The organism is Superficieibacter electus (assembly GCF_002915575.1).
GTDB lineage: Bacteria > Pseudomonadota > Gammaproteobacteria > Enterobacterales > Enterobacteriaceae > Superficieibacter > Superficieibacter electus.
Genome location: NZ_PQGD01000012.1, coordinates 1 through 206625, shown reverse-complemented (window position 1 = coordinate 206625; position 206625 = coordinate 1). Strand labels below are relative to the sequence as shown.

The following is a 206625-nucleotide window of genomic DNA, read 5'->3' as shown; positions in this document are numbered from 1 at the left end:
CCCGTTCGCCGGGGGGGCGTTACCTCAATTTATAAAAAAATTGCGCCCCCAAAAAACCCCCCAACCACCCCCCTTAGCCCCGGCGTTATCCTTCCCGGTATCCCCCGTTCCCGGCCCCCCCGTTGCCGGGGGGCCCGTGCCCTGCTTTTCTTTTTTGAACTTACTGTTTGATAACCAGTTTCAGATCAACCGGGTATTTCGCCTGTACTTTCTCGCCTTTCAGCACCTTATCCGCAGTCTCAACGCCTTTCGCGCCAATCTGCTCCGGCAACTGAGCAATCGTCGCCGCCAGTTTGCCATCATTTACCGCTTTTTCGCCATCAGGCGTACCGTCAAATCCGACCACCATCACATCAGATTTACCGGCGGTTTGCAGTGCACGCAGGGCACCCAGTGCCATTTCGTCGTTTTGCGCAAATACGGCTTTGACGTCAGGATGTGCCGTCAGCAGGTTCTGCATCACGTTCAGCCCTTTGGTACGGTCAAAATCAGCTGGCTGACTGGCCAGAACGTTAAATTTATGCGCCGCTACCGCCTGCTGGAAGCCTTCACCACGCTCACGCGCAGCAGAGGTACCGGCAATCCCCTGAAGCTCAATCACTTTTGCGCCTTCACCAGCTTTTTTCGCAATATAGTCGCCTGCAATTTTACCGCCCAGCACGTTATCAGACGCGATATGGCTGACCACGTCACCTTTAGATGCCTGACGGTCCAGGGTAATGACCGGGATATTGGCCTGGTTTGCCATCTTCACGGCGTTACCTACCGCATCAGAATCGGTTGGGTTGATCAACAAGATTTTAGTGCCGCGTACCGTTAAATCCTGAACGTTCGCCAGCTCTTTCGCCGGGTTATTCTGCGAGTCCAGAACCACCAGGTTATAGCCCAGTTTGTCCGCTTCTTTTTGTGCACCGTCTTTCAGGGAAACGAAAAACGGGTTATTGAGCGTGGAAACCACCAGCGCAATGGTGTCTTTCGCCATTGCGTTCGCGCTGACCGTAGCACTCAGTGCCACAGCAGAAACCAGAGTAGCCAGTTTTTTCATGTTCATATTTAAGATGTCCTGTAGTGTCGTTATTACTGCTTTTTGTTGTCTACCAGCACCGCCAGCAAAATCACCACCGCTTTGACGATCATCTGGTAATAGGAGGAAACACCTAACAAATTCAATCCATTATTCAGGAAGCCGAGAATTAATGCGCCGATCAGCGTCCCAACTATGCGACCTTTACCGCCCGCCAGGCTAGTACCGCCCAGCACTACCGCGGCGATGGCATCCAGTTCATAACCCGTACCCGCCGTCGGCTGCGCCGAGGAGAGACGCGCCACTTCGATAATCCCCGCCAGCGAAGCCAGCAAACCGCTCAGCGAATAAACGATAATTTTGATTTTATTGACGCTAATGCCGGACAAGCGCGTGGCCGCCTCGTTACCGCCCAGCGCATAGATATAGCGGCCCAGACGCGTGTGATGCAGCATGTACCACGCGGCGAGGAAAACAATGCCCATGATCCACACCGGGGTCGGCACGCCCAGCGGACGACCAATACCGAACCAGCCAAACAGATCGGCGTTATCGGTAAAGCCGGTATTCACCGGACTGCCGTTGGTGTACACCATCGTCACGCCGCGCAGAAGCAGCATCATCACCAGGGTGGCAATAAAGGCCTGAACGCGGCCTTTTGCGACGATAACGCCGGTAATGCCACCGATAGCCGCACCCAGTGCCAGCGAGGCGGCTACAGCCACCAGCGCGTTAACTTCTATCCCAACGATGGATGCCGCTACCGCACCCGTCAACGCCATCAGGGAGCCGACGGACAAATCGATACCCGACGTCAGGATCACCAGCGTCATCCCCACCGCCATAATGGCGTTGACCGAGGTCTGCTGAAGAATGTTGAACAGGTTATTTACGGTAAAAAAGTTTGGACTCATGGTAGAAACAATCGCGATCAGCACCAGCAGCGCGATCAGCGATTTTTGTTCCATCAGCCACGCTTTAGTGAAATAACGGCGTCCAGAAATAGCCTGGGTAGTCATTGGTATTACTCCTGATTCACGCGATTAAGCTTGCCGACGGCGGCAGCCATTAATACTTCCTGAGTGGCCTGCTCGCGAGTGAATTCCCCGCCGTTGTGGCCCTCGTGCATAACAATAATGCGATCGCTCATCCCTAAGACTTCCGGCATTTCAGAAGAGACCAGAATGATGCTCAGACCTTCAGCCTTGAACTGGTTGATAAGCTGATAAATCTCTTTTTTAGCCCCGACGTCCACGCCGCGCGTTGGCTCGTCAAGGATCAGCACTTTTGGCCGCGTCATCAGCCCTCGGGCGATCGCCACTTTTTGCTGATTCCCGCCGGAAAGCAGACCGATAGCCTGCTCCATCGACGGCGTCTTGACGTTGAACAGGCGGATAAAATCGCCGACCGCCTGCTGCTCATCTTTATGTTTAAGACTACCGCCAGCGCGGCTGAAGTAGCGCAGTGCGGTCAGCGACATGTTTTCTTTTACCGACATGCCAAGCACAAGGCCGTCACGCTTACGATCTTCAGAGATGTATACGATGCCGTTCGCCAGCCCGTCCTGCGGCGTGCGCGTGACGACTTCACGGCCATCCAGCGTAACGCTGCCACGGGTTCTCGGGAGTGCGCCGTACAGCACTTTCATTAATTCGGTACGCCCCGCGCCCATCAACCCGGCGATGCCGAGGATTTCCCCCTGGCGCAGCGTAAATGACACATCGTTGACGCCCGGCCCGCACAGGTTATTGACCTTCAGACGGATATCACCCGGCGCTTTATCAAGGCGCGGGTACTGATCTTCCAGCTTGCGCCCGACCATCATTTCAATCAGCGTATCTTCCGTCAGACTGTCGACCTCGCGCTCGGCTATAAACTGCCCGTCACGAAACACGGTAACGTCATCGCAAATATCGAAGATCTCTTTCATACGGTGGGAGATATAGACAATGCCGCGCCCCTGCGCTTTTAATTCGCGGATCACCCGGAACAGTGATTCAGTTTCGGTATCGGTGAGCGCATCGGTCGGTTCATCCATAATGATGACCTTTGATTCAAAGCTCAGTACCTTGGCGATTTCGACCATCTGCTGATCGCCAATCGACAGTTCGCCTACCAGCCGATCGCTCTTAAAGCGCAGATTGAGTTTTGCCAGCAGGGTGTTGGCTTCGGCGTACATCTTTTTCCAGTCAATTTTGCCAACGCGGTTAACGAATTCGCGGCCAAGAAAGATATTTTCCGCAATGGTCAACTGCGGGATCAGGTTCAGTTCCTGGTGAATAATACCGATGCCCGCTTCCTGAGAGGATTTCGGACCGTTAAAGGTGGTTTCCTGCCCCAGCCATAATAGCGAACCGGCATCGCGCGAATAGATCCCGGTCAACACTTTCATCATGGTGGATTTGCCTGCGCCGTTTTCCCCGACCAGCGCCATCACGCGGCCAGGATAAACATTGAGCGCCGCGCCGGAGAGGGCTTTTACGCCAGGGAACGCTTTATCGATCCCTTTAAGTTGCAGTAATGCGTCCATGATGGCCTCAGAAGGTCACGCCAGCACAGAGAATAATATTCGCATACGGGGAACACTCCCCGCTGCGAATCACCGCCTGACTGTCTGCGGTTTGTTTTTTGAAGTCCTCATGCGAAATGTAGCGGACTTCGATGGTGTTTCCCTGGTGTTGTTGCAGTTGTTCAATATGGTTGAGCAACGTTTCATGGAGCATTGGATTAAATTGTTTAATTTCCGTCGCGAGGATCGCCGCTTCTACCTGCATTTCACTGGTCACCACCTCCAGTACCTGCATAAAGCCGGGTACGCCCTGGGTTAACGCCATATCAATACGCGACGTGCTGGCCGGAATGGGTAAACCCGCATCACCAACCACCAGCGTATCGGTATGCCCCAGACGGGAAATCACCGATGAAATTGCCGAATTCAGCACCGTACCTTTTTTCATTTTTATGCTCCACTAGCGAAACGTTTCGCTGACAAAGAGTGTAACGTGGCATATGCGCAGAAAACCATCATGTAATTGCAGAAATGTGATCGGCGTCGAAACGTTTCGCTAAGGCAAATAAAGGGCAACCGGAGGTGTGGCAGAAATAGCCAAATATGGCACAGAGGGATAAGCCTGACGGGGATTCGCTCAGAGTATCAGGGATGATGCCTGCCGGGTAACATCGCGCTACCCGGCAGATGAACCAATTAAATCTCGACCTGCGTCCCCAGCTCAATAACCCGGTTAGGCGGGATTTCAAACTGATCCGGCGCACGTAGTGCGTTGCGCTGGAGTAGCAGGAACAACTTACCGCGCAGACGCAAATAGAGAGGCCGCTTGCCAATAATCAGCGACTCGTGAGACATAAAGAATGACGTCTCCATCATTCGGCAGCTTAAGCCTTCCAGGCCGCAGCGGTGGAAAACCTCTTCCACGTTCGGCGTTTCGCGCCAGCCGTAGCTGGCCACCACCCGCCAGAAGGTCGGTGAAAGCTGCTCGATTTGCACGCGCTTCACATTATGTACGTAGGGGGCGTCTTCCGTGCGCAAGGTCAACAGGATCACGCGCTCATGCAATACCTTGTTATGCTTAAGATTATGCATTAACGCAAAAGGGATCACGTTCAGTGCACGCGACATATAGACGGCGGTGCCCGGCACCCGCACCGGCGGCGATTTTTCCAGTGAGGCAATCATCGCTTCCAGTGAATTGCCGTGCTCATGCATCCGGCGCAGCAGACGGAAGCGCTCGCTTTTCCAGGTGGTCATGACCGTAAACATGATCAGCCCCAGGCTTAACGGCAACCAGCCGCCGGAGACAATCTTATCGAGGTTCGCCGAGAATAGCGGAATATCGATACACAAGAATGCCACGAGGATGAACGCCACGAGAAACTTATTCCAGTGCCAGTTCTTACGCGCCACGGTAGTGGAAAGGAATGACGTCAGGACCATTGTTCCGGTCACCGCGATACCGTAAGCCGCCGCCAGATTGCTGGAGTGTTCAAAACTCACAATGACAATCACCACAGAGGCATACAGCAGCCAGTTTACGAACGGGATGTAGATCTGCCCGGATTCCATTTCAGACGTATGGATGATGCGCATCGGCGACAAATACCCCAGGCGCACCGCCTGGCGGGTCAAGGAGAAGACACCAGAAATGACCGCCTGCGAGGCGATAACCGTCGCCAGCGCGGCGACAATCAGCAGCGGGATCAGCGCCCAGTCGGGTGCCAGCAAGAAAAAGGGGTTTTTAATCGCCTCAGGATGGCGCAGTAACAGCGCACCCTGACCGAAATAGTTCAGCACCAGCGATGGCAGCACCACGGAAAACCACGCCAGGCGAATCGGCAGTTTACCAAAGTGTCCCATATCAGCATACAGCGCTTCCACGCCGGTAATAGACAGCACCACGGCACCAAGAGCAACAAAAGAGATAGTTTTATATTCAAGGAAGAAATGCACCGCCCACATGGGGTTCAGGGCATGCAACACGTCCGGATTAGCAATAATACTCCGCAGACCCAGCACCGCCAGGATCAGAAACCAGATCAGCATGATGGGCGCAAACAGCTTCCCCACAATGCCGGTACCGTGTTTCTGGATCATAAACAGCAGCGTCAGGACAATAATAGAGAGCGGAACGACCCACGTATCCAGCTGTGGCGCGACGATCTCCAGCCCTTCAATGGCTGACATCACCGAGATGGCCGGCGTGATTACCACTTCACCATAAAAGAAACTGCCGCCGATCAGCCCCATAATCACCAGCACTGAGGTCATTCTGGCGGAGGTATTACGTCCTGCCAGCGACATCAGCGTCAGAATCCCACCTTCACCGGCATTGTCTGCCCGCATGACGAAGGTCAGGTACTTAATCGATACCACAAAAATCAAAAGCCAAAAAATTAGCGACAAGAAACCAAATACCGCGTCGCGCTCCACGCCAAAACCAAACTGGCCGGAAAGACATTCACGCAGTGTATAAAGTGGGCTGGTGCCAATATCACCGTAGACAACCCCGATGGCTGCGAGGGTTACCGCAGACAATGATTGCTTATTATCAGTGCTCATAGACGAATCTTACGTTGGAATAAGGAGTGTGCGCTTAATCCCTTGGCCCACAAAAAACGCACAGTATGCATGATAAATGGCAAAATCGTACCCCTAAGTGAAGTCGGGTTAACCTGGCGCAAAGAAAATGTGCCAGAGGTTCAGCCTATTACCGGCCTGACATGAAAACGCTATACTCGCATTTTACCGCCACAAAAAGGCAGAAGGACGCAACTTGATTATGGCTCAATCACACCTGTTAGCAGAAAGAATTTCCCGCCTGAGCAGTGCCCTGGAAAAAGGACTTTATGAGCGCAGCCATGCGATTCGCCTGTGCCTGCTGGCGGCGTTAAGCGGTGAAAGCGTTTTTCTGTTAGGCCCTCCGGGCATTGCCAAAAGTCTGATTGCACGCCGCTTAAAATATGCCTTTCAGCATGCCAGAGCGTTTGAATATCTGATGACCCGTTTTTCGACGCCGGAAGAGGTTTTCGGCCCGCTCTCTATTCAGGCGCTAAAAGATGAAGGCCGCTATGAGCGTCTTACGGCGGGCTACCTGCCGGAAGCGGAAATCGTTTTTCTCGATGAGATCTGGAAAGCAGGCCCGGCCATTCTTAACACCCTGTTGACCGCCATCAACGAACGCCACTTTCGCAACGGCGCGCATGAAGAAAAAATTCCAATGCGCCTGCTGGTCGCAGCCTCAAATGAACTGCCGGAAGCGGACAGCAGTCTGGAAGCGCTTTACGATCGTATGCTCATCCGCCTGTGGCTGGATAAAGTGCAGGAGAAGGGAAACTTCCGCGCCATGCTGACCGGCCAGCAGGACGAAAATAATAACCCGGTTGCCGCCAGTTTGCAGGTCACTGACGAAGAGTTTGCCCAGTGGCAAATCGATATCGGCAACGTCAAATTACCCGACAGCGTTTTTGAACTGATCTTTTTGCTCCGCCAGCAGCTTGATAACCTGCCTGCCGCACCGTATGTTTCCGACCGCCGCTGGAAAAAAGCCATCCGCCTGCTTCAGGCCAGCGCCTTTTTCAGTGGCCGTGACGCCATTGCGCCCATTGACGTGATCCTGCTGAAAGATTGTCTGTGGCACGATGCGGAAAGTAAAAATCTGATGCAACATCAGCTTGAAATTGTGATGACCGGACATGCCTGGCAGCAGCAGTCCATGCTGACGCGCCTGGGCGCGATAACCCAGCGCCGCCTCCAGTTGCAGCAGCAACAGAGCGACAAAACCGCGCTGAAAGTTGTGCGTCAGGGCGGCATGTTCAGCCGTAAACCCCATTACGAACTGCCGGCAGAAGCAGAAGGCTCAGTCATCACCTTACTGCTTCAGCAGCCGCTTAAGCTGCACGATATAGACGTTGTTCATCTCACCTTCGAACGTGCCGCACTGGCAAACTGGCTGGAAAAGGGCGGTGAGATCCGCGCGAAGCTTAACGGTATTGGCTTTGCACAGGTGGTCAACCTTGACGTCGACCCCGGCCAGTATCTGCTGGTACGCGACGTGAGCCTTCAGGGAACACGCCTTGCGCTTCCCGGTCTCTCGCAGGAAAACATGCCAGAAGAGATAAAACAGCAGCTTGATGCGCTGGACGATGAGTGGCACCAGCAGCACACGCGCTTTAGCGAGCAGCAAAAATGCCTGTTCATTGCGCCAGACTGGCTCGGGCGTATTGAAGCCAGCCTGCAGGATGTCGGAGAGCAGATCAAACAGGCAAAACAATGCTAAACCTGGATACGCTCAATGTCCTGTTAGCGATTGGTGAAGACGGATTGATCGAAGAGACCATCCTTGTCTTAATGGCCTCACCGGTACTGGCACTGTTTTTTGAAAAATTCCCGCGCCTGAAAAACGCAGTAACTGACGATATCCCGCGCTGGCGCGAAATGCTGAAAAACCGGCTGAAAGAAACCCACGTCTCGCCAGAACTTACCGAAGAAGTGCTCTGTTATCAGCAAAGCCAGTTGCTCTCTACGTCGCAGTTTATTGTCCAGTTACCGCAGATCCTGACGCTGTTGAATAAGATCCGCTCGCCTTATGCCGGGCAGGCCAGACAGCTGGTGGAGGCGAATCCCACCTTCACCCCCGCCCTGCAGACGCTTTTTTTACAGCGCTGGCGGCTAAGCCTGGTGGTCCAGGTCACAACGCTCAACCAGCAATTGCTGGAAGAAGAACATGACAAGCTGCTCAATGAAGTGCAGGAACGGATGACCTTAAGCGGGCAGCTTGAGCCGGTGCTGGTGGAAAACGATAACGCTGCCGGTCGGCTATGGGATATGAGCGCCGGTAAACTTCAGCGCGGTGACTACCAGCTCATCGTCAAATACGGTGACTTTCTGGCGCAACAGCCGGAGCTAATGCAGCTGGCGGAGCAACTTGGTCGCTCGCGTGAAGCTAAATCTGTCCCGAAAAAAGAGGCACCGATGGAAACCTTCCGCACGCTGGTTCGCGAGCCGTCCAGCGTGCCGGAACAGGTAGATGGCATCGTGCAGAGCGATGACATTTTGCGCCTGCTACCACCGGAACTGGCGACGCTTGGCATCACCGAGCTGGAATATGAATTTTACCGACGGCTGGTGGAGAAGCAGCTTTTGACTTACCGCCTGCATGGCGAAGCGTGGCGGGAAAAGATTTCTGAACGCCCGGTTGTCCATCAGGATGTTGACGAGCAGCCGCGCGGTCCATTTATTGTCTGCGTTGATACCTCCGGCTCGATGGGGGGCTTCAACGAACAATGCGCAAAAGCATTTTGCCTGGCGCTAATGCGCGTCGCGCTCGCCGATAACCGCCGTTGCTTTATCATGCTCTTTTCAAGCGAAGTGGTGCGCTATGAACTTAGCGGCCCACAGGGCATCGAACAGGCGATCCGCTTCCTTAGCCAGCGCTTTCGCGGCGGCACCGATCTGGCAAGCTGCTTTCGCGCCATCGTCGAACGTTTACAGGATCAGGAATGGGCAGATGCCGATGCGGTGGTGATCTCAGATTTTATCGCCCAGCGGCTGCCGGATGAGGTGGTGAATAAGGTGGGAGAACTGCAGCGGCGACATCAGCACCGCTTTCATGCGGTGGCAATGTCGACCCACGGTAAACCCGGCATCATGCGTATTTTCGATCATATCTGGCGCTTTGATACCGGGATGCGCAGCCGCCTGCTCAGACGCTGGCGGCGCTGAATTACAGCAGCGCACAAACGCTTTCACGCACCTGCGCTGGCCAGACGCCGCACTGTACCTGGCCGATATGCGGCAACTGGAGCAGTAACATCGTTAAACGCGATTGCCCGATACCGCCGCCGATGGTCTGTGGCATCTCACCGCGCAGCAACGCCTGGTGCCATTCCAGCTTCAGGCGATCTTCATCGCCGGTCAGTGCCAGCTGGCGTTTCAGGGTGTCGGCATCCACACGAATGCCCATCGATGAAAGCTCAAACGCATCTTCCAGAATCGGGTTCCAGACCAGAATATCGCCGTTCAGACCGGCGGCACCAGAGGCGGAAGCAGAACTCCAGTCATCGTAATCCGGCGCACGCACGTCGTGACGCTGGCCATCAGAAAGCGTTCCACCGATGCCGATCAGAAATACCGCACCCAACTCTTTGGCGATCGCTCTCTCCCGACCTTTGGCATCAAGATCGGGAAAACGCGTCAGCAGATCCTGGCTATGAACAAAGTGGATCTGATCTGGCAGGAACGGTGTCAGACCAAATTCTTTGCTCACTGCGGCTTCGGTCGCTTTAATACCTGCCCAAATCGCCTCAACCGTAGAATGCAAGGTTGCAATATGGCGCTCGCCATCACCCATCACGCGTTCCCAGTCCCACTGATCAACGTAAACGGAATGGATAGCGGTCAGCCGGTCTTCATCGGGGCGAAGGGCTTTCATATGCGTGTACAGCCCTTCGCCCGCGCTGAAGTCGTGTTGTCCCAGGGTTTGACGTTTCCATTTCGCCAGTGAGTGAACCACTTCGAACTGGGCGTCTGGCAGTGTTTTCACTTTCACCTGCACCGCTTTTTCGCAGCCAGATAAGTTATCCTGCGTCCCGTCACCCACCCGGCTTAAGATTGGAGCCTGCACTTCAATCAGGCCCAGCTTCTCTTCCAGCTGGCGGGAAAAATGGGATTTTACGAAACTGATCTGGCGTTGTTTTGCGATATAAGCGGTTTTCATTTTTATACTCCTGCGTCCTGTTACCTATGATTAAGCAACAAAAAGCGGGCACAATTCAATAATCCAACAACAAAAAGGCTGACTCACTTTTAATTCATCAAAATAACAAGCTAAAATAAATTGAATCACTATTCTTCATAAGAAAAAGCTATGGAAAATTATCAGATCGACAATCTGGACCGCGGCATCCTTGAAGCCTTGATGGCCAACGCACGCACCGCTTACGCCGAACTGGCCAAACAATTTGGTGTCAGCCCAGGCACTATTCACGTCCGTGTAGAGAAAATGAAACAGGCAGGCATCATTACGGGTGCCCGGATAGATATCAGCCCAAAGCAACTTGGCTATGACGTATGCTGTTTTATCGGCATCATTTTAAAGAGCGCGAAGGACTACCCTTCCGCGCTGGCAAAACTGGAAAGCCTGGATGAAGTGACTGAAGCCTATTACACCACCGGGCACTACAGCATCTTTATTAAGGTCATGTGCCGATCGATTGATGCTCTCCAACAGGTACTTATCAACAAGATCCAAACAATTGATGAAATACAATCCACCGAAACCCTGATCTCGCTGCAAAACCCGATCATGCGTACGATCCGTCCCTGAACGTTCTTTTTAATACCCCTGTTGTCCACAGGTAGATCCCAGCTCCTGCACAGCGTACAATAGCCCCTCTTTAACAGGATGGGCTCTTATGGCAGACATTACTCTTATCAGCGGCAGCACCCTTGGCGGTGCCGAATATGTAGCGGAACACCTGGCTGAAAAGCTGGAGGACGCTGGTTTTTCTACCGAAACCCTGCATGGTCCGCTGCTGGAGGAATTGCCCACGGCTGGCATCTGGCTGGTAATCTCCTCCACGCATGGTGCGGGCGATCTGCCGGACAACATTCAGCCTTTATTTGACGAGCTAAAAGCACAGCAACCGGATCTGTCGCAGATCCGTTTTGGTGCGATCGGTCTGGGAAGCCGTGAATACGACACGTTCTGCGGCGCGATCGAAAAACTGGATGCTGAAATGACGATCTGCGGGGCGAAACAGATCGGCGAAACATTGAAGATCAATGTGCTTGAGCATGACATTCCAGAAGATCCCGCAGGAGAATGGCTCGGATTCTGGATTAATTTACTCAAAAACGCTTAAAGATCGCGCGATCGAATGTGGATAACTCTGGTTAAAAGCTTGGATCAACCGGTAGTTATCCAAAGTATAACCGTTGGTCAGTTTTTGAGTTGTGTATAACCCGCCCTTTTGATCCCAGCTTATACTGAACGGGATCACCGATCATTCACAGTTAATGATCCTTACTAACGGTTTGATCTTTAACGCCGGATCTGACTTATCCACAGGGGATGGCGATCCTAATAAGAGATCATAATAAAACAGATCTCTATATAAAGATCTTCTTTATTTAATAGCCAGGATACTGGTGCTTTCTCGATCGACTAAAGTTGAGTAGAATCCACGGCCCGGGCTTCAATCCTTTTCAACACCGCTTTACGCGAGGCAAATCACCATGTTTTATCAGGCTCCTTTTGACGTCATCATCATTGGCGGGGGTCATGCAGGCACTGAGGCCGCAATGGCCGCAGCGCGTATGGGTCAGCAGACCCTTCTCTTGACGCATAATATCGACACGCTGGGGCAAATGAGCTGCAACCCGGCAATTGGCGGCATTGGGAAAGGACACCTGGTAAAAGAAGTCGATGCGCTTGGCGGACTGATGGCGAAGGCGATCGATCAGGCGGGCATTCAGTTTAGGATACTAAACGCAAGCAAAGGCCCGGCTGTTCGTGCTACCCGCGCCCAGGCGGATCGCGTGCTTTACCGCCAGGCAGTGCGTACCGCGCTGGAGAACCAGCCCAACCTGATGATCTTCCAGCAGGCGGTCGAGGATCTGATCGTCGAAAACGATCGCGTTGTCGGGGCCGTCACTCAGATGGGGCTTAAATTCCGTGCCAAAGCGGTCGTGCTCACCGTCGGGACCTTTCTGGATGGTAAGATCCACATCGGACTGGATAACTACAGCGGCGGCCGCGCAGGCGATCCGCCGTCGATCTCCCTTTCCCGCCGCCTGCGGGAACTGCCATTGCGCGTAAACCGCCTGAAAACCGGCACGCCGCCGCGAATTGATGCGCGGACTATCGACTTCAGCGTGCTGGCACAGCAGCACGGCGATAACCCGCTACCAGTATTCTCGTTTATGGGATCTGCGGATCAACATCCGCGTCAGGTGCCGTGCTACGTCACGTACACTAACGAAAAAACCCATGACGTGATCCGTAATAACCTCGATCGTAGCCCGATGTACGCTGGCGTGATTGAAGGCATTGGTCCGCGCTACTGCCCGTCGATCGAAGACAAAGTGATGCGCTTTGCCGACAGAAACCAGCATCAGATCTTCCTTGAGCCGGAAGGACTGACCTCTAATGAAATTTACCCGAATGGTATCTCCACCAGCCTGCCGTTCGATGTACAGATGCAAATTGTCCGTTCCATGCAGGGGATGGAAAACGCGAGGATTGTGCGCCCCGGCTACGCCATTGAGTACGATTTCTTCGATCCGCGGGACCTGAAACCGACGCTGGAAAGCAAATTTATCCAGGGACTATTCTTTGCCGGACAAATCAACGGTACAACGGGCTACGAAGAAGCCGCCGCGCAGGGGCTGCTGGCGGGACTGAACGCCGCGCGCTGCTCCGCTGAAAAAGAAGGCTGGGCACCTGGTCGTTCCCAGGCCTACCTCGGCGTGCTGGTAGACGATCTGTGTACGCTGGGCACCAAAGAGCCGTACCGCATGTTTACCTCACGCGCGGAATACCGCCTGATGTTGCGCGAAGACAATGCCGATTTGCGCCTGACCGAAGCGGGTCGCGAGCTGGGCCTGGTAGACGATGCGCGCTGGGCGCGTTTCAACGAGAAACTGGAAAATATTGAGCGTGAACGTCAGCGTCTGAAAGCAACCTGGGTTTCGCCATCGGTAGAGGCAGCCCCGGAAGTGAATGCTCACCTGGCTGCCCCGCTTTCGCGTGAAGCAAACGGCGAAGATCTCCTGCGCCGCCCGGAAATGACGTATCAGCAACTGACCTCACTGACACCGTTCGCGCCCGCGCTGGACGACGTACAGGCCGCTGAGCAGGTTGAGATCCAGATCAAATACGAAGGTTACATCGCTCGTCAGCAGGATGAGATTGAAAAACAGCAGCGTAACGAAAATACGCTGCTGCCTGAGATGCTCGATTACCGCCAGGTATCCGGCTTGTCGAACGAGGTGATAGCCAAATTAAACGATCATAAACCAGTCTCGATCGGTCAGGCTTCACGTATCTCCGGGATCACGCCTGCAGCTATCTCGATTTTGCTGGTCTGGCTGAAAAAACAAGGCATGCTGCGTCGCAGCGCCTGATACTTTGAAAACTGCCCGGTGGCGTTAAGCGTACCGGGCCTGCAACGTCAGCCAGATGGGGCAAAATCGTCATCTGGCAAATTATCGCAAACAGGTATGCACCGTGCTCAACAAACTCTCTCATCTGCTCGACAAAGCAGGTATTTCGCTCTCCGATCACCAGAAAAACCAGTTAGTTGCCTATGTCGATATGCTCGACAAATGGAACAAAGCCTACAATCTGACGTCGGTACGCGACCCGAACGAGATGCTGGTCCGTCATATTCTTGATAGCCTGGTTGTGGCACCTTACCTCGAAGGGACGCGTTTTATCGATGTCGGGACTGGCCCTGGCTTGCCCGGCATTCCCTTAGCCATTGTTTGTCCGCACGCGCAGTTCACCCTGCTCGACAGTCTGGGTAAGCGGGTTCGTTTTCTGCGCCAGGTCCAGCATGAGCTTAAGCTGACTAACGTGCATCCGGTACAAAGCAGGGTAGAGGCGTTTACGGCTGAACCACCGTTTGACGGCGTCATCAGCCGGGCGTTTGCGTCGTTAACGGATATGGTGCAGTGGTGCCATCATCTCCCTGGTACGCAAGGGCGCTTTTACGCACTCAAAGGCCAGTTACCTGATGAAGAAATCGCGCAACTTCCTGTTGAATTCAATGTGGAATCGGTGGTGAAACTCAGGGTGCCGCAACTGGAGGGGGAGCGTCATCTGGTGCTCTTGCGACACAACAAAATTTAATTTTTATCAAAAAAAGTAGAAAAAAAACGCACCTGACAATGTTAAATATTTGAGTAAGTAATGACGATAAGTTCTATTGATTTTAACTTGTGCTTAACTGTTTATTTGCGTTGATTTAACTTCGCTCTTTTTGTTAACCCTAAAAATAGTCAACATGGAAAATATCAGTCTGCTACAGATGTTCAAAGTGAATAACAGCGTGTTGTTAAATATTTATTATAAATGTCAATGAGGTGTTTATAGGAAGTATGCCGCTGTTTTGCAAACAATCGATTTTTTTACGTTGATATATCAAACAGTTGTACGTGAGACAGATAGTGCTCCTGTTTCATGGTTAAAAGCAGAAATGTTTATTATGTGATCTGGTGCACGCTTTATCATCAGGCTTTTCGCGTTATTGGGACTTTTGCCCGATCGTTCACCGTTTGATGAAAAGTTGAAAAATAGCACTCCAGAAAATTATTTAAACATTTATTCACCTTTTCGCTACTTATTGTTTGAAATCACGGGGCCGCACCGTATAATTTGACCGCTTTTTGATGCTTGACTCCGGGGCCCAAAGGACGTTTTATACGACACGCGGCATACCTCTTAGGGAGCAGGAGTAAAAACGTGATGTCTGTGTCGCTCTTGAGTAGAAACGTTGCTCGTAAGCTTCTGTTCATTCAGTTTCTGGCAATAATGGCAAGTGGATTGCTGTTTAGCCTCAAAGACCCCTTCTGGGGCGCTTCTGCGTTAAGCGGGGGCATGGCGGTGTGGCTGCCTAACATTATGTTTATGATTTTTGCCTGGCGTCACCAGGTAAGTACCCCAGCAAAAGGCCGGGTGGCCTGGAGCTTTGCGCTCGGCGAAGGCGTTAAGGTATTAGCGACTTTTGCCCTGTTGGTGGTGGCGCTGGCGGTTTTAAAAGCGGTTTTTTTACCGTTGATAGTCACGTGGATTTTGGCGCTGGTTGTTCAGATCGTTGCGCCAGCTGTAATTAACAACAAAGGGTAAGAGGCATCATGTCTGCAGGAGAAATCTCAACACCGCAGGAGTACATAGGCCACCACCTGAATAACCTTCAGTTGGACCTGCGTACCTTCACGCTGGTGGATCCGCATAACCCCCCGGCCACCTTCTGGACGCTCAATATCGACTCCATGTTCTTTTCGGTGTTATTGGGCCTGTTGTTCCTGGTGATGTTCCGTAGCGTCGCTAAGAAGGCGACCAGCGGCGTCCCCGGCAAATTCCAGACCGCTATCGAGCTGGTGATTGGCTTTGTTCACGGCAGCGTGAAAGACATGTATCACGGCAAGAGCAAGCTGATTGCTCCGCTGGCCCTGACGATCTTCGTCTGGGTATTCCTGATGAACTTCATGGACTTGCTGCCGATTGACCTGCTGCCATACATCGCTGAGCATGTCCTGGGCCTGCCAGCGCTGCGCGTGGTGCCGTCTGCGGACGTCAACATCACCCTGTCGATGGCGCTGGGCGTGTTCATCCTTATTCTGTTCTACAGCATCAAAATGAAAGGCATCGGCGGCTTCACGAAAGAGTTGACGCTACAGCCGTTCAATCACTGGGCATTTATTCCTGTCAACTTAATCCTTGAAGGGGTAAGCCTGCTGTCCAAACCGGTTTCTCTTGGTCTGCGACTGTTCGGCAACATGTATGCCGGTGAGCTGATTTTCATTCTGATTGCTGGTCTGTTGCCGTGGTGGTCACAGTGGATTCTGAATGTGCCATGGGCCATTTTCCATATCCTGATTATTACGCTGCAAGCCTTTATCTTCATGGTTCTGACGATCGTCTATCTGTCGATGGCGTCTGAAGAGCATTAATTTTACCACCACTAAATGTTTTAAACTGAAACAAACTGGAGATTGTCATGGAAAACCTGAATGTTGATCTGCTGTACATGGCTGCCGCTGTGATGATGGGTCTGGCGGCAATCGGTGCTGCGATCGGTATCGGCATCCTCGGGGGCAAATTCCTGGAAGGCGCAGCGCGTCAGCCGGATCTGATTCCTTTGCTGCGTACTCAGTTCTTTATCGTTATGGGTCTGGTGGATGCTATCCCGATGATCGCTGTTGGTCTGGGTTTGTACGTGATGTTTGCTGTCGCGTAGTAAGCGTTGCTTGTATAAGAAGCAATTATCAGAACGTTAACTCAATAAGAGGCATTGTGCTGTGAATCTTAACGCAACAATCCTCGGCCAGGCCATCGCGTTTGTCCTGTTCGTTCTGTTCTGCATGAAGTATGTATGGCCGCCGTTAATGGCTGCCATCGAAAAGCGTCAAAAAGAAATTGCTGACGGACTTGCTTCTGCTGAACGAGCTCATAAGGACCTGGACCTTGCTAAGGCCAGCGCGACCGACCAGCTGAAAAAAGCCAAGGCGGAAGCTCAGGTAATCATTGAACAGGCGAACAAACGCCGTTCTCAGATCCTGGATGAAGCGAAAACCGAAGCAGAGCAGGAACGAGCTAAAATCGTGGCGCAGGCTCAGGCAGAAATCGATGCTGAGCGTAAACGCGCTCGCGAAGAACTGCGTAAGCAAGTTGCTATCCTGGCTGTTGCCGGGGCCGAGAAGATCATCGAACGTTCCGTGGATGAAGCTGCTAACAGCGACATCGTGGATAAACTTGTCGCTGAACTGTAAGGAGGGAGGGGCCGATGTCTGAATTTGTAACGGTAGCTCGCCCCTACGCCAAAGCAGCTTTTGACTTTGCCGTTGAACACCAACGCGTTGACCGCTGGCAGGACATGCTGGCGTTTGCCGCTGAGGTTACTAAGAACGAACAAATGGCAGAGCTTCTTTCGGGTGCACTTGCGCCGGAAACGCTCGCTGAGTCGTTTATCGCCGTCTGCGGTGAGCAGTTAGACGAAAGCGGTCAGAACCTGATTCGGGTGATGGCTGAAAACAATCGTCTTAACGCGCTCCCGGATGTTCTTGAGCAGTTTATTCACCTGCGCGCAGCCAGTGAGGCTATCGCAGAGGTAGAAGTCACTTCTGCTACCGCATTGAGTGACGAACAGCTTACGAAAATCAGCGCCGCGATGGAAAAACGTCTGTCACGCAAAGTTAAGCTGAATTGCAAAATCGATAAGTCTGTAATGGCAGGAGTTATCATCCGAGCGGGTGATATGGTCATTGATGGTAGCGTACGCGGCCGTCTTGATCGCCTTGCAGACGTCTTGCAGTCTTAAGGGGACTGGAGCATGCAACTGAATTCCACCGAAATCAGCGAACTGATCAAGCAGCGCATTGCTCAGTTCAATGTGGTGAGCGAAGCTCACAACGAAGGTACTATTGTTTCTGTAAGTGACGGTGTTATCCGCATTCACGGCCTGGCCGATTGTATGCAGGGTGAAATGATCTCCCTGCCGGGTAACCGTTACGCTATCGCCCTGAACCTCGAGCGCGACTCTGTCGGTGCAGTGGTGATGGGTCCGTACGCTGACCTCGCCGAAGGCATGAAGGTGAAGTGTACTGGTCGTATCCTGGAAGTACCGGTTGGCCGTGGCCTGCTGGGCCGTGTGTTGAACACCCTGGGTGCGCCAATTGATGGTAAAGGTCCGGTTGATAACGACGGCTTCTCTGCCGTTGAAGCTATCGCACCGGGCGTTATCGACCGTCAGTCCGTAGACCAGCCGGTTCAGACCGGTTACAAATCCGTTGACGCCATGATCCCAATCGGTCGTGGTCAGCGTGAACTGGTTATCGGCGACCGTCAGACCGGTAAAACCGCACTGGCTATTGATGCCATCATCAACCAGCGCGACTCCGGCATCAAATGTATTTATGTTGCTATCGGCCAGAAAGCGTCCACTATCTCTAACGTGGTACGTAAACTGGAAGAACACGGCGCACTGGCGAATACCATCGTTGTGGTCGCCACCGCGTCTGAATCCGCTGCACTGCAATATCTGGCACCGTATGCCGGTTGCGCAATGGGCGAATACTTCCGTGACCGTGGTGAAGATGCACTGATTATTTATGATGACCTGTCTAAACAGGCTGTCGCTTATCGTCAGATCTCCCTGCTGCTCCGTCGTCCGCCAGGACGTGAAGCATTCCCGGGCGACGTATTCTACCTCCACTCCCGTCTGCTGGAGCGTGCTGCGCGTGTTAACGCTGAATACGTCGAAGCCTTCACCAAAGGTGAAGTGACAGGCAAAACCGGTTCTCTGACCGCCCTGCCGATTATCGAAACGCAAGCTGGTGACGTTTCCGCGTTCGTTCCGACCAACGTAATTTCCATTACCGATGGTCAGATCTTCCTGGAATCCAACCTGTTTAACGCCGGTATTCGTCCTGCGGTTAACCCGGGTATCTCGGTATCCCGTGTAGGTGGCGCAGCGCAGACCAAGATCATGAAAAAACTGTCCGGTGGTATTCGTACCGCGCTGGCACAGTATCGTGAACTGGCGGCGTTCTCCCAGTTTGCATCCGACCTTGATGATGCGACCCGTAAACAGCTCGATCACGGTCAGAAAGTGACTGAACTGCTGAAACAGAAACAGTATGCGCCGATGTCCGTTGCGCAGCAGTCTCTGGTGCTGTTTGCGGCAGAGCGTGGCTATCTGGCGGATGTTGAACTGGCGAAAATCGGTAGCTTTGAAGCCGCTCTGCTGGCCTACGTTGACCGTGATCACGCTCCGCTAATGCAAGAGATCAACCAGAGTGGCGGCTATAACGACGAAATCGAAGGCAAGCTGAAAGGCATCCTCGATTCCTTCAAAGCAACCCAGTCCTGGTAACGTCTGGCGGCTTGTCTTAGGGCAGGCCGCAAGGCATTGAGGAGAAGCTCATGGCCGGCGCAAAAGAGATACGTAGTAAGATCGCAAGCGTCCAGAACACGCAGAAGATCACCAAAGCGATGGAGATGGTCGCCGCTTCCAAAATGCGTAAATCGCAGGAGCGCATGGCGGCCAGCCGTCCTTATGCAGAGACCATGCGCAAAGTGATAGGTCACCTTGCGAATGGTAATCTGGAATATAAGCACCCTTACCTGGAAGAGCGCGACGTTAAGCGCGTAGGCTACCTGGTGGTGTCTACAGACCGTGGTCTGTGCGGTGGTTTGAACATTAACCTGTTCAAAAAACTGCTGGCGGATATGAAAGCGTGGTCCGATAAAGGCGTTCAGTGCGAACTCGCAATGATCGGCTCTAAAGGTGTCTCGTTCTTCAACTCTGTAGGTGGCAACATTGTTGCACAGGTCACCGGCATGGGAGATAACCCTTCCCTGTCCGAACTGATCGGTGCGGTAAAAGTGATGCTACAGGCCTACGATGAAGGCCGTCTGGACAAGCTTTATATTGTTAATAACAAGTTTATCAACACCATGTCTCAGGTTCCAACCATCACTCAACTGCTGCCGCTGCCCGCGTCAGAAGATGATGAGCTGAAGCGTAAATCCTGGGATTACCTGTATGAACCCGATCCGAAAGCGCTGCTGGATACCCTTCTGCGCCGCTACGTAGAATCTCAGGTTTATCAGGGTGTGGTAGAAAACCTGGCCAGCGAGCAGGCCGCGCGTATGGTGGCGATGAAAGCCGCTACCGATAATGGCGGCAGCCTGATTAAAGAGCTGCAGTTGGTATACAACAAAGCTCGTCAGGCCAGCATTACTCAGGAACTCACCGAAATCGTCGGTGGCGCGTCTGCGGTATAACCAGGTTAATACGTAGAGGATTCAAGATGGCAACTGGAAAAATTGTCCAGGTAATCGGCGCTGTTGTTGACGTCGAGTTCCCTCAGGATGCGGTACCAAAAGTGTACGACGCTCTTGAGGTACAAAATGGTAATGAGCGCCTGGTGCTGGAAGTTCAGCAGCAGCTCGGTGGCGGTATTGTTCGTACTATCGCAATGGGTTCTTCTGACGGCCTGCGTCGTAGCCTGGAAGTAACTAACCTCGAGCACCCGATTGAAGTCCCGGTAGGTAAAGCTACCCTGGGCCGCATCATGAACGTACTGGGTCAACCAGTAGACATGAAAGGCGACATCGGTGAAGAGGAGCGTTGGGCGATCCACCGCGCAGCACCTTCCTATGAAGAGTTGTCAAACTCTCAGGAACTGCTGGAAACCGGTATCAAAGTAATCGACCTGATGTGTCCGTTCGCTAAGGGCGGTAAAGTCGGTCTGTTCGGTGGTGCGGGTGTAGGTAAAACCGTAAACATGATGGAGCTGATTCGTAACATCGCGATCGAGCACTCCGGTTATTCCGTGTTTGCGGGCGTGGGTGAACGTACTCGTGAGGGTAACGACTTCTACCACGAAATGACCGACTCCAACGTTATCGACAAAGTATCCCTCGTGTATGGCCAGATGAACGAGCCGCCGGGAAACCGTCTGCGCGTGGCATTGACCGGTCTGACCATGGCGGAGAAATTCCGTGACGAAGGTCGTGACGTTCTGCTGTTCGTCGATAACATCTATCGTTATACCCTGGCCGGTACGGAAGTATCCGCACTGCTGGGTCGTATGCCTTCCGCGGTAGGTTATCAGCCGACGCTAGCAGAAGAGATGGGTGTTCTGCAGGAACGTATCACCTCCACCAAAACCGGTTCTATCACCTCCGTACAGGCGGTATACGTACCGGCGGATGACCTGACTGACCCGTCACCAGCCACCACCTTTGCGCACTTAGATGCAACTGTGGTACTGAGCCGTCAGATCGCATCTCTGGGTATCTACCCGGCCGTTGACCCGCTGGACTCCACCAGCCGTCAGCTCGATCCGCTGGTAGTTGGTCAGGAACACTACGACACCGCGCGTGGCGTACAGTCCCTGCTGCAGCGTTATCAGGAACTGAAAGACATCATCGCCATCCTCGGTATGGATGAACTGTCTGAAGAAGACAAACTGGTGGTAGCTCGCGCACGTAAGATCCAGCGCTTCCTGTCCCAGCCGTTCTTCGTGGCAGAAGTATTTACCGGTTCTCCGGGCAAATACGTCTCCCTGAAAGACACCATCCGTGGCTTTAAAGGCATCATGGAAGGCGAATACGATCACCTGCCGGAGCAGGCGTTCTACATGGTCGGTTCCATCGACGAAGCCGTGGAAAAAGCCAAAAAACTTTAACGCCTTAATCGGAGGGTGATATGGCAATGACTTACCACCTGGACGTCGTCAGCGCAGAGCAACAAATGTTCTCTGGTCTGGTCGAGAAAATCCAGGTAACGGGTAGTGAAGGTGAACTGGGTATTTACCCGGGGCACGCGCCGCTACTCACCGCCATTAAGCCTGGTATGATCCGCATCGTGAAGCAGCACGGTCATGAAGAGTTTATCTACCTGTCAGGCGGCATTCTTGAAGTGCAGCCTGGTAGTGTGACCGTACTGGCTGATACCGCGATTCGCGGCCAGGATCTCGACGAAGCGCGAGCACTGGAAGCGAAACGTAAGGCTGAAGAGCACATTAAAAGCTCTCATGGTGACGTGGATTACGCTCAGGCATCTGCGGAACTGGCCAAAGCGATCGCCAAACTGCGCGTTATCGAGTTGACCAAAAAAGCGATGTAACACCGGCTTGAAAAATCTAAGCCAGCCTGATTTCAGGCTGGCTTTTTTTATGGCGCTCACCTCTCCTGGTCATTCCAGCTACAGACAGGGGTTATATTTGTCACCCTATCCACAGAATGTTATTTTACCTGTCGTGACTATTTCTTGGGTTATTATGTGAGGGATCATCAATATGTCATTCAAGCCATTTTTTGCAGGCCCACAACCTGGGCTGCGTAGCGATCGTGCTACCTTCATTCGTCAGGCCTACTTACATCTGGCCGGTGCGGTTACAGGGTTTATCGTTCTGAGCGGCATGTTTATGTCTACCGGCCTTGGTGCCAAAATGCTGGAAGTGCTGATGGCAGGCGGTAAGTACGGCTGGCTGGTGGTGCTGGGTGCCTTTATGCTGGTCAGTATGCTGGCAACCCGGCTGGCCGATAATGCCAGCTCAAACCAGACACAGCTTATTGGCCTTGGAATTTATGTGCTTGCTGAAGCGCTAATTTTCGCCCCACTGTTAACACTTGCGGCCTTGATAAATCCATCCATCATTGCGGGCGCGGGAATTACTACGCTACTGCTGGTTGGGGGATTAACTTTTACCGCCTTTACCACTAAAAAAGATTTTTCGTTCATGGGTTCTTTTTTATCCATGGCCGCCTTTATCGCGCTGGGAGGCATCGTAGCCAGTGTGATTTTCGGTTTCTCAATGGGCGTGTGGTTTAGTGCAGCAATGGTATTACTGTGCGCAGGTTTTATCCTGTATGACACCTCTAATATCATTCACCATTATCCGGTTGATCGCCCGGCTGGCGCGGCGCTGCATCTGTTTGCTTCTATCGCGACGATGTTCTGGTACGTGCTGCGTATTTTTATGTCGCGTAACTAATCTCACCTGCCATTGGAAATGCAATAAAACCAGCGCCTGGGCCGCTGGTTTTATTCTTTCTTTGTGAATAAAAAAAATATCTAAAACAATCACTTTTAAAGAAAATAATGCCTGAATAGTAAAATTCATGCGATAAATACCTCTCTTGTCATTGATAATCACCCTGTTATTTCGCCACGTTGCGTATTTTCAAGGCGCTTCATTTTCTTGTGAAAAATATGTAGAGTTTTCAACGGGAAAGTTATCTACTTCTTACTTACATTACAGTCAGGACGCGTATGGCAAACAATGCGATGAGCGTAGTGATCCTTGCCGCAGGCAAAGGCACGCGCATGTATTCCGATCTCCCTAAGGTGCTGCATACCCTGGGTGGCAAGCCCATGGTGCAACATGTCATTGATGCAGCTAACCATATAGGGGCGACGAAGGTTCATCTGGTCTATGGGCACGGTGGCGATTTGCTTAAGCAAACCCTGCGTGATGACAATTTGAATTGGGTGCTCCAGGCAGAACAACTCGGCACCGGTCACGCGATGCAGCAAGCCGCGCCGTTCTTTGCTGATGATGAAGACATCCTGATGCTTTACGGTGACGTTCCGCTAATCTCCATTGAGACACTGCAACGCCTGCGTGACGCTAAACCGCAGGACGGCATTGGTCTGCTGACCGTTAAACTTGATGACCCGACAGGCTATGGTCGCATTACCCGTGAAAACGGCAAGGTGACGGGTATCGTCGAGCATAAAGATGCGACGGATGAACAGCGTCAGATTCAGGAGATTAACACCGGCATTCTGATCGCCAACGGCGCGGATATGAAACGCTGGCTGGCGAAGCTGAACAACAATAACGCGCAGGGCGAGTATTACATTACCGATATTATTGCCCTGGCCTGGCAGGAAGGAAACGGAATCGCCGCCGTTCATCCCGATCGCCTGAGCGAAGTGGAAGGCGTTAACAATCGCCTGCAACTTTCACGGCTGGAGCGTGTTTATCAGTCTGAGCAGGCAGAAAAACTGCTGCTGGCGGGCGTGATGCTGCGCGATCCGGCGCGTTTTGATCTGCGCGGTACGCTACAACACGGGCGCGATGTCGAAATTGATACTAACGTTATTCTTGAAGGCAACGTGACGCTGGGTAATCGCGTGAAAATCGGCGCGGGCTGCGTTATCAAAAACAGCGTGATTGGCGATGATTGCGAAATCAGCCCTTACAGCGTAGTGGAAGACGCACGGCTTGACGCCGCCTGTACCATCGGGCCATTCGCGCGCTTGCGGCCTGGCGCAGAGCTGCTGGAGGGCGCTCACGTTGGCAACTTTGTTGAGATGAAAAAAGCGCGTCTGGGAAAAGGCTCGAAAGCAGGTCATCTGACCTACCTGGGCGATGCGGAAATTGGCGACAACGTGAATATCGGCGCAGGTACGATCACCTGCAATTACGATGGTGCGAATAAATTCAAAACCATTATTGGCGACGATGTCTTTGTTGGCTCTGACACTCAACTGGTGGCTCCAGTCAGTGTGGGCAACGGCGCGACCATTGCCGCAGGCACCACCGTGACGCGCAACGTCGCTGATAATGAACTGGTATTAAGCCGCGTGCCGCAGACCCATAAAACCGGCTGGCAGCGCCCGGTGAAGAAAAAGTAATGATGTCGTCGGATGGGGCTTCGTTTGCCGCGTTCGATGATATTTTGTAGGCCGGATAAGCGTCAGCGCCATCCGGCATGCAGGCCAGGGTAGAGGAGAGAAATATAACTCTCCCGCCCAAAAGCAGTACCTATAAAAATAACCCCACTCTCTACAAGGCTCGGGGTGCCCGGAAAACGGGTATTACCCAAAGTATTTCGCGCTGTAGCAAGGCGGCAAGCTTGGGAATCTACGGGAGCTTACTAAAGTAAGTGACCGTAGTGAGCAAGCGTAGCCAACGCAGCTACAGAGTGAAAGACGAAGGGGAAACAGGTTGACCGACAACGCATGGCGTAAAGCCAAAATCGGAATCAAAAAACTATGTGTGGAATTGTAGGCGCTATCGCGCAGCGTGATGTAGCGGAAATCCTTCTCGAAGGTTTACGTCGTCTTGAATATCGTGGCTATGACTCTGCCGGTCTGGCAGTGGTTGACAATGAAGGGAACATGACCCGTCTGCGTCGTCTCGGTAAAGTACAAATGCTATCTCAGGCGGCGGAAGAACACCCGCTGCATGGGGGAACCGGTATTGCTCACACTCGCTGGGCAACGCATGGTGAACCGTCAGAAAGCAACGCGCACCCGCATGTCTCTGAACACATTGTCGTGGTACATAACGGCATCATCGAAAACCATGAACCACTGCGTGAAATGCTGAAAGCGCGCGGTTACACCTTTGTCTCCGAAACTGATACCGAAGTGATTGCTCACTTAGTGCATTGGGAGCTGGAGCAGGGCGGTACTCTGCGTGACGCGGTTTTACGTACCATCCCGCAACTGCGCGGCGCATACGGTACGGTGATCATGGATACCCGTAAACCGGATACCCTGCTGGCCGCCCGTTCAGGTAGCCCGCTGGTTATTGGACTCGGCATGGGAGAAAACTTTATTGCCTCCGACCAGCTGGCACTGCTGCCGGTGACGCGTCGCTTTATCTTCCTTGAAGAGGGCGATATTGCAGAAGTAACCCGTCGTACTGTCTCTATTTTCGATAAAACCGGCGCGCAAGTGAAACGTCAGGATATTGAATCCAACCTGCAATATGATGCGGGTGATAAAGGTATTTATCGCCACTATATGCAAAAAGAGATCTACGAACAGCCGAATGCCATTAAAAACACCCTGACCGGACGCATCAGCCATGGTGAGGTGGACTTAAGCGAGCTGGGTCCAAATGCGAACGATCTGCTGGCGCAGGTTGAGCATATTCAGATCATCGCCTGCGGCACGTCCTATAACTCTGGTATGGTCTCGCGCTACTGGTTTGAATCGCTGGCCGGTATTCCGTGCGATGTCGAAATTGCTTCCGAGTTTCGCTATCGCAAGTCTGCGGTGCGTCGTAATAGCCTGATGATCACCCTGTCTCAGTCTGGTGAAACGGCGGATACGCTGGCCGGTCTGCGTCTTTCCAAAGAACTGGGCTATCTGGGTTCGCTGGCGATTTGTAACGTACCGGGTTCCTCTCTGGTACGGGAATCCGATCTGGCGATGATGACCAATGCCGGTACCGAAATCGGCGTGGCCTCCACCAAAGCCTTCACCACCCAGTTGACCGTGCTGTTGATGCTGGTAGCGAAACTGGCGCGTCTGAAAGGTCTGGATGCCTCCGTTGAGCACGACATTGTTCACGGTTTACAGGCGTTGCCGAGCCGTATTGAGCAGATGCTGTCGCAGGATAAGCGTATTGAAGCGCTGGCTGAAGATTTCTCTGACAAGCATCACGCACTATTCCTTGGCCGGGGCGACCAGTATCCGATTGCGCTGGAAGGCGCGCTAAAGCTGAAAGAGATCTCGTATATTCATGCTGAAGCGTATGCGGCAGGCGAATTAAAACATGGTCCGCTGGCATTAATTGATGCGGATATGCCGGTCATTGTTGTTGCGCCGAATAACGATCTGCTGGAAAAACTGAAGTCCAATATTGAAGAAGTGCGCGCCCGTGGCGGTCAGCTCTATGTCTTTGCCGATCGGGATGCTGGCTTCTCCAGCAGCGATAATATGCACATCATTGAAATGCCGCATGTTGAAGAGGTGATTGCGCCAATCTTCTACACCGTGCCATTACAGTTGCTGGCGTATCACGTTGCGTTAATCAAAGGGACGGATGTGGACCAACCGCGTAATCTCGCGAAGTCTGTAACTGTTGAATAACATTCCTTTCATTAATAATGCTGCATAATCTTATGCAGCATTCCCTTTTTTGCCGTATTTTTTTAAATTTTTAGTACCTGAAAAAGACATTTAAGGTAAAAGAGATACGTGTTGTAACTTTTTAGATCATAAACTGATCGCTTTAACAAGTTTGCGGCTATAAATTATTGCTTACTTATTCATTACGAATAATATATCATCATGATGAATGTAGTTTTATTGTGGATTTTTTTGTTGGTTTAAAATTATCGTTTTTTTGCGCATTAGCTCATTCTTGTTCGAAATATAGCATAAACATAAATTTATTCTGAAAAATAGATAATGTAAATTGTATAATACAATGCGGTAATATAAGATATGTAATATGTTTGATTATATGATTTTTTAATCGAACTTGCCCCTTTTTCATCCGCCTTATTTATAACCCTCCTTTAAATAATTTTTTATATGGTGCTTTTTTTATATAAGTCTATAATCCCGCCCCGCAATTCCTTGACGGATTTTTATAGTGAATAATTAAGCTGATGGACAATATAAAATATTATGGAGTAAGTTTAATAAAACGTAATTTAATTTCTGGTGTTCTGGCCTCTTATGGCGTTAAAGTGGACGCCTTACCTTCATTACAAAAGGTGGATAATACGGCATGTGTCGATCCTACACCTTTAGTTCCGGGCGCAACATGGTCACTGGATGCGAACAGGCTTGCGTTAATCGTCTCAATACCTCAATTGTACATTGATAATTTTGCCCGTGATTACATCAGCCCCACCCGTTGGGATGAGGGTATTAACGCAATGATGATGAACTATGATTTTTCAGGTTCTCATACTTTGCGGTCAGAATATGACGAGGATGATGACTATTATCTGAATTTACGTAATGGGATTAACATCGGTGCATGGCGCTTGCGTAACTACAGTACGTTGAATGCCACTAATAGTGATGCTGAATATAATTCTATCAGCACCTACATGCAGCGTAATATTGCGGCATTACGTAGTCAGATCATGGTGGGTGATACCTGGACGGCCAGCGATGTTTTTGACAGTACCCAGGTTCGCGGTGTGCGGTTGTATACTGATAACGATATGTTGCCCGCCAGTTTGAACGGTTTTGCGCCGGTGGTCCGTGGTATCGCAAAAAGCAATGCGACCGTCATTATCCGGCAGAATAATTATGTGATTTATCAATCCGCTGTGCCTCAGGGCGCATTTGCGATTACCGATTTGAACACTACCAACAGTGGTGGCGATCTGGATGTCACCATTAAAGAAGAAGACGGCAGCGAACAACACTTTACTCAGCCCTATGCCTCGCTCGCTATCCTCAAGCGTGAAGGACAGACCGACATTGATATCAGCGTCGGGGAAATGCGTGATGACGAAGATTACAAGCCCGATGTCCTTCAGGCGCAGATACTGCACGGTTTGCCATGGGGCTTAACTGTCTATGGCGGGGCGCAGGCTGCGGAAAATTATTACTCTGCGGCATTCGGCGTGGGGAAGGATCTGGGTGATATCGGCGCTATTTCAGTCGATGTGACGCATGCACATTCGCAGTTTGATGGTGGTGAAGATGAAAGCGGACAATCGTATCGTTTCCTGTATTCCAAACGATTTGATGATACGGATACCTCGTTCCGGTTAGTCGGCTACCGTTATTCAACGGAAGGTTATTACACGCTCAATGAATGGGCATCACGGCAGGACGATGATAATGATTTCTGGTTAACAGGAAATCGGCGTAGTCGTATAGAAGGCACATGGACTCAATTTTTTGGTCCGGGTTTTGGGAATATGTATCTCACCCTCAGTCGTCAACAATACTGGCAAACTAACGAAGTCGAACGCTTATTACAGTTCGGGTACTCCAATAACTGGCGGCAAGTATTATGGAATATCTCCTGGAACTACACCGATTCGCTTACGCGTTATGCATCGGATGACGGTTATTCTTCTCGTAATGATGATGATGGTAAAGAACAAATTTTCATGCTGTCGATTTCTGTCCCGCTGTCTGGCTGGATGAGTAACAGTTATATCGATTATTCTTTAACCCAGAATAATCATAATGAAAGCACCATGCAGGTTGGGTTAGGAGGGACGGCCCTCGAAGGCAATAACCTGTCTTATAATTTGCAGGAGTCCTGGACGAGTTCACCGGAAGATGTTTACAGCAGTAACGCCAATATGAACTACGATGGTACTTACGGTTCTGTAAATGGCAGTTATGCATACAGCAAGGATTCGCAGACGCTTAACTATGGCGCGCGTGGCGGCATTTTGGTTCATGGTGATGGTGTTACATTTTCACAGGAATTAGGCGAAATGGTAGCCCTGGTTGAGGCACCAGGGGCGAGTGGATTAGCCATAGAAAATGCGACCGGGGTAGCTACCGACTGGCGCGGCTATACCGTGAAAACACAAATGCATCCGTATGATGAAAACCGGGTAGCCATTGATGGCAACTATTTCTCCCGGGCAAATGTTGAACTGGAAAATACGGTGATTAACCTGGTGCCAACGCGTGGTGCCGTGGTTAAAGCCGAGTTTGTGACCCACGTGGGTTATCGAGTTTTATTTAATGTAATGCAGGCCACGGGCAAACCGGTTCCTTTTGGGGCGATGGCGACAGCAGAATTAACATCTGGAACTGTGACAGGGATCGTGGGGGATAATGGTGAGTTATATTTATCCGGTATGCCAGAACAAGGATCGTTTTCTCTTAATTGGGGAAGAGAAAATGCTACGCGCTGCGCTATTAATTATCATATTGCGCCGCCTCAAGGCTCTGAATTAGTCCAGACCACTGTGATTTGTCAATAAGGATATTATAATGTATTTGCGGATGGTGTTACCTTTGTTTATTTTGCTGGTTTCAATACCTGGACTGTGTCTGGCTGAAAACCAGAATGGCACATGTCAGCCTATGGTTGACGGGCAATATCATGTCTATAATCATTCCCCTGAATGACGTAACGGTTAATGGTGAGTATAATAAAGCCGGGACAGAGATTACAAATATTACAACATTAACCTCAGGGGGGAATTATGAAATAATTTGTAAGTGTTTGGATCGGTATTCAGCAACTTTTAGCAATGTTTATTACACGGCCAGAGTGCCTTCACTTCCTGTGGACACTACCAAAGGTGACAGAACGTATTATACGCTGAACGAAAATTTAAGTATTGCTACAGAAATTTATATACACAATCGTGGATTTTCACCCGTTCCTTTTGAGGGGGTGAGAAATGATGCAGAAAGGAGTGGATTTTGTTATACCGATCTTACCCCCCATTCTGGTAATCCGGCGCTGTTAGAGACAGGCTCTCAGATTAAAGTAAATTTTCTGATTAATAAACCCTTTATTGGTAAAGTAATCATCCCTTCTGTTATTGTCGCCGATTTGTACGGTGGTATTGATGATGCTTCCTCAAAAATTAGTTCGGATATTCTTGCTGAAGTCAAAATTAGTGGCAGCATTGTTGTGCCGCAAACTTGTGAAATTGCCGCGGGGCAGAATCTGGTTGTAAATCTAGGCAAGATACCCACCACGAAATTTTCAGCGACAAAAGGTGAGATCGTGCCTGACAATAAAATAACCAAAACTATTCAGGTGCGGTGCACTGGCATGGAGGATGAAGATATTGTCTACTCCACCTTTAGAGCCGAGCCTGTTGATGCTGACGGTACCATGATGAAAGTTCAGGGTAATGAAGATGTCGGGATTGCTATTTTCGATAAATGGAATAAGCGGGTAAATGTGAATGGCGGAGCTATGGATATGGATATAGGGCAGAATGTCAGGGGAGCAGAAAATAACTCACTGACCTTCTCTGCCGCGCCAGCCAGTGCAACCGGGGCGACACCACAGCCGGGTACCTTTACGGCTGACGCCACTATCACGCTCGAAATTAAAAACTAATCAGAATGTTTGCAGTGTTAACAGTTAGGCGGCTCCAGGATTGGCCGCCTTTTTTTATTAACAATACCCAACTTGTGAAGCATTACCCCCGGCTTTCAGCTAATCTGCACGGTGTGTAGGTTACAACGGGATGACGGACTGACCCTGAAAAACTCGCCTGTCATTAAACTGTCATATACCTTACATATAACTGTCACCTGATTGTCCTATTTTGCTCCTCGTAGCCACTTAACAATGATTTACGAATCCCAGCAGGAGACATTATGAACGTTATGCGTACCACTGTCGCAACGGTTGTCACCGCGACCTTATCGATGAGCGCTTTCGCTGTTAACGCGGCGGCAAGCCTGACAGGCGCAGGTGCAACTTTCCCTGCGCCGGTGTATGCCAAATGGGCCGACACCTACCAGAAAGAAACCGGTAGCAAAGTAAACTACCAGGGTATCGGCTCCTCCGGCGGCGTAAAACAGATCATCGCCAACACCGTTGATTTTGGTGCTTCCGATGCTCCTCTGTCCGATGAAAAACTTCAGCAGGAAGGCCTGTTCCAGTTCCCGACCGTGATTGGCGGTGTGGTGCTGGCGGTTAACATCCCGGGCCTGAAATCCGGTGAGCTGGTACTGGATGGTAAAACGCTGGGTGACATCTACCTCGGTAAAATCAAAAAGTGGGATGATGCGGCTATCACCAAACTGAACCCAGGCCTGAAACTGCCTTCACAGAATATCGCTGTGGTTCGCCGTGCGGATGGCTCCGGTACCTCCTTCGTCTTCACCAGTTACCTGTCGAAAGTTAACGACGAATGGAAATCGAAAGTTGGCGCTGGCTCTACCGTAAACTGGCCGACCGGTCTGGGTGGTAAAGGTAACGACGGCATCGCCGCCTTCGTTCAGCGCCTGCCTGGCTCTATTGGCTACGTAGAATATGCTTATGCTAAGCAGAACAATCTGGCGTATACCAAACTGGTTTCTGCTGACGGTAAACCGGTCAGCCCGACCGAAGACAGCTTCGCTAACGCTGCAAAAGGCGTGGACTGGAGCAAATCCTTCGCCCAGGATCTGACTAACCAGAAAGGCGATGATGCGTGGCCAATTACTTCCACCACTTTCATTCTGGTGCACAAAGAGCAGAAAAAACCTGAGCAGGGCGCTGAAGTGCTGAAGTTCTTTGATTGGGCTTATAACGATGGCGCTAAACAGGCCAACGACCTGGATTATGCTACCCTGCCGGATAACGTGGTTGAGCAGGTTCGTGCTGCATGGAAAACCAACGTGAAAGACAGCAGCGGTAAAGCGCTGTACTAATCAGATATACCGACGAAAATGGCGGCTGGCGCAGTGCCTCCCGCCTGGAGGCCCGGTAAGCGTCAGCGCCACCGGGCAACTTCGTAAGGCGTCGTTAACTAAAGAGTGATTTATGGCTGCAACCAGGGGTGTAATTAACCCACCGGGTAAAAAGGGTGACATGATATTCAGCGCGCTGGTAAGACTGGCTGCGTTGATAGTGCTATTTATGCTGGGCGGCATTATCGTCTCTCTCATCATCTCGTCCTGGCCCAGTATTGAGAAGTTTGGATTCTCGTTCCTGTGGACCAAAGAGTGGGATGCCCCGAACGATATCTACGGTGCGCTGGTGCCCATTTACGGTACCCTGGCGACGTCTATTATCGCCCTGCTGATTGCGGTTCCTGTCAGCTTTGGTATCGCACTTTTCCTGACCGAGCTGGCACCCGCCTGGTTGAAACGTCCGCTTGGCATTGCTATTGAACTTCTGGCTGCCATCCCCAGCATTGTTTACGGCATGTGGGGCCTGTTTATTTTCGCGCCGTTATTTGCGACGTACTTTCAGGAGCCGGTCGGTAATATCCTGTCCAACATTCCATTTGTTGGTGCTCTCTTCTCCGGCCCGGCCTTTGGCATTGGCATCCTGGCGGCAGGCGTCATCCTCGCCATCATGATCATTCCCTATATTGCCGCCGTTATGCGTGATGTCTTCGAACAAACGCCGGTAATGATGAAAGAGTCCGCCTACGGTATCGGCTGCACCACCTGGGAAGTTATCTGGCGCATTGTTCTGCCGTTCACCAAAAATGGCGTGATCGGCGGCATAATGCTCGGCCTGGGACGTGCGCTGGGTGAAACCATGGCGGTAACGTTCATCATTGGCAATACCTACCAGCTCGACAGCATTTCACTGTACATGCCGGGTAATAGTATTACGTCTGCTCTGGCGAATGAATTTGCCGAAGCGGAATCTGGCCTGCACGTGGCAGCGCTGATGGAACTGGGTCTGATCCTGTTTGTGATTACCTTTATCGTGCTGGCAATCTCGAAATTCATGGTGATGCGTCTGGCGAAAAACGAGGGAGCACGCTGATGGCCACTCTCGACATGCAACATACCGCAGAACTGGCGGAATCCCGCCGCAAGATGCAGGCTAAACGGCGCATGAAAAACCGTATTGCCCTCACGCTCTCAATGGCGACGATGGCATTCGGGCTGTTCTGGCTTATCTGGATATTGATGTCCACTATCGTGCGCGGCTTTGACGGAATGTCGCTGGCGTTGTTTACCGAAATGACGCCACCGCCAAACACCGCAGGTGGTGGTCTGGCGAACGCCCTGGCGGGTAGTGGGCTGTTGATTCTGTGGGCGACCGTTTTAGGTACACCGCTTGGCATTATGGCGGGGATTTATCTGGCGGAGTATGGCCGTAAATCCTGGCTGGCTGAGGTGATCCGCTTTATTAACGACATCCTGCTCTCCGCCCCTTCCATTGTGGTAGGGCTGTTCGTTTATACCGTGGTCGTGGCGCAGATGCAGCACTTCTCCGGCTGGGCGGGCGTGATTGCCCTGGCGCTATTGCAGGTGCCGATCGTTATTCGTACCACGGAAAATATGCTCAAACTGGTACCGGACAGCCTGCGTGAAGCGGCGTACGCGCTGGGCACGCCAAAGTGGAAGATGATTTCGGCGATTACCCTGAAAGCCTCGGTCTCCGGCATTATGACCGGTATCCTGCTGGCGATTGCGCGTATTGCGGGTGAAACCGCACCGTTGCTGTTTACCGCACTCTCCAACCAGTTCTGGAGCACCGACATGATGCAGCCCATCGCTAACCTGCCGGTCACTATCTTTAAGTTTGCGATGAGCCCGTTTGCGGAGTGGCAGCAGTTGGCCTGGGCCGGGGTGCTGATCATCACACTATGTGTCTTGTTGCTGAACATCCTGGCGCGCGTCATTTTCGCGAAGCAGAAACACGGTTAAAAACGACAGGCCCTGTCCGGCCTGTAATTTGTACAGCTTTGTAGGCCTGATAAGCGCAGCGTCATCAGGCATTATTGCACGGCGTGGCGGATGCGGCGCTGGATGAGGAAAAGAGTGAAATGAGTATGGTTAATACAACTCCGGGTAAGATTCAGGTTCGTGATTTGAACTTCTACTACGGCAAATTCCATGCCCTGAAAAACATTAACCTGGAGATTGCAAAAAACCAGGTAACGGCGTTCATCGGGCCGTCAGGCTGCGGCAAATCCACGCTGCTGCGCACCTTCAACAAAATGTATTCGTTATACCCGGAGCAGCGTGCGGAAGGCGAAATCCTGCTGGATGGCGACAATATTCTCACCAATACCCAGGATATCGCCCTGCTACGCGCCAAAGTCGGAATGGTCTTCCAGAAGCCAACGCCATTCCCGATGTCGATTTACGACAATATAGCCTTTGGCGTGCGTCTGTTCGAAAAGCTTTCCCGTGCCGATATGGACGAGCGCGTACAGTGGGCTTTAACCAAAGCCGCTCTGTGGAATGAAACTAAAGATAAGCTTCACCAGAGCGGGTACTCTCTCTCCGGTGGTCAGCAGCAGCGTCTGTGCATCGCACGCGGAATTGCGATTCGCCCGGATGTCCTGCTGCTGGATGAGCCGTGTTCAGCGCTGGACCCGATCTCTACCGGGCGCATTGAAGAGCTGATCACTGAATTAAAACAGGACTATACCGTGGTGATTGTCACCCACAACATGCAGCAGGCCGCACGTTGTTCCGATCACACGGCGTTTATGTATCTTGGCGAGCTGATCGAGTTCAGCAACACGGACGATCTGTTTACCAAGCCCGCCAAAAAACAGACTGAAGATTATATCACCGGCCGCTACGGTTGATTCAGGAGTGCGTCATGGAAAACCTTAATCTCAACAAACACATTTCTGGCCAGTTCAACGCTGAGCTGGAACATATTCGCACCGAAGTGATGACGATGGGCGGCCTGGTAGAGCAACAGTTATCGGATGCGATCACTGCCATGCATAATCAGGACAGTGAGCTGGCGAAACGCGTCATTGATGGTGACAAGCAGGTCAATATGATGGAAGTCGCCATCGATGAAGCCTGTGTACGCATCATCGCCAAGCGTCAGCCGACAGCGAGCGACCTGCGTCTGGTGATGGCGATTATCAAAACCATTGCCGAGCTGGAACGCATTGGCGATGTGGCAGACAAAATTTGCCGCACCGCGCTGGAAAAATTCTCTCAGCAGCACCAACCGTTGCTGGTGAGCCTGGAATCGCTGGGACGTCACACTGTACAGATGCTCCACGACGTGCTGGATGCTTTCGCGCGAATGGATCTCGACGAAGCGGTACGCATTTACCGTGAAGATAAAAAAGTGGATCAAGAATATGAAGGCATTGTGCGCCAGCTAATGACTTATATGATGGAAGATCCACGCACCATTCCCAGCGTGTTGACCGCGCTGTTTTGCGCTCGCTCTATCGAACGCATCGGCGACCGTTGTCAGAATATTTGCGAGTACATCTTCTACTTCGTGAAGGGGCAGGATTTCCGTCACGTTGGCGGCGATGAGCTTGATAAGTTGCTGGCAGGCCGCGATCCGAAAGAGTAACTTTTTCATGCCGGGTAGCAAAAACCACCCGGCAAGAATTATTATGGCTGCGGCTTTTCAAGCAACTGCCGCGCCAGCGCATCAATATCCTCGTACTGCCACAGCTGATCCCGCCACGCCCGCGGAATGCCTTCAACGCCATAAAATGCGCCAGCCAGTTGACCCGCTATCGCGGCAGTCGTGTCGGCGTCATCACCCAGGTTGGCGGCCATCAGGATCGTTTCTTCAAAATCTGCGCCGTGATAAAAACACCATAGCGCGGCTTCCAGGCTTTGTACGCAGTAGCCGGTGCCGTGAATGGCTGAACGCGGTTTCTGACGATAGCTACCCGCCGCAATCTGGCGCAGATTCTCCTGGACTGGCAGTTCTTCTGTGTCGGCGAGAATAGCGTCTTTGTCTTTTCCGCTCAGCGCATTCATTAAGTACTGCGCGAAGAGGCGACAACTGGCGATGGCTTCCGGCGCGGCGTGAGTGGTGCGCGAAGAGGCTTCAGAAAAATCCAGCGCCTGAGCGCGATCGGGATAGTAATACAGCACCGCCGGCGCAAGGCGCATCAGGGAGCCATTACCGGCGGTGTCCGGCGCTTCGGAACCGGCATACGGATTGCCGTCGAGCGCGAATTTGCCCAGCGCACGGGCAACGGTGCCACCGATGTCGAAGCATTCGCCGGTGGAGCTAAAATAGCCCCAGCGCCACCAGTTGAGGTAGCGATTCATCTGATCGGTCGCATCAAAACCCCGGCAGGTAATCAGGCTTTGCGTGAGACACAGCGCCATTGACGTATCATCCGTCCACTGTCCGACCTTCAGATTAAACGGGCCGCCTCCCTGCATGGTAGTCAGCGGCGTAAAGGAATCTTTAGCCCGAAACTCAACGGTCGTCCCTACCGCGTCGCCGCAGGCCAGGCCAAGTAAACAGCCCTGATAGCGGGCCAGTAAATCGGGCATAAACGTTACTCCTTAATTTGACTACCGATCATGAAAAATCGGCCCATAAGCGTAATTTGCCACATGTCAGGCAGCGAAACAGATAGCCCTGACAATCGCCGTCGTTATAAAGATATTTCGGCAAATCCTCGTAAGCCATGCCGAATTCCGCACAGTCGTCCTCAAGGCTGGCAAACTCAGCAAGACGATCTTTAATCTCTTCCCAGCCCACGTAGCCGAGAAACGCGCAGAAGTCGCCGCAGTGCGCCAGCCAGTGCTCTTGTTGCCAGCCGCGATAGCCAGGCGTGCGCTCAGTCAGTTCTTTGAGCATCTCGTCAGAATAAGGGATCTGGACGCCGTTAAACTCCCCGTCTTGATCATACTGCGCTTCTACCCCTTCAATGCTGGCATCATCCTGAAAACTGCCTTCATATTTTTCAGCGGCTTTCCCGTCGGCGATACACCACGGGCAAAGATGGTCAATATCCTCAACGCTGTAAAAGGGGTTAGTGTAATAAACAGGCGTCGGCTGCTCGCAGCAGTCGCAGGTGACGGTCTTATCCTGCTCAAACGCGCCAGTTTGTAGCGGCTGTGGATGATATTTAAATACCGGTAGCGGCTTGTGAATGGTGGTCATAAAACATCCTGTCAGTGCCATTAATGGTCGCAACTACGTTAAAACAACCCGTTCTGAATTAACAGCCTGGTTTTTGTTACTCATCACAAAACGATATAGTCACTATTGTTATTGTTTTGTGGTTAATTATTTTGCAAGGACTCGCGTATGAAAAAGATCCCTCTTATCCTCGCTATCTCTCTCGCATCAGGCGCATGTATGTATCAGGCTCAGGCTACCTCAGCGCTTGCCGGACCGGGCGAAAACGCCGCCGTCGATCAGTTCATCACCCAGGTTAATGCGGATAAAACCGTAACGTTCAGACTCTGGGCACCGGATGCTAAGAAGGTCAATGTTGTGACCGGCGCAACCGATGAAAGCCACGTCACGCATCCTATGCAGAAAGACAAAAATGGCGTCTGGACGTGGACCAGCCCAGCGATGGCAGGCAATTTGTACGAATATTTTTATGAAGTAGATGGCCTGCGTTCGATTGATTCCGGGAGTGCGGGCACCAAGCCGCAGCGGCAGGTCAATACCAGTCTGGTGCTGGTGCCGGGGAGCCTGCTTGACGTGCGAAACGTCCCCCACGGCGAGCTGCATTTGCTGACCTATCATTCACGCGAGCTGAATGCTGAACGACAAATCTACGTCTGGACACCGCCGGAGTATAACGCCAGTAAAGCGCCACTGCCGGTGCTCTATTACTATCATGGCTTCGGTGATACGACACTTTCAGCTATCAATCAGGGGCGTATTCCGCAGATGATGGATAACCTGCTGGCAGAGGGAAAAATTAAACCAATGCTGGTGGTTATTCCGGAAACAGAGACCGATACGCCGACCACCACGCCGGAAAGCTATCGCTACAGTGATATTCGCTCACAGTTTTATTTACCTAACGCAACGCTTGGTGACCGGGAACTCCTTCACGACATTATACCGTTAATCAACAAGCGTTATAACGTGCGTAAAGATGCCGACGGCAGAGCTGTTGCCGGGCTTTCTCAGGGCGGCTATCAGGCTGAACTGTCAGCATTAAAACATCCGGAAAGCTTCGGCTGGCTGGGGCTGTTTAGCGGAGTGACGACGGTCACCGTACCGGATGAAACTGTCGCTCAGCGTCTGGCGAATCCCCGGTCCGTCAACCAGCAACTGCATAACTTTACGCTGGTGATTGGCGAAAAAGACGAGGTGACGGGCAACGATATCAAGGGCCTGAAAGCGCAACTGGATAAACAGGGTATTCATAACGACTACCATGTTTATCCCGGACTTGGACACGAGATGGACGTCTGGCGTCCGGCGTATGCCGAATTTGTACAGAAGCTGTTTAAATAAACCCGGCAGTCGTTATGGCACAGTGCCCGGCGGCGCTTCGCTTGCGCAGGCCTACAGACAATGCGTAATTTGTTGATATGTAGGCCAGGCAAGGCGTAGCCGCCGCCTGGCATCGGGTGTATGGCGTTAATGCCGTTGGCCGTCACCGGCCAGCCTGCGTCGCTTCGTCAGGAAAAGAGTTTCAGCGCCGCAATACGTTTCAGCGCCTCCGCCAGATTATCGTCATCCGCGGTAAGGCTCAGGCGAATATACCCTTCGCCACCCGGGCCAAAACCGTGTCCGGGTGCCACCAGCACCTGCGCCTGATAGAGCAGATGCTCCGTTAGCTGCTGAGCGCTGAAACCCGCAGGCACCGGTAGCCAGAGAAAAAACGTGCCCTGATGAGGCTCCACCGGCCAGTGCATTGCGTCCAGTGCATCCAGCACCCGACGGCGGCGCTGATGATAAACGGCAACCAGTTGCGCCATTTCTTGCGCCGGAAGCTGTAGCGCAGCAATAGCCGCATCCTGTACCGCGCCAAACACCGTGCTATAGCTGTGAGTATGCAGTTTTTTAAACGCCGCGATCATCGACGCATTCCCTGCAGCGAAACCGAAACGCCAGCCCGCCATTAAAAACGTTTTTGATAACGTATAGATTTCCACGCCCCACTCGCTGGCCTCCGGTCTGGATAATAAGCTGAGCGGCTGTTCCCCGGCATGACTGCCGATGGCGGCGTAGGCAAAATCATGTACCAGCGGAATATGCCAGTGTTTCACAAACGCCAGTGCGTCATCAAACAGCGCGGAGGTGGCAAGCGCCCCCGTCGGATTATGAGGATAATTCAGCATCAGCAGTCCGGCGTTGCGGGCCACTTCTTCCGGCACGCAGGAAAAATCGGGCTGAAACTGGCGTGCCGCGTCGAGAGGAATGCCGTAAAAACGTGCCTGAGCCTGGAGGGCCGCAGAGCGATAAACAGGATAGCAGGGATCGGTAGAGATCAGGTACTGGCCGGGATGAAGCAACGCTCTTGGCAACCCGCCAACGGCAATATGCGCCCCGTGGAACACGGCAATTTCACGCTCCGGGTCCAGCCTGACGCCATACTGGCGCTGATAAAAATGGGCAATGGCCTCGCGCAGCGCCGGTTTTCCCCAAAAAGAGGGGTAATCATGGTTTCCGGGCTGTACCGCCGCCACCTGTAATGCCGCGACCACGGCGGGCGGCGTCGGCTGATGCGGACTGCCAGAAGAGAGATCGATGAGCGTACGTTCTGACGACGCTATCTGAGCCGCCAGTTTCTCCAGCGCACTAAACAGATTCTCTTCCAGTTGTTCAACAAGGGGAGACGCAGAAAAATCAGGCATAAGATTATAATGACGTAAGAAATAAATAATCACTATCGCATAATCTATCATTGCACAAAATAAATTAACGCCCGATTTAATACAATAAAATGGCAAAGGATAGTTAATAACTGCAATAACAAAATATAGATATTGTTAGTATAAAAAAGACATAGTCATTTGCCCTTGCATTCTTCTCACACCTTACTCTCCTGTGATTTAATCGTTTTTATTCAATGAGCCAGTTAAAGAGAACCATTCATGCGTACTACCCTGATATATGGCATTATTTTAACCGCGCTATCAACCTCCACGCTTCTGTCAGCAGCCCATGCTGAGGATAAACTGATTCGGGTAGGGTTTAACCCCGGTCCATATAAAGAACAATTCCAGCAGGGCGTCGCGCCTTATCTGGAAAAGAAAGGTTATAAAGTAGAATATAAAGACTTCAGCGATGGCATCCAGGTGAATGATGCTGTCAGTCGCGGTCATATTGAAGCGAATATTATGCAGCACCCGGTTTACCTCAAATCGGTAAATGAACGCCTGGGCATCGATAACGTGGGTATCGTTCAGGTCCCGACACCGCCCATGGGGCTTTATGGCGGCAAACTTAACACTCTCGACACGCCGAAACCCGGTACCGTTATCTCCGTACCTAACCAGGCTCCCAATGAATATCGTGCTGTGCTGGTGTTGCAAAGCCTTGGCTGGGTGAAAATTAAGCCTGATAGCGACCCCGCGACCTTTTCACAAAAATTCATTAGTGAAAACCCCTATAACATCGTGCTCAAAGAGATGGATAACGCCCAGCAGGTCCGCGCATTGCCGGATGTGGATTATGGGTTAATCCAGGGTAATTTCGCCGTCTCCAGCGGTATGAAATTAAAGTCTGCTCTCAAACTCGAAGCTCCTACCAGCCAGTTTATCAATGTGGTAACCGTAGCCGGTAAGAATAAAGAGGCCGCGTTTGCCAAAGATATTATTGCAGGCTATCACTCCGCGGAGTTTAAAAACTATATTCAAACCCATCAGCAATACGAAGGCTACCTGCTGCCTGATTATCTCAAATGAGCGAGAGCATTATAGATTTCCATCAGGTCAGTAAGACGTTTTCACGCCAGGGTGAGCGCTTTCTGGCGCTGGATGATATTACGCTGAAGATCCAGAAGGGTGAAATATTCGGGGTGATTGGTGCCAGCGGAGCCGGTAAAAGTACCCTGCTGCGTTTAATTAATCATCTTGAAACGCCGAGCGCAGGCGAGGTCTTCATCAACGGTGTTTCGCTTCAGGGCGTTAATAAAAAACAGCTTAATAGCGTGAAGAAAGATATCGGTATGATCTTTCAGCACTTCAATTTGCTGAATTCGCGCACCGTCTTTCACAACGTCGCCATCCCGCTGATTTTACAGGGACGAGATAAGGCTTTTATTCGTGAGCGGGTCAATGAGCTGCTGGCTTTTGTGGATCTGAGTGATAAAGCGCAGCGTTATCCCGATGAGCTTTCGGGCGGGCAAAAACAGCGCGTCGGCATCGCCCGCGCGCTGGCGACGAATCCGTCGATTTTACTCTGCGATGAGGCAACTTCCGCCCTGGACCCGCATACCACGCTGCAAATTCTGCTGCTATTGCAGGAGATTAACCAGCGCTACGGCATCACGATTGTGCTGATCACTCACGAAATGTCTGTGGTGCAGAAAATTTGCCACCACGTCGCGGTGATGGCGCAGGGAAAAATTGTTGAGCAGGGTGATGTGCTCAGCCTGTTCGGACAACCGCAGCATGCGGTTACCACCCGTTTCGTCCAGTCGGTGATCCACGACCGCCTGCCGGAACAGACGCTGGCAAAAATCAAACAGCACTCAGCGAGTCGTGTACTTCGGCTGGAGTTTGTGGGGAATACGGCACAGCAGCCGATTATCCACCGGCTGATCCGCGAACATACCGTCGAGGTCAATATTCTGTTTGCCAGCATGGCAGAAATCCAGAGCACGATCCTCGGTTTCATGATTGTGCAACTGAGCGGCGAGGCTGAGCAAATTGCGCTGGCGGAGCACTATCTTCATCAGGCAGGAGTGAAAATCAGCGATGTTTGAATTTTTCGATACCGCGATCACCAGCGACCAGTTTTTACTGGCGCTGTACGATACCTTGCTCATGGTCAGCATCTCGCTGGGCTTTGGCTCGCTGCTTGGTATTCCGCTGGGGATTATACTGGTAACCTGCCGTCCCGGTGGCATTTTGCCAAACCCGGTGGTGCATCAGGTTATCAACCCCATCGTTAACATCCTGCGTTCGCTGCCGTTCATTATCCTTCTCATCACTATTCTGCCCCTGACCCGCTGGCTGGTCGGCACCACCATCGGCACGCCGGGCGCGATAGTGCCGCTGGTGGTCTTTATCGCGCCGTATATTGCGCGGCTGGTAGAAAGCTCGCTGCTGGAGGTGGACGACGGGATTCTGGAATCGGCGAATGCGATGGGGGCCAGCGTACTGCAAACCATCTGGCACTTTATGCTGCCGGAAGCGGCTTCATCGCTCATTCTCGCGCTGACTACTGCCACCATCGGGCTGTTGGGCGCTACCGCCATGGCCGGCACCGTTGGCGGGGGTGGCATTGGCGATCTGGCCATCACCTATGGATACCAGCGTTTTGACGCCTTCGCCACGCTCTCTACCGCCATCGTGCTGATTATCATCGTGCAACTCTTACAGACACTCGGCACACGCTTTGCGCGCCGTATTCGTCGTGAATAACCTTCATCAGGAGTCATTGTTATGCCAGTCGTTGAAAGTTTTACCCTTGATCATACCAAAGTGATCGCCCCGTACGTTCGCGTGGCGGGTCTTGAGCGCCATCCGCAGGGCGGCGTGGTGCAAAAATACGACCTGCGTTTTCTGCAACCTAACGTGGATGCCATTCCGACCGCAGCCTTACATACCCTGGAGCATCTGCTGGCGTTTGGCCTGCGTGAAGAGTTAGACGGCGTTATCGACATTTCGCCAATGGGCTGCCGTACCGGTTTTTATTTGATTTTATGGGATGAGCGTGAACCGAAAACCATCGCCACCGCCTTAACGCGGGTGTTGCAGCGGGTGGTCGATGCCACCACCGTGCCAGCCGTCAGTGCGCTGGAGTGCGGAAACTATCGCGATCACTCGTTGTTCTCAGCCAAAGAGTACGCGCGGCAGGTGCTTGATCAGGGGATCAGCACGGACGCCTTTGTCCGGCAGCTTTAGTCATGATTTTACTCGATTTGCAGGGGCAAACGGCTGTAGTGACCGGCGCTCATCAGGGGATCGGGCGCGCTATTGCCGAACTGCTCTACCGTGCCGGGGCCAGCGTGGTCATCGGTGATATCGCGATAATCGAACCCGAGCAGCGCGAGCGCTGGCTGGCCCTGCCCTGTGATATGGCGCAGCGCCTGCAGGTTAATACGCTTATCGCCCGTGCGCAGCAGCAGTTTGGCCGCGTGGATATTCTGGTCAATAGCTGTGGCGTTTCGGTGATGAGCCCGGTTGATAAACTGGATGATGAGGGATGGCAGCGCCTCCTTGATATCAATCTTAAAGCGGTGGGTTACGCCTGTGAAGCCGCGATCCCATTAATGCGGGCACAGCGCTATGGCCGCATTATTACTATCGCCTCGCAGGCCGGGAAAAACGGCTATCGCCTGATGGGACAGTATGTTGCCTCAAAACATGCGGTATTAGGGCTAAGTAAAGTCATGGCCATTGAACTGGCGCGTGACAATATTCTGGTCAACGCCGTGTGCCCCGGCATTGTCGAAACCGCCATGAAATGGCGCGAGCGTGAGCAGGGCGGCGCGCTACGCGGCATGACGGCAGAAGAGATTTACGCCGAAGATTGCTCGCAGGTACTGCTCGGTCGCACCGCGCAGCCGGAAGATGTGGCAAATGTAGTGCTGTTTCTCGCCAGTCCGCTGGCGTCCTACATGACCGGCCAGGCGATTAACGTTACTGGCGGCATGACCATGCACTAAGGCGGAGTCGGGAATGAATAATAACGATGCACACCATCGCCTGACGGCAACCCACTGGGGCACTTACCGTGTGACTACCGACAACGGCGTGCTGACCGCCCTGGAGCCGGTTGAGTGGGATCGTCAGCCGTCCAAAATCGGTCAATCGCTGCCTGGCAGCGTGCAGAGCGATGTGCGGATAAAACGCCCGGCAGTTCGGCTTGGCTATCTTCAGGGAAAAGGCGCTTCACGCGAGGGTCGCGGCAAGGAACCGTTTGTCGAGGTGAGCTGGGAGCAGGCGTTATCGCTGGTTGCCGAGGAATTACAACGCGTTAAAGACAACCACGGCAATCAGGCCATTTACGGCGGCTCCTACGGCTGGTCGAGCGCGGGCCGTTTTCATCATGCGCAGAGCCAGTTGCATCGCTTTCTCAATCATTTTGGCGGCTATACCGCCAGCACCAATACCTACAGCATCGCGGCGGGTGAGCGGGTGTTGCCGCATATCCTCGGCGACCTGGATACCCTGCAACGTCAGCATACCCACTGGGCCGTGCTGGCTGAACATTGTGAGCTGGTGGTGGCGATGGGCGGTTTGCCCTTGCGTAATGCGCAGGTTAACGGTGGCGGGGCAAGCGATCACGCCCTCAATCACTGGCTGCAAACGCTGCACAACAATGGCACCGCGTTTATTAATATCAGCCCGGTACGTAACGATCTCGCCGCGCTACCGCAGGCGGAGTGGCTCGCCATTCAGCCTGGCAGCGACACGGCATTGTTACTGGCGGTGTGTCAGGTGTTAATTGAAGAGTCACTTTACCACCGCGATTTCGTTGCCCGCTGCACCGTAGGATTTGCGCGCTTTGCGGCTTATCTTCAGGGGCACGATGACGGTGACGTCAAATCGCCGGAATGGGCCGCGCCGTTAACCGGCCTTTCGGCACAGACTATCCGCCAGCTGGCGCGGCGAATGGCCGGTAAAAAGACGCTGATTAATATGGCGTGGTCGGTTCAGCGCGCGCGACAGGGCGAGCAGGCTTACTGGGCGCTGGTGGCGACGACTGCGCTGCTCGGGCACATCGGGACGCCGGGCGGCGGTATTGGTTTCGGCTATGCGTCCACCAACCTGTGCGGTGCTGACCGCCGGGTGTTTTCCGGCCCGCGTCTTGGTACCGGGCATAATGCCGTCTCGACCGTAATCCCGGTTGCCCGCGTGGCCGACATGCTGCTGCATCCCGGTGAACACTATGCGTTTGACGGACAGACGTTAACGTATCCCGACATCCGGCTGGTGTACTGGGCAGGCGGCAATGCGTTTCATCATCATCAGGATCTTAACCGGCTGATCCGCGCCTGGCGACGGCCCGATACCGTCATTGTCCACGAACAGTACTGGACCGCACAGGCGAAGCATGCCGATATTGTTTTACCTGCAACCACCTCGCTTGAGCGCGAGGATATTGGCAGCGCCAGCAATGACGGCTTTATGATTGCCATGCGCCAGCATCTGCCGCCGTTTGAACAGGCGCGTGATGATTATGCGATCTTCAGTGCACTGGCGGAGCGGCTGGGCTTTGCAGGCTCCTTTACCGAAGGACGCACGGCAGGAGAATGGCTCAGAACGCTGTATGACGCGTCGCACCCGCGTGCGGCAGCGGACGGCATAACGTTACCGTCCTTCGATGCATTCTGGCAGGCGGGAAAGCTGGAGTATCCGCGTCCCGATCAGCCGCAGATTTTACTGCGCGCGTTTCGTGAGGACCCTGACAACGCGCCGCTCACCACGCCATCGGGCAAAATTGAGCTGTTCTCGCAAACCGTCGCCGACTTTGGCTACGCGGAAGCGCCTGGTCATGCGTACTGGCATGCTGCTGAATATGAGGCGCAGCGCGAGGTGAAAAAGACATGGCCGCTGCATCTGCTGTCCAGCCAGCCGCGCACGCGCCTGCACAGCCAGTACGATCATGGCATAGTCAGCCGCCAGACCAAAATTCACGGCCGCGAACCCTTGTGGATGCATCCTGATGACGCTATCACCCGCGGAATTGCGCAGGGAGACATTGTTAAGGTCTTCAACCCACGCGGCGCTTTGCTTGCCGGTGTGCACCTGACGCGAGACATCTTGCCCGGTGTGGTGCAAATGTCCACGGGTGCCTGGTACGATCCGCTGAATGCTCAGGAACAAAACTCGCTGGATAAGCACGGTAATCCTAATATTCTGACCTGCGATACTGGCAGCTCGCGGCTGGGGCAGGGATGTACAGCCCAGACCTGTTTTGTTGAAATTGCGCGCTTTGATCGTCCGCTACCTGAGATTACCGCCTGGTCGCCGCCGTTATTTATCGAGTTATAAATTCGCGTCATCGCTTTATTAATGCATAAATAACCATTTGCGGCTTTTAGATATTATTAGAAATATAACTTCGTAGTGTTCGTCCCGGTGAAATGGCAAGGTGAAACTATTGCAAATTAACAGGACGAAAACGGTGAGTTCAGCCCACGCATTATCACTTCCGGTGATTGATTTTTCACAATTAAACGGTAGCCCTCAACAGCGTCAGGCGTTTCTTGAAACCCTGGGCAAAGCGGCACGCGAGGTGGGCTTTTTTTATCTTACCGGTCACGGCATTTCTCCGCAGTTGCTGGCGGACGTCCAGCGCGTTTCATGGCAGTTTTTTGCCCTGCCGGAAGACGACAAACTCAGCGTAAAGATGGCGCACTCACCGCATTTTCGTGGCTACAACCGCGCCGGGTCCGAAATTACGCGCGGTCAGCCCGATTATCGCGAGCAATTTGATATTGGTGCCGAGCGTGATGCGGTGTCGGACAGCGCGGCTCCTGTATGGCAGCGGATGCAGGGGCCGAACCAATGGCCGCAGGCGTTGCCCGCGTTGCGCACCATCCTGACTCGCTGGCAGCAGGAGATGACGCAGGTAGCGCTGGAGCTGCTGCGGGCCTTTGCCGAAGCGCTTTCGCTGCCGCGCCACGCTTTCGATAATCTCTACGGTGACTATCCGAACGAACATATTAAGTTGATTCGCTATCCGGGACGTCAGGAGAGTGAATCCCGTCAGGGGGTGGGCGCGCATAAAGACTCCGGTTTTCTGACGCTATTGCTTCAGGATGAACAGGGCGGCTTGCAGGTTGAGGTTTCACCCGATAACTGGGTGGATGCCGCGCCGCTGCCCGATTCGTTTGTTGTGAATATTGGTGAACTGCTGGAACTTGCGACCAACGGCTATCTGCGCGCCACCGTCCACCGGGTGGTTTCCCCGCAGGGTGAACGTGAGCGGCTGTCGGTGGCCTTTTTCCTCGGTGCGCAGCTGGATGCCGTTGTGCCGGTATATCAACTTCCGGAAAAACTGGCGCAACTGGCACAGGGGCCGACCAGCGATCCGCTTAATCCATTATTACGCGAGGTGGGATGGAATTATTTAAAAGGACGTCTGCGCTCGCATCCTGACGTCGCGAATCGCTTTTATGCTGAATATCTTAATAACGAAAAACGACCTTGAGCAATAAGGATAATAACATGATCAAATCTGTTGCATTTACCCTGGCTGGACTTTCTTTATTGATTGCGCAGACATTACATGCCGCACCATTACGTATTGCCGCCGATCCCATTCCGCATGCTGAAATACTGGAGTACGTGCAAAAAATCGATCCTCAATTAGATTTAAAAATTGTTGAGATGAGCAGCGGCGGGATCAATCCAAATGAACTACTGGCTTCCGGCGACGTGGACGCCAACTATTTTCAGCATCTGCCTTATTTAAAAGATCAGGAAAAAGCGCTGGGGAAAACCTTCAGCGTGGCGGCAGAAGTGCATATCGAGCCGCTGGGTATTTACTCGCATAAAATCAAGTCGCTCGCTGATTTGCCCGAGGGAGCCAGTATTGCCGTGCCGAATAACGCCCCGAACCTGAGCCGTTCGCTGCATCTATTGCAGGATAAGGGGGTCATTAAACTCAAAGATACCGGTAATGCGGTCACCACGCTGGTGACGCCGGAAGACATCGTCGATAACCCGAAGAAAATCAAGATAGTGCAGATTGAGTCCCCGCAAATCCCGCGTGCGCTGGATGACGTTGATGCGGCGATCATTAACGGTAACTATGCGCTGGAGGCAGGACTGGTACCAGCGAAAGATGCGCTGGGCCTGGAGTCTGCCGACCATAACCCGTATGCCAACCTGCTGGTTACCCGACCGGAACTGGTCAAGGACCCACGGATCATTCAACTGGCAAAAGATCTGACGTCACCGCAGGTGGCGAAATTTATTCAGGAAAAGTACAACGGCTCTGTGATCCCGGTTGCGAACTCTCAGCATGATTAAACTCGAAAATATCAGTAAATATTACGCCGGTACTGCCGCACCGGCTTTATCCGATGTCTCCCTGACCATTGAGGCCGGCACTATCTTCGGCATTTTAGGGCGAAGCGGCGCGGGAAAAAGTACGCTCCTGCGCTGTCTTAACCGTCTGGAGCGTCCCTCGTCAGGGCGAATAGAAATTGACGGCCGCGACATTGCCACACTGAATACCGCGCAATTGCGCCAGCAGCGCCAGCAAATGGGGATGATTTTCCAGCACTTTAATTTGCTCCATTCGCGCACCGTTCGGAACAATATTGATGTGCCACTGGAAATTGCCGGAGTACCGCCGAAAGTGCGCGCGCAACGGATTGAAGAATTACTGGCGCTGGTGGGCCTGGAGCCGTTTGGCGATAGCTGGCCATCACAGCTTTCAGGCGGACAAAAGCAGCGCGTGGGTATCGCCCGTGCACTGGCAGCAGAGCCGCGCTATCTCCTGTGCGATGAAGCCACCAGCGCGCTCGACCCTGAAACCACCCGTTCTATTCTCGATCTGCTGGCGAACATCCAGCGTCAGCTCAACATCACGATTGTGCTCATCACCCATGAAATGTCGGTAGTGAAGCGCATTTGTCACGGCGCTGCATTGCTGGAGCACGGGCAGTTGATCGAAAGCGGCACGCTTGCGCAAATCATGGCGCGCCAGGACGGACGCCTGCGGCAGATGTTATTGCAGGACGGCGAAACCGATCGCGCGTTCCTGGCCAAATATCAGGCGGAGGTACTGACCCGATGCGTAGCCTGAACTGGAATCGTTTTTTTGAATTGATGCTTAATGCCACGCTGGAGACGTTGTACATGGTCGCGCTGGCAGCGGTATTTACCGTGCTGATTGGTCTGCCGGCTGGTGTGCTGCTGTTCTTAACCCGTAAAGGCGGCATATTGCCTGCCCCCGGCGTGGCGGCGGTGCTAAATGCCGTCGTTAACATTGGGCGCGCGTTGCCGTTTGTCATTCTCCTGATTGCGCTTATCCCGTTTACCCGTCTGATTGTCGGTACCACGCTGGGCAGTACCGCGGCTATCGTCCCTATTACGCTGGGCGCGTTTCCCTTCTTCGCCCGCATTGTTGAAAGCGCGCTGGATGAGGTGGATCGCGGACGCATTGAGGCAGTGGAAGCCATGGGCGGTAGCCACTGGTACATCGTCAGCCGGGTGCTGTTGCCGGAGGCGCTGCCTGCGCTGGTAGCGGGGATCACCCTGACGATTGTGATGCTCATCGGCTTTTCAGCGATGGCGGGCGTCGTTGGCGGCGGCGGACTGGGCGATCTGGCGATCCGCTACGGCTACCAGCGCTTCGATAATACGCTCATCGCAGGCACCGTCATCGTTTTACTGCTGCTGGTACAGTTAATTCAGAAAACAGGCGATCGACTGGTGCGCTCACTGGCATATCGTCGCTAAGGAGCATGACAACCATGTTTAGCGTAAAATCTCCGGCGGCGTATGTACAGCAGGCCGGGCTGCGTCATCAGATTGGTGAGCGGGTCGCGCCGCTTACTCGTCATGTCCGTATTCTTACCACGCCTCGCGCCTGGCAGTCGGCAGAGCCGGCGCTCAGTGACAGTCTTGATCGTGCCGGGATTCGCTGGCAGCTTGATTATCTGGCGGGAGAATGTACCGACGACGCCATTGCGCAGTTCAGGCAAAATCTGCTGACGCAGGGCGCGCAAGGCATTCTTGCCGTGGGGGGTGGACGCGTGCTGGATACCGCCAAAGCAGTTAATGATGCGCTGGGCGACCGTATATTGATTGCGGTGCCGACGCTGGCGGCGACCTGCGCCGCCTGGTCGCCGCTGGCGATTGTCTATAACGCGCAGGGCGGCCATGTGCGTAGCCAGGCATTAAACGCCATGCCCGCGCTGATCCTGGTGGATAGTGAAATTATTGCCCACAGTGATGTGCGTTATTTGCGTGCCGGCATTGTGGACGCGCTGGCGAAATGGTACGAATTTGAGCCATTTCAGCGTCAAAATCCTGGCTTGCTGGCGCTGGATGTCAAAGTGTCGGCGGCACGTCTGGCCGTTGACACCCTTTTGCGCTGGGGAAGAGAGGCAGTACAGGCAAATCAGCAGCAGCATGTCACGCAGGCGCTGGAAAAGGTGATTGAGGCCAACATTGTGCTGGCCGGGCTTGCCAACAGCATCCGTGGGGCGATTGCTACGCCAGGCCCGGCGCATGTGATCCACGATACATTGACTCATCAGCCGGAACTGCATGGCTGGCTTCACGGTGAAAAAGTGGGGTTCAGCCTGTTGATTCAGTCATTGATAGCTAACAACAATGACAATCCCGATCGTGACCTGCTGGCACTATTGCGTGAGTATGGTAGTCCGTTACGGCTTCCTGACCTGGCGGGCGACCGCGCATCGCGTCTGGCGCGCATCGCCGCCGATATTCATTTTCCCGTTGCCAGCCTTGCACACCTGCCGTTTGCCTTCACTCGCCAGGCGCTGGAACAGGCATTGATGGCAACCGAAAATAGAGATTTCAGCGATAGCCCCGCAGGTTAAACGCCTCCCCGGTGGCGCTGCGCTTACCGGGGCTACAAATGCTAACTCCCACGCAGGCCAGAGGCGCAATCAACCATGTAGGCCGCGCAAGGCGCAGCCGCCGCCCGGCATTCAGCCCACGCACGCCAGAGGCGTAACCATCATGTAGGCCGCGCAAGGCACAGCCGCCGCCCGGCATTCAACCCACGCAGGCCAGAGGCGTAACCATCGTGTAGGCCGCGCAAGGCGCAGCCGCCGCCCGGCATTCAGCCCACGCAGGCCAGAGGCGCAACCATCGTGTAGGCCGCGCAAGGCGCAGCCGCCGCCCGGCATTCAGCCCACGCACGCCAGAGGCGTAACCATCATGTAGGCCGCGCAAGGCGCAGCTGCCGCCCGGCATTCAGCCCACGCACGCCAGAGGCGTAACCATCGTGTAGGCCGCGCAAGGCGCAGCCGCCGCCCGGCATTCAGCCCACGCACGCCAGAGCCGTAACCACCATGTAGGCCGTGCAAGGCGCAGCCGCCGCCCGGCATCCAACCCACGCACGCCAGAGCCGTAACCATCATGTAGGCCGCGCAAGGCACAGCCGCCGCCCGGCATTCAACCCACGCAGGCCAGAGCCGTAACCATCATGTAGGCCGCGCAATGCGCAGCCGCCGCCCGGCATTCAACCCACGCACGCCAGAACCGTAACCATCGTGTAGGCCGCGCAAGGCGCAGCCGCCGCCCGGCATTCAGCGCGTAATATCCCAGCCACGAGCGCGCCATAATTCCGGCAACTGCGCCAGATCGGTAAACGTCGTTACTTTCGGATGCTCAATCGGTTTGTTATGCGGATCGGCACAAAAGTAGAATACTTCCATTCCGGCAGCGATCCCGGACTGCGCCCCCGCGACAGAGTCATCCACCAGCACCGACTTTTCCGCATCAACGTTCATCGCTTTCGCTGCATGGAACATCAGCGCCGGATCGGGCTTCCAGCGCTGAATATCATAACCGCTGAACAATTTTTCCGGGAAATGATGCAGCATGCCGGTGCGCCCCAGTGAGTGCTGCATTTTGCTGACCGGCCCGTTAGATACCACGCACATCGGTACCGTCACGCTGTCCAGCAGCGCATTCGCGCCCGCGATACCCACCAGTTCAGAATCAAACAGACGAGCCACCTCGGCGCGATACACGGCCTCTAAATCGGCCTTCTCCAGGTTAACCCCGTACTCGGCGTTAATAGTGTCGATAATTTCGTAAAGCTTAACGCCTTTAAAACGCTTAAAAATCGTTTCCAGATCGAGCGTAATACCGTACTGCTGAAACATGTGTACATACGCGCGAGAACAAATCACTTCACTGTCGACCAGCGTACCGTCGCAATCGAAAAATACTGCCTCAATATGGGACATGCCTGTTTCCCTTTTAATAAGTTTAACGTTTACCTGATGAAATTTATGCGACGCAATCGTTGCCGTATAAGCAAAATCAATGAAAAAAGTCGCATCTGAATCTTCCTATTGTCTCATTTTGGTATAGGATAGCGACGGATTTTCCCTCCTTTTCTCGGAAACAGATAATGAGTCAACAACACCATACCCAGGCGTCTGGTCAGGGAATACTTGAGCGTGTGTTTAAATTACGTGAGCACGGCACAACGGCACGTACCGAAGTGATTGCCGGGTTCACCACCTTTCTGACGATGGTTTATATCGTTTTCGTTAACCCGCAGATCCTCGGCGTGGCCGGAATGGACACCAGCGCCGTCTTCGTTACCACCTGCCTGATCGCCGCGCTGGGCAGTATCCTGATGGGCGTCTTTGCCAATCTGCCGGTAGCGCTGGCACCAGCGATGGGTCTTAATGCGTTCTTTGCTTTTGTTGTGGTACAGGCAATGGGCCTGCCGTGGCAGGTGGGAATGGGCGCGATTTTCTGGGGCGCGGTCGGCCTGCTGCTGCTGACCATTTTCCGCGTGCGCTACTGGATGATTGCCAATATCCCGGTGAGCTTGCGCGTCGGTATCACCAGCGGTATCGGCCTGTTTATCGGCATGATGGGCCTGAAAAATGCTGGCGTCATTGTCGCGAACCCGGAAACGCTGGTCAGCATCGGCAACCTGACCTCGCACAGCGTGCTGCTGGGCGTACTGGGCTTCTTTATCATCGCCATTCTGGCGTCGCGTAATATTCACGCGGCGGTGCTGGTGTCTATTGTGGTCACTACGCTGCTGGGCTGGATGCTGGGCGATGTCCATTACAACGGCATCGTCTCTGCGCCACCGAGCGTCAGTTCCGTGATTGGTCACGTCGATCTGGCTGGCTCCTTCAACCTCGGTCTGGCGGGGGTAATTTTCTCCTTTATGCTGGTTAACCTTTTTGACTCCTCCGGTACGCTGATTGGCGTGACCGACAAGGCAGGTCTGGCAGATGAGAAAGGCAAATTCCCGCGCATGAAGCAGGCGCTGTACGTTGACAGTATTTCTTCCGTGGCCGGGTCTTTCATCGGCACGTCGTCGGTGACGGCCTATATCGAATCCTCTTCCGGCGTGTCTGTGGGCGGTCGTACCGGCCTGACCGCCGTGGTGGTTGGTATTCTGTTCCTGCTGGTGATTTTCCTCTCGCCACTGGCGGGGATGGTGCCGTCTTACGCTGCTGCAGGCGCGCTGATTTACGTCGGTGTGCTGATGACCTCAAGCCTGGCGCGCGTGAAGTGGGAAGACCTGACCGAGTCGGTGCCAGCGTTTATTACCGCCGTGATGATGCCGTTCAGCTTCTCGATTACCGAAGGTATCGCGCTGGGCTTTATCTCTTACTGCGTGATGAAAATCGGCACCGGCCGACTGCGCGATCTCAGCCCGTGCGTGATTATCGTCGCGGTACTGTTTGTGCTGAAGATTGTGTTTATTGACGCGCACTAAGCGCTGAAATCGGTTCTGCCGGATGGCGTCGCAAGCCGACTCATCCGGCCTGTCCCACACCCGGTAAGACGCCTAAGCGTCGCCACCGGGCATGTCGATTACGCTTTTACCCGCTGAATATACTCGCCAAACGCCGTTAACTGCCCGGTCAGATGATCCAGCGTGCTCTGGTCAATCACCTCGCCCGTCTGCGGGTCCACTTTATTCTGGATCACGCCACCCATAAACTCCGGCTTATTCATCACCATGGCATCAAGGAACACCAGGATCTGGCGCAGATGATACTGGCAGCGCGCGCCGCCAATCGCGCCCATTGAGCTGGTCTGAATGAGAACCGGCTTACCGGCCAGCGGCTGCTCGGGCAGGCGAGAGATCCAGTCGATAGCATTCTTAAGCCCGCCGGGCACGGAATAGTTATACTCCGGTGTCACGATAACCACGCCGTCTGCCTGGCGAATCTGTTCCGCCAGCGCTTCCACGCTTGCCGGGAAGCCCTCTTCCTGCTGGATATCCGCATCGTACAGCGGAATATCACCAATCGACGGTAAAGCACTGACCTCAATTCCCGCCGGGGCGATTTTCGGCAGTGTTCGCGCGACCATCGCGTTAAACGACCCTTTGCGCAGGCTTCCCAATAACGTAACCACTTTCAACGTCTCAGACATAATGACTCCTTCGTGTCGTGGAGATTATTTTTGATCGGACCCGTTGAGTGTAAACGTTTTTTCAGACGTCAGGCTGGTAAAACGCATCAGGCGACCAGCAGGTTCATTGGCGCGCACCTGCGCATCGGGCAGGCAGCGCCAGTTACCGTTGCCGTTGTACTCCCAGACCTTCAGACGCTCGATCGCAGGTGTAACGGCAATTGACCATACCAGCACGTCCTCTGCATCGCAGACTGCTTCAATTTGCGCGGTATTTGCCGCGCGCAGGCGTCCTGAACCGGGGAGCAGTTGTAACTCCTGTGAATCACCTTCGGTTTTACCCGTTAACTTGAGTACGCTTTGACGCAGCGCCAGCAGCTGCGCCCGGGCTTCTTTAGGATCGTTTTGGTTATTGATCCACAATATTTCGTTGTTGGAAAAGATATGGCTGTCGGACGCCTGTGCCGCAGTGAGGCCAGGCATCACGCGCGGAAGCGCCAGTGCCAGACCGCAATCGCCTTCGGTGGTTAATGCCACGCCGACAATGTTTCCGGCATAGGCAATCGAAAAACGGGGCAACGTGGTATCAAGGAAAACGGGACGGCCACCGGGCAGGATGATGATTTCCGGCAGTTCGCTAATGCCGTATAACATGAACATCAGTTCCGCAAGCAGCGCTCTGGAGGACAGGTAGCGAGAACGGCGATACTCCGGCAACAATCGGGCCTGATTATGGCAGGCTGACGACAGTCGGGTAGAAAGGCGATAACCCTCGCCCGGAGTCCCTCTTGCAAAGTGCGTAGCCATTTTTCGCTCCGTGATAATGGTCAATGGTAAAGATGAAAAGCTTGCTGTCGGTTAACCGCTTTCGTTTTAAACGTAAACGAAGCAAATGAGAAGATCCTGAACCCGATTTTTACAAATCATGTGCTTCGGGTGACACTTTTTGCGAAAAAATGGGCGTCTGATGGCATGAACCCGTTAGTCATGAAAATCTTAATGGCTAAACCGAAACATTTATATGCTTTAACAGGTAAAAATTAGTTTAACGGCTTCAGCGTGTATATCTTGTATTACCTGTTAAAGCGTGTAATAGTTACTTTACCGTCTGTAACCGGTAGATCGAAATGAAAATAACTAACAGCAAGCAACTCAGCGCCTGCCTGAAAGATATCCGTACTACGCAAAAGCTTTCACAGGGGAAAGTTGCCAGTAAAGTGGGTATTCGTCAGGATACGGTGTCCAGCTTCGAACAAAACCCTGATTCTACTAAGCTGGAAACCTTCTTTAAAATTCTGTCGGCTTTAAATCTGGAACTGACGGTGACCCCCAGAAATGCGGGTAAAGCCAGTGACAAGGTGTCTGAAACATCCTGGAAGGAAGAGTGGTAATGGCCGCGCTCGATGTTGATATGAACGGTTAACCTGACAATAAAAACCCGCATTAACAGCCAGTTAATGCGGGTTAATGAATCTTCACGGACGACTACAGCCTAAACGTTACTTACCAATACAAAAACTCGAGAAAATGCGTCCCAGCAAGTCATCTGAAGTAAATTCCCCGGTGATTTCGCTCAGGCTGTGCTGCGCAAGCCTCAATTCCTCCGCCAGCAGTTCTCCGGCCCAGGCACCGAGCAGCTGCGCTTTGCCCTGATCAAGATGAGTCGCCGCCGTTTCCAGCGCCTGCAAATGACGACGGCGGGCAAGGAAGCCACCTTCCATTTGCGTATCAAATCCCATACTTTGCTTGAGATGGTCGCGCAGGACATCGATACCTTCACCAGTACGCGCGGAGAGGCGAACAAGTGAGTGATTATTCACTTCACTGAAGCCCAGCGTCTCGCCGGTGATATCGGCCTTATTACGTACCACCGTAATCGGCAGGTTGGCCGGCAGGCGTGCAATAAAATCCGGCCAGATGGCCGCCGGATCTACCGCGTCGGTGGTGGTGCCGTCGACCATAAACAGCACGCGGTCGGCCTGTTCAATCTCCTGCCACGCGCGCTCAATACCAATACGTTCAACTTCGTCGCTGGCCTCACGCAGACCGGCGGTGTCGATGATATGCAGCGGCATGCCATCAATATGGATGTGCTCGCGCAGGACGTCGCGGGTGGTGCCAGCGATGTCGGTAACAATCGCCGCTTCACGTCCGGCCAGCGCGTTCAACAGGCTGGATTTACCGGCGTTAGGCCGCCCGGCAATCACCACTTTCATCCCTTCGCGCAGCAGGCTACCCTGGCGCGCTTCGGCACGTACCGCGTCCAGATCGGCCATTACGCCATTGAGCTGCGCTTCAATTTTGCCGTCGGAGAGGAAGTCGATTTCCTCATCCGGGAAGTCGATGGCCGCTTCTACGTAGATCCGCAGGTGAGTAAGTGCTTCCACCAGGTGATTTACGCGTGCGGAGAATGCACCCTGAAGTGAGTTCAGCGCCGAGCGCGCCGCCTGCTCGGAGCTGGCATCAATCAGGTCGGCAATCGCCTCTGCCTGCGCGAGGTCAAGTTTGTCGTTAAGAAAGGCGCGCTCGGAGAACTCACCGGGCTTCGCAATCCGCAGACCGGGGATAGTCAGAATGCGTTTTAACAGCAGATCGAGGATCACCGGGCCGCCGTGTCCCTGGAGTTCCAGCACGTCTTCGCCGGTAAAAGAGTTTGGGCCTGGGAACCATAGCGCGATGCCCTGATCCAGCGCCGCGCCGTCTGTGTCCTGAAACGGCAGATAGTCGGCGTAACGCGGCTTAGGTAATTTCCCCAGTACGGCTTGTGCGACGTCGCGGGCTTTCTGGCCGGAAATGCGCAGGATGCCCACGCCGCCACGTCCTGGAGGGGTGGCCTGGGCAACGATAGTGTCGTTATGGCTCATGTTATGTCTCTTTGCTTACCCATAAAAAAGGCGGTCAGATGACCGCCCTTTATCACTGTTCCTTTTGCCGGGTGGCGCTGCGCTTACCCGGCTTACCGCTTACGTCAGGATTTTTTCTTCTCGCGGCTATGCAGGCCACGTTTTTCCAGACCGCGGTAAATCAGCTGCTGCTGGATAATCGTCACGGTGTTGCTGACGATGTAGTACAGCACCAGACCTGACGGGAACCACAGGAAGAACACAGTGAAGATGACCGGCATAAAAGTCATGATCTTCTGCTGCATCGGGTCGGTCACGGTGGTCGGCGACATCTTCTGAATGAAGAACATCGTCAGACCCATCAGGATCGGCAGGATGTAGTACGGGTCCTGTGCGGACAGGTCATGTATCCACAGGGCGAACGGCGCGTGACGCAGTTCAATGGAGCCCATCAGCATATAGTACAGCGCCAGGAAGATTGGCATCTGGATGACCAGCGGCAAGCAGCCACCCAGTGGGTTAACCTTCTCCGCTTTGTACAGGGCCATCATCTCCTGGCTCTGACGCTGTTTGTCATCGCCCAGACGCTCACGCATCGCCGCAATCTTCGGCTGCAGCATACGCATCTTCGCCATGGAGGTGTACTGCGCTTTGGTCAGCGGGTACATGATGCCACGCACGATAAAGGTGATCATGATGATGGAGAAGCCCCAGTTACCCAGGAAGCTATGAATCCATTTCAGCAGCTTAAACAGCGGCTGAGAGATGAACCACAGCCAGCCGTAATCCACGGTCAGATCCAGGTGCGGTGCAACGGCCGCCATTTTGTCCTGAATTTCCGGGCCAACCCACAGGGTGCTACCCAGATTGCCCGTCTGACCCGGCTGAACCAGCAGCGGCTGAGACTTATAACCAATTGCCGCCACGCCGTTACCCAGGTTGCTGGTGTAGAAGCTGTTGGTGCTGTTGGCTGGCGGTACCCACGCGGTAGCGAAGTACTGCTGCAACATAGCAACCCAGCCGCCCTGAGCGCTCAGGTTCAGGTTTTCGTTGTCGGCAATTTTATCAAATTTGTATTTTTCGTACTTTTCGTCCGGCGTGGAGTACGCCGCACCGCGGAAGGTATGCAGCGCAAAGTTGCTGCTACCGGTATCGCGATGAGAAGGCAAATCGATGGATTGCTTCAGCTGACCAAAGGTAGACACTTCCAGCGGTTTCTCGCCGGCGTTCTGCACATTGTAGTTAACGTTCACCGCAAATTCGCCGCGTTTCAGGACGAAGGTTTTGGTGAAGGTGTTACCGGCAGCATCGGTCCAGGTCAGCGGGATCGCCAGTTCGTTTTGGCCGTCGGCCAGCACAAACGCATCGCTGTCAACGTTATACAGCGGACGGGAACCGTTGGCCGGGTTATCCGGGCCATCACGGCCGGTCAGGCCGCTTTGCGCCTGGTAGATAAACTGCGGCGTGGTTTCGAGTAACTGGAACGGCTCGTTAGAACCCAGCTCTTTCGGGTACGTTAACAGGTGCGCCTGCTCAACGTCACCACCACGGGTGTTGATCGTCAGCTCCAGCACATCGGTTTTCACCGTAATCAGTTTACCCTGGCCACTGGCTGGTACGCCCTGGTCTGCGGCACTACCCGCTGCGGTGGTCGTAGTCTGCGTGATCTGCTGCTGGGGCTGAGGATTTTTATCCTGCTCCCAGGCTTGCCAGATCATGAAAGACACGAACAACAAAGCGATGACTAGAAGATTGCGTTGCGAATCCATCGTTAGTGTTCTCTGGTATCAAATGGTCCGGGCGGGACGGGGTCGTCACCACCCGGGTGTAAAGGGTGGCATTTTAATACGCGTTTCACCGTCAACCAACTGCCTTTTATCATCCCAAACCTGCGCAATGCCTCAATTCCGTATTGCGAACAGGTCGGGGTGAAACGGCAATGTGGCCCAAGCAGCGGACTGATCAGGCGTTGATAGACCCGGATGAGGGCTATCAGGACCCTTGAGCCAGCCGACAGTGGCGACGCCATAATTTTTCCAGTGCTTCCGTAAGGGCACGGTTATCGAGGTCGGCAACCCCCTTTTTCGCCACCACCACGAAATCCATTGCGGGAAGCTCGTGTTGACGTAAACGAAAACTTTCACGCGTCAGACGTTTAATCCGATTGCGTTCATGTGCGCGCTTAACGTTTTTCTTGGCGACCGTAAGACCGATGCGGGGATGCCCCAGCGAATTCAGGCGGCCGAGGATGGTGATTTGCGGCGTGCCAGCCCGTTGTGGCTGCTGGAAGACGAAAGTGAAATGACTGGGAGTTAACAAGCGTAACTCCCTGGGAAATGCGAGCTTAACCACGCAGGGTTAGCTTTATTACTTGGAAACGGTCAGACGAGCGCGGCCTTTAGCACGACGACGTGCCAGAACCTGACGACCATTTTTATTAGCCATACGAGCACGGAAGCCGTGAGAACGGTTGCGCTTCAGTACAGACGGTTGAAAAGTGCGTTTCATGGCGATTTCTACCTAAACTTGAATAAATTCACTGACTTTTGCGTATGACCGAACAAACTTCGAACGACTTACGCCACAGTGTGGGTGATTAAAGAGGCCGGATTGTAATAATTGTACACTCCGGAGTCAATTCTCTTTCCTTATATCCCGCGTATTTTCGCACGTTTTCATGAGTAAAACCCAGATTGAAAACAGGCTAACGCGCCGGGTGGAGGATTATACGGGCTCCGGCCTAAAGCGCAAGGATCGCACGGGATCTTCGTTAGATCATTTAAGAAAAATTTTGCCATTGCTCATTAATTTTTCCGATATGCGGCCTAAATCGTGCCGCAGTTATCCAGGATCGTTTACACTTACCCGGTCGCGATCCTTCCTGTGGATAAATAGGGAAGAATCTGTGAGAAACAGAAGATCTCTGGCGCAGTTTACGCTATGATCCGCCTCCCGATCGGATCAAGCGATCAGGATCGGGTAAAAACCGCAGATAGCGGTTCGCACGTCACCCTTACGTGGGTCTTTTCACCGTGCGTCAACAATCATGAACGTTTCAGCCTTTGTCATTTATCGACTTTTGTTCGAGTGGAGTCCGCCGTGTCACTTTCGCTTTGGCAGCAGTGTCTTGCCCGATTGCAGGATGAGTTACCAGCCACAGAATTCAGTATGTGGATACGCCCATTGCAGGCGGAACTGAGTGATAACACGCTGGCTTTGTATGCGCCAAACCGTTTTGTGCTCGATTGGGTAAGGGACAAATACCTCAATAATATCAACGGACTGCTCAATGAGTTTTGTGGGGCTGACGCACCGCAGATGCGTTTTGAAGTAGGGACCAAACCGGTTTCACAGACGTTAAAAGGGTCGGTTAGCGTGGCTGCACCCGTGCAGACCGCGCAGGTGCATATTCCGCGCCCCGTTCCGCCATCCCGTCCCGGTTGGGACAATGTTCCCGCACCCGCAGAACCGACTTACCGCTCCAACGTGAACGTCAAACACACGTTTGATAACTTCGTTGAGGGTAAATCAAACCAGCTGGCGCGCGCGGCGGCACGTCAGGTGGCAGACAACCCTGGTGGCGCGTATAACCCGCTGTTTTTATATGGCGGGACAGGCCTGGGTAAAACCCACCTTTTGCATGCGGTAGGCAACGGCATTGTGGCTCGTAAACCTAACGCCAAAGTCGTCTATATGCACTCCGAGCGCTTTGTACAGGACATGGTAAAAGCCTTGCAAAACAACGCGATCGAAGAGTTTAAACGCTACTACCGTTCCGTTGATGCGCTGCTAATCGATGACATTCAGTTCTTTGCCAATAAAGAACGATCCCAGGAAGAGTTTTTCCACACCTTTAACGCCCTGCTGGAAGGCAATCAGCAGATCATCCTTACCTCAGATCGCTATCCAAAAGAGATCAATGGCGTTGAAGATCGTCTGAAATCTCGCTTTGGCTGGGGGCTGACGGTGGCGATCGAACCGCCGGAACTGGAAACCCGCGTGGCGATCCTGATGAAAAAGGCTGACGAAAATGATATTCGTCTACCGGGAGAGGTGGCGTTCTTTATTGCCAAGCGCCTGCGCTCTAACGTGCGTGAACTGGAAGGGGCGCTGAACCGCGTCATCGCCAATGCCAATTTTACTGGCCGGGCAATCACTATCGACTTCGTGCGTGAAGCCCTGCGCGATCTGCTGGCGCTTCAGGAGAAGCTGGTCACCATCGACAACATTCAGAAGACGGTGGCAGAGTATTATAAAATTAAAGTGGCGGATCTGCTGTCAAAACGCCGCTCTCGTTCGGTAGCCCGTCCGCGCCAGATGGCGATGGCGCTGGCAAAGGAGCTGACCAACCATAGCCTGCCGGAAATCGGTGATGCCTTTGGGGGGCGCGACCATACTACCGTGCTTCACGCCTGCCGCAAAATCGAGCAGTTGCGTGAAGAAAGCCATGATATTAAAGAAGATTTCTCTAATTTAATCCGAACATTATCGTCGTGACCTATGAAATTTACCGTTGAACGTGAACATTTATTAAAACCGCTGCAACAGGTGAGCGGGCCTTTAGGGGGCCGTCCTACGTTGCCGATTCTGGGTAATCTTCTGATGCAGGTAGCGGACGGTACGCTGTCGTTGACCGGTACCGACCTCGAAATGGAAATGGTCGCGCGCGTATCGCTGAGCCAGCCGCACGAGCCGGGTGCCACCACCGTCCCGGCGCGTAAGTTTTTTGATATCTGCCGTGGCCTGCCGGAAGGCGCTGAAATCGATGTGAAACTGGAGGGCGATCGGATGCTGGTACGCTCCGGGCGCAGTCGTTTCTCGCTCTCCACGCTACCCGCTGCGGATTTCCCGAATCTGGACGACTGGCAGAGCGAGGTTGAATTCACTCTGCCGCAGGCGACCATGAAGCGGCTGATTGAAGCGACCCAGTTTTCGATGGCGCATCAGGATGTGCGTTATTACCTGAACGGCATGCTGTTTGAAACGGAAGGCGAAGAGTTACGCACCGTAGCAACTGACGGGCACCGCCTGGCCGTCTGCGCCATGCCGCTGGGTGAAGCATTACCCAACCATTCGGTGATCGTACCGCGTAAAGGCGTGATTGAGCTGATGCGCATGCTCGACGGCGGCGATACCCCGCTGCGCGTGCAGATCGGCAGTAACAATATTCGCGCCCATGTCGGCGACTTTATCTTCACATCGAAGCTGGTTGATGGCCGTTTCCCGGATTATCGCCGCGTATTGCCGAAAAACCCGGACAAACATCTGGAAGCGGGCTGCGATATTCTTAAGCAGGCGTTTGCCCGCGCGGCAATCCTCTCCAACGAGAAGTTTCGCGGCGTGCGCCTGTATGTGAGCGAGAACCAGATCAAAATCACTGCCAACAACCCGGAGCAGGAAGAAGCCGAGGAGATCCTCGACGTCACCTATGCCGGAACGGAAATGGAAATCGGCTTCAACGTTAGCTACGTACTGGATGTGCTGAACGCGCTGAAATGCGAAAACGTGCGCATCATGCTGACCGATTCCGTATCTAGCGTGCAGATTGAAGATGCGGCGTCGCAAAGCGCGGCCTATGTTGTTATGCCAATGAGACTGTAGTGAAAAATATCGGGCTATCTTACTTGCCATTTTCAACCTGGGCTGTGCTCGCCCCTGTCACGTACTGCGTGTACGCTCCAGGTTCTGCGCGCAGTCCGCGTTGAAACTGGCTGCGCCGATTACGCCCTGGCCCGAAGAAACCCAGATATGTCACTTACGCGCCTTTTAATCAAAGATTTTCGCAACATCGAGAGCGCGGATCTCGCCCTCTCTCCCGGCTTTAACTTCCTGGTGGGTGCCAACGGCAGCGGTAAAACCAGCGTGCTGGAAGCGATCTACACGCTGGGCCACGGCCGGGCGTTTCGCAGCTTGCAGATTGGCCGCGTGATCCGCCATGAACAGGACGCTTTTGTTTTGCATGGACGTTTGCAGGGGGAGGAGCGGGAAGTCTCCATCGGTCTGACTAAAGACAAACTGGGCGACAGTAAAGTGCGCATCGACGGCACCGACGGCCATAAAGTCGCGGAGCTGGCGCACCTGATGCCGATGCAGTTGATTACGCCGGAAGGGTTTACATTACTCAACGGCGGCCCCAAATACCGTAGAGCGTTCCTCGACTGGGGATGCTTTCATAACGAAGCCGGTTTCTTTACCGCCTGGAGCAACCTCAAGCGGCTGCTCAAACAGCGCAATGCCGCGCTGCGCCAGGTGAGCCACTACGCGCAACTGCGCCCGTGGGATAAAGAGCTGATCCCGCTGGCGGAACAAATCAGCCGCTGGCGCGCCGAATACAGCAGCGCCATTGCCGAAGACATGGCAGATACCTGTAAGCAGTTTTTACCCGAGTTCACTCTCACCTTCTCTTTCCAGCGCGGCTGGGAGAAAGAGACGGAGTACGCCGACGTGCTGGAGCGCAGCTTCGAGCGTGACAGAATGTTGACCTATACCGCGCACGGCCCGCACAAGGCGGATTTTCGCATTCGCGCCGACGGCGCGCCGGTGGAAGATACGCTGTCGCGTGGCCAGCTAAAACTCCTGATGTGTGCGCTACGACTGGCGCAAGGTGAGTTTTTAACCCGCGAAAGCGGACGGCGCTGTTTATACCTGATAGATGATTTTGCCTCTGAACTTGATGATGCGCGTCGCGGGCTGCTTGCCAGCCGCTTAAAAGCCACGCAGTCACAGGTTTTCGTCAGCGCCATTAGCGCTGAACACGTTCTGGACATGTCGGACAAAAATTCGAAGATGTTCACCGTGGAAAAGGGTAAAATAGCGGATTAACCCAAGATAAAAATGAGCGAGAAACGTTGATGTCGAATTCTTATGACTCCTCCAGTATCAAAGTCCTGAAAGGGCTGGATGCGGTGCGTAAGCGCCCGGGTATGTATATCGGCGATACGGATGACGGCACCGGTCTGCACCACATGGTATTCGAGGTGGTAGATAACGCTATCGACGAAGCGCTCGCAGGTCACTGTAAAGATATCGTCGTGACCATTCATGCCGATAACTCTGTGTCCGTCACAGATGATGGTCGTGGCATCCCGACCGGTATTCACCCGGAAGAGGGCGTCTCGGCAGCAGAAGTGATCATGACCGTGCTGCACGCGGGCGGTAAATTCGATGATAACTCCTATAAAGTGTCCGGCGGTCTGCACGGCGTGGGCGTGTCGGTTGTTAACGCCCTGTCGCAGAAGCTGGAACTGGTGATCCGTCGTGAAGGCAAAGTTCACCAGCAGACCTACGTCCACGGCGTACCGCAGGCACCGCTGGCGGTAACGGGTGACACTGACGTCACCGGTACTCAGGTCCGTTTCTGGCCAAGCCATGAGACGTTCACCAACGTCACCGAATTTGAATATGAGATTCTGGCAAAACGCCTGCGTGAACTGTCGTTCCTGAACTCTGGCGTGTCGATTCGCCTGCGCGACAAGCGTGACGGCAAAGAAGACCATTACCACTACGAAGGCGGCATTAAGGCGTTTGTTGAATACCTCAACAAGAACAAAACGCCGATCCACCCGAATATCTTCTACTTCTCCACCGAAAAAGACGGTATTGGCGTCGAAGTGGCGCTGCAGTGGAACGACGGCTTCCAGGAAAATATCTACTGCTTTACCAACAACATTCCGCAGCGTGACGGCGGGACTCACCTGGCAGGCTTCCGTGCGGCGATGACCCGTACCCTGAACGCCTACATGGACAAAGAAGGCTACAGCAAAAAAGCCAAAGTCAGCGCCACCGGTGATGACGCGCGTGAAGGTCTGATTGCCGTCGTCTCCGTAAAAGTACCGGACCCGAAATTCTCCTCGCAGACCAAAGACAAGCTGGTTTCCTCTGAAGTGAAATCGGCGGTCGAGCAGCAGATGAACGAACTGCTGAGTGAATACCTGCTGGAAAACCCGTCCGACGCTAAAATCGTGGTCGGCAAAATTATCGATGCGGCCCGCGCTCGTGAAGCCGCGCGTCGCGCGCGTGAAATGACCCGCCGTAAAGGCGCGCTGGACTTAGCTGGTCTTCCGGGCAAGCTGGCGGACTGTCAGGAACGTGACCCGGCCCACTCTGAACTGTACCTGGTGGAAGGGGACTCGGCGGGCGGCTCTGCCAAACAGGGGCGTAACCGTAAAAATCAGGCGATCCTGCCGCTGAAGGGTAAAATCCTCAACGTTGAGAAAGCCCGTTTTGACAAGATGCTCTCCTCGCAGGAAGTGGCGACGCTTATCACCGCGCTCGGCTGCGGCATTGGTCGCGACGAGTACAACCCGGACAAACTGCGTTATCACAGCATCATCATCATGACCGATGCCGACGTCGACGGCTCGCACATCCGTACGCTGCTGCTGACCTTCTTCTATCGTCAGATGCCGGAAATCGTTGAGCGTGGCCATGTCTACATCGCGCAGCCGCCGCTGTATAAAGTGAAGAAAGGCAAGCAGGAACAGTACATTAAAGACGACGAAGCGATGGATCAATATCAGATTTCTATCGCTCTTGATGGCGCGTCTTTACATGCTAACGCGAATGCACCTGCGCTGGCTGGCGAGCCGCTGGAGCGTCTGGTTTCTGAGTACAATGGCGCACAGAAGATGATTAACCGCATGGAGCGTCGCTTCCCGCGCGCGCTGCTGAAAGAGCTGGTTTATCAGCCGACGCTGAGTGAAGCCGATCTGTCCAGCGAACAGACCGTCACCCGCTGGGTATCGCAGCTCATTACCGTTCTGAACGAAAACGAGCAGCACGGCAGCGTGTGGAAGTACGATATTCGTGAAAACGCGGAACAGCAGCAGTTTGAGCCGATTATTCGCGTGCGCACGCACGGCGTGGACACCGACTATCCGCTGGATCACGAATTTGTGATGGGCGCGGAATACCGTCGCCTCTGCACGCTCGGCGAGAAGCTGCGTGGTCTGATTGAAGACGATGCGTTTATTGAGCGTGGCGAACGTCGTCAGCCGGTTGCGAGCTTCGAGCAGGCGCTGGAATGGCTGGTGAAAGAATCTCGTCGTGGCCTCGCTATTCAGCGTTATAAAGGTCTGGGCGAGATGAACCCGGAGCAGCTGTGGGAAACGACGATGGACCCGGAAAGCCGCCGTATGCTGCGCGTGACCGTGAAAGATGCGATTGCTGCCGACCAGTTGTTCACTACCCTGATGGGCGACGCTGTTGAACCGCGTCGTGCGTTTATCGAAGAGAACGCGCTGAAAGCGGCGAATATCGATATTTAACCGATGCGTTCAAGCCTAAAAAACGCCTGAATCTTCAGGCGTTTTTTATTTGTTCTATTGATGTAGGTTCGCAATGACAAAGGGGGAGGCGATGAGTTGCAGAGGGAATGTAACAATATCAATAGCCACGGTTACAGGATAAAAAACCTGACTCCAGGCGGTGTCTTTTTTGTTAATCGTAATTGAAAAAGGCGTTATTTTCTCAATGGGGCTATTGTTATTTCTATTAATAGCTATTGTTTTGACATCCTTATCGGTAAAAGTGAAGGTAAACGCGAACGTTTTAGTATTTCGACCATTCTGAATTACAGGAACTATGGACTGATTTTAATTTTTGATCATCTGAGAGTAGTTTAAAGCTATAGGTGATATTGAAAATATCACAGCTAAACCTGTTTTTCCTTCCCTCGAGAAATGCGCAGTCAAGGAGCGTTGGAAAGTCAAAGGGATCAATATTAGACTCATTTGGTCGTGTGACTGAAGGTCCAGACGTTATGTGAGTATTATCCTTTGCGACATCAAGTTGATAATTATTCTGCTCACCAATAAGCGTCCATGTCTTCTCTCCTTTGCTTGTCGTCGATGGTTGAGTTGTAGTTTTTTTTGGATTCTGCCGCTTTATGGCGATTATTACGCCTTTTTATTCATATTTAAAATGAATTATCCAGGTATTAACTGCCATCTTGATCGGTAACGGATGGCGTTGAAATGGCGAATAACGCCATTTCAACGGTATTGCGGGTTTATTAACCATTTATTGTTGTGTTACAAGAAAATCTTCACGGATTGGCGTAAACACATCCAGTAGTTTTCCGGCTTTAAGACAAACACAGCCATGGACAATATCAGGGCGCTTATACAGGGTATCACCCTGCTGCACAATTTGCGTTTCGTCACCAATAGTAAATTCAAATTCACCGGACAATACATAGGTTAATTGCTCATGCGGATGACTGTGTAAGGCACCAATAGCGCCAGCCTCAAACGTGACCTCAACGGCCATCAGTGAACCGCTGTGCGCGAGAATGTGGCGCGAAACCCCTTCGCCTGCTTTTTCTTTTACCGTATTGCTATGTAAAACAAACATAATCTTCCTTATTCAGTAGCGAATCATGCAAATGGGATCGAATGGGTTGCTGAGTCATTCGTCCTGACGATAAGACGCCCCTGCTGGGCGTGTAATATTGTCAATATTATTTCTGTCATATTGGGGGGCAATTGAAATTTAGCAATTAAATATCAGCATTACTACCGGCACAGAAAAGGGGAGACCCCATCCAGTTCCTGTCCTCCTTTTCCCCCGACTCTTTTACTGTTTTTTGAGCGGAATCGCGTTAGCATGAGTCAGGACTCATCTAATCGGGGATATCATGGCTATTAAACTTATCGCAATCGACATGGACGGCACGTTGCTGTTACCGGATCATAGCATCTCTCCTGCCGTTAAAAACGCGATTGCCGCGGCCCGTGAACGTGGCGTGAATGTGGTACTGACCACCGGACGTCCCTATGCTGGCGTACATAAGTACCTGAAAGAACTGCATATGGAGCAGGACGGCGATTACTGCATCACCTATAACGGCGCGCTGGTGCAGAAAGCGGGCGATGGCAGTACCGTGGCTCAAACTGCGCTAAATTATGATGATTACCGCTATCTGGAACAGCTTTCCCGTGAAGTGGGATCGCACTTCCACGCGCTCGATCGCAACACGCTTTATACCGCTAATCGTGATATCAGCTACTACACCGTGCATGAATCTTATGTTGCTACTATTCCACTGGTGTTCTGTGAAGCGGAAAAAATGGACCCGGCAACGCAGTTTCTGAAAGTGATGATGATCGATGAGCCAGCCATTCTGGATAAAGCCATCACCCGTATCCCGCCGGAGGTAAAGGAGAAGTACACCGTGCTGAAAAGCGCGCCATACTTCCTTGAAATCCTCGATAAACGTGTAAATAAAGGTACCGGCGTAAAATCGCTGGCCGATACGCTGGGCATTAAGCCGGAGGAGATCATGGCGATTGGCGATCAGGAAAACGACATCGCTATGATTGAATACGCGGGTATGGGCGTGGCCATGGACAACGCCATCGACCCGGTAAAGGAGATCGCCAACTTTGTGACGAAATCCAATCTTGATGATGGCGTGGCGTATGCCATTGAGAAGTTTGTGCTGAATTAAGCTCTTAACGTAATATCGCTGATGCGGCTACGCATTATCGCCCGGCGAAGCCGTGGCTGTGTCAGCAGGTTTGCCTTACCTATTTTCCCCAGCAGCTTCAGCCGCAACCCGCGTGTCGCGGACCTGTAGTGCTGGTTAGCATGCGCTTTTCCTGCAATCAGTAAATCGCCCAATATCTCCGCACTATCCAGCGCGTAGCTGATCCCTTCCAGCGAGCTGGCGCTAATAAACCCGGCCGCTTCGCCAATGAGAAACGCATTCTCCTGACCACAAACAAAATCAGACCAGCGGGAGGGATAAAGCACCGTGCATTTTTCCGTTTTGATGACCGGACCAAACTGATAGCCGTTACCTTCCATTTGTTCTTTCAGCGCCTGATACCGGGCCTGACCTTCTTTCATCGGAAATGCGCCACCAAAAATGAAATAGCCGTCCTTACTGATGCTCCAGGCATAACAGTCGGTCAACGTGTTATCAAATACGCAGGAGTAAAACGGCAGGGCGTGCTTTTCAGCAAACCATTGCTGGATTGCCACGTATTTGCGGATCTCATGATTAGGATACAGAGAGCGGCGGACCATCGAATTCGCGCCGTCCGCGCCGACCAGATAGCGGGCGGTGATCTCTTGTTCTGCACCGTTAACGCTAAAAAGCACATGCCAGCGCCCTTCGTCACGCCAGATCCTGCGGCACAGCGTGTCGTGATGCACCTCTGCCGTAGAAGGGATCAGCGACTTCATCCATAAATCAAATGCGTGGCGGTTCACATTAATATAGCTGCGCTGATAATTGCGGGTCAGACCCGACTGGCAATCCACCGTGCGCACGCTGAAGATTTGTGGATTGGCCATCACGCTGACCGGTAGTGTTAGTCCAGCGCGTATCAGGGAACGCTGCGCGTCTGGTGCCAGCAATCCGCCGCAGGGTTTCATGAACCCTTCCGTCCCCTGTTGCCGCTTCTTATCCAGTGCAATAACCCGCATTTTGCCTGCCAGTTGACGTGCCAGCGCCGCGCCAGCCGGGCCAAGACCGATAACTGCTACGTCGAAATGTTCCATTTTTCCACCTGAGTCAACATTGTCATGGTGTAACGGTAAACGGTGGAAGTGAAGTCAGCGTGAAGTGCGGATGGTGTGATAAAGCAGATTAACGAACTTAACGATTTTTTTACCACTTGTCGTTTTTGTGATCTGAATTGTAGTACAACACATATTAATTGTACTACTATCACCTCAAGGAACGATAAAGACCCCGCAAATTTGTACTTCAATGCTGGGGGTTTTTACGTCAACGAGGATAAAGTGATGGTAGCGAAATCGCGTTGAGGACTTTCAATGACCATTACGAAAACAGACCGCATCATCGTTACTCTCGGACGGCAGATCGTGAGCGGCAAATATACCCCTGGCGCAGCACTGCCCTCAGAGGCCGATCTCTGTGAAGAGTTTGAAACCTCGCGCAATATTATTCGTGAGGTGTTCCGCTCCCTGACGGCGAAGCGGCTGATTGAAATGAAGCGCTATCGGGGCGCATTTATCGCCGCCCGCAACCAGTGGAACTACCTCGACACCGAGGTGCTGCAATGGGTGCTGGAGAATGACTACGATCCGCGTCTGATTAGCGCGATGAGCGAAGTGCGTAACCTGGTCGAGCCAGCTATTGCCCGCTGGGCAGCAGAACGGGCGACGTCCAGCGAGCTGGCGCAGATTGAGGCAGCGTTGAATGACATGATCGCCAACAATCAGGACCGGGACGCATTTAACGAAGCGGATATCCGCTACCACGAAGCGGTACTGAATGCGGTGCATAACCCGGTGTTACAGCAGTTAAGCGTTGCGATCAGCTCATTACAACGAGCGGTATTTGAGCGTACATGGATGGGCGATGAGGCTAACATGCCAAAAACGCTTCAGGAACATAAGGCGCTGTTCGATGCGATTCGGCATCAGGACGGCAACGCAGCAGAGCAGGCGGCGCTGACGATGATCGCCAGCTCCACCAGAAGGCTAAAGGACATCACATGACATCACGTTATATTGCCATCGACTGGGGGTCGACTAATCTCCGTGCCTGGCTTTATCAGGGAGAACACTGTCTCGAGAGCCGCCAGTCGGAAGCCGGGATCACCCGGTTGAACGGGCGCACGTTTGATACGGTGCTGGCACAGATCACCGAAGGCTGGACGCAGGATGCGATGCCGATAGTGATGGCTGGCATGGTGGGAAGCAACGCGGGCTGGGTCAACGTGCCTTATCTGCCGTGTCCAGCGCGGCTGGGCGATATCGGCGAGCAACTTGCTCATGTGAAAGCCAACGTCTGGATCGTGCCGGGCCTGTGCATCAATAATGACGATAACCATAATGTGATGCGCGGTGAAGAGACGCAGTTAATCGGTGCGCATACTCTGATGCCCTCCGCACTGTACGTGATGCCCGGCACGCACTGTAAATGGGTGCAGATTAATGACGATATGGTGACGGATTTCCGCACGGTGATGACCGGTGAGCTTCACCATGTCCTGCTTAAGCATACGCTGGTGGGCGCGGGACTCCCCGAGCAGACCGACTCGCCGGAGGCGTTCAACGCCGGGCTGGAGCGCGGGCTGCAATCCCCGGATATATTGCCGCGTTTGTTCGAAGTCCGCGCCTCGCATGTGTTGGGCGTGCGGCCTCGCGAGCAGGTAAGTGAATTCCTTTCCGGCCTGCTGATTGGCAGCGAAGTGGCCAGCATGGCTGAATATATCCCGGCGCAGCAGTCCGTCACCCTGGTCGCCAGTCCGTCCCTTACCGCGCGTTATCAGCAGGCATTTAAGGCCTTTGGCCGCCAAAGTCAGACATTACGCGGCGACGCCGCATTTCAGGCAGGAATAAGGAGCATCGCTCATGCAGTGGCAAAATAAACTTCCGCTTATCGCCATCCTTCGCGGTATCAAACCCGATGAGGCGCATGCCCATGTGGCGGCGGTCATTGAGGCGGGATTTGAAGCCGTTGAGATCCCGCTGAACTCCCCGGAGTGGGAAAAAAGCATCCCGGCAATGGTGAAAGCGTTTGGTGATAAAGCGCTGATTGGCGCAGGCACTGTACTCAAGCTGGAGCAGGTTGATCGGCTTGCGGAAATGGGCTGCACGCTGATGGTAACGCCAAACATTAAACCGGAACTGATCCGCCGCGCGGTAGAACACGGCATGACCGTTTGCCCCGGCTGCGCCACGGCGACAGAAGCGTTTGACGCCATTGATGCGGGCGCACAGTCGCTGAAGATTTTCCCTTCCTCGGCCTTTGGTCCGGACTACATCAAGGCGCTGAAGGCCGTATTGCCGCCGGAGATCCCGGTATTCGCCGTCGGCGGCGTCACGCCGGAGAATTTAAAACAGTGGATTGACGCCGGTTGTGTCGGTGCCGGGCTGGGCAGCGATCTCTATCGCGCCGGACAGCCCGTTGAGCGCACCGCGCAGCAGGCAGCCGCATTTGTAAAAGCGTATCGAGAGGCAGTGAAATGAAAATTACCAAACTCACCACGTATCGTTTACCCCCGCGCTGGATGTTTCTCAAAATAGAGACCGATGAAGGCGTGGTTGGCTGGGGCGAGCCGGTGATTGAAGGCCGTGCGCGTACCGTGGAAGCGGCGGTACATGAGCTGGGTGAATATCTGATTGGTCAGGACCCGGCGCGTATTAACGACCTGTGGCAGGTGATGTACCGCGCCGGTTTTTATCGTGGCGGCCCGATCCTGATGAGTGCCATTGCCGGTATCGACCAGGCGCTGTGGGATATCAAAGGTAAAGTCCATACCGCGCCGGTGTGGCAACTGATGGGCGGTCTGGTGCGCGATAAAATCAAGGCCTACAGCTGGGTTGGCGGCGACCGTCCGGCCGAAGCCATTGCCGGTATTTCCACGCTGCGCAAGATTGGCTTTGATACCTTTAAATTAAACGGCTGCGAAGAGTTAGGCATTATTGATGATTCGCGTAAAGTGGACGCAGCGGTAAATACCGTGGCGCAAATCCGCGAAGCCTTTGGCAATGAAATTGAATTCGGCCTTGATTTCCATGGACGCGTCAGCGCGCCAATGGCGAAGGTGTTAATTAAAGAGCTGGAACAGTATCGCCCGCTATTTATTGAGGAGCCGGTATTAGCCGAGCAGGCGGAATATTATCCGCGTCTGGCGGCACAAACGCATATTCCAATCGCCGCAGGCGAGCGTATGTTCTCCCGCTTTGAATTTAAACGGGTGCTGGAAGCAGGAGGGCTGGCCATTTTGCAACCTGATCTCTCCCATGCCGGTGGAATTACCGAATGCTATAAAATCGCCGGGATGGCCGAGGCTTATGATGTGGCGCTGGCTCCGCACTGCCCGCTTGGCCCGATTGCGCTGGCTGCCTGTCTGCACGTTGACTTTGTGTCGCACAACGCTGTATTCCAGGAGCAAAGCATGGGCATTCATTACAACAAAGGTGCTGAACTTCTCGATTTCGTGAAAAATAAAGAAGACTTCAGCATGGAAGGCGGTTTCTTTAAACCGTTGATGAAGCCGGGCCTTGGTGTAGAAATTGATGAAGAAAAAGTGATTGAACTGAGTAAAAATTTCCAGGACTGGCGTAATCCGCTCTGGCGTCATGCGGATGGTACTGTCGCCGAATGGTAAGCGCATTATTCTGAATAATTAAAGTAATCAATAATGATCGGCTGTTTATTGGCAGAGGGCATCCCTTTGCCGATATTCAGCGGAATGAGGATTCTGTTATGAATACCGATCTGTACTCTACAACGTTACGGCAGCTTAATGCGAAGATAATTCCGTTTATTATCATTTGCTATTTTGTGGCTAATCTGGATAAAACCAATATCTCTATTGCAGCCTTACAAATGAACGCTGATTTAGGGCTGAGTGCCAGTATGTATGGTCTCGGTGTAGGGATGTTTTATATTTCTTATATTATTTTTGAAATCCCCAGCAATGTTATTATGACCAAAGTTGGGGCGCGGCTATGGATTGCCAGAATCATGATTACCTGGGGTATTGTGAGTGCCGGGATGTCGCTGGTGCATACGCCAACCCAACTCTATGTTATGCGCTTCCTGCTGGGCATGGCTGAAGCAGGATTTACGCCGGGTATCATTTATTATATCTCCTGCTGGTTCCCGAAAAGCAACCGCGCACGTGCCATGTCGTTCTTTTATATGGGGTCGGTCATGGCGTCCATCATTGGACTACCGATTTCCGGTACCATCCTGAATATGCACGGTATCGCAGATATCGCAGGCTGGCGCTGGCTGTTTGCCATTGAAGGTATTCCCGCGATTGTCCTGGGCGTGCTGGTGCTGTGGCGTTTACCGCAATCCCCCGATCATGCGGCCTGGCTTTCCACTGAGCAAAAAGGCTGGCTGAAGGCGCAACTGGCGCGTGATAACGCAAGCGTTGAAGTTGGTGCTAATCATAGTTGGATCAGCGCTCTGAAAAACAAAACCGTCTTGTTATTAAGTCTGGTGTGGTTTTTACAGGCGTTTGGCTCCATCGGTATTACCCTGTTTTTACCGCTGATTATTAAAAGTATGGCCAGCGATCAGAGCAACATCGTCATCAGTCTGCTTTCCGCTGTGCCGTTTATTGCGGCCTGCTTATTTATGTACATCAACGGGCGGCATTCTGATACCACTAACGAGCGCTCATGGCACTTAGGTTTGCCGCTGATCCTCTCCGGGCTGTCGCTGGCGATAGCTATTTATTCCGGCAATCTGTTGGTGGCCTATGTCTTGCTCATACTGACCGTGGGTTTCAACTTTGCGCTTACGCCAATCTTCTGGGCAGTGACCACCGAGAAACTGGCGGGCGTCGCGGCGGCAGCGTCTATTGCGTTTATCAATACTGTCGCAAATTTCGTGGGTCTTGGTTTACCACCGCTGCTTGGCAAAATTAAAGATGCGACTAACAGCTATCACTACGGGCTGCTGATTGTTGCCGTGGCACTCATTATCGGGGGCATCATCGGGATACTGGTTTCGCGTCCTGCGCCGTCCCGGGTATCGAAAGATCCCGCCTCACGTCTCTCTTAATATTGGAAACGCTATGAAACAGAAAGTACTCAAACAAGCCTATTTGCCGGATGCACTGACCACGGAGCTTAGCCAGCGTTACGATTTATACGATATGGCTCTCCTGACTGATGCAGAAGTGCAGGCCGTTGCCAGTGAGATCACCGTCGTTATTACCAACGGTGAGGCGGTGGTAACGCGTGAATTTATTAGTACGCTACCCGCACTGAAGTTGATTGCCGTGTTTGGCGTAGGGTATGACGGTGTGGATGTGGCCGCGGCGCGCGATGCCGGAGTAGACGTTACTCACACGCCTGGCGTATTAACCGATGACGTTGCCGATCTGGCGATGGGGCTGATGCTCGCCGTCTCACGCAAAATTGTCGCTGCACAGAAATTTATTGAACAGGCGGGCTGGCACAAAAGCGGTTTTCAATGGACGCGTAAAGTCTCCGGCAAGCGGCTTGGTATCCTCGGTATGGGACGTATCGGGCAGGCGATTGCTAAACGGGCGACCGCGTTCGATATGGAGATTGCTTACAGCGACCGCCAGCAAAATAACGCGCTGACATGGGAATTTATACCCGATCTACAGACTCTGGCGCAGAACAGCGATTTTCTGATGGTGTGCGCGCCGGGAGGCGAAGGAACCAAAGCGCTGATCAATCAATCTGTGCTGGAGGCGCTGGGCGCGGAAGGCATCTTAATCAATATCTCACGCGGCAGCGTGGTTGATGAGCAGGCACTGATCGCCGCACTGGAAAATAACATCATCGCCGGGGCCGCGCTGGACGTTTTTGCCCATGAGCCGCTTGTGCCTGCCTCGTTGCAGCAACGCGACAATGTGGTGATCACGCCGCATATGGCCAGCGCAACCTGGGAAACGCGTCGGGAAATGTCGCGTCTGGTGCTGGAAAACGTTGAGGCCTGGTTCGCCGGTACACCGCTGGTGACGCCGGTTCCCTGAGTATTTTTACGCCGCTCATCCCGCGCTGACCGCAGGCGTGGGATGAGTTATAAGGCCAGATCAACCTCGCCGGATTGCCCGCCTTAACGTCCCGAATGGGTTCCATTATTCCCTACTGGTTTTCAGGTTTAACAGCGTATCCGCTTGCGAAATGTGTGCTGCTTTGGTTTTCCTGTCCCACAGGCACAGTTCGCTTCCCCGCTTATTATGCAGACGCGCCTGAGGGTAATGGCCGCCAATGACCAGCGCAGAGTAGCCGACGCTATCATCAAACAGGATATTATCGCTGCTGACAGTAGGCTTTTTTAACTGACTGGCCTTCAGACAGGCTGCTTTCATTGCTTTAAAATCTTCCGCCCAGGCGTCGTCAGAGCTGGCCCAGACGCTGGAACAGGCAGCCCAACTGATTGTCAGTATCAGCAGTTGTTTTCTCATCGGTGCTTTCCTTCAGTTCTTTATGTCAGCGTAAGCTTAGCAAACCCCGCTGGCAGGCCGTTGCGCCTTGCGATACCCTGATGCCATTGCAGACAGCCGGATCGCCCCATGAAACAAGTCACTTTCGCGCCTCGCCATCACCAGCTAACCAATATTCATACCTGGACGCCGGACAGTCAGTGGCTGGCGTTTGATGTGCGTCCTTCCGGGGCCTCATTTACCGGTGAAACTATTGAGCGGGTTAATGTGCATACCGGCGTCGTGGAGGTGATTTACCGTGCGCCTGCGGGCGCGCATGTCGGCGTGGTGACGGTCAATCCGCAGACGGAAAAGTATGTTTTCATTCACGGCCCCGAAAACCCGGATGCGCAGTGGCATTACGATTTTCACCACCGGCGCGGTGTGGTGGTTGAAAACGGTGTTGCTGAGAATCTTGATGCGATGGCTCTCACCGCGCCTTATACACCCGGCGCGCTGCGCGGCGGCACGCATGTTCATGTGTTTAGCCCGAACGGGCAGTTGGTCAGTTTTACCTATAACGACCATGTGCTGCATGAGCGCGATCCGGCGCTGGATCTGCGCAACGTTGGCGTGGCGGCTCCATACGGCCCGGTTGTACCAGAGGGTCAACATCCACGCGAATATTCAGGCAGCCACTGGTGTGTGCTGGTCAGTCAGACTACCCCTACGCCACAGCCGGGCAGTGATGAGATTAACCGGGCTTATGAAGAGGGCTGGGTGGGCAATCATCGACTGGCATTTATCGGCGATACGCTGTCGCTGACGGGCGAAAAAGTGCCCGAGCTATTTATTGTCGATCTGCCGCAGACCCGCGCGGGCTGGCAACAGGCCGGAGAGCGGCCACTGGCCGGGACGCCAGACACGCTTCCTGCGCCGCCAGCGGGCGTGGTTCAGCGCCGGCTCACCTTTACCCATCAACGACCGTATCCCGGCCTGGCGACCACGGTGCGTCACTGGGTGCGGGCAAATCCGCAGGGAACCAACATCGCTTTCTTAATGCGCGATGATAAGGGCATCATTCAATTGTGGCTGATCTCACCAGACGGTGGCGAGCCGCGTCAGTTGACGCACAATAAGCGTGATATTCAGTCGGCCTTTAACTGGCATCCGTCAGGGAACGGGCTGGGATTTGTGCTGGAAGGGAGAATAGCCTGGTGCGATGCGCAGACTGGCGACATTACGTTTTTGACTACCGATCACGAAAATGCGCCTTCTGCTGACGCCGTCGTCTTTTCGCCGGACGGTAAGTTTATCGCCTGGATGGAGGATACAAACGGCTTCCGTCAGCTATGGATAACGGAAACCGGACGCTGACTCAGGGAGAAGGCATGCGCGCTGGCGGGATCACCGCGTTTGTCGCCATCGTATCCTGCTCGCTTTTTTCAACGCGGGATTTCACCGAACTGTCGGTACGGAACATATCCCACGGCAACAGGACGGTATCCAGCATGGCGGTGAACGGGATATCCAGTAACACCAGCGATTTTGTGCCCCAGTTGGTGTTACTTTCGAGCATGTTGCCGCTGGCACGGGTACCAGGATAAAGCCCCTCTTTACCGCCCGTGTGTGACATCACGCTTGAACAACTGCACAAGCACACCACACCACTGACCAATGCCAGCTTGAAAACACCTTTCATCATCATAGTTAATCATCTTTATGGCACTGCAAAAACGGCTTATCCGGGTTATAACGTCCATGGTTCAAAATGAAAAGTCCGGAAACGTTGCACTGTGGCGGCAATCGCACTTTAACCTTTTGTGCTTCGGTTCCAGTGTATGCGCTACCCATAAAAGTGCAAAAAATCAGACCACCACTCTTGAAAGAAGTTTCTTCGTACCCATTTATCTGGTGTAGCCCACTGAGGAACTCGCCTGCGGGGTGTTCCGGGAACCGCGACCTGTCCATGACGGAAGGTCAGTACCAAAATTCTCGCTGATTTCAGGAGCTTTTATTATGCGTAACTTCGATCTCTCTCCCCTGTACCGTTCAGCCATCGGCTTTGATCGCCTGTTTAACCTGCTGGAAAACAATCAGAGCCAGAGCAATGGTGGCTATCCTCCGTATAACGTCGAGCTGGTAGATGAAAACCACTATCGTATCGCCATTGCCGTGGCCGGTTTTGCTGAGAGCGAACTGGAGATCACCGCCCAGGATAACCTGCTGATTGTTAAAGGCTCCCATGCCACCGAGCAGAAAGAACGCACCTATCTTTATCAGGGCATTGCCGAGCGCAACTTTGAGCGTAAATTCCAGCTTGCAGAAAACATTCATGTGAATGGCGCAAATCTGGTTAATGGCCTGCTGTATGTCGATCTGGAACGCGTGGTTCCGGAAGCGAAAAAACCGCGCCGTATCGACATCAACTAATTTCACCGGGTCGCCGTTGGCGGCCTGTTTCAACCATGCTCGCCGTCAGGGAGCATATGCGAATCCACAGATTCGCAGGTATCAACTCGCTTCTTTGAAGGAGAATGACAATGCGTAACTATGATGTATCCCCTTTACTGCGTCAGTGGATCGGCTTCGATAAACTGGCAAACGCGCTGCAAAACACCACTGAAGGCCAGACTTTCCCGCCGTATAACATCGAGAAAGGCGATGATAACCACTATCGCATTACCCTTGCGCTGGCCGGTTTCCGCCAGGAAGATCTGGATATTCAGCTTGAAGGAACACGCCTGACTGTCAAAGGCTCGCCGGTGAAACCGGAATCCGAACCCAAATGGCTGCACCAGGGGCTGGTCATGCAACCCTTTAGCCTGACATTTACGCTGGCGGAATATATGGAAGTGGCGGGTGCCACCTTCGTCAACGGCCTGCTGCACATTGATATTGTGCGTAACGTCCCGGAAGCCATCGCACCGCAACGTATCGCTATTAGCGAGCGTCCGGCGCTGAATAGCTAAGGCAGTCCTCTTTGCCCGGCAGCATGCCGGGCAATTTACATCCTTGCTTTAGTCCCATTATGGGACTATTCTATGATTGATGAAGATTATATCCGTAAAGACGTTACGGGATTTTTGGGCGGTTAATCCTGATGCAGAACAATCGCTGAAGGCATGGGTGGATGAAGTCATTAAAGCTGACTGGAAGACCCCGGCAGAAATCAAGGAACAATATCGCAGCGCCAGTATTCTTAAAAACAGGCGCGTGGTATTTAACATAAAAGGAAATGATTACAGGCTAATCGTGGCTATTGCGTATCTTAGGGGGTGGGTGTTTGTAAAGTTTTTAGGCACCCATAAAGAGTACGACAAAATAGAGGCCGAAACAGTAGAGCTGGAGCCATAATGCAGATTAAACCGATTAAAACCGAGCAAGATTACCAGGCGGCGCTTCAGGCGGTTTCGCCTATGTTTGATAATGAACCGGAACTGAATACACCTGAAGGTGATTTTTTTGAAGTTACGTGTCTGCTTATTGAAGAATACGAGAAAAGACACTATCCCATTGATGCTCCTGATCCGATAGAGGCAATAAAATTCCGCATGGAGCAACAAGGGCTAACCGTCAAAGATCTCGAACCTGCAATCGGTAAAGCGAATCGTGTTTATGAAGTGTTAAACCGGAAACGTAGCCTGACGTTACCTATGATCCGCCGACTCCATAGCCAATTTGGTATCCCATTAAAAAGTCTGGTCGGTATTTAAAGGCCGATCGGTTATTGCCATAAGCCTCGCATTGACGGGGCTTTTTTGTGCGCTACCACCCATACATCCCCCGCTATCTCTGAGAGAATCCTTCTCATCAGTAATGTTATTCACAGGGACACACGTATGAGTGATATAGCATTAACCATTAGCGTTCTGGCGCTGGTGGCCGTCGTAGGGTTGTGGATCGGTAACATCAAAATCCGTGGCGTGGGTCTTGGGATTGGCGGCGTATTGTTTGGCGGAATTATCGTTGGGCACTTCGTCGAGCAGGCCGGTATTACGCTGAGCAGTCCGATGCTGCATTTTATTCAGGAGTTTGGCCTGATCCTCTTTGTCTACACCATCGGTATTCAGGTCGGGCCGGGCTTTTTTACTTCTCTGCGCGTATCCGGTTTGCGGCTGAATTTGTTCGCCATCCTGATTGTGATTATGGGTGGGTTGGTCACTGCTATCCTGCATAAGCTTTTTGCTATTCCTCTGCCAGTGGTACTGGGTATTTTCTCTGGTGCGGTGACCAATACGCCCGCGCTTGGTGCCGGGCAGCAGGTGCTGCGCGATCTCGGCGTCATGGGCGATGTTATCGATCAGATGGGGATGAGCTATGCGATGGCCTATCCGTTTGGTATTTGCGGTATTCTGCTCTCCATGTGGCTGATTCGCCTGTTCTTTCGCATAAAAGTGGATCAGGAAGCTGAACGGTTTGACGTCAGCGCGGGTAGCGGACACCCGCAATTACAAAACATCAATCTTTGCGTTGAAAACCCCAATCTGCATAACCTGGCTATCCAGGATGTTCCGCTCCTTAACAGCGATAAAATCATCTGCTCACGCCTGAAACGCGGTGAGACGCTGATGGTACCGTCGCCTGGCACGCTCATTCAGTCTGGCGATCTGTTGTACCTCGTTGGACAGCCAGCAGATTTACGCGCGGCGCAACTGGTGATTGGCAGAGAGGTGGAGACCGCGCTTTCTACGCACGGCACCGACCTTTGTGTAGAACGTGTGGTGGTGACGAACGAAAAAGTGCTGGGTAAGAAACTGCGCGATCTGGATTTTAAACAGCGCTATGACGTGGTGATCTCAAGGCTTAATCGTGCCGGGGTTGAACTGGTTGCCAGCAGCAGCGCCACGCTACAGTTTGGCGATATCCTCAATCTGGTAGGTCGCCAGGCGGCGATCGATGCCGTGGCTGCCGAACTGGGCAATGCGCAACAAAAACTCCAGCAGGTGCAGATGCTACCGGTGTTTGTTGGCATCGGGCTTGGTGTGTTGTTGGGGTCTGTCCCGCTGTTTATTCCGGGCTTTCCGGTAGCGCTGAAGCTGGGGCTTGCCGGTGGGCCGCTGATTATGGCGTTGATCCTCGGGCGCATCGGTACTATCGGCAAGTTGTACTGGTTTATGCCGCCGAGTGCTAACCTGGCGCTGCGTGAACTGGGGATTGTCCTGTTTTTGTCAGTGGTCGGGCTTAAATCCGGCGGCGACTTTATGCAGACGCTGTTACAGGGCGATGGCCTGAGCTGGGTCGGCTATGGCATCTTTATCACCGCCATCCCGCTTATCACCGCCGGTATGCTGGCGCGTATCTTCGCCAAAATGAATTATCTGACCATTTGCGGCATGCTGGCCGGGTCGATGACCGATCCCCCGGCGCTGGCCTTTGCCAACAACCTTCACGCCACCAGCGGTGCCGCCGCGCTGTCCTATGCCACGGTTTATCCGCTGGTGATGTTCCTGCGGATCATTACGCCGCAGCTACTGGCGGTGTTATTCTGGGGAATGGGGTAATGCTCAGGCATGTACGCGCAACAGGTGATAATCCACCTGATATTCGCTGGCATTGCGGAACATAATCGAATAATTCAGAAATTCGCCGCTATCACTGTAGGAAAGTGACGTAATACGTAATAGCGGCGTATCCTCTTCAATCAGCATTAATTGCGCCATTTTCTTATCTGCCAGCACCGGCGACAGACTTTCATAGTTGCCGGTAATCGTTATCCCACACTCATTTTCAATATAATGAAATTTAGACCCCTCCAGATGGGCGATCGACAGGTTGCGAAACAGTTTCACCGGCATATAACTGTCTTCCAGCATAATCGGCTTATCATCGACATAGCGTAGTCGTCTGGAATAATAAATTCGTTCATCCGTCTGGATGCGAAGCTGCCGGGCAATGGCGGGCGGTGCGGGCATCACAACGAATTCCAGCACCTTACTGAATACAATCCTGCCCTGACTTTCCATCACCTCACATAACCCTGTCAGGTTCGTCGTCTCCTGATAAACATCTTTTTGAATAACGTACGTTCCGCTACCGTGCTTACGTTCAACCAGCCCCCGCTGTATTAATAACTCAATAGCTTTACGGATCGTCATACGCGATACGCCATATTCCTCCGCCAGCTTTTTCTCGCCGGGCAACGGGCTACCGACATGATAGTTTTCTGAATTCAGACGCAATCTGAGTTTATCGGCGATTGATTTATAGATCATCGTTAGACCTCTCCATGTCATGAGCCAGGGTGAAAAAATAGAGATTTTTCAACAAAAAAGCAGGTGCTGAAGCAGTAAGTTTTCAGGGCCCTTATCAACATGTCTAGCATTTATAAGAAAGTAAGACAACTTTGCTGAAATTAAAATCATGAGTTTGATCACAAATAATTTTAACGCCCCATGAGTTTTAATTCGCCGCTTTTTATTGTGAGTTCAGCAGGACGCTATCAGAAAAATAAATACCCTACATGCTTTTTATCGAGGACGTGAAAAATGCTCAGTCAAATTCAACGCTTTGGTGGTGCAATGTTCACCCCGGTACTGCTATTCCCTTTTGCGGGTATCGTGGTTGGCATTACTCTTATGTTACAAAACCCGCTATTCGTGGGCGAGTCATTAACCGATCCAAACTGCTTATTTGCGCAAATCGTACATATCATTGAGGAAGGTGGCTGGACGGTTTTTCGTAACATGCCGCTGGTTTTTGCAATTGGTTTACCCATCGGTCTGGCAAAACAGGCTCCGGGCCGGGCATGCCTTGCAGTCATGGTCAGTTTTTTAACCTGGAATTACCTCATCAATGCCATGGGCACCACCTGGGGCGGCTTTTTCGGCGTTGATTTTAGTGTCGATCCAGTGGCCGGAAGTGGCCTAACTATGATGGCGGGAATAAAAACGCTGGATACCAGTATCATCGGTGCCATTGTTATTTCCGGTCTGGTAACGGCATTACACAACCGTTTTTTTGATAAGCCGTTACCGGTATTCCTTGGCACGTTTCAGGGCACATCATTTGTGGTGATCGTGGCTTTTCTGGCGATGATCCCCTGTGCCTGGCTGACGCTATTGGGCTGGCCGAAAGTCCAGCTGGGCATTGAGTCCCTGCAGGCGTTTTTGCGTAACGCCGGCGCAACTGGCGTGTGGTGCTACATTTTCCTGGAACGTATCCTGATTCCTACCGGGCTACATCATTTTGTCTACGGGCCTTTTATGTATGGGCCAGCTGCGGTCGAGGGCGGCATCCAGGTCTATTGGGCGCAGCATCTGCTGGAATTTAGTCAATCAACCCAGCCGCTGAAAACGCTGTTCCCGGAAGGGGGATTTGCGATGTTCGGCAACTCGAAAGTGTTCGCCGCTCCCGGTATTGCGCTGGCTATATACTCAGCAGCAGCGCCTGCCAATCGTAAGAAAGTCGCGGGCCTGCTCATTCCCGCCGCGTTAACCGCCATGCTGGTTGGCATCACCGAACCGCTGGAATTTACCTTCCTCTTTATTTGTCCGCCGCTGTTTGCCCTTCACGCTGTGCTGGCAGCGACCATGGCAACCACGATGTATATCGCTGGCGTTTCTGCGAACTTGCAGGGCGGGTTGATTGATACCGTGATCCCGCAGGTATGGATACCGTTATTCCATAACCATACGGCGATGATATTCACGCACATTGCTATCGGTTTGCTGTTTTCGGTCATCTATTTCGTACTTTTCCGGGCGATCATTCTGCGCTTCAACCTGAAAACCCCGGGGCGTGAAGACAGTGAAGTGAAGCTGTATACCAAAGCTGATTATCGGGCGGCACGCGGGCAAACCACTGCGGCAGCGGACGTTAAACTTGGCCAGGCTGCTGGTTTTCTTCAGGCGCTGGGCGGTGCGGGCAATATCGAAAGCATTAATAACTGCGCTACCCGCCTGCGAATTGTGCTGATTGATATGGCGCAAACCCAGAGTGACGATGTTTTTAAAGCCCTTGGCGCACACGGCGTGGTCCGGCGCGGTAATGGTATTCAGGTCATTGTCGGTCTGCATGTGCCGCAAGTACGCGAGCAACTCGAAGCGCTTATTACCACATCATCAAATGAATCTATCCCCATGACAGAGGCTGTATCATGAAAAAATTCTCCGTAGTTATCGCCGGCGGCGGCAGTACTTTTACACCAGGCATTGTACTGATGTTACTGGCAAACCAGCATCGCCTGCCGCTGCGTTCGTTGAAATTCTATGACAATGACGGCGCGCGTCAGGAGATAGTCGCCGAAGCGTGCAAAGTGATTATGCAGGAGCAGGCCCCAGAGATTGACTTCAGCTATACCACTGACCCTGAAACGGCGTTTACCGATGTCGATTTTGTGATGGCGCATATTCGCGTTGGCAAATACCCGATGCGCGAGAAGGATGAAAAAATTCCGCTGCGCCACGGCGTGCTGGGCCAGGAAACCTGCGGACCGGGCGGTATTGCTTACGGCATGCGCTCCATCGGCGGCGTGCTGGAGCTGGTGGATTACATGGAAAAATACTCGCCGAACGCGTGGATGCTGAACTACTCCAACCCGGCGGCCATTGTTGCAGAAGCGACCCGTCGTCTGCGGCCAAATGCGAAAATCCTTAATATCTGTGATATGCCGATCGGTATCGAAGGACGGATGGCACAGATTGCTGGTTTACAGGATCGCAAGCAAATGCGCGTGCGCTACTATGGTCTGAACCATTTCGGCTGGTGGACATCCATTGAAGATTTGCAGGGTAACGACCTGATGCCAAAACTGCGTGAATATGTTGCGCAACATGGTTATGTGCCGCCGTCAAACGACCCGCATACCGAGGCCAGCTGGAACGATACTTTCGCTAAAGCGAAAGATGTTCAGGCGCTGGACCCGCAGACCATGCCGAACACTTATCTCAAGTATTATCTGTTCCCGGATTACGTGGTTGCTCACTCGAACCCGGAACGCACGCGTGCGAATGAAGTAATGGACCATCGCGAGAAACACGTTTTCAGCGCCTGCCGGGCGATCATCGAGGCCGGGACTTCTGCCGCCGGGGAGCTGGAAATTGATGAACATGCCTCTTACATCGTGGATCTGGCTGCGGCTATCGCCTTCAACACCCAGGAGCGGATGCTGCTGATTGTGCCGAATAATGGCGCTATTTCTAACTTCGATGCCGATGCGATGGTCGAAATCCCCTGCCTGGTCGGCAAAAATGGACCGCAACCGTTGACAGTGGGTGAGATACCACACTTCCAGAAAGGGATGATGAGCCAGCAGGTGATGGTGGAAAAACTGGTGGTGGACGCGTGGGAAGAGGGGTCTTACCAGAAACTGTGGCAGGCAATTACCCTCTCCAGAACCGTGCCGAGTGCCTCAGTGGCCAGGGCCATCCTCGATGAATTGATTGAGGCTAATCGCGAATACTGGCCGGAGCTGCATTAAGCCGGTTGTCTGGCTACCCGTAAGCGCGGGTAGCCAGCAATATCAAAAATAGTGATCTTCCCGATATTCACTGGTATTGCGATACATTATCGAATAGTTAATAAAAACATTTTGCCGACTGTAGGTGAGAGAGTTAATACAGAGTATTGGCGTCTTTTCTTTCACCTCCAGCAGCGCCGCAATCGGATTTTCTGCCAGAATTGGCGTCAGGCATTCATAGTTTCCCCCAATCTGAATCCTGGCTTCTTTTTCAATATACTTGAACTTTGACCCTTCCAGATGCGAAATCGACAGATTACGAAACAGGCGCACTGGCATATAACTATCTTCAATCATAAGAGGTGTATTATTTACTGAACGAATTCTTCTTGAATAATATACTTTCTCCTCTGCGCCTAATTGCAACTGTGCTGAGACAGCGTCGGTTGCCAACTGGATCTGGAAAGTCAGAACCTGACTGGTGATCTTACCGTGAAAGTTTTTCATTGCTTTAAAGAATCCGGGTAAATTTTGGGTCCCGGGATAAACATTCTTATGCATGATAAATGTACCGCTGCCGTTTTTCCTGAACACTAACCCCCAGTTGACTAAAAGATCGATCGCCTTGCGAATGGTCATTCTTGATACCCCAAACTCTTCTGCCAGCCGGTATTCTCCAGGCAGTGGACTTCCAACAGCGTATTCCGCTGTGCCAATACGAATACGTAAGGTATTAGCAATGTCTTTGTAGATCATCAGTAGACCTCTTTCCCTTGAAGTAAGCAGCTTATTGCATTGTGTAATCATTTGAAAAATAGAGATTTTATTTTTTGATGCTTTTTTTACTTTTTCATCCTGCCCAGAATTTTTGAAAAAACTGTACAGGTTGAGAAAAATAAAAACTTGAGCCTTATCACAAATAAAAATTTTCTGGTAATCGGAATTTACGTTTCTTGTTTTATTGTGCCGGTGAGAGTTGTTGCTTTCGAAATTATATAGGGTGTTTGCACAATATATAAGGATTAAAAGATGCTAAGTCAAATACAACGTTTTGGCGGGGCTATGTTTACGCCCGTACTCCTGTTTCCTTTTTCTGGAATGGTTGTGGGTGTCGCTATTTTGTTACAAAACCCAATGTTTGTTGGTGAGTCGTTAACTGCTCCAGATTGTTTATTTGCACAAATTATTCATATTATCGAAGAGGGCGGCTGGACGGTGTTCAAAAATATGCCGCTGGTATTTGCAATCGGCTTGCCCATTGGCCTGGCGAAAAATGCACAGGCGCGGGCCTGTCTCGCTGTGATGATGAGTTTCCTTACCTGGAATTATTTTATCAATGCCATGGGAACCACCTGGGGTGGTTTTTTTGGTGTTGATTTTAGTATTGATCCGGTCGCCGGAAGTGGCTTAACCATGATGGCGGGCATCAAGACATTAGATACCAGTATTATCGGTGCCATTGCTATTTCCGGCTTTGTCACAGCGTTACATAACCGTTTTTTTGATAAACGGCTGCCAACTTTTTTAGGGACATTTCAGGGCACGTCATTTGTGGTGATTGTGGCATTTCTGGCGATGATCCCCTGCGCCTGGCTGACGTTATTCTGTTGGCCTAAAGTGCAAATGGGCATTGAGTCTCTGCAGGCATTCTTGCGCACGTCCGGGGCGCTGGGCGTATGGGTATATACCTTCCTGGAACGTATTCTGATCCCAACCGGGCTGCATCATTTTGTCTACGGTCCATTTATGTTCGGTCCGGCGGCGGTGGAAGGCGGGATTGGCGTTTATTGGGCGCAGCATCTGCATGAATTTAGCCAAACGACGGAATCAATCAAAACCCTCTTTCCGGAAGGCGGATTCGGTTTGTTCGGCAACTCGAAAGTATTCGGCGCACCAGGTATTGCACTGGCGTTCTATTACACCGCCGCGCCTGAGAATCGTAAAAAAATTGCGGGGCTGTTAATCCCGGCGACGTTAACCGCCATCCTTGTCGGCGTCACCGAGCCGCTGGAGTTTACCTTCCTCTTTATCTGTCCGCCGCTGTTTGCCCTCCATGCCGTTCTGGCGGCAACCATGGCAACTACGATGTACCTCGCTGGCGTGTCGGCTAACCTGGGCGGTGGGCTTATTGATACCTTCATTCCCCAGGTCTGGCTGCCGTTGTTCTACAACCACACCATGATGATCGTTACCCAAATCGTCATTGGTCTGATTTTTACCGGTATTTATTTTGCTCTCTTCCGCTGGCTCATTCTGCGCTTCAACCTCAAAACGCCGGGTCGTGAAGACAGTGAAATCAAACTCTACACCAAAGCCGATTATAAAGCTGCACGCGGGCAGGCCGCTGCTGCTGTCGATCCGCAGAGTAGCCAGGCGGCTGGATTCCTTCAGGCGCTGGGTGGTGCGAGCAATATCGAATCTGTTAACAACTGCGCCACGCGGTTACGTATTACCCTGGTCGATGTCACCAAAATGGAAAGCGACGACGTTTTCAAAGCGTTCGGCGCACACGGCGTGGTGCGGCGAGGCAATGCGATACAGGTGATTGTCGGGCTGAATGTGCCCCAGGTACGCGACCAGCTTGAATCCCTGATGAAAATCCCCTTAACGAAACCATCTCAATCCATGACGGAGGCTGTATCATGAAAAAATTCTCAGTGGTGATTGCTGGCGGCGGCAGCACCTTTACGCCCGGTATTGTGTTGATGTTACTGGCAAACCAGGACCGGTTGCCGCTGCGCTCGCTGAAGTTCTATGACAATGACGGCGCGCGTCAGGAGATTGTCGCCGAAGCCTGTAAAGTGATCATGCAGGAACAGGCTCCTGACATTGACTTCAGTTATACCACCGACCCGAAAACGGCCTTTAGCGATGTCGATTTTGTGATGGCGCATATTCGCGTTGGCAAATACCCGATGCGTGAAAAAGACGAAAAAATCCCGCTGCGCCATGGCGTGCTGGGCCAGGAAACCTGCGGGCCAGGCGGGATCGCCTATGGTATGCGCTCCATCGGCGGCGTGCTGGAGCTGGTGGATTATATGGAGCAATATTCGCCGAACGCATGGATGCTGAACTATTCCAACCCGGCGGCCATTGTTGCGGAGGCCACCCGTCGCCTGCGCCCGAACGCCAAAATCCTCAATATCTGCGACATGCCGATCGGTATCGAAAGCCGTTTCGCACAGATAGCCGGGTTGCAAAGCCGTAAACAGTTGCGCACGCGTTACTATGGCCTGAATCATTTCGGCTGGTGGACATCCATTGAAGATCTGGATGGTAATAACCTGATGCCGATGTTGCGTGCGCATACCGAAAAACATGGCTATGTCCCACTATCCAGCACGGAGCAAACGGAAGTCAGCTGGAATGACACCTTTGTCAAAATGAAAGATGTTTGCCTGCTGGACCCGGATACGCTGCCGAATACTTACCTGAAATACTACCTCTGCCCGGACTATGTTGTGGCACATGCTAACCCGGAACGCACGCGTGCTAATGAGGTGATGGACCATCGCGAGAAGCATGTTTTTAACGCATGCCGTGCGATTACCGCTGCGGGGAATTCAACCGCAGGCGAGCTGGAAATTGATGAGCATGCCTCTTACATTGTGGATCTGGCAGCGGCTATCGCCTTCAACACCCAGGAGCGGATGCTGCTAATTGTGCCAAATAATGGCGCTATCCCTAACTTCGATGCCGATGCGATGGTCGAAATCCCCTGTCTGGTGGGAAAAAAGGGGCCAGAGCCGCTAACCGTGGGGGATATTCCCCATTTCCAGAAAGGGATGATGGGCCAACAGGTGATGGTGGAAAAACTGGTGGTGGATGCATGGGAAGAACGTTCTTATCAGAAACTGTGGCAGGCGATCACGCTCTCTAAAACCGTGCCGAGCGCGTCGGTGGCGAAAGCCATCCTGGATGATTTGATTGAGGCTAATCGGGAGTACTGGCCGGAGCTGCATTAATATTTTAGCCGGATAGGGTCGTCCTGTCCGGCGTTATTTCCCCTGCCGCAGCACCGCCGACGGCGCATAGCCAAACTTCCGCTTAAATGCTTTGCTGAAATGAAAGGAATCAAAGAAATTCAGCATATCGGCCACGCTGCTCACCGAATTACCCTCTTGTTTCAGTAATGACAGCGCCAGATCCAGCCGTGCGTCGAGGTAATATTCTTTTGGCGTCTTCCCGGTGTAGCGCAGGAAAAGACGGCGCAAATACTGCTCGCTGCACTGCATCCACTGCGCCATCTCTGCCACGCTCCACTGTTTTTGCAGGTCGGCGTGTAAATGGCTAATCAGTTTTTCTATCTGAATAAGCTGGCGATCTTTAGTGCCGTTTTCAACAATCAGGCAAATCCACTGATAAATAATTTTTGTAAGAAAGGCAACGGCCAGATTATTTTTTAACGAATTGCGGCTGGCTATAAGCGCGGCAACTTCATTGAGTTCATTCTTAAACGCATCACCATTATAAATAATAGCTTGCTGCAATAATGGAATTTCCATAACGCTGGTAGGGACAAATTCCATCCAGTACTGTTCCCAAAGTAAACCGTCACAATGATAAGACTTTATATCAGTTGGTTTTAAGAATATAACGCAATTACCGTTGAGCGTAATTTCGGAATTGTCGTGAAGCAGGATTTTTCCACAGCCCTGAAGGGTATAAACTGCCACCCAGGAGTTAGCGATGAGCGGCTTCTTTTTGTCGCGCGGCCACATGACACGGTAGCTTTCATCGGCCAGGGTGTGCCATAACGAGATGAGCGAAATTCCGCTCGAGATCACATTTTCTTCAAGAACTAACGGAATATTGTAGGTGGTTTCGTTTTTTACATGCGAAAACTGAATTTTTCCATTCATTTTAATTTCCCGTCAGCGAATTATGCCCGCAACCTGAAATGAAATTTACCAGATAACGTTCGTTTCAGGGAACCCTGCTTGTATTTTGAGAAATCGAACAGCCTGGGTCCGGTCTGCATTTATTCCTCTGCACCTTCAGCCGGACATAATCATAAATAAGGGCAATAAGATGAATATTCAGCAAATTGTGAGCTTTATCGCGTTTACTCTGCTGGTGGCGGTGATTACCTGGTGGAAGTTACGTAAAGCTGACACCGGTTCGCAACAGGGATATTTTCTGGCGGGGCGCTCGCTTAAAGCGCCGGTGATTGCCGCCTCCCTGATGCTGACCAACCTTTCTACCGAACAATTAGTCGGCCTGACCGGGCAGGCATACCGCAGCGGAATGTCGGTGATGGCGTGGGAGGTGATTTCAGCCATTCCACTCATCTTTCTGGCGCTGATTTTTCTGCCGCGTTATTTGCAACGCGGCATCGCGACCATCCCTGATTTTATTGAAGAGCGCTACGATAAAACCACCCGCATTATCATTGACTGCTGCTTTTTGATTGCCACCGGGATCTGCTTTTTACCTATCATCCTGTACTCCGGCGCGCTGGCGTTTAACAGTATGTTCCACGTAGGTGAAGCCTTTGGTATTTCACAGACCAGCGCGATTTGGGCGATGGTCATCGTGCTGGGCATTTGCGGCATTCTGTATGCGGTGATCGGCGGCATGCGTGCCATCGCCATCGCCGATGTGATCAACGGTATTGGCCTGGTGATTGGCGGACTAATGGTGCCGTTTTTCGGCCTGCTGGCGATGGGGGGCGGCAGTTTCTCTCGCGGTTTTGCGCGCCTGACCAGCGATCACAGCCAGATGCTAAATTCGATTGGTGGCAGCCACGATCCGGTGCCAATTGGCGCGGCGCTGACCGGGCTAATTCTGGTCAACACCTTCTACTGGTGTACTAACCAGGGCATCGTCCAGCGCACGCTGGCGTCAAAAAGCCTCTCGGAAGGGCAGAAAGGCGCATTGTTGACCGCCGTGCTGAAAATGCTCGATCCGCTGATCCTGGTTCTGCCGGGCGTGATTGCCTTTCACCTGTTTCAGGATCTGCCGAAAGCCGATATGGCTTATCCGGCGCTGGTTAACAAAGTCATGCCGCTGCCGCTGATTGGTTTCTTCAGTGCCGTCTTATTTGGTGCGATTATTAGCGCGTTCTGCGGCTTTTTGAATAGCGCTTCCACGCTGTTCAGCCTCGGCATTTATCGCCGCATCATCAACGAAAAGGCCACCTCTGAACAGCTAGTGAGCGTGGGCCGCCGCTTTGGTTTTATTGTGGCGATTATCTCGGTACTGGTCGCACCGTGGATCGCCAACGCGCCGCAGGGGCTTTATTCGTGGATGAAGCAGCTTAACGGCATCTACAACGTACCGCTGGTCACGATTGTGATCATGGGCTTTTTCTTCCCGCGTATTCCGGCTATCGCTGCGAAGGCGGCGATGTTCTTCGGTATTTGCAGCTATATCGTCATCAACTACCTGGTGAAATTCGACTTCCATTTTCTCTACGTGCTGGCCTGCACCTTCTGTATCAATGTGGTACTGATGCTGGTGATTGGGGTTATCAAACCCCGCGCTACGCCGTTTCAATTTCACGATGCCTTTGCGGTCGATATGAAACCGTGGAAAAACGTCAAAGTCGCCTCCGTTGGCGTGCTTTTCGCCATGATTGGCGTCTATTCGGCGCTGGCGCAGTTTGGCGGCTACGCCTCCCAATGGCTGACCATGATCAGCTACGGCATCGTTATCGCCGTTGTCTTCTACCTGCTTTACAGCGCCTGGCACGAACGTCGTACCGCGCCCGCCGTTTACGCTACTGATGCTAAGGAAAAACCATGAGTCGCCCTAATTTTTTATTCATCATGACTGACACGCAGGCCACCAATATGGTCGGCTGCTATAGCGGCAAGCCGCTGAATACCAATCATATCGACCGACTGGCGGAGGAAGGCATTCGTTTCAATTCTGCTTACACCTGCTCGCCGGTCTGTACCCCCGCGCGCGCGGGCCTGTTTACCGGCATCTATGCAAACCAGTCCGGCCCGTGGACCAATAACGTTGCGCCCGGTAAAAATATCTCGACGATGGGGCGCTACTTCAAAGATGCGGGTTATCACACCTGCTATATCGGCAAATGGCACCTCGACGGCCATGACTACTTCGGCACCGGCGTGTGTCCGCCGGAATGGGATGCGGATTACTGGTACGACGGGGCTAACTATCTCTCTGAGCTGACGGATGAGCAGATCAGCCTGTGGCGCAACGGGCTGAACAGTGCGGACGATCTTACTGCCCATCATATTGATGAAACCTTCACCTGGGCGCACCGCATCAGCAACCGGGCGGTGGATTTCCTGCACCAGCCGCAGCGTAACGATCACCCCTTTTTGATGGTTGTCTCCTACGATGAACCCCACCATCCCTTCACCTGTCCGGTGGAGTATCTGCAAAAATATGAGGATTTTTACTACGACCTTGGCGCAAAAGCGCATGACGATCTGGCCACGAAGCCGGAGCACCACCGCCTGTGGGCGCAGGCAATGCCATCACCGGTCGGCGCGGACGGGCGTTATCATCATCCGATGTATTTTGCCTGCAACGATTTCGTTGACGATCAAATTGGCCGGGTGATCGACGCCCTCACGCCGGAACAGCGTGACAATACCTGGGTAATTTATACCTCCGATCATGGCGAGATGATGGGCGCGCACAAACTCATCAGTAAGGGCGCGGCGATGTATGATGATATCACCCGTATTCCCCTGATCATCAGGCCACCCCACGGTGAACCGGAGCAGGTGGATACGCCGGTCAGTCATATCGACCTGCTGCCCACGCTGATGTCGCTGGCGGGTATCGACAAGCCCGCTATTCTGCCTGGGGAGAATATCCTTGCAGCGGCGGAGTCGCGCGGCGTAATGGTGGAATTTAACCGCTATGAGATTGAACATGACAGTTTCGGCGGATTTATTCCTGTCCGCTGTTGGGTGACCGACCGTTATAAGCTGGTGCTTAACCTGTTTACCAGCGATGAGTTATATGACCGGCATAACGATCCCGATGAGCTGCATAACCTGATTGACTCGGTTGAGTTCGCTGATGTGCGCAACCGGATGCACGATGCGCTGCTGGATTACATGGATAAAATCCGCGATCCGTTTCGTACCTATCAGTGGAGCCTGCGTCCGTGGCGTCAGGACGCACAGCCGCGCTGGATGGGCGCTTTCCGCCCACGCCCGGAAGATGGCTATTCTCCGGTGGTGCGCGATTACGACACCGGCCTGCCGACGCAGGGCGTGAAGGTGGAAGAGAAGAAGCAGAAATTCTGATCGCGACGGCCTCGATTGATTGTTTTTGCCCTCCTGCCGGGCGGCGCAGCGCTTGCCCGGCCTACCATGCCTGGATGACTCCAGCCCGGCAGGTGTGGGTATTGCCAGCAATGCAAACACCTGCCATCGTAAGTCGCTATCAGTAAAGACACACTCCCGTTATGCATGAAGCTTTCTCTTGTGTGCGTATTACGTTTATTCTGTCCGCACGGGAAATAATCAAAAGAAAGGAGCAGTGATGAAAATCTCCCGCCTCGGGGAAGCGCCGGACTATCGCTTCTCGCTGGCAAATGAACGTACATTTTTAGCATGGATACGCACCGCGCTGGGTTTTCTGGCGGCGGGCGTTGGGCTGGATCAGCTTGCGCCAGACTTTGCCACACCCGCTATTCGCGAGTTACTGGCGCTTTTGCTGTGTTTGTTTGCCGGAGGATTATCGATTTACGGCTATCTTCGCTGGCTGCGTAATGAAAAGGCAATGCGCCTCAAGGAGGACTTACCCTATACACGCAGCCTGTTGGCCATTAGCGTAATTCTACTGATTGTGGTGGTTATTGTGATGGCGCTGGTGTTGTATGCCGGATAGCCGCAAAGCGCGCCGCCAGCAGGACCCGGGCCTGCAACCAGAACGCACATCGCTGGCCTGGTTTCGCACATTGCTGGGTTATGGTGCTCTTATGGCGCTGGCGGTAAAGCATCACTGGCATCAGGCTGGCGCGTTATTCTGGGTTTCTATCGCCGTGCTGGCCGTGGTGGCTATGCTGCTATGGCGCTATACCCGTAGCCGCAGCCTGATGGATGTAGAGCAGGGTGATTTTGTTCAGCCGCGCGTAGTGCGTGACAAATTTTTGATCTCCCTCGCGGTCCTGTCCCTCGCATTGTTGTTTGCTATTACGCATATTCGTCAGCTTATCTTATTCATTCACCAGTACCTGTGAAAGGACGCTACATCATGGAAGATGCCTGCTTTGAGCCTTACCTTCACCGCCCACACGAAATGCGGGTTAGCCATGCGATCGGCCAGCAGCCGCAGCAGGTCTATCGTTATCTGCGTGAGTTGTCGCTGCCCGACATTCATTTTTTCCCGCTGGTTGAGCGGAATAAGCAGGGGCAGCTTAGCGCAGAATCGCTGACGGGCGACGTCTGGGGCCGTTTTTTGCGCGCCGTTTTCGATATCTGGGTGAGAGAAGATATCGGGCGTGTTTCGGTCTCGCTGTTTGACGCGACGCTTAACGTCTGGCAAGGCACGCCGCGCTGTGACATCGCGCCTGAAAGCGTCTGTGCGGCATGCTACTGCTGTGAACAACGCCGTTTTTGTTCAGGGTGCGGTATCGCCAGCGATAGCGTGTTATGCAGCGGCTACCGCCAGTTTTTTGCCTACAGCGCGCCGTATATGCGGGTCATGCGCGACCTTATTAAACAGCACCGTTCGCCGATGGAATTGATGGTAATGCTGCGCTAAATGTTGCGGTTCACGCCAGTCGTAGCAGCACTGCTCCTGCCGCTATCCCACAGGCGGCGAGAACGCGCAGCGGCGTCACCCGCTCTTTCAGAAAAACGGCGGCGATCAGCGCGCCAAACAGGATCGAGGTTTCGCGCAGGGCAGCAACTACCGCCAGCGGTGCCTGAGTCATCGCCCACAGCGCCAGGCCGTAAGATCCCATCGTACCTATGCCGCCAGGAATACCTTTCTTCCAGTGGCGCACCAGATAACGCGTGGCGTCGTGACGACGCGCCACCATCGCCCAGCTCAGCAGGCAGACGCCATTCATCAAAAAGGTCCACAACGTATAGCCGAGCGCGGTGCCGGAAACGCGCACGCCGTTGCCGTCAACCAGCGTATAGCTGGCAATAAAACAGGCGTTCAGCAGGGCAAGATAAACGCCTTTTTGCAAACGTAGACGCCCGTTAAAGGCCATCGCGAGAATAGCGACACAAATAACGCCGATGCCCGTCCATGCCAGGTCAGAAAGATGCTCGCCGAACACACTCACGCTGACCAGCGCGACCAGTAGCGGGGCCGTGCCGCGCATCAGGGGATAGGTCTGGCTCATATCGGAGATTTGATAGGTTTTGGCCACCAGCACCGTATACACCACCTGTAAGGCGCAGGAGGCGATCAGATAAGGCACGCTTGCCAGCGTTGGCTGTATAGAAAAAGGCAGCATGACCAGCGCAATAAGCGCTGCAGAACCGCTTACGCTAATGGCAGAGTAGAGTTTATCGCTGCCCGCTTTGACGATGGCATTCCAGCTCGCGTGCAGCATCGCGGCGAAGAGCAGAACGCAAAAAACGGTGAGGGTCATGGTGTAGAAGAGTGATGGGTTGTCACAAAAACGTAACATAATAATGAGAAATGAAACCAGCGAAAATTTATGAGAGAGGGGCGGTTTCCCGCCCCTCTCAGGTGCGGCTTGAACCTGATTTACCGCAGGTATTTCAGGACAGCATCAAGCAGTTGCAGCAAGGCAACAATGAGTTTCAGGATAAGAATGACCATATCCATTTCGCCCATACGCTTCTCCTTTGGGTAAAGGAGCACGACCGACTGGCGTACCTTTCCGCCGCCTGTTGCCAGCCGTATTGTTGGCGTAACACAGTGTGCTCTCTCGGGGTTAAGGCACTGACGGCACCACCCGTTTCAGCCAGGACATCTATCGCGCCGTTATAGAGCGGACCCCAAATGTCACACTGCGAACATAACCATTATAGATAAATACTGTATTTATGAACAGTATTTTATGGACAAAAAAAGGACCCTGATCCATACTCAACGGGTCAAAATAGCAACTGAAAATTGCGCGTTCTTGCGAGATCGCGTATACTTCTCGCGTTGACGTAACACAGTGTGCTCTGCGGCTACCACCCGCAGAACCCTGAAAAAACCTCGCTCCGGCGGGGTTTTTTGTTTTAACAACTTTATAACTAAAATGTGATCGATAACCCAATTCTGCCGCGACGCGCAAAAAGCGGTTGTTTCAGGCGAAATCCTGTGCTTGTATAAAACCACATCAACAATGAGCAACCAGGTCCCTAATGAACCCTTCCATGCTGAATACGACGCTACTAGCAACCGCGCTACCCGCTGCGGCTGTCGTCGTACGTGTGGTGGTGGTGGTCGTCGGCAACGCGCCGTAGGGTCCGGAACACACGATTCCAAAACCCCGCCGGCGCAAACCGGGCGGGGGTTTTCGTTTAAGAACCTGCCCGGTAGGTCGGCCCAGAAGAAAAGGACTGGAGCATGGCAAGTTCGGGCACAATATCGCAGACCACGCGCTACACCGGCGCGCAGTTAATCATTCATTTACTGGAGCGTCAGGGCATTACCACGGTCGCGGGTATTCCCGGCGGGACAGTGCTGCCCCTCTATGATGCGTTAAGCCAAAGTAAAACCATTCGTCATGTGCTGGCGCGTCATGAGCAGGGGGCGGGCTTTATCGCGCAGGGAATGGCGCGTACCGAAGGAAAACCTGCCGTCTGTATTGCCTGTAGCGGCCCGGGGGCGACTAACCTTGTCACCGCAATTGCCGATGCACGCCTCGACTCGATCCCGCTGGTCTGCATCACCGGTCAGGTTCCCGCGTCAATGATTGGCACCGACGCTTTCCAGGAAGTTGACACCTACGGCATCTCTATCCCCATCACCAAGCACAACTACTTAGTACGCCATATCGCTGAACTGCCGCAGGTGATAAGCGACGCGTTTCGTATTGCCCAGTCCGGACGACCAGGACCGGTGTGGATAGACATTCCTAAGGATGTGCAGACCGCCGAAATCGAACTCAGCGCGCTGCCGGAGCCGGGCGGACGTGCGCCAGCGCCTGCCTTTGAGACGCGAAGCATTCAGGATGCGGCAGCGATGATCAACGCCGCCGCCCGTCCGGTGCTCTATCTGGGCGGCGGTACAATTAATGCGCCGGAGCAGGTGCGGTTGCTCGCGGAGAAAGCGAACCTGCCAACCACCATGACGCTGCTGGCATTAGGCATGCTGCCAAAAGCGCATCCGCTGTCGCTGGGCATGCTGGGCATGCACGGTGCGCGCAGCACCAACTTCATCTTGCAGGAGTCCGACCTGCTGATCGTGCTCGGCGCGCGTTTTGATGACCGGGCGATAGGTAAAACCGCTGAATTCTGCCCGAACGCGAAAATTATTCACGTCGATATCGACCGCGCAGAGCTTGGGAAAATTAAACAGCCGCACGTGGCGATCCAGGCTGACGTGGGCGAGGTACTGGACGCGCTGCTCCCGCATATCGAGGCGCAGCCGCGTGCAGCCTGGCGCGCGCTGGTGGCCGATTTACAGCGCGAATTTCCTGGCGCAATCCCGCAGGCTGGCGACCCGCTCAGCCATTACGGCCTGATCAACGCGGTCGCTGCCTGTGTGGACGATAGCGCGATTGTGACTACCGATGTGGGCCAGCATCAAATGTGGACCGCCCAGGCTTATCCGCTCAACCGTCCGCGCCAGTGGCTGACCTCGGGCGGTCTGGGTACCATGGGCTTTGGCCTGCCAGCAGCAATTGGCGCGGCGCTGGCGAATCCCGATCGTAAAGTGCTGTGCTTTTCCGGCGACGGCAGCCTGATGATGAATATTCAGGAGATGGCCACTGCGGCTGAAAATAATCTGGACGTCAAAATCATTTTGATGAATAACGACGCGCTGGGGCTGGTCCATCAGCAGCAGAGCCTGTTCTACAAACAGGGCGTATTTGCCGCCACTTATCCCGGCAGCGTGAATTTTATGCAGATTGCCGCCGGATTTGGTCTGCAAACTTGTGACCTGAATGCCGAAAGCGATCCGCAGGCGGCCTTGCAGGAAATCATTGCCCGGCCGGGCCCGGCACTGATCCACGTGCGTATTGATGCTGGTGAAAAAGTGTATCCTATGGTTCCGCCGGGTGCGGCAAATACTGAAATGGTGGGGGAATAAGCCATGCAACAAGCGACTTGTGAAAACGTTATTCTGGAGCTAACCGTGCGTAACCACCCGGGCGTCATGACTCACGTCTGCGGTCTGTTCGCCCGCCGCGCCTTTAACGTTGAAGGTATTCTCTGTCTACCGCTACAAAACACCGAGCTCAGCCGTATCTGGCTGCTGGTCAACGATGACTGGCGACTGCCGCAGATGATAAGCCAGGTAGAGAAACTGGAAGACGTGGTCAAAATCAACCGTAGTCAGTCCGATCCCACTATGTTTAACAAGATTTCCGTTTTTTTTGAGTAATCCATAATGTCTGAGCAAGGGGGTCCTTGCTCATTTGGATTATCAATAATTTTTGCCGCAGAAACCCGTTAAGAGAAAGGGCACTTATTTTTCAGGTTGGTTTTTTCATTCGTCAATGGAAAGTCATTTCTTTTTCCGAACATAATAAAATATTGCCAATAGTTACGACAATGAGGTATTAGATATAGCTTCTTTACGATACCATGTTGTAATGGTATCATTAGCAAAATTGAAGTGATAAGAGCGGGTAAGTGATGGAAACTGTTGAACATTTTTTTATTGTTTGCTCTCCACTTCAGCTCAGAATTGTGTCACAAATTAAAGCACAATATGCTAATGCACGCTTTCATGTGATCTACCTCAAAACACGGGTAGAGCTAAAACCATACATATATGAAGTGATCGATCGGGATTTTGATTCTGGATTAGTCGCTAATATGGATTATGGTTTTATCAACATGCTTAAAATTAGGCAATTCCTAAAGCATAAAAATATTGGCTATGTGTATATGGCAAATATTAGCCATCTGTCAGTACAGTATATATTAAAGATGCTGCCGAAAGATGTAATTATCAGAACATTCGATGACGGGATTTTAAGTATCAATTCCGCAGGCTATCTTGATCGGCAAATAAAGTTACGCAAAGGGATGAGCCGTAAGTTAACGCGTTTGTGGTTGGGTAAATCCTATGATATCAGAGGGATAGCTGAGAGAAGCGAGCTACACTATTCGATAGTTAAGAATGAAAATAAAAATATGAATGTAAAATGTGACGTGGTTTACATTGATATTCTTGCGGATAAATCAGTTGTGACGGATTCTGAAAAGAATACGCCTGGCCGGAACGGAGAAATTAACGTTTTTGTTGGTTCCAAGTTTAAGGATATTCTGTTCCAGAAAAACGATGACAATCTTGCTGCATTGGTAAATAAAATAAAATCCATCGTTACTCCAACGCGATCTTTTCTTTATTTACGTCATCCACGAGAGAAAAGTAATCAGCTCTTTGGGATGAAAGAAATGGTGATCAACTCGATTTCTGAAGACTATATTTACCAGCTATCCTCAACGTACCAGAGGGTCAACGTCTATGGTTTCGCCAGTACCTGTCAGCTTAATGTGATGAAATTAGATAATGTTCACCTCACGCTGCTAAAAACCTCACTTATTCGGCCCGATATCCGGGATTCCTTTGTGTTGTTCTCGGATAGTGACAAAGTCACCATTTACGATCTGGATACCGCTGATACGACGGTCGATCGGGTGCCCGCTCTCAGCCTCTCCTGACCTCATTCGCTCTCCGATTCTGGGGTAATAACCTTTACAAAACCGTTCCGGCAGTGTGTGGCGTAATCAGCCGGTAGCGCGCGATCGCTTATCAGCACATCAAACGCTGACAGCGGCCCTATGCTGGCAGGTGCCACCTCATCAAACAACGCATGACGCGCCAGCAGGATCTTACGCAGGCCATGCTCTATGGCTTTACGTTTGGTCGCGAGGTCGTCCGGGTTAAACCAGGTGATGCCAAAATGGCCATGTACACCGCTGGCGGAAATAAAGACTTTCCGTGGATTCAGTGAATCCAGCGGCGAGGGGTTAGCAGTGTCGTAGAATGCGTCACTTTTTGCCCGCCAGGTGCCGCCGCAGAGTATGGCTGTGGCATTCGGTTTTTCACTAAGGGCGATAAATACCCGGTGTGAGTAGCAAATACCGGTAAACGTGATGTCATCAGGGATCATATTAATCACCAGCGGCATCTCCGGCCCGTTATCAAAGAAGACCAGATCGTTTTCGCTCACCAACCCGGCTGCCAGAATAGCGACTGGCATATCGTCCTGATGATACGTGGCCTGGCGCGGTGACATCGGCGCGGGCTGGGCCGGTTTATTCACCATTACGATATAGCCACCCAGCAGTGTAAGCGGCAGCGGCTCGCTGTCTTCCTGACTAAAATCACGGCGAATGGTCATGACCGAGACTTCGAGCATCCGCGCGGCATCTTTAAGATGAATGCGGTCGGTTTTCTTGAGCAGCTCCATCAGGCGGCGAATACGTTCTTTTTGCTTGGTCTCCATTATTCCCCTTAATGTTTCTTAAGTAACATTATGATGTCGTCAGAAACATGGCGACTGCGCATTACTATACTGGGTGTGATCCAGAAAGAAAAGCGGGTTAACGCGGGTTTCTTTCATTTTAATCTTTATAATATCAATAAATTACCGATTATACCTGTTTCGCTTATTGAGACGGCTACCTTTTTACTGGTTAACAACTAAACGATAAAATGATCCTGTAATCGCGATCGTAGTCACAAATGATACTAAAATAACATGATAATGTTACGATAATATCATTGTTATGTGATTGTTTCTGAGAGGTAGTAAAATGGATATCGCGGTTATTGGCTCGAACATGGTGGATCTCATCACCTACACCAATCAGATGCCGAAAGAGGGTGAAACCCTTGAAGCGCCGGCCTTTAAAATCGGCTGCGGCGGCAAGGGGGCTAATCAGGCGGTCGCGGCGGCCAAGCTGAACTCAAAAGTGCTGATGCTGACCAAAGTCGGCGACGATATCTTTGCTGATAACACCATTCGTAACCTGGAGTCATGGGGCATTAATACCACGTATGTGGAGAAAGTCCCCTGTACCAGCAGCGGCGTCGCGCCTATCTTCGTTAATCCGAATTCCAGCAACAGCATCCTGATCATCAAAGGGGCAAATAAATTTCTTTCTCCGGAAGATATCGATCGCGCGGCAGAAGACTTAAAAAAATGTCAGCTCATCGTATTGCAACTGGAAGTCCAGCTGGAGACGGTTTACCACGCCATTGAATTCGGGAAAAAACATGGAATCAACGTGTTATTAAACCCGGCTCCGGCGCTACGCGAGCTGGATATGTCCTACGCCTGCAAATGTGACTTCTTTGTGCCAAATGAAACTGAGCTGGAAATACTGACCGGCATGCCAGTTGATTCTTACGATAATATTCGCGCCGCCGCCCGTAGCCTGGTGGATAAAGGGTTGAATAATATTATCGTGACGATGGGCGAAAAGGGCGCGCTATGGATGACACGCGATCAGGAAGTCCATGTCCCTGCTTATAAAGTGAATGCCATTGATACCAGCGGTGCGGGCGACGCCTTTATTGGCTGTTTCGCACATTATTACGTCCAGAGCGGTGATGTTGAAAGCGCGATGAAAAAAGCCTCGCTCTTTGCCGCCTTTAGCGTCACCGGGAAAGGTACACAATCGTCTTATCCCAGCATTGAGCAATTCAATGAATTTCTGGCATTGAACGAATAATCACCCTGCACAGTAAAAGGTAGCACTATGAACGATAAAAACATCGTTCAGATGCCTGACGGGTATCTGAATAAAACCCCTCTGTTCCAGTTTATTTTGTTATCCTGCCTGTTCCCGTTATGGGGATGCGCGGCTGCGTTGAATGACATATTAATCACGCAGTTTAAAAGTGTTTTTTCATTAAGTAACTTTGCCTCCGCGCTGGTGCAAAGCGCGTTTTATGGCGGTTATTTTTTAATTGCTATTCCTGCGTCGCTGGTGATTAAGAAAACCAGTTATAAGGTGGCAATCCTCACCGGCCTGACGCTGTATATTGTTGGCTGCACACTGTTTTTCCCCGCCTCGCACATGGCAACCTACACCATGTTCCTGGCGGCTATTTTTGCTATCGCGATCGGCCTGAGCTTCCTGGAAACGGCGGCGAATACCTACAGCTCGATGATTGGCCCTAAATCACATGCTACGCTGCGCCTGAATATCAGCCAGACGTTCTATCCGGTTGGTGCGGCGGCGGGCATTCTGCTGGGTAAATATCTGGTTTTCTCGGAAGGCGACAGTCTGCAAAAGCAGATGGCAGGCATGAACGCTGAGCAGATCCACAACTTCAAAGTGCTGATGCTGGAAAACACCCTTGAGCCGTACAAGTACATGATTATGGTGCTGGTCGTGGTGATGGTGCTGTTCCTGCTGACCCGCTTCCCGGACTGTAAAGTGGCGCAGACGGCGAATCATAACCGCCCTTCAGCGGCACAGACGCTGCGTTATCTGGCTGGCAACGCCCGCTTTCGTCGCGGTATCCTGGCGCAGTTCCTCTACGTCGGTATGCAGGTGGCGGTCTGGTCGTTTACCATCCGCCTGGCGCTGGAAATGGGCGATATTAATGAGCGCGATGCGTCAACATTCATGGTTTACAGCTTCGCCTGCTTTTTTATCGGCAAGTTTATCGCCAATATTCTGATGACCCGCTTCAATCCAGAAAAAGTGCTGATCCTGTATTCCGTTGTCGGCGCACTTTTCCTCGCCTGGGTTTCTCTGGTACCGAGCTTTAGCGCGGTATGGGTGGCGGTACTGGTCAGCGTGCTTTTTGGACCCTGTTGGGCGACGATTTATGCCGGTACGCTGGACACGGTAGACAATGAGCATACTGAAATGGCGGGTGCGGTGATTGTCATGGCCATTGTTGGCGCGGCGGTAGTTCCGGCGATTCAGGGCTACGTGGCGGATATGTTCCACTCGCTGCAACTTTCCTTCCTGGTCTCTATGTTGTGCTTTGTCTACGTCGGGGTATATTTCTGGCGCGAGAGTAAAGTTCGCCGTAACCTGACTGAAGCCACTGTTTCCTGAGGAGAAAAAGAATGACCACACGTTTGATGCTCTGGCGCGAATTGTTCAGTGAGCAGCCGCGTCCTCTGCTGGAAAACGCTGATTTCACTGTAACAGCGTTCCGTTATGCCAGTGGGATTGAAGGGTTGCGGGTAGCCAATGCCCGCGGTCACCTGGTTATTCTGCCCTGGCTGGGGCAGATGATTTGGGATGCAGAGTTTGACGGCCACGACCTGACTATGCGCAACATGTTCAGTCAGCCGAAACCTGCGCGAGAGGTCGTTGAAACTTACGGCTGCTTTGCCTTTCATTCCGGGCTGCTGGCGAATGGCTGCCCCTCGCCGGAGGATACCCATCTGCTGCACGGCGAGATGGCCTGTGCGTCGATGGATGAGGCCTGGCTGGAAGTTGAGGAGGATAGCGTGCGTGTCGTCGGGCGCTATGAATACGTGATGGGATTTGGTCATCATTACCTGGCGCAGCCTGCGGTGACACTGCATAAAGACAGCGCCTTATTCGACATCCGGATGGCGGTAACGAACCTGGCGTCAGTAGCAATGCCGTTACAGTATATGTGCCATATGAATTACGCATATGTGCCGGATGCCACTTTTCGCCAGAACGTGCCGGACGAGGCGCTGACGCTGCGCGAATCGGTGCCGTCGCACGTCAAACCCACGGATCAATGGCTGGCATTCAACCGGCGTATTTTGCAGGGGGAAGCCTCGCTGAAAACGCTCAATGAGCCGCAGTATTACGATCCGGAAATTGTCTTTTTTGTCGATAAGCTGGACGCGTATACCGCTCACCCTGAGTTCACGATGACGGCCCCGGATGGCACGACATTTGTCACCCGCTTTGCCAGTGATGAATTCAATTATGCGACCCGCTGGATTTTGTATAACGGCGATCAGCAGGTTGCTGCCTTTGCGCTCCCCGCTACCTGCCGACCGGAAGGTTTCCTCGCCGCGCAGAACAACGGCACCCTGCTTTACCTTGAGCCACAGCAGACCCGGACGTTTACCGTTACCACAGGGATAGCCTGAAGGCAGATTCGCCAGTGCCACTCAGGCCGCTGGCGAACCGACATGCCCGGTGGCGCTGCGCTTACCGGGCATGCGTATTAATTTAACCCTTTGATTCTGAATATAAATTCCGTGCTATCTTACCGTAGGCCGGGCAAGCGCCAGCGCCGCCCGGCATGGTATCACCGGAGCCGCTTTGCCCGGTGGCGCTGCGCTTACCGGGCCTACATATTAATTTAACATTTTGATTATAAATATAAATATCGCTATACCCTATCGTAGGCCGGGCAAGCGCCAGCGCCGCCCGGCATTAACGGCAACAGCGTCATTACTGTTCTTCTACGACCATTTTCTTATCGAAATTAATCAGCAACGAGCACACCAGATACCCCACCGCCGCCAGCGCGAAGAACATCATCGCGGCATAATAGTTACCGGTAGACTGCACCAGGAAGCCAATAAAAATAGGCAGAATGGCGGCAAACAGATTGCTGGTAAAGTTCATTGTACCGCAGATGGTTCCCGCCACAGACTGTGCGCCGAGCAGGCCCGGAATTGACCAGTAAACGCTGGCCCAGCGTAGCGGGAAAAGCGCAATGGTCAGAAGGGTAATCGCAATCGCAGGCGTTGAACTCTGGGCACAAAGGAAAATACCCACGCCAGCGGTAGTCGCGGAAATTGCCAGCATGGTATGCATCACGCGGCTGGTTTTTGCACCTTTGCTGCGCCATTTATCCATGATGTAGCCGCCAGTCAGTTGACCCACAAAGCAGAGCAGAAAAATTAGCGCCATCGCGCCGCCCATCGATTTAATATCAAAACCATACGTGGCCTGGAAGTAGAGCGGCAGCCAGGTCATTAATCCATAAAACACAAAGCTGTAGCAGACCCAGCCGCCGATCAGCGCCAGTACATTACGCTGCTTCAGATACGGTTTGATATCCGCCAGACGATACTTTTTGCTGCTGGTTGCTGACCCGTTGGCGACAGCAATATGATCCAGCTCGGCTTGATTAATACGCGGATGCTCTGACGGATAAGTACGGATATACCACCAGGCCAGCAGACCCACCAGCATGGTTCCAACACCTGCTACCACAAACGCCATCCGCCATGAATCGAAGAGCGCGATCAGCCCGGCGATAATCACCGCTCCCAGTGCCGTGCCCAGCGGCGCGCCGCCGTCCAGCAGCATAGAGCCGCGTCCGCGTTCTGTCGGCGTCAGCCAGGTGCCCATCAGTTTAGCGCCAGCGGGCATAATAGGTGATTCGGCTATGCCCAGACCGAGGCGCGAAACCGACAGGGTAAAAATAGAGTGACACAGCGCGGCAATCGCCTGAAACGCGCCCCACAAAATTGTTGCCAGAGCGATAATATTCCTGGCTTTAAACTTATCGGCAATTACCCCGCTGGGAATTTGCATTAATGCATAGGCCCAGAAAAAGGCGCTATGAATTACGCCGACAACGCGCGTATCGGTAATACCAAATTCATCAGTAATATACGGCATGGCAATAGAAAGTGAGGTGCGGTCAATATAATTGATGGCCCCCAGAATCAACATAATAATAAATATCCGCCATCTTACCGTGGTTGCCTTTAATTTTTCTTCTTCGGTATGAGCATGAACTATAGACATAGAAACTCCTTGCCATGCTCAATAAGAGCATGGCGGTACGAGGTAGAGTGAGGTACAACAAATTACATAATGGAGCCAATCGTCCAGGGAACGAACTCCTGGCTTCCATAGCCAAATTCTTCACTTTTTGTTTTTTTACCGGACGCCATCTCAAGGATCATGGTGTAAATCCGCTCGCCAACCTCAGCGATAGATTCTTCTCCCTCGACGATGGTGCCGCAGTTGATATCCATATCCTCCTGCTGACGCTGCCAGAGCGCATTATTGGTTGCCAGTTTCATACTTGGCGTAGGTTTAGAGCCGAACGCAGAACCGCGCCCGGTGGTGAAACAAAGCAGATTTGCGCCACCGGCGATTTGTCCGGTGACGGCAATCGGGTCATAGCCGGGGGTATCCATAAACACGAATCCTTTTGCCGTCACGGGTTCGGCGTATTCATAGACCGCCGTCAGGTTAGTCGTTCCGGCTTTGGCAATGCCACCGAGTGATTTCTCAAGAATGGTGGTTAAGCCGCCGACTTTATTGCCGGCGGAGGGATTATTATTCATCTCACTGCCGGTTCGACGGCAGTATTCTTCCCACCAGTGGATGCGTGCAATCAGCTTCTCGCCGACCTCGCGCGAGACTGCGCGGCGGGTAAGCAGGTGTTCCGCGCCGTAGATTTCTGAGGTTTCGGAAAGAATGGCGGTGCCGCCCTGCTGAACCAGCTTGTCCACCGCGTAGCCCAGCGCCGGGTTAGCCGAGATGCCGGAGTAGCTATCTGAGCCGCCGCACTCCAGCGCCAGAATGATTTCGGAGGCCGGGATCGGCTCACGAACGACCTGATTGGCCAGCGGCAGCATGGTATTAACCAGCGCAATGCCCTTCTGGATCGCCTGCCGCGTTCCGCCAACGTCCTGAATGGTATAGCTGTGCATCATCGGGCCATCTGCCAGCCCGTGCGCATTCATCATGTCTTTGATTTGGCTGGATTCACAGCCGAGACCAATAATGATCACGCCCGCAAAGTTGGCATGAGTCGCGTAGCCCGCCATGGTACGGCGCATAACCTCCATCGACTCGCTCTTTGCGCCAATCGCACAGCCAAAGCTTTGCGGCAGTGACACTACGCCATCAACGTTGGGGTAATCTGCCAGCCCGTGCAGACGAAAATGATCTTCAATCGCCCGCACCACCGTCGCACTACAGTTCACGGAGCTTAAAATGCCGATATAGTTGCGGGTGGCGGCGCGGCCATCGGCGCGGCGGATGCCGTTGAAGGTGTCCGGGTGGTCGGTGACGGTGACCGGATGGCTGTCCACGCCCCAGGCGTAATCGCGCTCGAAATCGCCCATTCCCAGGTTATGCATATGAATATGCTCACCCGCTTTAACTGGCTGGGTGGCAAAACCAATAATCTGGCCGTAGCGTTTTACCGCTTCTCCCGCCGCTATATCGCGAACGGCGATTTTATGCCCGGCCGGGATCTCGCTCAGGACGGTAATGCCTTCTTGCGCAAGCCAGGTACCCTCAGGAACGTTCTGTCTTGCAATCACCACATCATCTTTAGCATTAAGTTTGAGTACCGGATTGATGTTCATTGTCATTGCTCTCTTGCTGATTTACAGATTACTGTGAGCCAGAATATTTCTGACCTGTTCTGTTTTTTCGTTATTAAGAGGTAACGCCGGAGGAACCACGGCGGTAGAGATATCGACTCCACTCAGTTTAATTGCCGTTTTAATCACGCCAAAAAAAGGCTGTTCCAGCGCGTACAGCGGGGAAAGTTTTGCCAGCTGCTGCTGGAACGCGCGGGCGCGGGCTAAATCATTATTGATGAAAGCATCATAAATTCCGCGCGTGATCTGCGGCGCGAAATTAAACGTCGCCGGAATACCGCCATGACCGCCCAGCAGCAGCGTATCGAGCATATATTCGTCATAGCCGCTGAAAATAATAAAATCGGGACGGAAGGTGTGAACGCGATTAATGATTTCCCGGGTGTGGCTAATATTATCAATCGTGTCTTTAATACCAACAATATTCGGTACATCACGCGCCAGACGGGTAATAACGTCCAGACCGATATCCTGGCCCGTCAAATCGGGGAAGTTATACAAAAAAACGGGCGTATCCAGCGCCTCTGCAACGCGCTGAAAGTGGGTAAAGCGTGCTTCATCGCTCAGCTTCGCATAGTACGGGTTAACCACCAGTACCCCATCCGCCCCCGCCTGCTGAGCATGCAGCCCCAGTTCAATGGTCTCTGCGGTGCCCGCGCAGGCGATGCCAATCAGCACCGGCACTCTTCCCGCCACATGCTCCAGACAAAATGCGGCAATCTCTTTGCGCTGTGGGGTCGAAAGATGACTAAATTCGCCGCCGCTGCCAAGGATCAGCATTCCATCAGCGCCGTTTTTAATCACGTGGTCAATCATCGTGGCCATGCCGGGTTTGTCCAGCGTGCCAGTTTCATCCACGATGGTAGGGACAGGAGGGAAAATACCTTTGAATGCCTTTAACATTGCTTTACCTTTGTTCTGTATATGGAACCAATATTCTGTATGTTGAATTAAGTACAGCAAATGACGTTGACGTCAGTCAACGGGTTTTTATGAGGTATATGAACAATTGTGACGGCGGTTCAGGTTTAGCTGTCGTATTGGTGAAAATGCGGATGATGACATTACCAGGTCGCGATATGCCCAGTTTATGGAACAAACCCTTTCATTCGTTTGTTGTATCATGAGAGGCTAAGGCGTGACGGCGTTAAACGTAAGGATATAAAGCGAGATACGCATGATTTGGATAATGCTGGCAACGCTGGTCGTTGTTTTTGTTATAGGTTTTCGGGTACTCACTTCCGGCCCGCGGCGGGCGATCCGTCGCCTGAGCGAACGGCTGGGGCTGACCCCTGAGCCGGTAGAGTCAATGATCGACCAGATGGGCAAAGCGCCCGGTCATGAGTTTTTGCAGTATCTTGAGCGCCCGGATGAGTCGCATCTGCTCAATGCCGCACAGGTTTTGCTAATCTGGCAGGTGTCGGTGGTTGATAGCAGCGAACAAAATCTGCTGCGCTGGCATCGCCTGCTGCAAAAAGCCCGTCTGGCCTCGCCGATTACCGATGCACAGATTCGCCTGGCACAAGGTTTTTTGCGCGAGCTGGAGCCGGAAGGGTATGAACTGAACGCTTTTCAGGCGCGTTATAACGCCCTGTTTCAACCGGAAGAGGGCGTCTATTGGCTGCATTAAATGCGCCAATAGTTGTCGAAACGTTAAGTAGATCACATTCAGAATGTTACACTGAGCGGCTGTACGTTAAATATCACGCCGGGTAAGCATAATGAGTGAGCACAATCTTAAAACCCCACACGGTGAGGTTCATCGCCCAAACTGGGCGGCGGTCTTCGCCGTGGCCTTTTGCGTTGCCTGTCTGATTACCGTTGAGTTTTTGCCGGTGAGCCTGCTGACGCCGATGGCCGAGGATTTAGGGATTTCCGAAGGGCTGGCGGGTCAGTCTGTCACCGTCACCGCGTTTGTGGCGATGTTCGCCAGCCTGTTTATTACCCAGACCATTCGGGCCACCGATCGCCGCTATGTAGTGATCCTCTTCGCCGTGCTGCTGACGCTCTCCTGCCTGCTGGTATCGTTTGCCAATAATTTTACGCTGCTGCTGCTGGGACGCGCCTGCCTGGGGCTGGCGCTTGGCGGTTTCTGGGCGATGTCGGCCTCGCTAACCATGCGTCTGGTACCGGCGCGCACGGTGCCGAAAGCGCTGTCGATTATTTTTGGCGCGGTTTCCATCGCACTGGTGATTGCCGCGCCGCTGGGCAGTTTCCTCGGCGGCGTCATCGGCTGGCGGAATGTGTTTAACGCCGCGGCGGTGATGGGCGCAGTCTGTATTCTGTGGATCTGGAAATCGCTGCCGTCGTTGCCTGGCGAAACCGAACATCATGAGAATATGTTTGGCCTGCTGAAGCGCCCCGGCGTGCTGGCGGGGATGATCGCCATCTTTATGTCTTTTGCCGGACAGTTTGCTTTCTTTACTTATATTCGCCCGATTTTCACCACCCTGGCCGGGTTTGATGTGGATGGCCTGACGCTGGTGCTGCTGAGTTTTGGCATCGCCAGCTTTATCGGCACCTCGTTCTCCGCTGCTATCCTGAAACGCTCGGTGAAAGTGGCACTGGCCTGCGCGCCGCTGGTTCTCGCGCTGAGTGCGCTAGTGCTGATGCTGTGGGGCACGGATAAAATCGTCGCCTCAACGGTGGCGGTGGTCTGGGGGCTGGCCTTTGCGCTGATCCCGGTGGGCTGGTCGACGTGGATCACCCGCACGCTCTCCGATCAGGCGGAAAAAGCTGGATCGATCCAGGTGGCGGTGATCCAGCTTGCCAATACCTGTGGCGCGGCGATCGGGGGTTATGCACTCGATAACCTCGGTCTGCTGTCGCCGCTGGTGCTTTCCGGCAGCCTGATGCTGCTGACGGCGCTTCTGGTGGCAGCGAAAGTACGCGTTAAGGGCAATATTCATTAAGAAAGGGAAGGCCGATGAAGGCCTTCCGACGTTTATCAGAACCACGCCTCCCACATTGCGCCGACGTTGAAATCATCAAGCGTTTCATCGTCGGTGCCATTAACCCGCGCCGTGCGCTTGTTGTCCACTTCGCCGCCCGTCACATAGAAGCGCAGCATCGGGCGGAACTCCGGTCCCATGGCGATGGAGATGTTTTGCGAGAGCGTGACTTTCCAGCCTTTGTTATCGCCGCCTTCATCGTAATCTACGCGTTGATAGCCTGCTTCCAGCCAGGTCGAATGTACGTCGTTCCAGAAATACATCGGACGCACGATGGCACCGTAGTTTTTGCGGTTATCGCTGCTGTCGCTGTCGTTGTCATAATCATGGAACGCCAGCAGATATTCCACCTGCGCCTGCTGCGTGAATTTATGGCTACCTTCAAAGCTGGCGTAAATCGCCGTCAGATCGTCGGTTTTACTGTAAACGCTGTTATCTGAGTTATCCGAATAGCGGGCAATGACTTTATTCACCCCGCTGTCGTTGGTATGGCTCAGCACCACGCCGCCCTGCCAGGCCTTCATCCGCTCGTCGCTCTCCACGTCTTTTGAGTCAAAGCCATAGTTGGCGTACAGCTCCAGATCCAGCGGGCCAACGTTCATGCCATGAATTTTTGAGGTCAGCGCATAATTACCTTTATCGCCTGTACCGGAGCCGCCGGTGCAGGTGATGCGCGACGGGTTCGCTTCGTCTTCCATCACTTCAGGACTACAGGACTCCACGGCGGCGACAGCGGCAACATCAAACTTCACGCCGCCGATATCGAAGTTTTTCACCCCGGCACCCTGCCCATCGTGGTTCATCCAGAAGTAATCGTTAATGCCCTGCTGCGGTCGCTGGTGGAAATCGCGGCCCGCCCACAGATAGGCATCCGGGTTAGACGCCAGCAGGTTGGTTACCCCAGCATAAGCTTTTTTAAGGTTAACCTCATCGCCCCAGTGATCGAACATCACGTTGACGTCCCAGATAGCCCCGTTATCGCCTTTAAAGGCTTTTGAGAGCTGGAATTCGCCGCCGTTACCTTCGTTACCCAGACGGCCAATCGCCGAGGCACCGTTATAGGAGCCGTCCACGCCGACGTATTTCTGATCGCCTGCTTTAAAATGTGCGCCATAGCGGGCATAGCCGCTAAATTTCACGCCGAACGGAATAGCCATATCCGGGCTTTGCGCCGCGCTTTGTGGTTCGTTGACGACGTCTGCCTTTTTATCGACTGCCGCATCCATTTTTGCCTGACGCTCCGCGAGCGCTTTATCGACCGCTTTTGCCACAATCGCGTCAATTTGTTCCTGCGTAAATTCCTGGGCGAGGACAGAAATTGGGCACAGGGCGGCGATAACCGCCAGAGTTAATGGAAGTTTGTTTGCTATTTTCATGGTTATCTCAATGTAATTAACTATTTTTAGATAATAACCACCCGGTTCTGGTCTGACTGAATAAGCCGCTATCACCAAAACAAGTTGATTTTTTATGACTGCCGGATACAGATTAATTAAATGCTATCGTAATAAATACTCCACTCCAGAAGTTAACGGTCAGATATTAACGTTGATAAAGATGAATAATTTCGCCTGCCAGCTCACGCGCCAGTAAAGAGGTCATTAAATGATCCTGCGCGTGCACCATAATTAACGTCATGGGCTGCCGGGCTTCACCGGCATCCTGCTCAATTAATTTGGTTTGCATTTTATGGGCGTCGCGGGCGTAGCCGTCGGCCTCGCGCAGCAGGCTGTTAGCTTCGACAAAATTGCCGTCCCGCGCGGCCTGCAAGGCTTCAAAACACAGGCTGCGCGACTGGCCCGCGTTGACGATGATTTCCATCACCGCATCTTCTAATATGATCATCATTCACTCACTCTTTATCAAAACTATTACTGGCGGCGACGGCGGAAAACCATTCACCACTTTTTTTAACGATCCGCTGTTGGGTAGATAAATCAAGCTGGACAAAGCCATAACGATTTTTATAACCATTACACCATGACCAGTTATCAATAAAGGTCCACATGTGGTAGCCAAGACACTGGCAGCCTTCGCTAATCCCTTTATGCAGCCACGCAAGGTGATTACTAATAAAATCGATCCGATACTCGTCGTTTATTTTGCCGTTATTAATAAAACGCGCTTCATTTTCAACACCCATGCCGTTTTCAGAAATAAAACAGCGCGGGTTATTATAATTAACACGTAAATTGGTGAGGATATCGTAAATACCCGGCGGGTAAATTTCCCAGCCACGGTAAGGATTCATTTGCCGGCCAGGCATGTCGTAATGGTCAAATAACCATTCCGGCATAAACGGCGCGTCGGGGTTAACCGCGCTGTCCCGGCATTTCACCCGCCGTGGCTGGTAATAGTTAATGCCCAGCAAATCGATTTTACCGTCGGCAATCAGCGCACTGTCGCCCGGCTCGCAAAGCGGAAGCTGGTCGTACTGTTTAAGCAGTTCCACCAGATCCTGCGGGTATTGCCCGCGTAACACCGGGTCCAGAAAGCTGCGGTTAAACAGCAAATCCGCACAGTGCGCCGCGTTTACATCCGCCGGATTGTCTGAACGTGGATAAGAGGGCGTCAGGTTAAGCACGATGCCAATTTCACCCTCGTAACGCCCGGCGCGAAACAGGCGCACCGCCGAGGCGTGAGCCAGCACAGTATGGTAAGCCACCGTCGCCGCCCGACGAAAATCCACCACGTTCGGGTAGTGAAAGTCATACAGATAACCGCCTTCTACCGGGACGATCGGCTCATTGAAAGTGAACCAGTGCTTCACGCGATTGCCGAAAAGCCTGAAACAGGTGTCGGCATAGCGGGCAAACGCAGCCACCACATCACGGTTTTCCCAGCCGCCTTTCTCCTGCATCACCATCGGCATATCAAAGTGAAAGAGGGTGATAAACGGTGTAATGCCTTGCGCCAGCAGTTCATCAATCACCGTGTTGTAGAAGATTACCGCCTCAGGGTTGACCTCGCCGGTGCCGTCCGGGATAAGGCGCGACCAGCTAATCGAGGTGCGAAAGCTGTTATGGTTCAATTGCTTTAGCAGCGCGATATCCTGCTGCCAGTGCTGATAAAAGGTGGAGGTCTCATCCGGGCCGATCCCCTGATGAAAGCGCCACGGCTGGCGCGCGAACCAGACATCCCACGTTGTCTGGCTCTTACCGCCGTGCTGGCTTTCCCCTTCGGTTTGCAGCGCCGAGCTGGCGCTTCCCCACCAGAAGCCTGCGGGAAATGTGTATTTCATGGTATTTGCCTTTTCCTTTACGATGAGTGGCCGACGGTTTCCGCGGCAGGCACGGTGCTTTGCGCTTTCTGCTCTTCGGTTTTGATCAACGAGCGTTCATAGGCGCGCAGGAAAGGCAGATACATCAGCGCCGACATCGCCATACAGATGAAGCACATGATCACCGGGCTGAGCGCCCAGTTTGCTGCCCATGAGGCACCGATGGGTGCGGGGGTGGTCCACGGCGTCAGGGAGACCACTTGTTCCAGCCAGCCCATGCGCGTGGCGGCATAAGCCAGACAGGCATTCACCAGCGGAACGCAGACAAACGGAATGAACAGCATCGGGTTCATGATGATCGGCGCGCCGAACAAAATCGGTTCGTTGATGTTAAAGAAGCTCGGCACCACGCCCATTTTGCCGATGGTGCGCAGATGCGTCACGCGGCTGCGCAGCAGCAAAAACGCCAGCGGCAGCGTGGAGCCTACGCCGCCAATCAGCAGGTAGTGATCCCAGAAACCTTGCAGGTAAACGTGCGGCAGAGCAGCACCGGCAGCCAGCGCCGCCTGGTTTGCCGACAGATTTGCCATCCAAAACGGGTTCATAATACCGGTGACGATAAGCGATCCGTGGATGCCGGCAAACCAGAAAATCTGGCACAGCAGCACTGAGAGCAGGATTGCAGGCAGTGAATCCGAGGCCGATACCAACGGTTCCAGCAAGTGCATAATTGCCTGGGGTATAATCATCCCAGTTTTGGCTTCAATCAGCAGATTAAGCGGATGCAGCGTGGCAATCACCACCAGCACCGGGATCAGGATTTCAAACGAACGCGCCACGCCGGTCGGCACTTCTTTTGGCAGCCGAATAGTGACGTTATTCTGCTTGAGCCAGGCATAAACGCGTGTCGAGTAAATGGCGGTAATGAGCGCGGTAAAAATCCCCTGGCCCGACAAATACTGCGTTGAGATTTTGCCGTCGGCATAGGGCGCGGCGACCAGCAAAAACGCCATAAAAGCCAGCAGGCCGGACATCACCGGATCGAGATTAAACTGGCGGCCCAGGCTGGCCCCAATCCCCACCGAGATGAAAAACGTCATTACGCCCATGCTGAGGTTAAATGGCAGCATAAGCTGTTCCCGATACGTCTGAGAGAAATCCAGCCAGCCGCGTGCAAAGCCATTGGTGGTTTCAGCAGAGAATGGTGGGAAAATAAACACCAGCATAAACGATCCGATGATCATAAACGGCAGCGCGGCGGTAAAACCGTCACGGATCGCAATCACATACTTTTGCTGCCCCAGCCGACCGGCAAGCGGGGTGATGGATTGTTCAATGACGGCAACCATTGACTGATAAAGCGAACTCATAATGACACCTTTTTAGTGTGCCGCTTCGATGAGCGACAGAGCGTAATCCAGCACCTTGTCACCGCGCTGCATTCCGTAATCCATCATATCAATGGCCTGAACGGGAATGCCGTGAGTGGCAGCCTTTTCGGAGAGTGTTTTTAACATATATTTTACTTGCGGTCCGAGCAGCACGACCTGATATTGCGGAAACTGCATATCAAATTCGGAAACGCCATACGCATCAATTTTCACCGGCAACGCGCGTTGGGCAGCGACTTCTTCCATTTTCCTGACCAGCAGGCTGGTGGACATTCCGGCGGAACAACAAAGCATGATCTTGTACATCGACAGCCATCCTCAAATGTAAAAACTTATTGCGGAGACGATTGGATAACATATGGAAACCGGTTTCCATTCATAAACCGCAGAACTGTGACCGCTATCAATATCCTGGCGTTATTGGCTAAATTTATGCGCTTTGGGTCACGTATTGAGTCCGTGTTTTGCAATTTTGGCTATCAATGGAAAATCGGTTTCCATGAAAAAAGGAAACGGATATACTGCAAGTGGCGAATATTTAAGCCAATGTTGCATCCAGAGTAATATGGACTGGCTGAGGGGCCGGAAGAGGATAAAGATGTCTACAATCAACGATGTATCGCGTTTAGCTGGGGTTTCTAAAGCCACAGTTTCACGGGTGTTGAGCGGCACGCGCGGGGTAAAAGAAGCCAGTCGGCAGGCCGTGCTGAAAGCGGTTGAGGAGCTTAACTATCGACCCAACGTGATTGCACAATCGCTGTTCAGCCAGTCAACGGGCTGCATCGGGGTGATTTGCGCCCAGGATAATATCAATCAAACCACCGGCTATCTTTACGCGCTGGAAAAACACCTCAGCCAGCATCAAAAGCATCTTCTGCTGCGGTTTGCCAATACCCGAAACGATGTCATGAGCGCCCTTGACGAACTGAGCTGCGGCCTGTGTGACGATATACTGATTATCGGTGCCCGTTTCCCGCTCAACATTCAGCAGGATAACGTTATTCTGGTGGACTGCTCGGTGTCCGGCGACGTTAACAGCATTCAGTTCGATCACGAATTCGCCGCGGAAACCGCCTGTCATTACCTTATCAGTCAGGGACGTCGGCAGATCGCGCTTATCCAGCCGGACGGCAGCGGTTTTGCCGATCGGGTGCTGCTCGGTTATAAACACGCGCTGGAAAAAAACTTCCTGCCGTTTAACCGTAATCTGGTCTTTATGGCGTGTACGTCTTCTTCCGTGGCGCTTCAGGAGCTACTTAACAACGCCACGACCCTGAATTTCAACGCCCTGCTGGTGGCGGATGAGCAGGAGGCACAGCGGGTGATCCCCCAGCTTCAGGCGTTTAATAAATCGGTACCGGATGACATCATGGTCTTCAGCCTCGCTGGATCGCTACAGCTTCCGGGTATCCCTACCATCCCGGCCATTGAGTATTCTATGGACGCCATGGCCGCGCGGATCGTGGGCTGGCTGAATGAAAAAACGCAAAACGTTCTCGACTCTTACGTTTTGCGCGGAGACCTGATTATTCCCGATGTGCGCCGACGTTAACCCGGTTGTTTTGCGTGGCCTTTGCGCCGCGAATCCATCGCAATCAGCACCACCGAGGAGAGGATTAGCAGGGTGCCAAGCCAGTCCGGGAGCGTAAACGTGATGCCGAGCAGTAGCAGCGACAGCAGGGCGCTGCTGAGCGGTTCGGCGCAGCTCAGAATGCTGGCCTTTGGCCCACCAATCATCTGCGCGCCCTTCAGATACATGCTGAAGGTCAACGCCGTGCCAATCACCACCAGATAGAAGAACGCCAGTAGCAGCCCGCCGTTGACCACAAAATGGGTTTCATTCCCGGCGTAGAACGGCAGTAGCATCGCGCCGCCCAGCAGCATACTCCAGCCGACCACCGGTAGCGTGCCGAAGCGGGCAATCAGCGTAGAGGGATATGTGGTGTAGAAGGCGGCGGAAAACGCCGACACAATTCCCCAGATTAACGCTGCCGGAGAAATTGACAGCGAGGTCGGGTTCCCGTGTGTGACCAGCAAAAACGTGCCCGCCAGCGAGGTAAAGATGGCCAGAAACACCAGCCCGCCGGGCCATGTTTTGCGCACGGCGGCAAACCAGGCGACGATAATCGACGGCGATAAAAACTGCAAAATAGTCGCCGTCGCCGCGTTTGATTTTTCAATCGTTACCAGGAAGGTGAGCTGGACAGTGAGCGCGCCAACGATCGTAAACAGCAGCAAGCTGACAGCATCCTTCGGCGTTTTCAGAATGGAGAAAATTTTATCGCCGTGGATGAATGACAGGGTGAGCAGAATAAACCCGGAAAACAGCAGGCGGATCATGGTCAGAAACGGCGCGGAGATCTGGCTTTCCTGCATAATAAACTGTGCGCAGACGCCGGAACTTCCCCACAGCACAGCGGCGAGCAGGACATACATAATCCCTTTTTTGGTCGATCCCATTTTTCCCTCAAATCGGTTTATTTTTTAACGCGCCGCATCATAACATAAGCCTTCGATACGAAAACTTACCTGGATTTTGAGGGCTTATGGAATTAACCGTGACGCAAAACGTGACCGCAGAAGATCAGGAAGAACTCCTGGCCGGGCTGCGGGCGTATAACAGCCAGTTTATTGACGCCAGCGGCTGGGGTGAAGTAGGCGTCTATGCCCGCGATGAAAACGGCAGGATGACCGGCGGCTTAATCGCCGAACAAAAGGGCGACTGGTTTTGCATCAAATACCTGTGGGTAAGCGATGCCACTCGTGGTTCCGGGCTGGGCAGCAGGTTAATGGCGGCGGCGGAACAGCAGGCGCAGAAGATGGGCTGTCTGCACGCGCTGGTCGACACCGTCAGTTTTCAGGCGCTGCCGTTTTACCAGAAGCAAGGTTATCAGTTGCAGATGACGCTGGAAGATTTCCCGTACAAGGGCATGCAGCGGCATTACCTGGCGAAGGGATTATTGAGATAATGTGAAGCAGCATAGCAAAACGGTTGGTACGTTCTGCAAACAGAGAAACACATTGCGAGTTGATTTCCGGAAGCGAACATTGTGCCTTGCATCAGGTGCAAAAAAAGGCCTATGCTTAGGCATATGCCAACGTTTCAGGAGGATGCTATGGAACGTATCGCCCGACTCTTTAAAAATGGCCGCAATCAAGCGGTCAGACTCCCGGTTGAGTTCGAATTTGATACTGACAAGGTGTACATCCGTCGCGATGAAGAGGGAAATGTTATTCTCTCTAAAAAACCGTCGAAGCCAGATAACTGGGACCACGTATTTGGTCTCATCAAAAAAGCGCGTATTCCGGATACCTTTCTGGATGAAGATGAACGTAATCAGGATATTACGGAAAGAGATCCTTTTGCAGGAGCAAAATAATGTTGTATATGATGGATACGAATACGGTCAGTCATCTTTTTCGTCAACATCCGAACGTTATCGCCAGAATAGCCGAAATTTCACCGCGTGATATTTGTATTTCAAGCGTAACGGAAGCCGAACTTCTGTATGGTGTAGCGAAAAGGCAAAGTAAAACGCTTAAGGCCAGTGTGCTGGCCTTTCTTGATTCAGTGACCATTTATGACTGGGATAGCCATGCTGCTGCCTGTTATGGCGTGCTACGTGCCACCATGGAAAAGAAAGGAAAAATAATGGGCACCATGGATCAACTTATTGCCTCCCATGCGCTAAGCCGTAAAGTGACCCTTGTTTCTAACGATCATGCATTTGCTATGGTGCAGGGGCTTAACCGGGAAGACTGGACGGTATAAGCGCTGCTGTAAACGTCGAAATCCGAAAAAGAAGCAGGCCGGACAACGGGCCGGTAATAACGGCTTTGTGTCGTTCTGCGTGATATAATCCGGGGCTGGGAACAGCATGCCTGGAGAGGATAATGATACAGGTTTTGGGGCATCTTCATCCTGACAGCGATGCGGTCTGTACTGCCGTCGTCGCTGCGCAGTGGCTGACGCACAGCGGGCGGGATGCTCGCGCGTGGCGTACTGGCGAACTGAATAAAGAGACACAGTTTATTTTTCAGCGTGCAAACCTGACGCCGCCCGCGCTGCTTGATATGCCGCTACAGGATTGTGACGTCTGGCTGGTGGATTTCACTGAACCCGCGCAGGGGCCGCAATCGCTTCAGGAAAGCAATATCGTCGGAATTATCGATCATCATCGTCTCGGCGGTCTGGTGACCCGCTTGCCACCGGAAGTGTGGATCAAGCCGGTGGGCAGCAGCGCCACGGTGTTGTGGCAATTAATGCAGCCCGAAACGCTTTGCGTCGCCCACGCGGTGCTGCTGCTCGGCGCTATTCTGAGCGATACCGTGGCGTTACGCTCGCCGACCACGACTGACGATGACCGCCGGGCGGTAGATGCGCTCGCGGCTATCGCAAATATTGACCTCGCGACGTTTACCCACGATCTGCTGGCAGCCAAAACCGATATTACCGGGATGAGCGCGCACGCGTTGCTGAACAAAGATATCAAGGCGTTCACCCTCGCGGGACATGCCGTCCAGATTGCCCAGCTTGAGTTGTATTCCCGGGCGCAGGTTGACGCGGTATTACCCGAGCTGCTGGAGGAGATGAACGCGCATGCCGTGCGCACCGGTGCTGAACTGGTGGTGCTGATGCTGAGCGAAATCAGTGAAAACGGCTCGGTGCTTTACTTCTCCGGCTCCGCCCTTGCAGACGCTGAACCCCGCCATGTGCCGGGAATGTTAAGCCGCAAAAAACAGATGCTGCCGTGGCTCGAGGAACGTCTGCGCGCGCAGTCAGCCTGATGTTTACCGGTTTTTACCGCCAGGAAGGGCTCCTGGCGGGCCAAATGTGGTAAATTTCACCCCCGCAGTGAATCACCATTCGTCATGACAAGGAGGCCCAATGCCAGACGTAATTACCCGTACCGCACGACGCCAGGCCAGAGCGCTGGTCTCATTATTTAAGTCGGCTTCAGCTGGCGGCATTATCCTCATCATCGCGTCAGCAGCGGCGATTATAGTTGCCAACTCATCGCTTGCAGAGATGTACCGCTGGCTGCTGCATTATTCCATCGGCGGACTGAGCGTTGAACTGTGGGTCAACGATGCGCTGATGGCCATTTTCTTCCTGCTGGTCGGCGTTGAGATCAAACGCGAAATGCTTATTGGCCAGCTGGCAACGTGGGGGCAACGGGCGCTTCCCGGGTTAGCTGCGCTCGGCGGGATGGCGGTACCTGCGCTAATCTACTTAGGCTTTAACATTAGCAATGGCGAGACGGTCGCTGGCTGGGCAATCCCGTCCGCCACCGATATCGCCTTTGCGCTGGGGGTACTGGCGTTGCTTGGCAGCCGGGTACCAATCTCGCTGAAGATTTTCCTTTCCGCGCTGGCGATCCTCGATGACATGGGCGCGGTGATCATCATCGCCCTGTTTTACACCGGCGGCCTTTCCGCCATGATGCTGGCGGCGGCGGGCGGCATGGTCCTGCTGCTGATGCTGATGAACCGGATGGGTGTCAAACGGCTGACGCCGTATCTGCTGGTGGGCGTGGTGCTGTGGTTCTTTATGTTGCAGTCTGGCGTTCATGCCACCATTGCGGGCATTTTGCTGGCGCTGTTCATTCCGCTGAAAGGCAAAGATGAACAGCAGGATGCGCCGCTGGACAAGCTGGAGCATGTGCTTTCGCCGTGGGTGACATTCCTGATCCTGCCGCTGTTTGGTTTTGCCAACGCGGGTGTGTCGTTGGGCGGCCTGACGATGGACGACCTGCTTTCACCGGTGCCGGTCGGCGTGGCGCTTGGGCTGTTTATCGGTAAGCAGATTGGCGTATTTGGCATGGCTTTACTGGCCATTAAAACCGGACTGGCTCCCCGTCCGCATGGCAGTTCGTGGTCACAGCTCTACGGCGTATCGGTGCTGTGCGGCATCGGTTTCACCATGAGTTTGTTTATCGGCAATCTGGCCTTCGCCCGCACGCCATTGCTGGTCGATGAAGTGAAAATTGGCGTGTTGGCCGGGTCGATTGTGGCGGCGCTGGCCGGCATGCTGATCCTGCGTTTCTCGTCCTCACGCAATGAATCGCATCGGGAAAGTTGACCCGATCCCATCGTTATATGCCCAAATGCCTGCGGTACGCCGCAGGCCGTGTGTTTATGCTTTCTCCCTACTCACCTGATGCCGGAGATAAAGATGAACATCACCCAAATACGTAACGCCACCCAACGGATTACCTATGGCGGGAAAAGCTTTCTTATCGATCCGATGCTGGCAGAAAAAGAAGCCTATCCCGGTTTTGCCGGGTCCGCGCGGGCTGAATTACGTAACCCGCGCGTTGACCTGCCCGTGCCGCTGGCGGATTTGCTGGATGTCGATGCCATCATCGTCACCCATACGCATCTTGATCACTGGGATGATGCGGCGGTAGCGCTGATCCCTAAATCAATGCTGATTTTTGTGCAAAATCAGCGCGATGAAGCCCTGCTACAGGAACAGGGATTTACGCATCTACAGGTAGTAGACGCCGCCACCCGTATCGGCGACGTGACGCTGATGAAAACTAACGGCCAGCACGGCCCAGATGCAGCGTATACGGATGCTCAGCTTGCCGCGCGCCTCGGGGAGGCCTGCGGTGTGGTATTTACACATCCGCGGGAAAAGACGCTTTATCTGGCCGGAGACACTGTCTGGGTTCCCGCCGTGGAAGCCGCGTTGCGGCAATATCAGCCTGAGGTGGTCGTGTTAAATGCCGGATGGGCGCATATTATTGGCGTGGGGGCGATTATTATGGGAAGTGAAGACCTGCTCAGAACGCACCGGATCGTGCCGCAGGCGCGTATTATCGCGACCCACATGGAGGCGATAAATCACTGCCTGCTTACCCGTGCGGCCCTGCGTGAGTATGTTGATATTAACCAATTTGGCGATCGGGTGAGCATTCCGCTGGATGGAGAAACCGTGAGCTGTTAATACCGGAGAATAATGATGTCTGCGCCAGCCGTCGCCCTTGTCGTCACGCCTGATTTCAGTCCGTTTCATCTCTCCGTGCCGTGCATCCTGTTCGGCGAGAAAATCGCGGCGCGAAAGCTGTTTGATTTGAAACTCTGTGGCATAACGCCCGGAACCGTAAACGCAGCCGCCGGGTTTTCGGTGGTTGCAACCCACGGGGTTGAAGCAATCGCGACGGCAGATATTGTGATTATTCCGTTCTGGCACAGCGTCAATGAACGTCCGCCGCAGGTGCTGCTCGACGCGCTGGTGGCGGCGCACCGTAACGGCGCGCAGATAGTGGGACTGTGCCTCGGCGCGTTTGTGCTCGGCTACGCCGGGCTGCTGGACGGACGCCATGCGGCAACCCACTGGGAGTATGAGCACGATTTTCAGCGGCTTTTTCCGCGGGCGCAATTAGATATTAACGCGCTGTATCGCGATGACGATCGGTTGATCACCTCTGCTGGCACCGCCGCTGCGCTGGATTGCTGTCTGTATCTCATTCGCCAGCGCGTTGGCAGCGCCACGGCCAACCAGATTGCCCGACGGATGATCGTCCCGCCCCATCGTGAAGGCGGTCAGGCGCAGTTTATTGCGCATGCGGTACCGCAAACGACGCAGGATGCACGCATCAACACGTTGATAGCGCATCTGCGGGACAACCTGAACCAGCCGCACGATCTCGATACCCTGGCCGCGCTCGCCTCCATGAGTCGCCGCACGCTGACGCGTCATTTTATCAAGGCTACCGGACAAACCGTCGCCGACTGGATCGCCGTTGAGCGCCTGCGTCGTAGCCAGGCGCTACTCGAGGGCGGCGATCTGTCCGTTGAACATATCGCGGAGCATGTCGGTTTTCGGTCGGCGATCACCTTTCGCCAGCAATTTAAACACCGTTTCGGCGTCAGCCCCAGCGAATGGCGTAAAACCTTTCGCGGGCAGGCGTAGCGTTGTGCCCACCATGCCCGGCGGCGCTGCGCTTGCCGGGCCTACAGGTATCAGGAGCCATTTTGCATAATGCAGGCCGGGCAAGCGCAGCGCCGCCCGGCAGGTCCGCACACCGGGGCCGGACGTTTTCCTCCAACCCTATTGCCGGTACTGCTCATCGCTCACTTTTTCCATCCACGTTACCGGGCTGCCGTCCACCGCTTCGGCAATGGCGATATGCGTCATGGCGGTTTCGGGCGTCGCGCCGTGCCAGTGTTTCACATTTTCTGGTATCCAGACGATATCCCCCGGATGCATCTCCTCAATCGCCTCGCCTTCACACTGTATCCAGCCTTTGCCCTGCGTCACGATCAGCGTCTGACCGAGCGGATGAGTATGCCATGCCGTGCGAGCACCAGGCTCAAAGGTGACCGTCGCGCCGCCGACACGGGCGGGCGCATCGGCGCTGAACGGTGCGTCAATCCGCACGCGTCCGGTAAAATACGCTTCTGGCCCGGATGCTGACGCAATGGAACCGCTACGAATAATTTTCATGCTTTTTCCTCTCCTGAAGTGTGCGTTAAGCTTACGCACTCCCGCCCTAAAGCATTACCCGCCCATCCTGAAATGGACCTATGAATTTAATTCATCACTGTGCGCGTTATACTTATGCCACCTCATGACTCCTCCAGACACGCCCATGCTGAAAGAAAACGTTAATGACCTGATCGCTTTCCTGATGGTGGCGCAGGAAAAAAGCTTCACCCGCGCGGCGGCAAAGCTCGGGCTTTCGCAGTCGGCTCTCAGCCACTCCATGCGCGCCCTGGAAGAGCGAATGGGTATTCGTCTGCTGACCCGTACTACGCGCAGCGTCTCGCCAACAGAAGCAGGAGAGCGGCTGATTGAGCGCATCGGCCCGCATTTTCAGGATATCGAAAATGAACTCAGCAGCCTGAAAGACATGCGTGACATCCCGGCAGGCAATATCCGCATTACGGCGGGCGAGCACGCGGTGGACTACGTCCTGTGGCCGGTGCTGCGGGACTTTATGGTCCGCTGGCCAGACATTAACGTTGAGGTGACGGTAGACAACGCGCTGATGGATATCGTCACACAGCGTTTTGACGCGGGTATTCGTCTCGGCGAAGCGGTGGCGAAAGACATGATTGCCATTCCTGTCAGCCCGCCGATGCGTATGGTGGTGGTCGGTTCACCTGAATACCTGCGCCAGCACGGGACGCCGCAGGTGCCAGCCGATCTGCAGCAGCATCGCTGCGTTAACATGCGGCTGCCGACAGCAGGGGGCTTATTGCCGTGGGAGTTTTCCCGCGACGGAAAAGCGCTGAAGGTGCGGGTGGAAGGCCAGTTGACGATCAACGCCTTACGCCACCGTATTGAGGCCGCCCGCGCGGGAATGGGGCTGGTGTATATTCCCGAGGATACTGTCGAAGCAGCTATCGCCTCGGGTGAACTGGTGGGCGTGCTGGACGCGTGGTGCGAGCCGTTTCCGGGATATTACCTTTACTATCCCAGCCGCCGGCAGCACACCACGGCGTTTTCGCTGTTCGTTGAGGCGATGCGTTTGCCTTAACGTACCTCTGCAATGAGTAAATCACGCAGCACGCCAGAGTATTAATGAATCTGCCTCATAAACTTATCCCGATTATACCCGCTAATGCTTTTCCCGTTACTGGAGTACGCTGTTGTTCAGGCATCACACTGTGGAGAGCAAACACATGCAAAAACGTATTCTGGGAAAAAACGGCCCGGTGGTTTCCGCGCTGGGACTGGGATGCATGGGCCTGAGCTACGGTTACGGCCCGGCCACGGAAAAAAAGCAGGCAATTGATTTGATACGTGCAGCCGTCGAGCGCGGCGTAACGTTCTTCGACACGGCAGAAGTGTATGGTCCGTATCTGAATGAAGAGGTGGTCGGCGAAGCGCTGAAACCCGTGCGTGACAAGGTGATCCTCGCCACTAAGTTCGGTTTCACCTTTGGCGATGACAACAAACAGCAAATCCTCAACAGCCGCCCGGAGCACATTCGCCAGGCGGTGGAAGGTTCTCTGCGCCGCCTGAAAACCGAGGTGATTGATCTGCTGTATCAGCATCGCGTCGATCCTGATGTGCCGATTGAGGACGTCGCTGGGACGGTGCAGCAGTTAATTGCCGAGGGTAAGGTCAAGTATTTCGGTCTTTCCGAGGCAGGGGCAGAAACGGTCCGTCGTGCGCACGCCGTTCAGCCCGTCACCGCGCTACAAAGCGAATATTCATTATGGTGGCGCGAGCCGGAACAAACCATTCTGCCGACGCTTGAAGAACTGGGCATTGGCTTTGTGCCGTTCAGCCCGCTGGGTAAAGGCTTCTTAACCGGTGCCATCACGGCGGATTCCGCGTTCGGTCAGGATGATTTCAGGAGTAAGGTACCGCGTTTTGCCAGCGAAGCGCTGGAAGCCAATCAGCAACTGGTGACAAGGCTCAATGACATCGCCGCCGATAAAGGCGCGACGCCCGCACAGATCGCCCTGGCGTGGCTGCTGGCACAAAAACCGTGGATTGTCCCGATCCCTGGTACCACCAAACGTCATCGCCTGGAGGAAAACCTGGCCGCAGCGGACGTCACGCTGGATAAACGCGACCTGCAACGCATCAGCGACGCGCTGGAAGCCATCCGCATCACCGGCGATCGCTACCCGGCGGAATTACAGGCGCGGGTCGGGCGATGAGCTGATAATGTGCATCTGAACGCCGTCAAAACATCACGAAAACCTATTATTCCCGTCCTGTCTCTTTTTCGCACAAAGTAATAGTGTATGGTCTGAGTCATCTTTATTCATGAGTCTGACAACGGCATGAGACGTATTGAGATCGTACTAAAAGAGCTGGAACGGCTGACGCGCGCGTTAAGTCTGGCCGATCTACAGCAGGAGGTCGCTTTTACCGCAGAGCGGATCGGTTTTAATCTCGGTCTGGCGCGTAACTCGGTCAGTAAAGATCTCAATCAGTTGTGGAACGATGGTCTGGTCGTGAAGAGTCGTGGCCGCCCGGTGTATTTCCTGCACCGGGCGGCAATTGAAGTGCTGCTGGCCCGCAAGCTGGGTGCCAATGAGCGCGAGGTGAGTTCAGTATCTGCGTTATTGCCGCATCAATCTCTCCCCGCGACAGCCGATCCTTTCAGCGGATTGATTGGCTATGAGCGCAGCCTGCGTGATGCCGTCGAGAAGGGCAAAGCGGCGGTACTGTATCCTCATGGCCTGCATGTGCTGCTGACGGGGCCGTCCGGGGTCGGTAAAACCTTCTTTGCGGAACTCATGCATCGCTACGCCTGCGACCAGGCATCGGGTGTCGCGCCGCCGCTGGTGTATTTTAACTGCGCGGAATATGCCCATAATCCGGAACTGCTTTCATCTCATCTTTTTGGTCATCGCCAGGGCGCATTTACCGGCGCAACGGAGAATAAATCCGGGCTGATAGAGCAGGCGGATGGCGGTTATCTGCTGCTGGATGAAGTCCACCGACTGCCGTATGAAGGACAAGAAAAACTGTTTTCTTTGCTGGATAAGGGGGAATACCGGCCGCTCGGTTCCAGCGCCAGCGCGCGGCGCATTTCGGTACGGCTGATTTGCGCCACTACCGAGCCGGTGAATTCTTCTCTTCTGCGCACATTCCAGCGCCGTATTCAGGTCTGCATTGATTTACCCGGTATCCGCCAGCGCTCGGTTGAGGAGCAGGTTGAACTGATCGTCGGTTTTCTTCAGCGCGAAAGCCGCAAAATCGAGCGCACGGTAACTATCGATAAAACCTTGCTGTTGTGGCTACTGAACAAGCCGCTGGAAGGCAATATCGGTCAGCTAAAAAGCGATATTCAATTCCTCTGCGCCCAGGCGTGGGCGTCAGGAATGGCGGAACATAACGAGGCGCTGGTACTGGATAAAAGACTGGTAGAAACGCCCTTTAATGCCACGCCAGAGCAGCGTCTGCTGGTGGATGCTTTATTTGCCGGTAAAGAGCGGCTCAGCGTTGACGCCCGTACGCTTCCGGTGCTGAAAACATCGCTGTCTTCAGGCGCGCAAAGAGAGGAGAGCGACCTCTTTTATAGCTTCCTGACCCGCGAGTATATCAACCTGCGCAACAGCAACGTGCCGCCTGCCGAAACGCTGGCGATCCTGAAAAACAAACTGAGCTCGATTTTTGAATATGGCCTCTACAGCCGGGATAACGCCGCTCACCCGCCGCGTTACGGCGATCAAATTGAAGAGCGGGTCACGTTACTCATCGGCTGCGTGGAGCAGGTGCTGGGTTTTGCCCTGCCGGAAAACCTGGCGAATCCGTTACGCAAACATTTCCTGGCGTTGATTAGCTATGTCCAGCGCGGTCTTATTCCCCAGCTTTATTCCTCCAGCCTGATCCTTGACCGCTGCAAAGACGAATATGACAACGCCACGCTACTGTGCCGAAAAATCAACGAACTGCTGCATATTCAGTGCCCGGCAACGGAAGTGGTCTGGTTGTGTCTCTTCCTGAAAGAGTGTCGACATTATCGCCAGCGTATTGATGCCAGCCCGGACTGCGGGGTGATCCTGATTGCGCACGGTGCGACCACCGCCACCAGCATGGCGCAGTACGTCAACCGCGTGCTGGAGCGTGACCTGTTCAGCGCTATCGACATGCCATTCGAACAATCGGTTCATGACACGCTGGAAACCCTGACGCAGATGATCCGGGCGCATCACTATCAGCGGCTGATTTTGATGGTCGATATTGGCTCTCTGATTCACTTCGGCAGCACCGTCAGCAAGCTATTCCAGATCGACGTGCTACTGATGCCGAATATCACGCTGCCCAGCCTGCTGGAAATTGGGCTGGATCTGAGCTTTGAAACCAGTGACTTGCCGCAGCTTGCCGGATTAATGCACGACAAAGGTATCGCCTGCCAGCTCTGCACGCCGCAGCAGGAAAGCGCCGGAAAAGTGCTGGTGATCTCCTGTATTACCGGCATGGGCACGGCGGAGAAAATCAAAAAAGTACTCGAAGAGAGCTTTGGTGAACTGATGTCGCAGGACACGCGGATGGTGATCCTGGATTACAACGAGGTGCGTAGTCTGGAGCGTGTCCAGCAGGCGTTAAGGGCGGACGAGCGGCTGGCCGGTATCGTTGGCACTTTCCAGCCGGGTTTGCCGGATATTCCGTTTATCTCGCTGGAGGAGCTGTTTTCCGAACAGGGGCCGGAACTGGTGCTGAGCCTGCTGACGCCGGATCTCACCAGCAGCGAGCGGCGTCTGGAAATGGAGCGCAGCGCAATGCGTTTTATCAGCGCGCTGACGATGGAGAGTATTATCAACCATATCTCGGTGCTCAATCCGCAACGTATTTTAAAAGAGATGGAAGGGGTACTAAGCCACCTGACTACCGCACTTTCCCTGAAACCGAGCCGCCAGGTGACACTGCGCTTCCTGATCCACTGCTGCTGTATGGTCGAGCGTATCGTGATTAACCGTAAACCGTTACAGATGGCGCTGGAAAACAAGCCCGATTTGGATGCCCACGCCTTTAGTGTCATCAAATCTGCGTTTCTGCCGATTGAAGAGGCTTATGCCATCCGGTTATCGGACGCGGAATATTTTTATATTTACGAACTGCTGTATAGCTAATCCCTTTACTGGCGGGGCGTTGCGCTTCGCCGGATCACTTCCCTTCCTCGCGTGACACAAATCCTGGCACAGCCTTTGCTCTTATTCTGATGAGTGTTGTCGGATGGCGGCGTAAACGCTTTATCCGGCCTGCAAAAGTACTGTCCGTAGGCCTGATAAGCGAAGCGCCATCAGGCATTACAAGTCTCATGAAATCGCGCCAGGAGGCCATTTTGACGACCACTGAACCCTTGCCCCACATCCTGCTGCTGACGCATGGCGGCTGGGGGCAACCGCTCTGCAACAGCCTGCGTATGGTAACGGGTGAAATCAAAGGCGTAACCGAAATTGCGCTGATGCCCGTCGATACGCTGGGTGAGTTTTATCAACGGGTTGAGGCGGTGGTGCAAACCCTGCCGGAAGGCTCGCTTATTCTGACGGACTTTATTGGCGGCACCACCTCTAACGTGGCGGCGCGGCTGAGTGCGGACTACCCGGTGGCGGTGATTTGCGGGCTGAATGCCTCGCTGCTGCTGGAAGCCCTGGATCAGCGTGAGCGCGGTCAGCTCACTGCCTGTGTACCCGAACTGGTAGAGGCCGGACGCAATAGCTGCCTTGATGTCGTGGCCCACGTTCGACAGCTACAACAACCACAATAATAAGGAAAAGAGTATGGCAAACATCGTGTTATGTCGCATTGACAGCCGCCTCATTCATGGTCAGGTCGTCACCAAATGGGTGGGGCAGTCGCAGGCCAACCGGATTGCCGTCGTCAGTGATGAACTGGACGCTGATCCGTTTATGAAAAATATCTACCTGATGGCCGCGCCGCCAAACATCAAAGTGGATTGCTATGGCAATAACAGCTTTGCGGCAGCGTGGCAGGAAAACCAGCTTGGCGACGGCAGAGTACTGGTGCTGTTTCCCTCGCTGGCCGCCATTCAGCAGGCGGTTACCCAGGGCTTTGACGTCGGCGCGATTCAGGTGGGCGGCTTAGGCGGTGGGCCAAATCGCAAAGCGGTATTTCAGAACATTACGCTGGATGAAAAAGACGTCGGCATTCTTAAGGATCTGAAAAGCCGTGGCATTCAGGTGATTTTCCAGACCATCCCGGAAGATAAACCGCAGTCGCTGGACGATATCCTGAAAAAATTCTAACCCTCTGATAATGGGATAACACTATGGATACCTTACTTTTTGCAAGCCTGATGGGGTTGTATTACTGGTTTGCCCGTTTACGCCTTGGCTACACCTTCTCTGCGATGCTGCTTCAGCCGGTGGTGATTGCGGTTTTCGTCGGACTGCTGCTCGGAAACATGCAGACAGCGATGATCATCGGCGCGGGCATGCAGCTTGTTTATCTTGGCGTAACCTCCACTCCGGGCGGCAACGTGCCGTCGGACCCGGCGCTGGCGGCGTGCATCTCAATTCCTATTGCGGTGAAAGCCGGAATGGACCCGAATCTGGCGATTGCGCTGGCAATCCCGTTCGGGGTGATCGGCGTGTTCCTCGATCAGCTCCGGCGCACCCTGAATGCCGCGTGGGTACATATGGCGGATAAACATGCGGAAACCGCCAATATCGCCGGCATCATGCGCTGCGCCTTTGTCTACCCGGCGTTGCTGGGGCTGGTGCTGCGTTTCCCGGTGGTATTTGCTGCCAACTATTTTGGTCAGAACGTGGTGGAAAGCTTCCTCAAGCTGATGCCGCACTGGCTGACCCACTCGTTTGAAATTATGGGCGGCATCCTCCCGGCGCTGGGTTTCGCCATCACCATTATGGTGATCGGTAAAAAAAGCCTGCTGCCGTGGTTTATCGGCGGATTCTTCGCGGTGCTGTATCTGAAAGTAGACATCATGGCGATGGCCATCTTTGGCACCTGTGTGGCCTTCCTGATTAAAGGGCTGGCGAAAAATGAAGGAGCAACCTCATGAGTAGCGATGTAATGGAACATGAACTGGTGGAGCGGGCGCGGACCAGCCATGCGCTGACCAAAGCGGATATCACCAAAGCCTGGTTTATCTACTGGCTGGGGGCGGAAGTGTCCAACTCCTATGAACGTCTGCAAAGCCTGATTTTCTGCGCCTCGATGACGCCGATCATCAAAAAGCTCTACCCGCAAAAAGAGGAGCAGGTGGAGGCGCTGAAGCGCCACCTCAACTTCTTCAACTCTGAACAGACGTTTGGCGCGGTGATCCAGGGGATTTCCATCGCCATGGAAGAGCAGAAAACGCGCGGCGAGCCGATAAGCGATGCCTCCATTACCGGGATTAAAACCGGGCTGATGGGGCCGCTTGCCGGGATGGGCGACTCTATCGTCTGGGCCGCCGTAATGCCGCTGTTAATCGCTATTTTTATTCCATTCGCCGCTAATGGCAGCGCGTTCGGTGGTATTGCCCCATTGATTCTCTATCCGGCGATTACGCTGGCGATAAGCTACGGCCTGATCCACAAAGGCTACACCCTAGGGCGTGACTCTATCGTTGGGCTGCTGCAAGGGGGGCGAATTAAAGAATTGATCTACGGTGCCAACGTGCTGGGTCTGATCATGATGGGGGCGTTGTCGGCAAGCTACGTCAAGATCACCACACCGCTGAAAATCAGCGCCCTGAAAGGCTCTGAAGTAGTGGTTCAGCAGATCCTCGACTCTATCGCACCCGGCCTGCTGCCGCTGGCGGCAGTGTTCGCCATCTACTTCTATCTGGTGAAGAAAGGGCCGCGTTACACCACTATTCTGCTGTCGATTGTGGTGCTTAGCGTCGTCTGTTCGCTGCTGGGAGTGTTGTAAGCCATGACGCAGAATATCTATCAACAACTGGGGCTGAAGCAGGTCATTAACGCCTGCGGCAAGATGACCATTCTTGGCGTCTCCAGCGTCGCGCCGGAGGTGATGCAGGCCACCGCACGGGCAGCCTCGGCGTTTGTCGAAATCGACCGGCTGGTGGACCGCACCGGTGAGCTGGTCTCCCGCTATACCGGCGCGCAAGACAGCTATGTCACCTCGTGCGCCTCAGCGGGGATCGCCATTGCCGTGGCCGCCGCCATCACCCACGGTGAGCAGGCAAGCGTCGCGCAAATGCCGGACAGCACCGGACTGGCGAATCAAATTGTGATGCTGCGCGGGCATAACGTGGATTATGGCGCGCCCATTACCAGCGCGATCCGCCTGGGCGGCGGACGAGTGGTGGAAGTCGGTTCGAGCAACCTGGCGGCCCGCTGGCAACTGGAGAGTGCGGTTAATGACAATACTGCCGCGCTGCTGTTCGTTAAGTCGCACCACTGTGTGCAGAAAGGGATGTTGACCATTGAGGATTTCGTCGCCGTCGCCCGCACTCATGGCCTGCCGCTAATTGTCGATGCGGCGGCGGAAGAAGATTTGCACAGTTGGGTGGCCAGCGGCGCGGATATGGTGATCTACAGCGGGGCGAAAGCCTTTAACGCGCCCACCTCCGGGTTTATCACCGGCAAGAAAACGTGGATCGCCGCCTGTAAAGCGCAACACCACGGCATCGCACGAGCGATGAAGATCGGTAAAGAGAATATGGTGGGCCTGGTGTATGCGCTGGAGAACTATCATCAGGGCCAGTCCACGCTGAGTGCCGAACAATTGCAGCCGATAGCCGGCGCGATTTCAGCAATTCGCGGACTTTACGCCGACATTGAGCAGGATGAAGCCGGACGTGCGATCTGGCGGATTCGCGTCCGGGTCAATGCGCAGGAACTCGGGCTGGACGCACGCGGCGTTGAAGCCCAATTGCGCGGCGGCGATATCGCCATTTACGCGCGTCGTTATCACCTCGACCAGGGCGTTTTCAGTCTCGACCCGCGCACGGTCGCCGAAGGAGAAATGGCGCTAATCGTCGCGCGATTACAGGAGATTGCAGACCATGCAACAGATTAATTTTTATCGTCAGCGTGTGGCGATTAATGTGCTGGCAAAAGATATTGCCAACGCCCGGGAAATCTATGACGCCGCCGACGGTCATGCGGTCATCGGCGTACTGTCGGCGCAGTTTGCCTCCGTCGAAGACGGCGTGCAGGAGGTCAGGCGCTGGATGGCGGACGTTCCGTCCATCTCGGTCGGGCTGGGCGCAGGCGATCCGGCGCAGTATTACAAGGCGGCGATGATTGCCGCAAAGGTACACCCGGCGCACGTCAACCAGACCTTCACCGGCTGTGGCTTTGCCGCAGGCGCGCTGGCGGCAACAGGGGGCGAACAGACGCACATTAATGCGCTGGTCAGCCCGACCGGAACGCCAGGCGAAGTGCTCATCTCCACTGGCGTCAGCAGTACTCAGGGAACGCCTGCCCGCGTCTCCTGTGACGCGGCGGTACGAATGATGCAGGATATGGGCGCGCACGCGGCCAAGTTTTTCCCAATGGGCGGTGAGAAGTCGTTGCCGGAACTGTACATGCTGGCGACAACCGCCGCGCGCAACGGCATGACGCTGATCGAGCCAACCGGCGGTATTTCACTGGAAAATTTCGGTATCATTCTGCAAACCTGTCTGGAGGCGGGCATCCCGCGCGTCATGCCACACGTTTACAGTTCTATTATTGATCCGCAGACCGGTAATACCCGACCGGAAGAGGTGAAAAAACTGATGGAGATAGTGAAAAGCCTGGTATAGCGCAGGACCGTTGCCGGGCGGCGGCTACGCCCGGCCCGGTATTTAACGCAAATTCAGCAGGGCAGTCGCAATAATAAACGCCACTGATGCTTTTTCTGCGTAAATATCGGCACAATCCATCGGTTCATCGTGTGACATCGCTGGCTGTGTGTTAAAAGTGTTATATATCTTTTAACATGACTCATTCAGGGACGCTTACGGTGTTAACGACGCTTATCTACCGCAGCCAGTTAAATTTATCCTGTGAAACGTTTCCCCTTGATGCGCTGGTCGAGAAGGCGAAGCGGAGCAATACGGCACTGGATGTGACGGGCATGCTGCTGTTTGACGGCACACATTTTCTTCAGGTTCTGGAAGGGCCGGAAGAGACGCTCGACGCCCTGTTTTCGAAGATTAGCCTCGACATTCGCCATCAGAACGTTATTGAGTTGATGCGGGATTACGCGCCCCGACGGCGCTTCGCCAGTGCGGGCATGGTGCTGTTCGATTTGCGCCTTGAAACGCCGCAGGTGATTTTAGATTCGGTATTGCGCTACGGAAAACTGGAAAGCTATCTCGCTGCGGACGATCGGGTGTTCAAGTTTATTGAAACCTTTGCCACGACCGAGCACCGGGCGCAGGCCGATGTCCGTTTTGACCCGAACCACTGGGCACTGGAGCCAAAAATGGCATCCTTCCGGCCACCGACACCGACCCTGTGGCCCGGCCAGATGTGCCAGTTTGCACTTCAGCCGATCGTCGAACCGCTGGGACGCACTATCAGTTCGCTGGAAGCGCTGGTACGCGGCAATAACGGCGGCAGCCCGGAGCAATTTTTCTCAGCGATCCCTGACGATCAAATCTATGAAGTGGATCTGCAAACCAAAGCTTACGCCTTTGCCCTGGCCGAGAAGATCGGTATTGGTAATCATAAGATCGCCATTAATTTATTGCCGATGTCGCTGGTCCACGTGCCCGGCGCGGTCGATTTTTTGCTGGAGAATATCGCCAGATACGGCCTCAGCCCGGAGCAGGTGATCGTGGAAGTGACCGAAAACGAGGTGATCTCTGGTTTTCGGGAATTCACCAGCGCAATAAAAAAACTGCGTGCCGCCGGCATTGGTCTGGCGATTGATGATTTTGGCTCCGGCTACGCAGGGCTGTCGCTGCTGACCAAATTCCAGCCGGATAAAATTAAAATCGACCGCGAAATCGTCAGCAATATCCACCTTAGCGGCCCTAAGCAGGCGATCGTCAACTCAATAATTAAGTGCTGCTCGGAGCTGGAAATTACTATCGTTGCTGAAGGTATCGAGCGACTGGAAGAGTGGTGCTGGCTGGAATCTGCGGGCATCCGCCGTTTCCAGGGGTTCCTGTTCGCCCGCCCACGGCTCAACGGTGTTAACGAGATCCACTGGCCGACCTTTAAGCTTTAGGACGCTTTTTTAGCGACTACAATCTGATTTCTGCCGCGTTCTTTTGCCAGATACAGGGCAAGATCTGCGGCCCTGACCAGATTGCTTTCGCGCGCATGCGTCGGCCATGTTGCAAGACCAATTGATACCGAAATTGGTCCGACGTCGTGGAGTTCATATACCATCCGGTGCTGGCCAACATTATGCAGGATCTGATCGGCGATGCGTTTAGCCTGCGTTTCGTCGAGATCCGGCAGCAAAATTAAAAACTCTTCCCCGCCATAGCGAAACGCCACGCTGGCCTCATCCAGCCGTTCGCTAATGATGCGTCCGGTTTCCCGCAACACTTTATCGCCCGCGCCGTGGCCCCAGGTATCATTCAGTTTTTTGAAGTAATCGATGTCGATCATCAGGCAGCTTACGCAGCTTTTTTTGGTCTCGGCACGCTCGATGAGCCCGCGCAGCAGCTCTTCCAGATTATGGCGATTACGCAGGCCGGTCAGAGGATCGTACATCGCTTTCTCGGTCAGCGTGTCGCGCAGTTTCTGGTTCGCCAACGCCAGCGACAGCGTCTCCGCCATCAGTTCAAGATAGACATAAGGTGGTTCTTTTTGGTTGATATGATTATCAAAGGTCAGCAGGCCAATGGTTTTATTCTGTGCAATCAGCGGCACACAAATCGCTTTGGTGGCTACCTGAGCGGGATAATGTTCACAGGGCATATCGACATTATCTTTAGAAGGACTGTGCAACTGCCCGCGCTTAAGCGCCCAGCAGCATTCAGGCGGGAACGGCGTGCTATCACCACTGGGTGATAACCAGCTTGCCATACACTTCATGGTATTGTTTTGCGGATCGAGGATATATAGCCGCCCGCCCATCTCCGGCACAATTTTGGGCGCAAACAGACTCACCACCTTGATGATACTGCGATGGGACTCGCACCCCTGAAGCCGCTGCGTCATCCGCGCCAGTAAATTGCGCGTTTCCCAGTCGGCATCGCGCTCCTGCTCCAGCCGCTGGCGGACCATGCCGTTTTCGCGAAAGATACGTATCGCCTGCGCCATATCGCCGATTTCATCGACTTGCGCATAGACTGGCGCTTCCACCGCGTAGTCCTGCGTCGCCAGCCGGTTCACCACATCGCTCAACGTGACGACCGGGCGTAAAATCCGGTGCTTGATGATAAAGCCCAGGACGAACAGGAACAGCAGGGCGGTCAGCCCCACCATAATTTCAGACAGGGTGCGCAGCCGCTGGGAAGTCTGCGTGGCTTCAGCGATAGTCGCTTCGGTGCGCTGATTAATCAGGCTTTCAAAATGGGTAAAGCGGTACTCTACCTGCGACAGTTGCCGCTCGTAATCTGCGCCAAACAGAAGCTGGATAGCCTCGTCGTTACGTCCTTGTTCAAGCGCGGTAATGGCAGATTGTTGCTCATCTTCCAGGGTTTTAAGTAGAGCAAGCCCTTCATGCAAAAGAATTAATTCTTCAGCGGACGCCCCGACATCATTTAACGTGGCTAAATGGCGTTCCAGTTTACGATCCTGCGCCATCCCGCTTTTCCACGCCTGAATATTTTCTGGCTCCTTTCTGACCACCGACAAACGCGCAAGATCGGTCTGCGCAAAGGCTTCCTTCTCTAACTGTTCCGTTGCGGCATCAAAATCCCGGCTTTGCTTTACTGCTGCTCGCTCAGCCTTATCGGCACCGGAGGCCATAAACAGCGCTACGCCGGAGGCCAGCGTCAATACTACGGTAGCGATATAGGCAAAGTTGGTAATCGTTGCGATGCGCAAACCGGGCCTCACAGAGACAAATAACGAGTGGATTATGATGAGTTTACTTTAAATTTGGCAAAGCATTGGCCCACAAGCGTAACTGACTTCTTTTTAAAGAAATAAAAAACACACAAAGTGTATCGCCCTGATAAAAAACAGGTAAAAGCGTATTTCTCCTTAAATAACGCTCCCGTTATGAACTGGGGCTAAATAATAACCCTGCTAAAATTAGCGGGTATTCTATTGGAGAATAAAGTGTGACGAAGATCACGTTACAAATGCTAACAATTCTCATTAATGTTTACATTCTCATCTTTGTTTTTTAAAATCGCGGCGTTTCACTCTCTATAAAAGCTTTTTATAAAAATTTTGCACTTTTTTATAAGCACACTTTTTTTACGGGTGCTTTTTATTCTAAGGAATGAAAATGACAATATCTCGCGTTAAATTACTGGCCACAGCGTTCTCTCTCGCCACATTTTCAGCCAGCGTCTGTTCTGCTGAACAAGATACTATGGTGGTCAGCGCCACCGGCTTTGAACAAAAAATCCAGAATGCCCCGGCCTCTATTTCCGTTATTTCCAAAGCGCAAATAGAAGATAAAGCCTACCGTGACGTCACCGATGCGTTAAAAGACGTCCCCGGCGTGGTAGTCACCGGCGGCGGGAGCAGCAGCGATATTAGTATTCGCGGCATGTCTTCCCAGTACACCTTATTCCTTGTCAACGGTAAGCGTATTAGCACGCGCGGCACGCGCCCTAACAGCGATAATTCCGGTATTGAACAGGGCTGGCTGCCGCCGCTGGAATCCATCGAACGCATTGAAGTTATTCGCGGACCGATGTCATCATTATATGGCTCCGATGCAATGGGCGGCGTCATTAACGTGATTACCAAAAAGGTGTCGAATAATTTAGGCTGGACCGGCTCGCTGCACGGTGATGCCACATTCCAGGAAAATAATAAATCCGGCGATTTATTCCAGACCGACGCTTACGCTTCCGGCCCGATTATTGACGGCCTGCTGGGCGCGAAAATTACCGGGTTATTATCGCGCCGTGCGGAAGACCAGATTGTTAACGGCTATAACGAGCAAAAATTACGTAACGGTGGCGTGACGCTGAATTTTACGCCGGATGAGAAAAACGATTTTGACCTCGACGTTGCGCGTGAATTACAGGACCGCAACAGCACGCCGGGCATGTCGATGGCCTCTGAAAGCTGCCGTGGCACTACCTGCACGCCTAACAGCCCGAGTAAAAGCCGCTATGAGCATACGACGTATGGCTTAACCCATAATGGCTATTATGATGACTTCAACACCACCAGCTATCTCCAGCAGGAAAAATCGACCAACCCTGGCCGTGACATGAAATCGTATAACACCACCTTTAATAACCAGAACCAGATCTTCCTCGGCGATCACACCCTGACCGTCGGCGGTCAGTACCGTTATGAAAAACTGAACGATAACGGCAACCAACTTGAGGCGGCGGATGGCCTGAATAAGCTGACCCGCTGGAGCTGGGCGCTGTTCACGGAAGATGAGTGGGCGATGACCGACAGCTTTACCCTGACCGGCGGCCTGCGCATGGATAAAGACGAAAACTACGGCACCAACTGGACGCCGCGTGGCTATGGCGTCTGGCATCTTGCTGAGCAGTGGACTCTGAAAGGCGGCGTTTCAGCGGGCTACCGTGCACCGGATCTGCGCCAGTCCTCAGCAAGCTGGGGCCAGGTGACAGGCGGCGGACGTCTTGACGGCATCATCGTTGGCAACCCGGATCTGAAGCCGGAGAAGAGCCTGAGCGAAGAGATCGCGTTGTTATGGGATAATAATGACAATCTCAACGCCGGTATTACTCTGTTTAACACCGATTTTAAAGACAAGATCACCGAAGTTCGCCGCTGTAACAGCAGCGCCGATCCGGCCTGTACCATCGGCAACCATAGCTACGATTTCGTCAGCGATCGTGTGAACGTTGATAAAGCGAACATGCGCGGTGTGGAATCCAGTTTCGGCTGGGAAATCGTGCGCGATCTGAACCTGACCGCGAATTACACCTATACCGAATCCGAGCAGAAAAGCGGCCAGTTCTCCGGCAAGCCGTTGAACAAAATGCCAAAACATATGTTTAACACCACGCTGGACTGGCAGGCCACGCAGGACGTCGGTTTCTGGAGTCGTCTGAACCTGCGCGGTAAAACCTCGGAATACCTGAGCCGCACCTCCATGTCTCAGGGCACGCCGTCGTATACGCAAATCGATTTGGGCTTGCGCTACAACGCCAATAAAAACCTGCTGGTTTCCGCCGGGGTGTATAACGCGCTGGATAAGCAGATTGATTATGACACCTACGACACGGTGCTTGATGGCCGTCGTTATACGGTGGGGCTGACGTATAATTTCTGACGGGTAAAAATGGGGCGCTGTGCACGGCCTGCCGGGTGGCGGCTTCGCCTTACCCAGCCTACGGGCTGCGCGGCTGAGGGGTAAAAATGGGACGCTTTACACGGCCTGCCGGGTGGCGGCTTCGCCTTACCCAGCCTACGGGCTGCGCGGCTGAGGCGTAAAAATGGGGCGCTTTACACGGCCTGCCGGGTGGCGGCTTCGCCTTACCCGGCCTACGCGGCGGTACACGTCATTTGTAGGCCTGTGCAAGCGCAGCGCCGCCAGGCAGGTTCGGCCTGCGGCGCGAGCGTGTTTTACATCATGTTGCCGCAGCGGCTAATGCCTGTGTGCCGGGCAACAGCGTCGGCCGTGCGCAAACGGGCCGGTGAAAACGGGTGGCGATGCGGGTAATGGCATAATCCCGCGCCAGCAAACACGCGCCTTCTACCGTCGCTTCTGTTCCCCGCTGTGAAATGGCGATATGGGTATCCTGATTCCGACTGGCAAACTCGTCGGCAATCATGCGGGCAAACGCCGGATTGCGGGATAACCCGCCGCCCAGCACCAGAATACTGGGATCGAGAATGGTCGCAGCAGCAGCAGCGATGCGGCCCAATGCCACGCTGTGCTCATACATCAGATTTTGCGCGCGTTCATCCCCCGTTGCGCCGAGGGCAAAAAGCGCCTCCGGCGAGTCAGGAGAATGACTCTCGTCTGACTGAAAACATTCCGCCACGCGTTTCATTAATCCTGCCGAACCATAACGTTGCTCAATGGCATCCGGCCCGGAAGAACGGCTGTGGCTCCAGGACAGCGGGATTTGCGCAAGCTCGCCGCTTATGCCTTGTCCGCCACGGATCAGCGTGCCGTCGGCAAAAAATCCCAGCCCGATACCGACGCCAATCTGCATATAAGCCGCATCTTCATGACCGCTCATCAGACCCTGCTGATGTTCCGTGACCGCCGCACAGTTAACGTTGTTTTCCAGAATAAACGGCGTGGAGGAAGGCAGCCCGCAGCAGGCAGCAAAGGTTTCGGCGATGTCTAACGCCAGAGAACGCGGGCGATGGGGATGCATGAGCTGGCGCGGCACCACCTGATTGATGGCGACCGTCACCGCCAGCGGTGCGGCGTTAAGCGCGCCAAGATCGGCGGCGCTGGCGATAAGCTCCCCTGCCAGGGTTCCCGGATGTACCGTGGATTTCTCGCGTTTGATACTGCCACTGCCAAGACACTTCCCGTTCAGCGCCCGGCCTACGTAGCTGATTTGCGTTGAGCCGATATCCACGCCCAGCACCCAGCCTGCGTCATCGCTCACGCCATAGACAATCGTGGCACGTCCACGTGCGCCCTGTTCACGGCGTAATTCGCTCACGTTATTTCGTGCCGTAAGTTCAGCGAGCGCGACGGTGACGGAGGGGAAACTAAAGCCGGTGCCTTCTGCGAGTTGCTTTCGGGTGGCTTCGCCAAGTGCAAGGAGACGGGCAAAGACTGCCTGGGCCACCTCCGTTAGTGCTGGTTCATTGCCTGTATTCATGCGTGTCTCCCTGAGTCATTTAAATATAAATAAATGCTATGCACTTCACAACAATGACCCTTGACCCAATTATAAAAGTCGGTAACTTTAATATATACAAAAAATAAACAATTTCTCAGATAGCGCAACCTGTTTTACATGCCAACACCAGGGCCCCGGCGGCGCTATCTGAGCCTTTTCTCTTGATCGACAACATCTCAGGAAACCACTAAAAATGAGCCGAAGTAAACAACTGCTTCTTGTGGGTATCGATGCGGGAGGAAGTAAGACCCATATCCAGATTGCCTCTGCCAGCGATGGTGCTCTGTTGCTCGATGAGGTGCATGAAAGCACCGGCTGGGTAAGCCTGGATGGACAGCAACGCGCCAGCGCGCTGGTGATGCTGGTTGAGACGGCAACCCGCGGCTTGGGCGTGGTTGCCGCCGTCGTGGCTGGCGTACACGGTAACGACACGCCCGAGCAGGAAGCTGTGCTTCGTGCGCCGCTCGCCGCCCGTTACCCGCTGGTGCGCGTGCTCAACGACTCCCATCTTCTTATTCTGGCGCACGGGAAAACCTCTGGCACCGGGCTGATTGCCGGAACCGGCTCGTCTGTGACCGCGACCGTTGGCGACAGCGCGCTGACGGTGGGCGGCTGGGGCTGGATTTTTGGCGATGAGGGCGGTGCGGCAGGCATCGTCAGAGATGCCGCGAAAGCGGCGCTGGCGGTTTACGATCGCGGTGAGCGCGATCCGTTTATTGACGACTTCCTGGCCTGGTTTTCCATCGATCATCCTCACGGTCTGGAATACGTTTTCTCCACGACGGAACCGCGCATGTGGGCGAAAGCCGCCTCGCTGGTTTTCGACGCAGCCAATAATGGCTCCGTTCGTGCGCTGGAGATCATTGAGCATCATGCCCGCGTACTGGCCGGGCAGGTGGCATTGTTGAAAGAGAGAAAAGGCGATGTCAGCACGGTGGTCTGCGCTGGCGGCGTCATTATCAGCCAGCCTTTATTGTTTAACGCCTTTACCCGGGAAGTGCGCCGCCTGGTCGGTGACGATACCGAAACGGCGCTGCTGCTGGAGCCGCCGGTGAAAGGCGCGCTCAATTTTGCACGCCATCTTTACCTCACGTCGCAACAGGAAATGACCCGTTCCGCCTTGCCTGCGACCAACCGCCTCTTCATGTGATGGAGAATACCTGATGAAACTCTTCAGTAAGACGTTGATAGCAGGCATGGCATTCGCCGCCAGCCTTACCGTTGCGCCATTGAGTCAGGCGGCGACGCCTGATAATCAACTGGTGATCGCCACCTCGCTTGCCCAGGTGCTGTCAGTCGACCCGCAGCAGGGCACCGAGCCGAAAACCCAGGAAGTACTGGCGGCAGTTTACGATCGGCTGGTGTACTCTGACGACGCGGACAAGAACACCATAAAACCGCAACTGGCGGAGAAGTGGGACATTGACGATACCGGGATTACGTTTCATCTGCGTGACGCCACGTTTTCCTCCGGCAATCCGGTAACCGCAAAAGACGTCGCGTTTTCGCTGACCCGCCTGCTGAAGCTCAACCAGTCCGCGTCCGCCTATTACAAAAGCGCGGGCTACACGGCGGAGAATATCGACTCGCTGATAAAAGTGATCGACGAAAAAACCTTTCGCATCAATCTGACCGATAAAGTCACCGCCGAAGATATGCTATACCGCCTGGCGATGGGCATTTCCAGCATCGTGGACAGTGTTGAAGTCGAAAAACACGTCGATCATAACGACTATGGCAACGCGTGGCTGCGCACGCACGTCGCCGGATCGGGACCCTTTACCCTGCGTCGCTGGGTGCCGAATGAAACGGTTATCCTGGAAGCAAATAACGCCTTCTGGGGCGATAAACCGGCGATGAAACGCGTAATTATGCGCCACGTGCCGGAAAGCCAGACCGCAAGACTGATGCTGGCGCGCGGCGACGTGGATATTGCTAATGCGCTCACCGCGCCTGATGTGAAATCGTTCACCGGCAAAAGCGGGTTTAAGGTTGAGCAGGTCAAAATCGGCGGCTTCTATGTGCTGGCGATGAACGCCGGTCGTAAGCCACTGGATAACCCGCTGGTGCGTGAAGCGCTGGCGTATTCAATTGATTATAAAGGCATCGCCAACACCATTCTGGGGCCGTATGGTCGCCAGCGTAACGTACCGGTGCCGGAAGACTGGGCGGGGGCGATTGCCAATCCGGACTGGTCGTTCCAGCCGGAGAAAGCGAAAACACTGCTGGCCGAGGCGGGCTACCCGGACGGATTAACCCTCACTCTGAAAACCATTGCCCAGCCGCCGCGCGTGGACATCGCCACCGCACTCCAGGCCAACTTCGCTCAGGTCGGCATTCATATTGAGATCAAACAGGGCAACGGGGCGGATATTGTCTCGGCGCACCGCGCGCGTGATTTCGATCTGCTGCTGCCGCAGGCCACGGCGATTATGCCCAATGCGTTGGGCGCAATGAACGATTTTGTGACTAACCCGGATAACCGACTGGAAGCGAAAAATGCCGGTAATTTCGTCTGGCGCTCGGCGTGGGATATCCCGGAGCTCAATACCCTGCGTAACCAGGCCAGCAGCGAACGCGACCCGGCTAAACGCGCGGCGCTGATTAAAACCCTTCAGGAAAAATTTGTCGCGGCGAAGCCTGCCGTATTGCCGATGTTCGAGTCTTTTGCACCCATTGTCTTGCAGGATGACGTAAAAGGTTACACCACTAATCTCTGGTCGCTTAACCGGCTGGAGCACGTCACCAAGGCAAAATAAGAGAGACGGGAATCATGAAGGAATTCACGTTACTGGAAATCATCAAACGGCTGCAACAGCTACTGGTGAGCATGTTTGCCCTGCTGGTGGTGACGTTTATCATTGGCCGGGTGCTGCCCAATGATCCGGTTGGCGCGGTGGGCGGCGAGCTGGCGGACCCGGCGGCGTTTGAGGCCATGCGGCAAAAGCTGGGTCTCGATCTGCCGGTTTACCAGCAGTTCTGGATCTACCTGACTTCGTTGTTGCACGGTGACATGGGCACCGCCATTCTCACCGGCAACCCGGTTACTCAGGATCTGGCGCAGGCGTTTCCGGCGACGTTTGAACTGGCCACCTTCGCGGTCATTATCTCGACGCTGATTGGCGTGCCGCTGGGAATGCTGGCGGCATTTTATCGCGATACCTGGATTGACCAGTTCGCCCGGGTGATCTCGCTGGTCGGCAGTTCAATACCGGTCTTCTGGTTTGGCGTGGTGGGGTTGGTTATTTTCTACGCCACCCTGGCCTGGGTCGGCGGGCCGGGGCGCGTGGATACGTACCTTGATGGCATCGTGGAGCCGAAAACCGGTCTGCTGCTGGTCGATAGCTTACTGGAAGGGGATACCGAGACCTTCTGGAATGCCGTGCATCACATTATTCTGCCCGCCTGCATCCTGGCGTACTCCGCGATGGCCTACATCACGCGTATGACCCGCAGCTTTACCCTCGAGCAACTCAATCAGGATTACGTTGTCGCCGCGCGGGCCAAAGGCGCGTCCAGCACCCGCATCGTGACGCGTCATTTGCTGCCGAATATTTCCGTGCAGCTTATCACCGTGCTGGCCATCTCTTACGGCAACCTGCTGGAGGGCGCAGTGGTCACGGAAATCGTCTTTTCCTGGCCGGGGATCGGCCAGTACATGACCAACGCCCTGATGATTGGCGATATGAACGCCATTCTGGCGGGCACGCTCATCATCGGCGCGATTTTTATGCTGCTGAATTTTATCTCGGATCTGGCGTACCTGATGCTTGATCCACGCACCCGGGAGGCCACGGTATGAGTGCGCAAGACCTTGTGGGTCAGGGCAAAACGCCCGGTACGGGCAGAGGCGTGCTGGCGGGGCTACCCGGCCTTTGGGCAAAACTGTCACGGGAGCCGCTGGGGCTGGTCGGCTTTGTTATCCTGTTTATGCTGGTGATTTGCGCGGTTTTCGCCCCGTGGCTGGCCCCTTACGATCCGGCGGCCCAGAACCTGAGTGCGGCCTTTCAGCCGCCGGGGCTGGCGCACCTGGCGGGAACCGATGAGTTTGGCCGCGATATTTTCTCTCGCCTGATTTTCGGCGCGCGGATCACCATCGCCACCATTCTGGCGGTCTCGTTGATTGTCGGGCCGATTGGCCTGGTCATCGGCGTGGTCTCCGGCTTTGTCGGCGGCAGAACGGATACCATCCTGATGCGCTTTACCGACATTGTGCTGTCGTTCCCCTCGCTGATCCTGGCGCTGGCTTTCGCTGCCGCGTTAGGGGCCGGGCTGGAGACGGCCATTGTCGCCATTTCATTAACGAGCTGGCCGCCGATTGCGCGTCTGGCCCGCGCCGAAGCGCTTATTGTGCGGCACACCGATTATGTGGCGGCGGCGCGGTTGTACGGCGCGTCTCCCCTGCGGCTGCTGTTTTTGTATATCGCGCCAATGTGTATTCCTTCCGTCATTGTGCGCCTGACGCTGAATATGGCCGGGATCATCCTGACGGCGGCCGCGCTGGGCTTTCTCGGTCTCGGCGCACAGCCGCCCGCGCCGGAGTGGGGTGCGATGATTTCCAGCGGCAGAAAATTCATGCTCGATCACTGGTGGGTCGCGGTGATGCCGGGGATCGCCATCCTCATCACCAGCCTTGTGTTTAACCTCGTCGGCGACACGCTGCGCGACCTTCTGGACCCTCGTCATGGCCGCTCCTGATAACCGTACTATCCTGAACGTGCAAAATCTGTCGGTCTATTTTGGCCAGACGGACAAACCCGCCGTGGACAACGTCAGCCTGACGCTGGGCGCTGAACGGCTGGGCATTGTCGGCGAATCCGGCTCCGGTAAATCCACGCTGGGACGGGCGATAATGCGTCTCCTGCCGCCCATTGGCCGGATTCAGGCCGATGCGCTGACCTTTGAAGGCGCGTCGCTGCTGGATAAAAAAGAGCGTCACCTGCGCGCGCTGCGTGGCAACCAGATGGCGCTGATTATGCAGGACCCGCGCTACTCGCTGAACCCGGTGCTGCCGATTGGCAAACAGGTGGCGGAAGCCGCGATCCTGCATTTGTCCGCCAGCAAACGCGAGGCGTATACCCTGGCGGCAGAGATGCTGGCGAAAGTGCGCATCAACGACATTGAACGCACGATGGCGCTTTATCCCCATCAGATTTCCGGCGGCATGGGCCAGCGGGTCATGATCGCCATGATGCTGCTGGCAAAACCGCGCATGGTCATTGCCGACGAACCGACCTCGGCGCTTGACGTCAGCGTGCGCGGCGACGTGCTGAAGCTGCTTGACGAACTGGTGCGGGAGAATCAGGCGGGCCTGATGCTGATAAGCCACGACATCCGGATGGTCGCTGCGTTTTGCGAGCGCATCATCGTGATGTACAAAGGCCGGATTGTGGAAACGCTGTCGCATCTTGATGAGGCGCAGCATCCTTATACGCGCGGCCTGATCGCCGCCATGCCCGACCCGCGTTCACCCGTCGCCCGGCTCAAAACCCTTGACCGTCTTGCCATTGATTCTGCGGAGGTGAAACCATGATTGACGTGCGTAACCTGAGCGTGTCGTTCGGTAAAGCGCCTGCGGTGAAGCAGGTGGTCCGCGATGTCTCACTCTCCGTGCGCAAAGGGGAAACGCTGGGCATCATCGGCGAATCCGGCTGCGGTAAATCGACGCTCCTGCGCTCGCTGGCAGGGCTGGATAAACACTGGACCGGGACGATCCAGCTTGCCGGAGTAGAGGTGAACAAAGACCGCACCCGCGAACAGATGCTGTTAACCCAGATGATTTTTCAGGACCCGTTTGGCTCCATTCACCCCCGGCATCGCATCAGCCGCATTCTGGCCGAACCGATCCGCGCCATGAAGCAGGGCAAAGGCTGGGACAGGGTATCTGAGGCGCTGGAGCAGGTCGGGCTACCGGCGGCGTTCGCCGACCGTTTTCCGCATCAGCTTTCCGGTGGCCAGCGGCAGCGCGTGGCGATTGCCCGCGCGCTGATGCTGCAACCAGACATCCTGTTGCTGGATGAACCGACCTCCGCGCTGGATGTGTCCGTCCAGGCCGAGGTGCTGAACCTGCTCAGCGATATAAAAGACGAACGTCATCTGACCTATGTTCTGGTCAGCCACGATTTGAGTGTGATCGCCCATATGTGCGATCGCGTGCTGGTCATGAAAGAGGGCGTCTTTGTTGACGATCTGACCAGAGACGATCTGCGCCAGGGACACACCCATCACGATTATTCACGCCTGTTATTTGACGCCAGCGTGCTGTAACCGGCATTAATAAGGAGACCTGTGGAATGTACCTCGGCACCCAAACAGACGCCCGCGATGACGATGAGTTTCGCGTATGGGCACAGCTTGGCATCACGCATATCTGTGCTGATCCAGCCGGCAAGCCCGCCGACTGGACGCTGGACGATATCCTGCGCCACCGGGAAAAAGTAGAAAGCTTTGGCCTGGTACTGGATATGATCCAGCTACCGATGTCATCGCGCCCGGTGGAAGAAGCCTCTTACCCGGATATCCTGCTGGCGGGGCCTGACCGCGACCGGCAAATCGATAACGTATGCCAGATGATTGAGAATATTGGCAAAGCAGGGATTCCTGCCGCCAAATATAACCTCAACCTGATCGGCATTCCGCGCACCGAGATGGAGCGCGGACGCGGCGGCTCGCTCAACGAAGCCTGGCGCTGGGAGAAGGCCGATCATGATGCCGCGCCCGGTCTGGCCGGTCAGCTCTCTGAAGACGAAAACTGGGAGCGTATTGACTACTTTCTGGAGCGCGTGGTGCCGGTCGCTGAAAGCAACCGCGTGCGCCTGGCCTGCCATCCGCACGATCCCTACACGCCGCCCGGTTATAAAGGCGTAACTCGCGTGCTGGGGACGGTCGAAGGCTTAAAGAAATTCGTGATGATGCGTGAAAACCCCTACCACGGCCTGAATTTCTGCCAGGGATCGATTGCCGAAATGCTGGATAACCCGCGCGAAGAAATCGACGATATTATTCGCTGGTTCGGCTCGCGGCAGAAAATCTTCAACGTCCATTTCCGTAATATCAGCGGCGGCAAGCTCTCCTTTATGGAGCGTTTTCCCGACGAGGGCGATATGGACATGGTGCAGTCGTTAAAAACCTACCGTGAAGTAGGTTACCCGTGGATGATTATGCCGGACCATGTGCCGACCATCAGCGGTCGCGATCCGGTCGGTGTCGCCTTCAGCTATTGCTACGGGTACATTACTGCGCTGCTGGAAGCGATGGACGCGGGGCATTTGTAAGACGAGGAATGACATCACCGCCGGTGATGTCATTCACTGAACGCAATATCAGCCGTTTTCGCCTTGCTTCAGTGTTTTCATCAGTCGCGCTCGCCGACGCTCCAGTTCACCAATCTGCCGTTCTATTTCCGCCAGTCGCTGATGTTGTATCGCCTGGGTTTCCGGGCAAAACGCCGCGCCTTCAATCAGCCGCATACAGTCAGGGAAACGGCGGATTTCCGCGATGCTGAACCCGGTACCAATCAGCCGCTGGATCTGCCGCACCTGCGCTATGGCCTCTTGCGGGAAATAGCGGTAGCCGTTACAGGCGCGGGCCGATGTCAGCAGACCGTGACTATCGTAATGCCGAATCGAACGCACGCTGACGCCCGTTTTTGTTGCCAGCTCGCCAATGGTTAACTGCATAACTCACCTCTGTGAATGCCGCTTGACTCTGACATTAATGTCAGGGTTCAGCATAGCGCGTGACTACTTAACTGAGGAGCGTTTTATGCTGTTATTCATTTTTCGTCGCGCGGTCGTTCCGCTGTTCCTGCTGCTGTTTTCAACGACCCTGCTTGCGCAGGTTAAACACTATACCGTTACCGCGCCGGACGGCGTCACCCTGGCCGTCCAGGAGAGCGGCAACCCGGATGGCAGGCCGGTTATTTTTATTCATGGCCTGCTGGGCAGCCATCTGAACTGGGAGAAACAGATTGAGGATGCGCAGCTGCAACGTTATCGGCTGATTACCTTTGATCTGCGTGGTCATGGTCTTTCGGCTAAGCCGGAACAGGAAAGCGCTTACCGCGACGGGGCGCGCTGGGGGGCGGATCTGGCGGCGGTCATTGAAGGCAGTCATGCGGATAAGCCGCTATTGGTTGGCTGGTCACTGGGCGGCGTGGTCATCACCCGCTATCTGGAAGCTAATGGCGATGCCCGCATCAGCGGCGCGGTCTACGTCGACGGCGTAGTCGAGCTGACGCCCGACCAGATCCCGGCGCATCCGGACGTTTACCAGGATATGACCGCCGGTGATTTGAAAACGCATCTGGAGGGTGAGCGCGCTTTCCTGCGGTTGTGTTTCTACCAACAGCCGGACAACGACACCTTCCAGCGACTGCTGGCAAACGCCGCGCTGGCCGCCTGGCCGATGCAGCGCGCCGTGCCGTCGCTACGCGTTTCTCTTGAAAAATCACTCACGCCTGCCCGCGTGCCGTTACTGTTTATTTATGGCAAGCATGACGCGCTGGTTAATCCGCAGGCCTCGCTGGCGCGGGCAAAGCAAGCGAATCCGCGTATACAGTCGATGATTTTCGACAACTCAGGCCATGCGCCGTTTATTGAAGAAAGCGACCGTTTTAACCGCGAGCTGAATGAGTTTATTGAGAGGCTCCAGGCGAAGTAACATTTTGGTTCTGACTATCCGCAGAGGGCGATGTTATCGGGCAACGGCGGTTTTCCTGTAAAAAGACGGTGTTAGCTGGTCACTCCTGTTAGCGCCTTTCCCACCCGTAAATCGTCAATTCTTCCTGAAAACTCAGAACCGTATTGAACCGTTCGAAAATATGATATTCCGGGCATGAATTCCTCAAAATGTAGAGAAAATGGAATTTTTTTTCGGGTAAGCTCTAAGGATGTGCTCGTATTGTGTGCTAATCAGCCTAACGATTCAGGATGTCTTACGATGGTAAATGCCAACATCCCAAAGCTACCTCATGATCCACATATGTGCCGTAGCTATGATAAACAAACCAAAAGCCCGCTTGCCCTGTATTCTGAGTCTCAGAAGATGGATGTCGAGCTGCGGGCACCGTTAGCGATGACATACAGCCACTGGCACGGGCAGATCGAGGTTAACGTCCCTTTTGATGGCGATGTGGAGTATCTGATCAATGATGAAGTGGTACACATCAATCAGGGCCACGTCGCGCTGTTTTGGGCCTGTACGCCTCATCAACTGACGAATCCGGGCCGCTGCACGCAAATGGCCATATTCAACCTTCCCATGCACCTGTTTCTGTCATGGCCTCTGGATCGCGAACTGGTAAACCATGTCACTCACGGGATGGTCATAAAATCGCTGGCGGTTCAGCCAATCGGCGTTATTGAAATCCAGCGCTGGCAGGATGAACTGAAAAGCCCTAACGTCGCGGTCCGGCAACTGGCGATTGATGAAATCGCGCTGATGTTAAAGCGTTTTAGCCTTTCCGGGTGGCGTCCGGTCTCGGTGAATAAAACCCCGCAGCCGCATAAAAACGGCACATCGCGGCATGCGCAGTTTTATGTCAGTCAGATGCTGGAATATATCGCCATGAATAATGATAAACCGCTGACCGTTAATGCCATTGCCGATCATGTTAAATTAAATCCCAATTATGCAATGGGCATATTTCAGAAATCCATGCAGCTTACCATGAAACAGTATATTACCACCCTGCGGATTAATCATGTTCGCGCCCTGCTGAGTGATACCGATAAACCGATTCTGGATATCGCCATGCTCGCAGGATTTAGCTCAAGCAGCCGCTTTTACAGTACCTTTAAAAATTATGTCGGCATGCCGCCAAAGCAGTACAGAAAGTATAGTCAGGAAAAACGTCATTATTTAATATAACAAATATCTATTGCCAACACAAATAACCGGAATAAAAAATGAATTCAGATAACTGTCATGCCACAGAGAAGCGGCCGCTTTTATTTTTCTGGTCGCTTTTCCCTGTAATTGTTATGCTTGGTGCCATCAGCGTTGGCTATTTTGTTTTTAATATTCGCGCAGAACCGATGATCCTTCTTGGAACCGCCGCCGCCGCGTTTGTCGGCATTGCGCATGGCTATACGTGGGATGATATATTAACGTCGATTTGCAGTAAGATTTCAGAGGCATTACCGGTTATTTTAATCGTGGCGAGCATTGGTTTTCTGATTGGGGCCTGGATGATATCAGGGACGATACCGATGATGATCTATTACGGCCTGAAAATTATTAATCCCCAGTATTTTTATATTTCTGCTTTTTTACTTGGGGCGCTTATTTCAGTCTGTACCGGCACATCGTGGGGATCTATCGGCACCATCGGCATTGCCATGATCGGCGTCGCTATCGGGCTGAATATGCCGCTGGCGATTGCTGCGGGCGCGATTGTGTCAGGATGCTGGTTCGGCGATAAATTATCTCCGGTCTCAGATTCAACCAATATGGCCGCGCTGGCGGCGGGCGTTAATTTATACTCCCATATCGGCCATCTGCTGTGGACCACCGGACCGGGTTTCATTTTATGCTGCATCGTATACGGTTATCTGGGGCTGAGCATTGATACGGCAGGCAGCACGCCGGACACCATCACCACCCTGATGACGTCCATCGGACAGGTATATCACTTCAATATTCTGCTGCTGTTACCGCCGGTCATTGTGCTGTACGGATCGCTGGCGAAAAAGCCGCCTATCCCGATGTTATTTTTATCAACCTTTGTGGCGGTATTGCTGGCACTCATATTCCAGCGCTTTTCCGCATCCTCTGTCGGTGAGGCTGTGGTCAGCGGATTCAAATTAACCATGGCGGATGGGCTGGATGCTTCCACGCTCTCTAAAGACTTACCGCGTCTGCTGGAGCGTGGCGGCGCAATCTCCATGTTCAGCAGCTTCGTCACCGTTTTTAGCGCATTCAGTTTTGCCGGGGCAATGAGCGCGACAGGCTCCCTGCGTAACGTTATTCAGGCGCTGACCAAAGGAATAAAATCCACCTTCAGGCTGGTATTAACCACCATCCTGACCTCAATGACGATCTGCGCCTGTACCGCCAACGGGACATTACCGCTGTTATTATGCGGGGATGCATTTAAGGAGGAATATAAAAGGCGGGGGCTGGCCACTAAAAACCTGTCAAGAACAACGGAAGATGCGGGAACCGTGGTCGAACCTATTATTCCCTGGTCGGCGTCGGGCGTTTATTGCGCGACCATGCTCGGCGTAGCGACACTGGATTATCTCCCCTGGGCGATATTATGTTATAGCGGCGTGATCTTCGCCTTATTATGGGCGGCTACCGGCATAGGTATTGCCCGCTATGAACCTGGCGACGATCCTGAATACGTGGCAGAACGCTGAAGCACTTTTTTCTCATTTACTACCCGGTTATACATGGAGCAATAATGTCTTTATTTGATAGTGTTGTCACACGCGATCCCATCAGCCGTAAATATGGGCAAATGAAGCAAATGTTTGGCACAGAGGATGTCCTGCCTCTGTGGATTGCCGATATGGATTTCAGGACACCCGCGCCCGTTCTCGATAGTCTTATTTCTGTCTCCTCGCAGCCGGTGCAGGGATATAATATGGACTATCCAGGCTGGAAAACATCGGTTGTTCGCTGGTATAAGAAGCAATACAACACCGATGTCAGCGAAGAGTGGCTGCATTTTATTCCTGGCGTAATAAAAGCCGTTGTTTTATCCGTATTAGCGCTCAGTAAACCGGGATATAACATTCTGACCTGTACGCCCATATACGATCCCTACAGGAATATGGTGTCCGGCTGCGGCAGAAATTTAATTCAATCCCGGCTGATTGAAAAAAACGGCACCTTTACATTTGACTGGCACGACTTCAGAAGCAAATTAAAAATGTGCCGCATTTTTCTGTTTGTTTCACCCCATAACCCTGGCGGAGTGGTGTGGGATCATGACACCCTTTCCCGGATAAAACGCTATTGCCACGAAGAAGGCGTTATTGTTGTCTCAGATGAAGTGCATTGTGACCTGACATTACCCGGCAAAAGTCATACGCCTTTTTTTGCCGTCGACCCTGCCCAGGATACTGCGGCTATTGTTCTGACCTCGATAGGTAAGACATTTAACGCTCCCGGTATTCAGGGCGGGATCATGATCGTCAAAAATACGGTGTTGCGGGACACGATTTTTCGCTTCCTTGATAATTGCTATCTTGCGGAAACCCATTATCTCCAGCAAGCCGCCATCTATGCTGCGTTTACCCAGTGTGACGACTGGCATCAACAACTTCTTACCTACCTGGCGGAGAATGTGGCGTTTGTCAGGAAGTCTATCGGCGAACACTGCCCCAAAATTTCAGTGATCCACGGCGGTGCATCTTATCTGCTTTTTCTGAATGCTGAACGGATGGGCCTCAGTGATGAAGCGCTTGCGGCTTTTTTCGTGAATAACGCAAAGCTGGGGCTTTCGCCGGGACTTCAGTATGGCGCAGGCGGGGAACGGCATATGCGTCTTAACGTCGGATGTCCGCGTGCGGTGCTGGCTGAGGCAATGGAAAAGCTTAGGGTGGCGTATGAGGCGGTGGAGGGTGTGAGTCGTCAGGCAGATTGAAAAACCGCGCTGTCGCTTTCAGCGGCAGCGACCCGCAATGAATAACGTACTGCTTTGATATTACTCAATTAATTCTGGGGCATGATTCTGTAATACTTGCTCAGCTTCTTGCCGGAAAAATTGTCGCGTAATACTAAAAAACTCATGAAGTTTATGATCGGCGGTTGGAACCAGATCAAGTCGAAGCAACTGTTGCAGATCCCAGCCTTTATTGATGTGCTCATCAAAAAGCTGCTCAAGTTCACGCCAGTGATTACGACGCTCGGTTTGTAGAAAGCCACTATTCAGATTTAATAGCGTAATGGTGTACTGTGCTTTCGCCTTTTCTTGCGCGTTCAGACTTTCTACGGGAACTATTCTGCCATCAGAAAGATAAGCAAAATAACGTGAGCAGTCGGAGATATGGCAATGAATAAATTCTGCTATATCGACTGAACGACTTTTCCCCTGAGCATGCCCACCAAAAGCGTTTTCACCGTACTGGTATAATCCGTTTTCTGAATCCAGGGCACTGGCGGCGAGATTTTGATAATCAAAAGTGCGTTCGGGTCGCTGACTCTTATTTTCGACATGCTCAATGTGATAGCCAAGACCACGCAAATCGGCACGTATTTCGCTGTAACAACAAAGGTGATACTGCTCGTTTAAGAGAAAATGCAACAACATTTGTTTATTGTGACTGCCAAATCGCTTCCAGCGCGTCCCGGCATCTTCCTGAGTTTGGGGCGGCTCCAGATTCTGCCGACTCAGTTCCCCACTGCCACGTCCGTGTTTAACTACATGCCTCATTGCGCTTTCCCTTTCAGCAGGTTCTGCCTGGCAATACTGCGCTGTAGACGTTGAAGCTGTGGATGCGCTTTGCCTAACGCCGCGTTTAATGCCGTCATTAGTTGCCGGGCTTCTGGCTCGTCGTATTTCCCCTGGTCGACCCATTCCGTCAGTTTTTGCAGATCGTCTTTTTCTTTGACAGGAGGCTGCGGATCAACGCCCATCACGCTGTGAAGGACATCACTACTTGGTTCGCCATAGGTAGAACCAGTCGGTACCGATGCCAGACCGTTGCCGTTTTCGTCCTGTTCAAGCAACCTGACAGAATCACGTTTTACCGTGCTGATGACCTGCGGACTGTGCGTCGTCACAATAAACTGGATCTGTGGAAATGCCGTGCGCAAGGACTGAATAATCTGCTGCTGCCATGCGGGATGTAGGAACATATCGACTTCATCGATCAGCACAATGCCCTGCGTTTTTAATGCCGCATCAGCACCCAGGTGCGGATTGAGTTTAACGCAACGAAAGGCGATATCCGCTACCATCGCCACCGCGTTACGCAACCCGTCACTGAGTTGGGCCAGCGGGATTTTACCGTGCTGAAGATGACTCATCACCAGTTGTTGATTGTGGCTGGAACTGTATTCCAGATCGTACCAGCCAGTGACCTGCTTCGTCAGCGTATTGATTGCCTGCTGAATAACCTGAATGGCATCTTTCAGCTTAGTAATACGAATATCTTCCGCAAGGTCGGTTGCTAGGTTTTCGAGTACCTTAATTTGATGCTCGCGATAGCTACGCCATAGCCAGCTATACCACTGCTCAAACTGCTTATAGTTAGACGTGGCAGAAAGCGTATCGTCATAACCTGACAGGCGTGAGAATGCGCTATTGTCCAGGCGCTGTTCCGCAGTATCGGGTTCGTAGCGTTCCTGATACCACAGCCGTGCGGTGCCGAGATAGAGCACTATTGGAAGGTCAACGTGCTGCTTCTCATTTTCGTCACGCACTCTCTGTTGTAGTTGCTCGCCCCAGTGAGTGAGCTGCGATGCAACGGTGTCAATGTGCGGTGGCAGGGCACCATGCTTTTCTAACTGCCATGTTGCCGCTTTTCCGCTTTCCCACTCGCCGGTGGCGGTGATAGCCGCGGATGATGACATTTCCATATTTAGCGCCTCGGGACGAAATACCAGGCGTAGATCTTCTGTGCGGATCTCCAGCGATTTATCATTCACCAGGAGGCTGGCATCAAAACCGCGAATAAAAGGAAACAGCGCCAGGCGAACTGCATCCAGCACGGTCGTTTTACCCGCGCCGTTTGGTGCAACCAGAATCGTAATGTGCTTATCAAAGGTGATATCAAGCTGCCTGAAACAACGGAAGTTAAGCAGTGAAAGTTTGTCGATTCTCATTACACCAGCCCCACCTGTTTGTATATCGGGTCATGATAACATTTATTGTTGGCAATAGAGTTAATCGCCTTGCCTGATGAAGCGGGAAGGGGCTGGCCACAGGATCGGCTGGTGAAGACGATTTTTAAGGCCGGACTGGGATTAATGCTTCCGGCCCCAAAACACTCAGACGCTTTCCAGCATTCCTTTCATTTCCGCCAGCGTGCGTTTGGTTTGGGTTAGCTCTTTGGTGAGCGTCTCTTCTCTGTCCGTCAAACCGACCAGCACAAGACAACCTGGCATTACCTTAAGCGTATAGTGATTACCGGTGTCAAAGCCTGCCTCGCGCAGCCATTTACCCGATAGCGTAATGCTGGGCGTGCTGGTATCAAGACATTTTGGACGATAGCCCACAATAAACGTGCGCTCGGGTTTGGTTGCGGGAAGGTCTGAGGTAGAATGCGCGGTAGCCATAATCAACTCCTTGATAGTTGGTGAGGGTTAGACGCTCCGGTTGTGTTGGTCCACATCGGAGCGTTGTCAGTGTAGGAGAGATTAGGTGGCCTCCTGTATGGTCAGAATAAATAGATAGGTGGCCCCATGTTAATCATATCGCGCGAAAAAAAACCAAAAGGCGGGGGGCAGTCACCACAGTTTAAAATGCGTATTGATCCAGCATTGAAGGAACAGCTTGATGCTGTTGCGGCTGAAGAAGGGGTAAGTCTCGCCAGTTGGTTGAAGGAACTGGCGAGGGAGGCTTTACGTAAGAAGAAGATTGAGCCTAAGGGTTAACAATATGGGTCTTCTCCGATCATGGTGGGAAATCATTTTGACAGTTCAACTTTACCTCCTCAGGTGCTAGCATTTTAAAGCTTTCTTTTTACCAGGACTTTAAAATGAGTATCATTTATGTTGTTGTTCTAACTTATATAAAACCGCTAGAAGAAGTTGATTCACAAATTCCTGAACACGTTGAGTGGCTGAAGAAAGGTTACTCAGATGGTGTGTTTCTTGCCTCAGGAAGGCGGATTCCGCGTAATGGTGGTGTCATTCTTGCAAAATGTGACGACATTGAATCTCTGGAAGCCCGACTTAGCCAAGATCCATTCCAGAAACGAAACATTGCTAAAGCTGAAATTATTCCCTTTGAGGCCACGATGAAAACTCAATTACTGGAAACTATTTTTTGAGTTTATCCCGGCTCAGTAGCTCATATTGAGCCGACCATAATGGAACATCACTCCCATCTTGAAACGCTCCCGGTTTCGATAACCTCTGGCTTTTATCCTCAGTAGCCTGATCTTGCTGTTCAGTGCTTCCGCATTGCCATTCGATACTCGATGACGCATAGCCGTAATGAAAGAATAGCTTCTCTCATGCGCAGGATGGGGATGTGTGAAGAACGGGGAAGCGGTATCGATAAAGTTGTTATTGAAACTGAAATTTATCAGCTCCCAGCCCCTCAGTTTGAAGTTTATCAGGAGCATACGAAAGTTACTTTGTTTGCTCATCGTGATTTTAAGGATATGGATAATGAGGAAAAAGTCAGAGCGACTTACCTCCATTGTGTACTGAAATACCTTGAAAAGGTTCCGATGAACAACACCACGCTGCGGGAAAGATTTGGTGTTGATGAAAAAAACAGCGCAATAATTAGCCGTATCATCAAGGAAGCAATGAAAGAAGGTCGTATCAAACAATACGATTCATCAGTAGGTACTAAGGCAATGCGCTACATTCCATTCTGGGCGTAGTGGAAGATTTGCTTGATGGTTGCTTGATTCTGGCCCCTGGTTTTAATACTGAATTATATTTTTATTATATAAAACAGAATGATAGAGTCTTTTTCGTCCTGCAAATTGCTTGATGGTTGCTTGATCCGAGCAATTTTCCACTCTCACAAAACGGTTTCATGTCAATCATCAGGGGTTTCAGCGGGTAATTCTGGGATTGAAGCCAGGGAAGGAATTTTGGCGGAGACAACAGAAGTAGTGTTGCATGTAACTTATTTAATTTATTTTTTTGTCGATGATTGGATTCAATTAGTTCCAAAAAACTGACGATTCCGCCCTTGTTAAACTTGTAAGTAAGGCTTACAGGTTGCGTTTTGCTCAAGTTTGCCTTTTTATAGAACGCATTGAGATGTTGCGTCACGGCTTGAGGAGTGATCTGATCGAGGCTGATGATAATTATCCGAGATAGCTACAACGTCTCTTGCTCAAAGCAACATTCAACGTGCACTTCATCGCTATCTGAAAAAGCAGATGTTATTCCCTTTCTTATTTTTTTGACAATTTTCACTGTCGCCTTCCACTACAGGCGAATAATCTGACGCTGTTAGTTGCTCCCCTGCTTTCTATGCACCTCAGTTCGCTAATCAGGACGCTTGTTAAGTTCATTTGCTATTTTAACAGCTATACATTCAGGTTTTTCCATTGAAAAAATTTTCAGATTTCCTGTCTCGATATACTCATTAAATCGTTGACTGAATTTCTCTTCTTCTTTTTCACGAACCAGAGAAAACCCCCGCTGAAGCTGCCGGTCTACAATGCATTTCAATGCTTCATCATAGTCTTGCGAAGGCATTAACAATACAGAAAAACCATTTTCACTTACCACTTTCTTATTGTTTTCTACTATGTCTGGACGAATGTCTGTGGATAAAAAACCTGAAGATAAAATAAATAATACATTATGCTCAGTATATTCAAGAAGTAATTTGTTGAGTAATGCGGAGTTTTGCTCAAGATAAGATTCATAGCCACAGGATTTTATATACTCTCTGATATTAGCTATCCTTTCACAGAATTCACTGTCGAGATCAAGCATAATATATCCGATCCTGTCAGACAGAAACTTACCGACAGTACTTTTACCTGCACCTCCAGGACCTATCAGAAAAATATGATCAGCCATACAACCTCTATTACCGCTATCGCATCATGTAAATCACTTTTTACTTGCACAATGCGGTTTTCACATTAGTCATCAGGCTTTTTAATGAATCGATCAGGGATTAGAAACGCATTGATCAAGGAAAGCATTTTGGCGGAGATCACAGGAGTTCTTTTTGTGGTTTAACTTATTGTTTTTCAAGTGATTTTTCATTGATTTGTCTTTGTGTTATACACATCTCTATACACATTGTCTCAAGTGTATGGTTCAATCTGACTGATCAAGCTAAAGTCTCTTCATCATCTCTAGAGCTGTTTCAATCAACTCTTCGGAAGGTTTAAATCTAGACATATGACGGACACATATTACAGGGATTTCCATATCATTTAGTACGGCTGAGAAAGCGAATGTTGTGTAATAACCCTTCTGTTGCGTATAGATGAGAGTGCTTGGATCTCCGAAGTGTTTTAGTAAAATATTTGCTGCTGAAAGGGATTGTAGACTGTTGCTATAAGCGACAATCAGTTCAGGCTCACACAGAGGGATTGTGACATTCTCAAAAAATCTTGTTGAGTATTTTACGAGTTGTTCGACAGTTAATTTGTGTCGACTCGCCTCTTGTTTGAGTGTTGAGGCATTGGTTGAGCACATCATTAAAGCATTCGTGAATACTACATCTTCCCATCTGTAACCGAGGCTGATAGGTATCTGTTGTAATCGCTTAGCCAGGTGAGTAATTCCCCATTCCCCTTGCGTCCCTAAATGTACATTCGAGACAAGAGGCTTTGAATGATCCTGCATAATAGATTGGCCGTTGGTCATATGAGAATCTGCCGACGAACCATTAAAACCCATCACAATGAGGCGTTTGCGGGTAGGTGGGGAGGCTATTAATTCAAAAGCAGAATCGTAAGGTCTGCCGGGCAAATCAGCCAAGCCATAGCGAGAAAGCCCTCCAAGAATAAAGTCTCTAGTTTTATCCATTATTCAAATTCTCTTGTGAAGCCTCATACCGACATCATACGCAAAAAAAGTTTTTTTGCATTTAACAGTTCACACTGTTCACCTTGATTATTTCTCATTTTAAATCATAGCGTTAAGTGGTGATGAGTTGGTGAAGAGTGAACAGTCGACTCTTCACCTTTGTGATTCGTGCGCGCGCAAGGTGCGCCGGGTCAGGCAAGGAGGGGGGGTAAAAAGTTTTTTTAGGTTTTACTGTTCACTCTGTTCACCTTTCATTTTTTTACAATAATTTCATTATGTTAAGTGGTGAACAGATGGTGAAGGGTGAACAGTCGATTGTTCACCTCAAGGAGCAATCAGACATAAAAAGACCGGCGGTTGCCGGTCTGAGGTAGGTTATGTCGCTGCGGATTCGTCGCACTTCGGCAGCCAGTCGCCGTTGCTGTCCTCCCTGAGCGTCAGGTTGGTCTGTGTCCCCTGCTTGGTGTGCCGCTTGTTATAGTTCAGCCCGTACTCTTTGAGCATCATCGGTAGCCCCAGCCCGAACATTTTCAGACTCAGCACATGCTTGTAACCGTTGGCCTCCATATAGACCAGATAGGCGTGATAGAGATAATTACGGGGCTGTCGCGGGATGATATTGGCATTCCCCATAAACATTCCGCTCGTCTGCGGCAGCGTTTCCAGATAGCCGCAAAAATCAAACGTCGGGTCAGCGTCGCGCTTGATGCTGAGTGCCTCGTCGGAGTTCTGCTGTGACTGGAGCAATGTACGCGCCGTCATCGGGTCGCTAAACTGCTGCATAAGCTGGCGCACGATGATGGCCAGCTCGCGTGCGATTTTGTCCTTAAGCTGCGGGTCGCGCTCCTCCGGGGCAATCTGCTCCGGGAAGTGAATGATGACCCGGCGACGGGACACACCGCCGCTGCGGTCGGTAAAGCGCATCGGGTTATTGTTCACGGCCAGAATCACCGCCGGGATATAGGCCGAATAGGCGTCGCGGTATTTCGGGTCGACCGACACGGCATCGCCGCCGGTGATGGCTTTAAGTCCCGCACCATCCCCGCTCCATTTCTCCTGGTCAGGCAGGCGTATCAGCGAGAAGCCAATCAACGCCGCGCGTTCGCGGGGTGATTCCAGCGTCTCGATGGTCGCTGACGTGGCGTTATCTTCCCCGGCGAGCAGGGTCGCAATTTCGGCGAGAATACTTTTCCCGCTCCCGCCGGGACCGGTGACTTCGAGAAAGAGCTGCCAGTCGTAGCGGTTCGCCAGCACCATAAACAGCGCAGCCAGAATCACATCGCGCTTTTCAGCATTGCCGCTGGCCGCGCGGTCGAGCCAGCGCCAGAAGTTTGGCGCGTGGGTTTCCAGCGTTTCGCCCTCGACCGGCGGGGTAAAGTCCACGTCGCACAGGGTGCGCAGCCAGTGCGATTTGCTGTGCGGACTGAACACGCCGGTGAGGGTATCGAGCACGCCGTTGCGAAAACCAATCAGACGACGCGCCGGGGCGGCCTGCTGCGGGATGATCAGTTTCAGGGTGTCGACCACGGAGGCAATTCTCCCCGACGAGAACGGGGCGCGCAGGCTCTGAAACAGCCCGGCCACGTCGCGCGCAAAATCCGATGGCGGGATAATTTTCCACGTCCCGGCTTCATAGCGGGACAGGAGCTGGCCATTGGCATCCACAGCCAGCGCTTCGCCGTAATGCTCATGCACCCGCATCGCTTTTTCACTGGTGCTCATGGCGGTAAATTCCGCCTCGCTCATGGTGTCGAACGGGCTTTGCGTCGCTGGCCTGATGGCACCGTAAATCGCTTTGCGCGTGGCGTCCTCGCCCTGCTGCATAAAGGCATCATTCCAGTCACCGAACACAGGCGGGAGAGCAACCGTGCCCTCACAGGCCTGTGCGGCGGCTGCGGCTCTGGTCTGGCCGTTCCCGCTGAGGTCGCGGTCGGCAGCGAGCACAATCTGACAGGCCGGGTGTTTCTGACGGGCAAGGCTCGCCAGAGAAAGAAGGTTCACGGACGAGAGCGCCACCATGACGGTTTCACCGGTCAGGTGATGCACGGTGAGTGCGGTCGCATAGCCCTCTGCTATCCACAGCCGTTTTCCTGCCTCTTTTTTCCCTTCGATGATATGGCATGCCCCTTTTACCGCTCCACCTTTCAGGGTGCGTTTGAGGCCGTCAGCATTAATGAGCTGAACGTTAACCACCGCGCCGGTCTCGTCCTGCAGCGGTACGATGACATCACCGGCGCGGTAGGTCACGCCGCCGGTTTTGTGCGTGGTGGTCAGCGTCAGGCATTCGCGCGCAGGAAAGCCCTTGCCGGTCAGGTAGGTATTGCCGGTGGCCGGTCGGGTTTTCTCCAGAAACTGTGCGGCAAGCGTGGCAGCGGCTTTGCGGCTGGCCTCGGTTTCGGCCTCAGCGGCGGCGATCACCTCCTCAGCAGCCGGCGGCAGACTGCCGGTCAGGGCGCTCACCTTCCCGGCGGCCTCGGAGGGCGACACGCCGAACACCTTCTCAACCAGTTTCAGGCCGTCACCTGCACCGCACTGGTTACAGAACCACGTGCCACGCCCCTCTTTATCATCAAAGCGGAAGCGGTCAGAGCCGCCGCACACCGGGCAGGCCTGATGTCGGTTTTTAATCACCTTCACACCCAGCGCCGGGAGAATACGTGGCCAGTGGCCGCATGCCTGTTTAACGGTTTCGGTTACGTTCATTTTCATTGTTGTGGTCTCCCTCAGTACAGTACCGGCGCGCTAATATGGCGGGCGCATAACTCATCCATCACGGTCAGCCCGAGAAAGGACAATGACGGGGCAGTCTTAAGCGGCCCGCCCTCTATTAAATCTTCCAGCAGGGCACAGGCAATCAGGCGGCCCTTTTCCTCGCCGTGCTGGCGCAGGTAGAAGCCCTCCAGCTCGGCGGCAATGGCACTTTCCAGCGATTCAAGGGTGAGGTGTGGATAACGGTGCTGACGCTCGCACACGGTCAGCCAGGCACAGGCCACGGCACGGCGATAAAGCGCGGCGCGTAATACAGGCGGCAAGGGCTGTTTCATGCGCGTATCTCCTCATTGAGCCAGCGCTGATTACAGCGCTCAACTACATCGTCGAGCCGGGCGGTCATCAGGTGAATAACGGAGGCGAGCTGCAACTGCTGTTCCGGCTCATGGCCTGCGGCGGCGGTGTCCTGCAACAGCAACATCTCACCAACGAAATGGCCGACGTTACGCAGGTGCTCAAGGCTCACAAGGTCAGCGTGCGTGATGGTCAGGGTCAGCTCTTTCATGCGCGCACCTCCGCAACCGGCAGGCGACCGGCAAACGACAGGACGTAATCACGAACAAGGGAACGGCGGGCTGAGCGCTCGTCACCGGCAACGGTGCGCAGCATACAGACATGAGGTTTACAGTCAGCACGACGGATAGCTGCAAAAACAAAGACGAACTGAGGGTATGTCGGGGTGAGGATAGTAGCCATGACGGCAGCCTCCAATAAGTAGCGGTTATTGCCACCACCGGAGTTCCTACACTCATGGGTGGTGACCCGGACGGGGGTAGGAATACCGGCCTTATTGGAAACCGGCCAGCCCGAAGGCTGCCCCGCCCGGACCACCATTATCTCTGAAGAACCATGATGTATGAGAAAACACCACAGCCCGGAAAATGGGTGTGCCTGAGCCACGACGTAAAAAAAGACGCACGGCGCGTCTGGTGTCGCCAATAAGTAACTCGGGTTCCTACGCCCGGCTGTCGATTTTGCGACAGCGGGAAAACTGTACCAGGAAACACACAACAGATGCAAGCCAGAAAAAGGGGCTGTTTGCTGAACGGCCATCATCATGCGTCACAACCCCGGTTACGGTCGGCAATACGGTCAGCCATCCAGGCGGTGATTTCGCTGTGCAGCCAGGCAACATTTTTGCCCCCGAGTGAGACCTGCTGCGGAAAAGCATTCCGGCTGATGAGGTCGTAAATGGTGGAGCGAGACAGACCGCACAGGTGCATCACTTCAGGCAGGCGTAAAAAACGTTCCTGAACCGAATCCGGGACAGGCATTAACGGGGCGGCAGAAGAAGAAGACGGGGAAGAAAAAGCAGAGTGCATCGGGCTACCTCATAAAGTCCATACAGTGCCGGTCGTGTCCGTCCGGCTTCGGGTAGCTCTCTATTTTGTGAATATTTTTCCTCAGGGCAACAAGTCATTTTGTATTCACCCACCACACAACAGGCTAATTCTTATACAAAAAATTATGCTGGCTTATATTGGCCATTATTGACCTTCATTGGCCGTTGTTGGCAAAGTGATTTATAACGAAATAGATTTTATTAGGGGTAACCTATTCCAAACAAATCTAGATATCTCAAAAGACAGACAGTCGTTAATAAACATTAAGGTGAACAGTGGTGAACAGACAGTGAACAGTTAAATCTCGATTGTTCACCCTATAATTTATTGTATTTACTATCTTTTTTCTAAAGGTGAACAGAGTGAATAGTTAACAGTAAAAAAACAAACGATGAGTAAGGGTTTCCTGTGACCTTTTTCTGGCAAGCCGGGTTTTTAATGTCTGTTTGTGCCATGTTTGCCACAACCGCAATGAATCGTGTTGTTGTCTGGTACGCGGCAGAATCTGCTCATGTTGAAAAAGCAGAGGAATACAATCATGACCGAAAAAACTATTTTGCCCCTTTATCTGGAATCAGCACTCGGGCGTCTGGACACCGCGAAAGCCGCCCATCTGGAAAACGCCGGTAAGCTTGATGAAACCGAAACGGCCATCAGCCGTGCCCGCGAACAAAAAGCAGAGCTGGAGCAGGAAAACGGCAGCAGTGCCAGCGCATGGCGTGATGCCTTCCGCGCCGGTGGTGCTGTACTTACCGATGAGCTGAAGAACAGCCATATTGAGCGCGTGGCGCGCCGCGAACTGGCGCAGGAGTGTGACAACCTGGCGGAAGTGCTGGAGTATGAACGCGACCGTCTGAGAGGCTCCTGTGACGTCACAGCGCGTGAATACCGGCAGGCTCATCTTGATGTACTGATGCAGTACGCCGGACATGAACTTGATGAGGCGCTGAAAAAGACATGCGGCGCACTTGTCCGGGCCATGAAACTGAAAATACTGGCGCTGGATAACCCGCTTGCCAACACCACCGGTAATCAGGGCTATGTCGGGCCGGAAACGGCCGTCATGCAGGAGGTTAAAGCGTGGCTTGAACAGCAGGTCAGCGCCCACCATATCCGCCTTGCCGATGAGCCGGTGCTGTACAAAACCGGGCTGTCATCTGCTTCCCTGCCTCATATGGAGCATGGCCTGGCCGATTCGCTGGGTAAAAGAAAAGTGCATCACGAGAAACTGCGTCAGCGCGGGGCTGACCTGAAAGCGCGGGGGCTGCTGCCATGATGCGCTGCCCGTTCTGTAAAAAATCAGCGCACGTGCGCACCAGTCGCTATCTGTCCGAGAATGTGAAGCAGAGCTATCTGCAATGCGTCAATGTGTTCTGCTCAGCCACATTCCGCACTACCGAATCGATTGATGAGGTGATACGGCCACCGGCGGAAGCACAAGCGCCCACACCGGCACCCGCCGCCACACCTGCCCCGCGTAAGGTGCGTGGCTGCTACAGCTCGCCGTTCAGTCACTGACAGGAGAAAACCGGTATGACCAGCATCACCACAGAGCAGGCTTTCACCGCCTGCGAGGCAAACAAAGCCGCCTGGCTGGAGCGCAGGGCTAAACTGGCCCAGGCGGAGCAGGAGCTGCGCAGTCAGATACTGAACCCGGATGAACAAATCCCGGCCCGCATGAAGTGGCTGCGTGAAGTTATTGAGGTCAGGAAGTGGGAAGTTAATCAGGCCGCCGGGCGGTATATCCGTTCGCATGAGGAGGTGCAGCGCCTCAGCATTCAGCACCGGCTGAATGACTTCATGCAGGCGCATGGTGCGGAACTGGCCGCCGCCCTTGCACCGGAGCTGATGAACCTCAACGGCCAGTCTGCGCTGATAAAAAACCGTGCTTTTGACCGTTCCACAGCGTATCTGCGCGATGCGCTGGCCGCCTGGCTGGAAGAAGGCGCAGAAATTAATTATGCCGCACAGGATAATGACATTTTAACCGCCATCGGATTCAGGCCTGACGCGGCCTCGCGGGTTGATTATCAGGAAAAATATACACCCGCACAGAACCTGATTTATGCGCGTCGTAAGGCCGGACTGCCAGCCCGCGAGCCGGTGTGAAAAAACGCTAAATTCCTGCTATTTATCAAGAAAAAGGCCATGCATGCATTAGCTGCATGGCTTTGCATGCATTTTCCCGCCTCCTGCTGCCCCTCCCGGACCAGTACTGGCGCGGCCTGACGCCATCCATGCACCTGCATTAAAACCCACCCATAAAGCGGGCAGGCGTGGCGGGGAGAGCATTGCGCGCTAGCTTTGCTTAAGCGCTATTAAAAAATCCAGAGTCTCTTTGTATTTTTTTTCATTAAATTTAAAACCATAGGTTTCAAAAGATTTTAGATAATTTAAATAACCTCTTAGCTTGTTAATCGTTAATTGGCTTCCATCTTGTTCCTTAAGTGCATGATCAAATGCAGAACGAATTTTCTTTCTATAGCATCTAGTAGGTCTTATCGATTCATTAACAAGAATTCCGGTAACAACTTGGCGACTATTATCTGAAGCGATACGTTGCTTTTGCCTATTTAATGTAAAGCCAGCTGATAGTAAGTTAGCTTCAGCAATATTTATAAGTATCGCTATGTTTTCTTTATAATCACTACTGATAGATATATCATCAGAATAGCGAGTGTATATGCAATCAAGAGTTAGGGCATGGGCGGTCATTTCTTCATCAAATTCAAAAAGTATAGCATTCGATATTATAGGGCTAGTAGGCGCACCTTGTGGTAGCACATCATTATAGGTAACTATGCCAGAAATAGTATTAACAATATGATCTGGTATATTATTCTTGTAAAAGCAATCCTTGACCATTTTTTTATTAATTGAGCCAAAATAATCTGAAATGTCAATGCTTGCAACGAATTTCTTCTTTACATGATTGATAGCGTTATCCTTAATGCTTACTCCGCTTCTATATGAGTAACAAGAAGAATGAATTTTCAGACGATTTAAAACGTGATCTTTTAACCAGTATTGTATCGTTTTAATAAATTTACGAGGGGCCAGTATTGATCTAAAGCCACCTGATTTTTTTCTTAAATTGAATGTTCGATAGTATCTCTTTGGTGATTTTACCATTGCAGTTATCAACCCTGGAGATATACCAATGCAGGAAGCAATCGCAGTCACACCATCATTATTAAATAAAGGTTCATCGATTTTATTGAATGAATAATAATTCAAAGAAAAGCCTAATCGGCCAACAAAAGATAATGGTGCATTTCTCGCAGTTGTTGGGGTGCTGGCCTCATCACTGGACATCGAACCAATATTTAATTGCTCGTAGATCCGCACCCAAGCCTGTCTTGGGCTGCTGGGCAGGGTCCCTGCAGCCCAAGACAGGCTTGGGTGCGGAACCTCTTTTAAATTGTGCCTTAACTGTAAAGACGGCGAATCACCGCCCATATTCTCTGTATCAGTTGAGGCCAGCACTCCTAATTTACTTATGGAGTGACAGTTGTCAAGCATAAATAGTCTAATTTTATCACGAAGCCTTTTTAACGCTGGAGTTAGTCGTTCATTTCCTCGTGGGGTTAAAGAATAGAGGTTATTTCTTTTTGATACTTGATGTATATATCCAAGTTGGTCAAGCAATTCGAAATAATGAATCATTTTTTCAACATCAGGTAATAATCCATTATCATTTAAAGTGGACGTAAGATAATTCAAAACTTCGTTAGGGGTTGCAGGCTGGATCACGGACAAGCCCCAGACAAGCAATTTATAATTAGTTGACTCTTCCATATCAATCTCCTAACAAGCCGCCTTTCCGCTGAATTATTTTTTTATTTTCAATTCTTGAAATTACAGAGTTTAACCCAGCATCATCTAGTGAACCCAAAGAGTATAACTTGCAGTTATTATCATCACAGTATTGGAACGTGCCATTAGATAAAAAAACATCGCTATTTTTTAGATCATCGCTGGATATTATTATCATATCGGTAGTGTCAATTTTTTTTGATACTTTAAAATAACTGATTAATGTCAATTGTGAAAGTGTGACTTCATCTAATGCAAATATTATCACCGTGTCACACTTGACGGTTTTTATGAATTCTAATTCAGCAAGATGCGGATACATTATTTGAGTTTTTGGCAAGGCTGCCTTCCCACCGCCCTCATAAACTATTGCACCCATGTCATTTAATTTTTGTTTTAGTTCTTCTATGATTCTTATAGTGGCCTCATCTCTAATTACCTTGTTAGGGTAACAAAGTAAAATATTATATTCTGTAGATACAAATTCTTCTTTCAGAGAGCTTCTTATCTCTTTAATTAAACTATCTTGTATTGCATTTACATCGATATGTTGATTACTAGCATTGACAATCACTTGCGCAATAATTGTCGTGTTGTGAGCCCCAACGACAGTGGACTTTATTTGCTGATCAACATTTTGAGGGTTATTATTTTCCATCGTCTTGATTGATATTTGTTGTATTACCCCATCCGAAAACAAAAACTTTAGCGACTTTTTGAACGCCTGCTTTTATTTTTTTCCTAAATACCAACGCTGTTATGATTAAAACCACTAGTGATATGACATAAACGCCAATACCAGAGAATACCCATTCAGCATTATTATGTAGCCATGTCATATGTAACCCTCAATTTATTAAGTTATCAGAATACCACTGTAGCATTATCCGCCTATTTTCCAAATATATAGCATGATTATAGGTTCCTCGAATAGCATTTTTATCTGCATGTGCTAATTGTATCTCAATCCATGCACTATCAAATCCTTGTTCATGCAAGATTGTCGACATCGTATGTCTAAATCCGTGACCTGTAGCGCGTCCTTTGTAACCAAGTAACTCAATCACCTGTGACACGCTTTCTTTAGAGATTGGTTTGCTACGGTTATTCCTACCAATAAAAATGTAGGGATAATGACCGGTTATTGGTTTGAGTTGCTTGAAAAGATCGATCACCTGAGTAGAGAGGGGCACAATGTGAGGCCTACGCATTTTCATGCGTTCAGCGGGGATTTCCCATATACCTTTATCAAGATCTACCTCATCCCACGTAGCAAAGCGCATTTCTTGGGTTCGAACACCAGTTAACATAACTATCTTTGTAGCATTCTTCGTAATGATACTGCCGGTATACGCTTCCAGATCTCGAATAAAATGAGGTAACTCTTCTGTGGATAAAAAAGGATGGTGTTTTTGCTTGGGAACGGCCAGAGCGATGGCCAAATCAGGTGCTGGGTTGTATTCAGCACGGCCAGTTATGATTGCATAGCGATAAACCTCACCGCACCTCTGGCGCACCTTTCGTGTTTTCTCTAGTGCACCACGCTTCTCTATTCGTCTTAACAATTCAAGCAGTTCCAGAGGTTTGATCTCACTTATAGGGCGCTTACCAATGTACGGGAAAACATCTTGCTCGAAGGTCTTAATGATGTCTTCCCGGTAGGCCACTGTCCAGCGATCCGCTTTGTTCGAGTGCCACTCCCGGCAAATGGCTTCGAATGAATTTTCTGTAGAAAGTTGCTGTACCAGCTTTTGAGCTTTGCGTTCTTCGACTGGATCAATTCCATTTGCTACCTGCTTGCGTGCTGTATCGCGTTTGTCGCGAGCCTCTGCAAGCGAGACGAGACTGTAGGAACCAAATGACATTAACCGGGCTTTACCTGCAAGCCGGTAGCGGAACCTCCATCCTTTGCTCCCGTCGGGATTTATAAGCAGGGATAAACCTTGTCCATCATTGAGGGTGTAGGGCTTGTCCTGTGCCTTAGCGCGTCGAATTTGTATGTCTGTAAGTGGCATGTGTATAAGTGAAATCTGTGTATAAAAAAATTATACACAACACTATACATTTTTTTCGTGGATTTAGGGAGATCCCCTCGGACTGATACGGATGATGTTATTAGTTAACTTGCTGTAAATAAAGATTTTAAAGGACTTCGCCGGACATGGTGAGATGATATTTGGCGGAAGATCACAGGAGTCGAACCTGCCCGGGGCCGCTGGCGGTCCCAACTGGATTTGAAGTCCAGCCACCTCACCGGAGATGACGATCTTCCGCGCCTCGATTGCTACATGGAGGCGGGCGCATTATAGCTACTTCCTGCGGTTTCCACATCCCCTGTGCGACTTTTTTCACGCTTCTGGCACAATCTCTTTGCTGATTTAACATAAACTCCCATCAAATCTGCGAGTTACCGCTTTCCCACGATTTTTCCCTACCGCGATCACAGAAAACAAGAAACGTAATCTGATAACCAGAAAACGGAATACCCCCGCCCGCCTGGATGTTTTAAAACGCTCTGTAGTCGTCAAGTACCTTACAGCATCAAGGAAAGAACAATGAAAAGTCAGATACTGTCTGTCAAAGAGAAGATTGGTTACGGCATGGGTGACGCCGCCAGTCATATCGTTTTTGATAACGTCATGATGTTTATGATGTTTTTCTATACGGATATTTTCGGCATTCCGGCCGGGTTTGTCGGCACCATGTTTTTACTGGCACGTGCACTGGATGCTATCTCCGACCCGTGCATGGGGCTGATTGCCGACCGTACCCGCAGCCGCTGGGGCAAGTTCAGGCCGTGGGTGCTGTTCGGGGCATTGCCGTTCGGGATTGTCTGCGTGCTGACCTACAGCACGCCGGATCTGAGCGTGACCGGAAAAATGATTTATGCGGCGGTGACTTATACGTTGCTGACGCTGCTGTATACCGTGGTCAATATTCCCTACTGCGCGCTGGGCGGGGTGATCACCAGCGACCCGACGCAGCGTATCTCCCTGCAATCCTGGCGCTTCGTGCTGGCAACGGCGGGCGGGATGCTCTCGACCGTGCTGATGATGCCGCTGGTTGACCTTCTGGGTCGTGGCGATAAAGCTTTTGGTTTTCAGAGCGGTATCGCGGTGCTGGCCGTGGTCGCGTTCCTGATGCTGGCGTTTTGCTTCTTTACCACCAAAGAACGCGTGGTCGCGCCGCCAGCGACCACGTCAATGAGCGAAGACCTGCGCGATATCTGGCACAACGATCAGTGGCGCATCGTCGGCCTGCTGACCATTCTCAACATCCTTGCCGTCTGCGTGCGCGGCGGTGCCATGATGTACTACGTCACCTGGATCATGGGTTCACCGGCGCTGTTTACCTGGTTTTTGACCACCTACTGCGTGGGGAACCTGATTGGTTCGGCGCTCGCGAAACCGGTAACGGACCGCCTGTGTAAAGTCACCGTTTTCTGGGGCACCAACGCGCTGCTGGCGGTGTTCAGCGTGGCAATGTTCTTTGTGCCGCTGAGCGCCAACATACTGATGTTCGGCTTTATCTTCGTGATTGGCATACTGCATCAACTGGTAACACCAATCCAGTGGGTAATGATGTCCGATACCGTGGACTATGGCGAATGGTGCAACGGCAAACGTCTGACTGGTATCAGCTTCGCCGGGACGCTGTTTGTCCTGAAACTGGGTCTGGCGCTGGGTGGGGCGATGATCGGCTGGATGCTGGCAGGTGGCGGTTATGACGCCGCAGCCAAAACCCAGAATAGCGCCACGCTCTCCATTATTATCGCCCTCTTTACCATTGTACCGGCCATCTGTTATCTGCTGAGCGCCGTTATCGCAAAACGCTTCTATACCCTGAAAACGCCGCTGATGAATCATATCCTCGAGCAAGTTGCGCAGGGTAAACGTCGTGATGCGCAGGCAACAGCTGAGGAATTATTACAGCACTCAAGGAGCACAAAATGAAAATCAGTGATGGAAACTGGCTTATTCAACCGGGGCTAAACCTTATCCACCCGATTCAGGTCTTTGATGTCGAGCAGCAGGGCAACGAAATGGTGATCCACGCCGCCCCGCGCGATGTGCGCGAGCGTGCCTGGCAGCTTGATACCCCGCTATTTACCCTGCGCTTATTCTCACCGCAGGAAGGCATTGTCGGGGTGCGGATTGAGCATTTTCAGGGCGCACTGGATAACGGCCCGCACTACCCGCTGAACGTGCTGAAAGAAGTCCATGTGGAGATGCAAAACACGGAGGCGTTCGCTGAACTGAAAAGCGGCAATCTGAGCGTGCGCGTCACCAAAGGAGAAGACTGGGCGCTGGATTTTCTGCGTAACGGCGTGCGGATCACTGGCAGCCAGGTGAAAAATAACGGCTACGTGCAGGACAGCAACGACGCGCGCAATTATATGTTCGAGCGTCTGGATCTCGGCGTGGGAGAAACGGTTTACGGGCTCGGCGAGCGGTTTACCGCGCTGGTAAAAAACGGGCAGACGGTGGAGACCTGGAACCGCGACGGCGGCACCAGTACCGAACAGTCGTATAAAAACATTCCGTTTTATCTGACCAACCGCGGCTACGGCGTGCTGGTGAATCATCCGCAGTGCGTCTCGTTTGAAGTGGGTTCCGAAAAAGTCTCGAAGGTGCAGTTCAGCGTGGAAGGCGAGTATCTGGAATATTTTGTGATCGACGGCCCGACGCCGAAGGACGTCCTCAATCGCTACACGCAGTTTACCGGTCGTCCGGCGCTGCCGCCCGCCTGGTCGTTTGGCCTGTGGCTGACCACCTCGTTTACCACTAACTATGACGAAGCCACGGTTAACAGCTTTATCGACGGTATGGCGGAGCGCAATCTGCCGCTACACGTTTTTCACTTCGACTGCTTCTGGATGAAAGCCTTCCAGTGGTGTGATTTTGAATGGGACCCGGTGACCTTCCCGGACCCGGAAGGGATGATCCGCCGCCTGAAAGCAAAAGGGCTGAAAGTCTGCGTCTGGATCAACCCGTACATTGGCCAGAAGTCACCGCTGTTTAAAGAGCTGAAAGAGAAAGGGTATTTGCTAAAACGCCCTGACGGCTCGCTGTGGCAGTGGGACAAATGGCAGCCGGGGCTGGCGATTTATGATTTCACCAATCCGGAGGCCCGCCAGTGGTACGCTGATAAGCTGAAAGGGCTGACGGCGATAGGCGTTGACTGTTTTAAAACCGATTTTGGCGAGCGTATCCCGACCGATGTACAGTGGTTTGACGGTTCCGATCCACAGAAAATGCATAACCATTACGCGTTCATTTACAACGAAATGGTGTGGAACGTGCTGAAAGAAACCGTTGGCGAGAAAGAGGCGGTGCTGTTTGCCCGCTCGGCGTCCGTCGGCGCGCAACAGTTCCCGGTTCACTGGGGCGGCGACTGCTATGCCAACTATGAATCCATGGCAGAAAGCCTGCGCGGCGGGTTGTCAATCGGCCTGTCCGGCTTCGGGTTCTGGAGCCATGACATCGGCGGCTTTGAGAATACTGCCCCGGCGCACGTTTACAAACGCTGGTGCGCGTTCGGGCTGCTCTCGAGCCACAGCCGTCTGCACGGCAGCAAATCTTACCGCGTGCCGTGGGCCTATGATGATGAATCCTGTGACGTGGTGCGTCATTTCACGCAGCTAAAATGCCGCATGATGCCGTACCTGTATCGTCAGGCGGCGATCGCCAGCGTGCAGGGTACGCCAATGATGCGCGCCATGATGCTGGAGTTCCCGGACGATCCGGCGTGTGATTATCTCGACCGCCAGTATATGCTCGGCGACGCGGTGATGGTCGCCCCGGTGTTCAGCGAGGCAGGCGACGTGCAGTTTTATCTGCCGGAAGGACGCTGGACGCACCTCTGGCACAACGATGAAGTCACTGGCAATCGCTGGCATAAACAGACTCACGACGTGTTAAGTCTGCCGGTTTACGTGCGTGAAAACACGTTGCTGGCGCTGGGCAATAACGACCAGAAGCCGGATTATGCCTGGAACTACGGCACTGCGTTCCAGCTGTTTGCGCTGGCTGACGGGCATACGGCGGTCTGCGACGTGCCTGCGGCTGACGGGTCTGTGGCCTTTACCCTGACGGCAACGCGCGAAGGCAACGTGATCACCGTCAAAGGGGCTGGCACGGCAAGCGGCTGGACGCTGTGCCTGCGCAACGTGGCGCAAGTCGCTGACGTGCAGGGCGGTTCGCAGAGCGCCAGCGAATTCGGCGCGATCGTCACCCCATCTGGTAATGAACTGACAATCCGGCTGTAAAACGCCTTTCCTCTCTCCATCACGGAGAGAGGATTTCCCCCTCCTGCATTAATATACTCGTCGTCTTTCAAGTTGCAGGTGCGTTGGCTGCGCTCCCTCACCCGAATCACTTACCAGAGTAAGCTCATCGGGATTCGCTCACTTGCCGCCTTCCTGCAACTCGAAATCCATAGCGTATATAATTCATATTTGTGACCGCTATCACGCATATTTATTGCGAAAGTGTGATCCGCTCTGAAATTAATTGCGTATTAACTTCTGTTCCTGTTTTTGTCCGGAATTCCGGACACGATTTAGTATTGTGATTTAATCAACTGACTTTTATATTTATGCTTACTGAATATTTATGAAGCTTGAGTTGTAAAAAGCATTTCGTGGATTAATCTGGTATGTAATAAGGGTAAAAAATGCAAACAATTACCTCCCGACAAAACAGATTATTAAAATTTCTCCTGCAACGAAGAGAATATGTCACGCTGCTGAAAATTGCGGAATACCTTAATGTATCCGAAAAAACCATTCAGCGCGATCTGCGGGAGCTGGAGCAATGGCTGGCTGAACGCAAAATCACCATCGATAAACGCGCAGGCTCTGGCGTAATGTTATTAGCAGAAAACGTTACCGATTTCCTGCAACTGGATCTTCCGGTGAGTGGTGAGGGTGATGATGCCGACGTGATGTTAAATAATTCCCGGCGGGTGAAAATTGCCTCCCAGCTATTAAATGAAACGCCGCACGAGACCTCCATCAGTAAACTATCAGAACGGTATTTTATCAGTAGCGCCTCGATCGTTAACGATTTAAAAATTATTGAATCATGGATTGCCCCGCTGGGATTATCACTCATCCGTAGCCAAAGCGGGACGCATATTGAGGGCAGTGAAAATAGCGTCCGTCAGGCGATGGCCTCCCTGATCAATGGCATTATTAATCACAATGAAATCGGGACTATTATCCACTCGCGGCTTGATCCCGGAAGCTATAAGGCACTGGTTCGTTATTTTGGTGAAGATGACGTTTTATTTGTTCAGTCGCTTTTGCAGGATATGGAAAAAAAGCTTTGCTGGTCGCTGGGCGAGCCGTATTACGTCAATATCTTTACCCATATTCTGATCATGATGTACCGCATTATCCGCGGCAATGCCTTACCGAAAAAAGAAGAAAATACGCCGTCATTCGATGAAAACGTGTTGCGCATTGCCAGAGGCATGCTGCGCCGCATTGAGAAGCATATCGCCCATGCGCTGCCAGAAGATGAAGTCTGGTTTATCTATCAATACATTATCTCCTCCGGGGTGGTCGTGGAGGAGCGGGGCGATATGCGTAGCGCGGGCAATATGCACTCCAGTGACGAAGCGCGGCAGATCACCGGGCAACTGATTGCGACCTTTTCCGCGCTGGTGGATAGCGACTTTAGTGGCGATGTCGCCCTCCATGATGGCCTGCTGATCCACATTAAACCGTTAATTAACCGCCTGAATTACCATATTTTTATTCGTAATCCGCTGCTGGACGATATTAAAGGCGAGCTACAGGACGTCTGGACGCTGACGCAGCGTGCGGTAAACCAGGTCTTTAGCGCCTGGGGCGACGCGGCCGTATCGGAGGATGAAATCGGTTATTTAACCGTGCATTTTCAGGCGGCAATGGAGCGGCAGATCGCGCGTAAACATGTGCTGCTGGTGTGTTCTACCGGCATTGGAACGTCACACCTGCTGAAAAGCCGCATCCTGCGCGCGTTTCCGGACTGGACGATTGTCGGAGTGGTCTCTGCCAGCGGCCTACAGACGTTCCATGCCAAAGACGACATTGAACTGGTGATCTCTACCATTCATTTACCGGTTATCGATTTGCCGGTGGTGTACGTGACCGCCTTTTTTAATGATGCAGATATTAAACGCGTGACCGAAGCGATTATTACTGAAAAATTACATCATGCGACAAGTGTTGTCGTCGGAAATTAATTTTATCTCCATGAGGTAGGGCTATGGACATAAGTAAAATTCTGAATACGAATCGTGTTCTTCTGGATATGCAGGCGAAAAATAAAGAGGAGGCGATAGAAGAATTAACCGATCTCTTACAGAAAGATGGTGCGATCACCTGTCGCAATACGTTTATTCAGGATGTCTGGCAGCGCGAAGCCGAAGGTTCGACCGGTTTTGAAAATCATATTGCCATCCCGCACGGGAAGTCTTCCGCCGTGGTCAATACGACGCTGGCCATCGGCCGCACGCGGCATGATATTCCCTGGGAGACGCTGGATGGCAGCAGCGTACGCTGCATTATTTTGTTTGCCGTCCGCCTTGAAGATCAAAATACCACGCATATTCGCCTGTTGTCGCAGGTGGCGGGGGCCCTTGCCGATGACGATATTATTAAACAATTGCTTGAAGAAAAAAGCCCGCAGCGGATTATCGATCTTTTTAGTCAATATGCTGAATCGGATGTTTGTTAATTATGTAATGGGAGCATGTCATGAATATTGTTTGTGTCGCCGCCTGTACGGCAGGCATTGCCCATACCTATATTGCCCGCGAAAAGCTCATTAAGGGTGCTAAAACGCTGGGCCATAATATCAAAGTTGAAACCCAGGGAACCATCGGGACGGAAAACGAATTACTGGCCGAAGATATTTCTGCTGCGGATGTCGTGATTCTGGCCGTTGATGTGAAAATAAAAGGAGAGGAACGCTTCAAAAATAAAAGGATAGTGCGTGTTAAAACGGAAGTTGTCATTAAATCACCGGTTCAGTTTCTTGAAAAGGTGGAAAAATCAATTGCGAATGCATGATCCTTATTCTGGAGGGATCTCACATGAGTGAACATAAAATTCCGGTATCACAGGAAATAAAAAAACATTTATTAACGGGGATCTCCTGGATGATCCCGTTGATTGTCGCGGCGGGGATTTGCATCGCCCTCGGTCAGATATTGGGCGGCACCAATGTTGGCGAGAAAACCGGCTCTGTTGCGTGGATGCTGAATCAAATCGGCGGCTGGGGAATGGGGCTTATTGTTCCGCTGATCAGCGCCGCCATCGCCTATTCCATTGCGGACCGGCCAGGGTTTGCACCCGGGCTGATTGTCGGCTTTGTATGTGGCGAAATTCACACCGGTTTTATCGGCGGTATGCTCGGCGGGTTTTTAGTCGGCTATACCGTACTGCTGCTGAGGCGCTATATCCGCCTGCCGCAGTCGATGCAGGGACTGATGCCGATAATGGTCCTGCCGGTACTGAGCACCATTATCGGCGGCCTGCTGATGATGACGCTGATTGGTAAGCCGATTGCCTGGCTTCAGGAGGCGCTGATCCACCTGCTGGAATCCATGCAGGGCGGCTCGCGTTTTCTGCTGGGGGCCATTCTCGGTGCCATGGCGACCTTCGACTTTGGCGGCCCGGTGAACAAAACCATGTCATTGTTTGCCGATGGTCTGCTGGTCAGCGGAGTATATGGCCCGGAGGGCGTGAAGTTTGTCGGCTCTATTATCCCACCGTTTGGCATTACGCTCTCCTTCCTGCTGACCCGTCATAAATATACCCGCGCCGAGCGTGAGGCGCTGAAAGCCGCCTTTCCGATGGGGATCTGCATGATTACGGAAGGCGTCATCCCCATCGCCGCCCGCGATCTTCTGCGGGTCGTGGGGTCCTGCTTGGTCGCGTCGGCGGTGGCCGGAGGGTTAATCATGGTCTGGGGCGTGGAAAGCCCGGTGCCGCATGGCGGAATGTTCGTCGTACCCCTTTTTACCCATCCGCTGCTGTTCTGTCTGGCGCTCGGCATCGGGACCGTTATCTGCGGCGTCATGCTGTCGCTGTGGAAAAAACCGGTGACGGAGCAGGATGAAGAATTCGACGAGTTAAGCGATCGCAAAGTGAAAGACGAAGAGATCACCTTTACCCTGGAATAACCGGAGGCCGTATGTTTGCCGATATGAAAAGTATGGTGACGAAAGCCTGGCGTGAGCATTACGCGCTGCTGGCGATTAACTGCATGAATCTGGAAAGTGCCAGGGCGGCGATCCGCGCAGCGCAGGCCCACCGTGCGCCCATTATCCTCAATCTTTATCAGGGGCATCTTCCCCACTTTCCGGCCAGCGTCGCCGCATCGGTGGTGAAAGTGCTGGCTGAAGAAGCCACGGTGCCGGTGGCGCTCAGCCTCGATCACGGAAAAGAGCCGGCGCTGATTTATCAGGCATTTCGCGCAGGTTTTAGCGGGTTGATGATTGATGCCTCCGCCTTTCCGCTGGCGGAGAACATCCGCCAGACGCGTGCGGTAGTTGAGGTTGCCGCCAGCGCAGGGGTATGCGTAGAGGGCGAACTCGGTCATCTGGCGGATGCGCCACGCTACGATCGCTCCACCAATGTTGATTTAATGACGCAACCCGATGATGTGGAGCCGTTTATCCGCCAGACGGGGATCGATCTGCTGGCGGTTTCTGTTGGCACCGCGCACGGCATGTATGCCCCGGGGGTAACGCCGCAAATCGATTTCGGGCGGCTGGCGGAGATTGCCCGCCTGTCAGACGTGCCGCTGGCGCTTCATGGCGGTAGCGGTACGCCATTCGAGCAGATAGCCCGCTGCCCGGCGCTGGGCGTGGCGAAAATTAACGTTGGCGCAGCGATTTTTGAGGCCGGAAAAGCCGCATTACTTCACGCGCTGTGCCATGACAGCACCTCTGAACTGGCCGACGTGATGGCGGTCATGGAGCAGGCCAGCGAAGAGGCCATCACCCCTTATCTTCAGGCTTCCGGCGCTATCGGCAAAGCCTGATCCACTTCCTGTAATGCCTTATCTGCCAGCGCACCCGCGCCCTGGCAGGGCTTACTACACTCTGAAACGGGAGAATGACGATGTTAGTTTCGATGAAAGAACTGCTGCAACCCACCCGCCAGCACGGCTTTGCGATTGGCGCATTCAACGTGGCGGATAGCTGTTTTATCCGCGCCATGGTGGAAGAAGCGGAGGCAACCAACACCCCGGCGATTATCTCTGTGCACCCCAGCGAGCATGATTTTCTCGGCGACAGCTTTTTTGGCTACGTTCGCGAAATCACCCGTCGTAGCCCGGTCCCTTTCACCCTGCATCTTGATCATGGCGCATCAATAGCGCACGTGCTGCGCGCTATTCAATGTGGCTTTACGTCGGTAATGATCGACGGCTCGCTGTTGCCTTATGAAGAGAACGTGGCGCTGACGCGTGAGGCGGTCAGCCTGGCGCATGCGGTTGGGGTGTCCGTCGAGGGCGAGCTGGGAACCATCGGCCAGACGGGCACGTCCGTGGAAGGCGGCGTGTCTGAAGTGACCTATACCGATCCGGCGCAGGCAGAGGATTTCGTCGCCCGAACCGGCGTTGATACGCTGGCGGTGGCGATCGGGACCGCCCATGGCATCTACCCGAAAGGGATGCAGCCCAAACTACAGATGCATATCCTGCGTGAGATCGCGGGGCGTTTGTCCATTCCGCTGGTGCTGCATGGCGGCTCCGCCAACCCTGATGCGGAAATCGCCGAGTCAGTGACCCTGGGCGTCGGTAAAATCAATATCTCCAGCGATATGAAATATGCCTATTTTCAGAAAGTGCGTGAAATTCTGGGCAAAGAGACATGGTGGGACCCGAATGTTATTTATCCGGAACCGATTAACGCCGCGCGCGAGGTGATTCGCTACAAAATGAAGTTATTTGGTTCAACCGGCAAAGCGACGCTCTATTAATTCCTGCGAGGCGGGTGCGCCCGCCTTAATGGCGTCAGGAGGGAAATACGATGAAGCGTTCATTGATCAACTACTCAATAGATAAAGCGCATGCGGTCGCGGAGAGTTTCCGCCTGTGTTTACCGGATTTCGCCTGTTTTACCGCTGCGGCATGGCGACAACAACCGCTTGCGGAATGGCAGGAGGTGATGGATTTGCAGCTTGGCTGGGATATCACTGATTTTGGCCGGGGCAATTTTTCGGCAACCGGGTTAACGCTGTTGACTTTACGCAACGGCGCGCTGCACAGCACGCGGTATCCGAAGCCTTACGCGGAAAAAATGCTGCAAATCCAGCAGGATCAGCATACGCCGTGGCATTTCCACACCCATAAAATGGAAGATATTGTTAACCGGGGCGGCGGCGAGTTGTGTATGCAGTTCGCGTGGTCAACGGAAGATAATCAACTGGATCAACAGCGGACCATTGAGATTGCCGTTGACGGGCATCGCCGCCTGCTGCGCCCGGCTCAGACGCTGGTGCTGAAGCCGGGGCAGGGGGTATGCCTGCCGCGGCGGCTTTATCACCGTTTCTGGGCGGAAAAAGCGCTGGTGCTTGGCTGGGAAATCTCAACGGTTAACGACGACAGGCAGGATAATCATTTCCTTGAGGCTGGCGCGCGCTACGCCAGCGTTGAGGAAAACGAACCGGTGAAGTGGCTGTTATGTAATGAGTATCAGCGTCTGGTGGTGTGAATCAGAACGTTACTGTGGTGCTGGCGTTTCCCCCTCACCCTAACCCTCTCCCTCAGGGAGAGGGGACCGTGCGGTGGATGAGGTGAGGACGTACCTTAACTCTCGCCGTTGATGGATTACCCCCGGCAACTATCTCCGCGCCAGCCGCTGGTTTGCCCCCTCTCCCTCAGGGAGAGGGCCAGGGTGAGGGTGGATTACCTCCCGGCAACTATCTCCGCGTCAGCCGCCGGTTTGCCCCCTCTCCCTCAGGGAGAGGGCCAAGGTGAGGGTGGATTACCCCCGGCAACTATCTCCGCGCCAGTCGCCAGTCTGCGCCCTCTCCCTCAGGGAGAGGGTTAGGGTGAGGGTGGATTACCCCCGGCAACTATCTCCGCGTCAGCCGCTGGTTTTCCCCCTCCCCCTCAGGGAGAGGGCCGGGGTGAGGGTGGATTACCCCCGGCAACTATCCCCCGCGTCAGCCGCCAGTTTTCCCCCTCTCCCTCAGGGAGAGGGCCGGGGTGAGGGTGGATTACCCGCGCAAATATCCCCCGCGCCAGTCGCCGGTCTGCTCCCTCTCCCTCAGGGAGAGGGTTGGGGTGAGGGTGAAACCAACGACACCGGACTGTCATTTGCGCCGCTCACTACGCCACCTCGCATCGTCTGCGTCACCTGTTGCTTATCCATGTTCACCGCCTGTAGCTGACCGTTCACCGAGGGTTTTAGCGGCGCGTCGGCCTGTAATATGCCGTTGGCGGTCAGTTGCACGTTGCCGTCGCCTGTAATCGGCAGCGCAGGCCATCCCCACTGTTGCAGGATATTCAGTGGCACGCCGCGCCCGTTAAGGCTGACGCTAAGCTGGCGCTGTGGAAGCTGCGACACAGTCGCCGTTGCCTCCAGCAGCCCCTTTTCTGTAAAAGCGCTCAGTTCACTGATATTCACCGTTGAAGCGTTGGCGGTCAGTTTCAGCGACGGACGGCGCACATCCACCCGGTTGAACGTGGCGGCGGCTGCATTCAGCCCCGCCGCGCCGCCCCAGATCCCCCACTGGCGATCTTTTGCCACCTGCAGATAGCTGCCGTAGCCGTCCAGCGCTGTTAACTGCCAGGGGAATGCCGGGTCGATATCGATCACCAGGTTGCGGCTGGCGTTCAGACGGTTAATCGTTACGCTCTGTAACCACGGGGGCAACCGGGTCATCCAGAGCTGCTTCCAGTTCTCCGGCAGGGTGTATTCCAGCCCGGCCAGGGCGAAATCGTCCAGCACCAGCGCCTTGCCGTCGCGCAGCCAGTTGCCGGAAGTGCGGACCATGCCACCTTCCCAGCGCGAGGTGAACTGGCGCAGCGCCACGCCCTGCGGGGAAAACTCAGCGTTAAGGATCGGATCGTTTAAATGCAGCGAGCCGTAGATAAACTCGCTGGCGTTCATTGACAGCTTGCCGCCCTGACTCTGCCAGTCCTCTTTACTAAGGGTCAAATCGCGCAGGCTGAGATCGAGATCGATAATGGCCCAGTCCGGCCCCTGAAGCTGCGCGTCCGTGATATCCATACGATTGATTTGCAGGGAAGGAACGGTGGTCAGCGGCGCAAAAAAATCCGCCAGCGTTTTGTTGCTTTGCAGGCGAATATCGTTCAACTGAAGGTTGTTAATGACCCAGCCACCGTTAGCATCACGGCGTGCGGAGCCAGTCAGCGCACCGCGCGCCAGATCGGCACCAATGGTGGTCAGATTAACGTTGTTATGATCGATACTGCCCTGTACCAGCACGTTGCTGGCCGGCACGCCATTGAGCGTCAGCGACCCGGCGCTCATCATCATATCGGCCTTGCTGCCCAGTACATTCCCCGCTTCCGGCAACCACGGGCTGACGCCGCCGGTCACGCGCTGGGCGCTCAGAGCCCAGCCGGTTTCCGGGCTGTTAAACGCCATATTAATAAGCTGAAGACGATCGGCACGGATAGCCAGCGGCGCGGTGGCGGGCGACAGGTTCAGCGTGCCGTCCTGCAAAATAATCGCATCTGCGTGCAGTGGATCGGTGAACTGGCGGCTACTTAGCCCGATATCAACCGTCTTGGCGTCCAGCGTAGCGGGTTTACCGTCGCGGCCAAACGTCACATTTTTTAATAAAATGTGTGAGGGGGAGGAGAAACGGTGGTCAATAGCATCGAACGTGAGCTGATAATCACTGTTATTGCTAATCCAGTCGCTGACCTGTTTGGCTCCCCAGCGCGTCTGAACAAGGAAGTAGAACGCGATAATGACCACCAGAACGGCAATCAATATCCAGGCGATCAGTTTTCCGAGAAATTTCATGGTCATCCTTCCCGAGAAATAGACATACAGGAGTTATGCCCGAATTAGCGGAAATGCTCAAGGAAGGAATGGTGAAAGTGCGTTACAGCGGCAGCGAGTCAGGCCCGCTGCCGCACAGCATCAGTTTTTCTCTGGCGGGAACAGCAGGTTCAGCACAATCGCGGTAATACCGCCTGCCGCAATGCCGGAGGAAAGCAGGTTTTTTACCCAGTCCGGGGCAAATTGCAGGATCAGCGGCTGCTGGGAAACACCGAGACCCACGGCCAGCGACAGGGCGATAATCATGATCGCCCGGCGGTTCAGCGGCTCGCGGGAAACAATGCGCACGCCGGAGGCGGCAATAGTACCGAACATCACCAGCGTCGCGCCGCCCAGTACCGGTTCCGGAATGTGCTGCACAAAGCCGCTCACCGCCGGGAACAGCCCAAGTACGATCAGCATCAGCGCCACCACGAAGCCAACATAGCGGCTGGCCACGCCGGTTAACTGAATGACGCCGTTGTTCTGCCCGAAGCAGGAGTTCGGGAAGGTGTTAAATACGGCAGAAACACATGAATTCAGACCGTTGGCCAGCACGCCGCCTTTCAGGCGCTTCATATACAGCGGACCAGAGACCGGCTGCTCGGAAACGTCAGAGGTGGCGGTGATGTCGCCGATGGTTTCCAGCGAGGTGATCATAAACACCAGCATCAGCGGCAGCAGCAAATTCCAGTCAATGCCGAGGCCGTAGTACAGCGGCGTGGGTACCATGATAAGCGGGCTGTTGGCCGGCGCGTTACCTTCCGGCAGCATGCCCATCAACCAGGCCATTACGTAGCCGACCGCCATGGCAATCACCAGCGAGGCAACGCGCAGGTACGGGTTACGCTGACGGTTCAGCAGGATAATTACCGCCAGCACTACCCCCGCCAGCAGCAGGTTTTTTGGCGCGCCAAAGGTGTGATCGTTCATTGCCGCAAAGCCGCCGCCGATGGAGGTTAACCCGACCTGAATCAGCGACAGGCCGATTATCATCACCACCACGCCAGACACCAGCGGGGTGATGATGCGGCGCGCCAGATGCAGGACGCGGGAGATGATCATCTCAGTACAGCTCGCCAGCATCAGCGTGCCGAACAGCGCCGCCATCATGGTCGGGACGTCCGCGCCGCCGGTTTTTAATGCCGTGCCGCCCATGATCAGCGGGGCGACAAAGTTGAAGCTGGTACCCTGAATCGACAGTAGCCCGGAACCGACGGGTCCCCACGCCTTAATCTGAATGATGGAGGCCACGCCAGAGGCGAACAGCGACATACTGATAATGTGCTGAGTGTCCTCTGCCGGTAATCCGAGCGCCTGGCAAATCAGCAGCGCCGGGGTGATCACCGCGACGAACATTGCCAGCAGATGCTGGCAGGCAGCAAACAGAGTTTGAGGCAGAGGAGGCCGATCTTCAAGGCGGTAAATCAGTTCGCTATTGTGGATGGGCGCAATCGGTTGCGCACTTTCAGATTCGAGCGTGTTAACAGACATCAGAGGCAATCCCGCGGTGGAAAAGGGGGGATTTTATCCCACTTCCAGGTAAAAGCAATCGGTTGCTTATGTTGTGGCGTAAAAAGTTACTGCCCATACCATTTTCTGATTTTGCGTACTATTCCGTCTGCCTGGTTATCTTGTCCCCCGACTTTTTTTATCGCTTTTAATACGTTATTGCTTACAATCCGGACTGGAACCTCATGATGAGGTCGTCACGACATGGGAAATTTGTCGCGTATGAATGGATCATGCGTTGAATAAGGAGCCTTATCTATGTTTCACCTTGATACATTATCGACGTTAGTCGCCGCCACGATGGTGCTGCTGTTAGGACGTAAACTGGTCCATTCCGTCCGCTTCTTTGAAAAATACACCATTCCTGAACCCGTTGCGGGCGGCCTGCTGGTGGCGCTGGCGTTGCTGGTACTGAAAAAAAGCATGGGCTGGGAAATCGACTTTGATATGAGTCTGAAAGACCCGCTGATGCTGGCCTTTTTTGCGACTATTGGTCTGAATGCTAACCTTGCCAGTCTGCGCGCGGGCGGCAAAGTGGTGGGTGTCTTTTTGATTGTGGTGGTCGGGCTGCTGGTGGTGCAAAACGCCATTGGTATCGGGATGGCAAAAGCGCTGGGTCTCGATCCGTTGATGGGGCTGCTCGCAGGCTCTATTACGCTTTCCGGCGGGCACGGCACCGGGGCCGCCTGGGGAAAACTCTTCTCTGAGCAGTATGGTTTTACCAATGCGACAGAAGTCGCGATGGCCTGCGCCACTTTTGGTCTGGTGCTGGGCGGATTAATCGGCGGCCCGGTAGCGCGCTTTCTGGTGAAACGTTCGCCCACGCCGGAGGGGACGCCTGACGATCTTGCCACGCCCACGGCCTTCGAAAAACCGGATGTCGGCCGGATGATCACCTCGCTGGTATTGATTGAGTCGATTGCGCTGATCGCCATTTGCCTGACCGTAGGGAAAGTGATTGCGGATCTGCTGGCGGGCACCGTGCTGGAGCTTCCTACCTTCGTTTGCGTACTGTTTATGGGTGTCATTCTCAGCAACGGTCTGGCGCTGATCGGTTTTTATCGGGTATTTGATAGGGCGATTTCAGTACTGGGCAACGTCTGCCTGTCACTCTTCCTGGCGATGGCGTTGATGAGCCTGAAGCTGTGGGAGCTGGCGTCGCTGGCACTGCCGATGCTGGCGATTCTGGCAGTACAAACGCTGGCAATGGCCTTGTATGCGGTCTTTGTCACCTACCGGATGATGGGGAAAAACTATGATGCCGCCGTACTTTCTGCCGGGCATTGCGGTTTTGGCCTTGGCGCGGCACCGACCGCGATTGCCAATATGCAGGCGATCACCGAACGTTTCGGCCCGTCGCATACGGCATTTTTGGTGGTGCCAATGGTTGGGGCATTTTTTCTTGATATCGTGAACGCCCTGGTCATTAAACTCTTTCTGATGATGCCGATGTTTGGTTAATTTCAGATTGTCCGGGTAAGGCGTTAGCCGTTACCCGGACATTGCCCCGGTGGCACTGCTTACCGGGGTTGTCTCTGAAAACCTTAGCGCTCGTCGTGCTCTTCCCACGCCATCGCGCGTTTCACCGCTTTTTTCCAGCCGCTGTAACGGTAGTTACGCTCGGTAGTTTCGATGCCAGGGCGGAATTCGCGTTCAATCACCGCTTTTTCCTGTAGCTCATCCAGATTCTGCCAGAAGCCAACCGCCAGCCCGGCCAGATAAGCCGCGCCCAGCGCCGTCACTTCGCGCACTTCCGGACGTTCCACGCGGGTACCGAGAATGTCGGACTGGAACTGCATCAGGAAATTGTTGGCCACCGCGCCGCCGTCCACGCGCAGCGCGTGAAGACGAATGCCGGAATCTGCCTGCATCGCTTCCAGTACGTCGCGGGTTTGATAGGCAATGGATTCCAGCGTCGCGCGGATGATGTGATTGGAATTCACACCGCGCGTCAGACCGAAGATCGCGCCGCGAGCATACGGGTCCCAGTAAGGCGCGCCCAGCCCGGTAAAGGCAGGCACGACATACACGCCGTTAGTGTCTTTCACTTTGGTGGCGAAATACTCGGAGTCGAAAGCGTCGCTGATAAGCTTCATTTCATCGCGCAGCCACTGAATAGACGCCCCGGCCATAAATACTGCACCTTCCAGCGCATAGTTCACCTCGCCACGCGGGCCGCAGGCAATGGTGGTCAGCAGACCGTGCTCAGAGGCCACCGCTTTTTCACCGGTGTTCATCAGCATAAAGCAGCCGGTGCCGTACGTATTTTTGGCCATCCCTTGTTTGACGCACAGCTGACCGAACAGCGCCGCCTGCTGATCGCCTGCGATCCCGGCGATCGGAATACGGGTGCCGCCTTTACCGCCGATATTGGTCTGGCCGTACACTTCAGACGATTTGTGGACCTGCGGCAGCATGGCGCGCGGGATGTCCAGCACCTCCAGCATTTTGTCATCCCAGTCCAGCTCGTGAATGTTGAACAGCATGGTGCGCGAGGCGTTGGTATAGTCGGTAACGTGAACGCGGCCCTGGGTCATTTTCCAGATAAGCCAGGTATCAACGGTACCGAACAGCAGCTCGCCACGCTTCGCCCGCTCACGCGCACCATCAACGTGATCGAGTATCCATTTCACCTTGGTGCCGGAGAAATACGGGTCGATAACCAGCCCGGTGGTTTTGCGGATGTAGTCTTCCATGCCGTCGCGTTTTAGCTGCTCGCAGATCTCAGCAGTACGGCGGCACTGCCAGACGATGGCGTTATAGATGGGCTTGCCGGTTTCGCGCTCCCAGACGATGGCAGTCTCACGCTGGTTAGTAATACCAATCGCCGCAATCTGATCGGAATTGATATCGGCTTTCGCCAGTACTTCTACCAGGGTGGAGCTTTGGGTCGCCCAGATTTCCATCGGGTCGTGCTCAACCCAGCCTGGTTTTGGATAAATTTGTTCAAACTCGCGCTGCGATACGCTGATGATATTGGCGTCGTGATCCATCACAACGGCGCGGGAACTGGTGGTGCCCTGGTCGAGCGCAACGATATATTTTTTATCAGTCATGGTTATAAGTCCTGTAGTCGTATTACAGCGAAGCTTTTTGCGTAGTGGCAGCGGTGTCTTTCTCGTCTTTTGCCACTGGAATATCACACGGCAGGTGCAGGCCAATTAGCTTACGATAGCCGAACGCGCCCAGCGCCGCGCCGACAATCGGACCAAACAGCGGCACCAGGAAGTAGGGAATATCTTTCCCGCCGGTAAAGGCAACATCGCCCCATCCGGCAAACCAGGCGAAGGTTTTCGGACCTAAATCACGCGCCGGATTCATGGCAAAACCGGTGAGCGGCCCCATTGAGGCCCCGATAACCGCAATCAGCAGGCCAATCAGCAGCGGTGCCAGCGGCCCGCGCGGAATGCCGTTACCATCATCGCCCAGCGCCATGATCACGCCCATCAGAATAGCGGTAATCACCATTTCAACTGCGAAGGCCTGCACAAAATTGAGATGTGGATTAGGATAAGTGGAGAATATCCCCGCCAGATCAAGGCTTTCGACGCTGCCGCGCACCATATGGTGCGTCAGTTCATAGTCGGCGAACAGATTGTAGTAAAGACCGTAAACCAGCGCCGCCGAGCAAAACGCCCCGGCGAACTGCGCGAGGATAAACGGCGCGACTTTACGCCCGTCAAAACAGGCGAACAGCCAGAGGGCGATAGTGACTGCCGGGTTCAGATGCGCACCGGAAACACCGGCGGTCAGGTAGATCGCCATCGCGACGCCCAGCCCCCAGATAATGCTGATTTCCCACTGGCCGAAGCTTGCGCCCGCCACTTTCAGCGCGGCAACACAGCCGACGCCAAAAAAAATCAGCAGTCCGGTGCCTAAAAACTCTGCGATGCACTGACCTTTCAGGGTTGTTGTTTGGCTCATAATCCGATCCTAAAGCAAGGTGAGAAGCAATATGTGCATAACGGTCGAAGACGACCATACAGCATTGTATGTTTAATGTTAATTTATCGTTAACGAGCAAAAACGAGAAATATCGAAATCAAAAAGTGTGTGTTGCGTCAACAAAATGAGCGTTTTCGCGCTATGTAGTGTATTTTTACGCCAGAAAAATAATGAGAGCTGAATCATTTCATTAACGCATGGGTTAACAATTAAGTGGTATTTGCGACGAACGCATCAGGTTTTGGCTGAAAATGGACGCAATCCGCAAACAGCGCGGGATGCCGCTGGACAGTAAGGGCGGGGCTTCATACAATCGGAGCTAAGGTGGTAAGCTAATTCATTAAGGCGTCGCCGGTGTTCGGGACGAGGATTCATATCCATCAGCGCCTTGCAATTCAGGAGAGGTAGGACGATGTCATTAGAAGTGTTTGAAAAACTGGAAGCAAAAGTACAGCAGGCGATTGATACCATCACTCTGTTACAGATGGAGATCGAAGAGCTGAAAGAGAAGAACAACAACCTGTCTCAGGAAGTTCACTCTGCACAGCAGAACCGTGAAGATCTGGAGCGTGAAAATCACCACCTGCGCGAGCAGCAGCAGGGCTGGCAGGATCGCCTTCAGGCGCTGCTGGGCCGCATGGAAGAAGTCTGATTTATTACCCTCTCTGTGCGCAGAGAGGGTTTTTCCCTCGTTATATTCCTCTTCGTTATAGCCAATCTTTTTTTATTCTTTAATCATTGGATCGCTTTCTGGCACGCTGACCTCATCAAAACACAACATACAGAGAGTGGGCGATGAATAAGTGGGGCGTGGGATTAACTCTTTTGCTGGCGTCAACCAGCGTTCTGGCGAAGGATGTCCAGCTATTAAACGTATCTTATGATCCAACGCGCGAGCTGTACGATGAGTACAACAAGGCTTTCAGCGCTCACTGGAAAAAAGAAACAGGCGACAATGTAGTGATTCGTCAGTCGCACGGCGGCTCGGGCAAACAGGCGACCTCGGTTATCAACGGTATTGAAGCCGATGTCGTTACGCTGGCACTGGCTTATGACGTTGACGCGATTGCTGAACGTGGTCGTATTGATAAAAACTGGATCAAGCGTTTGCCGGACAACTCCGCGCCGTATACCTCGACCATCGTGTTCCTGGTGCGTAAAGGCAACCCTAAACAAATTCATGACTGGAACGATCTGATTAAACCGGGCGTTTCAGTGATCACCCCGAATCCGAAAAGCTCCGGCGGCGCGCGCTGGAACTATCTGGCTGCCTGGGGTTATGCGCTGCATCATAACAATGGCGATCAGGCTAAAGCGCAGGATTTTGTGAAATCGCTGTTTAAAAACGTTGAAGTGCTGGATTCCGGCGCGCGTGGGTCGACCAACACCTTCGTTGAGCGCGGGATTGGCGACGTGCTGATTGCATGGGAAAACGAAGCGCTGCTGGCGACTAACGAGCTGGGGAAAGACAAGTTTGAGATTGTGACCCCGAGCGAGTCTATTCTGGCAGAACCGACCGTGTCGGTGGTTGATAAAGTGGTAGAGAAGAAAGGAACGCAGGCCGTGGCGGAAGCGTACCTGAAATATCTGTACTCACCGGAAGGCCAGGAAATTGCGGCGAAAAACTTCTATCGTCCGCGCAATGCCGATGTGGCGAAGAAATATGACAGTGAATTCCCGAAACTGAAGCTGTTTACGATTGATGAAGAGTTCGGCGGCTGGACGAAAGCGCAGAAAGAGCATTTCTCTAACGGCGGTACGTTCGACCAGATTAGCAAGCGCTAACCGTCGCGGTGCGCAGTAGCGAAAAGCGCTGGCGCTGTGCCAGGTTGCCCGGTGGCGCTGCGCTTACCGGGCCTACGGTAGCACCACCCTTACACCGTAGGCCGGGGCAAGCGCAGCCCCGCCCGGCAGATGTACCCCCGGAGCCAACGCCGGGCACCCATTGACACACCACCGATATCAACGCCGGACAACCAATGACAACGCCATACACCCATGTAGGCCGGGGCAAGCGCAGCGCCGCCCGGCAGATGTACCCCCAAAGCCAACGCCGGGCACCCATTAGCACACCACCGATATTAACGCCGGACAACCAATGCCAACGCCATACACCCCTGTAGGCCGGGGCAAGCGCAGCGCCGCCCGGCAGATATACCCCCGGAGCCAACGCCGTACACCCATTGACACACCACCGATATTAACGCCGGACAACCAATGCCAACGCTATACACCCATGTAGGCCGGGGCAAGCGCAGCGCCGCCCGGCAGATATACCCCCGGAGCCAACGCCGCACACCGATTGGCACACCACCGATATCAACGCCGGACACCCAATGCCAACGCCATACACCCAATGCCAACGCCATACACCCATGTAGGCCGGGGCAAGCGCAGCGCCGCCCGGCAGATGTACCCCCGGAGCCAACGCCGTACACCCATTAATCCGTCCCCGATACCAACGCTCCTGGCGGCCGTTTTTATTTGTTCATCAATCTGCGGTACCCTCTGAAAAAAGCATCGAAGGTATCGGTTAATGAAAAATATAAAGCGCATCATCGTCGTGATGTTACTGGCGGCGGTTATCCTCGCGGCAGGCGGTTTTTACTGGCTTCACACCGGAAATCCTGACGCGCTCAGGCATATCACTTTCGATCAATGTATTCCCGGGCAACAACAACACCATACCCCCGCACCCTGCAAAGAGGCGGATTTACGTGCAGGCTACGTCCTGCTCAAAGACAAAAACGGTCCGCTGCAATACCTGTTGATGCCAACCTGGCGGATAAATGGCATCGAAAGCCCGTTATTGCTCGAGCCAAAGACGCCGGATTACTTCTGGCTGGCGTGGCAGAAACGCGGCGTGTTGAGCGAACAAAACGGCAGACCCGTGCCGGATGCGGCGATCTCGCTGACCGTCAATTCCCGCCTCGGACGCACGCAAAACCATCTGCATATTCATATTTCTTGCCTGCGCGAGGATGTGCGGGCGAAGTTAAATACCAGCCTGACGACCATCAGCGCCCGCTGGCTGCCCCTGGAGGGCGGACTACTGGGCCACGATTATCTGGCGCGGCGGGTAACGGAGAACGAGTTAATGCAGCGCAGCCCGTTTGTGATGCTGGCGGAAGAGGTGCCCGACGCGCGGGCGCATATGGGGCGTTATTCGCTGGCGATGGCGCAGCAAAGCGACGGCTCGCTGGTGCTGCTGGCGACCGAACGGGATCTGTTGACCTTTAATCTGGCCTCCGCCGAAGAAATTCAGGACCACAATTGTGCGATCCTGAATTAACCCGGAAACCGGGGCTGAACCCCGTTACAGCCCCGGTGCCTTCCATAACGACGTCGTCAGCCCGTCGTCCACCAGGCCACGCTGATCCTGATAAACGGCCTGCCATTTTTCCCGCGCCTGCTGATAAACGTCATGATTTTTCGGATCGGGTTTATGCTCGCGGTCCCAGCGCACCAGACTTTCGCCGGTCAGCGCCAGCGACGGCCAGATATCCGCGCCGACGCCCGCCGCAATCGCACAGCCCAGCGCCGTGGCCTCTTTCACGACCGGCACCCGCACCGTTAGCCCGGTGACGTCGGCAAGAATTTGGCTCCATAACTTGCCTTTTGCGCCACCGCCCGCAAACACCAGCGAATCGGCCTGCACGCCGGAAAACTCGGCGATCTGCTGTAAATTACAGGCCGACACAATCGCGGCGTTCTCTTCCAGCGCGCGGAACAGCGTCGCTTTATTGCACTTCTCAGGATCGATAGACAAATTGATGAACGACGGCGCGGCGTGATACCAGCGCTTAAAACGCATCACGTCGGAGAAGATAGGCATCACGCCGTGCGCGCCCGGCGGCACCCGGCTGGCCATCTCTTCAAGCAGCGTATAGGCGTCAATGCCCAGCCGCTCAGCGATTAACTTTTCTTCCGCACAAAAGGCGTCACGGAACCAGCGCATCGTCAGGCCGGTAAAAAAGCTGATCGATTCGGTTTGCACCATACCGGGAATGACGTGCGGGTTGATGCGCACGTTCATATTCGGATCGGTCGTCGGTGCGGGGAGATTCACCACCTGCTGCCAGAAGGTGCCGCCGAGTACGGCGGTCTGCGCAGGCTGGACGACGCCAAGACCGAGGCACCCCAGTTGCACATCGCCGCCGCCCACCACCACTGGCGTACCCGCGAGCAGCCCACATTGTTCCGCTGCTGTTCGGGTGATCTTGCCCAACGGCGTCCCGGTCTCTTTCACCGGTGACAGAATATCGGAACGCAGCCCCGCCATTTGCAGCAGGCTGCGTTTCCAGTCGCGGGTGACCAAATCCAGCAGGCCGGTGGTGCCCGCGTTGGAGGGATCGACCGCCAGTTCACCGCTGAGCATACAGGCCATCCAGTCGCTGATCATCGTCACCGTCGAAGCCTGACGGTAGATATCCGGGCGATGGTGCGCCAGCCAGAGCAGGCGCGGGATCGCGCTCAGCGCCAGCGTTTGCCCGGAACAGCGATAAACCTTTTCCTCGAAGGTATTATCGTAAAGCTCCTTGAGTTCGCTAACTTCATGCGCCGCGCGGGCATCAACATTAGCGCAGGCCCAAATCGGCTCGCCATTGCCATCGTAAATGACGATCCCTTCACGCATGGAGCAGGCGGAAACGGCGATAATCGCAGAGGGCGGAATCGCCGCGGCGTGTAATGCCTGACGAATACACTGACAGGCCAGTTGCCAGTTTTTTGCCAGGTCGAACTCCATTGAGCCGGGCACGTCTGGAACCGCCAGATGCTGCCACTCCGCCTGACCAACGGCGATCTGGTTGCCCTGTAAATCAAAAATGACGGCCCTGACGCTGCCGGTACCGGCGTCGAGCGCCATTAAATAATGTCCTGATTCAGAGTGGGTACAGAGTCGAGCCATATATTCGCCCTCGGCTATTTATATCGTCACCTGGACTCCTGTCAGTTAATGCTCCGTATCGTAGGGGTAAGTGTTCTTTTTTTATTTTTCAATCAGTTGAAGCATTCGTGCAGCGGTAGCCTGGTCGGTTACCAGCGCGTTGATATAGTTGCCTTTCATGGCGGCAATAATGGCCTCTGCTTTTTCTTCGCCGCCTGCGACACCGATGATGGTCGGGATCGTGGAGAGGGAATTTAAGCTCAGGCCAATTAACTCCTGATGAATTTTGATCTCCGGGATCACCTTGCCACTGGCGTCAAAAAAGTAGCCGAGGATGTCGCCGACTGCGCCTTTACGGCCAATCATCAGTTGCTCGCCGGTGGTGATATAGCCGGAGCGTAAAATCGTCGCCTCTTCCTTCTGGCTGATGGAACCAATGCCCACCACCGCGACATCCGCTGCCTGGGCGGTCAGCATCACATCCCGGACGCTATTTTCGTTACGCAGCGTTTGGGCAATCTCGGCTGACGAGGCGCGCAGCGGGGCAGGCATAATGCTCACGCTACACGCCGCGTCAAGCTGGCCAATGCCGGTCATATACGGCCCGACGCCACCGGACAGCGTCACCAGCCGGATACGCTGGGCGGAGATAAACCCGCTGAGGCGTTTCAGCGTGGTCATGGTCGCTTCGCCAAACCCGACCGCCAGCAATTGCTGCGGTTGCAGGGATTCCATCAGCATATGCGATGCGCCTATGCCGAGACGCATCCCGATATTGGCGTCGGGCAGGGCGGGCAGGACGCGAATATTGCGCAGTGAAAACCGGCTGCGCAACGCGTCTTCATACTCCAGACACCCTTCAAAACGCGAGTTGATCTGGACGCGGATAATGCCCGACTGGTGCCCTTTTTCCAGCAGCCGCGACACTTTCAGCCGTGTAAGACCCAGACGCTCACTGATTTCGCTTTGTGTCAGGCCGTCGTGGTAATAGAACCATGCAATGCGTGCGACCTGCTCCTCTTCACACATTCCGTATTCTGATATCAAGGTGCTGTCATTGGTCGTCATAATATCGCTTCACTTTGAACATTTATAATTCATTAACACAATTGTTCAATCATCCACAACTCTTCGCTGTGACCTGCGCCACACTATTTAACTATGGATGAACTTTTTACCCAGGAAAGTTCATTTATTCACGAAATGTGATCCTGGTGATGTTTTTGTAAACAATTTACTACTACTGTTTTGAACAAATCAGTTTTTTAAAAACATTTGTTCAATCGGGCACTCATCTTCGAGTGAGCGGAGGCAGAATGCAATCCAGTCATCTTTCGGCACCCCCACTGCTTTGCGTGCAGGACATCCGTAAACACTATTCCGGTGTTGATGTCCTGAAGGGTATCGACTTTACGCTGCATAGCGGAGAGGTGCACGCGTTGCTTGGCGGTAACGGGGCCGGAAAATCGACGCTGATGAAAATCATTGCCGGTATTGTGCCGCCTGATGGCGGAACCATGGAGATTGCCGGCGTGCGTTGCCAGCACCTGACGCCGCTTAAAGCGCATCAACTGGGGATTTACCTGGTCCCGCAGGAGCCGCTGTTATTCCCCAGCCTGTCAGTACAGGAAAACATTTTGTTTGGTCTGCGTGGCCGTCAGGCTTCGGTCGACAAAATGCAGCAGTTGCTGAAGGCGCTGGGCTGCCAGCTCGATCCGTCCAGCATCGCAGGCACGCTCGACGTGGCTGACCGACAAATTGTGGAGATCATGCGCGGGCTGATGCGCGATTCACAGATTCTCATTCTTGATGAGCCGACCGCCTCGCTGACCCCGGCAGAAACCGACCGGCTGTTTACCCGCCTGCGTGAGCTGCTGAAAAAAGGCGTCGGCATCGTGTTTATCTCCCATAAGCTGCCCGAAATTCGCCAGCTTGCCGACCGCGTCAGCGTGATGCGCGACGGCAAAATCGCGCTGGCCGGCAAAACGCAGGACCTTTCTACCCACGATATTATTCAGGCGATTACCCCGGTTGCCAGCGGTGTCAACCTGTCCGCCAGCCAGAAACTGTGGCTGGAACTGCCCGGCAGCCGTCCGCAGAACGAACGCGGGGCAACGGTGCTAATGCTGGACGATCTGACCGGTGAAGGCTTTATGCATATCAGCCTTGAGGTGCGCGCCGGGGAAATCCTCGGTCTGGCCGGGCTGGTCGGCGCGGGCCGCACGGAACTGGCCGAAACGCTCTACGGTATCCGCCCGGTGCGGGCAGGGCAGATCCTGCTCAACGGCCAGGATATCAGTGACTTGTCCACCCGCCAGCGTTTACGACACGGGCTGGTTTATTTGCCGGAAGATCGCCAGTCGTCAGGATTGCATCTTGATGCCTCGCTTGCCTGGAACGTCTCCTCTTTGACCCATAATCAGCGCGGCCTGTGGGCCAACGCCCGCCGCGATGACGCCATTCTGGAGCGTTATCACCGGGCGCTTAATATCAAACTCAACGATGCGGAACAGGCGGCACGCACGCTGTCCGGCGGCAATCAACAAAAGGTACTGATTGCCAAATGTCTGGAAGCGTCTCCGCAACTGCTGATTGTCGATGAACCCACCCGTGGCGTGGACGTCGCGGCGCGCAGCGATATTTACCAGCTTCTGCGCAGCATTGCCGAACAGAACGTGGCGGTGCTGTTTATCTCCTCTGACCTGGAAGAGATCGAGCAGATGGCCGACCGCGTGTACGTCATGCACCAGGGCGAACTGGGCGGGCCGCCGCTGTCGGGCAGCGATATTAATGCCGATACCATTATGCACGTTGCTTTTGGCGAGCATCACGCGAAGGAGGCAACATGTTGAAGTTTATCCAGAATAACCGCGAGGCTACCGCGCTGCTGGCGATTGCCTGCCTGTTTATTTTCCCCGGCGCGCTGGACAGCACCTATCTGAGCATGCAGACGCTGACCATGATTTTCAGCAGCGCGCAGATTTTGATGCTGCTGGCGATCGGGGCCACGATGGTGATGCTGACGCGCAATATCGACGTGTCGGTCGGCTCGACCACCGGTATGTGCGCGGTGCTACTGGGGCTGATGCTCAATGACGGCTACAGCCTGCCGGTCGCCTGTTTTGCCACGCTGCTGCTCGGCATGGCGGCGGGTTTCTTTAACGGCGTGCTGGTGGCATGGCTGAAAATTCCGGCGATTGTTGCCACGCTGGGCACGCTGGGGTTGTATCGCGGCATCATGCTGCTGTGGACCGGCGGCAAATGGATCGAAGGATTGCCCGCCAGCCTGAAACAGCTCTCCGCGCCTGCTTTTCTCGGCATTTCTGCCATCGGCTGGTTTACCCTGGCGTTGCTGCTGGCAATGGCCTGGATGCTGGCAAAAACCCCGTTTGGCCGTAATTTTTACGCAACCGGTGACAATTTGCAGGGCGCGCGCCAGCTCGGCGTGCGCACGGAAATGGTCCGTATCATCGCCTTTTCGCTCAATGGCTGTATGGCGGCGCTGGCCGGGATCGTATTTGCCTCGCAGATTGGTTTTATTCCCAACCAGACCGGCACCGGACTGGAGATGAAAGCCATCGCCGCCTGCGTGCTGGGTGGGATCAGTTTGCTCGGCGGCTCAGGTTCGGTGATCGGAGCCATTCTCGGCGCTTACTTCCTCACCCAAATCGACAGCGTACTGGTGCTGCTGCGCATCCCCGCCTGGTGGAATGACTTTATCGCAGGCCTGGTGCTGCTCGGCGTGCTGGTGTTCGATGGTCGCCTGCGCCGTGCGCTGCAAAACAATCTGCGCCGTCAGAAATACGCCCGCTTTATGCCCTCTGCGCCGCCGCAACGCAAACCGGTGCGTAAGTCGTCCCAACACAATAAAAAACGGGAGATTGCACAATGAATGCATGGCGACGTTATAACTGGGAAATCGCTCTGGCCGTATTGCTGGTGCTGGAAATCCTCGCGTTCGGCTTTATTAACCCACGCTTGCTGGACGTGAATGTGTTGCTGTTCAGCACCAGCGACTTTATTTGCATTGGCATTGTCGCTCTGCCGCTAACGATGGTGATTGTCAGCGGCGGGATGGATATCTCGTTCGGATCGACCATTGGCCTGTGTGCCATCGCGCTGGGCTTCTTATTCCAGGCTGGCGTGCCGTTACCGCTGGCCATCATCATGACGCTGCTGCTCGGCGCGCTGTGCGGGCTGATTAACGCCGGATTAATTATTTATACCGGGATTAACCCGCTGGTGATCACCCTCGGCACCATGTATTTGTTTGGCGGCAGCGCGCTGCTGCTGTCCGGGATGTCAGGCGCGACCGGTTATGAAGGCATCGGCGGCTTCCCCGCCGCGTTCACCGATTTCGCCAACCTCGCGCCGTTCGGCGTGCCTGTCCCGCTGATCTTCTTCCTGGCGTGCGGCGTGTTCTTCTGGCTGCTGATGCACCGTACCCACGTGGGACGCAATATTTTTCTGATTGGCCAGAGCGCGCGGGTCGCACAGTACAGCGCCCTGCCGGTGAACCGCACGCTGTATACCATTTACGCCATGACCGGGGTCGCTTCCGCCATCGCCGCCGTCCTGCTGGTCTCTTATTTTGGCTCTGCCCGCTCCGATTTGGGGTCGTCGTTCCTGATGCCGGCGATCACGGCGGTCGTGCTGGGGGGGGCGAATATTTACGGCGGGTCCGGGTCGATGCTCGGTACTGCCGTGGCGGTTTTGCTGGTGGGCTTTTTACAGCAGGGCCTGCAAATGGCCGGGGTGCCGAATCAGATTTCCAGCGCGCTGTCCGGCGCATTATTAATCGTTGTTGTCGTGGGTCGTTCCATCAGCCTGCACCGTCATCACATCGTTGAGTGGATCTCACGGCGTCGCACTGCGCGACAGGCGTGACATTACCCTGAAATTACGGAGAGAAAAATGGCAAGACAAACTCTAAAGACGCTTAGCTTACTCGTCGCACTTGGCCTCGCCTCCACGGCCATGACGGTGCAGGCGGCAGAACGCATCGCGTTTATCCCAAAACTGGTCGGCGTCGGCTTCTTCACCAGCGGCGGCAATGGCGCGAAGGAAGCCGGTAAAGAACTGGGTATTGATGTCACTTACGATGGGCCGACCGAGCCGAGCGTTTCCGGCCAGGTTCAACTGGTGAATAACTTCGTCAACCAGGGCTATGACGCGATCATCGTTTCTGCGGTGTCTCCCGACGGGCTGTGTCCGGCGTTAAAACGCGCCATGCAGCGCGGCGTGAAAGTGCTGACCTGGGACTCCGATACCAAACCGGAATGCCGCTCGTACTACATCGATCAGGGTACGCCAAAACAGCTCGGCGGCATGCTGGTGGATATGGCTTCGCAGCAGGTCACCAAAGAAAAGGCGAAAGTGGCGTTCTTCTACTCCAGCCCGACGGTGACCGACCAGAACCAGTGGGTACAGGAAGCGAAAGCAAAAATCGCCAAAGATCATCCGGGCTGGGAAATCGTCACCACCCAGTTTGGCTATAACGATGCCACCAAATCACTGCAAACCGCCGAAGGGATCATCAAAGCATACGGCGACCTCGACGCCATTATCGCCCCGGATGCCAACGCCCTGCCTGCCGCTGCCCAAGCCGCTGAAAACCTGAAGCGCGACAATATTGCCATCGTCGGCTTCAGTACCCCGAACGTGATGCGCCCGTATGTGAAGCGCGGCACCGTAAAAGCGTTCGGCCTGTGGGACGTGGTGCAGCAGGGCAAAATCTCGGTTCATGTAGCGAATGCATTACTGAAAAACAAACCGCTGAATACCGGCGACAAGCTGGATATTCCGGGCGTAGGTCAGGTGGAAGTCTCGCCAAACAGCGTGCAGGGCTACAGCTATGAAGCGAAAGGCAACGGCATCGTCCTGCTGCCCGAGCGCGTGGTGTTTAACAAAGACAATATCGATAAATACGACTTTTGATCTCGCTGTGGAGTAAATAATGGCTGATTTAGATGACATCAAAGACGGTAAAGATTTCCATACCGATAAACCGCAAACCAATACCCCGTTTACCCTGAAAGGGTGCGGCGCGCTGGACTGGGGCATGCAATCCCGCCTGTCGCGCATTTTTAATCCGCGTACCGGCAAAACGGTGATGCTGGCGTTCGACCACGGGTATTTTCAGGGGCCGACCACCGGGCTTGAGCGCATTGATATTAATATTGCGCCGCTCTTTGAACATACGGATGTCCTGATGTGTACCCGCGGCATCCTGCGCAGCGTGGTGCCGCCCGCGACCAACAAACCGGTGGTGCTGCGCGCCTCGGGAGCAAACTCGATTTTAACCGAGCTGAGTAATGAAGCGGTGGCCGTGGCTATGGACGACGCGGTACGGCTGAATAGCTGCGCCGTCGCCGCCCAGGTGTATATCGGCACTGAGTATGAGCATCAGTCGATCAAAAATATTATTCAGCTCATCGACGCGGGGCTGCGGGTAGGGATGCCGACAATGGCCGTGACCGGCGTCGGGAAAGATATGGCGCGCGACCAGCGTTATTTCTCACTGGCGACGCGCATCGCGGCGGAAATCGGCGCGCAAATCATCAAGACCTATTACGTCGATAAAGGCTTTGAGCGCATTGCGGCAGGCTGCCCGGTGCCGATTGTCATCGCCGGTGGCAAAAAGCTGCCCGAACGCGAGGCGCTGGAGATGTGTTATCGGGCTATCGACCAGGGGGCGAGCGGCGTGGATATGGGGCGTAACATTTTCCAGTCGGAAGACCCGGTGGCGATGATCAAAGCCGTCCATGCCGTTGTGCATAACAATGAAACGGCAGCACGGGCGTATGAACTGTTTCTTAGCGAAAAAGGGTAACAGCCAGAAGGAGGGGAATGATGCACGTCACGCTGGTGGAAATTAACGTTCATGAAAACAAAATCGGGCAGTTTCTGGAAGTTTTTCGCCAGAATCATCTGGGATCGGTGAAGGAGGAGGGCAACCTGCGTTTTGATGTTCTCCAGGACCCGGATATGCCGACGCGGTTTTACATCTATGAAGCGTATGTCGATGAGCAGGCGGTGGCGCTGCATAAAACTACACCGCACTATAAAGCCTGCGTGGAACAGCTTGAGCCACTGATGAGCGGGCCGCGAAAGAAAACGGTTTTTATCGGCCTGATGCCCTGAGGAGCGCCCATGAATAGCGAGTTTGCCGGACGCAGCCGCGAAGCGTGTGTGGTGAAGCTGAAGTCTTATCCGCTCAGCGTCGGCATTCTCGCCGGGCAGTGGATCTCGCTGGCGCATTATCTGCGCCAGCTTGAAGACCTGAACTCGCCGCTACTGCATCTGGATCTGATGGACGGTCATTTTTGCCCGCAGTTCACCGTCGGTCCCTGGGCGGTAGGGCAACTGCCACAGGCGTTTCTTAAGGATGTGCATCTGATGGTGGCGGATCAGTGGACCACGGCCCAGGCTTGCGTTCAGGCGGGTGCGCATTGCATTACACTTCAGGCGGAAGGTGATATTCATCTTCATCATACCCTGCGCTGGCTTGGTCAGCAGACGGTCCCGGTCACCGGCGGCGAAATGCCGGTGATCCGTGGCATCAGCCTGTGTCCGGCAACGCCGCTGGAGGTTCTCATCCCCATACTTAATGAGGTGGAAGTTATTCAGCTTCTGGCGGTAAACCCTGGCTACGGTAGCAAAGTCAGTGCAGCCGATTTACACGATCGGCTGGCGCGGCTTCTGGCGCTGCTCGGTGACAGGCGGGCAGAGAAACTTATTGCGGTGGACGGCTCGCTGACGCGCGAGCAGGTGCCGCCGTTGATCGCCCAGGGCATTGACCGGGTTATCTCCGGCAGTGCATTGTTCAAAGACGATCGCCTGGCAGAGAACGTGCGCGGCTGGCGGGCGATGTTTGACGGTCACGGACAGAAAGCCTCTTAGTGATGCCTGCCTCCTGCGGTAACCCTCCGCAGGCAGGCATCTCTCGTTGTTTTATCCTGCCTTTTTCCTTTCATCATTCTGCGATGCTTTTGGCGGAACTCTTTCCCGTTAATGGCGTTTATTTGCACAAATTATGTGAGCACGATCAAAAGATATAAAGGTATACCTTTATATCTTTTAGTCTGTCGTTATACTCGCTCTGTCATCATCGTAAAACCTGAATACGCTGATCTCTTTTTAAAAACGCTTCTATTTCATGATGTTAAAACGTTATTGCTGCGACATGTTTTCGCCTTTACACCTAAAGGAACATCGACATGAAACTTTCTATCGTGGAAAAAATCGGCTTTGGCGCGGGGGATATGGCGATAAACGTCGTGATTATCGCCATGCAGCTCTTGCTGGCTTATTTTTATACCGACATTTATGGCCTGAAGGCGGCGGATGTCGGTGTATTGCTGGTCGTTGTTCGCATGATCGACGCGATTATCGATCCGGCGATGGGTATTCTTACCGATAAACTCAACACGCGCTGGGGACGTTATCGCCCGTGGCTGCTGTGGTTTGCTATTCCGTTTGGTTTTGCTGTCTACCTGATGTTTATCACGCCAGACATGGTCTATATGGCTAAGCTGGCGTGGGCGTATGGCACGTATATTCTGATGACGCTGGTATATACGGCCATCACCATTCCCTATATCTCCATGATTGGCGTGATTACCAGCGACCCGGTTGAGCGTTTAAGCGCCAATGGCTACCGCTTCGTGATGACCAAAATTGCCGCTTTCCTGGTGACCATTGTCGTACCAATGCTGGCCGTCTGGCTGGGGCAGGGAAATAAGGCGCTGGGCTATCAGCTCTCGATGGGATTAATGGGGGCGATGGGCGCGGTCTTATTTATCTTCTGTTTTCTCACCACCCGCGAGCGAAGCGAGCCGGAAATTACCTCTTTGTCGGTGGGCAAGCAGTTTACATATCTGCTGCGTAACGATCAGTGGATTATTCTGGGCGTGGTGATTTTGCTGTTAATGTGCGGCTATGTTATTCGCGGTTCCGTCGCGGCGTATTACGCTAAGTATTACCTCAACGGCGGGGATAGTCTGATTTCACCGTTCCTGACCACCGGCGTTGTGGCCTCCATTCTGGCGATGATCGCCACCACCTGGGTGACGAAGTTCTGGGACAAAATAAAAATGTTCCGCTACACCCAACTGATCACCTTTATTTTGAGCGCGCTGATGTATTTCTTCGTCGGGCGCGAAAATCTGCTGCTGGCGTTCGCCTTCTATTTTCTCATTAACTTTTTCTGCGACATGCAAATGCCGGTGTTCTGGTCTTCCATTGCCGAAGCGGTGGATTACGGCGAGAAAAAAACCGGGCAGCGCGTTTCCGGCCTGGCGTTTGGCGGCATTCTCTTTTTCCAGAAATTCGGCATGGGCGTGGCGGGGGGCGTGCTCGGCTTCCTGCTGAGTCATTTTGGTTATCAGGCCGACGTTGAGCAGAGCGCGCGTTCATTGGCCGGTATTGCGCTGATGATGACGCTCATTCCGGCGCTGTTTCATCTGCTGGTGGGGTTGCTGATGAAAAAATACCTGATCAACAACCACTATTATCGCGACATCCAGCACGCGCTGGCGCAGCGTCAGGCATAAGGAGATGCGCATGAATAAGGTATGGGTGATTGGCGACGCGTCTGTTGACCTGGTGCCGGAAACACCAAATAGCTACCTGAAGTGCCCCGGCGGCGCGGCGGCCAACGTAGCGGTATGCGTGGCACGGCTGGGGGGCCGATGCGATTTTATCGGCTGCCTGGGTGACGACGATGCCGGACGTTTTCTGCGCCAGGTGTTTGAGGATAACGGCGTGGGCGTCACTTTTCTCAGGATGGATGCGGCGCTCACCAGCGCGGTGCTGATCGTCAATCTGGCAGACGACGGTGAGCGCAGCTTTACCTATCTGGTGCATCCGGGCGCTGACACGTATGTCTCGCCGCAGGACCTGCCACCGTTTCGCCAGAATGAGTGGTTCTGTTTTAGCTCAATTGGCTTAACCGACCATCCTGCGCGTGAGGCTTGCCTTGAAGGAGCCAGACGAATGCGCGAGGTGGGCGGCCATGTGCTGTTTGATGTCAATTTACGCCCCGCCATGTGGCGGGACAGCCATGAAATCCCCGCGTTGATTGCGCAGTCCGCCGCGCTGTCCTCCATCTGTAAAGTGTCTGCTGACGAGCTGTGTCAGCTAAGCGGCGTCAGTCGCTGGCAGGATGCGCGGTACTACCTGCGGGAGCGGGGATGCGAGACCACCATCATCTCACTGGGAGATGATGGTGCGCTGTTAATTTGTCCCGACGGAGAATATCGCTTCCCCGCGCCGCGCGTCAGGGTGGTCGACACCACCGGCGCGGGCGACGCTTTTGTCGGCGGTCTGCTTTATACCCTCGCTCAGGCTGACACCTGGACTACAGCACTGCTGGCTAAGGCCATCGGCAACGCGAATGCCTGCGGCGCGATGGTGGTCACGGCGAAAGGCGCAATGACCGCGCTGCCGTTTCCCGACCAGCTAAATACCTTTTTATCCAGCCATGCGCTGGCGCAAGTCACTACCGTGAAATAAGGAGTCATCATGCACGTTGATCACAATAAAGTACTGGGATGCCTGGTGGGCGCTGCCGCGGCGGACGCGATGGGTGCCGCAACGGAAGTCCGAACCCAGCAGCAGATTAAAGACTACTTCGGTGGCTGGGTGACAACCTTTCAAAAGCCTCCGGCAGATACCTTTGGACGTTGCAACGACGCAGGAATGTGTACCGATGACTTTATTCAGGCAAAGTACATTATGGAGGCGCTCCTGCGTCATCAGCGTAACGTCAGCGACGAGGCGATGCGCGAGGCTTTCCAGCAATGGCTGGATTACCCTTACTATGCCAACTTTACCGGTCCCACCACGCGTGCGGCGATGAAAGCGATTTTTAATGACAATCGCGCGTCATTGCAGGGCGAGCTGGAAGGGGAAAAACAGTCGGTACAGATTATCAATAAAGGCAATGCCGAGGCCACCAACGGGGCAGCCATGAAGATCTGGCCAGCGGCGGTGCTGCATCCCGGCGATATCGACGCCGCTATTCAGTGTGCACTCCAGATTTGCCGTTTTACCCACAATAACGTGCTGGCGATGTCCGGCGCGGCGGCAATGGCGGCGGCGACCAGCGAAGCGTTAAACGCGCAAACCAGCGCCGACAGCATCATTGCGGCAGGCGTTTATGGGGCGCAGAAAGGCTATGTGCTCGCGCAGGCGCAGGGCGCGATGATGGTCGCCGGGCCGTCGGTCGCCCGGCGCATTGAGCTGGCGGTAAATATTGGGAAGCAGCATCGCCACTGGGAAACGGCGATCGTGGACATTGCTGATATTATCGGCTCCGGGCTGCACGTCAGCGAAGCGGTGCCGGCAGCCTTCGGCCTGTTCGCATGTTGTCCGGATTCCGCCGTTGATGCTATTATTTCCGGCGTTAATATCGGCAATGACACCGATACTGTCGCCACGATGGTTGGGGCGCTGTCCGGTGCCTTTCATGGTGTGAGCGCCTTCCCTGCCGATTATTTAACAACCGTGGATCGGATGAACCATTTCGATTTGGCAGAACTGGCCAGACAAATTGCAGGGTAGCGTCGTCGTCCTGCCGGGGACGGCAACACCGTCCCCTGTCGGCTGAGACATGAGGTATGCGGCTTGCAGGTTGATAAAACGAGTTTTACTCCGCTTTATAAGCAGTTGTTTTTTATCCTCTGCCAGCAGATCCAGAACGGCGCATTGCCTGTCGGTAGCCAGCTACCCACGCAAAAAGACGTTGCCAGAACCTATAACGTTTCGCTGATCGTCGTTAAGCAGGCCTGGAGCGAACTGATTAATGCAGGGATTATTACCTCGCAGCGCGGCAGCGGTTCAGTCGTCTGCGCCGTGCCGGAGGGGGTAAACTACGGCCATACCTTTCGCGGGATCACCCGCGACTTACAGGACGCCAGCATCGCCATTGAAAACCGCATTCTGGAGATTGCGCCGCGCCGCGCGCGTGATGCGCAGGCGGACGGTCTGAGTTTACCCGCCCATCATCAGTATTTTTATATTTCGCGCGTTCGCTATCTGAACAATCGTCCTTTTAACCACGAAAAAATTTACCTCGATCTCAGCTTTTTCCCCGACCTCACCTTAACCGCTGACGCGCTTGAACGCACGTCGCTCTATTCCCTGTTGCAGGTGACCAGTGATTCGGCGATCGAAAAAGTGGAGGCCATTTTACCGTCTGACGATCTGTGTGAAAAATTACAGATAGCCGCCAGTAAACCGCTATTATCCGTGGCCAGACAAACCTTTATGGCCGGGGCGGACAGGCCTTTTGAGTACTGCCGGTACTATGTCTTATCAGAGTATTTTGGCGAAATTCATTACCATTAAGTAGCACGTTCGCCGGGATAGCCCCACCAACTCTGGCGTTTACTCCCGCTGCCTGTCCCCGTATCCTTGTGGAAAAAATCATCAGGAGACAGGCATGTCGCTCTGGCTTTCCCACCCTCTGTTCCTTCCTTCTCTGGTTGTTGGCGTCACGATTTTGCTCTGGGCGACGTCGCTGCTGCCGGAGTTCATTACCGCGCTATTGTTTTTCGCCGTTGCGATGATCGCCAAAATTGCCCCGCCGGAAGTGATTTTCGGCGGCTTTGCGTCGTCGGCCTTCTGGCTGGTGTTCAGCGGCTTCGTGCTGGGGGTGGCGATCCGTAAAACGGGCCTGGCTGACCGCGCAGCGCGGGCGTTATCGTCAAAGCTTACCGATTCATGGCTGATGATGGTCGCAAGCGTAGTGTTACTGAGCTATGCGCTGGCGTTTGTGATGCCATCCAATATGGGACGCATTGCGCTGCTGATGCCCATTGTGGCGGCGATGGCGGCGCGTGCGGGTATTCAGGATGGCAGCCGCGCCTGGTTCGGCCTGGCGCTGGCCGTCGGTTTTGGCACCTTCCAGCTTTCCGCGACCATTCTGCCCGCTAACGTGCCGAATCTGGTGATGAGCGGGGCGGCGGAGGGGGCGTATGGTCTTCATCTTAATTACGTGCCCTATCTGCTGCTACATACTCCGGTGCTGGGTATTCTTAAGGGCCTTATCCTGATTGGGCTGATTTGCTGGCTGTTCCCTGGCAGGCCGCAGCTGCCGCGTGAGCTGGCACCCTCCACGCCGATGAGCCGTGACGAAAAACGCCTTGCCCGGCTGCTGGCGGTGGTACTGATCCTGTGGGTGACAGAGAGCTGGCACGGTATTGGCCCTGCGTGGGTAGGGCTGGCAGCGGCCTGCGTGACGTTACTCCCGCGTGTGGGGTTTATCAGCGGCGAGGAGTTTGCCTCCGGCGTTAACATGCGTACCTGTTTCTACGTCGGCGGCATTCTGGGGCTGGCGCTGACCGTGACGGAAACCGGGATCGGCGGCGCGGTGGGCGATGCCTTGCTGCACGTGATGCCGCTGGACCCGACGCAGCCGTTTACCAGTTTCCTGGCCCTGACCGGTATTACCACCGCGCTCAATTTTATTATGACCGCTAACGGCGTGCCGGCGCTGTACACCACCCTGGCGCAGAGCTTTTCCGATGCGACGGGATTTCCGCTGCTGAGCGTGATTATGATTCAGGTGGCGGGCTATTCGACGCCGCTACTGCCGTATCAGGCATCGCCCATCGTGGTGGCGATGGCGCTCGGCAAAGTCCCGGCGCGCGCAGGGATGCTGTTGTGCCTGGCGCTGGCGGTGGTGACGTATCTGCTGCTGGTACCGCTGGACTATGCGTGGTTTAAGGTATTGGGGAGATTGTAGGTTTCACTGTCTGGGGGCTGGCGTCGTAAATGCCCGGTGGCGCTGCGCTTACCGGGCCTACGGGATGTACGGAGTACTCCCTCTCCCTCAGGGAGAGGGCCGGGGTGAGGGTGGTCAGCCCTGCCCGGTGGCGCTGCGCTTACCGGCCCTACGGGGTGTACGGAGTACTCCCTCTTCCTCAGGGAGAGGGCCGGGATGAGGGTGGTCAGCCCTGCCCGGTGGCGCTGCGCTTACCGGGGCTACGGGGTGTACGGAGTGCTCCCTCTCCCTCAGGGAGAGAGTCGGGGTGAAGGTGGTCAGCCCTGCCCGGTGGCGCTGCGCTTACCGGGCCTACGGGGTGTACGGAGTACTCCCTCTCCCGCAGGGAGAGGGCGGGGGTGAGGGTGGTCAGCCTGCTGGTGCCGCTGGATTGTGCGTGGTTTAACGTGCCGGGAAGATTGTATATATAACTGCCGGGGGCTGGCGTCGTAAATGCCCGGTGGCGCTGCGCTTACCGGGCCTGCAAAGGTGTACGGAGTACTCCCTCTCCCTCAGGGAGAGGGCTGGGGTGAGGGTGGTCAGTGCCACTCGCCCGGTGGCGCTGCGCTTACCGGGCCTGCGGGGTGTACGGAGTACTCCCTC

Annotated in this window: 196 protein-coding genes, 1 tRNA gene, 2 pseudogenes and 1 other annotated feature; of the genes and pseudogenes, 135 read left to right on the top strand and 64 right to left on the bottom strand. The window is 53.5% G+C overall.

Going from position 1 to position 206625, the window contains the following annotated elements:
• Positions 1–160: 160 nt before the first annotated feature.
• The 5 genes from rbsB to kup form a co-directional block, all read right to left on the bottom strand.
• A complete protein-coding gene (rbsB, locus tag CHU32_RS16400) occupies positions 161–1051 on the bottom strand; it encodes a ribose ABC transporter substrate-binding protein RbsB (RefSeq protein WP_103676202.1) in 891 nt (296 codons plus the stop codon).
• 26 nt (positions 1052–1077) lie between these two features.
• Positions 1078–2043, bottom strand: a complete 966-nt coding sequence (gene rbsC, locus CHU32_RS16395) for a ribose ABC transporter permease (RefSeq protein WP_103676203.1) — start codon at positions 2041–2043, stop codon at positions 1078–1080.
• 5 nt (positions 2044–2048) lie between these two features.
• Positions 2049–3554 (bottom strand): ribose ABC transporter ATP-binding protein RbsA, encoded by a 1506-nt coding sequence (rbsA, locus tag CHU32_RS16390; protein ID WP_103676204.1) that lies wholly within the window; start codon positions 3552–3554, stop codon positions 2049–2051.
• A 7-nt stretch (positions 3555–3561) separates the two neighbouring features.
• Positions 3562–3981, bottom strand: a complete 420-nt coding sequence (rbsD, locus tag CHU32_RS16385) for a D-ribose pyranase (RefSeq protein ID WP_103676205.1) — start codon at positions 3979–3981, stop codon at positions 3562–3564.
• Positions 3982–4229: 248 nt separating this feature from the next.
• Positions 4230–6098: a low affinity potassium transporter Kup gene (gene kup / locus CHU32_RS16380; RefSeq protein ID WP_103676206.1), complete on the bottom strand. Its 1869-nt coding sequence runs from the start codon at positions 6096–6098 to the stop codon at positions 4230–4232.
• 220 nt (positions 6099–6318) lie between these two features.
• On the opposite strand from kup, the gene ravA reads away from it, so the two are divergent.
• Complete coding sequence (gene ravA / locus CHU32_RS16375; protein WP_103676207.1) at positions 6319–7815, top strand: ATPase RavA; 1497 nt, start codon at positions 6319–6321, stop codon at positions 7813–7815.
• Entirely contained in the window at positions 7809–9260 is a 1452-nt protein-coding gene (viaA, locus tag CHU32_RS16370; protein WP_103676208.1) for an ATPase RavA stimulator ViaA, read from the top strand. The genes ravA and viaA overlap by 7 nt, the downstream gene beginning before the upstream one ends.
• 1 nt (position 9261) lies before the next feature.
• Here viaA and asnA read toward each other — a convergent pair whose 3' ends face one another.
• The gene (gene asnA / locus CHU32_RS16365; protein WP_103676209.1) at positions 9262–10254 is read right to left on the bottom strand and encodes an aspartate--ammonia ligase; all 993 of its coding nucleotides are present in this window, start codon (positions 10252–10254) and stop codon (positions 9262–9264) included.
• A gap of 150 nt (positions 10255–10404) precedes the next feature.
• Here asnA and asnC point away from each other — a divergent pair, with 150 nt between their 5' ends.
• From asnC to phoU, 23 genes are all read left to right on the top strand, one after another.
• The gene (gene asnC, locus CHU32_RS16360; RefSeq protein WP_103676210.1) at positions 10405–10863 is read left to right on the top strand and encodes a transcriptional regulator AsnC; all 459 of its coding nucleotides are present in this window, start codon (positions 10405–10407) and stop codon (positions 10861–10863) included.
• An 88-nt stretch (positions 10864–10951) separates the two neighbouring features.
• A complete protein-coding gene (gene mioC, locus CHU32_RS16355; protein ID WP_103676211.1) occupies positions 10952–11401 on the top strand; it encodes an FMN-binding protein MioC in 450 nt (149 codons plus the stop codon).
• Between the two features lie 373 nt (positions 11402–11774).
• Positions 11775–13664, top strand: a complete 1890-nt coding sequence (mnmG, locus tag CHU32_RS16350; protein ID WP_103676212.1) for a tRNA uridine-5-carboxymethylaminomethyl(34) synthesis enzyme MnmG — start codon at positions 11775–11777, stop codon at positions 13662–13664.
• Positions 13665–13767: 103 nt separating this feature from the next.
• A complete protein-coding gene (gene rsmG / locus CHU32_RS16345; protein WP_103676386.1) occupies positions 13768–14391 on the top strand; it encodes a 16S rRNA (guanine(527)-N(7))-methyltransferase RsmG in 624 nt (207 codons plus the stop codon).
• Positions 14392–15006: 615 nt separating this feature from the next.
• Positions 15007–15387, top strand: coding sequence for a F0F1 ATP synthase subunit I (gene atpI, locus CHU32_RS16340; RefSeq protein WP_103676213.1), 381 nt, complete (start codon positions 15007–15009; stop codon positions 15385–15387).
• A gap of 8 nt (positions 15388–15395) precedes the next feature.
• A complete protein-coding gene (gene atpB / locus CHU32_RS16335) occupies positions 15396–16214 on the top strand; it encodes a F0F1 ATP synthase subunit A (RefSeq protein ID WP_103676214.1) in 819 nt (272 codons plus the stop codon).
• 47 nt (positions 16215–16261) lie between these two features.
• Complete coding sequence (atpE, locus tag CHU32_RS16330) at positions 16262–16501, top strand: F0F1 ATP synthase subunit C (protein WP_049839447.1); 240 nt, start codon at positions 16262–16264, stop codon at positions 16499–16501.
• Positions 16502–16562: 61 nt separating this feature from the next.
• Entirely contained in the window at positions 16563–17033 is a 471-nt protein-coding gene (gene atpF, locus CHU32_RS16325) for a F0F1 ATP synthase subunit B (protein ID WP_103676215.1), read from the top strand.
• A gap of 14 nt (positions 17034–17047) precedes the next feature.
• Positions 17048–17581 carry a F0F1 ATP synthase subunit delta gene (gene atpH / locus CHU32_RS16320; RefSeq protein ID WP_103676216.1) on the top strand — a complete coding sequence of 178 codons (534 nt, stop codon included), beginning with the start codon at positions 17048–17050 and terminating at the stop codon, positions 17579–17581.
• A gap of 12 nt (positions 17582–17593) precedes the next feature.
• Positions 17594–19135 (top strand): F0F1 ATP synthase subunit alpha, encoded by a 1542-nt coding sequence (gene atpA, locus CHU32_RS16315; RefSeq protein WP_103676217.1) that lies wholly within the window; start codon positions 17594–17596, stop codon positions 19133–19135.
• Positions 19136–19185: 50 nt separating this feature from the next.
• Positions 19186–20049 carry a F0F1 ATP synthase subunit gamma gene (gene atpG, locus CHU32_RS16310; RefSeq protein WP_103676218.1) on the top strand — a complete coding sequence of 288 codons (864 nt, stop codon included), beginning with the start codon at positions 19186–19188 and terminating at the stop codon, positions 20047–20049.
• A 26-nt stretch (positions 20050–20075) separates the two neighbouring features.
• Entirely contained in the window at positions 20076–21458 is a 1383-nt protein-coding gene (atpD, locus tag CHU32_RS16305) for a F0F1 ATP synthase subunit beta (protein WP_103676219.1), read from the top strand.
• Between the two features lie 20 nt (positions 21459–21478).
• Entirely contained in the window at positions 21479–21898 is a 420-nt protein-coding gene (locus tag CHU32_RS16300) for a F0F1 ATP synthase subunit epsilon (protein ID WP_001251971.1), read from the top strand.
• Positions 21899–22070: 172 nt separating this feature from the next.
• Positions 22071–22769, top strand: a complete 699-nt coding sequence (locus CHU32_RS16295; protein ID WP_103676220.1) for a Bax inhibitor-1/YccA family protein — start codon at positions 22071–22073, stop codon at positions 22767–22769.
• Positions 22770–23047: 278 nt separating this feature from the next.
• Positions 23048–24418 carry a bifunctional UDP-N-acetylglucosamine diphosphorylase/glucosamine-1-phosphate N-acetyltransferase GlmU gene (gene glmU, locus CHU32_RS16290; RefSeq protein ID WP_103676221.1) on the top strand — a complete coding sequence of 457 codons (1371 nt, stop codon included), beginning with the start codon at positions 23048–23050 and terminating at the stop codon, positions 24416–24418.
• A 360-nt stretch (positions 24419–24778) separates the two neighbouring features.
• The gene (gene glmS / locus CHU32_RS16285; RefSeq protein ID WP_103676222.1) at positions 24779–26608 is read left to right on the top strand and encodes a glutamine--fructose-6-phosphate transaminase (isomerizing); all 1830 of its coding nucleotides are present in this window, start codon (positions 24779–24781) and stop codon (positions 26606–26608) included.
• Positions 26609–27132: 524 nt separating this feature from the next.
• Positions 27133–29436, top strand: coding sequence for a fimbria/pilus outer membrane usher protein (locus CHU32_RS16280; protein ID WP_103676223.1), 2304 nt, complete (start codon positions 27133–27135; stop codon positions 29434–29436).
• Between the two features lie 122 nt (positions 29437–29558).
• Positions 29559–30536 carry a fimbrial protein gene (locus tag CHU32_RS16275; RefSeq protein WP_245880229.1) on the top strand — a complete coding sequence of 326 codons (978 nt, stop codon included), beginning with the start codon at positions 29559–29561 and terminating at the stop codon, positions 30534–30536.
• A gap of 263 nt (positions 30537–30799) precedes the next feature.
• Positions 30800–31840 carry a phosphate ABC transporter substrate-binding protein PstS gene (gene pstS / locus CHU32_RS16270; RefSeq protein WP_103676224.1) on the top strand — a complete coding sequence of 347 codons (1041 nt, stop codon included), beginning with the start codon at positions 30800–30802 and terminating at the stop codon, positions 31838–31840.
• A gap of 112 nt (positions 31841–31952) precedes the next feature.
• Positions 31953–32912, top strand: a complete 960-nt coding sequence (gene pstC / locus CHU32_RS16265; RefSeq protein WP_103676225.1) for a phosphate ABC transporter permease PstC — start codon at positions 31953–31955, stop codon at positions 32910–32912.
• On the top strand, positions 32912–33802 hold the full coding sequence (pstA, locus tag CHU32_RS16260; RefSeq protein WP_103676226.1) for a phosphate ABC transporter permease PstA: 891 nt from the start codon (positions 32912–32914) through the stop codon (positions 33800–33802). Before pstC ends, pstA begins: the two co-directional genes overlap by 1 nt.
• Before the next feature lie 119 nt (positions 33803–33921).
• Positions 33922–34695 (top strand): phosphate ABC transporter ATP-binding protein PstB, encoded by a 774-nt coding sequence (gene pstB, locus CHU32_RS16255; RefSeq protein WP_103676387.1) that lies wholly within the window; start codon positions 33922–33924, stop codon positions 34693–34695.
• Positions 34696–34709: 14 nt separating this feature from the next.
• Entirely contained in the window at positions 34710–35435 is a 726-nt protein-coding gene (phoU, locus tag CHU32_RS16250) for a phosphate signaling complex protein PhoU (protein WP_103676227.1), read from the top strand.
• Positions 35436–35476: 41 nt separating this feature from the next.
• Here phoU and CHU32_RS16245 read toward each other — a convergent pair whose 3' ends face one another.
• Entirely contained in the window at positions 35477–36382 is a 906-nt protein-coding gene (locus CHU32_RS16245; RefSeq protein WP_103676228.1) for an ADP-ribosylglycohydrolase family protein, read from the bottom strand.
• 28 nt (positions 36383–36410) lie between these two features.
• Complete coding sequence (gene cbrC, locus CHU32_RS16240; protein ID WP_103676229.1) at positions 36411–36998, bottom strand: PF03691 family colicin E2 tolerance protein CbrC; 588 nt, start codon at positions 36996–36998, stop codon at positions 36411–36413.
• 147 nt (positions 36999–37145) lie between these two features.
• Here cbrC and CHU32_RS16235 point away from each other — a divergent pair, with 147 nt between their 5' ends.
• The gene (locus CHU32_RS16235) at positions 37146–38318 is read left to right on the top strand and encodes an esterase (RefSeq protein ID WP_103676230.1); all 1173 of its coding nucleotides are present in this window, start codon (positions 37146–37148) and stop codon (positions 38316–38318) included.
• Positions 38319–38485: 167 nt separating this feature from the next.
• On the opposite strand, the gene CHU32_RS16230 is transcribed toward CHU32_RS16235, so the two are convergent.
• Complete coding sequence (locus CHU32_RS16230; RefSeq protein ID WP_103676388.1) at positions 38486–39664, bottom strand: aminotransferase class I/II-fold pyridoxal phosphate-dependent enzyme; 1179 nt, start codon at positions 39662–39664, stop codon at positions 38486–38488.
• Between the two features lie 240 nt (positions 39665–39904).
• On the opposite strand from CHU32_RS16230, the gene CHU32_RS16225 reads away from it, so the two are divergent.
• The 11 genes from CHU32_RS16225 to CHU32_RS16175 all read left to right on the top strand — a co-directional run bounded on the left by CHU32_RS16225 (position 39905) and on the right by CHU32_RS16175 (position 50511).
• Complete coding sequence (locus CHU32_RS16225; protein ID WP_103676231.1) at positions 39905–40717, top strand: MetQ/NlpA family ABC transporter substrate-binding protein; 813 nt, start codon at positions 39905–39907, stop codon at positions 40715–40717.
• An 8-nt stretch (positions 40718–40725) separates the two neighbouring features.
• On the top strand, positions 40726–41739 hold the full coding sequence (locus CHU32_RS16220; protein WP_245880231.1) for a methionine ABC transporter ATP-binding protein: 1014 nt from the start codon (positions 40726–40728) through the stop codon (positions 41737–41739).
• On the top strand, positions 41732–42400 hold the full coding sequence (locus CHU32_RS16215; protein ID WP_103676233.1) for a methionine ABC transporter permease: 669 nt from the start codon (positions 41732–41734) through the stop codon (positions 42398–42400). Before CHU32_RS16220 ends, CHU32_RS16215 begins: the two co-directional genes overlap by 8 nt.
• Positions 42401–42421: 21 nt before the next feature.
• Positions 42422–42883 carry an S-ribosylhomocysteine lyase gene (locus CHU32_RS16210; protein WP_103676234.1) on the top strand — a complete coding sequence of 154 codons (462 nt, stop codon included), beginning with the start codon at positions 42422–42424 and terminating at the stop codon, positions 42881–42883.
• A 2-nt stretch (positions 42884–42885) separates the two neighbouring features.
• Positions 42886–43647, top strand: coding sequence for an SDR family NAD(P)-dependent oxidoreductase (locus tag CHU32_RS16205; protein ID WP_103676235.1), 762 nt, complete (start codon positions 42886–42888; stop codon positions 43645–43647).
• Between the two features lie 13 nt (positions 43648–43660).
• Positions 43661–45979 carry a molybdopterin-dependent oxidoreductase gene (locus tag CHU32_RS16200; RefSeq protein ID WP_103676236.1) on the top strand — a complete coding sequence of 773 codons (2319 nt, stop codon included), beginning with the start codon at positions 43661–43663 and terminating at the stop codon, positions 45977–45979.
• A gap of 133 nt (positions 45980–46112) precedes the next feature.
• Complete coding sequence (locus CHU32_RS16195; protein WP_103676237.1) at positions 46113–47141, top strand: isopenicillin N synthase family dioxygenase; 1029 nt, start codon at positions 46113–46115, stop codon at positions 47139–47141.
• A 17-nt stretch (positions 47142–47158) separates the two neighbouring features.
• Entirely contained in the window at positions 47159–47965 is an 807-nt protein-coding gene (locus CHU32_RS16190; protein WP_103676238.1) for a MetQ/NlpA family ABC transporter substrate-binding protein, read from the top strand.
• Positions 47958–48746, top strand: coding sequence for a methionine ABC transporter ATP-binding protein (locus CHU32_RS16185; RefSeq protein WP_103676239.1), 789 nt, complete (start codon positions 47958–47960; stop codon positions 48744–48746). Before CHU32_RS16190 ends, CHU32_RS16185 begins: the two co-directional genes overlap by 8 nt.
• A complete protein-coding gene (locus CHU32_RS16180) occupies positions 48734–49402 on the top strand; it encodes a methionine ABC transporter permease (RefSeq protein WP_103676240.1) in 669 nt (222 codons plus the stop codon). The genes CHU32_RS16185 and CHU32_RS16180 overlap by 13 nt, the downstream gene beginning before the upstream one ends.
• A gap of 14 nt (positions 49403–49416) precedes the next feature.
• Positions 49417–50511, top strand: coding sequence for an iron-containing alcohol dehydrogenase family protein (locus CHU32_RS16175; RefSeq protein ID WP_103676241.1), 1095 nt, complete (start codon positions 49417–49419; stop codon positions 50509–50511).
• 312 nt (positions 50512–50823) lie between these two features.
• On the opposite strand, the gene CHU32_RS16160 is transcribed toward CHU32_RS16175, so the two are convergent.
• Together CHU32_RS16160 and yieH are read right to left on the bottom strand one after the other, a co-directional pair.
• Positions 50824–51057 (bottom strand): hypothetical protein, encoded by a 234-nt coding sequence (locus CHU32_RS16160; RefSeq protein WP_133159997.1) that lies wholly within the window; start codon positions 51055–51057, stop codon positions 50824–50826.
• A 168-nt stretch (positions 51058–51225) separates the two neighbouring features.
• Complete coding sequence (gene yieH, locus CHU32_RS16155) at positions 51226–51891, bottom strand: 6-phosphogluconate phosphatase (RefSeq protein WP_103676245.1); 666 nt, start codon at positions 51889–51891, stop codon at positions 51226–51228.
• 167 nt (positions 51892–52058) lie between these two features.
• On the opposite strand from yieH, the gene adeP reads away from it, so the two are divergent.
• A complete protein-coding gene (gene adeP / locus CHU32_RS16150) occupies positions 52059–53396 on the top strand; it encodes an adenine permease AdeP (RefSeq protein WP_103676246.1) in 1338 nt (445 codons plus the stop codon).
• A 98-nt stretch (positions 53397–53494) separates the two neighbouring features.
• Here the strand turns inward: adeP and CHU32_RS16145 are convergent, their stop codons facing one another.
• The gene (locus CHU32_RS16145; protein WP_103676247.1) at positions 53495–54061 is read right to left on the bottom strand and encodes an NADPH-dependent FMN reductase; all 567 of its coding nucleotides are present in this window, start codon (positions 54059–54061) and stop codon (positions 53495–53497) included.
• A 24-nt stretch (positions 54062–54085) separates the two neighbouring features.
• The gene (locus CHU32_RS16140) at positions 54086–54847 is read right to left on the bottom strand and encodes a 4'-phosphopantetheinyl transferase family protein (RefSeq protein ID WP_103676248.1); all 762 of its coding nucleotides are present in this window, start codon (positions 54845–54847) and stop codon (positions 54086–54088) included.
• A 320-nt stretch (positions 54848–55167) separates the two neighbouring features.
• Here CHU32_RS16140 and CHU32_RS16135 point away from each other — a divergent pair, with 320 nt between their 5' ends.
• Positions 55168–55431 (top strand): helix-turn-helix domain-containing protein, encoded by a 264-nt coding sequence (locus CHU32_RS16135; RefSeq protein WP_103676249.1) that lies wholly within the window; start codon positions 55168–55170, stop codon positions 55429–55431.
• Between the two features lie 108 nt (positions 55432–55539).
• On the opposite strand, the gene mnmE is transcribed toward CHU32_RS16135, so the two are convergent.
• The 5 genes from mnmE to rpmH form a co-directional block, all read right to left on the bottom strand.
• A complete protein-coding gene (gene mnmE / locus CHU32_RS16130) occupies positions 55540–56904 on the bottom strand; it encodes a tRNA uridine-5-carboxymethylaminomethyl(34) synthesis GTPase MnmE (protein ID WP_103676250.1) in 1365 nt (454 codons plus the stop codon).
• Positions 56905–57008: 104 nt separating this feature from the next.
• Complete coding sequence (gene yidC / locus CHU32_RS16125) at positions 57009–58652, bottom strand: membrane protein insertase YidC (RefSeq protein WP_103676251.1); 1644 nt, start codon at positions 58650–58652, stop codon at positions 57009–57011.
• 2 nt (positions 58653–58654) lie between these two features.
• Entirely contained in the window at positions 58655–58912 is a 258-nt protein-coding gene (gene yidD, locus CHU32_RS16120; RefSeq protein ID WP_103676252.1) for a membrane protein insertion efficiency factor YidD, read from the bottom strand.
• On the bottom strand, positions 58876–59235 hold the full coding sequence (gene rnpA, locus CHU32_RS16115; protein WP_103676253.1) for a ribonuclease P protein component: 360 nt from the start codon (positions 59233–59235) through the stop codon (positions 58876–58878). The genes yidD and rnpA overlap by 37 nt, the downstream gene beginning before the upstream one ends.
• Before the next feature lie 15 nt (positions 59236–59250).
• Complete coding sequence (gene rpmH / locus CHU32_RS16110; protein ID WP_015369029.1) at positions 59251–59391, bottom strand: 50S ribosomal protein L34; 141 nt, start codon at positions 59389–59391, stop codon at positions 59251–59253.
• Positions 59392–59982: 591 nt separating this feature from the next.
• Between rpmH and dnaA the strand changes: the two genes are divergently transcribed.
• From dnaA to gyrB, 4 genes are all read left to right on the top strand, one after another.
• The gene (gene dnaA, locus CHU32_RS16100; protein WP_103676254.1) at positions 59983–61380 is read left to right on the top strand and encodes a chromosomal replication initiator protein DnaA; all 1398 of its coding nucleotides are present in this window, start codon (positions 59983–59985) and stop codon (positions 61378–61380) included.
• Between the two features lie 3 nt (positions 61381–61383).
• Complete coding sequence (dnaN, locus tag CHU32_RS16095) at positions 61384–62484, top strand: DNA polymerase III subunit beta (RefSeq protein ID WP_103676255.1); 1101 nt, start codon at positions 61384–61386, stop codon at positions 62482–62484.
• A 147-nt stretch (positions 62485–62631) separates the two neighbouring features.
• On the top strand, positions 62632–63705 hold the full coding sequence (gene recF / locus CHU32_RS16090) for a DNA replication/repair protein RecF (protein ID WP_103676256.1): 1074 nt from the start codon (positions 62632–62634) through the stop codon (positions 63703–63705).
• A 29-nt stretch (positions 63706–63734) separates the two neighbouring features.
• Complete coding sequence (gene gyrB / locus CHU32_RS16085) at positions 63735–66149, top strand: DNA topoisomerase (ATP-hydrolyzing) subunit B (RefSeq protein ID WP_103676257.1); 2415 nt, start codon at positions 63735–63737, stop codon at positions 66147–66149.
• 754 nt (positions 66150–66903) lie between these two features.
• Here gyrB and CHU32_RS16080 read toward each other — a convergent pair.
• Complete coding sequence (locus CHU32_RS16080) at positions 66904–67236, bottom strand: cupin domain-containing protein (RefSeq protein WP_103676258.1); 333 nt, start codon at positions 67234–67236, stop codon at positions 66904–66906.
• 283 nt (positions 67237–67519) lie between these two features.
• Here CHU32_RS16080 and yidA point away from each other — a divergent pair, with 283 nt between their 5' ends.
• Positions 67520–68332 carry a sugar-phosphatase gene (yidA, locus tag CHU32_RS16075; RefSeq protein WP_103676259.1) on the top strand — a complete coding sequence of 271 codons (813 nt, stop codon included), beginning with the start codon at positions 67520–67522 and terminating at the stop codon, positions 68330–68332.
• Here yidA and CHU32_RS16070 read toward each other — a convergent pair.
• Positions 68329–69390, bottom strand: a complete 1062-nt coding sequence (locus tag CHU32_RS16070; protein WP_103676260.1) for an FAD-binding protein — start codon at positions 69388–69390, stop codon at positions 68329–68331. The two genes, yidA and CHU32_RS16070, sit on opposite strands and share 4 nt — an antisense overlap.
• Positions 69391–69666: 276 nt before the next feature.
• On the opposite strand from CHU32_RS16070, the gene dgoR reads away from it, so the two are divergent.
• From dgoR to CHU32_RS16040, 6 genes are all read left to right on the top strand, one after another.
• Positions 69667–70356 (top strand): D-galactonate utilization transcriptional regulator DgoR, encoded by a 690-nt coding sequence (gene dgoR, locus CHU32_RS16065; RefSeq protein ID WP_103676261.1) that lies wholly within the window; start codon positions 69667–69669, stop codon positions 70354–70356.
• Complete coding sequence (locus CHU32_RS16060) at positions 70353–71231, top strand: 2-dehydro-3-deoxygalactonokinase (protein ID WP_103676262.1); 879 nt, start codon at positions 70353–70355, stop codon at positions 71229–71231. Before dgoR ends, CHU32_RS16060 begins: the two co-directional genes overlap by 4 nt.
• The gene (locus CHU32_RS16055; protein ID WP_103676263.1) at positions 71215–71832 is read left to right on the top strand and encodes a 2-dehydro-3-deoxy-6-phosphogalactonate aldolase; all 618 of its coding nucleotides are present in this window, start codon (positions 71215–71217) and stop codon (positions 71830–71832) included. The genes CHU32_RS16060 and CHU32_RS16055 overlap by 17 nt, the downstream gene beginning before the upstream one ends.
• On the top strand, positions 71829–72977 hold the full coding sequence (gene dgoD / locus CHU32_RS16050) for a galactonate dehydratase (RefSeq protein ID WP_103750886.1): 1149 nt from the start codon (positions 71829–71831) through the stop codon (positions 72975–72977). Before CHU32_RS16055 ends, dgoD begins: the two co-directional genes overlap by 4 nt.
• Positions 72978–73075: 98 nt before the next feature.
• A complete protein-coding gene (locus tag CHU32_RS16045) occupies positions 73076–74386 on the top strand; it encodes an MFS transporter (protein ID WP_103676265.1) in 1311 nt (436 codons plus the stop codon).
• A gap of 13 nt (positions 74387–74399) precedes the next feature.
• Positions 74400–75332, top strand: a complete 933-nt coding sequence (locus tag CHU32_RS16040) for a 2-hydroxyacid dehydrogenase (RefSeq protein ID WP_103676266.1) — start codon at positions 74400–74402, stop codon at positions 75330–75332.
• Between the two features lie 105 nt (positions 75333–75437).
• Here CHU32_RS16040 and CHU32_RS16035 read toward each other — a convergent pair whose 3' ends face one another.
• Positions 75438–75767: a hypothetical protein gene (locus CHU32_RS16035; protein ID WP_103676267.1), complete on the bottom strand. Its 330-nt coding sequence runs from the start codon at positions 75765–75767 to the stop codon at positions 75438–75440.
• Positions 75768–75875: 108 nt separating this feature from the next.
• Between CHU32_RS16035 and CHU32_RS16030 the strand changes: the two genes are divergently transcribed.
• A complete protein-coding gene (locus tag CHU32_RS16030; RefSeq protein WP_103676268.1) occupies positions 75876–77102 on the top strand; it encodes a YidR family protein in 1227 nt (408 codons plus the stop codon).
• A 1-nt stretch (position 77103) separates the two neighbouring features.
• On the opposite strand, the gene CHU32_RS16025 is transcribed toward CHU32_RS16030, so the two are convergent.
• Positions 77104–77430, bottom strand: coding sequence for a YceK/YidQ family lipoprotein (locus CHU32_RS16025; RefSeq protein ID WP_425444898.1), 327 nt, complete (start codon positions 77428–77430; stop codon positions 77104–77106).
• A 243-nt stretch (positions 77431–77673) separates the two neighbouring features.
• Positions 77674–77751: a sequence feature (ROSE (Repression Of Heat Shock gene Expression) occurs in the 5'-region of heat shock genes and acts as an RNA thermometer to modulate expression.), on the top strand.
• Here CHU32_RS16025 and ibpA point away from each other — a divergent pair.
• The 5 genes from ibpA (at position 77745) to CHU32_RS16000 (ending at position 81229) form a co-directional block, all read left to right on the top strand.
• Positions 77745–78158 (top strand): small heat shock chaperone IbpA, encoded by a 414-nt coding sequence (gene ibpA, locus CHU32_RS16020; protein ID WP_103676270.1) that lies wholly within the window; start codon positions 77745–77747, stop codon positions 78156–78158. (Overlaps the previous feature by 7 nt.)
• Before the next feature lie 110 nt (positions 78159–78268).
• Complete coding sequence (gene ibpB, locus CHU32_RS16015) at positions 78269–78697, top strand: small heat shock chaperone IbpB (protein ID WP_103676271.1); 429 nt, start codon at positions 78269–78271, stop codon at positions 78695–78697.
• A 79-nt stretch (positions 78698–78776) separates the two neighbouring features.
• A complete protein-coding gene (locus tag CHU32_RS16010; RefSeq protein ID WP_103676272.1) occupies positions 78777–79082 on the top strand; it encodes a type II toxin-antitoxin system HigB family toxin in 306 nt (101 codons plus the stop codon).
• Positions 79082–79441, top strand: a complete 360-nt coding sequence (locus tag CHU32_RS16005) for a helix-turn-helix domain-containing protein (RefSeq protein WP_103676273.1) — start codon at positions 79082–79084, stop codon at positions 79439–79441. The genes CHU32_RS16010 and CHU32_RS16005 overlap by 1 nt, the downstream gene beginning before the upstream one ends.
• A gap of 126 nt (positions 79442–79567) precedes the next feature.
• Complete coding sequence (locus CHU32_RS16000) at positions 79568–81229, top strand: putative transporter (protein ID WP_103676274.1); 1662 nt, start codon at positions 79568–79570, stop codon at positions 81227–81229.
• 3 nt (positions 81230–81232) lie between these two features.
• On the opposite strand, the gene CHU32_RS15995 is transcribed toward CHU32_RS16000, so the two are convergent.
• Complete coding sequence (locus CHU32_RS15995) at positions 81233–81940, bottom strand: GntR family transcriptional regulator (protein WP_103676275.1); 708 nt, start codon at positions 81938–81940, stop codon at positions 81233–81235.
• Between the two features lie 273 nt (positions 81941–82213).
• On the opposite strand from CHU32_RS15995, the gene CHU32_RS15990 reads away from it, so the two are divergent.
• Together CHU32_RS15990 and CHU32_RS15985 are read left to right on the top strand one after the other, a co-directional pair.
• Positions 82214–83827, top strand: a complete 1614-nt coding sequence (locus CHU32_RS15990; RefSeq protein WP_103676276.1) for an alpha-glucoside-specific PTS transporter subunit IIBC — start codon at positions 82214–82216, stop codon at positions 83825–83827.
• Positions 83824–85146, top strand: a complete 1323-nt coding sequence (locus CHU32_RS15985; RefSeq protein ID WP_103676277.1) for a 6-phospho-alpha-glucosidase — start codon at positions 83824–83826, stop codon at positions 85144–85146. Before CHU32_RS15990 ends, CHU32_RS15985 begins: the two co-directional genes overlap by 4 nt.
• Before the next feature lie 42 nt (positions 85147–85188).
• Here the strand turns inward: CHU32_RS15985 and CHU32_RS15980 are convergent, their stop codons facing one another.
• Positions 85189–85881 (bottom strand): GntR family transcriptional regulator, encoded by a 693-nt coding sequence (locus CHU32_RS15980; RefSeq protein WP_103676278.1) that lies wholly within the window; start codon positions 85879–85881, stop codon positions 85189–85191.
• Positions 85882–86154: 273 nt separating this feature from the next.
• Between CHU32_RS15980 and CHU32_RS15975 the strand changes: the two genes are divergently transcribed.
• A complete protein-coding gene (locus CHU32_RS15975) occupies positions 86155–87771 on the top strand; it encodes an alpha-glucoside-specific PTS transporter subunit IIBC (protein WP_103676279.1) in 1617 nt (538 codons plus the stop codon).
• Positions 87768–89090, top strand: a complete 1323-nt coding sequence (locus tag CHU32_RS15970) for a 6-phospho-alpha-glucosidase (protein ID WP_103676280.1) — start codon at positions 87768–87770, stop codon at positions 89088–89090. The genes CHU32_RS15975 and CHU32_RS15970 overlap by 4 nt, the downstream gene beginning before the upstream one ends.
• A 33-nt stretch (positions 89091–89123) precedes the next feature.
• Here the strand turns inward: CHU32_RS15970 and CHU32_RS15965 are convergent, their stop codons facing one another.
• Positions 89124–89987, bottom strand: coding sequence for a helix-turn-helix transcriptional regulator (locus CHU32_RS15965; protein WP_103676281.1), 864 nt, complete (start codon positions 89985–89987; stop codon positions 89124–89126).
• Positions 89988–90156: 169 nt separating this feature from the next.
• Here CHU32_RS15965 and CHU32_RS15960 point away from each other — a divergent pair, with 169 nt between their 5' ends.
• From CHU32_RS15960 to CHU32_RS15940, 5 genes are all read left to right on the top strand, one after another.
• Positions 90157–91872: a solute:sodium symporter family transporter gene (locus tag CHU32_RS15960; RefSeq protein WP_103676282.1), complete on the top strand. Its 1716-nt coding sequence runs from the start codon at positions 90157–90159 to the stop codon at positions 91870–91872.
• The gene (locus tag CHU32_RS15955; RefSeq protein ID WP_103676283.1) at positions 91869–93362 is read left to right on the top strand and encodes a sulfatase-like hydrolase/transferase; all 1494 of its coding nucleotides are present in this window, start codon (positions 91869–91871) and stop codon (positions 93360–93362) included. The genes CHU32_RS15960 and CHU32_RS15955 overlap by 4 nt, the downstream gene beginning before the upstream one ends.
• Before the next feature lie 238 nt (positions 93363–93600).
• Positions 93601–93948, top strand: a complete 348-nt coding sequence (locus CHU32_RS15950; protein WP_103676284.1) for a YidH family protein — start codon at positions 93601–93603, stop codon at positions 93946–93948.
• Positions 93938–94300: a DUF202 domain-containing protein gene (locus tag CHU32_RS15945; protein WP_103676285.1), complete on the top strand. Its 363-nt coding sequence runs from the start codon at positions 93938–93940 to the stop codon at positions 94298–94300. The genes CHU32_RS15950 and CHU32_RS15945 overlap by 11 nt, the downstream gene beginning before the upstream one ends.
• Positions 94301–94314: 14 nt before the next feature.
• Positions 94315–94824 carry a radical SAM protein gene (locus CHU32_RS15940; RefSeq protein WP_245880228.1) on the top strand — a complete coding sequence of 170 codons (510 nt, stop codon included), beginning with the start codon at positions 94315–94317 and terminating at the stop codon, positions 94822–94824.
• A gap of 10 nt (positions 94825–94834) precedes the next feature.
• Here CHU32_RS15940 and CHU32_RS15935 read toward each other — a convergent pair whose 3' ends face one another.
• On the bottom strand, positions 94835–95668 hold the full coding sequence (locus CHU32_RS15935) for an EamA family transporter (RefSeq protein WP_103676390.1): 834 nt from the start codon (positions 95666–95668) through the stop codon (positions 94835–94837).
• 119 nt (positions 95669–95787) lie between these two features.
• Positions 95788–95877, bottom strand: coding sequence for a type I toxin-antitoxin system toxin TisB (tisB, locus tag CHU32_RS15930; protein WP_103676286.1), 90 nt, complete (start codon positions 95875–95877; stop codon positions 95788–95790).
• A 521-nt stretch (positions 95878–96398) separates the two neighbouring features.
• On the opposite strand from tisB, the gene ivbL reads away from it, so the two are divergent.
• From ivbL to CHU32_RS15910, 4 genes are all read left to right on the top strand, one after another.
• Positions 96399–96500, top strand: a complete 102-nt coding sequence (gene ivbL / locus CHU32_RS15925) for an ilvB operon leader peptide IvbL (protein ID WP_103676287.1) — start codon at positions 96399–96401, stop codon at positions 96498–96500.
• Positions 96501–96603: 103 nt separating this feature from the next.
• Positions 96604–98292, top strand: coding sequence for an acetolactate synthase large subunit (ilvB, locus tag CHU32_RS15920; protein ID WP_103676288.1), 1689 nt, complete (start codon positions 96604–96606; stop codon positions 98290–98292).
• Between the two features lie 3 nt (positions 98293–98295).
• Entirely contained in the window at positions 98296–98586 is a 291-nt protein-coding gene (ilvN, locus tag CHU32_RS15915; RefSeq protein WP_103676289.1) for an acetolactate synthase small subunit, read from the top strand.
• 254 nt (positions 98587–98840) lie between these two features.
• Positions 98841–99875: a glycosyltransferase family 52 gene (locus CHU32_RS15910; RefSeq protein WP_103676290.1), complete on the top strand. Its 1035-nt coding sequence runs from the start codon at positions 98841–98843 to the stop codon at positions 99873–99875.
• A gap of 2 nt (positions 99876–99877) precedes the next feature.
• Here CHU32_RS15910 and CHU32_RS15905 read toward each other — a convergent pair whose 3' ends face one another.
• Entirely contained in the window at positions 99878–100663 is a 786-nt protein-coding gene (locus tag CHU32_RS15905; protein WP_103676291.1) for a DeoR family transcriptional regulator, read from the bottom strand.
• Between the two features lie 310 nt (positions 100664–100973).
• Here CHU32_RS15905 and rbsK point away from each other — a divergent pair, with 310 nt between their 5' ends.
• From rbsK to CHU32_RS15890, 3 genes are read left to right on the top strand one after another with little or no spacing between them, the layout of a single operon-like run.
• Positions 100974–101894, top strand: a complete 921-nt coding sequence (gene rbsK, locus CHU32_RS15900; protein WP_103676292.1) for a ribokinase — start codon at positions 100974–100976, stop codon at positions 101892–101894.
• A 27-nt stretch (positions 101895–101921) separates the two neighbouring features.
• Positions 101922–103238, top strand: a complete 1317-nt coding sequence (fucP, locus tag CHU32_RS15895; protein ID WP_103676293.1) for an L-fucose:H+ symporter permease — start codon at positions 101922–101924, stop codon at positions 103236–103238.
• Between the two features lie 11 nt (positions 103239–103249).
• On the top strand, positions 103250–104263 hold the full coding sequence (locus CHU32_RS15890; RefSeq protein ID WP_103750885.1) for an aldose 1-epimerase family protein: 1014 nt from the start codon (positions 103250–103252) through the stop codon (positions 104261–104263).
• Positions 104264–104570: 307 nt separating this feature from the next.
• On the opposite strand, the gene CHU32_RS15885 is transcribed toward CHU32_RS15890, so the two are convergent.
• The 3 genes from CHU32_RS15885 to CHU32_RS15875 all read right to left on the bottom strand — a co-directional run bounded on the left by CHU32_RS15885 (position 104571) and on the right by CHU32_RS15875 (position 108382).
• Positions 104571–105881, bottom strand: a complete 1311-nt coding sequence (locus CHU32_RS15885) for an MFS transporter (RefSeq protein WP_103676295.1) — start codon at positions 105879–105881, stop codon at positions 104571–104573.
• A 62-nt stretch (positions 105882–105943) separates the two neighbouring features.
• Positions 105944–107467, bottom strand: coding sequence for a UxaA family hydrolase (locus CHU32_RS15880; protein WP_103676296.1), 1524 nt, complete (start codon positions 107465–107467; stop codon positions 105944–105946).
• Positions 107468–107482: 15 nt separating this feature from the next.
• Positions 107483–108382, bottom strand: coding sequence for a dihydrodipicolinate synthase family protein (locus CHU32_RS15875; RefSeq protein ID WP_103676297.1), 900 nt, complete (start codon positions 108380–108382; stop codon positions 107483–107485).
• Between the two features lie 274 nt (positions 108383–108656).
• Between CHU32_RS15875 and CHU32_RS15870 the strand changes: the two genes are divergently transcribed.
• Together CHU32_RS15870 and nepI are read left to right on the top strand one after the other, a co-directional pair.
• Positions 108657–109109, top strand: coding sequence for a DUF1198 domain-containing protein (locus tag CHU32_RS15870; RefSeq protein ID WP_103676298.1), 453 nt, complete (start codon positions 108657–108659; stop codon positions 109107–109109).
• A 91-nt stretch (positions 109110–109200) separates the two neighbouring features.
• The gene (gene nepI / locus CHU32_RS15865; RefSeq protein WP_103676299.1) at positions 109201–110391 is read left to right on the top strand and encodes a purine ribonucleoside efflux pump NepI; all 1191 of its coding nucleotides are present in this window, start codon (positions 109201–109203) and stop codon (positions 110389–110391) included.
• 35 nt (positions 110392–110426) lie between these two features.
• Here the strand turns inward: nepI and CHU32_RS15860 are convergent, their stop codons facing one another.
• The 5 genes from CHU32_RS15860 to CHU32_RS15840 all read right to left on the bottom strand — a co-directional run bounded on the left by CHU32_RS15860 (position 110427) and on the right by CHU32_RS15840 (position 115347).
• On the bottom strand, positions 110427–111806 hold the full coding sequence (locus CHU32_RS15860) for a carbohydrate porin (RefSeq protein ID WP_103676300.1): 1380 nt from the start codon (positions 111804–111806) through the stop codon (positions 110427–110429).
• A 166-nt stretch (positions 111807–111972) separates the two neighbouring features.
• Positions 111973–112275: a PTS lactose/cellobiose transporter subunit IIA gene (locus CHU32_RS15855; RefSeq protein ID WP_139156238.1), complete on the bottom strand. Its 303-nt coding sequence runs from the start codon at positions 112273–112275 to the stop codon at positions 111973–111975.
• 7 nt (positions 112276–112282) lie between these two features.
• On the bottom strand, positions 112283–113671 hold the full coding sequence (locus tag CHU32_RS15850) for a glycoside hydrolase family 1 protein (protein WP_103676302.1): 1389 nt from the start codon (positions 113669–113671) through the stop codon (positions 112283–112285).
• Positions 113672–113688: 17 nt separating this feature from the next.
• On the bottom strand, positions 113689–115020 hold the full coding sequence (locus CHU32_RS15845) for a PTS sugar transporter subunit IIC (protein WP_103676303.1): 1332 nt from the start codon (positions 115018–115020) through the stop codon (positions 113689–113691).
• 12 nt (positions 115021–115032) lie between these two features.
• A complete protein-coding gene (locus CHU32_RS15840; protein ID WP_103676304.1) occupies positions 115033–115347 on the bottom strand; it encodes a PTS sugar transporter subunit IIB in 315 nt (104 codons plus the stop codon).
• A 292-nt stretch (positions 115348–115639) separates the two neighbouring features.
• Between CHU32_RS15840 and CHU32_RS15835 the strand changes: the two genes are divergently transcribed.
• Positions 115640–116593, top strand: a complete 954-nt coding sequence (locus CHU32_RS15835; protein ID WP_103676305.1) for a LacI family DNA-binding transcriptional regulator — start codon at positions 115640–115642, stop codon at positions 116591–116593.
• Here CHU32_RS15835 and CHU32_RS15830 read toward each other — a convergent pair.
• Positions 116590–117501 carry an EamA family transporter gene (locus CHU32_RS15830; RefSeq protein WP_103676306.1) on the bottom strand — a complete coding sequence of 304 codons (912 nt, stop codon included), beginning with the start codon at positions 117499–117501 and terminating at the stop codon, positions 116590–116592. The two genes, CHU32_RS15835 and CHU32_RS15830, sit on opposite strands and share 4 nt — an antisense overlap.
• Before the next feature lie 86 nt (positions 117502–117587).
• On the opposite strand from CHU32_RS15830, the gene CHU32_RS15825 reads away from it, so the two are divergent.
• From CHU32_RS15825 to CHU32_RS15795, 7 genes are all read left to right on the top strand, one after another.
• Positions 117588–118010, top strand: a complete 423-nt coding sequence (locus CHU32_RS15825) for a GNAT family N-acetyltransferase (protein ID WP_103676307.1) — start codon at positions 117588–117590, stop codon at positions 118008–118010.
• A gap of 147 nt (positions 118011–118157) precedes the next feature.
• Positions 118158–118421: an antitoxin gene (locus tag CHU32_RS15820; protein WP_103676308.1), complete on the top strand. Its 264-nt coding sequence runs from the start codon at positions 118158–118160 to the stop codon at positions 118419–118421.
• A gap of 2 nt (positions 118422–118423) precedes the next feature.
• Positions 118424–118813, top strand: a complete 390-nt coding sequence (locus CHU32_RS15815) for a type II toxin-antitoxin system VapC family toxin (protein ID WP_103676391.1) — start codon at positions 118424–118426, stop codon at positions 118811–118813.
• A 122-nt stretch (positions 118814–118935) separates the two neighbouring features.
• Complete coding sequence (locus tag CHU32_RS15810; RefSeq protein WP_103676309.1) at positions 118936–119829, top strand: DHH family phosphoesterase; 894 nt, start codon at positions 118936–118938, stop codon at positions 119827–119829.
• A 100-nt stretch (positions 119830–119929) separates the two neighbouring features.
• On the top strand, positions 119930–121123 hold the full coding sequence (gene nhaA / locus CHU32_RS15805; RefSeq protein ID WP_103676310.1) for a Na+/H+ antiporter NhaA: 1194 nt from the start codon (positions 119930–119932) through the stop codon (positions 121121–121123).
• A gap of 93 nt (positions 121124–121216) precedes the next feature.
• Positions 121217–121993, top strand: coding sequence for an MBL fold metallo-hydrolase (locus CHU32_RS15800; protein WP_103676311.1), 777 nt, complete (start codon positions 121217–121219; stop codon positions 121991–121993).
• Between the two features lie 15 nt (positions 121994–122008).
• A complete protein-coding gene (locus CHU32_RS15795; protein ID WP_103676312.1) occupies positions 122009–122962 on the top strand; it encodes a GlxA family transcriptional regulator in 954 nt (317 codons plus the stop codon).
• A 138-nt stretch (positions 122963–123100) separates the two neighbouring features.
• Here the strand turns inward: CHU32_RS15795 and CHU32_RS15790 are convergent, their stop codons facing one another.
• Complete coding sequence (locus CHU32_RS15790) at positions 123101–123496, bottom strand: (R)-mandelonitrile lyase (protein ID WP_103676313.1); 396 nt, start codon at positions 123494–123496, stop codon at positions 123101–123103.
• Between the two features lie 145 nt (positions 123497–123641).
• Between CHU32_RS15790 and CHU32_RS15785 the strand changes: the two genes are divergently transcribed.
• The 10 genes from CHU32_RS15785 (at position 123642) to CHU32_RS15740 (ending at position 134617) form a co-directional block, all read left to right on the top strand.
• Positions 123642–124532 carry a LysR family transcriptional regulator gene (locus CHU32_RS15785; RefSeq protein WP_103676314.1) on the top strand — a complete coding sequence of 297 codons (891 nt, stop codon included), beginning with the start codon at positions 123642–123644 and terminating at the stop codon, positions 124530–124532.
• A gap of 145 nt (positions 124533–124677) precedes the next feature.
• Positions 124678–125667: an aldo/keto reductase gene (locus CHU32_RS15780; protein ID WP_103676315.1), complete on the top strand. Its 990-nt coding sequence runs from the start codon at positions 124678–124680 to the stop codon at positions 125665–125667.
• A gap of 126 nt (positions 125668–125793) precedes the next feature.
• Positions 125794–128592 carry a transcriptional regulator DagR gene (gene dagR, locus CHU32_RS15775; RefSeq protein WP_103676316.1) on the top strand — a complete coding sequence of 933 codons (2799 nt, stop codon included), beginning with the start codon at positions 125794–125796 and terminating at the stop codon, positions 128590–128592.
• Between the two features lie 212 nt (positions 128593–128804).
• Positions 128805–129230 (top strand): PTS sugar transporter subunit IIA, encoded by a 426-nt coding sequence (locus CHU32_RS15770; protein ID WP_103676392.1) that lies wholly within the window; start codon positions 128805–128807, stop codon positions 129228–129230.
• Positions 129231–129243: 13 nt separating this feature from the next.
• Entirely contained in the window at positions 129244–129729 is a 486-nt protein-coding gene (locus CHU32_RS15765; RefSeq protein WP_103676317.1) for a PTS sugar transporter subunit IIB, read from the top strand.
• A gap of 23 nt (positions 129730–129752) precedes the next feature.
• Positions 129753–130505: a PTS mannose/fructose/sorbose/N-acetylgalactosamine transporter subunit IIC gene (locus CHU32_RS15760; protein ID WP_103676318.1), complete on the top strand. Its 753-nt coding sequence runs from the start codon at positions 129753–129755 to the stop codon at positions 130503–130505.
• Positions 130502–131359 (top strand): PTS system mannose/fructose/sorbose family transporter subunit IID, encoded by an 858-nt coding sequence (locus tag CHU32_RS15755; protein WP_103676319.1) that lies wholly within the window; start codon positions 130502–130504, stop codon positions 131357–131359. The genes CHU32_RS15760 and CHU32_RS15755 overlap by 4 nt, the downstream gene beginning before the upstream one ends.
• 3 nt (positions 131360–131362) lie before the next feature.
• Positions 131363–132472, top strand: a complete 1110-nt coding sequence (dgaE, locus tag CHU32_RS15750; RefSeq protein WP_103676320.1) for a D-glucosaminate-6-phosphate ammonia lyase — start codon at positions 131363–131365, stop codon at positions 132470–132472.
• Complete coding sequence (gene dagF / locus CHU32_RS15745; protein ID WP_103676321.1) at positions 132459–133202, top strand: 2-dehydro-3-deoxy-phosphogluconate aldolase; 744 nt, start codon at positions 132459–132461, stop codon at positions 133200–133202. The genes dgaE and dagF overlap by 14 nt, the downstream gene beginning before the upstream one ends.
• Positions 133203–133402: 200 nt before the next feature.
• A complete protein-coding gene (locus CHU32_RS15740; protein WP_103676322.1) occupies positions 133403–134617 on the top strand; it encodes a diguanylate phosphodiesterase in 1215 nt (404 codons plus the stop codon).
• On the opposite strand, the gene CHU32_RS15735 is transcribed toward CHU32_RS15740, so the two are convergent.
• Positions 134614–136392 carry a diguanylate cyclase gene (locus CHU32_RS15735; protein ID WP_103676323.1) on the bottom strand — a complete coding sequence of 593 codons (1779 nt, stop codon included), beginning with the start codon at positions 136390–136392 and terminating at the stop codon, positions 134614–134616. The two genes, CHU32_RS15740 and CHU32_RS15735, sit on opposite strands and share 4 nt — an antisense overlap.
• 409 nt (positions 136393–136801) lie before the next feature.
• Here CHU32_RS15735 and CHU32_RS15730 point away from each other — a divergent pair, with 409 nt between their 5' ends.
• The gene (locus tag CHU32_RS15730) at positions 136802–138787 is read left to right on the top strand and encodes a ligand-gated channel protein (protein ID WP_103676324.1); all 1986 of its coding nucleotides are present in this window, start codon (positions 136802–136804) and stop codon (positions 138785–138787) included.
• A gap of 298 nt (positions 138788–139085) precedes the next feature.
• Here the strand turns inward: CHU32_RS15730 and CHU32_RS15725 are convergent, their stop codons facing one another.
• A complete protein-coding gene (locus CHU32_RS15725; protein ID WP_103676325.1) occupies positions 139086–140303 on the bottom strand; it encodes an ROK family protein in 1218 nt (405 codons plus the stop codon).
• A 214-nt stretch (positions 140304–140517) separates the two neighbouring features.
• On the opposite strand from CHU32_RS15725, the gene CHU32_RS15720 reads away from it, so the two are divergent.
• The 7 genes from CHU32_RS15720 to CHU32_RS15690 are packed head-to-tail and all read left to right on the top strand — an operon-like array spanning position 140518 to position 147598.
• A complete protein-coding gene (locus CHU32_RS15720; RefSeq protein ID WP_103676326.1) occupies positions 140518–141474 on the top strand; it encodes an N-acetylglucosamine kinase in 957 nt (318 codons plus the stop codon).
• A 13-nt stretch (positions 141475–141487) separates the two neighbouring features.
• Positions 141488–143083 (top strand): ABC transporter substrate-binding protein, encoded by a 1596-nt coding sequence (locus tag CHU32_RS15715; RefSeq protein ID WP_103750884.1) that lies wholly within the window; start codon positions 141488–141490, stop codon positions 143081–143083.
• A gap of 14 nt (positions 143084–143097) precedes the next feature.
• Positions 143098–144126, top strand: coding sequence for an ABC transporter permease (locus tag CHU32_RS15710; protein WP_103750883.1), 1029 nt, complete (start codon positions 143098–143100; stop codon positions 144124–144126).
• The gene (locus CHU32_RS15705; protein ID WP_103676329.1) at positions 144123–145022 is read left to right on the top strand and encodes an ABC transporter permease; all 900 of its coding nucleotides are present in this window, start codon (positions 144123–144125) and stop codon (positions 145020–145022) included. The genes CHU32_RS15710 and CHU32_RS15705 overlap by 4 nt, the downstream gene beginning before the upstream one ends.
• Positions 145009–145857 (top strand): ABC transporter ATP-binding protein, encoded by an 849-nt coding sequence (locus tag CHU32_RS15700; RefSeq protein WP_103676330.1) that lies wholly within the window; start codon positions 145009–145011, stop codon positions 145855–145857. The genes CHU32_RS15705 and CHU32_RS15700 overlap by 14 nt, the downstream gene beginning before the upstream one ends.
• Positions 145854–146591, top strand: a complete 738-nt coding sequence (locus tag CHU32_RS15695) for an ABC transporter ATP-binding protein (protein WP_103676331.1) — start codon at positions 145854–145856, stop codon at positions 146589–146591. The genes CHU32_RS15700 and CHU32_RS15695 overlap by 4 nt, the downstream gene beginning before the upstream one ends.
• 26 nt (positions 146592–146617) lie before the next feature.
• Entirely contained in the window at positions 146618–147598 is a 981-nt protein-coding gene (locus CHU32_RS15690) for a mannonate dehydratase (protein WP_103676332.1), read from the top strand.
• A 48-nt stretch (positions 147599–147646) separates the two neighbouring features.
• Here CHU32_RS15690 and CHU32_RS15685 read toward each other — a convergent pair whose 3' ends face one another.
• Positions 147647–148003: a MerR family transcriptional regulator gene (locus CHU32_RS15685; protein WP_103676333.1), complete on the bottom strand. Its 357-nt coding sequence runs from the start codon at positions 148001–148003 to the stop codon at positions 147647–147649.
• An 85-nt stretch (positions 148004–148088) separates the two neighbouring features.
• On the opposite strand from CHU32_RS15685, the gene CHU32_RS15680 reads away from it, so the two are divergent.
• The 4 genes from CHU32_RS15680 (at position 148089) to CHU32_RS15665 (ending at position 152919) form a co-directional block, all read left to right on the top strand.
• Entirely contained in the window at positions 148089–148985 is an 897-nt protein-coding gene (locus tag CHU32_RS15680) for an alpha/beta fold hydrolase (protein WP_103676334.1), read from the top strand.
• Between the two features lie 279 nt (positions 148986–149264).
• Entirely contained in the window at positions 149265–150194 is a 930-nt protein-coding gene (gene melR, locus CHU32_RS15675; RefSeq protein WP_103676335.1) for a transcriptional regulator MelR, read from the top strand.
• Between the two features lie 38 nt (positions 150195–150232).
• A complete protein-coding gene (gene nhaC, locus CHU32_RS15670) occupies positions 150233–151687 on the top strand; it encodes a Na+/H+ antiporter NhaC (protein WP_103676336.1) in 1455 nt (484 codons plus the stop codon).
• A gap of 44 nt (positions 151688–151731) precedes the next feature.
• Entirely contained in the window at positions 151732–152919 is a 1188-nt protein-coding gene (locus CHU32_RS15665) for a MalY/PatB family protein (protein WP_103676337.1), read from the top strand.
• Positions 152920–152979: 60 nt separating this feature from the next.
• On the opposite strand, the gene CHU32_RS15660 is transcribed toward CHU32_RS15665, so the two are convergent.
• The 4 genes and pseudogenes from CHU32_RS15660 to CHU32_RS15645 form a co-directional block, all read right to left on the bottom strand.
• Complete coding sequence (locus CHU32_RS15660; RefSeq protein ID WP_103676338.1) at positions 152980–153708, bottom strand: retron system putative HNH endonuclease; 729 nt, start codon at positions 153706–153708, stop codon at positions 152980–152982.
• Positions 153705–153914 (bottom strand): hypothetical protein, encoded by a 210-nt coding sequence (locus CHU32_RS15655; RefSeq protein WP_133159253.1) that lies wholly within the window; start codon positions 153912–153914, stop codon positions 153705–153707. Before CHU32_RS15655 ends, CHU32_RS15660 begins: the two co-directional genes overlap by 4 nt.
• A pseudogene (locus tag CHU32_RS15650) lies at positions 153911–155102 on the bottom strand (AAA family ATPase). The gene CHU32_RS15655 and the pseudogene CHU32_RS15650 overlap by 4 nt, the downstream one beginning before the upstream one ends.
• Before the next feature lie 165 nt (positions 155103–155267).
• Complete coding sequence (locus CHU32_RS15645) at positions 155268–155555, bottom strand: SymE family type I addiction module toxin (protein WP_103676340.1); 288 nt, start codon at positions 155553–155555, stop codon at positions 155268–155270.
• Between the two features lie 126 nt (positions 155556–155681).
• On the opposite strand from CHU32_RS15645, the gene CHU32_RS15640 reads away from it, so the two are divergent.
• Together CHU32_RS15640 and CHU32_RS15635 are read left to right on the top strand one after the other, a co-directional pair.
• Positions 155682–155873, top strand: a complete 192-nt coding sequence (locus CHU32_RS15640; RefSeq protein ID WP_103676341.1) for a toxin-antitoxin system HicB family antitoxin — start codon at positions 155682–155684, stop codon at positions 155871–155873.
• Between the two features lie 104 nt (positions 155874–155977).
• Positions 155978–156271, top strand: coding sequence for a YciI family protein (locus CHU32_RS15635; protein WP_103676342.1), 294 nt, complete (start codon positions 155978–155980; stop codon positions 156269–156271).
• Positions 156272–156283: 12 nt separating this feature from the next.
• Here the strand turns inward: CHU32_RS15635 and CHU32_RS15630 are convergent.
• Positions 156284–156439 (bottom strand): annotated as a pseudogene (locus CHU32_RS15630) (transposase); the annotation flags it as partial.
• Positions 156440–156472: 33 nt separating this feature from the next.
• Here CHU32_RS15630 and CHU32_RS15625 point away from each other — a divergent pair.
• Positions 156473–156835: a putative DNA binding domain-containing protein gene (locus CHU32_RS15625; protein WP_245880227.1), complete on the top strand. Its 363-nt coding sequence runs from the start codon at positions 156473–156475 to the stop codon at positions 156833–156835.
• Between the two features lie 619 nt (positions 156836–157454).
• On the opposite strand, the gene CHU32_RS15615 is transcribed toward CHU32_RS15625, so the two are convergent.
• From CHU32_RS15615 to CHU32_RS15585, 7 genes are all read right to left on the bottom strand, one after another.
• A complete protein-coding gene (locus tag CHU32_RS15615) occupies positions 157455–157997 on the bottom strand; it encodes a shikimate kinase (RefSeq protein WP_103676343.1) in 543 nt (180 codons plus the stop codon).
• A 264-nt stretch (positions 157998–158261) separates the two neighbouring features.
• Positions 158262–158960 carry a hypothetical protein gene (locus CHU32_RS15610; RefSeq protein ID WP_103676344.1) on the bottom strand — a complete coding sequence of 233 codons (699 nt, stop codon included), beginning with the start codon at positions 158958–158960 and terminating at the stop codon, positions 158262–158264.
• A gap of 375 nt (positions 158961–159335) precedes the next feature.
• Positions 159336–161669, bottom strand: coding sequence for a primase-helicase zinc-binding domain-containing protein (locus CHU32_RS15605; RefSeq protein WP_103676345.1), 2334 nt, complete (start codon positions 161667–161669; stop codon positions 159336–159338).
• Positions 161670–161683: 14 nt separating this feature from the next.
• On the bottom strand, positions 161684–162004 hold the full coding sequence (locus CHU32_RS15600) for a DUF5375 domain-containing protein (RefSeq protein ID WP_103676346.1): 321 nt from the start codon (positions 162002–162004) through the stop codon (positions 161684–161686).
• Positions 162001–162234 carry a hypothetical protein gene (locus tag CHU32_RS15595; protein ID WP_103676347.1) on the bottom strand — a complete coding sequence of 78 codons (234 nt, stop codon included), beginning with the start codon at positions 162232–162234 and terminating at the stop codon, positions 162001–162003. The genes CHU32_RS15600 and CHU32_RS15595 overlap by 4 nt, the downstream gene beginning before the upstream one ends.
• A complete protein-coding gene (locus tag CHU32_RS15590) occupies positions 162231–162788 on the bottom strand; it encodes a host cell division inhibitor Icd-like protein (protein ID WP_103676348.1) in 558 nt (185 codons plus the stop codon). Before CHU32_RS15590 ends, CHU32_RS15595 begins: the two co-directional genes overlap by 4 nt.
• Positions 162785–163051 (bottom strand): helix-turn-helix transcriptional regulator, encoded by a 267-nt coding sequence (locus CHU32_RS15585; RefSeq protein ID WP_176691660.1) that lies wholly within the window; start codon positions 163049–163051, stop codon positions 162785–162787. Before CHU32_RS15585 ends, CHU32_RS15590 begins: the two co-directional genes overlap by 4 nt.
• Before the next feature lie 559 nt (positions 163052–163610).
• On the opposite strand from CHU32_RS15585, the gene CHU32_RS15580 reads away from it, so the two are divergent.
• From CHU32_RS15580 to CHU32_RS15570, 3 genes are read left to right on the top strand one after another with little or no spacing between them, the layout of a single operon-like run.
• A complete protein-coding gene (locus CHU32_RS15580) occupies positions 163611–164348 on the top strand; it encodes a glycoprotein 3 (protein ID WP_103676349.1) in 738 nt (245 codons plus the stop codon).
• Positions 164345–164590 (top strand): ogr/Delta-like zinc finger family protein, encoded by a 246-nt coding sequence (locus CHU32_RS15575; protein WP_103676350.1) that lies wholly within the window; start codon positions 164345–164347, stop codon positions 164588–164590. The genes CHU32_RS15580 and CHU32_RS15575 overlap by 4 nt, the downstream gene beginning before the upstream one ends.
• 15 nt (positions 164591–164605) lie before the next feature.
• Positions 164606–165181: a phage polarity suppression protein gene (locus CHU32_RS15570; protein WP_103676351.1), complete on the top strand. Its 576-nt coding sequence runs from the start codon at positions 164606–164608 to the stop codon at positions 165179–165181.
• Between the two features lie 189 nt (positions 165182–165370).
• Here CHU32_RS15570 and CHU32_RS15565 read toward each other — a convergent pair whose 3' ends face one another.
• The 5 genes from CHU32_RS15565 to CHU32_RS15545 form a co-directional block, all read right to left on the bottom strand.
• Entirely contained in the window at positions 165371–166870 is a 1500-nt protein-coding gene (locus CHU32_RS15565; protein WP_103676352.1) for a retron St85 family RNA-directed DNA polymerase, read from the bottom strand.
• 1 nt (position 166871) lies between these two features.
• A complete protein-coding gene (locus tag CHU32_RS15560) occupies positions 166872–167546 on the bottom strand; it encodes a hypothetical protein (protein ID WP_103676353.1) in 675 nt (224 codons plus the stop codon).
• Complete coding sequence (locus CHU32_RS15555) at positions 167536–167727, bottom strand: hypothetical protein (RefSeq protein WP_097569635.1); 192 nt, start codon at positions 167725–167727, stop codon at positions 167536–167538. Before CHU32_RS15555 ends, CHU32_RS15560 begins: the two co-directional genes overlap by 11 nt.
• Before the next feature lie 9 nt (positions 167728–167736).
• Complete coding sequence (locus tag CHU32_RS15550; RefSeq protein ID WP_103676354.1) at positions 167737–168903, bottom strand: tyrosine-type recombinase/integrase; 1167 nt, start codon at positions 168901–168903, stop codon at positions 167737–167739.
• Positions 168904–169065: 162 nt separating this feature from the next.
• Positions 169066–169160: transfer RNA gene (locus tag CHU32_RS15545), tRNA-Sec, on the bottom strand.
• A 283-nt stretch (positions 169161–169443) separates the two neighbouring features.
• Between CHU32_RS15545 and CHU32_RS15540 the strand changes: the two genes are divergently transcribed.
• The 9 genes from CHU32_RS15540 (at position 169444) to CHU32_RS15500 (ending at position 179602) form a co-directional block, all read left to right on the top strand.
• Positions 169444–170841 carry a glycoside-pentoside-hexuronide family transporter gene (locus CHU32_RS15540; RefSeq protein ID WP_103676355.1) on the top strand — a complete coding sequence of 466 codons (1398 nt, stop codon included), beginning with the start codon at positions 169444–169446 and terminating at the stop codon, positions 170839–170841.
• Positions 170838–173156 (top strand): alpha-xylosidase, encoded by a 2319-nt coding sequence (yicI, locus tag CHU32_RS15535; RefSeq protein ID WP_103676356.1) that lies wholly within the window; start codon positions 170838–170840, stop codon positions 173154–173156. The genes CHU32_RS15540 and yicI overlap by 4 nt, the downstream gene beginning before the upstream one ends.
• 407 nt (positions 173157–173563) lie before the next feature.
• Positions 173564–175120 (top strand): BglG family transcription antiterminator, encoded by a 1557-nt coding sequence (locus tag CHU32_RS15530; protein ID WP_103676357.1) that lies wholly within the window; start codon positions 173564–173566, stop codon positions 175118–175120.
• Positions 175121–175143: 23 nt separating this feature from the next.
• Entirely contained in the window at positions 175144–175614 is a 471-nt protein-coding gene (locus tag CHU32_RS15525) for a PTS sugar transporter subunit IIA (protein ID WP_103676358.1), read from the top strand.
• 20 nt (positions 175615–175634) lie between these two features.
• A complete protein-coding gene (locus CHU32_RS15520; RefSeq protein ID WP_103676359.1) occupies positions 175635–175949 on the top strand; it encodes a PTS fructose transporter subunit IIB in 315 nt (104 codons plus the stop codon).
• Positions 175950–175972: 23 nt separating this feature from the next.
• Positions 175973–177064 carry a PTS fructose transporter subunit IIC gene (locus CHU32_RS15515; protein ID WP_103676360.1) on the top strand — a complete coding sequence of 364 codons (1092 nt, stop codon included), beginning with the start codon at positions 175973–175975 and terminating at the stop codon, positions 177062–177064.
• 11 nt (positions 177065–177075) lie between these two features.
• Positions 177076–177927, top strand: coding sequence for a class II fructose-bisphosphate aldolase (locus tag CHU32_RS15510; RefSeq protein WP_103676361.1), 852 nt, complete (start codon positions 177076–177078; stop codon positions 177925–177927).
• A gap of 80 nt (positions 177928–178007) precedes the next feature.
• A complete protein-coding gene (locus CHU32_RS15505; protein WP_103676362.1) occupies positions 178008–178868 on the top strand; it encodes a ketose-bisphosphate aldolase in 861 nt (286 codons plus the stop codon).
• Between the two features lie 50 nt (positions 178869–178918).
• On the top strand, positions 178919–179602 hold the full coding sequence (locus CHU32_RS15500; protein ID WP_103676363.1) for a D-lyxose/D-mannose family sugar isomerase: 684 nt from the start codon (positions 178919–178921) through the stop codon (positions 179600–179602).
• A gap of 558 nt (positions 179603–180160) precedes the next feature.
• Here the strand turns inward: CHU32_RS15500 and CHU32_RS15495 are convergent.
• Together CHU32_RS15495 and CHU32_RS15490 are read right to left on the bottom strand one after the other, a co-directional pair.
• Positions 180161–181891 (bottom strand): AsmA family protein, encoded by a 1731-nt coding sequence (locus CHU32_RS15495; RefSeq protein ID WP_103676364.1) that lies wholly within the window; start codon positions 181889–181891, stop codon positions 180161–180163.
• Positions 181892–182011: 120 nt separating this feature from the next.
• Positions 182012–183403 carry a nucleobase:cation symporter-2 family protein gene (locus CHU32_RS15490; protein WP_103676365.1) on the bottom strand — a complete coding sequence of 464 codons (1392 nt, stop codon included), beginning with the start codon at positions 183401–183403 and terminating at the stop codon, positions 182012–182014.
• A gap of 276 nt (positions 183404–183679) precedes the next feature.
• Between CHU32_RS15490 and gltS the strand changes: the two genes are divergently transcribed.
• Positions 183680–184882 carry a sodium/glutamate symporter gene (gltS, locus tag CHU32_RS15485; RefSeq protein WP_103676366.1) on the top strand — a complete coding sequence of 401 codons (1203 nt, stop codon included), beginning with the start codon at positions 183680–183682 and terminating at the stop codon, positions 184880–184882.
• Positions 184883–184965: 83 nt separating this feature from the next.
• Here the strand turns inward: gltS and glpK are convergent, their stop codons facing one another.
• Positions 184966–186477 carry a glycerol kinase GlpK gene (glpK, locus tag CHU32_RS15480; RefSeq protein WP_103676367.1) on the bottom strand — a complete coding sequence of 504 codons (1512 nt, stop codon included), beginning with the start codon at positions 186475–186477 and terminating at the stop codon, positions 184966–184968.
• A gap of 22 nt (positions 186478–186499) precedes the next feature.
• Positions 186500–187345 (bottom strand): MIP/aquaporin family protein, encoded by an 846-nt coding sequence (locus tag CHU32_RS15475; RefSeq protein ID WP_103676368.1) that lies wholly within the window; start codon positions 187343–187345, stop codon positions 186500–186502.
• Between the two features lie 433 nt (positions 187346–187778).
• Here CHU32_RS15475 and zapB point away from each other — a divergent pair, with 433 nt between their 5' ends.
• From zapB to CHU32_RS15460, 3 genes are all read left to right on the top strand, one after another.
• Positions 187779–188018, top strand: a complete 240-nt coding sequence (zapB, locus tag CHU32_RS15470; RefSeq protein WP_103676369.1) for a septal ring assembly protein ZapB — start codon at positions 187779–187781, stop codon at positions 188016–188018.
• Between the two features lie 143 nt (positions 188019–188161).
• A complete protein-coding gene (locus CHU32_RS15465) occupies positions 188162–189151 on the top strand; it encodes a sulfate ABC transporter substrate-binding protein (RefSeq protein WP_103676370.1) in 990 nt (329 codons plus the stop codon).
• Between the two features lie 751 nt (positions 189152–189902).
• Entirely contained in the window at positions 189903–190658 is a 756-nt protein-coding gene (locus CHU32_RS15460; RefSeq protein WP_103676371.1) for a CDP-diacylglycerol diphosphatase, read from the top strand.
• A 24-nt stretch (positions 190659–190682) separates the two neighbouring features.
• Here the strand turns inward: CHU32_RS15460 and lsrK are convergent, their stop codons facing one another.
• Together lsrK and lsrR are read right to left on the bottom strand one after the other, a co-directional pair.
• Positions 190683–192275, bottom strand: coding sequence for an autoinducer-2 kinase (lsrK, locus tag CHU32_RS15455; RefSeq protein WP_103676372.1), 1593 nt, complete (start codon positions 192273–192275; stop codon positions 190683–190685).
• Between the two features lie 81 nt (positions 192276–192356).
• Positions 192357–193322 (bottom strand): transcriptional regulator LsrR, encoded by a 966-nt coding sequence (gene lsrR, locus CHU32_RS15450; protein ID WP_103676373.1) that lies wholly within the window; start codon positions 193320–193322, stop codon positions 192357–192359.
• A 248-nt stretch (positions 193323–193570) separates the two neighbouring features.
• Here lsrR and lsrA point away from each other — a divergent pair, with 248 nt between their 5' ends.
• From lsrA to CHU32_RS15390, 12 genes are all read left to right on the top strand, one after another.
• A complete protein-coding gene (gene lsrA, locus CHU32_RS15445; RefSeq protein WP_103676374.1) occupies positions 193571–195106 on the top strand; it encodes an autoinducer 2 ABC transporter ATP-binding protein LsrA in 1536 nt (511 codons plus the stop codon).
• Complete coding sequence (gene lsrC, locus CHU32_RS15440; RefSeq protein ID WP_103676375.1) at positions 195100–196146, top strand: autoinducer 2 ABC transporter permease LsrC; 1047 nt, start codon at positions 195100–195102, stop codon at positions 196144–196146. The genes lsrA and lsrC overlap by 7 nt, the downstream gene beginning before the upstream one ends.
• Entirely contained in the window at positions 196143–197141 is a 999-nt protein-coding gene (lsrD, locus tag CHU32_RS15435) for an autoinducer 2 ABC transporter permease LsrD (protein WP_103676376.1), read from the top strand. The genes lsrC and lsrD overlap by 4 nt, the downstream gene beginning before the upstream one ends.
• A gap of 27 nt (positions 197142–197168) precedes the next feature.
• Positions 197169–198191 (top strand): autoinducer 2 ABC transporter substrate-binding protein LsrB, encoded by a 1023-nt coding sequence (gene lsrB / locus CHU32_RS15430; protein ID WP_103676377.1) that lies wholly within the window; start codon positions 197169–197171, stop codon positions 198189–198191.
• A 19-nt stretch (positions 198192–198210) separates the two neighbouring features.
• A complete protein-coding gene (lsrF, locus tag CHU32_RS15425) occupies positions 198211–199086 on the top strand; it encodes a 3-hydroxy-5-phosphonooxypentane-2,4-dione thiolase (RefSeq protein WP_103676378.1) in 876 nt (291 codons plus the stop codon).
• Between the two features lie 20 nt (positions 199087–199106).
• A complete protein-coding gene (lsrG, locus tag CHU32_RS15420) occupies positions 199107–199397 on the top strand; it encodes a (4S)-4-hydroxy-5-phosphonooxypentane-2,3-dione isomerase (protein ID WP_103676379.1) in 291 nt (96 codons plus the stop codon).
• 9 nt (positions 199398–199406) lie between these two features.
• Positions 199407–200156, top strand: a complete 750-nt coding sequence (locus CHU32_RS15415; RefSeq protein WP_103676380.1) for a beta/alpha barrel domain-containing protein — start codon at positions 199407–199409, stop codon at positions 200154–200156.
• A gap of 317 nt (positions 200157–200473) precedes the next feature.
• Entirely contained in the window at positions 200474–201808 is a 1335-nt protein-coding gene (locus CHU32_RS15410) for an MFS transporter (RefSeq protein WP_103676381.1), read from the top strand.
• Positions 201809–201818: 10 nt separating this feature from the next.
• Positions 201819–202769, top strand: a complete 951-nt coding sequence (locus CHU32_RS15405; RefSeq protein WP_425444897.1) for an aminoimidazole riboside kinase — start codon at positions 201819–201821, stop codon at positions 202767–202769.
• Between the two features lie 9 nt (positions 202770–202778).
• Positions 202779–203819: an ADP-ribosylglycohydrolase family protein gene (locus tag CHU32_RS15400; protein WP_103750882.1), complete on the top strand. Its 1041-nt coding sequence runs from the start codon at positions 202779–202781 to the stop codon at positions 203817–203819.
• A gap of 63 nt (positions 203820–203882) precedes the next feature.
• Positions 203883–204605, top strand: coding sequence for a GntR family transcriptional regulator (locus CHU32_RS15395; RefSeq protein ID WP_103676384.1), 723 nt, complete (start codon positions 203883–203885; stop codon positions 204603–204605).
• Between the two features lie 94 nt (positions 204606–204699).
• Positions 204700–206004, top strand: coding sequence for an SLC13 family permease (locus tag CHU32_RS15390; protein WP_103676385.1), 1305 nt, complete (start codon positions 204700–204702; stop codon positions 206002–206004).
• Positions 206005–206625 lie beyond the last annotated feature (621 nt).

Bases quoted from the DNA above. Each gene is read 5' to 3' on its own strand.
- rbsB (WP_103676202.1), bottom strand. From the start codon at position 1,051: ATGAACATGAAAAAACTGGCTACTCTGGTTTCTGCTGTGGCACTGAGT.
- rbsC (WP_103676203.1), bottom strand. From the start codon at position 2,043: ATGACTACCCAGGCTATTTCTGGACGCCGTTATTTCACTAAAGCGTGG.
- rbsA (WP_103676204.1), bottom strand. From the start codon at position 3,554: ATGGACGCATTACTGCAACTTAAAGGGATCGATAAAGCGTTCCCTGGC.
- rbsD (WP_103676205.1), bottom strand. From the start codon at position 3,981: ATGAAAAAAGGTACGGTGCTGAATTCGGCAATTTCATCGGTGATTTCC.
- kup (WP_103676206.1), bottom strand. From the start codon at position 6,098: ATGAGCACTGATAATAAGCAATCATTGTCTGCGGTAACCCTCGCAGCC.
- ravA (WP_103676207.1), top strand. From the start codon at position 6,319: ATGGCTCAATCACACCTGTTAGCAGAAAGAATTTCCCGCCTGAGCAGT.
- viaA (WP_103676208.1), top strand. From the start codon at position 7,809: ATGCTAAACCTGGATACGCTCAATGTCCTGTTAGCGATTGGTGAAGAC.
- asnA (WP_103676209.1), bottom strand. From the start codon at position 10,254: ATGAAAACCGCTTATATCGCAAAACAACGCCAGATCAGTTTCGTAAAA.
- asnC (WP_103676210.1), top strand. From the start codon at position 10,405: ATGGAAAATTATCAGATCGACAATCTGGACCGCGGCATCCTTGAAGCC.
- mioC (WP_103676211.1), top strand. From the start codon at position 10,952: ATGGCAGACATTACTCTTATCAGCGGCAGCACCCTTGGCGGTGCCGAA.
- mnmG (WP_103676212.1), top strand. From the start codon at position 11,775: ATGTTTTATCAGGCTCCTTTTGACGTCATCATCATTGGCGGGGGTCAT.
- atpI (WP_103676213.1), top strand. From the start codon at position 15,007: ATGTCTGTGTCGCTCTTGAGTAGAAACGTTGCTCGTAAGCTTCTGTTC.
- atpB (WP_103676214.1), top strand. From the start codon at position 15,396: ATGTCTGCAGGAGAAATCTCAACACCGCAGGAGTACATAGGCCACCAC.
- atpE (WP_049839447.1), top strand. From the start codon at position 16,262: ATGGAAAACCTGAATGTTGATCTGCTGTACATGGCTGCCGCTGTGATG.
- atpH (WP_103676216.1), top strand. From the start codon at position 17,048: ATGTCTGAATTTGTAACGGTAGCTCGCCCCTACGCCAAAGCAGCTTTT.
- atpA (WP_103676217.1), top strand. From the start codon at position 17,594: ATGCAACTGAATTCCACCGAAATCAGCGAACTGATCAAGCAGCGCATT.
- atpG (WP_103676218.1), top strand. From the start codon at position 19,186: ATGGCCGGCGCAAAAGAGATACGTAGTAAGATCGCAAGCGTCCAGAAC.
- atpD (WP_103676219.1), top strand. From the start codon at position 20,076: ATGGCAACTGGAAAAATTGTCCAGGTAATCGGCGCTGTTGTTGACGTC.
- CHU32_RS16300 (WP_001251971.1), top strand. From the start codon at position 21,479: ATGGCAATGACTTACCACCTGGACGTCGTCAGCGCAGAGCAACAAATG.
- CHU32_RS16295 (WP_103676220.1), top strand. From the start codon at position 22,071: ATGTCATTCAAGCCATTTTTTGCAGGCCCACAACCTGGGCTGCGTAGC.
- glmU (WP_103676221.1), top strand. From the start codon at position 23,048: ATGGCAAACAATGCGATGAGCGTAGTGATCCTTGCCGCAGGCAAAGGC.
- glmS (WP_103676222.1), top strand. From the start codon at position 24,779: ATGTGTGGAATTGTAGGCGCTATCGCGCAGCGTGATGTAGCGGAAATC.
- CHU32_RS16280 (WP_103676223.1), top strand. From the start codon at position 27,133: ATGGACAATATAAAATATTATGGAGTAAGTTTAATAAAACGTAATTTA.
- CHU32_RS16275 (WP_245880229.1), top strand. From the start codon at position 29,559: ATGTCTATAATCATTCCCCTGAATGACGTAACGGTTAATGGTGAGTAT.
- pstS (WP_103676224.1), top strand. From the start codon at position 30,800: ATGAACGTTATGCGTACCACTGTCGCAACGGTTGTCACCGCGACCTTA.
- pstC (WP_103676225.1), top strand. From the start codon at position 31,953: ATGGCTGCAACCAGGGGTGTAATTAACCCACCGGGTAAAAAGGGTGAC.
- pstA (WP_103676226.1), top strand. From the start codon at position 32,912: ATGGCCACTCTCGACATGCAACATACCGCAGAACTGGCGGAATCCCGC.
- pstB (WP_103676387.1), top strand. From the start codon at position 33,922: ATGAGTATGGTTAATACAACTCCGGGTAAGATTCAGGTTCGTGATTTG.
- phoU (WP_103676227.1), top strand. From the start codon at position 34,710: ATGGAAAACCTTAATCTCAACAAACACATTTCTGGCCAGTTCAACGCT.
- CHU32_RS16245 (WP_103676228.1), bottom strand. From the start codon at position 36,382: ATGCCCGATTTACTGGCCCGCTATCAGGGCTGTTTACTTGGCCTGGCC.
- cbrC (WP_103676229.1), bottom strand. From the start codon at position 36,998: ATGACCACCATTCACAAGCCGCTACCGGTATTTAAATATCATCCACAG.
- CHU32_RS16235 (WP_103676230.1), top strand. From the start codon at position 37,146: ATGAAAAAGATCCCTCTTATCCTCGCTATCTCTCTCGCATCAGGCGCA.
- CHU32_RS16230 (WP_103676388.1), bottom strand. From the start codon at position 39,664: ATGCCTGATTTTTCTGCGTCTCCCCTTGTTGAACAACTGGAAGAGAAT.
- CHU32_RS16225 (WP_103676231.1), top strand. From the start codon at position 39,905: ATGCGTACTACCCTGATATATGGCATTATTTTAACCGCGCTATCAACC.
- CHU32_RS16215 (WP_103676233.1), top strand. From the start codon at position 41,732: ATGTTTGAATTTTTCGATACCGCGATCACCAGCGACCAGTTTTTACTG.
- CHU32_RS16210 (WP_103676234.1), top strand. From the start codon at position 42,422: ATGCCAGTCGTTGAAAGTTTTACCCTTGATCATACCAAAGTGATCGCC.
- CHU32_RS16205 (WP_103676235.1), top strand. From the start codon at position 42,886: ATGATTTTACTCGATTTGCAGGGGCAAACGGCTGTAGTGACCGGCGCT.
- CHU32_RS16200 (WP_103676236.1), top strand. From the start codon at position 43,661: ATGAATAATAACGATGCACACCATCGCCTGACGGCAACCCACTGGGGC.
- CHU32_RS16190 (WP_103676238.1), top strand. From the start codon at position 47,159: ATGATCAAATCTGTTGCATTTACCCTGGCTGGACTTTCTTTATTGATT.
- CHU32_RS16185 (WP_103676239.1), top strand. From the start codon at position 47,958: ATGATTAAACTCGAAAATATCAGTAAATATTACGCCGGTACTGCCGCA.
- CHU32_RS16180 (WP_103676240.1), top strand. From the start codon at position 48,734: ATGCGTAGCCTGAACTGGAATCGTTTTTTTGAATTGATGCTTAATGCC.
- CHU32_RS16175 (WP_103676241.1), top strand. From the start codon at position 49,417: ATGTTTAGCGTAAAATCTCCGGCGGCGTATGTACAGCAGGCCGGGCTG.
- CHU32_RS16160 (WP_133159997.1), bottom strand. From the start codon at position 51,057: ATGATGGTTACGGCTCTGGCGTGCGTGGGTTGGATGCCGGGCGGCGGC.
- yieH (WP_103676245.1), bottom strand. From the start codon at position 51,891: ATGTCCCATATTGAGGCAGTATTTTTCGATTGCGACGGTACGCTGGTC.
- adeP (WP_103676246.1), top strand. From the start codon at position 52,059: ATGAGTCAACAACACCATACCCAGGCGTCTGGTCAGGGAATACTTGAG.
- CHU32_RS16145 (WP_103676247.1), bottom strand. From the start codon at position 54,061: ATGTCTGAGACGTTGAAAGTGGTTACGTTATTGGGAAGCCTGCGCAAA.
- CHU32_RS16140 (WP_103676248.1), bottom strand. From the start codon at position 54,847: ATGGCTACGCACTTTGCAAGAGGGACTCCGGGCGAGGGTTATCGCCTT.
- CHU32_RS16135 (WP_103676249.1), top strand. From the start codon at position 55,168: ATGAAAATAACTAACAGCAAGCAACTCAGCGCCTGCCTGAAAGATATC.
- mnmE (WP_103676250.1), bottom strand. From the start codon at position 56,904: ATGAGCCATAACGACACTATCGTTGCCCAGGCCACCCCTCCAGGACGT.
- yidC (WP_103676251.1), bottom strand. From the start codon at position 58,652: ATGGATTCGCAACGCAATCTTCTAGTCATCGCTTTGTTGTTCGTGTCT.
- yidD (WP_103676252.1), bottom strand. From the start codon at position 58,912: ATGGCGTCGCCACTGTCGGCTGGCTCAAGGGTCCTGATAGCCCTCATC.
- rpmH (WP_015369029.1), bottom strand. From the start codon at position 59,391: ATGAAACGCACTTTTCAACCGTCTGTACTGAAGCGCAACCGTTCTCAC.
- dnaN (WP_103676255.1), top strand. From the start codon at position 61,384: ATGAAATTTACCGTTGAACGTGAACATTTATTAAAACCGCTGCAACAG.
- recF (WP_103676256.1), top strand. From the start codon at position 62,632: ATGTCACTTACGCGCCTTTTAATCAAAGATTTTCGCAACATCGAGAGC.
- gyrB (WP_103676257.1), top strand. From the start codon at position 63,735: ATGTCGAATTCTTATGACTCCTCCAGTATCAAAGTCCTGAAAGGGCTG.
- CHU32_RS16080 (WP_103676258.1), bottom strand. From the start codon at position 67,236: ATGTTTGTTTTACATAGCAATACGGTAAAAGAAAAAGCAGGCGAAGGG.
- yidA (WP_103676259.1), top strand. From the start codon at position 67,520: ATGGCTATTAAACTTATCGCAATCGACATGGACGGCACGTTGCTGTTA.
- CHU32_RS16070 (WP_103676260.1), bottom strand. From the start codon at position 69,390: ATGGAACATTTCGACGTAGCAGTTATCGGTCTTGGCCCGGCTGGCGCG.
- dgoR (WP_103676261.1), top strand. From the start codon at position 69,667: ATGACCATTACGAAAACAGACCGCATCATCGTTACTCTCGGACGGCAG.
- CHU32_RS16060 (WP_103676262.1), top strand. From the start codon at position 70,353: ATGACATCACGTTATATTGCCATCGACTGGGGGTCGACTAATCTCCGT.
- CHU32_RS16055 (WP_103676263.1), top strand. From the start codon at position 71,215: ATGCAGTGGCAAAATAAACTTCCGCTTATCGCCATCCTTCGCGGTATC.
- dgoD (WP_103750886.1), top strand. From the start codon at position 71,829: ATGAAAATTACCAAACTCACCACGTATCGTTTACCCCCGCGCTGGATG.
- CHU32_RS16045 (WP_103676265.1), top strand. From the start codon at position 73,076: ATGAATACCGATCTGTACTCTACAACGTTACGGCAGCTTAATGCGAAG.
- CHU32_RS16040 (WP_103676266.1), top strand. From the start codon at position 74,400: ATGAAACAGAAAGTACTCAAACAAGCCTATTTGCCGGATGCACTGACC.
- CHU32_RS16035 (WP_103676267.1), bottom strand. From the start codon at position 75,767: ATGAGAAAACAACTGCTGATACTGACAATCAGTTGGGCTGCCTGTTCC.
- CHU32_RS16030 (WP_103676268.1), top strand. From the start codon at position 75,876: ATGAAACAAGTCACTTTCGCGCCTCGCCATCACCAGCTAACCAATATT.
- CHU32_RS16025 (WP_425444898.1), bottom strand. From the start codon at position 77,430: ATGATGAAAGGTGTTTTCAAGCTGGCATTGGTCAGTGGTGTGGTGTGC.
- ibpA (WP_103676270.1), top strand. From the start codon at position 77,745: ATGCGTAACTTCGATCTCTCTCCCCTGTACCGTTCAGCCATCGGCTTT.
- ibpB (WP_103676271.1), top strand. From the start codon at position 78,269: ATGCGTAACTATGATGTATCCCCTTTACTGCGTCAGTGGATCGGCTTC.
- CHU32_RS16010 (WP_103676272.1), top strand. From the start codon at position 78,777: ATGAAGATTATATCCGTAAAGACGTTACGGGATTTTTGGGCGGTTAAT.
- CHU32_RS16005 (WP_103676273.1), top strand. From the start codon at position 79,082: ATGCAGATTAAACCGATTAAAACCGAGCAAGATTACCAGGCGGCGCTT.
- CHU32_RS16000 (WP_103676274.1), top strand. From the start codon at position 79,568: ATGAGTGATATAGCATTAACCATTAGCGTTCTGGCGCTGGTGGCCGTC.
- CHU32_RS15995 (WP_103676275.1), bottom strand. From the start codon at position 81,940: ATGATCTATAAATCAATCGCCGATAAACTCAGATTGCGTCTGAATTCA.
- CHU32_RS15990 (WP_103676276.1), top strand. From the start codon at position 82,214: ATGCTCAGTCAAATTCAACGCTTTGGTGGTGCAATGTTCACCCCGGTA.
- CHU32_RS15985 (WP_103676277.1), top strand. From the start codon at position 83,824: ATGAAAAAATTCTCCGTAGTTATCGCCGGCGGCGGCAGTACTTTTACA.
- CHU32_RS15980 (WP_103676278.1), bottom strand. From the start codon at position 85,881: ATGATCTACAAAGACATTGCTAATACCTTACGTATTCGTATTGGCACA.
- CHU32_RS15975 (WP_103676279.1), top strand. From the start codon at position 86,155: ATGCTAAGTCAAATACAACGTTTTGGCGGGGCTATGTTTACGCCCGTA.
- CHU32_RS15970 (WP_103676280.1), top strand. From the start codon at position 87,768: ATGAAAAAATTCTCAGTGGTGATTGCTGGCGGCGGCAGCACCTTTACG.
- CHU32_RS15965 (WP_103676281.1), bottom strand. From the start codon at position 89,987: ATGAATGGAAAAATTCAGTTTTCGCATGTAAAAAACGAAACCACCTAC.
- CHU32_RS15960 (WP_103676282.1), top strand. From the start codon at position 90,157: ATGAATATTCAGCAAATTGTGAGCTTTATCGCGTTTACTCTGCTGGTG.
- CHU32_RS15955 (WP_103676283.1), top strand. From the start codon at position 91,869: ATGAGTCGCCCTAATTTTTTATTCATCATGACTGACACGCAGGCCACC.
- CHU32_RS15950 (WP_103676284.1), top strand. From the start codon at position 93,601: ATGAAAATCTCCCGCCTCGGGGAAGCGCCGGACTATCGCTTCTCGCTG.
- CHU32_RS15945 (WP_103676285.1), top strand. From the start codon at position 93,938: ATGCCGGATAGCCGCAAAGCGCGCCGCCAGCAGGACCCGGGCCTGCAA.
- CHU32_RS15940 (WP_245880228.1), top strand. From the start codon at position 94,315: ATGGAAGATGCCTGCTTTGAGCCTTACCTTCACCGCCCACACGAAATG.
- CHU32_RS15935 (WP_103676390.1), bottom strand. From the start codon at position 95,668: ATGACCCTCACCGTTTTTTGCGTTCTGCTCTTCGCCGCGATGCTGCAC.
- tisB (WP_103676286.1), bottom strand. From the start codon at position 95,877: ATGGGCGAAATGGATATGGTCATTCTTATCCTGAAACTCATTGTTGCC.
- ivbL (WP_103676287.1), top strand. From the start codon at position 96,399: ATGAACCCTTCCATGCTGAATACGACGCTACTAGCAACCGCGCTACCC.
- ilvB (WP_103676288.1), top strand. From the start codon at position 96,604: ATGGCAAGTTCGGGCACAATATCGCAGACCACGCGCTACACCGGCGCG.
- ilvN (WP_103676289.1), top strand. From the start codon at position 98,296: ATGCAACAAGCGACTTGTGAAAACGTTATTCTGGAGCTAACCGTGCGT.
- CHU32_RS15910 (WP_103676290.1), top strand. From the start codon at position 98,841: ATGGAAACTGTTGAACATTTTTTTATTGTTTGCTCTCCACTTCAGCTC.
- CHU32_RS15905 (WP_103676291.1), bottom strand. From the start codon at position 100,663: ATGGAGACCAAGCAAAAAGAACGTATTCGCCGCCTGATGGAGCTGCTC.
- rbsK (WP_103676292.1), top strand. From the start codon at position 100,974: ATGGATATCGCGGTTATTGGCTCGAACATGGTGGATCTCATCACCTAC.
- fucP (WP_103676293.1), top strand. From the start codon at position 101,922: ATGAACGATAAAAACATCGTTCAGATGCCTGACGGGTATCTGAATAAA.
- CHU32_RS15890 (WP_103750885.1), top strand. From the start codon at position 103,250: ATGACCACACGTTTGATGCTCTGGCGCGAATTGTTCAGTGAGCAGCCG.
- CHU32_RS15885 (WP_103676295.1), bottom strand. From the start codon at position 105,881: ATGTCTATAGTTCATGCTCATACCGAAGAAGAAAAATTAAAGGCAACC.
- CHU32_RS15880 (WP_103676296.1), bottom strand. From the start codon at position 107,467: ATGACAATGAACATCAATCCGGTACTCAAACTTAATGCTAAAGATGAT.
- CHU32_RS15875 (WP_103676297.1), bottom strand. From the start codon at position 108,382: ATGTTAAAGGCATTCAAAGGTATTTTCCCTCCTGTCCCTACCATCGTG.
- CHU32_RS15870 (WP_103676298.1), top strand. From the start codon at position 108,657: ATGATTTGGATAATGCTGGCAACGCTGGTCGTTGTTTTTGTTATAGGT.
- nepI (WP_103676299.1), top strand. From the start codon at position 109,201: ATGAGTGAGCACAATCTTAAAACCCCACACGGTGAGGTTCATCGCCCA.
- CHU32_RS15860 (WP_103676300.1), bottom strand. From the start codon at position 111,806: ATGAAAATAGCAAACAAACTTCCATTAACTCTGGCGGTTATCGCCGCC.
- CHU32_RS15855 (WP_139156238.1), bottom strand. From the start codon at position 112,275: ATGATCATATTAGAAGATGCGGTGATGGAAATCATCGTCAACGCGGGC.
- CHU32_RS15850 (WP_103676302.1), bottom strand. From the start codon at position 113,671: ATGAAATACACATTTCCCGCAGGCTTCTGGTGGGGAAGCGCCAGCTCG.
- CHU32_RS15845 (WP_103676303.1), bottom strand. From the start codon at position 115,020: ATGAGTTCGCTTTATCAGTCAATGGTTGCCGTCATTGAACAATCCATC.
- CHU32_RS15840 (WP_103676304.1), bottom strand. From the start codon at position 115,347: ATGTACAAGATCATGCTTTGTTGTTCCGCCGGAATGTCCACCAGCCTG.
- CHU32_RS15835 (WP_103676305.1), top strand. From the start codon at position 115,640: ATGTCTACAATCAACGATGTATCGCGTTTAGCTGGGGTTTCTAAAGCC.
- CHU32_RS15830 (WP_103676306.1), bottom strand. From the start codon at position 117,501: ATGGGATCGACCAAAAAAGGGATTATGTATGTCCTGCTCGCCGCTGTG.
- CHU32_RS15825 (WP_103676307.1), top strand. From the start codon at position 117,588: ATGGAATTAACCGTGACGCAAAACGTGACCGCAGAAGATCAGGAAGAA.
- CHU32_RS15820 (WP_103676308.1), top strand. From the start codon at position 118,158: ATGGAACGTATCGCCCGACTCTTTAAAAATGGCCGCAATCAAGCGGTC.
- CHU32_RS15810 (WP_103676309.1), top strand. From the start codon at position 118,936: ATGATACAGGTTTTGGGGCATCTTCATCCTGACAGCGATGCGGTCTGT.
- nhaA (WP_103676310.1), top strand. From the start codon at position 119,930: ATGCCAGACGTAATTACCCGTACCGCACGACGCCAGGCCAGAGCGCTG.
- CHU32_RS15800 (WP_103676311.1), top strand. From the start codon at position 121,217: ATGAACATCACCCAAATACGTAACGCCACCCAACGGATTACCTATGGC.
- CHU32_RS15795 (WP_103676312.1), top strand. From the start codon at position 122,009: ATGTCTGCGCCAGCCGTCGCCCTTGTCGTCACGCCTGATTTCAGTCCG.
- CHU32_RS15790 (WP_103676313.1), bottom strand. From the start codon at position 123,496: ATGAAAATTATTCGTAGCGGTTCCATTGCGTCAGCATCCGGGCCAGAA.
- CHU32_RS15785 (WP_103676314.1), top strand. From the start codon at position 123,642: ATGCTGAAAGAAAACGTTAATGACCTGATCGCTTTCCTGATGGTGGCG.
- CHU32_RS15780 (WP_103676315.1), top strand. From the start codon at position 124,678: ATGCAAAAACGTATTCTGGGAAAAAACGGCCCGGTGGTTTCCGCGCTG.
- dagR (WP_103676316.1), top strand. From the start codon at position 125,794: ATGAGACGTATTGAGATCGTACTAAAAGAGCTGGAACGGCTGACGCGC.
- CHU32_RS15765 (WP_103676317.1), top strand. From the start codon at position 129,244: ATGGCAAACATCGTGTTATGTCGCATTGACAGCCGCCTCATTCATGGT.
- CHU32_RS15760 (WP_103676318.1), top strand. From the start codon at position 129,753: ATGGATACCTTACTTTTTGCAAGCCTGATGGGGTTGTATTACTGGTTT.
- CHU32_RS15755 (WP_103676319.1), top strand. From the start codon at position 130,502: ATGAGTAGCGATGTAATGGAACATGAACTGGTGGAGCGGGCGCGGACC.
- dgaE (WP_103676320.1), top strand. From the start codon at position 131,363: ATGACGCAGAATATCTATCAACAACTGGGGCTGAAGCAGGTCATTAAC.
- dagF (WP_103676321.1), top strand. From the start codon at position 132,459: ATGCAACAGATTAATTTTTATCGTCAGCGTGTGGCGATTAATGTGCTG.
- CHU32_RS15730 (WP_103676324.1), top strand. From the start codon at position 136,802: ATGACAATATCTCGCGTTAAATTACTGGCCACAGCGTTCTCTCTCGCC.
- CHU32_RS15725 (WP_103676325.1), bottom strand. From the start codon at position 140,303: ATGAATACAGGCAATGAACCAGCACTAACGGAGGTGGCCCAGGCAGTC.
- CHU32_RS15720 (WP_103676326.1), top strand. From the start codon at position 140,518: ATGAGCCGAAGTAAACAACTGCTTCTTGTGGGTATCGATGCGGGAGGA.
- CHU32_RS15715 (WP_103750884.1), top strand. From the start codon at position 141,488: ATGAAACTCTTCAGTAAGACGTTGATAGCAGGCATGGCATTCGCCGCC.
- CHU32_RS15710 (WP_103750883.1), top strand. From the start codon at position 143,098: ATGAAGGAATTCACGTTACTGGAAATCATCAAACGGCTGCAACAGCTA.
- CHU32_RS15705 (WP_103676329.1), top strand. From the start codon at position 144,123: ATGAGTGCGCAAGACCTTGTGGGTCAGGGCAAAACGCCCGGTACGGGC.
- CHU32_RS15700 (WP_103676330.1), top strand. From the start codon at position 145,009: ATGGCCGCTCCTGATAACCGTACTATCCTGAACGTGCAAAATCTGTCG.
- CHU32_RS15695 (WP_103676331.1), top strand. From the start codon at position 145,854: ATGATTGACGTGCGTAACCTGAGCGTGTCGTTCGGTAAAGCGCCTGCG.
- CHU32_RS15690 (WP_103676332.1), top strand. From the start codon at position 146,618: ATGTACCTCGGCACCCAAACAGACGCCCGCGATGACGATGAGTTTCGC.
- CHU32_RS15685 (WP_103676333.1), bottom strand. From the start codon at position 148,003: ATGCAGTTAACCATTGGCGAGCTGGCAACAAAAACGGGCGTCAGCGTG.
- CHU32_RS15680 (WP_103676334.1), top strand. From the start codon at position 148,089: ATGCTGTTATTCATTTTTCGTCGCGCGGTCGTTCCGCTGTTCCTGCTG.
- melR (WP_103676335.1), top strand. From the start codon at position 149,265: ATGGTAAATGCCAACATCCCAAAGCTACCTCATGATCCACATATGTGC.
- nhaC (WP_103676336.1), top strand. From the start codon at position 150,233: ATGAATTCAGATAACTGTCATGCCACAGAGAAGCGGCCGCTTTTATTT.
- CHU32_RS15665 (WP_103676337.1), top strand. From the start codon at position 151,732: ATGTCTTTATTTGATAGTGTTGTCACACGCGATCCCATCAGCCGTAAA.
- CHU32_RS15660 (WP_103676338.1), bottom strand. From the start codon at position 153,708: ATGAGGCATGTAGTTAAACACGGACGTGGCAGTGGGGAACTGAGTCGG.
- CHU32_RS15645 (WP_103676340.1), bottom strand. From the start codon at position 155,555: ATGGCTACCGCGCATTCTACCTCAGACCTTCCCGCAACCAAACCCGAG.
- CHU32_RS15640 (WP_103676341.1), top strand. From the start codon at position 155,682: ATGTTAATCATATCGCGCGAAAAAAAACCAAAAGGCGGGGGGCAGTCA.
- CHU32_RS15635 (WP_103676342.1), top strand. From the start codon at position 155,978: ATGAGTATCATTTATGTTGTTGTTCTAACTTATATAAAACCGCTAGAA.
- CHU32_RS15625 (WP_245880227.1), top strand. From the start codon at position 156,473: ATGTGTGAAGAACGGGGAAGCGGTATCGATAAAGTTGTTATTGAAACT.
- CHU32_RS15615 (WP_103676343.1), bottom strand. From the start codon at position 157,997: ATGGCTGATCATATTTTTCTGATAGGTCCTGGAGGTGCAGGTAAAAGT.
- CHU32_RS15610 (WP_103676344.1), bottom strand. From the start codon at position 158,960: ATGGATAAAACTAGAGACTTTATTCTTGGAGGGCTTTCTCGCTATGGC.
- CHU32_RS15605 (WP_103676345.1), bottom strand. From the start codon at position 161,669: ATGAAAATGAACGTAACCGAAACCGTTAAACAGGCATGCGGCCACTGG.
- CHU32_RS15600 (WP_103676346.1), bottom strand. From the start codon at position 162,004: ATGAAACAGCCCTTGCCGCCTGTATTACGCGCCGCGCTTTATCGCCGT.
- CHU32_RS15595 (WP_103676347.1), bottom strand. From the start codon at position 162,234: ATGAAAGAGCTGACCCTGACCATCACGCACGCTGACCTTGTGAGCCTT.
- CHU32_RS15590 (WP_103676348.1), bottom strand. From the start codon at position 162,788: ATGATGATGGCCGTTCAGCAAACAGCCCCTTTTTCTGGCTTGCATCTG.
- CHU32_RS15585 (WP_176691660.1), bottom strand. From the start codon at position 163,051: ATGCACTCTGCTTTTTCTTCCCCGTCTTCTTCTTCTGCCGCCCCGTTA.
- CHU32_RS15580 (WP_103676349.1), top strand. From the start codon at position 163,611: ATGACCGAAAAAACTATTTTGCCCCTTTATCTGGAATCAGCACTCGGG.
- CHU32_RS15575 (WP_103676350.1), top strand. From the start codon at position 164,345: ATGATGCGCTGCCCGTTCTGTAAAAAATCAGCGCACGTGCGCACCAGT.
- CHU32_RS15570 (WP_103676351.1), top strand. From the start codon at position 164,606: ATGACCAGCATCACCACAGAGCAGGCTTTCACCGCCTGCGAGGCAAAC.
- CHU32_RS15565 (WP_103676352.1), bottom strand. From the start codon at position 166,870: ATGGAAGAGTCAACTAATTATAAATTGCTTGTCTGGGGCTTGTCCGTG.
- CHU32_RS15560 (WP_103676353.1), bottom strand. From the start codon at position 167,546: ATGGAAAATAATAACCCTCAAAATGTTGATCAGCAAATAAAGTCCACT.
- CHU32_RS15555 (WP_097569635.1), bottom strand. From the start codon at position 167,727: ATGACATGGCTACATAATAATGCTGAATGGGTATTCTCTGGTATTGGC.
- CHU32_RS15550 (WP_103676354.1), bottom strand. From the start codon at position 168,903: ATGCCACTTACAGACATACAAATTCGACGCGCTAAGGCACAGGACAAG.
- CHU32_RS15540 (WP_103676355.1), top strand. From the start codon at position 169,444: ATGAAAAGTCAGATACTGTCTGTCAAAGAGAAGATTGGTTACGGCATG.
- yicI (WP_103676356.1), top strand. From the start codon at position 170,838: ATGAAAATCAGTGATGGAAACTGGCTTATTCAACCGGGGCTAAACCTT.
- CHU32_RS15530 (WP_103676357.1), top strand. From the start codon at position 173,564: ATGCAAACAATTACCTCCCGACAAAACAGATTATTAAAATTTCTCCTG.
- CHU32_RS15525 (WP_103676358.1), top strand. From the start codon at position 175,144: ATGGACATAAGTAAAATTCTGAATACGAATCGTGTTCTTCTGGATATG.
- CHU32_RS15520 (WP_103676359.1), top strand. From the start codon at position 175,635: ATGAATATTGTTTGTGTCGCCGCCTGTACGGCAGGCATTGCCCATACC.
- CHU32_RS15515 (WP_103676360.1), top strand. From the start codon at position 175,973: ATGAGTGAACATAAAATTCCGGTATCACAGGAAATAAAAAAACATTTA.
- CHU32_RS15510 (WP_103676361.1), top strand. From the start codon at position 177,076: ATGTTTGCCGATATGAAAAGTATGGTGACGAAAGCCTGGCGTGAGCAT.
- CHU32_RS15505 (WP_103676362.1), top strand. From the start codon at position 178,008: ATGTTAGTTTCGATGAAAGAACTGCTGCAACCCACCCGCCAGCACGGC.
- CHU32_RS15500 (WP_103676363.1), top strand. From the start codon at position 178,919: ATGAAGCGTTCATTGATCAACTACTCAATAGATAAAGCGCATGCGGTC.
- CHU32_RS15495 (WP_103676364.1), bottom strand. From the start codon at position 181,891: ATGAAATTTCTCGGAAAACTGATCGCCTGGATATTGATTGCCGTTCTG.
- CHU32_RS15490 (WP_103676365.1), bottom strand. From the start codon at position 183,403: ATGTCTGTTAACACGCTCGAATCTGAAAGTGCGCAACCGATTGCGCCC.
- gltS (WP_103676366.1), top strand. From the start codon at position 183,680: ATGTTTCACCTTGATACATTATCGACGTTAGTCGCCGCCACGATGGTG.
- glpK (WP_103676367.1), bottom strand. From the start codon at position 186,477: ATGACTGATAAAAAATATATCGTTGCGCTCGACCAGGGCACCACCAGT.
- CHU32_RS15475 (WP_103676368.1), bottom strand. From the start codon at position 187,345: ATGAGCCAAACAACAACCCTGAAAGGTCAGTGCATCGCAGAGTTTTTA.
- zapB (WP_103676369.1), top strand. From the start codon at position 187,779: ATGTCATTAGAAGTGTTTGAAAAACTGGAAGCAAAAGTACAGCAGGCG.
- CHU32_RS15465 (WP_103676370.1), top strand. From the start codon at position 188,162: ATGAATAAGTGGGGCGTGGGATTAACTCTTTTGCTGGCGTCAACCAGC.
- CHU32_RS15460 (WP_103676371.1), top strand. From the start codon at position 189,903: ATGAAAAATATAAAGCGCATCATCGTCGTGATGTTACTGGCGGCGGTT.
- lsrK (WP_103676372.1), bottom strand. From the start codon at position 192,275: ATGGCTCGACTCTGTACCCACTCTGAATCAGGACATTATTTAATGGCG.
- lsrR (WP_103676373.1), bottom strand. From the start codon at position 193,322: ATGACGACCAATGACAGCACCTTGATATCAGAATACGGAATGTGTGAA.
- lsrA (WP_103676374.1), top strand. From the start codon at position 193,571: ATGCAATCCAGTCATCTTTCGGCACCCCCACTGCTTTGCGTGCAGGAC.
- lsrC (WP_103676375.1), top strand. From the start codon at position 195,100: ATGTTGAAGTTTATCCAGAATAACCGCGAGGCTACCGCGCTGCTGGCG.
- lsrD (WP_103676376.1), top strand. From the start codon at position 196,143: ATGAATGCATGGCGACGTTATAACTGGGAAATCGCTCTGGCCGTATTG.
- lsrB (WP_103676377.1), top strand. From the start codon at position 197,169: ATGGCAAGACAAACTCTAAAGACGCTTAGCTTACTCGTCGCACTTGGC.
- lsrF (WP_103676378.1), top strand. From the start codon at position 198,211: ATGGCTGATTTAGATGACATCAAAGACGGTAAAGATTTCCATACCGAT.
- lsrG (WP_103676379.1), top strand. From the start codon at position 199,107: ATGCACGTCACGCTGGTGGAAATTAACGTTCATGAAAACAAAATCGGG.
- CHU32_RS15415 (WP_103676380.1), top strand. From the start codon at position 199,407: ATGAATAGCGAGTTTGCCGGACGCAGCCGCGAAGCGTGTGTGGTGAAG.
- CHU32_RS15410 (WP_103676381.1), top strand. From the start codon at position 200,474: ATGAAACTTTCTATCGTGGAAAAAATCGGCTTTGGCGCGGGGGATATG.
- CHU32_RS15405 (WP_425444897.1), top strand. From the start codon at position 201,819: ATGAATAAGGTATGGGTGATTGGCGACGCGTCTGTTGACCTGGTGCCG.
- CHU32_RS15400 (WP_103750882.1), top strand. From the start codon at position 202,779: ATGCACGTTGATCACAATAAAGTACTGGGATGCCTGGTGGGCGCTGCC.
- CHU32_RS15390 (WP_103676385.1), top strand. From the start codon at position 204,700: ATGTCGCTCTGGCTTTCCCACCCTCTGTTCCTTCCTTCTCTGGTTGTT.